Raw genomic sequence first — 230,686 nt, 5'->3', positions numbered from 1 at the left:
GGTGGGCAAATCCCCTTGCACCTCCTGAACCAAGAGCTAAGCCGATCTTTGGCTCGTTCACATGGGCTCCCCCTTTTTTCTTCGATTGTTTTCATCTTATGGTCTATTTTGAACGTCTATGAGTATATTTCATTAATATGAGGACAAGGTGTGATTGGCTAAACAAGAAAATATATTTACATTGTAACACTATTTACAATATCTACAAGACAAGGAAAATGAACTTTCCTTCAAGATAATGGGGGGAACAAATTGAATGCTTCCAAGTTCAAAACAATCACTTTAGCAGGCTCGGTTACCATTCTCGCCGCCTCTCTAATTGCATTTCCTCAAGAATCTTTTGAAGCTTCCATAAGAGGGCTCAATATGTGGTGGGAAATTGTGTTTCCGTCCTTGCTTCCATTTTTCATCATTTCCGAAATGCTGATTGGATTTGGTGTCGTTAAATTTATCGGTGTCATTTTAGAACCGCTTATGCGGCCTTTTTTCAGGGTGCCTGGTGTGGGTGGCTTTGTCTGGGCAATGGGGATGGCTTCAGGTTTCCCTGCGGGTGCCAAACTGACAGCACGGCTGCGTCAGGAGGAACAGCTCAGCCGGATTGAAGCAGAAAGGCTTGTTTCTTTTACCAACTCATCAAATCCGCTTTTCATCTTCGGAGCGGTTTCAGTCGGGTTTTTCTATAATCCGCAATTAGGTATCATTCTTGCATGTGCCCATTACTTTGGAAATATCTGTGTCGGATTCCTCATGAGTTTTTATGGACGAAAAGAGGAAAGTGAAAGTCATATCCAGTCCAATAAAGTCTTTTCCATAAAAGGGGCATTATCTGCTCTTCATAGGACCAGGGTTCAGGAAAAAAGGCCGATTGGTAAACAGCTCGGAGATGCGGTGAATTCTTCCATCCAAACCCTTCTCATGATCGGCGGATTCATCATTTTGTTTTCAGTCATTAACAAACTGCTCTTCCACCTTCATATCACTACTTTCGTCGCAGACGCACTCAATATATTTTTCAGTTTGTTAATGCTTCCTGACGAACTGACCCTTCCATTTATTTCTGGATTATTTGAGATTACACTTGGAAGCCAGATGACCAGCGGGGTCGGAGAAGCAACACTGCTGCAACAGGCCATAATAACAAGCTTTATTCTTGGTTTCAGCGGTTTCAGTGTACAGGCGCAGGCGGCCAGCATCCTCGCGCAAACTGATATTCGCTTCCGCCCCTTCTTTATGGCCAGGCTACTCCATGGATCAATCGCTGCTATCATCACCCTGTTTATCTGGAAGCCTGTCTATGTGAAGTTTTATCAGGATAAGCCTTCAAATGCCGTCCCGGTCTTCAACAATCTTGATTGGCATTTTTGGGAGAATACACTTCTTTGGATGAAGCAGTGGGGCCCGGTCATCACCCTATTTTCGTTGAGTATATATATCATTCTCTATATTGTAAGAATCAGGGAAGGATCAAAAGTATAAGTCATAAACAAAAATATATTAAAAAACTGCATCCAACGGGATGCAGTTTTTTAATTAAATATTATTTTTTGCCTGTAAAGCAATTTCCACCGGTTTCGGAACCAGTTCTGATATGTCTGCATTATACTTGGCAACTTCTTTCACAATAGAGGAGCTCAAGAAGGAGTATTGATTGTTAGTCATGATAAAGAACGTTTCAATATTTTCATCCAGTACCCTGTTCATCGATGTTATCTGCATTTCATATTCAAAGTCCGATACTGCACGCAATCCACGAAGTATAGCATTTGCGTTCACGCTTTTTGCATAATCCATTAAAAGTCCCTGGAAGGAATCGACTGCAACATTGGGGATATCCTGGGTGACTTCCCTGATTAACTGGATTCTTTCTTCCACTGAAAACATCGGTTGTTTTGATGAGTTGTTTAAAACAGTTATGTATATTTTATCGAAAACTTTCGCCCCGCGGGTTATGATATCCAAGTGCCCGTAAGTAATCGGATCAAAACTTCCCGGGCAGACAGCTATACTAGACATTCTTGCAGCCTCCGTTTCTTCCAGCAGTATTTCTATAGTCAAACAGTCATGGGTAAGAACCTTCTATTGGTTTTGATGTTTTTGATAAATGGTGATTCCTATTATTCCATACGACTCTTTCCTGATAATACTTAAAGTGCCGATATTTTCAGGAAGGTCAATATCAGAACCATGTTCACAAACCACGTAACCGCTTTCATTCAATAAATCGTGTTCTTCAATTTCTTCAAGCAGTTCCTGAAGCTTCTGCTTCTTGTAAGGAGGATCCAAAAAGATATATTGAAAGGACAATTCTCTTTTAATCACTGCTTTAAGGGCTCTTGCGGCATCATTTCTATACACTTCACTTTTGTCGTTGTATCCGCAGAGTTCAAGGTTGCTCTTTACAGTTTGGATCGCTTTGAAATCTTTATCTACAAAAATCACACTATCCAAACCTCTGCTCAACGCCTCTATTCCAAGGCCGCCGCTCCCTGCAAAGAGATCGAGCCCGGCACCCGAATCAAAATAAGGGCCGATAATATTAAAGATTGCTTCTTTCACTTTATCTGTTGTCGGACGGGTCCCGCTGCCCGGCACTGCCTTGAGCGGCCTTCCTTTGCATTCGCCAGATATTACTCTCATATTGAATTCACCACTGAATATGTATTGTATTTATTTCCTTTATATCCTACCATATATAAACATCTTTTGCTATGAATCGTCGAAAGGTGATGAAACTCGTTGAATTTTCGTTTGAATGTATAAAAGTCATCTCAGTGGTGATAATGCTATTAACAACATCTTTTCTGGTGTTGTTGCCAACCGCGGAGAAGACTTACGTTTCCCCATAAGTTCTTCCTCCGGTTTCTCCTCTCCCTTTGCCTTCTTTCCCTAGTGGAAATAGAAGGACCCTGCAGGAAGTCCTGCAGGGTTTTTTTGATTATAAAGCGGAAAGGCCCCGCTCAGCGGCGTACAGATTGGAGGGCTCTCGCATGAGATAAAGGAATCACGACGAGCTAGCGAGTCGATGATGACTTATCGCAAGGAGAGAGATCGAAATCTGCTAGCCGCTGGGGCCTTGGAGCTGGATTGATAAAGCGGAAGCGGCCGTTCAGCGGCGTACGGAAGGAAGATTTACTTTTCAATTATCACTGGAATCTTTACTTCACCTTTAATCCACGATGGATAATCCTGAAGTTCAAACGAAATCATCCCGCCAGGATTTTCAGACCGGTCATAAGGAAAGCCGAACCGGGGCACCATGTCAGAACCAGCTCCCTCATGATATTGAGAGTGCAGCTCCTTCTCCTCGCCATCAGCATTCTTATAACTATTAATTGGATTCATATGGTTGGCCTGCTCATAATCCTGATCCCATGAAAATAATAATGCTCCGCCATTATCAAAAGCTTCCTCATATTCCACCTTTGCCAGCCTTTCATCCGGTGCCTGCAGAATCTTTAAGTTATCTGTGTCTACCTGAACTTCTAATTTTCCTTTTTCGAGCGCGCGAATAGTATTAAATACAAGGTCAAGTTCTTTTGGTTCTTCAAAATAGTTGCTTTGGAGGTAATAGGTTTTCTCTTGGAAATCACCGCTCGCAACCAAACCATTGGATATCCTTGACCAGGTTTCCCCTTTCTCATCTACAAGCCTGAGATCCTCGATATCGAAAATACGCTTGGTATTTTCTTCTGGAAAATGAAATTCAACCCCTATTCTAGTCGGAGAAATCTCCATTTGTTTGACTACTATTTTTTGTCCCTCTATTAAATATTCTTTATTGATGTTTTTTACTTTTGTTTTGCCTACTTTCCTCTGATCAATTTCAAAAGGGATGTTCCATTCTTCAGCTAAAGCCCCTTCATCATCTCTCATTTCCATGACCACAGAATATTCCTCACCCATTAACGGTTTCCTTAGACCATAGTCTGACTGATACATATTGGGCTCTTCAGTATCCAGGCTGGCAAAGGACAAACTGGTATATGGAACCTCTTTTCCAGCTGCATTTTTCACCCTGATGCGCTCTATTTGAAGATTATCAAACTGTCTTTCTGTTTCCACTGAGTAAAATAGGACAAGCTGTTCTTCATCAGCAATCAAAGAATGAAGCGTGATTTTTATCCCTTGATGTGTAACTGAATTCTTCACTTCCTGAACATAGTCATTTTCTATAATTGACATCAGCCCTTTATCCTGCCTCACCATCTCTACAATTTTATCCATGCCGGGGAAAGTGCTGACATAGTCTGCAAATGCTTCGGAAACCCTGATGGAACTGATAAATACAGTTAATAAAATTACAGCTGCAGCAAGGATCCCTTTCCATAGATAGTCCGGCTTTTTTGAGCGATGCGCTTTGTGTATGCCTTCCCTTATTGCTTGATCAATTTTTCCGGCTGGGAATTCCGCTTCTTCCAATTTCTTATTAAGATTATGCAGCCTTTCTTCTTCACGATTATGCATGTGGATCACCTTCCTCATCATCAGTGAATTGTTTCCTTAAAGCCAAAAGCCCCTTATGAAGCCAAGTCTTAATCGTTCCCTGAGGATGTTTCAACGTTGCTGCAATTTCTTCTATTTTCATATCTTCCAAGTATTTAAGAATGATGACTCTCCGGTACTTTTCTTCAATCTGCAGGATGGCTTCTTCGATTTCCAGGCTGGATACCTCTTCCGGCCCTTCTGCCTCTTGAAGAAAAGAATCATCCAAAATCATGCGCTTATTCTTTTTGAGTTGATCACGACAATAATTCATTAGGATCCTGGTCAGCCAGGTTGAAAAGTATTGCGGTTCGCGCAGCCTTTTCAGCCCTTTATAGGCCCGGAAAGTCGTTTCCTGGATTGCTTCCAGGGCATCATGTTCGTTTCTTAAATATGACAATGCTATTCTATATAATTGCATTTTATGGACGGTGATCAGTTGGTAAAATGCTTCATCATCGCCTTTTTTGGCTTTTTTGACCAATAGTTCATTTTCCGATTTCACCCCGATTCCCCCTTTCCTAAACGTTAGACTTCAAGAATCCGAAAAAGTTTTACTTTTTTGGATATTTTTATTTTTTCTCTTTAACTGTCGGTTAATGAACATCCTTTACTTCTTAAAAGGTCTTTGGAATAATGATTAATTGGGAAGAAGAAATAGAAATGATGAGGATGAAAGGAAGTAGTAATAAATGATCCAGCGTTTTATTGAACTAGGTGAAGGGTATTCCGATTTATATGAACTTATCGAACTGGCACGTTACAATGAACCAAGAGTGCTCCATTTTATGGCTTTTCATACTGTGGTTAAAGAACGACCTGTCACTTCATTGGCAATTGTCCTCAAACCTGCCGAAGAAGGAAAGTTTCAACCGCTTTATATTTGCAGAGAAGGCATCCCTGACCCAAATCATCTGCCAAACAAACGTTTTCAGCTTTTTGAACAAGCTGCTGAAGCACAGGGACGTAAAGTCATACAAATGGATGTTAAGCCGTCCTCAGCCTTTGCTGAGAACCAATTGTATTACCAGCACCTTATTGCTATATTGAGATTGAACCATTATATCCCGCCCTTGCAATAACCGGGATACTGTTAAAATAAAAACAAAAGCAAACAGGCACATCATCTCCTGTTTGCTTCCATTTAGATCCCCATTTTATAATCATACTCTTTGGCTTTATCAGGTTTTGAGTTCTCAAACTGCGTCTTAATAAACGGCTTGTAGGAAGGCTCCACTTTTTTAACGTAAGAATAAGAGGATAGTTTTTCTACAATCGCTTCTGTTTCACTCTGATTACAATACAGCACAACATATTTCAGCTTTCTGGAAACATACTGTACATTTCCAAACCTTCTCATGGATTTGGCGTGTTTTAAACTATATAACCACACTGTAATACCTTGTCTTTCGGTAAACATCTTATTTTCCCCTTATTATTCACTCTATTTTTCATAAGTCTAGCATAAGAAATAACCATAAATCAACAAAAGAAGGGATGTAAAGTATGGACCTGGCCGTGATTTGGGATAAATTCGCAGAACATTTGCAATCATTCGAAGGCATTGAGGAATATCAAATGAAGAAGATTGCCGGGATTCCTTTCATCTACATTAAAGGTATCTTAACTAAAGAGGACATGGAAGAATTCATCAAGAGAGCTGCAGCAAAATCCATGCGCGGCAAACGCCTCCATTCCGAAACTGTGTATGTAAGACAAAACGACAGCCGCTATGTATACCGCCACCGCTTCTATGTTCCGCAGGAAAAGATGTTTTGCTGTGGAAACCTCTGTGTTGACTGCATTCGGCTGCGAGGTTAACCAGGCATATGGACGGGTTTGCCCTTATTCATTCCCCTCCTTTTTCAATCTTCATTCCAAATTTCTAAAGAAAAAAATGCGGAGGATATAATCCCCCGCATTTTATGAACAGCCGCAGCTTCCTCCACTTCCACATCCGCCTCCGCAGGCAGAGCCGGAATCAAAGAAAGGATTCCCTGTCGGCACTTTTACATTTTCAGACACTGACCTGCCGATTAAAACGCTGACCTGATCCAATAAATCCTGGAGGTCGTTTTCAGCACGGCGGAAGTTAGCAACATTTTCGTCCATGTCCATGTCACGTTTCAAATGGCGTACATCCATCATCACTCGTTTGTAATCAGGATGGTAACGGCCAAAACGCTGAACTTCTTCATAAAGTTCTTTCATTTTATTGAATTCACGGACTTTACGCTGGGTGTCTTCATCTGTCTTGAGCTTATATAAACAACGACGATACTCTTCTGCAACTTCTGATTGCAAAATTTGAGCAGCCAATTCTTCAGCGGATTCCTGTATTTCCAGTCTTTCTAATGTAGCAAGCAAAAACGCTCACCTCCATAACGATATTTTAACACGTTTAATGAAAGTAAGCGAATAGTTATTATTATGGAATTGTGATATAGAACTGCTTCTGTAACCCAAAAGGTGTATTGTCTTTTGCTACAATATCAACCTTTACATGATGAATCCCCTTTTTTAATCCTTTTATAACAAAGGCTGCTGTATGATATTCTTCAAACCTCTTGCCATCGACACTTACAACAATTTTACCTTTTTCACCGGATTTCCCCGAAGTAAAGGTGATTCCCGGAGCAATGCATTCAACATAAACATGACTTCCCTGGACAATGTGCCTGACCGTTACATCCTTCTTATCCTGTGCACTGATGGATGCTGCTTTTGCTTCAAGTTCCGTACCAAAAGATTCAGGTTCAGGCATATCTTCTTTGCAGCCAGTCAAACAAACTATCAACAGCAATAGTAAATACTTTTTCATCTCAACCACTCCTTGCCATTAGCGTTTGCAGACAAGGAAGTTTTTAACCAAAAAAATAAGCCGAATCCTTATGACTGAGTATGATAATCACTTTTGGGTCCAGGAATTTCATTGAGAATCATTCATGGCCTGGAACATCTGCATCATCATGGAAGCCATTTGCACGCCATTGGAAAATCGCTGCACCTGGTGATGTACCGTCTTTTCAAAATGATTGATGGATGCTGCTTCAAACTTATCAAGATGATGAGGATTTTTGCTCAGAATTCTGTACCAGGCCGGCTGGACTCTGATGAAATTTTTCAAATCCTGCTTTGAATGGATATAGTCGACCACTTCTTTTCTCATTCGTTACACTTCCCTTAATCTTTTCTGAATGAAAACGGATGCCTTGGCCGCTGCGGGGTTTCTGTTTGTTCCGGTGCTGAAGCAGTGTTGGTCGTTTGGAATTGGGACAGGACCCCTTGGACTGCACCGATTGCCTGGCTCAAGCTGTTAATATGCTGCTGCATTTGATCAGGATCCATATTCTTCAGCATTCCTCCAATTTGGTCCATAAAACCTTTAGATTCATTTTTTTCTTGTTTGGTTTTCTCTTTGCCTTCTCTATAAGGATCCCACCTGGAATCTTCCTCCCCCAATAAGTACCATTCCTCAAATAAATCCTGCCAAGTTGCCGTCCCTTTTCTGACTTCTGAGGATATTTTCGGATGCTTCTGTACGAATTCCTTAAATTCATTTACTTTAGGATGCAGCTTTTTGGCCATATCCTTTCACCTCCTCTAGTCGGGCATATACCTACTACAACTTATGATAGTTCATTAGAAATGTGAACATCAGCCGGAAAAGAACCAAGTTATTGAAAAAATTCCCCGGAAAATTATTTCATGATATGATTAATTAAACTGATAATGGCTATTTAGAAAAACAGATTGTTAGCTCTTTCAAAGAGTTGTGCAATATTTTGTATGGAACAGAAGGAAGAAGGAAAAACAATCTCCTATTTAAATATAATAAATGGCTGACCCAGAACAAAAACAGAGAAGGATGTATAAAGATGAAAGAAGAACTGACAGAATTGCTGAAGGAATGTATAGAAAATGGAAGTGAAGCCGACCTGAACGTCCTTAAACAAATGCTGGAGGGGGTCAGAAGAAAACAAAACAGCGAAAATGGCTCTTACATTGGGGCCGCCCTGGCTATGGAAAAAAAATCAGGGGACAATATATGTGAGGTGACCATTCCGATTACCCCCCTTACATATAACTCACTCGAAATTGTTCATGGGGGAATCACTGCCACACTTGTGGATACTGCAATGGGTACCTTGGCTAATCAACTGCTTCCAGAGGGCTTTGGTGCCGTAACAACTAACTTGAATGTTCATTATTTGGCTCCTGGAAGACAAGGGAATCTGACAGCAAGAGGAACACTTGTACACAAAGGCTCCAAGACACTTGTTATTGATGGAAAAGTGTTTTCTGATGATGGAAAAACAGTTGCTCATTCTACAGGATCTTTTTTCGTCGTAAAAAAGGGGCAGTAAACATTTCGATCCCCTATCCCATAATGAATAAAAAGTCGGCTGTAATAAGCCGACTTTTTATTGTTCGAATTGCTGAATGAAGTTTTGAGTATAGTACTTTCTAAAGACGCCTACTCCAAGATGCGTAAAATCAGGTTCTAATAAAGTTTTTCGGTGTCCCTCGGAATTCAGCCAGCCATGTACAGCGGCCGGGCCGTCAGCATATTGGGCGGCAATGTTCTCACCTGCCATGCCAAAAGCAACACCTGCACTCTCCAAACGGTCTGCCAGTGTACCAAAGGTTGGGGATTCATGAGAGAAATAGTCCTGTTCAAACATGTCTTTACTATGTTCCTCAGCTACAGAAGCAGTTTCCTCATCCCATTTTACCCGCCCTGCATCATAACTGGTACGAATGATATTCGTAATGTCAAAGATTTGCTGTTCACTGCCTTCAGAGATTTTATTCCATTCCTCCTGAGATATCTCGTTTTCTTCCATAAGCTCTCCTCTATACACCATTTCATAAGGCCGCTGCTCTATAAGCGTTTCTTTGTTGAATAATCGGATGCTTACGAGTTCACCAGTATACTTATCAAGATAAAGCTGAGCATAAACATCCCCTACCATCGTCAGCATCCTGGTATTCAAGTCTTCTTCGGAGAGCTCGAAACGATATGTCCCTCCATCAATGTTGACAACAATTTCGGATTCCACTGGTGAATTTTGATAAATTTCCTTGATTGTCTGACCTATTTTGAAAGGCTGGATGTCTGCTTCGCTGCCAGCAGCATAAATAGTAACCACCTTGCTCCTTTCAATGCCAACCTGTATATATTCCTGATCAGAGAAGTGATATATCCACCAATCATAACTATAAGCTGAAGGATCAATACGATCGGGTTCACCTATTTGGGCAACCAGTTCCTCAGCACTTTTATTAATAAATGAAGCTATCCCCTGTACCGGGGGGCCAACATTTGAATTTTCTTCTGTGCCGTTCAGCGACTCACCCTCATCCATCTGCGGATTATTTGTTTCCGGTCCCTTTAATATAGGTGTATCATCCTGGTTAGCATTTGAATAAATACCGACAAAAATTATAATTGCTAGAATCGTTAGAATTCGAAGTAATGTTTTCAGGAGTTATCCTCCTTTCTTTTAGTATGCTGATATAAAATATACTCATCTTTCCAGGAGGCAATAAAACCTGCTGACAACCTTTACAATACCAGGCCGCTTATATGTATTAACTATTTTTAGTATAGCATTACTTACAATTCCTTTTACAGTAAGAGCTTTTAGAAATTTTGTATAATTGCCGGGATATTACACTGTTTCATTCGTATACCGAAAACTATATAAAAAAACTGCCTGGGGGAGACGGCAGCTTCATAGCTTATTATCAGCACTTACATTTCCAGCAGCTTATTTGGAACCTCTTGAATAAGGGCAGACTCCATCCCGGCTGCTTTCAATTCAGATAGGTTTATTGGCTTTGATATCGGGTTCTGATATTTCTTCAATTGCCATGTTGGTTTGATGGTCGAGAGTATCTCTTACAGCCAGGTCTCCAAGAGAAACAATTCCAACAAGCTTTTGGCCGTCAACCACAGGAAGCCTCCTTATTTGATGTCGGCTCATCAATGACGCTGCCTCGTCAATTGTTGCCTCAACCCCCACTGTGATTAACTCATCGCTCATTACTTGTTCTACTTTGGATGACCCGGGATGTTTTTCAGCAACCCCTTTAACGACAATGTCCCGGTCAGTGATCATGCCTACCAGATGATCACCATCCACAATCGGAATGGCTCCAACGTCATTCTCCTTCATCTTGACAGCTACTTCAAATACATTATCAAGCAGTGTACATGTCTCCACATTACTGGTCATAATTTCTTTTACGATCACGGCTGGATCCTCCATTCGATTATTGTTTCCTTCTCCTATCTTTCTCCTTTAAAAAAGAAGTATTCGCCCGGACAAAAGGAATTTACTAAATTCGTCACAATGTATTCGTTGCAACTATGGAAGAATTACACTATTATAAAGGATGAGGATTTTTTTGCATTTTGTCTGGATAATAATGAAAAGATAAGAATGCGTTGATGATATAGGAGGGATTATTTATGCGATTTGAAGCTTCTGGCGTCGATAAAATGAAAGCGGATTTAAACAGGCTTGATGAAGTCATGAAATCACATGGTATGCTTAGAGAAGGCCAGTGGGATTATGAACGAGTTACTTATGACAAAAAATTTGAAATCAAAGAAGGTACATACTATCTGAGAATTCAAGGTCATTCAGTAAGTGGGGACATCGGAAGACACGATGCCGTAATACAGCTTATGACACCACTATTAGGAAAACACTATTACCCGCATGGTGTGGAATACGGCGAAGGTGAACACTTCCCTGCACACCTTGTAACTACTTGTGAAAAACTTTTGGCTGAAATCAAAGCTGAAGTTACGGGATTTGCTGAATAAAGAAACATGGCAGCTGGCAGTAAAGGACAATCCTTTCTGCCGGCTTTTTTAAATCATTCAACAAAGGCCATTCTAAATTACGAAAAAAAACGTTTAAGGCAAGCCTGCACTCTGTTCAGTAAAGGTCCTATTATAATATAATAGTTAATAGGTACATATGTAGAAAGGGGCCTCAAATTGACGAAGTTTCTCTCCAAAAAGATGTTAGTGATCACCATCGCTGTCATCATTACTATTTTATTGATTTATTATATCCTTCCGGTTTCAATCCCCCTAATAACCGCCATAGTGACAGCATTGCTGTTGGACCCGGCAGTAAAAATGCTTGAAAGAAGGTTCAAGATTAAAAGGAAACTTGCTGTCCTGATCGTCTTTATCATTTTTATTCTGTCCATCGGGGTTCTTTCATACTTTGTGATTACAAAGGTTGTGGGAGAAGGCGTAAAACTGGTGGAAGATATACCTGCATATATAAATCAGTTAAGCAATATCTGGCTTTCCTACGAAAAACAGCTGACGAATGCCGCTAAAGATCTGCCGATTGAAATTGTTACCGAAACAAGCAAAGAGGTACAAGACTTTTTGAACAGTTTCAAAAACAGCTTGAAAGAGTATTTGGATATTGAAAAAATAAGTGCATTTCTTGCTTATATCCCTAACTATCTGGTCAGTTTCCTTGTGTTTCTGATTGCCTTATTCATGTTCATGCTCGATCTGCCAAGGATCAAACAGGCCATATTCGGCCATTTGACGGAAAAGACTGCAGAAAAGGTCAACTTTATGACTTCAAGGCTCTCCTATGTCATATTCGGTTTCTTTAAAGCTCAGTTCCTGGTCAGCATTATCATTTTTGTAGTTTCTTTAATCGGCCTTCTCTTTATCGCGCCAGATGTCGCTGTCGTGATGTCCATTGTTATCTGGGTCATAGATTTCATTCCATTGATCGGTTCGATTGTTGTCCTGGGACCATGGGCCCTTTATCACCTGTTATCGGGCAACCTTACCTTGGGTACGGAATTGGCAATTTTAGCTGCTGTTCTTTTGATAATCCGACGGACTGTTGAACCGAAAGTAATGGGAAGCCATATCGGTCTTTCTCCGCTGGCTACACTTATTGCGATGTATTTAGGCCTTAAACTGCTTGGAGTCCTTGGGTTTATATTGGGACCTTTGATTTTGATAGTGTTCAATTCCGCTAAAGAAGCAGGTATCATCAAGATGAACTTTAAAATATAAATACATAAAGGCAGGTCCCGATGAGGGACCTGCCTTTATTGATTTTAAAAAAAGTCGATAAATAACCCAGGATTGGCTCGAATATTCTTCAAACCTGAAATGCTTTCCTGGCTGCCTTTAATCAAGCCCATCTCAAATAATTTTTCAGCAGAGTAATTGCCAAAAAATAGAGGAACCAGAGCATTCACTTCCATTTCCAACACATTAGGACTCTCATCCTGCTCAATGACTACCCCATCTGAAGTAATGGTAAATACCTTATTGTTCCAAGGGGCATATTGGTCTGAAATCTTTAGGGATACCTCTTCATTAAAGGAAGATAGGAATTGTTCCAGAAATGCTTTAACATCAACAATCCTTGCCATAAAGTAAGGGTGCAGCTCTGTTGCTGTCTTTGGATTGTCCAAGAGGAAGACAATCGGATCATCTGGGGACAGGACGAGTTCAACTTCTTTTAACATGGAGTCGTGCTGACAGATGAAGTTCCACATGCCGCTTCTGGCTTCCGAATTCAAAACAACCAGTTCCTCTACTTTCATTTTTTCCTCTTTGATAGAGTATAAGATATATCCTTTTCCTTCACCTTCACTGTCATAATAGACAGCCACATTCAAGTTTGTTATTGACCTTTCCTTCCACCATTGTTTCTCTCTCGACAACATACCGCTGTATTTCACTGCATAAGCTCTGTATATCTCTTCCAGTACAGGAGGATAGTTATTCTTATCAAACCTTCTTACATTACCAGGGACTTCGTCAAACATCTTGAGTTCTGACCGGCTTACTTTGACTTTCTTTAACGTAGTAAACAATTCCCATCCATACTTTCGGTAAAATGCTATGGAGAATGGATGAAGCATGGATATCGTCTGCCCTTTTTCCTTCATTCTTTTTAAAGTAAAGGTCAATAATTCTTTCACAAAACCTTTTCGCCTGTATTCCGGATATGTTGCTACTCCCGCAATTCCACCCATTTTAAATTCCCTTTCCCCCATATATACATCCAAAGAAAGCAAATGCAGTTTGGCGGCAAGTTCCTCTTTCACTTCTATTCCATAAAGTTCATGGTCATCCAATTGCCTGAACCTTTTTTCTTTCTCCTCCTCGGGCACATTGTATTGAAAAGCATACATAGAAAGATTTAAAGAATCTTCATACTGATTTTTGTCGAGTCTTTTGATTGCCATAATTATTCACCCCTTCATTTTTTATTCTACGGAGTCCCATGCTATTCCTTTATTCAGTTAACGATAAAAAAAGAGCAGGTGATATCACCAGCTCCATGAATAATCATTAAAAACCAAGAATGGCCTTTATGACAGATGTTGTTTCTCCGCCTTTATATAGAACGTACAGCAGGGCATAAACCGCCACACCTGTCGTTGCAGTGAAGAACCATATAACACTGGTAATAGGACCCAGTTTTCTATGGCGTTTATAATTCTCTTTATAGCCAGACCAAATGGTAACCAATCCAAAGACTGCACCTGTGGTAGCAAGGGTTATATGAAAAATCAAAAATAATGTGTAGTATATTTTGATATCATCAGGGCCGCCAAAGGAGGTATTCCCAACGAATATCGTACGGCTCATATAAATAATGAAGAAGATCAAAGCAAATACCGCTGCTGTGAACATCGTTTTCTTATGCGCTTCAATCTTTCGCTGTTTAATCTGCCACCATCCTATTGCAACCGTTATGGCGCTTAAAACGATGAAAGTTGTACTAATCGTCGGTAAAATTGGTAATGACATGGTTTCTTCCTCTCTTTTCTCTTTGGTAAAAGTCGTATGTTATTCTACTGGCTTAGGATCAGCTAAACCAGCTGACTCATAGTTTTGGAATGAATGGGCTGCTTCTGCTTGATCTTTTTTGTACCATTGGAAGAACAAACTTGCAAGTACAACACCAAAAACAATTTCCTGAATGATCTTCATAATGACTCCGCCAAGCTGCTGGTCATGCTCCAAAGACATAGAGGTGAACAGCTCGGGACCGCTTAAGCTCAAACCTGACAGGGTGTTCGTCGGGACACACAGCGCTAGGGCCTTCAACCACTCTTTCGGGTCATAATATGTTGCGTAAAGCGGATTTTCCGCAAAGATGATCAAACCGCATGCAGGGGTCAGCAGGACGGCGCTGCCCAATATATATCCAATTTTCTTAAGTCCATGCAAATCGTTTTTGCTGTTTGCTGGATTCAAAAGCGGCCACCACATGAAGACAGCCAAAATGAATAGAATAAACGTGAACAACCCATGCAGTGTCACATCTGTTCTGACATTATCAAAAACAGCCGGAATATGATACACAGAGAACACAATGTTAAAAGACACTAATGCAATAAGAGGTTTTGTAGCCACTCTGAATATCGACTTGATCACGGGCAGCTCAATTACACTCTTCCACACCCAACTTGGGATTCCCAGCAGCAACACTGGCGTAAACACCAAATAAAGTGTTGCCATTTGCGTCATATGAACAGAAAACAGCATGGTGCTCATCACTTCAACAGGAGAACCTTTGATGGCATACAGCAATATCATCGAAATCAGGAAGTATGATGCCTGTTTAATAGTAAGTGGTTCACTTTCTTTGAAACTGCTTCTCCATTTTACTGTAATTAAAAAGTAAACTGCTGTCATAAATAAAATAGTGATTATGAATAACGGACTCCATAATGCAAAAAATCCGAAAATACCTAAATGCATAATGATTACCTCATTTCTCTAGGAATGCTCAACCTTATTATACGTTGCAGGATTCGACAGTTCAACGTCAGCTGATGACAAGTTCATGACATTTAGCCATTCTTCCACAAGCTTTGAAAGACTTTAGATGGATTTTCACTTCAGGTTCATGACTTCGTAAAAGAACAAGATCCCGTTTTTGAATATTGGAGGTGGATCCAGGTGGCTGGGAATGGGGGTTTTAGAGTATCACTCCGCACTTTTTTTGAGGACGGTATAAATCCTATTTGGGGGCATCATTTTCTTCCCGCTCCTCTTTTGATGGACGTATGTAAACTCCTAAACAATAAAAAAACCCCTGAAACTGCTGTTAAACAGTTTCAAGGGTTTTTTCTTTTGTATTTAAATCCAGACGATTGTCATGAACGTCAAGACAGTGATGAAGGCAACCAATGCTCCTGAGTACAGGAATAATGCAGGTCCTTCATGACCTTTATGGCTCATATGCATGAAGTAATACAATTGGAATATCAACTGCACTACAGCCAGTAGAAGGATAAATGGTACTACGAACCATTTAGAGAAACCTCCTGCTACAGCAACGAAAGCCACTAACGTTAAGAAGATCATCAGTGCAAATGATACTACCTGCATCCTCATATCTTCTGCATTTTTCTTACGGCGATATTCGTAATCTACGCTTGGGTTACCTGAGTTTGATTGTACATTCGCCATCAGTTTATCCCACCATTCCCATTAGATATACTACCGTGAAGATGAATACCCACACGACATCGATAAAGTGCCAGTATAAACTAGCAACATAGAACTTTGGTGCATTGTAAAGGTTCAGTCCACGCTTGGCATTTCTAACCATCAATGAAATGATCCATAGAAGCCCGAAGGCAACGTGGGCACCGTGGAATCCAACCAATGCATAGAAGGCTGAACCAAATGCACTGCTGGTAAAGGTATGATGATATTCATGGACATAATGATTGAACTCATAAATTTCAAGTCCAAGGAATCCCAGTCCAAGTAATACCGTGATCAAGAGCCATGCCTGCATATTTTTAAAACTGTAGTTTTTCATATGATACATAGCATAAACACTTGTCAATGAACTTGTTAAAAGAAGCATAGTCGCCACGAATGCAAGCGGAAGATCAAAAAGATCTTTTGCCAGTGCATGGTCAGGGCTTGGTACACTATCTTTCAAAGCAAGATATGTCGCAAACAAAGAACCGAATAGTACCGTTTCTCCTCCAAGGAAAAACCAGAATCCAAGAAACTTATTTTTAGCTTCCAGCGTAGCCTTTTCAGGGGCTGCCGGCCATGTTTTTGGTGTGAATTTTTCTTCAGTATGCATTATGCCTTACCTCCTTTGTCGGAATCCTCAAGAAGGTCTTCTTTGTGGATATGATATCCATGATCATCAATAACAGAACGAAGGAACATTGATCCAAGCGTGATCAGCATTCCGATAATAAGAACCGGAATTGCCCATGCCTTATCATCCACATGATACATTGCACCAAAGGCAGCTACAAATAATCCAATGGACATAGTAAATGGAAGAATGGAATTGTTTGGCATGTGAATGTCACCGATTGGCTCAGCTGGAGTATATTCTTTCTTTCCTTCCATTTTCTCTAACCACCAAGCGTCTAATCCGCGAACAAGCGGCGTCTGCTTGAAGTTATAGAATGGAGGAGGAGAAGGAATAGCCCATTCCAAAGTACGGCCGTCACCCCAAGGGTCATTGCCGACTTTCACACCCTTAACTTGAGTCATGATGATATTGATTAACAAAATGATTGTAGCAATTCCCATAAGTCCTGCTCCAATCGAACTTACAAGGTTAGCTGTTTCAAATCCTTGACCAGGCAAGAACTTCCAGATACGACGAGGCATACCCATCAGTCCTAAGAAATGCTGGATAAAGAATGTTAAATGGAATCCGATAAAGAATAGCCAGAATGTAATCTTGCCAAGGAATTCATTCAACATTGTACCGAACATTTTCGGCCAGTAGAAATGCGTTCCGGCTAATAATGCCAGTACTACTCCACCTACTATAACGTAGTGGAAGTGGGCCACGACGAAATATGTGTCATGGAATTGATAGTCAGCCGCAGCTGACGCAAGCATAATCCCCGTCACCCCTCCAAGAGTAAACGTTGGGATAAATGAAACCGCGTATAGCATTGGAGTTGTGAAAGCAATGCTTCCGCCCCAAATTGTGAATAACCAGTTAAAGATTTTGATTCCCGTAGGAACGGCAATCGCCATTGTAGCAACTGCGAAGATTGCATTAGCGATAGGGCCAAGACCAACAGTGAACATATGGTGAGCCCATACCATGAATCCTAAGAAACCGATAAGAACTGTTGCGAATACCATTGAAGAATATCCGAACAAACGCTTTCTTGAGAACGTTGGAATAATTTCAGAAAAAAGACCGAATGCCGGAAGGATCAAGATATATACTTCAGGATGTCCAAAGATCCAGAAGAAATGCTCCCAGATAATTGTATTTCCTCCTGCTGCAACATCGAAGAAGTTCGAACCGAACATACGATCAAACATCATTAAGAATAATCCGACAGTCAAAGCCGGGAATGCGAACAAGATAAGAGCTGAAGTTACGAATGCTGTCCAAGTGAACAAAGGCATACGCATGTAAGTCATCCCTGGAGCGCGCATTGTTATGATGGTAACAAGGAAGTTGATACCACCAATAAGTGTTCCCGCACCGGATATCTGAAGACCCAATACATAGAAGTCAATCCCATGGCCTTCTGAGTGCAAGGATAAAGATGCATAGGAAGTCCATCCCGCATCAGGTGCTCCACCTAGGAACCAAGATAGGTTTAAGAATACTCCTCCAAAGAAGAACAACCAAAAACCAAGTGAATTCAAGAATGGAAATGCAACGTCACGTGCACCAATCTGCAATGGAACGACGGCATTCAAGAATGCGAAGATGAGCGGCATGGCTGCCAAGAAAATCATCGTCGTACCGTGCATTGTCAACACTTCATTGTATAAGCCTGCACTGATAAAATCACTGTTCGGAACGGCAAGCTGAATACGTATAATCAAGGCTTCAAGTCCGCCAAGCAAGAAGAAGAACCCACCTGACATCAGGTAGAGAATAGCAATCTTCTTGTGGTCTACTGTTGTTAAGTAGTCCCAAAGATTGGCGCCAAAGCCTTTCTTTTGTGCATAGCTACTCACGATTAAACCTCCCTTTTACTTTCCCCAAATTAATCTTGTACTTTTAAGCCCATCAGGTATTCTGCCAGGGCATCTAATTGCTGTTCATCCAATTTTCCATACGTACCTGTCATTTTGTTACCAGGTTTATATTGTTCCGGATCTACCAGCCAGTTTTTCAATTCTTCTTCATTATGTTCAAGAATACCAGCTACACGGGAACGCTCACCAAAGTTAGCAAGGTTAGGCGCAAGACGTGCCTGTTCTGGTCTTTGATCCTGACCGGAAACCGCGTGACAGCTCATACATTTTTGATTGAAGATTTCTTGTCCTTGTTGAGCCAATTCAGTTGTAGGAGCAGGCTCTTCTGTTTCTTGCATAGCTGTTACCCAGCTGTTGAAATCATCTTGAGAGATAGCTTTTACTTTGAAGTCCATTAAAGCATGGGATGGTCCGCAAAGTTCAGCACACTTTCCATAGAAGAGGTTGCCCACTTCATCGGCAGCTTCACTATCAAACTCAAGGAAGAACGTATTGACATTATCAACGTTCGTGTCCATTTTACCACCGACCGCAGGGATCCAGAAGGAGTGCTTAACATCAGAAGCAGTAACATTGAAATATACCTTTCTGTCAGTCGGCACAACAAGATCCTGGGAAGTGATGATGCCTTGGTCAGGATATTCAAACTCCCACCAATACAGGTTGGCACGGACATTCACCACAAGTGCTTCGCGGTTTCCTTCCGCATCTTTCTTTTCCATAGCATCCGTATCAGCCAATTTAAACGTAGCGGACACTGTCGGTACAGCCAGGATTAGAAGCAGGATAATCGGGACAGTTGTCCAGATAACCTCTAGTGTATGGCTTCCTTCGACTTGCTTAGGAATCTTATTCTCGTCGCCTTTTTTACGACGGAAACGTACAATAGCAACAAAATAAACAATTGCAACTACTATTATAACGAGAACCATGATAGTGGTAGCCAAGATCATAAGATCATATTGCATCTGTGCCACTTCACCGGCAGGCTGTAATGTAGAAACAAATGGTTCTCCACAGCCGGAAAGAACGAGCGCCATCAGTGTGAGAACCGACAACAGGCGCCATTTAGATAGCCTTGCTTTCATAGCTTAATCAAACCCCTCTTTCGTGTAATGTACTTTTGTAAAACAAGGACTGAAACTTATTTTATATGGATTTCCTATAGAAAGAATTCCCGAACTAATTAGATGACGGTTACAATGACCATCGCTACAAAAAGGATAGTCAAGTAGTTTAAGGAATAAACAAACATCAGCCTTGCCCATTTAAGGTCATCTTTCATTTTATAACCAGAAAGAGCTAAAGCCAACCATCCAATGTTAAATGCAGTTGCAAGCGTAAAAAATACAGGGCCGAGTTCCATCAGAAAGAATGGAATCGGAAACAGGGCAGCCACCCATAACACACTGTGATTCTTTGTAACTGCAAAACCTTTCACAACCGGAAGCATAGGAATATTTGCCGTTCTGTATTCCTCTACGCGTTTCATAGCCAAGGCATAAAAATGCGGCGGCTGCCAGATGAATACAATGGCAAACAGCATCCAGGCGATTATATCAAGATTGGCATCGACTGCAGCCCAGCCAATCAGCGGAGGTACAGCTCCGGAAATGCTTCCGACAACTGTATTGCTTACGTGCTGTCTTTTAGACCACATCGTATACAGAACCACATAGCTGAAAATTCCAATAATGCCTATAACCCCAGCTGTTACGGTTGTCATAAATAAAAGAACAGTTCCTATAGTAACCATCAGCAAACCAATCAGCAATGCCTTGCTGCCGGTAATTTTGCCCGTTACCGTAGGCCGTCCTTTGGTTCTCTCCATCAAATGGTCGATGTCCCGATCAATGTAGTTATTGATACTGCACGATCCGCCCATTACCAGCGCTGACCCTGCCAGAGTGAGGAACATCGTATCAAGTGAATTCAGGAAATGTGTATTAGTAAAATAAAAAGCCAGCCACATACCTGTAAAAGTTGTAATTAAATTGGAATTGACAATACCAATTTTAATAAGGGCCAAAAAGTCTTTCCATGCTGTAGTAACCGGAATATCTGCATCTTTCATATCTGCAATTACTCTGCTGTTAGACATCTTTCCCCCTCCTCTCTCTTAGTTAACAGAGGTTTTCCCCACCTCTATACTATAAAGGAATTCCATTTCCATTTCTATAACCATACAGGAATTTAATAGATTTCCTATAATTAACCCGAAAAATCACTGTGAAGCCTGTAAATAGTCTAAAATTTCAGCTGTCAATATTATATTAAACCACAGAATTTTTTCTTTTTGGGAAATAGAACGAAATGAAATATGGCGATATTGTGTCATCCAGCTTCCTTTCCTAATATATAGATTATTTCATAAAATCATCATATCATAATTTCAGTTGAAACGCTTACAAACATTCGTCATTTTTAGAACAAGTCATGAATTCCATCTTCCTGCAAATCTAGTACAGAGGAAAGTATCAACCTGTATTCTCGTTTTTCTGTAACATTTTATCTGTTGTTTTTTAAGGTTTTATTAGGTATCATTCTAAAGGCGTACATTTTTGCAGAATACTTTTTTCTATGCAATTATACCCATCGCAATTTTCTATCATTTAATGTGTCTAATATCAATTGAAAGTTTGAGAGTTTATTTTAAAGTAGGTGAATAGATTGCATAAAGGTTTGAAATGGTTAAGTGTCATTACCACCCTGGGAATGCTTTTCGTTCTGCTCGGCGGTGCTTTGGTTACCAAGACGGAATCAGGCATGGGCTGCGGGCGCTCCTGGCCGCTGTGCAACGGGGAATTCGTTCCAAGCCAGATAACATTCGAGCTTGTGATAGAGTTATCGCACAGGCTGGTTTCAGGCAGTGTGGGAATACTGGTTCTTATTCTTGCTGTCTGGTCCTGGAAAGCCATTGGATATAAAAGAGAAACAAAGCTTCTGGCTGTTCTATCATTTTTCTTCTTGCTGGCGCAAGCATTAATCGGTGCAGCTGCTGTTATATGGGCTCAATCCGATTTTGTCCTTGCTCTTCATTTTGGTATCTCGCTGATTTCTTTTGCTGCCGTTCTGCTCTTGACTCTGCTGATCTTTGAGGTAGATAAGAAATTCGATGCGGACAAGGTTGTCATCGATCGGAAAATGAGGTTCCATATCCTGGGCATCACCCTTTACAGCTATATTGTTGTCTATACAGGAGCGTTAGTAAGGCACACTAATTCCAGCTTAATCTGCCGGGATTGGCCCTTATGCCTGAATGATAGTCCGGCATGGCCTTCTAACATGTATGAATGGATACAAATGGGACACAGATTTGCCGCTGCTCTTATCTTCTTCTGGATAGCCTATGCAGCATACTTGGCAGTGAAAAATTATAAGGATCAGAGAGTCCTTTACTGGGGCTGGATCATTGCTCTTATCCTCGTTACATTACAGGCAACAACCGGTGCATTGACCGTTTTCACTAGGCTTAACCTTTTAGTCGCCCTTGCTCACGCTTTAATTATATCTTGTTTGTTCGGATTGCTTTGCTACTTCAACCTTATCGCATCGAGAAGCAAACTGCGCCGATAGATAAAGCAGGCAAGGCAGCTGCATTGTAAACTATTATTTTAAAAAGTACAAAAAAGGATGGGGAGGTCCCCATCCTTTTTTGTATTCTTATATACGATCTATTTCAATCAGAAGATCACCAGGTGCAAGGGCATCCCCGCTCTTTACATGTATTTCTTTAATGGTCCCGGTAAATGGTGCCTGTACAGTAGTTTCCATTTTCATTGCTTCATTGATCAGGAGGTGATCACCCTGACTCACTTTCTCCCCTTTTTCCACAATTACTTTAAGTACCGTTCCAGGCATTGTGGCGCCGATATGGCTTTCATTCTTTGGATTGGCTTTCGGTTTCAAAGCGACCGCTGCCTTGATACTTTCATCCTTAATGACCACTTCACGCGCCTGTCCATTTAGCTCGAAATATACAATCCTTGTACCATCAGCTTGCGGCTGTCCAATGGAAATCAGCTTTACGATCAATGTCTTCCCTTTTTCAATTTCCACTTCTACTTCTTCCCCAAGCCTCATTCCATATAGGAAGGTTGGTGTATCAAGCATTGAAATGTCGCCGAATGTATCCACCATCTGGTTGTATTCCATGAAAACTTTAGGATATAAGGCATAAGCTATGGCATCGAAGCTTGTTACCTGACGGTCAAGATCCTTGAATAATTTCTCTTTAAGCTTGTCAAAATCGACGTCATCAAGAAGTTCACCAGGTCTCACCGTAATTGGTTCTTTCCCTTTGAGAATCACTTTTTGAAGGTTTTCAGGGAATCCGCCATACGGCTGGCCCAAGTAACCCTCAAACAATTCAATTACAGAATCAGGGAAATCAATTTTTTCTCCACGCTCCAATACATCTTTCTCTGTTAAGTCGTTTTGAACCATGAATAACGCCATATCGCCAACAACTTTTGAAGAAGGGGTAACCTTGACGATATCACCGAACAAGTGATTGACCCTGGAATACATCTCCTTAACTTCATCCCAGCGGTCACCAAGACCGACTGCTTTTGCCTGCTGTTGAAGATTGCTGTACTGCCCTCCAGGCATTTCATGCTGATAAACCTCTGTATGAGAAGACATCATTCCACTTTCAAAGTCATGATAGTATTTTCTGACGTCCTCCCAGTAATGTGAAAGCTTTTCAAGTGAATCCATATCCACTTTCGGCTCTCTTTCTGTTCCTTTAACAGCATAATAAAGTGAGTTTGCACTTGGCTGTGATGTCAATCCTGACATCGACCCCAAAGCAGTATCGACAATATCCACTCCAGCTTCGATGGCTTTGGCATACATGAATATGCCATTGCCGCTTGTATCGTGGCTGTGTAGGTGGATAGGAAGATCCACAGTATCTTTCAGCTCAGAAATCAAGCGGTATGCAGCCTGTGGTTTCAACAGTCCTGCCATATCCTTGATAGCCAGGATATGAGCTCCCTGAGCTTCGAGTTCTTTAGCAAGATTCTTGTAGTACTGTACATTGTATTTCTGTCTGGCAGAATCCATGATATCGCCGGTATAGCAAATTGCAGCTTCGGCAATCTTTCCATTTTGCCTTACAGCGTCAATAGCCGTTTCCATTCCCTGCACCCAGTTGAGGCTGTCAAAAATACGGAATACATCAATTCCTGAGAATGATGATTTTTCAACAAACTCGCGAATAACATTGTCAGGATAATTCTTATATCCTACTGCATTGGAAGCCCTTAAGAGCATCTGGAACATTACATTCGGAATCTTCTCACGCAGTGTGATCAGCCTGTCCCAAGGATCTTCTTTCAGGAACCGATAGGCGACATCAAAGGTTGCCCCTCCCCACATCTCAAGGGAGAACAGATCTGGAAGCAAACGGGCTGTCGGGTCTGCTATTGCATTTAAATCATTTGTTCTGACTCTTGTTGCAAGCAGTGATTGATGGGCATCTCTGAAGGTGGTGTCGGTCAAAAGTACATTACTCTGATCTTTCACCCATTTGACCAACCCTTCAGGACCGTGTTCGTCGAGAACTTGCTTTGTCCCATTTTTCATTTCCGGCATCTCTGCTGGTTTAGGAATCCTCGGTTTATCAAACACAGGTTTCTTTTTCTTCTCGATTCCCGGGAAACCGTTGACAGTTACATTCCCGATATAAGATAACATTTTCGTCCCGCGGTCTTTCCTTTTAGGGAATATGAACAACTGCGGCGTTGTATCAATAAAGGATGTATCATACTGGCCGGTCAAGAATTGATCGTGCTTAATGACATTTTCCAGGAATGGAATGTTTGTCTTAATCCCTCTAATACGGAATTCCTGCAGGTTCCTTACCATTTTGGAAGCAGCCTGGTCAAAGGACAGTGCCCAAGTTGATACTTTTACCAGCAAAGAATCATAGAATGGAGTAATGACAGCCCCCTGATATCCGTTGCCGGCATCCAGTCTCACACCAAAACCGCCCCCGGAGCGATAGGCCATAATCTTCCCAGTATCAGGCATAAAGTTATTTAATGGATCTTCCGTTGTCACCCTAGACTGAATTGCGTACCCGTGAATTGAAATGTCTTCTTGGGCAGGGATTCCGACTTTTGCTCCATGCAGTTCATTTCCTTCCGCAATCATGATTTGCGACTGGACGATATCTATCCCTGTGATCATTTCGGTGATGGTATGTTCAACCTGCACCCTTGGATTCACTTCTATAAAGTAAAAGCGGTTATCTGCAACAAGGAATTCAACCGTTCCTGCATTTACATAGTTTACGTTTTTCATCAATTGTACTGCAGCATTGCATATTTCATCACGGAGCTGCTCATCAAGCGATACACACGGTGCAACTTCTACAACTTTCTGATGCCTGCGCTGGACGGAACAATCCCTTTCATAAAGATGAACGATATTTCCCTGCTCGTCCCCCAAGATCTGTACTTCAATATGCTTGGGATTCTCTACAAATTTCTCTACATATACTTCATCATTTCCAAATGCAGCTTTCGCTTCAGATTTAGCCCTTTCATAAGATTCCTTCACCTGATCAGGGCCTCGGACAATCCTCATCCCTCTTCCGCCGCCTCCAAGTGCAGCCTTAATGATGATGGGATAACCGTGGATCTTTCCAAATTGGACCACTTCATCCAAGCCTGATACCGGACCGTCGCTCCCCGGGATGACTGGAATGTCAGCCAGCTGCGCCTGATGTCGTGCTTTTACTTTATCTCCAAACATATCAAGGTGTTCTGAATGAGGACCAATGAAGGTTATACCTTCCTCTTCACATCTTTTGGCAAAATTAATATTTTCAGACAAGAATCCATACCCAGGGTGAATGGCATCCACCTCGGCTTTTTTGGCAATTTGAATGATACCTTCTATATCCAAATAGGCATCGATCGGCTTTTTGTCTTCTCCTACTAAATAGGCCTCGTCCGCTTTATATCGGTGATAGGAACCTGAATCCTCTTTTGAATAAACCGCAACTGTTCTCAAGTTTAATTCTGTACATGCACGAAATACACGAATTGCAATTTCTCCTCGGTTTGCCACTAATACTTTGTTGAATTTTTTCAAGTCTACTCTCTCCTTTAAGCAGTAATCATGTCAGTTATGTATATTGACAGCCGCAGATGCAGAAAAATTAAATAGAAATTTTTAATTTTTCAAACAAGTCTGCTTATATAGAAGGGCTGATTTCTAGAAAGTTTCTTGAATACCAGCCCATGTTCACTTTATTGATGGATATTGTATACGTTTTTAACTTCCCTGCTGGCGACAACAGGTTTTTCCTTTTTCAGCCTGTACTTTTCATCATATTTCACAAACATAGAGACATTGACGAGAACGCCCATTGACAGGGACAGGACAAGCAAGGATGACCCCCCGTAACTGACAAAAGGAAGCGGGACTCCGGTTATCGGAATCACACCCGAAACCCCTCCAAGATTAATGAATGCCTGGAGGCCGATCATACTTGATATACCTATGGCAAGCATGGTGCCAAACGGATCCCTGCTTTTTACACCTGTATAGATTCCTCTTAATACAATATAAGCGAGACCGAGAATGACGAACGCCACCCCAAGCAAACCAAGCTCTTCAACGATGATGGCCATGATAAAGTCTGTATGTGACTCCGGCAGATAACCAAGTTTCTGGATACCCTGCCCAAGGCCCAGTCCTTTAACACCTCCGGCTCCTATAGCCAGATAGGAATTGACAAGCTGATACCCTTCACCCTGTGCATATTGGAAGGGGTCAAGGTATGCATGGATCCTCCCCATTCTCTCTTCCGTGAAGATATAATTTCTTCCCAGATAAACAAATGGTGAAACGACAAGCATGAAAACAGCCCCAACAGCACCCAGCTTAAAAAACATTTTAAAACTTATCCCAGAGCAAAGAATAACAAAACAGCCGATCACGAAGATGATCCCCGCTGTTCCATAGTCGGGTTCGAGGAATACCAGGAAACAGATGAAGCCAAACAGCAGCAAAGGGGGCATAACGCCAACATTCAATTGATCTATGTAATCCTGCTTTTTGGCATAAACAGCCGATAAGTATATGATGACTGACAGCTTTGCAAACTCTGATGGCTGGATCTGCATGAATCCGATATTCAGCCAGCTCTGCGCCCCGTTCACTTCGACCCCAACGAAATGAACAGCCAGCAAGAGACCGATTGTACCCAGCATCAGCACCTTTAATGGAAGCTTAAACCGTGTAAATGCTTTATATGGGAAGACAGCAGCAAATAAAAAAGCCCCGAAACCGACTAAAATATTAAATAATTGTTTTTTATAGAAATGATCACTGCTAGTTTCATAGAATTCCACAGCCGTCACCATACTCGCGCTATATATCATAATCAAACCAAAAAAAACCAAGAATAAATAAACAGCTATTAGTGAGTAATCGTACGATTTTAATATTTTTTTTATGAGCATAATCTCTTCCTATCCCTTTTTTATAGATATTCTATTAAAAACTAAGAAATCCTTCTAAAGTCTTTAAATAGAAACGGCAGTTATGATGTCTAGTAAAAAAACCCAAACAAGCACTTTCTTTTTGTTTGAGTTTTCAAAGATATTTATTTTTTGGTCGAAGCCTCATGCAATGCTGAAAGCTCTCTCTCTAAAGAATCCATAAGGGTCTTACCATCTACTTCATCCACAAGTCCGAGACGGACAGCAAATTCTATCTCACGGGATAATCCGAACATTTGAGTATCCAACACTTCCTCATATAAAGGACATTGGGGCATCGTTAAATTATCCATCTGTACTTTAATAAGCTTTAATATTTTATCTGCGTCAGCCTTCAGCAGCTGATAGGCTTTTTCACGATGGTCGATTTTCATCTCAGACGCCATAATGATCCCCCCATTCCGTACAAATAGCGACTCTCTTATCTTAAAATTTTATCGCTAAACCGAAGAAAATGCAAGGGGAAAAGAAATGTGGAGATGCCCCGTTAATCGCCGTACGGACTGGAAGGCTTCCGCATGAGATAAAGGAATCACGAAGAGCGAAGCGATTCGATGATGACTTATCGCAAGGAGGAAGACTGAAGTACGCTAGGCGATGGGGCATCGGAACTAGACAAAACAAAAGCGGATGCGGCCGTTCAGCGCCGTACGGATTGGAGGGCTCTCGTATGAGATAAAGGAAACACGACGAACGCAGTCAAGCCGGCCCTAAAAAATACTCCATTTATATTCGGCTCCCATCAGCTCCAGGAGCCTTAAACCTGCAATGCTGTTTCCCGTATCATCTAATGAAGGACCAAATATGCCAATCCCGCACTTACGGGGTACCGAGCACATGATACCGCCCGACACACCACTTTTCGCCGGGATTCCGACTTTTATGGCAAACTCACCAGATGAGTTATACATGCCGCATGTTACCATGAACGTTTTACAAATACGGGCGACATCTCTTGTAATTAATTGCTTGCCTGTGACCGGGTCGACTCCATCATTTGCGAAAACTGCGCCGATTTTCGCCAGATCCTGACAGTTCATCTCTATTGCACACTGCTTCGTATAAACATAGATTAAGTGCTCAATATCGCCCTTAATGATACCGTGCTGCTTCATGAAATAACCAAGGGAACGATTCAGAAATGCGGTATTGAACTCAGATTCTGCAACTTCCGTATTATATGTTACATCTCTGTCACCGCTTAATAACCTTACAAATTCCAATAACCTTTCCCATTTTTCTTCATTTGTTGTTCCTTTTATCATGTCGGTGACCGCCAATGCACCCGCATTGATCATGGGATTCAATGGTTTTGATACTCTGCTCGTTTCCAGCTTGACGATCGAATTGAAAGGGTCGCCGGTAGGTTCCATCCCCACCTTTGAAAACACCTCTTCCTCTCCATTGTCCATCAATACCAGCGCTAAGGCTATGACCTTTGATATACTTTGCAATGTGAATTTTTCGAGATAGTCACCTGCATAAAAAAATTCTCCATTCAAAAAGCAAACGGATACCGCCAAGTCACCTTTATTCTCCTTCTTTAAAGCTGGTATATAATCCACAAGCCTCCCTGCGGAAGAGATGGGACGTGCTTCATTGACCATATTTGAAAGTATTTCATTATCTATATACATTCCTGTGCCTCCTTTCCCCTCAATAGTTCTTCCTATATCTTTTCCCAACATAACCAGCCGTTACTCATTGCAGAAAATCAGCAAAGATGTGAAAGCGGTGTATTATCTGATATACTGGAATTATTACATAGATGGAGGGAACTTAAGATGGATGCATCAATTGTACCTTTGACAGGAAAGGTTAAATACCAAATCACATTAGATCCGGGCGTCTGGATTTTTGATGACAGAAAAGTCGACTTAAATACATATTTTCAAAATGAAGAAAAAGCTGTTAATGAATTAGATGAATATACAAAAAATATGTCAAAAAACTGGACGAGAGAAATACAAGAGGGTGCAACCGCGCCTCCAACCCTGAAAACCGAGAAAAAATATCAGAAAGAAAAAGTGCTGAATGGCACTTTCGGTATACCGCTTGCTCCTTTCTTGAAGAATGCCGAGCCAGAGAGCAGTGCAGACACCCTTGTCATTCTCACCGAAGATCAAGATATCAGCCTCCCTTTATCAAAAGGCGATGAAATCCTGCTTGGGTTTTCGAAGGATGGTAAGCCATTGAAAGAAGATGGGCCAGTTCATGTATACTTCAAGGATGGTTCAAATGCAAACGAACCCATCAAAAATGTCAGGTCTATAACAATAAAATAAGCCATAAAAAAACGATTCAGGATGGAACAACTGAATCGTTTTTTTCATATTGTGTTAATGTGTTTTTTAATGGGGTTATAAAATATCGGCTGCCAGCTGGGCCAACCCCGATCTTTCCCCTTTCATGAGTTTGATGTGACCGGCGACCGGATGGTCCTTGAACTTCTCCACTACGTAAGTCAGCCCGTTATTATATTCATCAAGATAAGGGTGGTCGATTTGACCGGGGTCTCCCATGAGGACGATTTTACTCTTTTCCCCTACCCTTGTCAGGATTGTTTTCACTTCATGTTTGGTAAGATTTTGTGCTTCGTCAATAATGATGAACTGTTCAGGTATACTTCTCCCCCTGATATAGGTTAGTGCTTCCACTTCAATGGAACCCATACCGGCCAGTATATCATCCAATTCACCGGGTTTTTTTGTGTTAAACAAATATTCAAGATTATCGAAAATCGGCTGCATCCAAGGTCTCAGCTTCTCCTGCTTTTCACCTGGAAGAAACCCGATATCTTTTCCCACCGGTACAATCGGCCTTGCTACTAACAGCTTTTTATACGCCTGAAGATCTTCTGTCTGAAGCAGACCTGCCGCCAGCGCAAGCAGCGTCTTGCCTGTCCCTGCCTTTCCTATCATGGTGATCAGTGGGATATCCTCCCTAAGCAGCAATTCCATCGCCATAGTCTGCTGGACATTCCTTGGTTTGATTCCCCAGATATGATCCTGATCGTATATGAACTTCCTAACATATTTTCCTGTTATATCTACGATCCCCACTGCTGATGCTGAGCTTCCCATTGAATCTTTCATCAGCAGGAACTGATTTGAGTAGAATGGATGCTGAGTAATATCAGCTAACGGGATTTCGCCTTTTTCATAAAATTTATCAAGCAGCTCCTTAGGAATATACATTTCAATGAAGCCGCTATAGATGTCACTCACATCCACTACCCTGTCACTCAGAAAATCTTCTGCCTGCAGCCCCAGTGCATCAGCTTTTACACGGACCAGTGTATCCTTGCTTACCAATATAACCTGCCGGCCTTCTTCTTTTGTTTCCTCTTCCAGAGAAAGGTTTTTTGCGACCGCCAGTATCCGGTTATCGTTTGTCTTTTCCACAAAGATTTCCTGAAGCTGATGAAAAGACCTGTGATTCAATTCTATCCGCAATGACCCGCCGTTGTATAGCGGAATACTTTCATGGAGCTTTCCTTGCTGCCTTAAGCTATCAATTAGTTTCGATACATGCCTTGCATTGCGCCCAATTTCATCCATGTAGCGTTTTTTGCTGTCAACTTCTTCTAATACAACTGCGGGAATCACCACTTCATTATCTTGAAAGGAAAAAATTGCTTGCGGGTCTTGCAACAAGACATTGGTATCTAGTACGTAAATTTTTTTCAAATCGATGCCTCCTGCTCCTCTATTCTTATACTATTGTATGTAGACCCTCTTCATCCGGTTATTACTTAAGAGTCCACTTAAATAGGACGGCCCGTTGCTAAAATATATGAACCAAGGAATAAATATAGAAGAAGATTACACAATAAGAAATACAGATATAATAATTTCGGAGGTTGCATAATGAAAAAACTGCTTACTATGTTCTTATTGGGTGCCTTTTTAACCGGCTGTAATCAGCAATATAACCAAACAGCATATGATAATCGGCAATCTGGAGATAACCCCAGGCCCATTAACGTTGAAAACAGCAATATTCAACAGCAGCATAATGAGACAAGCCAGGAAGTGTCAAGAAACCTTGTCCGTATTGCCACAGCCGTCCCTGATGTCGAGGATGCCACTGCTGTCGTTTTAGGAAGATACGCATTTGTCGGCATAGATGTTGATTCAAATGTAGAAAGGTCCGAGGTGGGAACCATAAAATATTCTGTGGCAGAAGCTCTCAAAGACGATCCCAACGGGGCCAATGCAATGATTATTGCAGACCCGGACCTCTATGCACGCCTACAAGAAGTCGGCAAAGACATTGAAAACGGGAGACCGGTACAAGGAATTTTGAACGAACTGTCGGATATTGCTGGACGTCTCATGCCTGAACTGCCTAAGAATACACAGCAATTGAATCCTGATGAAGCCCCTGATGAATCCAGGAACAAGGCAGATCAACAGCAAGAAAAGCAATTGGAAAAAGAACAGGATGACCAGTCAAATAACTATAAAGACCGGAATACCAACAAAAATAATAATCAATAAAAACAGAAAAGAAGCCATGGATAAGCTTTTGAACTAAGCTTTCTTCATGGCTTCTATTACTTGCCGGTCCAGACGATCGGCAGCTTCTCTATCGTATGTCTTTTCGTATTGGGGTTCAACGGAGATCTTTGCACCATAAAACATGACGTCCCTGACTTCATTTATCGTTATTGAAACAAGGGACAGGTTAATAGGAACCTCATTCAACTTTTCAGACTTCAGCTCTGCCCTTCCACAAATCGAATAGGAGGATTCATTTGCAATAATGTTCAACACAACAAGTGGATTCGCAGCAATGTTCTTGATAATCCGGGAACGGCTGTCAACGGTAAAGAGAATGCTCTCTTCACTTTCAGCAAAGACCCAGGAAATGGCGCTGACGTTGGGGCCGCCCGTTTTGTAATCAACAGTAGACACTGTTATAAACCTTTCTTGCTGAAGTTCTTCAAATAAAACAGGAATCAATTTCGATTCAATTCGATTCTCCAATGAAATCCCTCCTTTTATTACTAATATTATACATCAGCAAAGAGTAGAATAGAAAAAAATTCATGATTGAACCACTCCATGATATACTAAATACAAAATACATACGCATCGAGACATGGAGGTGTCTAATATGAGGGTAAAATGCACTCTATGTGATGTGATTGAGTCAATTGATGATGAATCGTTAACAGCGAAACGCTTAAGAAACAGACCGATCCATACGTACATGTGTGAAAAATGCCAAGACAGAATTACCAGAAGAACAAAAGAACGCGCAGACACTGGAAATTTCCGTCTATATCGTTCAGCAAAATCTAAAAATGACTTCTGATACTTTAATTAAAGGAAGTCTTTTAGGTATCCTTTCCGGAATATTCATCGGAGCAATTTTAAAAATGGTCGAAAGTCTCACGAACCAAAAAGTGTATACACTTTTGCTTAATATTGACTTCGTTCCTCTGCTTGGTACCATCGAGTGGCCGGAAGCTATAGAGTTTTTCTTCCACTTGGTTGTTTCCTGGTTGTTGGGACTGACCTTTTATTACCTTTCCTGCAGGTGGGGAAGCGGGTTTAAACAGAGATGGTTTTTAGCGGCAAGCCTGACAATCCCCGCACTTTTTATGTATTTCCCCTTATCGGTTCTTGCTATCAAGGAGGTTCCGGAAGTAAATAACTGGGAAGCTTTTCTTTATTGGATCATAGCACACTTTCTTTTCATGCTGTCGATGGTCCTGCTGTATCCTTTCTTAAAAGGTGAGAAACTTAATTAATCCCAAATAAAAAAAGCAGAGGTAAAAAACCTCTGCTTTTTTTTATAAGCTTGCCTCTTCGTTTTTATGCCTGCGCAGCCTGACTTTATAGATAATTAATATCAACGCTGCGACAACGAGCCCTTCCGCTACTGGCAGGAAGATCCCTAAAAACGTCAACACTGTTGAACCAGCCGCAAGGAAAAAGTAAATGACGGCTGACTTCAATAGCGGCAATTTTTTTGCAAACCCCAATTTATACACCAAAACCGATAATGCGATGATGGTAATGTATAAAAGCCACATACCGAGTGTAGGATTTTGTTCCACTCCGTATAAGGATGCGAAAAAGGACAAACGTTCAGTTACCATTTTCTGATCACTCCCAATTTATTACTGGTTAGTTTCAGCTACTTTTTTCTTTTTGGTAACTCTTTCACGCTCATTTTTATCAAGAATCTTTTTACGAAGACGGATGGATTCAGGAGTTACTTCACAGTACTCATCATCATTCAGATATTCCAATGATTCTTCAAGAGTCATGATACGCGCTTTCTTAATCGTTACCGTCTGATCTTTATTGGCAGATCGTACGTTAGTCGCTTGCTTTGTTTTTGTAATATTCACCGTAATGTCATTCTCACGAGTATGTTCTCCTACGATCATACCTGCGTAAATTTCTGTTCCCGGCTCCACAAAAATTGTTCCGCGGTCTTCCACACCCATGATTCCATACTGAGAAGATTTACCTGTTTCCATGGAAACGATAACACCTTGTCTGCGGCCGCCGACTTGACCTTTTTGCATAGGCTGGTAGCTGTCGAACGTATGATTGATGATTCCATAACCGCGAGTCAAAGTCATGAACTCAGTTGAGTATCCGATCAATCCACGCGCAGGCACCATAAAGATCAACCTAACTTGACCGCTGCCATTGTTGATCATATCAAGCATTTCACCTTTACGTGTTCCCATTGATTCAATGATGCTTCCCGTATATTCTTCGGGCACATCGATTTGAACGCGTTCTACTGGTTCACACTTCACTCCATCAATTTCACGGACGATAACTTCCGGTTTTGAAACTTGAAGCTCAAATCCTTCACGGCGCATGTTTTCAATTAAAATAGAGAGGTGAAGCTCACCACGGCCTGAAACTGTCCAAGCATCGGGAGAATCAGTGTTTTCAACACGCAGACTCACATCTGTTTGCAGCTGTGCCAATAGTCTTTCTTCGATTTTTCTGGAAGTGACATACTTACCTTCACGCCCTGCAAAAGGACTGTTGTTTACAAGGAATGTCATTTGCAGTGTAGGCTCGTCGATTCGAAGCACAGGAAGTTGATCCTGGTGATCGATTGGGCATACTGTTTCACCGACATTGATATCTTCCATACCTGATACCGCGATTAAATCCCCTGCATGTGCTTCTTGGATTTCAACGCGCTTCAAGCCCATAAAGCCGAAAATTTTCGTTACACGGAAGTTCTTCACACTTCCATCTATTTTCATCAATGCTACTTGCTGTCCGACTTTCATCGTCCCTCTGAAGACGCGCCCAATACCGATACGGCCAACATAGTCATTATAATCCAGAAGCGCTACCTGGAATTGAAGCGGCTCTTCACGATTGTCGATTGGAGCAGGAATGTGCTCAATAATGGACTCATACAGGCATTGCATGTTTTCATCCTGGTTTGCCGGATCCGGGTCTGTGCTGGCAGTACCATTGATTGCCGAAGCATAAACAACCGGGAACTCCAACTGATCTTCATTCGCATCAAGTTCAATGAAAAGTTCAAGGACTTCATCAATTACTTCTTCCGGTCTAGCGGAATCTTTGTCAATTTTATTAACGACAACGATTGGTGTTAAGTTTTGCTCGAGTGCTTTCTTTAGCACGAATCGTGTCTGAGGCATACAGCCTTCATAGGCATCGACAACAAGCAATACACCGTCTACCATTTTCATGATACGCTCTACTTCACCGCCGAAGTCAGCATGGCCAGGTGTGTCGAGAATGTTAATTCGTGTATCTTTGTATTGGATCGCTGTATTTTTCGCCAGGATCGTGATTCCTCTTTCTCTTTCCAGATCATTGGAATCCATTGCACGTTCTTCAACATGCTCATTAGTACGGAAAATACCTGATTGCTTTAACAACTCGTCGACTAAAGTAGTTTTACCATGGTCAACGTGGGCGATAATCGCAATATTTCTTAAGTCATTTCTTTTATTCAATGTATTCACTCCTGATTGTGGTCTTCTTTATTTATGATAACAGACATTATGAACTGTCTTCATGTATTCCTTCAAATAATTCAGCCATAAGCGGCCTTTTTCTTGCAACTAAGACATTATATCACAGCAAACAAAAAAGCAGAAACTTATTCTTGTAAATATTATTACAGCAGGTATAATTCAATGGCAATTATCAGATAAAACATAGGCCATTACTGAATTTCGTATAAATTTCTTCAATAAATTACCACAAAGAAAGCATAGCTGCTAGTGCTTCCAGAGAATAATGCTTGTTATACCCTCTTTTCATTGATAAGATTTTAAATAAGGATCTCTGGGATTATCATTAAAGGAGTAATGACAAGTGAAAAACATAAAATGGATTTTTGTGATGTATGCCGTCCTGGCAGCTGTTTGTATAATGGGGATTGGAATTGCGATAAGTGAAAAAAGTATAATACTTGCTGTACTTGCCGTTGCCGCATGGGTATTGGTAATGGGGTATGGATTCAAAACCAAGAAAAAGTACCGTGAAGAAGGTAAATTGTAGAACGGATATCCAAAAGAGCTGACCAGACTTCTGGTCAGCTCTTCTGTTTCTATTTAAAAGATACATCTTTTAAATACGTCTTCGAAATATTTTCATGAAGTCCCGGCTTGCAGGAAAAGACCGAGCTCTTTTGCAGCATGTTCAACTCTTTGCCGTCAAGGCTGGTCACAACTCCGCCCACTTCTTCTATAAGGATTTTTCCTGCAGCAAAATCCCAAGGAGCAAGCCTCATGGTCATGTAACCATCAATCCTGCCAGAAGCAACGTATGCCATTTCCATTGCTGCAGAACCATAGGACCTTGTCCCTCTTACGTCCCTGACCAGGGGACCAAGGACTTCCCTGTCTATCCGGTTGTTATCGGTTACCCAAAGGGCGTTCACTCCTATGATGGAATCCCTAACATCCACTTCTTGAAGAGGCTGAAGTTTTAAATCATCCATATAAGCCCCATGACCTTTGTGCGCGTGATAAAGCTCGTCATGGACTACATCATATATGTATCCAAGCACACCTTCCCCATCATGGTAAATTCCGATTGAAATAGCAAAGTTCCTTTGCTGATGAACGAAATTCATGGTTCCATCAATCGGGTCGATAATCCAGATTGTTCCTTTCATATCCTTTAAGTCATCGCCAAATCCTTCTTCACCAAGTATATGATGATCCGGGTATGTATCTCTGATCCTTTCAATAAAGAACTGTTCTGTTTCCTGATCCACATTGGTTACAAGGTCATTACGATTCGACTTTGTCTGTATATTCAGCTGCGTTTTAAATGACTGCCTGATTCTTTCACCGGCTTCCTTAATCCAGTGCTTAACATATGTATCGACTTCCTGCCAGTTAGACATTAAAAGTCCCCCATTCTAAATTTGATGCAAGTATTATTTTCATAATTAAAGAAAATCAGCCGGGTTTCGCTGATCAGAAACAATAAGAAAGAGTGTCTTATGTATTATTTACAATTCACGCCTTTAGATGTACTGACTTTTATATAGCTTAAAATATATTTATGTACCCTTCAAGTTTTGTGCATTACGCCACAAAAATACGAACTCTTCAAAGTTTCTTATCAGAGTCCGTTTAAAGCATATTCACTTATTCCTGGTTTACAATGCTTTCAACTTAATTAGTTCTTCCCTGATTTTCATCAGCTTTTCTTTAGTCTTTACCTGGATTGCAGTGTTCTTGTCTTCCATTGCTTCAAACAATACGGCCAGCTCATAATCCATTTCCAGTTTCAGCACCGCCATTCGCTGCTGCTGGACGTTCTTCTTTCGTGTTGAGCTCATTACTTGTTTCATGGACAGTACACCCCTTCCGGATATTATTATTCTCAATTTTCTGAATTTATCTAGTACATTCTATGTGAAGTATAAGAAACAGGTAACTAAAATGTGCAAACACCTATTTCCGGTTCAACATTTTTTCTTCCTATAAAGCTATGTGGTAAAATAAGGCCACCAGCATAAGGAGGAGCAAAATGAATTTTAATGGTTTTACAGAAGATGACTTTAATGTTTTCAGCATCGACGGTCTTGAGGATCGTATGGAAGCTCTTATAGAAACTGTCAGGCCCAAGCTGGATGCACTAGGTACTCATTTCTCCCCAACTCTCAGCACAATGACCGGTGATGAAATGTTTCCCCATGTTGCAAAACATGCACGGCGTTCAGTCAATCCCCCGGATGACACTTGGGTCGCTTTTGCAAATAACAAACGAGGATATAAAAAGCACCCTCATTTTCAAATCGGCCTTTGGGAGACACACGTATTTGTATGGTTCGCCATGATTTATGAAGCTCCTGCCAAAGAGGAATACGGTAAAAAACTCGAACAGAATATTGATCGTATCACAGACATCATTCCAAGGAACTTCGTTTGGTCAGGCGATCATACTAAACCTGAAGTTCAGCCATTCTCAGAGATGGATAAGGAAGAATTAACTTCATTATTCAAAAGGCTGCAAACCGTCAAGAAAGCTGAAATACTATGTGGAATCCAGATTCCAAGAGAGAAGGCCGTCAAGCTTTCAGGGGATGAAACAATTGAAATAATCAGTGATGCGTTTGTAAAATTATTACCCCTTTACAATCTGCGGTAAACATAGGCTGTGTGCTCAAAAAAAAGAGGAGAGGCCATTTCTGTAATAGGCTTCTCCTCTTTCTTCATCTAGTTCATTTTAATGATTTCTCTGTCAGATTCCTTCAATTTCTTTACTGCCCTGTATGAAGAATATCCGCTTGATTCCTCAAATTCATTACAGATTCTTTTTTCATCCGCTTTACCAGGAACAATTTCCTTAAAACGCCTGTAGGCAGACATGAGTTTTTCCCGCTCAATTCCTTTTTCATAAGCCTTTTCTACACTTTGAAAAAACGCTACAACGTCTATTACTTCATCCGTTGACCAGTCCAAAGAAAAAGGGTATTGGTATTCCATTTGGTTCACCTTGCTTTCTGTTCCTTGTTTTCAAAGCTATTCTTTGTTTAAGACTTTAATATAATTTGTTGCTAATTGAATAAAGTTAGTTGATTTCCGCTCCAGGTGTGCGACTCCAATCAACCTTGTCGTAACAGATTCCAAAAAATACATTAGAAGCAACAACCTTTAACAATACAGCTATGTTTAATTACCGCAGACGAGGACGTGTAATTACCAGCTCAGTAGAGCTAATTTCTCCACTTCCCGCCTGCATCTTCAGCTTGCTTCACTATTCGATCAATCAATTCCTTTACGGAAGGGATATCATGGATCAATCCCATTACCTGGCCTGCCCAACCGAATCCTTCATCAGCTTTGCCTTCATAAACAAATTTCTTATTAGCTTCGCCGCTGATAAAGGTTTTTAATCCTTCATAGCCTGCATCTTGTTTTTCCAAATCAAGAATATGATCGGTCCACTTGTTTGAAATTGCGCGTGCCGGAGCTCCCAAAGATCTTTTGATGACCACTGTATCACTTTCTGTCCCGCTAATCAACGCCTGTTTATACTCTTCAGATGCATGGACACATTCCTCTGTTGCAATGAACCTGGTCCCCATCTCGATACCTTCTGCTCCCAGACATAATGCAGCTGCCAGACCTCTGCCATCTCCTATTCCTCCTGAAGCAATGACGGGTATGGAGACGGCGTCTGCAACCTGGGGAATCAGGACAAAGGTTCCTATATCCTCTTTCCCAAGGTGTCCTCCGCCTTCTGCCCCTACTACCATGACGGCATCCGCCCCAAGCTCTTCCGCTTTGACTGCCTGCCTCTTTGCAGCGACTAGTACGAGTTTCTTGATTGACGTCCCTTCCAGCATATCAAACATCGGGGCAGGATTTCCTCCAGTCATGGAGACAACCGGCACCTCTTCGTCAATAGCCGCCTGTAAAAACTCTTTAAAAGGGCGGCCATGCTGGCCGATAGCGAAGTTTACCCCAAATGGTTTATCCGTAAGTTGACGCACTCTATGTATTTCTTCTTTCAACTTTTCTGGAGACTCAAGGGACATTGCTGTTATCTGCCCGAGTCCGCCTGCATTGCTCACAGCTGCTGCAAGTTCTGCATACGCAAGATACGCAAGTCCTCCTTGAATAATAGGATATTGAATCCCAAGCAGCTTTGTAACTCTGGTATTCCAATTCATGATTCATCACCCTTTCAAACAACTTATTCGCTCCCCACTCCTTGAAATCCTGTCAATTTCGACAAAATGTAATAAGTGCGGGCGTATAACACTATGCAAAGAAAAACGTAAGTGCTATAATTCTTTATCGATAAGAATTAAGCACGTTTTTAACCGCATTCTTCTCAAAAAAACCTAATGACTAATTCCTTTGTTTTAAGGGAAAAGCTTAGATATAAAAGACTTTAAAGAGGTGTCGAATGAATTGTCACAATACAAAACTCCTTTATTCACCGGTTTAGTAGAACACAGTAAAAAAAATCCAGTGCAGTTCCACATCCCTGGGCATAAAAAAGGTACCGGCATGGACCCGGAATTCAGAAACTTTATCGGAGATAATGCTTTCTCAATTGATTTAATCAACATTGGGCCATTGGATGACCTTCATCAGCCCAAAGGGATGATTAAAGAAGCTCAGCAGCTTGCAGCAGAAGCCTTTGGTGCAGATTATACTTTCTTCTCTGTTCAGGGTACGAGCGGTGCCATTATGACGATGGTGATGTCTGTTTGCGGGCCCGGTGAAAAAATCATCGTTCCGCGAAACGTTCATAAATCTGTTATGAGTGCGATCGTTTTCTCAGGTGCCACTCCTATTTTCATACACCCTGAAGTTGATGAAGACTTGGGGATATCTCACGGCATTACGACTGATTCGGTGGCAAAGGCTCTTGAACAGCACCCTGATGCAAAAGGGGTACTGGTTATTAATCCAACCTATTTTGGGATTTCTGCTGATTTGAAAAAAATCGTGGAGATTGCCCATTCCTATGATGTGCCTGTACTGGTTGATGAAGCGCATGGAGTGCATATTCATTTCCATGAAGACCTCCCTATTTCTGCCATGCAGGCAGGAGCCGACATGGCTGCGACAAGTGTCCACAAACTGGGTGGGTCCATGACACAAAGCTCTGTATTGAACATCAAAACAGGCCTTGTTTCTCCTAAGCGTGTACAGACGATTATGAGTATGCTCACAACCACTTCCACATCCTATCTTCTACTTGCTTCATTGGATGCAGCAAGAAAGAGACTGGCAACAGAGGGCAGGGAGCTGATCGAAAAAACAATCAGGCTGTCCGAAACTATAAGAGAAAAAGTAAATGGTATTGAAAATCTTTATTGTGTTGGAAGAGAAATATTAGGTACTAAGGCAACATTCGATTTTGACCCAACAAAATTGATCATTTCCGTAAAAAAACTGGGCATCAGTGGTTTTGACGCAGAGAAATGGTTAAGGGAAGTTTATAACATCGAAGTAGAAATGTCTGACTTATATAACATCCTTTGTATCATTACACCAGGAGACACGATGGCTGAAGGAGAAAAATTGGTTGAGGCTCTAATAGAGCTCTCGAAACAATTTTCCAACAAAGAAGGTTTGGTTGAAACCGTTGAAGTACTTCTCCCTGATATTCCTGTCCTATCAATGACACCAAGAGATGCTTTCTATGCTGATACGGAAGTCATTCCTATAGACCAATCAGTAGGGCGGATCATAGCCGAGTTCATTATGGTTTATCCACCAGGTATCCCAATTTTCATCCCTGGTGAAATCATTACTGCGGAAAACATAACATATATCCAAAAGAATATGGAAGCTGGCTTGCCTGTTCAGGGGCCTGAAGACTTTGATCTCAGTCACCTTCGTGTCATCAAAGAACACAAAGCGATTAGATAAGAGGCCAGAAGTCAGGACTCTAAAAACAGTGCACGACTCTTAAAAGGAGTTGTGCCTGTTCTATTTTTGAAAAAGTAGAAAGGCATAACAAAAGCCCCGGCATGGCTGCCGGGGCTTTTGCTTCTATATCAACCTTTTAATCATCTAGTTCAGTATCTTTTTTACAATCACATTCGCTGGAGAATAAAACCGATACCTTTTCATCTTCAAAGTGATCAATAGTGTTTAAGCATGATTGACAAACAATTGTACCCATCTTAAAACTCCTTTCATTTTTCAAGTTTGATTTTGAAAGCGCTTTAACTTTCTTTAAATATATAATAATATAACACAATTAAAATATCAAGCATTAATTGTATGTCATATTTAATTTTAATTGTGATGTTATATTGACTATTGATTATATTATGTATCTAATTAATCTAAGCATATGAAGATTAATACCTTTTTATATCTTGTTCCTGATATAAAAAAACTGCCAACGGTATTCCGTATGGCAGTTTTCTTCATTATTCCGGCGTTTTAATCAAGTCAGGATCAAGAATTTCATATCCCTTTTCCCGCAGGCCTTTCACTATGTCTGCCAGGGCTTGATTTGTCCATTCCCGGTCGTGCATCAATAAGTTTGCTCCAGGTTTCAATAAAGAGTATGGTACATCAACCTCTGGACCTTCTCCTGTAATCATTGCGGTTTTCAGCTTCTCTGCGTCCATATATGGTTTGAAATAATCATAACCGTACGTCCAATTCATTAAGGTCATGCCTTCTTCTTTAACCAATCCCTTTACATAATCAGTATTTGCACCATGCGGCGCGCGGAAGAATTTAGGCTTTTCACCTGTTATCTCTTCAATTAAGTCGTTCAGTTTCAAAATTTCCTCTTTTTGCTTATCCTCGGAAACATCATCCAATTTTTGATGGTTAAAAGTATGATTACCAATAGGAAAACCCATGTCATGAATCTGTTTTAAGACCTCTTTTTCCTCATCAGTATTCAGGAAATGCCCATTCACAAAAAATATAGCGTGAGCATCAAGATCTTTTAACGTATTCGCCATTTCAAGAGCAAATTTATCAGGCGCATCATCAATTGTCAGAAGAACGACTTCTTCATTTGCATCTTCTATTGGCTGAACAGACCAATCTGCTTCATTGATCATATATTGAGGTCCCTGTGTTTCTTCTTCCTGAACGACTTCCTCGGCTTCGGTTCCAGAACTTTCAGATTCATTACCCTTTACATTCTCTGAACCTTGTTCGTTATCCTCTTTGTCTTCTGCTGCTTCATTTTGGTCTTCAGTTACAGAAGCTTCGTTGGCTGCATCTTCCTGACCTGCAGTATTTCCAGCTGTTTCTGCAGGTTGTTCATTTGAACAGCCTGCTATCAGCAAGAACAAGAAACTGCAGTAAATCAACTTTTTCATGTTTTTCCCCTTCCTCTAGCTGAATGTCTTTTCCAATTATACCATTATTCTTTCAATTATATGGATACAACGACCTGTTCAAAAAAAACTTTCAAAGTGTAATAAGTGCTGAGGCTTATAACAGTAACAATTAAAGTCACCTTGGACGAATGAAGAATTTTTTTTGCTGCGATGAATCCAAAATATATAAATATGATGAACATGATCCACTTATATTCTATATGATCTTTGCTGGATAACCACTGTGCAATCGAAAAGGCACTCCAAATAATGAGCTGCACTAAAAATGCAATGTAATTTTTCATCATCTCACCCGGTTAAAAGATTTATATCATTATATTCTCTCTGTCACCCTTTTTAAAACTCCATTCTGCCATCTCTTTTCATTTGTGTAACAATTTAATGAATTCGCACAATATCCTTTTTGCATATGTTAGAATAATTTCAATCGACTAATTAGTAATTATTTTACATTTTTTTGATAAATATGACTCAGGGATCAATAAAGCGGTTACTATCCAGATTACAATATTGAAAAGAGGCTATTAGATGAAGTATTCTTTTCTGATTATTCTTATGCTTGGGAACATCACCTTCCTTTCATCCTGCAGCTTGCAAAATGATCGGACTGCAGCCGGACTCAATATTGAAAAAGCGATCTTATTCTACTCAGATGAAAATAACATTCAGGAAGAGGATTCTTATTACGAGGCATTAATTGAATTAAAACGATTATACCCATCTCAATTCGAGAATTATAAAATCATTGCCAAGAAAGAGGAATTGGATTCCACTTTTATTTCTCTAAATGATACCTATCCCGCACTGCTGGTAATCGAAGATAACAAGATAGTCTGCAAGATAATTGGAAAAGCGGAAAAGGAAGATATCATGCAGCCAGTCAGCAATGCCATGGATCAATGGAACTGAACCCTCACTTGAAAGGGTTCAGTAAAGAAGTGTTACATAGAATAATCCCTAATAAAAAAACCTCTTGGGAGACCAAGAGGTTTTTTGTATTCATTATTTAATAATGTGAATCGGGCTGCCCATAGCAACTTCCGCAGCTTCCATGGAAATTTCTCCAAGTGTTGGATGCGCGTGAATTGTCATAGCAACATCTTCTGCAGTCATTCCAGACTCAATTGCCAAACCAAGTTCAGCAATCATGTCAGATGCTCCAGCACCAACGATTTGAGCACCGATGATTAAACCATCAGCTTTACGTGTGATAAGCTTCAGGAATCCATCAGTTGCATTCAAAGCAAGTGCACGGCCGTTAGCCGCAAACGGGAATTTAGCAGCAGTGATTTCAAGTCCTTCTTCTTTAGCCTGTGCTTCAGTGTAACCCACAGTAGCTAACTCAGGATCTGTGAAACATACAGCCGGAATACCCATATAATCGATTTCAGCCGGTTCGCCGGAGATTGCTTCTGCAGCAATTTTGCCTTCGTAAGAAGCTTTATGAGCAAGCGGCGGTCCATCAACGATATCACCGATGGCATAGATATTTGAGATGTTTGTACGGCACTGTTTGTCAATTTTGACAAGACCGCGGTCAGTCATTTCGATACCGGCTTCTTCAAGACCGATTTCATCAGTATTCGGACGGCGTCCAACAGTAACAAGAACATATTCAGCATCTACAGTTTTTTCTTCACCGTTTGCTTCATACTTAACTGTTACTCCGCTGTCAGTCTCATCCACACCTTTTGCCATTGCTTTCGTAACAATGTCTACGCCTTTGCTCTTAAGGCCTTTTTTAACAACCTGAGTCATTTGCTTTTCGAAACCGCTGAGGATATCGTCAGCACCCTCCAGGATTGTTACTTTGGTACCAAGATTTGCATAGGCTGTTCCAAGTTCTGTACCAATGTATCCTCCACCGATAACCACCATGCTCTCTGGAATATCAGAAAGGCTTAGTGCACCAGTTGAATCCAATACACGTTTTGAGAATTTGAAGCTAGGGATCTCAATTGGACGTGAACCTGTTGCAAGGATCAGGTTTTTGAATTTGTATGTTTGTGCTGAACTTTCATCCATTACACGTAAAGTATTTGCATCTACAAGGTAAGCTTCACCGCGGACGATTTCAGCTTTGTTTCCTTTAAGAAGCCCTTCAACACCGCCAGTAAGCTTCTTGACAACTCCGGCTTTCCACTCCTGGACTTTATCGAAGTTTACTTTAACGTTTTCTGCAACAATCCCCATATCATCGGAATGCTGAGCCTGATGAAAACGGTGGCCGGCAGTGATTAATGCTTTTGAAGGAATACATCCAACATTCAAACATACGCCGCCAAGATTTTCTTTTTCAATGATTGTTACTTTTTGACCCAGCTGTGCTGCACGGATTGCTGCAACGTATCCTCCTGGACCTGAACCGACTACTATAGTATCTGTTTCAATTGGGAAATCTCCTACTACCATCGCATTACGCCTCCATTAATAATAGTTCTGGATCGTTCAACAAACGCTTAATATGGTTAAGTGCATGTTGAGCAGTAGCTCCGTCGATCATACGGTGATCGAAGCTCAATGATAATGCTAACACAGGTGCGGCTACAATTTCACCATTTTTAACCACAGGTTTTTCTGCAATGCGTCCAACACCAAGGATTGCTACCTCAGGATGGTTGATTACAGGTGTGAACCATTGTCCGCCTGCAGAACCAATATTAGTGATTGTGCATGAAGCACCTTTCATTTCATCACCGGAAAGCTTGCCGTCACGAGCTTTCCCTGCAAGTTCATTGATCTCATTAGATATTGAGAACATAGATTTACGATCTGCATTTTTCACAACAGGAACAAGCAGGCCTTTATCTGTGTCAGCAGCAATACCGATATTGTAGTAATGCTTGTGGACAATCTCGCTGGTGCTGTCATCCAGAGAAGTGTTAAGTGCAGGGTATTCTCTTAGGGCACTTGTCAATGCTTTTACCACATAAGGAAGGAATGTAAGCTTGACTCCTTTTTCTGCTGCCACTTCTTTGAATTTCTTGCGGTGAGCCCAAAGCTTAGTAACATCCACTTCGTCCATCAGGGTAACGTGAGGTGCCGTATGCTTGGAGTTAACCATTGCTTTGGCAATCGCTTTACGGATTCCGCTCATTGGTTCACGAGTTTCAGGGTATTCACCTTCTGGAACCTTTTGTGCAGCTGCTGCTTTAGGTGCTGCTTCTTCTTTTGCGGCTGGAGCAGTATCTTGCTGCTCTGCAGGTGCAGTCTTAGCACCGCCCTCAAGGAACGATTGAATGTCTTCTTTCGTGATTCGTCCGTTTTTGCCGGAGCCGGAAACCTTGCGGATATCGACGCCTTTTTCCCTTGCAAATTTACGCACTGAAGGCATCGCAATAACACGGCGGTTAGGGTCGGCATCTTCAGCTTCCTGTTCGCCGGCGCTAGTTGTTTGGTTATCCGTATTTGCTTGAGAAGGATCTTTGTCAACTGCTTGGCCTTGTTCCGCCACTCCCTGAACTTGTCCTTCTGTCACTTCGTTCGCTTTAGGTTCTTCCTTCTTCTCATCACCGTGTTCGCCTTTGAATTGAAGGTCTTCATAACCAGGTGCATCAAATTTGATAAGCACATCACCTACAACTGCTACAGTACCTTCTTCGACAAGAAGTTCTTCTACTGTTCCGGCAACCGGGGAAGGGATTTCCACAACTGCTTTATCATTTTGCACTTCACACAATACATCGTCTTCTTCTACTTTATCTCCGGGTTTGATGAACCACTTTACAATTTCACCTTCATGAATACCTTCACCAATATCCGGTAACCTGAATTCGAATGACATAGGTTCTACCTCCTGTTATTGTTTTGCTTAATGTTTTTGACAGGATTGGAAAAGAGAAGGGGGATTTCCCCTTCTGCTTTAGACAGCCTGTTTTATCTTAGAAGTTAAGTACTTTCTTTGCTGTTTCAATAACATCTTTGAAGTTAGGAAGCCATACCGGCTCTGCTTGAGAGAATGGGTAAACAGTATCTGGCGCAGCTACACGCAGTACTGGTGCTTCCAGGCTAAGGATTGCACGGTCATTGATTTCAGCTACAACATTTGCAGCAATACCAGCTTGCTTTTGAGCTTCTTGAACAACAATTGCACGGTTAGTTTTTTCAACTGAAGCAATGATTGTTTCCACATCAAGAGGGCTGACTGTTCTAAGGTCAACAACCTCAACAGAATAACCTTCTTTTTCAAGTTCCTCAGCAGCTTTAAGTGATTCATGCACCATTGCACCGTAAGTGATGATGGATAAATCTGTTCCTTCACGTTTCACGTCCGCTTTACCGATTTCAATTGTATATTCCTCTTCAGGAACCTCTTCACGGAAAGAACGGTACAGTTTCATATGCTCAAGGAAAATGACAGGGTCATTATCTCTGATTGCAGAAATCAAAAGACCTTTAGCATCATATGGAGTCGAAGGAATCACGACTTTAAGACCAGGCTGCTGCGCGACAAGACCTTCGAGGCTGTCCGCGTGAAGCTCAGGTGTATGTACTCCCCCTCCAAATGGTGAACGGATTGTCACAGGTGCATTATAAGTACCGCCAGAACGGTAACGCATACGAGCCAGCTGACCGCTGACTGAATCCATTACTTCATATACGAAACCAAAGAATTGGATTTCAGGTACAGGTCGGAAACCTTCCAATGCAAGACCAACTGTCAATCCGCCGATCCCTGATTCCGCGAGCGGCGTGTCAAATACACGGTCCTCGCCGAATTCTTTTTGAAGACCTTCAGTTGCACGGAATACACCGCCGTTCAAACCTACGTCTTCACCGAAAACAAGCACATTTTCATCATTACGCAGTTCAGTGCGCATTGCATCAGTGATAGCTTGAATCATTGTCATTTGCGCCATGGCTTATTTCGACTCCTTCTCTTTGTAAATTTCTAATTGCTCTTCAAGATTTTGCGGAAGATTCTCATACATGATGTTGATGAAGTCCGTCACTTTCTGTTTAGGAGTTCCATCAGCTTTCTTGATTGCTTCTTTGATATCTTCCTTCGCTTGTTCAATCACTTCGTTCTCTTTATCTTCATTCCAAAGGCCTTTGCCTTCAAGGAATTTACGGAAGCGAACCAAAGGATCTTTTCTTTCCCACTCTGTATCCATTTCGGAAGAGCGGTAACGAGTAGGGTCATCCCCTGCCATTGTATGTGGACCGTAACGGTAGCAGTAAGTTTCAATCAATGTAGGTCCTTCACCGTTTACAGCGCGTTCACGTGCTTCACGTGTAACAGCATAAACAGCTAATGGATCCATACCATCTACAAGGACACCAGGAATACCTGCAGCAACTGCTTTTTGGGCAATCGTCTTACCTGCTGTCTGCTTGTCACGCGGTGTAGAAATTGCGAACTGGTTGTTTTGCACTACAAAAATGGCAGGTGCACTGAATGCTCCGGCAAAGTTGATTCCTTCATAGAAGTCACCTTGAGAAGATCCGCCATCACCTGTATAAGTGACTGCAACCGATTGTTTTCCGCGCTTCTTCAGACCAAGTGCAACACCTGCTGTCTGGATGTACTGGGCACCGATGATGATTTGAGGTGACAATACGTTAACTCCTTCAGGAGGCTGGTTTCCTTTGAAATGTCCGCGGGAGAATAGGAAAGCCTGGTACAACGGAAGACCATGCCATACGATCTGAGGTACATCACGGTAACCCGGAAGGATCCAGTCATCTTTCTCCAAAGCGTAATGTGAAGCAATTTGTGATGCTTCCTGTCCTGCTGTAGGAGCATAGAATCCCAGTCTGCCCTGACGGTTAAGTGAGATTGATCTTTGATCAAGAATACGAGTGTATACCATACGGCGCATAAGCTCTTGCAGCTGCTCGTCGTTTAGATCAGGCATTGCGTCCTGATTTACCACTTCGCCTTCTTCGTTTAAAATTTGAACCATTTCGAATTGCGCTTCAATATTTTCAAGCGCTTTTTTCGCATCGAATTGTGCCTTCTTAGATTTAGAAGCCATCGAAGTCACCTCTTCCTTTCTTTTTCCACTTATTTTAGAGTTTTTTTACATACAGTGATTAGGGTGTCCAGAATAGTCTCTGAAAACCGCAAATTTGGCAAATACACGTCATTAAACATATGTTTCCACAATTCACCTAAAAGAAAACTCTTTAAACAGTATTTTTAAAAATTAAACTGTACTAGTCAATTCCAACAAAAAACTAATACAATATGTAATCACGTTTTATAGTTTACACCACAGTTTTTACAGAAGTCAACGAGAAATACTTACAGATACAACGAATGAATTGGTTAGGAAAAATTCAATTTTAAGATGAAATCGAAATCTGTATTAATCAAATCATCTAAACTGTATTATAAAACAGAAAGTTATTTTTTGCGCTGTTATACATTAAAGTATTTTCAAAATCGGGACTGACCCTGGCTTTTCTCTACAAAAAATGCCCGGTTCAGCGGATATCCGCTGAACCGGGCATTAAGTATTAAGCTTCGGCATTTACATCAATTTCTGCTTTTTCATAAAAAGAAAGTTTAGAAGCATTTACTTCCTCGGTCAATTGATTGTATGTCTGGTTGAATTCCATAGTGGACTTATAGTTCTCATTGATCTTTTCAATTTGCGCCTGCAGTTCTTCCATCGTCAGGTCTTCCTTTTTTAAAATTTCATAAAGTTCCCTGTCGCTCGCAAGTGATTTCAAATAAGAGTCAGCCATAGATGAGTGGGCATCAAATCTATCATTCATTAGATTTGCCAGTTCCTCAGCCTCTTTTTTCAGGCTTTCGTCCTCAATTTCTTCAATAGAAGACTCTGCAGCCTGGAATGCTTCTTCAGCATCTTCCATCGCAGCAACTTCTTCCTTTATAAGATCTTCACGTTCACTTATATTATCAAGCGCCTGATCCGCTATTTTTCTGATTTCATCAATTTCTTTCATACTTAAGCCGATCGCCTGGTCGAACAGCTTCTGTTCCTCTTCTTCAAGCTTCGTTAAAGGTTCTTGTGTTTCTTTTAACTTTTCTTCTTTTTGGACTGTATCTTCCAAAGTGTTGTATACCATTTCTTGAGGTGTGCTTCCTCCCATACATCCAGTCAGCAGGACCATCACACCTGCAGCAGCTAATACTCCACGAAGTTTATACACTTTAAAATCCCCCTTATTATAATGACATTTACTACTATATCGGCACTTTCTTTTTTTGACAATGGAAATATTAATACGAATGATTGCTTGAATGAAATAAGGTTTTTCAATTAATGGATAAAGATACCTTTATATACGCCTGTCCTCATTTAATTACTATGATAAATGTGTAAAAGTATGTCAAGGAATATCCCTTTTAAAAACAGTTAACTTTTCAAAATGGCTCTGTTAGACTAAAATCATAAAAACAACGGAATAGTGGGAGGAAATTGTATGATCACAATGAACGATATTATACGTGAGGGCCACCCTGCCTTAAGGAAGGTCGCAGCAGAAGTTGCGATGCCGCCCTCTTCAGAAGACAAGGAAATCCTGAACAGCCTGATAGAATATGTAAAAAACAGCCAGGATTCCGAAACAGCCCAAAAATACGGTTTGCGATCCGGCATCGGTCTGGCAGCACCGCAAATCAATGTCCTCAAAAGAATGATCGCTGTCCATGTGACAGACAATAAAGGCCAGCTCCACAGCTATGCATTGTTCAACCCGAAAATTGTCAGTCATTCTGTAGAAAAGGCCTATCTGACCAGCGGGGAAGGCTGTTTATCTGTGGACCGCCAAGTCCCCGGGTTTGTTCCCCGGTATGCAAGGGTCACTATAAAAGCGATGGACATTGACGGCAATCCCGTCAAAGTGCGGTTAAAAGGGATGCCGGCAATCGTCTTCCAGCATGAAATCGACCACCTGAACGGTATTATGTTTTATGATCATATTGACCAGGGAAATCCTCTTCAGCCAATACCTGACGCTACTCCTGTTGATAGATAGGAACAAAAGCAGAAGCGCCTTGATCAGACCCGAGGGGCTAGGCGCTGGAGCTGGATGCAGAAATCAAACTCATAATTTCCTAACAAGCAAAAAAGGAAACTCAATTAAGAGTTTCCTTTTTTTTCTTGCCTTTAAACCTCAAATTAACGAAAGTTCTTTAAGGCCGTGATAAATCCCATCTTCGTCAACAGGCTTTGTGATAAGGTCGGCATGCTCTTTGACTTCCCGCACGGCGTTGCCCATTGCAACACCCGTACCAACCGCATCTATCATCTCTATGTCGTTTAAACCGTCCCCGAAGGCGTATACTTCACTGATATCAAATCCGAGTTTTTCAATCATCTTTTTAATTCCTTCTGCTTTGGAACCGCCGCTTGGAAGAATATCCATAGAATATTGATGCCATCTTATGAAGTTGAATTTCGAGAATTCATCCCTGTAGATTGCTTCATCAGAATCCCGGCAAAAAAGCAGGGATTGATAGATTTCCTTATCACTGTAGAAGTCCGGCTGGAAATCAGGATGAGGGAATTTCAAGCTCGCCATGCTTTCTTCAATAAAAGGATGATGATGGGTGTTCGCCTTCATGGTTTTTTCATTCAAATGGACGACAGGATGGCTGCGCTCACCCGCCATTTCCAAGAGCGCGGTAAGCTCTTCCCTGTTCAAGGGATTTTTGTATATTACTTCATTCTCAAAAACGACATACTGGCCATTAAAGGAAACGAAGGATTCTATTCCAAGTTCCTCCCTAAGACCTTCATACATAAACGGGGCGCGTCCCGTTGCGATTGCTACATATGTATCATTTTCCTGAAGCTGCCTTATGGCCTTTTTCGTTGCATCAGGCAGTTTCTTGTCATGGTCAAGCAATGTTCCATCTATATCAAAGAATACGATTTTTGACATTTTACTGACTCCCTTCAATTAATTGCTTATACATTGATGTGTAAATGTCATCAAGGTTTGATATATCACTATTTCCCCCATTAACTTACTCCTCTCTATTTTAAAAGTCAATGGATTCCCGATAGGTAAGTCCCCCCGAGGACTGCATCACGATTACCATCATATTAATCATTATTCCGCTTTTTCCAATCTTAACCACGTAAAAACTGTCAAATATTCCATATACTAAAATCGAAAAAAGAGGCAGGCGGATTTCGGGTAAACTTTACTTTAAGACCAATTCTAGGTAAACTACTAATAAGGAGTGATCCATATGTTTAAGAAGCTCAGAAAGAAGCTCTTGAAACAATGGAAAGATGTACTCAGAAAAAAAACAATCGCTTAAATGTGCCGGCCCTCACGTTTAGGAGGGCTGTTCTTTGTTTATTGTTAGTATTGAAACCGGTGACCGGAAATGCAGCCGGATTTTCTTGATGATACTAGTAAGCATTTATACATACAGGGCTCTTGTTATGTTGAATGCATGAAAACTTTTAAAACTTTTTATATAATAGAAAAAGTTACATTTTGAAAACGGATAAGGAGAGAGAAAAATGATTTACAAAGTCTACTACCAGGAAAGCAAGCAGGAAGTTCCTGTGCGTGAATGCACAATGACCCTGTACCTAGAAGCAGATTCAGAACGTGAAGTCCGCCTGAAATTGAAAGATAAACCGTACAATATTGAGTTCGTCCAACTACTTGATGAATCCCATCTTGAATATGAGAAACAATCCGAAAATTTTCAGGTGGAGAGCTGATTAGATTATGAAATTCGTTAAAAATGATCAGACAGCGGTTTTCGCACTTGGCGGTTTGGGCGAAATCGGTAAAAATACTTATGGTGTACAATTTCAGGACGAAATCATCTTAATCGATGCCGGGATTAAGTTTCCGGAAGACGAGTTATTGGGAATCGACTATGTTATCCCCGATTACACATACTTGGTGAAAAATGCCGATAAAATCAAAGGACTTTTCATCACTCACGGACACGAAGACCATATAGGAGGAATCCCTTATCTTTTGAGGGAAATCAACATTCCTATATACGGCGGTAAACTTGCTATCGGGCTCTTGAAAAACAAATTGGAAGAGCACGGTCTATTACGATCCGCAAAGCTCAATATCATTCAGGAAGATGATGTGGTCAAATTCAGAAAAACAGCGGTAAGCTTTTTCAGGACGACACACAGTATCCCTGATTCTTACGGAATTGTCGTCAAGACACCTCCAGGGAATGTAGTTCATACAGGTGACTTCAAGTTTGATTTCACCCCTGTCGGCGAACCGGCGAACTTAACGAAAATGGCCGAAATCGGCAAAGAAGGCGTACTCTGCCTCCTTTCTGACAGTACAAACAGTGAAGTCCCGAACTTTACAATGTCTGAACGGAAAGTTGGCGAAAGCATCAATGATATCTTCCGTAAAGTCGAAGGAAGAGTCATTTTCGCTACATTCGCCTCCAACATCTACCGTTTGCAGCAAGTGATTGAAGCATCTGTTATGCACGGACGTAAGGTTGCTGTATTTGGCCGCAGTATGGAAAACAACATTGCCATCGGTCAGGATCTTGGTTATATCCAGGCTCCAAAGGATACCTTTATCGAATCCAATCAGATCAACCGTCTTCCTGCCAATGAAGTGACCATTTTATGTACAGGAAGCCAAGGTGAAGCAATGGCTGCACTCTCAAGAATTGCAAACGGCACCCACAGGCAAATCCAGATTCATCCTGGGGATACCGTAATCTTCTCTTCTTCACCGATTCCTGGAAATACAATCAGTGTAAACCGTACGATCAACATGCTTTATCGTGCAGGTGCTGATGTCATTCACGGTTCACTTAATGACATCCATACTTCCGGTCACGGAAGCCAGGAAGAACAGAAGCTGATGCTCAGGCTCATTAAGCCAAAATACTTCATGCCTATTCATGGTGAATTCAGAATGCAGAAAATGCACACACAGCTTGCTGTAGATTGCGGAGTGGATCCTGAAAATTGCTTTGTCATGGACAATGGCGAAGTGCTTGCCCTAGGTAATGATACTGCCCAGGTTGCAGGCAAGATCCCATCCGGGTCTGTATATATCGATGGAAGCGGAATTGGAGATATCGGAAACATCGTTCTTCGCGATAGAAGAATTCTTTCTGAAGAAGGATTGGTAATAGTGGTGGTCAGCATCAATATGAGTGACTTCAAGATCGCTTCCGGTCCTGACATTATTTCCAGAGGCTTTGTATATATGAGAGAGTCAGGGGATTTGATCAACGAAGCCCAAAATATTATCAACAAACATATAAGCAAAGTTCTTGAGCGCCGGACAAGCCAATGGTCCGAGATCAAAAATGAGATCACAGATACATTAGCTCCGTTCCTTTATGAAAAGACCAAGCGCCGTCCTATGATCTTACCGATCATTATGGAAGTATAATATAAGGTATAAAAAAGCAGGCTGAATTGATTCAGCCTGCTTTTCTATGGCATTACTTTCTTCTCAAATCGGGTTATGTCTGAATCGGCCCCGATGACGATGAGGATATCCCCGGTCCTTATTTGTTCATCTGCCTGTGGTGAAACCAGGATATCTTTTCCGCGTTTGATGGCAACGATATTGATACCGTACTTTGCACGGATATCAAGATCGATTAATGAGTTGCCATTTAAGCTTTCATTGGCCGCAATCTCGACTATTGAATGCTCGTCTGACAACTCCAAGTAATCAAGGACGTTATTGGAAACGATATTATGCGCAATCCTCCTGCCCATATCCCTCTCCGGATGGACAACATGATTGGCTCCTATTTTCCTTAATACTTTCTCATGATAATCATTTTGCGCCTTTACCGTAATATTGCTTACACCAATTTCTTTCAGCATAAGGGTAGTAAGGATACTTGACTGTATATCATCCCCGATTGCCACAATCACATGGTCAAAATTGCGGATTCCCAGGCTCTTCAATACTGATTCATCCGTGGTATCCGCAACTACTGCATGCGATGCAATGGAGGCAAACTCATTCACCTTATCCTCTTCTTTATCAATAGCCATAACTTCTAAATCCTGATCTGCCAGGGAGCGGACAATGCTTCCCCCAAAACGCCCCAATCCTATAACGACAAACTCTTTTTTCACTCTAACTCCCCCAACGTAAGAGAATACTTATGAACTAATTTTAGCACAAATTTGAGAATATTAGATTATTTGTTTCCTTTTACATAATCCGCATCGAAAAGAAAAAGTCTCATAAGCAGGATTAAGGACGGGATCAGCAGAAGCAGACCAGCTATAAAGACCACTACCAGCGCAGTGCCCATAACCGGGCTGGTAACACTGCTCTCAATTGTGATGAAAGGTTTTAAGATATAGGGCAGATGTGAAGCTCCGTATCCAAAAAAGGCAAAGAAGAATTGAAGCATCACCATAATGAATGCTGTGCCAAATTTTTTCCTTGTATAAATAAGAGCTGTCGCTATAAGGAAAAACATGAGTGACAAACCAAACATCCACCAGATATCCAATGCGTTCTGAAAGTGCTCCAGGTTATGCCTCCGCAATCCAATGAAGACAAGGAGGCTTGCCAGAATCGTCGGAGGGCTCCAAAACAAGGCGAATTTCCGGACAATTTCCCTTGCTTCCGTATCATTTGCCCTATCAGCGTAATAGGTCAGGAATGATGCAGAAATGAAGAGCACTGAAACGATTGCCAGGACAACCACACTCCATGAATAAAGACTGGTAAACAGCTCTTCCGCTAAGAATACAACTTTATCCCCTGTTACTTCTAAAAAGCCTCCCTCGGAAATCGTTAAAGCCGTAGACAAAGAGGCCGGAATCAACAAACCCGTTGCACCGTAAAGAAATAAGAAAAAAACGTTATCTTTTGAACCATAGTTGCCAAAGGCATAAAAAGCCCCCCTGATGGCCAGGAGAATCAAGGCCACACTTCCGGGTATAAGCAAAGCTGTTCCATAATAATAGGCTGTATCAGGGAAAAAGCCTACAAGACCCACGAAGAAAAAAACGAAAAATACATTGGTTACCTCCCAAACAGGAGATAAATATCTGCTGATCAAATCATTGACTGTATGCTTCTTGTTTGTGATTTTGGCATAGAAAGCAAAGAATCCTGCGCCAAAATCTATAGATGCAACAATCAGGTATCCATAAAGAAATACCCAAAGTACGGTGATCCCTAGTACCTCTAAACTCACCTGTCTCCCTCCTATTCAAGCCAAAGTCCCCAATGAACCGGCTCCATTTAATCGAAAAAAATCATTGGAGTTTTCCGCTAGTGAACCTTTGTTCATACTCAATTTCAGGCGGCTTGTTTTTAAACATTTTTATCAGGACCAGCACACAGAATATCGCAAGAATTATATACAATATCACAAAGAGCAGGAATGTCAGCCCGACTCCGTCCGCTTTGGTGGCAGCTTCCGCAACCTTCATATATCCCCGCAGGATCCACGGCTGCCTGCCCACCTCCGCGTAAATCCAGCCAAATTCTATGGCAAGCATCGATAGCGGGCCGCTGGCCACAATCCCCCATAACATAGGCTTATTCCATTCGTTTTTCTTCTTCCACTTCCAGAAGAGAACAAACAGTGATGTGATAAACAATGTGAACATCCCGATTGAAACCATCGAGTCAAATAAATAATGCACAAATAACGGAGGCAGCTCATCTTCCGGGAACTCTTCAAGCCCTATAACTTCCTTATCGAAAGAATTTCCAGCAAGGAAGCTCAGGAATCCGGGGATTCTGATTTCATTATGAATCTCATTATTTTCATCGAGGGTTCCGAAGACTATTAAATCAGCGTTGCTTTCTGTTTCAAAGTGCCACTCTGCAGCTGCCAATTTTTCTGGTTGATATTCAGCAAGGAACTTTGCTGAAACGTCCCCTGCAACTGCTGTACCCACCGCGAAAATCAAACCGCACACCATTGTCAGGCGGAGAGCTTTTCTGTGATACACACCGCCTCTGTTCTTCAAGATAGCGAATGCAGTGATGGCTGCGAGAACCAGCGCAGATGTTAGATAAGCGGATGTCAAAACATGGAACACCTTGGCTGGTGTAGCAGGATTGAACATCGCGGCTATTGGGTCGATATTAACCGCTTTTCCTCCCTCCAGATCAAAGCCTTGAGGAGTATTCATAAATGCATTGACCATAGTAATGAATAAAGCAGACGCAGAAGACCCAATCATGATTGGGATTGTCAGTAACCAATGGACCATCCTGTTCTTAAACCGGTCCCAAGTGTATAGATATATCCCAAGAAAGATCGCTTCAAAAAAGAAGGCGAATGTTTCCATGAATAAAGGCAGTGCAATCACTTGTCCGGCCACCTGCATGAATGCCGGCCAGAGCAGTGATAATTGAAGGCCGATGGCTGTACCCGTGACAACACCCACCGCAACAGTAATGGTAAACCCCCTTGCCCATCTTCTGGCCAATAATATGTAGTGTCCGTCATTTCTCTTTATACCTATGAACTCGGCAATCGAAATCATGACAGGAATTCCAACCCCAATGGTTGCAAAGATTATATGAAATGCCAATGTCACGGATGTAAGCATCCTGCTCAGCATGACACTATCCAGCTCCATACTTATCCCCCCTATTAATCAACTATACTTATAAGTATCACTATTTCACCATTATAAAACCTGCGAATGAGTTTGTGAAGTATTGAGCATTTAAAACGGACAAGATTCAGTTTTTGATAATTAGGGGGATAAAATCAGGTGGATGGGAATTGGAGCTTTAGTGGGGGGACTGAAAGGGCTTTAAGTGGATGCTGGGAAGGAATCACTTAAAGGACATCTTTTTCACTTCTACGCCTTTTGATGCTAAAATAAATCCTCTTTAGGGACATTATTTTCGATGCGCTCTTCTTTTGATGACGGCATAGACCCTCTTTGAGGGCTTCATTTTTGAACCTCTCCTCTTTTGATGACAGCATAGACCCTCTTTGACGGCATCATTTTCCACTCACTCCTCTTTTGATGACTTCATAGGCCCTCTTTGGGAACATCATTTTCGACCATCTCTTCTTTTGATGACGGCATAGATCCTCTTTAGGGGCATCATTTTCCACTCACTCCTCTTTTGATGACTGCATAGGCCCTCTTTAGGGGCATCATTTTCCACTCACTCCTCTTTTGATGACTTCATAGAGCCTCTATGGGGACATCATTTTCGACCATCTCTTCTTTTGATGACGGCATAGACCCTCTTTGGAAACATCATTTTCGACCACCTCTTCTTTTGATGACGGCATAGACCCTCTTTGAGGGCTTCATTTTTGAACCTCTCCTCTTTTGATGACGGCATAGACCCTCTTTGACGGCATCATTTTCCACCCGCTCCTCTTTTGATGATGGCATAGACCCTCTTTGACGGCATCATTTTCCACTCACTCCTCTTTTGATGACTCCATAGACCCTCTTTGGAGACATCATTTTCGAACCGCTCCTCTGACGGATCGGCTTAGGACCCGAGGGGCCAGGCGCTGAAGCTGGATATAGATATCAATCTTTGTCATCCACATCCTCAAACCTTTATAATTTCCTAAACAACCAAAAAACCGCCCCACAAAAAGGGCGGCCTTCATCTTATATTACTTCAAGCATTTTAAATTGAGCTTTCACGAGGTGGTAATATTCTCCCTGCTGATCCATCAACTCATCATGGTTGCCTTGCTCGATGATATTTCCGTGATCCAGTACGAAGATGTTATCCGCTTCACGAATGGTAGAAAGCCTGTGGGCGATCATGATGGCGGTCCTGCCTTTCAGGAGTGTCCTCAAAGCTTCCTGGATCTTCACTTCTGTTTCGGTATCGATCGAAGCTGTCGCCTCATCGAGAATGATGATTCTTGGATCTGCCAGCAGAGCCCTTGTAAAGGAGATAAGCTGACGTTCTCCCACAGACAGGATATTCCCCCGTTCCTCAACTTCCGTATCGTAGCCTTTTGGAAGTCTTAGGATGAATTCATGAGCACCAACTGCCTTGGCTGCTTCCACAACATCCTCGTGGGATGCATCCGGACGTCCAAAAAGAATATTTTGCTTGATTGTTCCCGAGAAAATAAAAGTATCCTGAAGAACAATGCTGATCTGCTTTCTAAGACTTGATAAAGATACCTCTCTCAGGTCGTGGCCGTCAATCAGGACCTTACCGCCGGTGGGATCATAGAAACGGCTCACAAGGTTGGCTATGGTTGTTTTACCTGACCCTGTATGACCAACCAGCGCAGCAGTTTCTCCAGCCTTCATTTCAAGAGAAATATTATTCAAGGCTTTTCGTTTGCTGTCATATGCAAAGTCAACATTTTTGAATTCAATATGACCTTTGATTTCCTTAAGCTCTTTTGCATTTGATTTCTCATCAACATTCGGCTGTTCATCAAGGAATTCAAAAATTCTCTCAGATGAAGCCATTCCGACTAACAGCTGGTTATAGACCATTCCCAAGCGGGAGATCGGCTCCCAGAACATTCCTAGGTAAAGTGCGAATGATGTGAACTCACCCAGAGTCAATCCGTCCCCTTGGATCAGCGTTGCACCAAACCAGATCAGTACTGCTGTCCCGACAGCATTGGTCAATTCAACAAGCGGCCTGAACATCGCACTCTTTCTTGTTGCATTTCTCCAGCTGTCAAAGCTTTCCGTATTTATCCCATCAAAGAATGCCATGTTTTCTTTTTCCTGGGTATAAGATTGGGTTACCCTGATTCCCTGAATACTTTCATTTAGGTGGGAATTCAGCTTAGACTGTTTCAGCCGCACCATTTGCCATGACCTTCTTATTTTCTTTCGGAGACTCGTGGAAATAAAGAACATCAACGGCAGGATGACCAGTACCGCAAGAGTCAGTTCAGGGCTTAAAGTAAACAGGATTACAAGGATACCGACAAGAAGAAGCATATCCATCAGCAGGTTGATGACCCCGTTTGTAAAAAGCTCCTGTAAGGAATTAATATCATTCATGATCCTGACAAGAATCGAACCTGCAGAACGCTGATCAAAAAACCTGTGAGACAGCCATTGAACATGGGTGAATAAGTGCTTTCTCAAGTCATAGATGACTCCCTGTCCCAGCATGTTCATCCATCGGATCCTCAGTATATTGGCAATGTAGCTTAATATATACAATCCTGCAATGCTTCCTATCAGGATTGTCAGCATCCCCGTGTCCTTGTCGATAATCGCTCTATCAAGGGTATAGACCCCGATCAAGATTGGAATCACCATTCTGACACCTGTAGTAATAAGGACCATAATCACCGAAAGTGGAAGCAGATTTTTTGAATATGGCTTTAAATAGCCAAGCAGTCTCCACAGTTGTTCCCAGTTAAATGGTTTATCAATTACCTGGTCTGTTGAATAGTGAAACCGATTAAGTATTTTCTCATTGGTTTTTTCCTTGCTTTTCATTGTCTCACCTACCCTTGCTGTGATTGCAGTATTTTTTTCTGATCCTTATATTGGATGTCGTATATTCTCTGGTATAGTCCATTATTTTTCATCAGGAAGTCGTGGACACCCCGTTCAACGATCTTCCCGTTTTCAAGAACAAGGATTTCATCCGCGTGTTTCAATGCTGAGATACGATGGGCAATAATAAAGGTAGTGCGGTCTGCCATCACTTCCTTAAATGCTTTCTGTATCTTGAACTCTGTTTCCATATCAACAGCGCTGGTGGCATCATCGAGTATCAGGATGCTCGGATCAGTACAGATTGCCCTTGCAATCGCGATACGCTGCTTCTGTCCACCGGATAAACCCAGTCCTCTTTCACCAAGTCTTGTGTCATATCCATCTTCCAATTCCTCAATGAAATCATGAGCCTGTGCTCTTTTGGCAGCATCAATGATTTCATCCATAGTGGCATCAGGTCTTCCGTATGAAATATTGGTTTTGATGGTGGAGGAAAACAAGAATGATTCCTGAAGTACAAAACCGATATTCCTCCTTAAGGATTTCAATGAGTAGTCCTCTACCGGTTTGCCATCAATCAGCACTTCCCCGGAAGTCGGTTCGTAAAAGCGGGTAATCAGATTAGTGATACTTGTTTTACCTGAACCTGTTGCCCCTATGAGGCCTATGACTTTTCCTGGTTCAGCTTTAAAAGAAATGCCGTCCAAAGCTTCATCATCATCTTCAGTATACTTCAACTCGACATCTTTGAATTCGACTTCGCCTCTTAGTCTGTTAACTTCCAATGCACCTTCTTTATCGGATACATCTTCGTTAGCTTCGAGAATTTCCAATAAACGCTCACCTGATGCTTTTGATTGAGAAAACTGGTTAATGACAAATCCGAGGTTCATGATTGGCCAGATGATGTACCACAAGAGACTGTAGAAAGCTACAAGCTCACCAGGATTCAAGCTGCCATTTATAACAAGGTATCCACCATAGGAAAGCAGGAGCACCACGCTTACGTTACCGAGGAACTCCATAAGCGGGAAATATTTCGCCCACACATCAGAAGTCAGCAGGTACTTGTCTTTGTAATCACTGTTAGAATCATTGAACTTATTGATCTGGAAATCTTCTCTGGATAAGGACTTCACTGTGTTGATTCCACTGATATTTTCCTGGACATTCGTATTCAATTTCCCGAAGGACTTCCTTATTCCGCGGAATGCCGGATGTACAGCCTTGTCAAACTTATACACCGCAACTGCAAGGAACGGAAGTGTCGACAACGTAACAAACGTCAAAGATGGAGAATAATAGAACATGACTCCAAAGCTGATGGTAACCAGGAGTACAAACCTTATTAATTCGGATATCCCAAAAGATAGGAAAAAACGGAACGCTTCAACATCCGCTGTCAACCTCGACATAAGATCCCCGGTTTTTGCGTTGTCATAATAACGGAATGGAAGGTATTGCAGCTTTTCATACAGTTCATTTCTTAACCTGTAGACACTGGTGATACCAAACATATCTCCGTTATATTGGTGTATGAATGTAGCGACACCTTTTACAACCATAATTAAAATGAAGCCAATTGCCAGGTAAGGTACCCAGCTGAATTCTTTCTGCAAAATAACATTATCAATCGTCAGCTGCAAAATTATCGGATAAACCACAGTAATTCCTGTTACTACAATTAAAAACAGAATTGAAGTAAAGAAGAATTTTTTGTAAGGCCAATAAAATTGTTTTAATTTTTTAAATGTCTCCATTTTTCATCCCCCTCTCTTTGATGCAAAAAATTCACGTACTATTAAATATATCGGGTTTCGAAATATATTTCCACCTTTTTATTTGAATTTTTTACTTTTTTAAGAATCCTTCCGCAATTTCGATAACATGTTTTTAGTCTACTCCGAGACCATTTAAAAAGATCGGCCATTTGACCGATCTTCTCTCATCTATATGTCCCCCTCTCGTCAAAAATAATTGGGTTGGTATAAAACATTCAGTTCTTTGACAACACTAATGTAATTATGTTTATACTTATAAGGTCTTTTAGCTCTTGTACATATAATAAAGAATAGGAAGGATGACATAAGTGGATTTTATCTTAGGTTTCAATGGTGTTTCAGAAAGAATCTATGATTTCGACTGGACTGGCCTGCTGATAACGATCGGTATTTCGGCACTGCAGATTATCGCTATTTACATTGCATTTTTAATAGTAAAAGGATTCGGAAACAAAATCCTTGAACGTGCTTTCAGTAAATATAGTGAGAGGAACAACATTTCAACAGCAAGATCACAGACATTGGAGAGTCTCGCAAAAAACATTTTCTCCTACGTCCTGATTTTTATTTTCTTTGTCACCATCCTTCAGATTTTCGGGATTGAGGTTACAGCCATCCTTGCAGGAGCCGGGATTATCGGGCTTGCTGTAGGTTTTGGTGCACAAGGACTTGTAAGTGATGTTGTGACAGGTTTCTTCATATTATTGGAAAAACAAATTGATGTCGGTGATTATGTGACGACCGGCAGTTTCTCCGGGATTGTGGAGGCTGTGGGTTTAAGGACTACACAGATCCGCAGTTTTGATGGCACGCTGAACTTTGTACCCAACAGGGAAATCACAAGCTTGAGCAACCACTCCAGAGGCAACATGAGGGCACTTGTCGATATTGGAATCTCTTATGATGATGATATTGATAAAGCTATTATGGTTCTGCAGGAGGTTTGTGACAGAGTCGCTGCGGAAGACGAAAATATTGTCGATGGGCCAAATGTAATCGGTGTACAGGCACTTGGTGCTTCAGATGTTGTCATCCGTGTCATCGGAAAAACCAAGAATATGGAACAATGGGGAGTGGAGCGCAAACTGCGAAAAGCGCTTAAAGAAGCACTTGATCAGAACGGCATTGAAATTCCTTACCCTCATCAGGTTTATATCGAAAAGAAAGAACAATAGTAAAAAAAAGCAGTGCCCAGGAAAAATTCCGGGCGCTGCTTTTGATTTATAATGTTTCAATATACTCTGATACTGTAGAAATCGCAAACTCGATGGCATCCTCGTCAGGATTGAGTTCAGCGTGATGCAATCCCTGTTTTGAATCAACTCCGAGCCAGAACATGAATCCAGGAATTTCTTCCAGCATGTAACCGAAATCCTCTCCCGTCATCGCTTCATTGCAAATCACCAGGTTCACATCTTGTTTATTTTCAAGAAATTCAACGAAATTGTTTGTCGCTTTTTCATCGTTATAAACCTGACGGTACATGCTGCCATAATCAATAACAGCCTCACAGTCGAAGCCGATTTCAATTCCTTTGACAAGGGCTTCGATCCTGCGCTTGACACTTTCCATCGATTCTACTGATAATGTTCTGATTGTGCCTTCAAGCCTTGCCGTTTCAGAAATGATATTCTGGACTGTTCCGCCAGTAATTTTGCCGACAGTCACCACGGCGCTGTCCAGGGGATTAACATTCCTGGACACAACCGTTTGCAGTTGTGTCACAAGCATGGAGGCAGCTACGACCATATCCTTTGTGTTATGTGGGTAAGCTGCATGTCCACCCTTCCCTTTTAAATCTATGAATAATTCTGAAGTATTGGCAAACAGCAGCCCTTCCTTGATAGCGATTGTTCCTACTTGGTATTCGGGAGCAACATGCAGTCCGATGATCAAGTCAGGTTTCCACTTTTTCATAGTTTCACTTTCGAGCATCGGTTGAGCACCGCCGGGACCTTCTTCAGCAGGTTGAAAAATAAATAAAAGATTATCTTCTATTGGATTCTTGACGAAATGGGTTAGTATGCCTAATGCGATGCTCATATGAAAATCATGTCCGCAAGCATGCATCCTGCCCTCATGTTCCGAGCGGAACGGCAGTCCCGTATGTTCTTCGATTGGCAATCCATCTATATCTGTCCGGTAGCCAATCGTTCTTTTTGGCTGGGTGCCTTTTATCTTCACAAACAAACCTGTTCTCCATTTTTCTACTTCCACTCTTTCCTTTGGAAGAGAATTAATATATGTGAGAAGATAATCTTGAGTCTTATATTCCTGAAAGCCCAATTCAGGAATTTTATGCAAATCTCTTCTGATTTCTACAAATGGATTCATTACTGGCATGTTAAAACTCCTTTCTAACGTTAAGTAAGCAATATATAAAAGGACTGATGCCGAATCGGCCTTCAGTCCTTCTTAATTGAATCGGGGATTCTTACAGTTGTCGTAACTCCTGCTTGATTTCAGTTTTAGACTTTGTTTTTTCATCTATTTCTTTAATGACTTTCGCTGGGGTACCGGCAACAACTGTGTATGGAGGAACATCTTCAACTACGATTGCCCCTGCAGCAACAACAGCACCTTTTCCTACTGTCACCCCTTCAAGGATAACAGCATTGGCACCTACAACTACATCATCCTCAACCACTACAGGTTTTGCAGAAGGCGGTTCGATTACTCCCGCAAGGACTGCACCTGCACCAATATGGCAGTTCTTTCCGACAGTTGCCCTTCCTCCAAGTACAACATTCATATCGATCATAGTACCTTCGCCGATAACAGAACCAATATTGATTGAAGCCCCCATCATGATAACAGCATTATCGCCGATTTCAACCTGGTCACGGATGATTGCGCCTGGCTCAATACGGGCTTTGATGCCTTTCATGTCAAGCAACGGGATAGCGGAGTTACGGCGGTCATTTTCCACCACATAATCCTCAATATTGTCCTTATTGCTTTCAAGTGCTTGTGAGATTTCAGCCCACTCACCGAATACAACACCTGACCCGCCATTGATAAAGCTTTTCGCATTCTCGCCAAAATTGATATCTGAAAGGTTTCCTTTGACATAAACCTTTACCGGTGTAGATTTCGTACTATTTTGAATAAATGAGATAATCTCATTTGCATCCATCTGTTTCATTCGTAAAACCCCCCTAAAAAATATGTATATATTCAGAAATCTAGTTTAAACTTTAACAAATTAAAGGATAAAAGACAAGAATTCGCTATAAAATTGAGTTACTATTTTCTTCTAAAAATTCTTCCACAATCTCCACAAATGCTTTTACCTGTTTCAATTGAAAAGCGGAATCATACCCCAGCAGCCAAGTATCCCTGTGAATGGATCCTTTCTTTTCATCCATTAATGGAATCTTGTAGAGATTTTCCTCTGCTCCATTCAAGGTTATTGCAGGGAGTATTGCATAACCGATCCCATTAAAAGTCATCTGTTTGCATGTCTCAATCTGGTCCACGACTATGGTCCTTTTTGGTACAGACTGGAATTGCCGGTGCCACCAGTCCTGGATTTCCTGATAATAGTTGGAATCACTTTTAAATTGGATGAAAGGGCGGTCGGTTTCCAGTACTTCTTCGACTTTCTGAATTTCCCTGTCAACCAGATACAGTCTATCCGTAAAAAGATGGTACTTCGGCCCTTTCCAGTCAGCGGTCCCTCTGATGATCCCTATATGGACTTCATCTTCATAAAGGGCTTCCAGAATTTCGCTGCTCCATCCGGTGATCAATGAGATTTTCGCATGAGGATACGTATCCACAAACTTTTTTAACACTTGAGGAAGCCAATTTTGGCCGACAATGGATGCACAGGCGATTTTCAATGTCCCATGGACCTGGGATTGCAGGGCCTGGATTTCTTCCTTCACCTTCTCTTCTTTCTGAAGCATTTCCTGGGAAAGCTTCACAACAAGTTCGCCTGCCGGTGTAAGGGACAACCCTTTTTGGGAACGGATAAACAGCTTCGTTCCCCACTCCTTTTCGATGTTTTGCAGCCTTTGGGATAAGGCAGGCTGGGAAACGAATAGTCTTTCTGCCGCCTTCCTCATATTCATTTCTTGTGCAAGGACAGACATTAATTGATACTCCGAGAAAGCCATGGCAGCCATCACACCCTTTTTGATAAGTTTTTCTTATATTATATATTAAATTTTATGTAATTTCATTATGACCTTTAGAAGAATACACTAAATGTAAAGAGGTGGTAAATCTCACCTCCATTTTACAACGATATTCAGTGAGGTGATTTACATGTTTTTTATCCTTATGGTAACTGGTTTCTTTACTGCCTTAATAGGTACAATTGCCGGAAGTGGAGGATTGATTGGGATGCCGGTTATGCTGCTTTCGGGCCTGCCGGTTCATTCAGCCATCGCCACCAGTAAATTTTCCAATACACTCAGCTCTTTTTCCAGTTTTGCTTACTTGCTGAAGAAAAAAGAAATTAAGTGGAAAGAAGCCTTTTCCATCCTTCCCTTTGCCTTCGGGGGCGGAATGGCAGGCGGCCTGACAGCCGGCTTGCTTTCTCAGACAGTCATGGAGATCATTGCTGTCATATTATTGATTGCAGCTTTTTTCATTAGTTTCCTAAACAAACCTTCGGAATCCAACGGGAGTAACCCTGAGAACCTGAAAGGAACTGGCCCGTTTTTGGCAGCCATTGGTTTCTACGATGGCATGTTCGGACCGGGACAAGCGACAATGTTGATGCATACCTTCCTATATAAGGGGGTCTCTTATATTAGGTCGATTGCCTTTACCAGGTTTCAAACCTTTGTTTCTTGTTCAGCCGCTTTTATCGCTTATCTATTCAATGGGCATTTCATTTGGGAGGCAGGACTTGCATTTTGCCTGGGCAGCATCATCGGGGCGCAGACAGCTGTAAGGTTCGCAGACAAAGTTCCCTTGAAAACAGCCAAATTGATTTTAAACACTATGACACTTATCCTCATTATACAGATAATGCATTCATTGGTTTCCTAGAAGGAAAAAATCTCCCTTGTTTGAAGGGAGATTTTTAAGTTTTCCTAGGAAGGAACAGAATAAGGGCTAAACTCAACAGCGCGAAGAACATTACCCCTGCATAAACCCAATGAAGTGAAAAGGTAAGCCCTGATTGGAGCGTCTCTCTCAGCGGGGCACTGAGGGCTGTTCTTTTTTCTTCATCCAGCAGCATATTGACTACATCAATATCCGCCTTGGTATTGTCCTTATCCTCCAGGTATTGTTTGATTGAACTGTTAAGGATACCGCCGAGCAATGCGGCACCGAGAGTGCTTCCCAGATTTCTCATGAACATATTGGCGGCTGTGGCAATCCCCCTCTGCCTCCATTCAACAGTACTCTGAATCGACACGATAAATGAAGTTGAGGTCAATCCCATCCCAGCACCAACAAAAAAAGAACCTACAGCTGCCCAAACCGGACCCGAATCAGCTCCCATAGTGACAAAAAAGATGCTGCCAAGGATCAATGAGATCCCACCTAAAAGAGAGGTCTTGTAATAGCCTATCTTCAATAACAGCCTGCCGGCAATTGTGGCTGCTATCGGCCAGCCAATCGACATGGTTGTCAATGTAAAGCCTGCCACTGTAGGACTCCGCTCCATTACGCCTTGAACAAATGCCGGAAGAAAGCTTGAAATACCAATCAACATCACACCCGTGGTCAGCGAAACAATATTCGCGATGAAAATAGAGCGTTCCTTCCAGATTCCAAAAGGCATCATTGGTTCAGCTGCCCTTCTTTCCTGAAAAACAAATAATATAAAGAAAATGATGGCTGCCGCAAGCAATCCAAGGGCCAATGGAGAATTCCAAGGGATATGGACACCACCCTCAACTAAAATAAACATTAATGTTGAAATGGCGACTGTCAACAAAACCGCACCTGGATAATCAATCTTGTGCTTTTCTTTTTTGACATCTTCATGCAGGAACATCCAAAGTGCTGTAATGGACAATACTCCCAGAGGGACATTGATCCAAAAAACGTAATGCCAGCTGACATATTCAACAAGCAGCCCGCCGATTGCAGGTCCGCTTATCGCCGAGATTCCCCAGACTGAAGAAAGGTAACCTTGTATCTTTGCCCTTTCCTCCTTTGTGTAAATATCCCCGACTATTGTAGTGGCAATCGGCAGGACAGCTCCAGCACCAAACCCTTGGATAAGTCTGAAGATAATCAATTGTTCCATCGACTGTGAGAAGCCGCAGAGGATGGAACCTGCCATGAACAAGATAATCCCAAAAGTGATAATCGGTTTCCGGCCGAATAAATCGGAAAGTTTTCCATAAATTAAGACGGTAACTGCATTCATTAATAAATATGCAGAGAACACCCAGCTGTATAATGAAAATCCACCCAGATCCCCTACAATGGCGGGCATGGCTGTCGAAACAATTGTAGCTTCAATTGCCCCCATGAACATGGCCAGCATAACTGCAGCCAATACAAATGGTCTCTTAGTTCTTTTTGAAGCCTGTCCAGCAAGACTTCCCTCAACATCCGGCATTTTCAATCCCCTCTCCTGACTATTTTCTTAGGTTAAGTAATAAGAGCCCCCAAAAGGGAGCTCAGGATCATGCGTCTTTATGTAAGTTGCGGTTGAGCTGCTTAAGAATAACTCTTCTTGTCATAATTCCTTCAAAGAAGCCTTCACCATCCACTACACACAAAAAAGGACGATCAATCAATAGCTCCAATGCTTTCTTAAACTGTGTTTGAAGAGAAATGGTTGGAAATCCGACGTCCATGACTTCCTCTACCTTTTTCGTGTCCAATTTATCGAACTCAATATGCTCCAGACCCAGGATTGAATCAGTGATCATGCTTGAGCTGATTAATCCCTGCAGGCGAAATTGAGGGTCGAGCACGGGAATGGACGAATACCCGCTTTTTGTCAAAACAAGCAAAGCATGTTCCAGTGTATTTGTCTTTTGTACATGTGCTACCTTTTCTGACGGGATGATAAAGTCGGCAATATTCGCTTCTAAGAAATCCTTGCTGTATAAAGAAAACATAGTAAATCCCTCACTCTCGAAAATAAAAGCCGACTTTTATTGTACCATACTTTTGCTGTGATGGTGGGATTAAAGAAACCGCTTACCTTTTTTGTAGAGATGTTTTTTTGATTCCAGCTGCAATAACAAAAAGTTCAGCCGCCTTTTAATAAAAAAAAAGAAAGCAACTACATCCCTGTAATCACTTTCTCTTTTACATACTGCACTTGTCCATCCAGAGTTTCTACTGTGAATTTTCTTTTTCTTCTTGAAGCAGTTCAAAGATTTCAATAGCTGTAATATCGATATCATCGAACGGATATTTGTTGGCTTTCTTATCATCAGTGTAAACTTCTAATTCAAATGTATCTGTATTAGAAAAATACTTTACCTGACATAATTTTTTACCATTCACTTCAAAAAATCGTTGTTGAGTTTCACCTGTATCTGTACCATCCTGCAATGATTTCAAACGCTGAATGATTCCCAGAAGCTGAGACATTGACCGTCTCTCCTTTCATCACTTCATTCTTTCTTAGCTTTTGCATTATCACTTTTTCTATCCTTTCAGATGATGGAATAAAGCACCCATCAGGAAAGAATCTTAACTGAAAACACATACAACTCTATCACACCTTTAAACATAACACCACCACTTTCCCTTCTCAAGTAAAAAACAGAATTTTTTGATTTTTACTCCAAATTCATTATAATTGTATTGTTATTTCTTTTAACTTTATTAATTAGAATGGATTACATCAGTGCTTTTTTTCCTATCATGATGTTTATTTTTCTTAAAAAGGAGACAGTAAGGATGATTATTAATCGTGAAGCCAGGATTTCAGTTATCGATTTGTTCGATTTGAATGAACCCTTCAGGACAGGGTCTTTTATAATCAAAGAGGATGATGTAACAATTGTTGAAACGTCAGCGAGCCCTTCCATTCCCTACCTAATAGAAGGTCTTGAGGAAATGGATATTCCACTCGAACAGATCAAAAATATCATCGTTACCCACGTCCACCTTGACCATGCCGGAGGAGTCGGAGTATTTCTGGAGAAATGCCCGAATGCAAAGATTATTGTCCATGAAAAAGGTGCACGCCATCTCATCAATCCAGAGAGGCTTGAAGCTGGCGCAAGACAGGTATATGGCAGTGACTTTGACAGGTTATTTCATCCAATCCTGCCTGTTCCTGAGGATAGATTGATTGTTAAAAAACATGAAGAAACACTGCAAATCGGTCCAGACTCTAAATTGACCTTTTATGATACACCTGGACATTCGAGGCATCATTTCAGCATTTACGACGAGAAGTCCAAAGGGATATTTACAGGTGATACTGCCGGAATCAATTATGATTACATACTCAAAGGTGAATCTCTTTATTTACCGTCTACCTCCCCAAACCAATTCAATCCAGAAGAAATGCTGCAGTCACTGGACCTTTACAGCCAACTGGAACTGAAAAAAATATACTTTGGACATTTTGGTATTTCGGAAGAACCAGCAAAAGTTTTGACAGAGGTTCGGAAATGGATAAAAATATTTACTGAGACCGCTCTGGAAATAAGCAGAGAATTCACTCTCGAAAATCAACTCCCAGCCCTGACAGAAGCATTGATAAAAACTGTACTCGATTCGAATCAGCAGTTGGACCGAAATAACGATTTTCTCCGCTTGTTAGAATTGGATATGAAAGTTTCAGCAATGGGGCTTATCGATTACCTTGAAAAGAATAACTCAAAAAAGGATGTGTAATGTTGTGAAGGAAAATAACATCACTGTTTATACCCAGCCTGACTGCCCTCCATGTTCTTTCGTGAAAGAACTTTTGACACATCATGCTGTTACATTCACTGAGAAAGATATCAAAAAGGATCCCCAGGCTCGGAAAGAACTTATAGAGAAATATAAAGCTATGTCTACTCCTGTGGTACTCATTGACGGGCAAGTTTATTACAGCTCTGACTTGCAAAAGCTGCCGGAAATATTAGGCTTAAACAAAAAAAATTGACACCGGTTGTGTCAAAGTAAAATTTCTCATATTAAATGAACGGCATTCTCTTCCTCAAGGAAAAAACCTTGAAAGATGAGGTACTGTTTTTTTAGGTAAGATGAAAGGGGAGCGGCATTCCTCTCCCCTTTTGCTGTTTGCACATCCTGGACGTTTTCATCTCCTGGCTCTCCCTCAAGTTCTTTCGGAAGGCCGTAAAATATATCCTCTACTTTAAGTACTCCATTTATCTTTTTCAGCTTTACACCTTGATAACCATCTTCAAAGTAAACAGGTCCTTCTTCATAGGTGAAGTATTCATACAGGTATACTGTTTGACCTTTTTTAACAGCCCTGGTCTTATCACTATAAGTAAAGTGGGGGATATAGTAAGATGCGAAATCAGAACCAAAAGTCTGGAAGCCTTCTTCCGTTTCAATAACATTATCCAGCATGAATTTTTCCTTAAAGCCTTCGGTAAAATGGGTATCTAATATGGCATTAATCTCTTCAAGGTTCCTTGGCTTCTCACTAAGGGAAACCTGCTTTTCAAATGCTGTTTGAACTCTTTCGACGAGTGACTCCTTGTCCAAAGCCGTAGCCTGGCCAATGAAAGTCATAAAAAAAATGGCTGCGATCAATACTGCAGTTAGCTTTTTCATTTTTGTCATCTTCTCCCTCTTCTCCCCGTTGGATTTCTTTTCCATTGTAGCAATCCTTCCTTGTCGATAGTATGTAAATCGTTCGTATTTAATTAACAAAAGCAGACAGATTCATTGATTATTTTCATTTAATCTGTTCCCTTTTTAGGTTATTTGTAAAACAAAAAATAACCAAAAGAATAAATTACCAATTTTGAATGTCAAGTAATAAGAGGGGCAATAGATATTAATCTGAATACGGTCAACCTGAGAGGGAATTAAGGGGAATTATCAAATGTCATCCAAATATTTCCACTCCAGGTGCACGACTCCGCGGGGCGGGCGTTGAGCCTCCTCGGCTTCGCCTTGCGGGGTCTCACCTGTCCCGCTATTCCCGCAGGAGGTCGTACACCTTCCGCTCCAATCTACTAATTTTTACAGTTTGCTTAATAATATATTGGTTAGTTTCTTTTATGCATGACATAAAAACGAAGGTTATTGTGGTTTTCATTACTTATTAAGCGCTTTTGCTTTTTTATTTTATAACCAGATCATTAACATGTTGCAGATTCTAGAACCTTTTATCCCCCCCCTAAATGAAGAGGAGGAAATCATAAGCGATTTCGTCCTCAAATGGTCGTGCTATTTTCGATTTTCTCTCTCCGAAAACGATTCCGGAGTTAATTCTTTATGCGGCATATAAGTCAATCGCTTTATAAATGATGAACAATATTACGAGGACAGCAGCGATTAAGTATGTGAGGAATATTGGATTTCTTGTGTATGGGTGATCCTGGACCTTTTCGGGTAAGTCTGTGTCCAATTCATTCTTCAAGGCTTTTTGCTGCCTGGCTACCTTGAAGGTATATATTAACGAAATAGCAAGGATTCCCGCACTAATCAACATCAGGATCAAAACAAAGCTGCTCATTACACCACCCCTTAAAAGCTTTTAAGGTTAAGTTGCCCGGGTGCAGCTGTATCTATTCCGGCCTTAGTAAAGAATTCCGTCCTGCTCATACAGAAATTCGTAGGATAAATCCATAAATAAGTATTGGTCTTCTCCCAATGGATACGAGAAAGTCCTAATTGTTTCACCAGTTTCTATGTCACTATAAGAGTCAGATAAAAGACCGGAATTTTTGTTCTGCATTCTCATGATGTTCTCCAGGAAATATGGGCGCCAACTCCAGTTCTTCCCTTTAAACTGAGGATGAGTTTCCCATTTATTCATTTTCCTTACCAGGTTATCTGTCAACTGGAACCCATTTGCATCACATATATATAGACGGAAAAACTTATCTTCTACATTTTTAGCTAGACTGATGAGCAGGCTGTCTAAATTTCCAGCGTGCTTCCTTAACTCATTTACTTGTTCATTTATTTCCCGCTGAAGAAGCTGCGTGAGATTAAAAACCGCTTTTAAATGCCTCTTCTCATGTTCAATATAGTCCTGGCATTTGGTTTTTAATTTCTCTCGGAGAATATCTTCCTTCAAAAAATCTCCTGAGGGACGATGAAGGTAGAAGCCCTGATAATAACGGCCTCCATTTTTCCAGGCGAAGTGCAGCTGGTAATCCAATTCTATATTCTCAAAAAGAAGCGTTGAACCGATCTTTCGTGCCAGCATTGAAAGGCTGTACAGTATGTTATGAAAGGTGGTATTCCCTGCTTCTTTACGCAGATGTTGAAGGTCGACCTTTAAAATATCCGGACTGACTTTTGCAAGCCTTTCCCACTGATCACTGTCACCACCGATATTATCAATGGCAATTTTGATTCCGAAGGTTTTGTAGTAGTGAATAAGGTGGAACAATTGCTCAAAATCGCCCCTGAAATGTTTCTCGGATATTTCAAGCACAACCTGTTCCATTTTCACTCCTTTCGCACAAAAACTTAATAACAATTCCAGCAGCGTTTCTCCCTGATCAAGCATCAATAAATTTGCATCTCTGTTGATAAAAAACCAAGTATCAATATTTTCTTCAAGTGATTTTTTAAGAGCCTCTGACAATATGTAGTTGTCGACCTCAAGCCGATACTCATCAGGAATATCCTCATCAAGGAAAAAAGGGCCCAGACTGATAATTCCGTCTTCACTTTGATATCTTCCTAAGATTTCATACCCCATAATAGTATGTTCATCGGCACTGAACACGGGCTGAAAAAAAGGAAAAGTACGGTCTATATTCGCCATGATCTCCAACGGATCCATTATCAATCACTTCCCATACGATTAAAATATTATTGAGTATATCATATACGGAAGAATCTTTGACGTGAATCTTGTCACTTTTCCCCTGCAAATTAAAAAACAGCCTGTAAATCCAGGCTGTTTCAGTATCGTGATAATGCTTAGAACGGGAAACGGTTAAGCCACTGTCCTCCATCCATGGTGACGCATTCCCCATTAATATAAGAGGCGCTGTCGGATGCCAAAAAGTAAGCAAGTCCTGCAATCTCTTCTGGTGTGCCCAACCTCTTCAACGGCACACTCTCTATTGTTCTTTTCGCAGCTTCTTCCGACTCCCACAATTTTTCGGCTCCGCCTGTTCGTTCAATCGGCCCTGGAGCTATTGCGTTAGTTCTGATGCCATATTTATGCCCCCATTCAACCGCTAAAGTTCTTGTGAGTGATAGAACCCCCGCTTTCGCTGCAGCTGAATGGGCGACACCTGCCCCGGCATTCCAGGCATATGTAGCGACCATATTAATGATGCTCCCTTTTGTCCCGGTTTTTATCCAATGGTTTGCTGCAGCATTTGAACAAAAGAAGGTCCCGTTCAAAACGATATCAATTACAGATCTCCATCCATTGGGTGAAAGTTTTTCAGCGGGGACTATGAAATTCCCGGCAGCATTGTTAATCAGAGTGTCCACACTGCCGAATGTCTCGGAGGTGAATTCAATCATCTTAGCGGCATGTTCAGGTTCTCTTACATCCATTTGAAAGGTTTCCAGCTTGCCTGGCAAAGAAGAAAACTCTTCTTTAACGCCATGCAGGCGTTCCTCGTTCCTTCCTGTTATGACGACATTACACCCTTGTTCAAGAAAATGCTTAGCCATATACTTGCCCATTCCGTTTGATCCGCCTGTCACTATTACAGTTTGCATCCATTTCCCTCCATCTGAATGAATAATCACTCATTTTTACTTATGTCAGAATTATATAATAATTTACGGATTATGAAAACACTCTTTTTAACCTTGCAATTTAAATTGCAGACAAAAAACCGATGGGAGCACTCTCACCATCGGCTGTTTTGTCTATATAAACACTTACATAATTATATTATTCCTGATTATTGACGAGCATTTGATGCAGCTGGGTCAATGTCCGGATAATTGTCTTTTTGCGGTTGTATCCTTTTGAATTAACTGTTACATCATTTAATTGTACAATTACTTGTCCCCAGGATCCAAATGGCTTAAAACCGTAAACGAAAACCTTGACTTCCCCTTGCTCTGTCGGCAGAATGATCATTTCCATATGTTCTTGTTTCTTCATAAAACATACTCCTTTGCTGTTAAACTCTGGGCAAGCAATGCTATGTACCATTACAATAAAAGTAAGTTATCCTCTGGCGGTTTGTCAACTTATAGAATTCTATATTAACAGTATTAAAGAATATATGAAACAAAATCTTTCTTCATTCCTGCTCAGTAAGGTTGGTGTAAAACCTTCCCAAGCTCAAAGGTAAATCGCACTTAAAAATCAAAGACAGTCTGCAGTGGCAGAACTGTCTTTTTTTCAATTCTCGATGTAAAGGTGGTGATAAGCTTCTTGTTTTAATTCAAGCTGACTATTTATCGGAGGTTCACCCTCATTTCGCTGAACATAATGATAATTGCCCTCGGAATCCTGTATTCTCGCCTTCATGTTATCTCTTAATGTTAAATCAAGGATATCAAGAAGCCTCCTTTTTATGCTGCCTTTGTAAATTGGAAATAGAATTTCTACCCTTTTCACCATGTTTCTTGTCATCATATCAGCAGAGGATAAGTACATCTTGCCTTCCCCATTATGATGGAAATAATAGATGCGGCTGTGCTCGAGGAATCTACCGACAATACTAATGACCCGTATGTTTTCACTTACACCTTTGATTCCGGGACGCAGGCAGCAGATCCCCCTTATGATAAGGTCTATCTTTACACCTGCTGACGAAGCTTCATATAATTTTATTATCAACTCTTTATCCGTCAACGAATTCATCTTGGCAATAATCCGTCCGTTACCGTTAGCTTTATGCACTGCAATCTCCTGATCAATCAATTTTGCAAACTCATCCCTGATATCAAAAGGGGCAACAACCAAGTGATGGAATTCAGGCTTTTCTGTATATCCACTTAGATAATTAAAGAAATTGGTCGCATCGATTCCAAACTTCCTCTTTGATGTAATGATCCCCATATCTGTATACAGCTTGGCAGTCTGGTCATTATAGTTTCCAGTCCCTAAATGGACGAAACGATCAATCCTTCCATGCATCTTTCTGACGACAAGTGTAATTTTACTATGTGTTTTTAAGTTGTTCATTCCGTAAATAACGTGGCAGCCGGCCTTTTCCAGTTCTTTGGCCCACTGGACGTTGTTCTCTTCATCAAACCGGGCTTTCAACTCAACAAGAACCGTGACCTGCTTTCCATTTTCAGCCGCCCTTTTCAATGCATCAATAACCGGGGAATCCCCGCTTACTCTGTATAATGTCTGTTTTATGGCAAGGACATTTGGATCATCAGCAGCAACAGAAACAAAATCAACGATCGGCTCGAAAGATTCATATGGGTGGTGGAAGAATAAATCTTCATGAAACGCCTTTTCAAAAAGGTTTTCATGAGAGAGCAGATCACGGGGAGGTTGGGGAATGAAGACTTCAAATGATAGGTTTTCACGCTTCTTCTGTAATTGGCTGATAAATCCAAACAAAAAGGTAAGATCAAGCGGCCCCCTTATTTTATAAACATCCTCGTTGTGTATCTCCAGCTCTTTCAGAAGATAGTCGAGAACCTTTTCATTCATCCTGCCTTCCTGGACCTCAAGGCGGACAGCAGCTCCCCATTTCCTTTTTTTCAATTCCTTTTCTATTTCAAGCAGCAAATCCCTTGCGCCTTCTTCATGTATGGTCATATCGGCATTTCTTGTAATTCGAAAAGCACTTGCCGAATGTACCTGATATCCTTTAAATACTTTATCAATGAAATGAATAATAACATTCTCCAAAAGGATATACATCTCTTCCTCTTGACTGGAAGGCAGAGAGATTACTCTGTCCAAAACTGAGGGAACCTGCACAAGCGCTACTTTCTCTTTGTCTTCCTCTTCCTCCGCATCTGGATTGTCCAGGATGACCACCAGATTGAGACTTTTATTCAACAGCATGGGAAATGGCCGATAGGCATCCACAGCCATCGGGGTCAGTACTGGAAAAATCTGCTCTTCAAAAAAGATTTCCAGAAACGTGAGCTGTTCCTGATTTAAATCTTTAACCTCGAGTAAGTGTATCTTCTCTTCATTCAATTGGGGAATGATTAAGTTATTAAACGTTTCATCCTGAAGGTCGACAAGTTCATGATTTTTAGCTGAGATTTCTTCTAATTGCTGCTTTGGTGTCAAACCTGCTTTATTTTCAGGCTTATTGTATTTGGCCTTTACCTGATCCTTCAGACCGGCAACCCGGACCATAAAGAACTCATCCAGATTGGAACTGAAAATAGCCAGGAATTTCATCCTTTCAAGGAGAGGGTTTTGGTAATCCAGAGCTTCTTCCAAAACCCTTTCATTGAAAGCCAGCCAGCTTAGTTCTCTGTTATTATAATAATGAGGCGAGTCATACTGTTCAGCCTTCATCGCATCTGATCCCCCTCTCTAAAGATGTATACTCCTGCATCTCCATCCTATCAAAATCTTGATTCACCACTGTTAGGACAAGGTAAATGTTTTGTGAATTATTCAATGCTTCTGAAATTCAGTTCCAGTTCTGTTTTAAGTGCTTTTTCCAGATGGCGTTTTTGTTTTTCTGCCTGATATTGTTCTGCCAGGAAATCTCCCTTGCAATATATTGACATTTGCAGTGTGCCTTTATTCCTCTCAACCTCGACACCTTTTACGATGTTTCTTTTCGTGGCATTCAAACTATAGACAAGTTTCAGTAAAGCTCCCATTTCCTTTATTGTGTTTATTTCCTCTTTTGTAAACCATTCCGAAAATGGTTCAAGATACTGTTTAAGGGCTGACTTGTTTTTGAATGAAGAAATACTGGCGAGCTTTACCCTGTCTTGATGGAAGAACCCATTAATAGAACGGTTCGCCAATATATAGAAAGTGTGCTGGCTGCTTGATTCTGAGTCTATATATTCGCCAAGGTAGTAAAGTGCTGCACTATATTTAAGCATGTTCAAATCTTTTGTTGAAAGCTCCCAATATCCTAATTCAGCAAGCTTATCCCATAACTTTGATGCAATAAGGACCATCTGTTTTGAATGGCTTTCCTGTATATCGAATTCATGGCATAATTCTTTGATGCTCATTCGTATGACAGACCCCGTTTCCATTTCCACATTTGTGGCTCCTTTTGCCTCTTCAGTTATCAATCCCTCTCTGAGACCTTTACGGCTGATCATAAAGTATGGGGCTTCTGTATAATGTATTAACTGATGAAAGACCTCGACAGCCGGAAGAATGATATCCGCCCTGTCCTTTGACAAACCTTCCACTTTTTCTATTTCGTAATAACTGAGTGGAAAAAGCTGATCTCTAATAGAACCAACCGTATTACCCGAAAGCACATATTGATGGACTCCCGCAATTTGATAATTCCTCTGCTGCTGGTCTATCTGGGCGACATTTCTTGCACTTCCCCCTACACCTATGATGGGAACCCTTTTATTTCTCAACCAAGGAAGCTTTGAGAATTCTTTTAATAGGAAATCCACCAGACTGGCTCTTTCTTCCTCACTCATAGAGTCACCTTTAATGAATTGTTGTTTTAGTGAAACAACACCAAAAGGATAACTATGGGATTCAATCAGCTTTCTACTTTCAAAATAGGTTATTTCAGTACTTCCCCCGCCTATATCGATTGTCAAAGCAGTATCTGCAGGGGTAGTCGAAATGACCGCAAGGAAACCATAAAAGGCCTCTTGTTCTTCAGATAATATTTCGATAGTCATTCCGGTTTCCCTTTTAATCACTGAAAGGATTTCTTCTCTGTTTACCGCCTGCCTGATGGTTGCTGTTGCAACACACCTCGCTGAAGAAATGGTATGATACAGTAGTATTTCTTTGAAGCTTTTTAAAATATGGCAGAGCTTGTCAAGGCCCTTGTCTGCTAGTCTCATATCCTCTCCAAGGAATGTCCTCAACCTTGCAACAGCCTTTACATTTTCAATTTCTTTATATCTGCCATCATTAAAACGCTTGTAAATTACGAGCCTGATTGTATTGGAGCCTATATCTACAATTGCACTTTTGTTTGTCATGATTATCATCCTTTATAATGATTTCCGCCTTGAATGTATTATTTTGGGATAATTGTCTGTTCATAAAGACAGAAAGGATTTCTCCTTATTATTTACCTGCTTTCAGGATAAATTAACCTTAAAGATTTCCTTTTTATGATAAACTTATATACGTAATGAATGGAAAAAATGTTATATTCAATAAAATGTTTATCTTTTCGGAACTTTCCAACCATAGCAAAAAAAGGTATAATAGAATAAAATGAAATTTATTGAATAGGAAGGAGTCAATAATTTGAGAAATTCTCACGAATCATCCCCTCATACCGCTACAATTAAAAACCTCTCACAAGCTGTTTTCACGGTGAACCGCCACGCCAAAACTGCTATTAACCCAAAATATTTATATTCTTTGAAAAAACAGGCTCTCCAAAAAATGATCAAAGAAGGAAAAGCAACAAAAGTAGGCTTGCATTTCTCCAACAATCCGCGTTTCAGTCAGCAGCAGTCAGATGTTTTAGTTGATTGCGGGATGTATACATTTCATATCCCTCCCGCAAAATCAGATTTCGAAACCCTTCCCCATCTAGGCTCACTCGATAAATCGGTCAGGAATCCAAAATGCAGAATGAGCTTGAATGAGGCAAAGGTGATTTTGGAGAAATATACCGGAATGAAGGAGAAAAAGGAATCGTCCAACGGGACATATGGACGTAAATACCAAAAGCCTGTATTTAAAAAACTCGGCGACAGTTTTTAATCTCATAAAGAAGCAAAGCTGAGAAATATGAAATTTCTCAGCTTTGCTTCTTTTTATGTTCGGAAGGATTTTATGTTTATAATATATGTTTGTCTATTTTCAATACAAGTTCATTGATTTCCGGTTTACTTACCTGATCCTCGGCACCTACTCTTTCTCCTTTGTGCTTCAGGTCCTCGGTGATAAGAGAGGAGAATATTATGACCGGTATTGTACTCAGTCTTGAATCCTCTTTGATTTTTTTCGTTAAGTGGTGTCCATCCATCTGGGGCATTTCAATGTCTGTGATGATAAGGTTAACTTTTTCTTCAACTCTTTCCTCTGATGAAGCAAGGGAGGTGAGGTAATCCAATGCGTCTTTGCCGTTTTCAAAGAACTCTACATCGTCATATCCCGCTTCTGTTAATGTATCGCTGAGAAGCTTTCTGAGGAGAGGAGAATCTTCAGCGGCAACAATCTTTTTGGCCGATCGTATTCTCTTTCCTAATTTTTTCACTTCTTCAACCCTGATTCCTGAATCCGGATTGATTTCTGCCATAATACTCTCGAAATCAAGCAAGAGCAGCATCTCGTCCTCTTTTTTTATCACCCCGATTACCTTTGAGCTTGTTCCTTGATACATATTGGATGGTTTTTCAATCTGATTCCAGGAAATACGATGAATCTGAGTGACATTATCTACATGGAACACAACTCTCTGCTGATTAAATTCACTTACGATGTATTTGTCTTGGTTATGCTTCTCTCCGCCTTGTATCCCCAGAACCTTTCTCATATCGATGACCGGCAGGACCTCACCTCTTAATTGAATGATTCCTTCCATATAAGGATGTGAATGGGGGATGGGTGTTACAGACAAGGGTTGTATGATTTCTTTAACTTTAATCACATTTATTCCGTAATGATTGCTTCCTACTTCAAATTCAACAATTTCCAATTCATTGGTGCCTGATTCAAGCAAGATTCCTTTTTCCTGATTCAAGTTGCAGCTTCCTTCCTCTTTGCATAAGGTCTACTCTTTTCGTAAACGTTAATGCTTTTGATATAGGCTTAGTTGTTTTGCGCTCCTGGGCGGTCTATCACAGAGCCGGATTAATTTTAAACTCACTATCTATATCGGCATATCCTGATCATTATGAAGGCTTAACAACCATACAACAACACAAAAAGCCCCCTTATAAAGGGGACTATGCGGCAAAATTATCTTAATCTGATTTTTCGGCGCTTCTTCTTTCTCCTCATTCCGAAATGAAGCCAGCCGATTTTGACAAAGAATGCGAACATTCCCAAGGCAATGATTCCCATAATCCCGAGAACGATGAAGTATGCATTTCTTTCATCCAGTTCTGGCATATAGGCAAAATTCATTCCATATAAACCCGCGATGAATGTCAGAGGCATGAATATTGTTGTAATGACAGTCAAGGTCATCATGATATTATTCATCTTATCTGAATTGATCGACAGATAATTATCTCTGATATCTGAGGAAAATTCTCTATATGATTCGAGCATTTCAACCAACTTTAACAAATGATCGTACACATCATTATAGTAAAGGTGCTGCTCCTTAAGAAAATGCAGTCTCCCGGAATTCAATATCCTATACATCAAGTCTCTCATCGGAATAAGGGACCTGCGCAGCTTCGACATGTCGTGCCTGATATCAAACAGCTTTTCCATCATGTCAGATGTACTGGCATTTTCCACGTCATCTTCAACTTGATTCAGTCTGTCTTCAATTTTATAGACAAGCGGAAAGAAGTCATCAACGAGGCCATCAATGATCTCATGCATAATATTATATGTAGTGTACTTTCCGCTCTTGACCTCGGCAATTTTCCTCCAGATCTTTTCTACAACTTTTACAGGCTGTTTATGAAACGTCACGATAAATTGATCGCTTACGAACATATTGACCTCGTGAAAGTCGAATGTCTTAGCGTCAATTGTGTGAAGCAGAAGAAAAAAATAGTTATCATAGAAGTCAAGCTTTGGTCTTTCACTGAAATCCTCCAAACAATCTTCTATTGCCAACGGGTGAAACTGAAAAAAATCACGAAGCAGCTGGACTTCTTTGCCATCCGGTTGATTAAAGTCCACCCAATACCATTTAACATCTTCTTTATTTACCTCTTCGATGGGCACATTATTTATGACATCCCCGTTCATTTTAATTACTGTCGTATTTATCATAATAACTCCCTGGCTCTCTTATTAGATATACTATTTATCATTACCCTTTTAATGATTGAACTAATCTTTACTATCGTGTTAACGACCATAACATGGTAAAATATGAAGCAAGTTTGAAAGAGAAGGTGTAACTTATGGACCATTTAATTAATAAACAAGTTCAAGAAATTGAAATATCCGGTATCAGAAAGTTTTTCAATATGGTTGCCGATATAAAAGACATGGTATCCCTTACCCTTGGCCAGCCGGATTTCCCGACCCCGGAGCATATAAAAGAAGCAGCGAAATCCGCCATCGATGACGGATATACTAATTATACACACAATGCTGGTTTTCTCGAATTAAGGGAGGCGGCGGCAGAGTTCTACAAGAAAAAGTATAACGTTTCCTTTGATGCTTCTTCCGAAGTGATCATTACGAATGGTGCTTCACAGGGAATCGATTCGACTTTAAGGACAATCTTAAATTCCGGGGATGAGGTCATTTTACCTGGACCGGTTTATCCTGGTTATGAACCGATCATTAAATTATGTGGAGCTGCTCCGGTCTTTGCCAATACAGCAGAGAATGGTTTCAAACTGGATGCGGGCATTTTAGAAAATCACATAACCAGTAAGACAAAATGTATCATACTTCCGTATCCCTCAAATCCCACTGGTGTCAGCTTAACAGCCGGGGAGTTGAAAGAAATCGCTGATTTAATACGAGGGAAAGAGATTTTCATTCTGGCAGATGAAATATACAGTGAACTTACTTATGATCGAGAACACTCAACGATTGCTTCTTTTCTGAAGGAACAGACCATTGTCATTAACGGTTTATCCAAATCCCACTCCATGACAGGATGGAGAATCGGGATGGTGTTTGCACCTGAAAATATCGTCAAACATATATTGAAAGTTCATCAGTACAATGTTTCCTGTGCTTCATCCATTTCTCAGAAAGCTGCACTTGAAGCTTTGACTGAAGGGATTCATGATCCGGAAATAATGAAGGCAGAATACAAAGTTCGAAGAGATTTTGTATCGCAAAGGTTAACAGACATGGGTTTTGATGTGATCCTGCCTGATGGCGCCTTTTACTTTTTCGTCAAAATCCCGGATTACTTCCATACAGATTCCTTCACATTTGCCCTGACACTGGCCCAAACGTATAAGACAGGTGTTGTTCCGGGTAACAGTTTTTCATCAGCAGGTGAAGGGTTCTTCCGGCTTTCATACGCTTGTTCGATGAAAGAGCTGCAGAAAGGCATGGATAGGCTCCAGGCTTTCGTGAATGAAACTAAATCAAATGCCCGCTTATAAAAGCTCATCCTATATATTAAAAAAAGGACCAATGAGGTCCTTTTTTTAATTCCGGCCTGTTACTGCCCCTTATATTTCCCGTTATTTTTTGAAGCCTTTTCTTTTTTAGCTTTGTCCTTGTGTATTTTATTCGCTGCCGCACTTCCAAATTCATGGGCAAATTCCTGATTCAATACGGCTGAGTCGAAGCCTTTTTTATTTTTTTGATCAGCATCGTTCTTTTTTGTACGTTTTGCCAATTCCATCACCCTCCAAAATTCACATTAACGGCAGATGAGTGAGGCACCACCGTAATGCTTATTTTTTGAAGGTATGCCATGGTTTATTCTTTCCATAATTTAAACAAAGCCTGGGTTCCATCATTTTCAGCACCTTGTGATTGCAGTTCCTCATACAATTGTTTAGCCAATGATAATCCAGGCAGGGATAATTCCATTCTTTCTGCTTCTTCAAGTGCTATTCCCATATCTTTAATGAAGTGTTTAACGAAGAAGCCTGGTTCAAAGTTTCCTGCAATCATTCTGGGAGCAAGATTTGAAAGAGACCAGCTGCCAGCAGCCCCTCCTGATATCGTCTGCAGGACATCCTCCAAGTCCAACCCAGCTTTTCTGGCATAAACCAGTGCTTCACAAACACCTATCATATTAGTGGCAATTGCTATTTGATTGGCCATTTTTGTATGCTGGCCTGATCCAGCTTTCCCATGATAACGGATATTCCCTCCAAATGTTTCGAATAGAGGCTTCGCTCTCTCGAAGATGTCCTCATCTCCACCCACCATGATAGAAAGGGTTCCGTTCCTTGCACCCGTGTCCCCTCCAGAAACCGGTGCATCAAGTGTATGTATACCTTTAGCATCAGCTTCATTGTAAATCTTTCTGGCCAGGCTTGGTTTCGAAGTGGTCATATCAACGGCAATCAAACCTTTTTTCCCGTTCTCCAGAATACCATTTTGGCCGAAGTAAATTTCTTCTACGTCGTGCGGATACCCTACAATAGTAAACAATACATCAACATTAGAAGCCATTTCGGCCGGCGATGCGCTCCACTTAGCGCCGTTTTCAAGGATTGCCTTAGCTTTTTCTTTTGTCCGTGTATAGACATAAAGATTTTTATATTCTTTCATTAGATGAAGAGCCATACTTTTTCCCATGACTCCTGTTCCGATAAAGCCTGCTTTAACAGTTTCTGAATTCATTTCCTGCCTCCCGGGTTTTTATAGTTATTATAATAAACTTTTCTCATTTTTTACATTTTAATGTCCCACAAATACAACCACCCCCCTCTGTGCGAAAAGCAATCATCATTGAAAGCAAAAAAAAGGACCTGCTAATGCAGGCCCAAAGGAAAAGGGGGTTGTAAAAAGAGAATCTCCAACTTTATGCTTACTAATAGAATACCCCGTAAAAACATTGCTAAACATCTTTTTTAAAAAAGATTTTAAAGTTTTTCTCTTTAAAAAAGCGCTTACATGTTTTATAATGGTTAATGGCTGAAAAAAAGAAAACCAGGTGCGTCAACACCTGGAAAATAGGGGGAAATGAGAATGAAAAGGCTGAGTAAGTCTACCGCTGATGTAGTACTTGTTTACCCTCATTTCACCGTTTGAATCTTCTTTTTATTAATTAATCGCATTTTTGACAGCTTCAATTACACTGTCATTCGTATCAAGTTCTAAAACTTGTTTCGCAAGAGCTTCCATGTCGGATTTATTCAGGCTGCGGATCTGTGAGCGGGCCTTCAAAATAGAAGTAGCACTCATGGAGAACTCATCAAGTCCCAGTCCGAGCAAGATAGGGATGGCAATTTCATCTCCGGCCATTTCACCGCACATACCGGCCCATTTGCCTTCTTTATGAGCTGCGTCAATTACCATTTTAACCAAACGAAGAATCGCTGGGTTGTATGGCTGGTACAAATAAGATACTCGCTCATTCATACGGTCTGCAGCCATTGTGTATTGAATCAGGTCGTTTGTTCCGATTGAGAAGAAATCAACCTCTTTGGCGAACACATCGGCCATTACAGCTGTTGATGGAATTTCTACCATGATACCAAGTTCAATTGAATCAGCGACTTTTTCCCCTGTTTCAATAAGTTTAGATTTCTCTTCCTCCAAAATGGATTTAGCTTCTCTAAACTCATTCAGGTTGGAGATCATCGGGAACATGATTTTCAGGTTTCCATATCCGCTTGCACGCAATAATGCTCTTAACTGTGTACGGAAGATGCTCTGTTCATCGAGACACAGGCGGATCGCACGGTATCCCAAGAAAGGATTCATCTCTTTAGGCAGATCAAGGTATGGAAGTTCCTTGTCCCCTCCGATATCAAGAGTCCTTACAACTACAGGCTTATCTCCCATTCCTTCAAGAACAGCCTTATAAGCTTCGAATTGTTCTTCTTCACTAGGAAGGTCATTTCTTCCCATGTATAAGAATTCTGTACGGTACAGCCCAACACCCTCACCGCCATTGTTGATAACACCCTCTAAATCTTTTGGTGTTCCAATATTGGCAGCAAGTTCTACATGTGTGCCGTCAGCAGATACTGTCTCTTCGTTGACAAGTTTCGCCCACTCCGCTTTTTGTTTCTCATATTGTTCATGTTCCTTCTTATACTGCTCGACCACTTCCTGCGTTGGATTGATATGTACTTCACCATTCAACCCGTCTACAATAACAAGGTCACCGTTTTTAATTTCAGAAGTTACCTCTTTTGTACCTACAACAGCAGGAATCTCCATTGAACGAGCCATGATCGCTGAATGGGACGTTCTTCCGCCGATATCAGTAGTGAATCCTTTAACGAACTCCCTGTTAAGCTGGGCAGTATCTGAAGGAGTCAAATCCTCTGCAATGATGATGACTTCTTCTGAAATCATGCTTGGATTTGAAACCTGAACACCAAGCAAATGGGCAAGAACCCGTTTTGTTACGTCACGGATATCTGCGGCGCGCTCTCTCATATACTCGTTGTCCATGCTTTCAAACATGGAAACAAACATGTCTGCAGTTTCTTTTAAAGCAGTTTCTGCATTCACTTTTTCATTTTTAATATTATCTTCAATAGGTGCAATCAATTCGGGATCACTAAGAACAAGTAAGTGAGCATCAAAAATCGCCGCTTTATCAGCACCTAAATCTTCATTTGCTTTCTCTCTGATTGTTTCCAATTCAGATTTAGAAGTCGCAAGTGCTTCCCTAAAACGGTTTACTTCTGCCTCTGTGTCCCCTACTTCCTTTCTTTCAACAGAAAGATCGGGTTCTACAAGAAGATAGGCTTTTGCGATAGCAATGCCATTTGAAGCTGCTATTCCTTTAAGCATGCTTGACATTACTCTGCAAGTCCTTCTTTTTTCAATGTTTCTTCAAGGCTGTTCAATGCTTCTTCTTCGTCGCTGCCTTCAGTGATGATTGTGATTTCTGCACCCTTGCCTACACCTAGAGACATAACACCCATGATTGATTTAAGATTCACCTTTTTACCTTTGTATTCCAAATGAACGTCAGAATCGAATTTGCTTGCTGTTTGAACAAGAAGTGTAGCTGGACGAGCATGGATCCCTGTATCAGCAGTTACTGTGAATTGTTTTTGTGCCATAATTAATCTTCTCCTTAACTTTTGTTTATTTTTCAGCTTTTTAACCTGGTTGAAGATAAAACCTTTTCCAACACCTTAGTTAATACCGCTTGTGTACGGATTGATATAAGCCTTTTCAATTTAAAAGAATAGCATGCAAATCGAAGTTTAACAATTGTAAAGCATGATATTTTTATTATTTTCATAAATTAGACATCTTATGACCAAAATCAGGCATTTTCATTACCATAATTTTGTTCACTTTACACTGCGGCTTTCCATTAGATTTCCCTCGTCAATCTGAATTAAACGTACATATCTTAAGAACATAATAAAAGCTGCCCGAAAAACCAGGCAGCCGATTATACATACATATCTAACGGATATTATACACGCTGTTTATTAGTTACAATTGAATTATAGCTTATTTTGGCCTTGGCGATCGTCCCTTGTAAAGCAGTATCATGAACGTCGGAAATACCGGCGTAGATATTGACCAGATCACATATACACCTTGACAGAAGTTCAGCTGCATTTTTTAAATCTTTTTCCCTGTAATGAGCTTCATCCTTCAACAACTCTTCTATTATGTCCAATGCAATACTCTTCACCTTCAGCGCCTGTTCCACTTCTATGTTCATTTTCCTGCTCCTTTCTATTAATCTATTCTACTAAAATCTATGCGGTTCCTTAGAAGAATAGAACAAGGAAAGAGTCATTCCTTCAGCCTGCTGTCCTTTGTAAAAAAAGTTTTGTAACCAAGCAGGATAAAGAGGAGGACTGTAAGCGAAACACTTCCGAGAATGCCCAGGAGGATGGCAATTTGATATTCAATAGCAAGCAAAGGGCTGACTCCTGATAAAATTTGTCCTGTCATCATTCCTGGAAGGAAAACAATTCCCATCCCGAGCATGTTATTAATGGTTGGAAGAACAGCTGAATCGAATGCACTATCAACATAAGGCTTGGCAGCAATTTTAGGCTCTGCCCCCAACATGAGCGCTCCTTCAATTTTGGCTTTCTCTGCACCAAACCCTTGAAGAAGTGTACGTACTCCAAGAGTGATTCCTGTCATGGAGTTACCGATGATCATGCCGGCAATGGGAATGAAATATCTTGGATCGTACCATGGCGAGAAATGGATAACGACAAGATTGAAATAGAACAGGCTTGCGAGGCTTCCGCACAGCATAGAAAGGGTGATGATCTTCTTCATTTCTTTGGAGAGTGTTTCCTTTACCTGTTTAAACACATTCCGGATGGCAAATACCTCCATGATTAAGATGATTAACAGGGTCAGCAAGGGGTGGGGATTTTCAAATATATGGGTAAGTATGTAACCTGCAATAATTAATTGAATCGTCATTCTAAAAGCAGCTATAGTAATCTGCTTTTCCCTTGAAATCTTTCTAATTTTAACGATAAAGAGAAGAACAAGCACAAAAAGGTATGCTGCGATCAGCCTGGCCAGTTCAATATCAATAATTCCACCGTTCATCTTCTCACCTGCCTTTGCCCTTCTGCTCTATGTAAAAATTCTCTTCACCAAGTTTCTCTGAAATCGTTTTGGAATGGGTGACCATGATAACTGTACCATTTTGCTCCTTCACTGCTTTCAAGAACCTTTTCATTACTTGTATCTCAGTTTCCGGATCCAATGCGGAGGTAGGTTCATCAAGAAGATATACTTTGGGCTTCATAATAAATATTCTTGCTAAGGCAAGCCGCTGTTTTTCCCCGCCGGATAGTTTATCAGCCTCCTCATTCAACGACTTTTCCAACAGTACCAAATCCAGAGCATCTTTCAAAACGTTACGTTGAGCCGGCCCTTCACCAGCAAACTTAAGACCGATCTGCAAATTTTCTTCAATGCTTCCATCAAAAATGACTGGAGCCTGCTGCAGCATGACTGCCTGCCTTCTCAGCTCTATTGAATCTATGGACTGCAATGGCTGATCCTGGTAAAAAATTTCACCTTCAGTAGGAATAAGCATCTTGTTAAGGAATTTTAGGATTGTTGATTTCCCGGCACCGCTTGGACCGGTTATGCATGAAACCACATTCTTCTTCAGCTCCATGGTTACGGAATCGAGTATCTCATAGTAGGATATATTTTCTAATCTGAACATTGTATCACCTCTCAAAACCATTCAGTTGAAAATTTACCCAAAAAAAAGAGCACTTATGCTCTTTTCTCATCTTCTTCATATTCTTGATGAATTATTTTGGCTGTCACACGATATGCCACCTCTTCAAACCAGGCAGCTTTATCGGCATCAACCTCTTTATTTCCATATCTGACACTTTCATAGATGTGATAAAACTCCTGCTCTTCCAGAAAACCGAGTCTGGTGAACCATTCTTGAAGTGTTTCTCCGTTCAATCTGGACATCCCTTTTCCTTCTGCTTGTTTTTCTAAGGAAAGAATGGCTTTTCTTATTTCACTGTTTGCGCTGGAATAATTTATTTTAGCTTTTTGCTTCTCTGTGCTTGGCAAAACTGTTTCCTTATATGAGGAGTAGCCTGCATATCTCTTTGAATCCTCTTCCTCACTCCAACCTTTGTTTCTATACTTTTTCCACATATATAAGACAATGACAAGCAGCAGAATTCCGATCAATGCTTCATTCCACCAGGCAAATGAGAGCTCTCCCCCATTCTCCAGGTCTTCTTGAGTAACTTCGTAGGGCATATCGCCTTCAGGTCTTCTTAAAGATTCCAATCCCTCTGAAACACCTTTTGGCAAGAGCTCCAAAATCCAGTTGATCAAATTCCAAATAGGATCAATCAGGAAAGACAGGAGCCAAAACAGCCCTCCGAATACATTATTCAACAAGCTGCTGACCGTTTCATTAAATATAGCTGTTAAAGTTGACAGACTTGCTAATATCACCAGAAAAAGGAGTGGCAGTTTAGCTGACTTCACCCTGGTTGATTTCTTTGAATGCTCTGCACTTTCGGCATACCTGACAATATAAGTGCCTCCGGTAAAGAGAAGCATGCCGCTGATAAAAATAAATATTATGATCTCAGCTGGCTGCTTTTCATATATATTTTGGAAGGCATAAGAAACGAGTGATACAATCATGAGCGTGAGCATATACCCGCCGCTTATCTCAAAACGGGAGTCCCTTTCTTCTTCCAGATGGGCAGAAACCCTCCAATGAAGGAGAAAAAGAATCAAAACGGATAACCACCATGGAATCCTCAGGAAGAACTGTCCGGTCAGGAAAAGAGTTATGCCAATCCCGGCAAAAATCATATTAAATTTCGTGCTGGACTCCATCCCAGCAAACAATAATGGCAGAGTTATCAGTATGGATAACAGAACAAAAGGCAAACCTCCAGACATAAAGAAAGCTTCATTTGTAAAAAAGGTCAGAATGGCTAATAGAATCAGCGCATCTGCAATTAACTTAACTGATACTCTAAATAGGTAGGCATTCTTTCTTTTTATGCGAATTTCCTGCTTTGCTGATTCCATGCCTGCAAAACTCCTTGTTCGTTAAGATTTTCCAACTGGAAAACGGAAACATCCCTTTGACTTATCACAGATAAAAGTCTTTCACTTTCTTTATCCTGGTTTCCTATGGATATAAGTACAGGAGGGATTTGATGATGCATGATCAGGTATTGATACATCAGGCTGAATGGAAACGTTACGTCATCCCCTGAAATGACCGAAAGCATTTCAAGCGCTCTTTGCCGTTGTTTCTTTCCTTCTCCGATAGGCAGGTAATAAAACGGTGTCCTGTTCAAACTGCGGACATTGATGGCAAGGGAGTAGGGAATATCGTTCTTTGCAGCCGCCTCTATGATATAAGCTGTCCTTTCAATCAGATCCTCCAAGTCACTCGTAATAGAGTAATGTGCAGAAATGTTCAACGTAATCAGCCAGTTTCTGCTTGTTGCGGGTGAGTTGACTTTTGTCTGCAGCGACTGCATCCTGGCGGTTGCCTTCCAGTTAATGTTGGCAAAGCTGTCACCTGGTGCGTAATCTCTGGTACCCACAGGTTGGAAAGGGTCATTGAATAATGAGTTATGCACCGTAAAGGTACCTTGAGTTTTTGTATGGGCCGAGGTAAACCCCTCCACAGGCTTACTCTGAGGAAAAACAAGAATTTCCGTTTTTACCGGTTTCTCATATTCCATGTGTGTCCCGCCGCTTCCAAACAGATTCGGGATATCTACAGTGAGCTTCTCTATTCTGGCCAACCCTCTTCTTCGTGCTTCAACCGGGAATTTGACTTCAATCATTTCATTTTTACTAAGGGAGAAAGGAATCTTCAGTTCTATCAATCCACCCGGAAATTCATCAAAGTCTATTCCAACTGGGACAATCACGTCAGTGAAGCGGAGAATGAGGGATCCATTTAAAAACGGCATTCCGGTATTCTCAAATTTAAAGGCCCATTCACCCAGATCGCCTTTATTAAATTTCTCCCTGTTTCTTTCGTTTTTGAATATGAGCTTCCTTCCCGCATTACTAATATAAAATTGCGAACTGTAAAACAGAGCAAATGAAAGCAGGAAGGCAGACAACATCAGTACACTTTGAACCAGCAACCCCAAGAGAGACAAAAATAAACAAAGGAAGATGCACGCGGATATAAATTGCGAATCAGATGTTTCTCTCTTCCACTCCACAGTTAAACCCTCGATTCGACCGGCACTAAAACTTCTTCAATCAACTCTTCCATAACGCGTTCGTTTGTTTTGGTCAAAGAAGCCTCAGGGGTAAGTGAAATTCGATGGCTGAGTACGTACGCAGCTACTTTCTTTATATCCTCAGGGGTAACATAATCTCTCTCATTTATATAGGCCATTGCCTGTGAAGCACGCAATAAAGCCAGACTTGCACGCGGGCTCACTCCGAGCTCGATCAGCTCATGGTCCCTTGTATTTCTTGCTATCTGTAATATGTATGATTCTATATCTTCAGAGACATGAATTCCTTTTACCTCTTTGGTACACTCTCTCAGTTCCTCAGGAGAAATAACTGGTTCAATAACATCAAGGGGCTGCTTATCTTTGAACCGTCTCAGCATTTCTCTTTCGCTCTCAAACTCCGGATATGAGATGGGAACCTTCATCAGGAATCTGTCCAGCTGGGCTGCAGGCAGCGGGAAAGTACCTTGCTGGGATTCTACCGGATTCTGAGTTGCAAGCACAATGAAAGGCTCCTCAAGTTTCAGGGTCTTCCCTTCAATGGTTACCTGCTTCTCCTCCATGACTTCGAGAAGGCTCGATTGCGTCCTTGGTGTAGCCCGATTGATTTCATCGGCAAGAAGGACATTGGTTACTACGGGGCCGGGACGCAATTCAAATTCTTTATCCTTAGGGTTAAAGTACTGAATTCCGGTTACATCACTCGGAAGGACGTCCGGAGTGAACTGGATCCTGGAGAAACTGGATTGGATACAGCCGGCAAATGTTTTAGCAAGCATCGTTTTCCCTGTTCCGGGTACACTCTCGAATAATATATGTCCTCCCTGCAGCAAAGCGATTGTCAGCAATTCTATTTCTTTATCCATTCCAACCATAACTTTTCCAATTTCTTTTTTTAGTTTTTCAACAAGCATGTAATCTCCCCCATTCTTTCTATGTTTACATTATATCAGAAAAACATATCTGTTTTTAAAATTTTCCGAATTTTCCCTGCTGAATAATCCAAGCCACCGGAAAAGTCATAAAAAAAGAAGCAGGGAATTTGCCTGCTTCTTTTTACGGTGCTGAATTATTTACAAAATATTTAGATTACTACAGAACATATTACATATTGCTTCCCTATGATAGTCTTAAACACCACCGGAGGGATCGTTATGTTCTGGAGCATTTTCATCAGTATCATTTTTGTTTTGGTAGTGGGGATTTTCAATATCCTGCTGTTAAAAAAGGAGTGAAACCCCTAGTGTTCATAAATCATTTTTCTGGTCATTCCCCCATCAATGACCAGGTTTTCACCATTGATGAAATTGTTTTCTTCATGACATAGGAAGAGACATGCCCGGGCCACATCTTCAGGCTTGCCGACACGGTTGGATGGATGCTGCAAATGGTCCACATCCCTTAAATCATCATAATCACCTGTTTCAATCCATCCCGGGCTTATGCTGTTGACCCGGATATTATATTCACTGAGTGTGATGGCCATCGCATGTGTCAACGAAAAGATGCCCCCTTTGCTCGCTGAATAAGCCTCTGTATTCGCTTCTGACATAGATGCCCTTGTAGAAGCCATATTGATGATGCATCCACCTAAATCTTTCATGAGAGGTGCCGCTTCTTTGGAAAAGTAAAATACACTGCTTAAATTAGTTGATATGATTTCATTCCAGTCTCTTTCATCCATATCCCAGAAGTTCTTAAACTTTGATATGCCCGCATTATTAATCAAAACATCAACCCTGTTAAACATATCTTTAATGTCAGTGAATAGATTCTTCACTTCATCATAATTTCCCACATCACACTTTCTGAAGATAACCGAATTTCCGTCTTCCTTCAATTCCTGTGATAGCTGCTGCCCGTCTTCTTCCTTTTTATCTACAAGGATGACGGTAAAGTTTTGTTTACAGAACTGCTTGACAATGGCTTTTCCAATACCATTGGCACCGCCTGTCACAATCGCTACTTTATTGTTATCCATCTTATGTCCTCCTTTTTCTTACATTTTTCCATTAATTCTGTTCTGCAAACCTTAAATGGACATCCTGGAAAGCGCCGGACGTTTACCAGAATAGATCCTCTTTGGGTCATTATTTTCCTCCCCGCTCCTCTTTTGATGACGTCATAGAGCCTCTTTGAGGACATCATTTTTTCCCCCTCCTCTTTTGATGACGGCATAGACTCTCTTTGAGGACATCATTTTCCTCCGGCTCCTCTTTTGATGACGGCATAGACCCTCTTTGGGGACATCATTTTTCTCCCGCTCCTCTTTTGATGACGGCATAGACCCTCTTTGGGGACATCATTTTCCTCCCGCTCCTCTTTTGATGACGGCATAGACCCTCTTTGGGGACATCATTTTCCACCAGCTCTTCTTTTGATGACGTCATAGACCTTCTCTGGGGACATCATTCTCCACCCGCTCCTCTTTTGATGACGTCATAGAGCCTCTTTGAGGACATCATTTTTTCCCCCTCCTCTTTTGATGACGGCATAGACTCTCTTTGAGGACATCATTTTCCTCCCGCTCCTCTTTTGATGACGGCATAGACCCTCTTTGGGGACATCATTTTCCACCAGCTCTTCTTTTGATGACGTCATAGACCTTCTCTGGGGACATCATTCTCCACCGGCTCCTCTTTTGATGACGGCATAGACCCTCTTTGGGGACATCATTTTCCTCCCCCTTCTCTTTTGATGACGGCATAGACCCTCTTTGGGGACATCATTTTCCACCAGCTCTTCTTTTGATGACGTCATAGACCTTCTCTGGGGACATCATTCTCCACCCGCTCCTCTTTTGATGATGTCATAGACCCTCTTTGAGGACATCATTTTTTCCTCCTCCTCTTTTAACGACAGTATAGAATCAAACTTTCTTAATTCTTAAATAACTAAAAAGCCGCCTGGTTAGACGACTTTTATTGAATATAAATTATAAAAATAGAAAGCAGGCTTAGCAAAACCTTTTAACTCATAGTGTTCTTTATGTATCCTCCTGATAGTCCTCTCATCTTTAACCACGTTACACCATTCATACACTGAGCCGTGCACTTACTTGGTCCCCCCCGAAGGCCTAAAACGACGATCTGGATATTATTTTCTCACCAATAAAAAAGTCTGCTGTAAATCAGCAGACTTCAGCTTCTCGGCTCATCCATATAGGTATAAATGATATCTCCGCCCTGTTGGGCAATTCCGCGAAAGTGCTTAAAGTCCTCCTGAGCAATCAAATATTTCCTGAATTGCAGAAAATCCTCTTTTTGCACTCTGAATTCCTCAATTCCTTTATTTCTTAATTCATCAAGAATTGCTAAAACTTCTTGTTCATCCATTCTGTTTTCCCCCTTTCAACCTGCCATATCCATTTTACCATTTGTCTGCAATAGTTTTTTCACTCAAAACCATTTTAACACCGAAGAAGCATTGAATTGAAAACATCATTGCAAACCTTAGAGGAATAAGCAGAAATCAAAGAATTCCAACTTTTTATAATAATTATCAGATTCTTAGAATAATATTATTACAAAATTCTTTACCTTTTAGTTAATTTAAGGCAAACTGTAATTAATTGTTTCTGAAACTTTTGACAAAGGAGAGATTTTTGTGAAAAAAGCAGAAGTAGGTAATTTAATAGAATTCAAAGATGGCTTAAAAGGGATCGTTGAAAAAGTAAATGAGAATTCCGTTATTGTCGACCTGACTTTCATGGAAAATTATCGTGACCTTGAGCTTGAAGAAAAAACCGTAGTCAATCATAAAAATTATACGATCATTGAAGCATAACTAAAATAAGCCTGGTATATCCCCTTTGGATTACCAGGCTTTTTACGTCTATAGAAGAAATACTGAACTTCACCTAGATCTTATCACTGTTTGCCTTTGGAGATACTTTCCCCTTCCAGCTCTTTAAAAGATTCCACTTTACCATGAGGGTGCTGGTCCTGCTTTCTTACGTTCCATTGTCTTTCTTTTTCATGTTTTGATTTTGTCATTGTTTGCTTCCTCCTTTACAGTCTTTTTTATAATGGCTGTTTTCACAAATTTCATTCCTTCTCCGCTATCGTTTTGTATCCCAGGGTTTCATCCATAATAAAATGATGAACAACAAGCTTAAATAACCGAAAAGCGGATACAAATAGGAAAGCAGCTGACTATATTCAAAAAAGCTGAGGAGGTAAACAATAATAAAGATGCCGAGGGTGATGAATATTCTCTTTCCATTCCAATAATTAGCCATCTGCTTTTCGAGACCGAACACCCCTCCAATGATGGAAGTGAATATTTCACCGAAAATAATGAAAATATATATTCCATACAAGCTGCCGGCCATACTTTTCATTACAATAGCCATTGGGATTTCGTATATGGTCACATTAGGGATCATCACCAAGGTGAAGTGGCTTGAAATCAGAATGATCGTGAGCAGAACTCCACCAAGCATTCCTCCATACTTTACTGTTTTGATATCTTTGATTTCCGCCGCCACCGGCACCAGCACAGCTTGAGCCATTGCCAGATTAAAAGCAGCATACGAAAAAGGACTAACAACAGCTTTCCATCCGTCTTCTGCATGGGGAATCCTCATCACAGCTTCAAGGAAATCAGGTTCAAAGATATTTGCCAACATGATGGATATATTAAACACAATCATTGTTGGCACAACGAGTGTATTAACAGCAAACAACCCTTTCATCCCCACGATCATCACGATGAATCCCAGAAAGATGGATAGCAGGACACCTGTCTGCTTACTCATATTGAGCTGTTCTTCAAATACTGCTCCCGCCCCTGATAACATGACTGCCGTTACCCCGAGAAGCATCAGCATCATAAGGATGTTCATAAATTTCGAAAACCATTTTCCAAACAAATACTCATTGAATTCCTCATAGGATTTTGCCTGAATCTCATGTGCTTTTACCATAATTTTAGCACCAAGGTAAATAAACAAATATCCGCTGATGAGGATACCGATTAAACCGATAAATCCAAAACGGGTGAAGAATTCAACTATTTCTCTTCCAGTGGCAAAACCTGCTCCTATGATTGTTCCGACATATACTGCGGCTAACTGAAATACACCGCTCCACCTTCTCATCTATTCACCTCATTACATATGCTTGTTTAGTTGTTTCTTTTTTTCGATCATTTCATTTGAACGAGCCTGATTATCCTGATAAAATGTCCGCTATTAAACCTTATGTACAAGCATCACATTTAAGAATAAAAAAAGCCTGGGCTGTATTGGAGTGGATCGGGGATCTCAATAAATTCCTTTTTAAAAAGGAATTAATTCCCTGAAACAAAACACTTGATAGTCAAATTTAGTCAAAGTATAATTAACATAAGATCAGAAATGGTCAAACAAAAAACTGTACATTCTTTTTTTATATAGATATAGTCAAAGTTAATCAAAGTCAAATACTTATTATCATATAGGAGGAATAAAATATGCTCTGTCAAAAATGCCAGGAGAACTCAGCTAAAGTGAACTTGCACTTTAATGTTAACGGCCACAAGAAATCATTATTTCTCTGTCATGAATGCTATACAAATGAAAAGCAAATGATCAATTCTTCCAACCATGATCCATTCCAGAATCTGTTTGGTGGACATAGTTTTGGAGAAAACCAACCGGCCAGCCATAAAGCACAAGCTCAGGAAGGCACCAAAGAAAAGTCTTTCCTTGAGCAATATGGCAGGAACTTAACACACCTTGCCAAAGCTGAGGTTATTGACCCGGTCATTGGTCGTGATGATGAATTAAACAGAATGATAGAGGTTTTAAACCGAAGAAATAAAAACAATCCTGTATTGATTGGGGAACCCGGAGTCGGAAAAACAGCCATCGCAGAAGGGTTGGCCATCAAAATTGCAAACGGTGAGGTCCCATCAAAATTGCTTAATAAAGAGGTCTACCTTCTGGATGTAGCTTCATTAGTAGCAAACACAGGCATCCGCGGACAATTTGAAGAGAGAATCAAAGCTTTAATAGACGAACTTCAAAGCCGAAAAAATATCCTGTTGTTTATTGATGAAATACACTTGATTGTCGGTGCAGGCTCTGCAGAAGGCAGCATGGATGCAGGAAATATCCTTAAACCCGCATTGGCAAGAGGTGAACTGCAGCTAATTGGAGCGACGACATTGAAGGAATACAGACAAATTGAAAAGGACGCAGCCTTGGAAAGACGCTTTCAGCCTATTCAAGTCAAAGAACCTTCAGAGAAGGCAGCTATCGAAATCTTGAAAGGCCTTCAAAAGAAATATGAAGACTATCATGAAGTTAGATACAGTGATGAAGCTATTGAGAGCTGTGTCACCCTTTCAAAACGATATATCCAGGACCGTTTCCTGCCGGACAAGGCCATTGACCTTCTTGACGAAGCCGGCTCGCATGAAAATCTGAAAAACGGACATCAAGATAAGAATGGAGTCCGCAGCAGACTTTCTCAGATTGCCTCAGAAAAAGAAGCTGCGCTTTCTGAAGAAAACTACGAGCTTGCAGCCAAACTTAGAGATGAAGAGGTCAAGTTGGAACAAGCATTAGACAGCCCCAATGAGAAAGAACTTCCGGTTGTAAAGCCTGAACTTATCCAGGAATTGATTGAAAAGAAAACCGGAATTCCAGTTGGAAAGCTGCAAGAAGATGAACAGAAAAAAATGAAAGAACTTCAATCTAAATTGAACAATCAAGTTATTGGACAGGAGGACGCTGTTAAAACCGTTGCCAAAGCAATTAGACGAAGCAGAGCGGGACTCAAGAACAAAAACCGTCCGATTGGTTCGTTCCTGTTCATTGGTCCAACAGGAGTTGGGAAAACGGAGCTTACCAAAACACTGGCTCAGGAATTATTCGGTACATCTGACGCAATGGTCAGACTGGATATGAGTGAATATATGGAGAAACACAGCATCTCCAAACTGATTGGCTCACCTCCCGGCTATGTTGGACATGAAGAAGCCGGCCAGCTTTCAGAAAAGGTCCGCAGGAATCCATACAGCATCATCCTGCTGGATGAGATTGAAAAAGCACATCCGGATGTACAGCATATGTTCCTTCAAATCCTTGAAGACGGCCGTTTGACTGACAGCCAGGGCAGAACAGTAAGCTTTAAAGACTCTGTAATCATCATGACGAGCAATGCCGGGGTCGGTTTTAAAGAAAAACATGTCGGCTTTACAAGCCATACGATGAAAGAAACTTCCATATTGGATAATTTGAAAGACTATTTCAAACCAGAATTCTTAAATCGATTTGACAATATTGTGGAGTTCAATTCCTTGAACACTGATGATCTTAAGAAGATTATCGATATCCTGTTGAACGATTTATACAGCATGCTTGTGGAACAGGAAATCACCCTTACTGTAACTGAAGAAGTCAAAGACAAACTAGTGGCCGATGGATACCACCCTGACTTTGGTGCACGTCCATTGCGCCGGATCATTCAGGAAAAACTTGAAGACTCCATTGCCGACTTCATACTTGATCATCCTGAAAAGAAGGAAATGACCGCTGTTATTGAAGATGAGGAAATTGTGATTAAGTAATACGAAAAGCCTTACTCCCTTTGTTTGGGAGTAAGGCTTTTTAACTTGAACGGGCTTAAGAATCATCAATAAGACAAATCCTTAATAGATAAACCCACCCTTTTCAATAAATCGATAGCCGTTTCTTTTTCTTCACTGCTCAGAACAGACATCAGCTGATGAATTTGCTTTTCATGGCGAGGGAACAAATCTCCGATGAAATCCTTCCCCTCTTCCGTTATTTGTGCATATGTCACCCGGCGGTCATTCGGGCATGCCACCCGTCTGATCAAACCCTTCTTCTCCAGCTTGTCAACGACATAGGTTATACTGCCGCTTGCGAGAAGGATTTTTCCGCCTATTTGCTGAAGGGGCTGATCGCCTTTATGGTAAAGCAGTTCAAGGACAGCAAATTCTGTCATATTCAGTCCATTATTTTGAATAAAGACCTGTACATCTTCATTGATCGCCTTATATGCACGAGAAAGCACAATAAAAAGCTTCAAAGATTGTTCAATATCTTTTCTTTCTTCCATATCTATCATTTCCTTTTAGTATAATTGTCCCTATTTTACTACTTTCCAATTATGGTTTACAGTGGCTTTGACAGTTTTATGCTTTAAAAAATAATTGGCCAGCAATTCTGTCATGTCAATCTGACTGGATCGTGTAATCGGACGATTCTTGAACATTGGATACTCACCCCCGCCGCCCGCACGGTAGTTATTCAACACCACTTCATAGGTTTCATCCATATCGACCGGCATGCCTTCAAACATTAAATTCTCAATTCTGCTTCCGATATCATTGCTGATATTAATGCAGTATTCAATCCCTTCCCACATATCGTAATTGTAATGCTGAGGTTTGGGCTTTGAAAAAGCGGGATTGACCGCAATTTCTCCCTCATCATTTAACTGAAAATAGGAGGCAGAGCGCTCCAGGGCTTCCTTCATATCTTTTCCGCTGATTTCAATGACGTTCAACGTATTGGGATAAACATAATTTGAGACTATATCTCTCATCGTCACTATATGCGGAAGACCTTTGGCAGCATTATTGAATAGCGCTGTGCAGGATATCTTCACTCCAAGGGCATCCATTTGAACTTTGTTGATGAATTCCACCAATGGATGTTCTTCCATTCTTGCTTCCAATGGATCAGTGATTGTCATGTCACCCTCAATGAAACCTATTGGCTGATCAAGCCATTCCTGAGTTCTGGTTTCATACGTATTTGCCAGCTGCAGGACATGTTCATCCTCTTCCTCGGAACCTACAGGCAGTAATTCAGAATCCTTCCTAACAATCTCCCATTTACCATTGCTCTTTTCAAGTGTTATATCCGCTTTCCCTATAAATTGGCCATTAAATCCTGGCTGAAGGATCAGCACACCATTGAGTGTACCTGTGAGCTGGCGGTGCTGATGACCTGTCAGGAGCACATCGATCCCCTCAATCTCAGCACATATTCTATAACCTTGATTTTCCCCTGTGTGCGGTTCTGTCGATTCCCCTGTTTCAAGGTTACGCTCAAAACCTCCATGATAGGTGACAATTAGTATATCGGGTTTTTCATATTTCCTGATAGAGCTTACCCAATTTCTTGCCGCATCAAAAGCATCTTGGAATTCAAGGCCTTTAATATGCTCGGGATTTTCCCAATTTGGTATATAATGCGTTGTTACGCCAAGTATCGCAGCCTTTAGGCCATTGGGAAATTCTTTAATTAAGTATGGTTTTCCAAAATAAGGTCTGCCCGTCGACTTATCCAGAATATTTGCTGAAAGCCAGGGAAAGCCTGACTGATTGACAGCACCCTGGATCACCGGCAGTCCATAATTAAACTCATGGTTTCCAATAGTCGCCGCGTCATACTGAAGATAATTCATCACTTTAATCATAGGATTTGATTCTTCTGCCAAATATTTAACATAGTGATAGGTGAGTGGAGTGCCCTGGATGATATCACCATTATCCAGTGTAATGATATATTCATTCTCTTGTTGTATTTTTTTTATGATTGCTGCTGCCTTGGACAACCCCAGAGGCTGCAATTCGTTAGTACCGTAATTTATAGGAAAGATGCATCCATGGACATCACTAGTTTCCAATATGGTTAAAGTGATTTGCGACATTATTTACCTCCAGGCTTCTCATATAATTATATTGTATCAAATTTCCCTGAAGATCTCTCTTGGTTAAATCCCGATAAAAAAAGTCCCCCGTTTTTTCATAGCGGAGAACTTACTTTCTTAGTGCTGCTGCGCACTTTTTATATAATTTATTTCCTGATATTTGGCAATCAATTTATCCAGTTCCTGGCTGCTCTCGACAGTCCTGATGTCATTCAAACCATATTCTGCGCCAATCTCCAGCATTTCTTTTTGCTTCTTAGCAATTCTATAAAGGATGACTTTTTGATAGACTTTATCAAATGGGGACAACATTGAAACTCTCACCTTTCTGTCTGTTAATGGAAATTCAGTGTTTTTATTTTTTGCCCTGTTTTTGATTCGATTCTTTCCATCTCATGTCTTTTTCGACGAAACTATTAACAGGAAATTTAATTTTTAAATTCAGTCATAAAAAATAGTAGATACCTTAGAAGTATCGCAACATAAGGATTAAAAGTAAATAGAATCGCTAAAACAAGACAAAATATCCCAAAAAGTTCACCTGATATCTCCGGCGTTTGACGGAATACGACAAAATCCCCAGTCCATTTTTCACAGTCTGAGGATCTTTAAGGATTAATCAATCGATTGTTGCCCACATCTCTTTTGGATTCATTTCATAGATTCCATTTTCTCTGTACATATAATGGTTAATAATGAATTCCCTTCTTATAGTGGCATAATCGTCATGGAATTTTTTAATGTATTCATTTATTTCGCTCTCTGCGTATTTCACTCCGGGTTTTAACCCTTCTATTAAATGCTCGAATACGAACAACTTCTTTTTTCGTTGAGAAGGAATCTGAATCAACTTCCCATCGTTTGTGAAAAAGTTGTTCAAAACCTTTTGTTTTTCTTTCTGAGTCTTTTCCATCCCATCTCTGTCCCCCTTGCTTTCTTCTGCCATATTTAACAGCACATCCCCATGATGCTGTATGACTTTTTTATTTAGATGATAATACAAAGAATTCTTCTCCCTGCGTGAATACACCAGGTTGATATCCCTTAGTTTTGTCAAATGATGCGAGATAGTCGGTGCAGTAAGCCCTAATTTTCCGGCAATTGCAAGTCCATGGAGCGGCCCTTCCTTCAACAGCATGATAATTTTTAGTCGTGTTGGATCTCCTATCGTCTTGTAAAAAGACACCAGCTTATCCAGCTGCACAAAAATCACTTCTTTCTAATTAGATATTTATCTAATTTAATTATTATCTAATCAGTTATTTTTGTCAATTGATTTTAAAACTTAACCATTAGTGTTTTTAAACAAAAAAGCCTCAAGGACTCTTGAGACTTTACACTTTCAATCTATTTAAATCTACTTAATGGCCTTCTCAACCCTCAGAAGGATTTCTTTTTTATCTACCTGGCTGCCTGCATACCCTGTCAGGGAATTGTTTTTCCCTACCACCCTGTGGCAAGGTATGAGGATTGGAAGGGAATTGGCTTTGTTTGCTTGACCGATTGCTCTGACGGCTTTTGGCTTATCAATCTTTTCAGCAATATCCTTATAACTGCATGTGCTGCCATAAGGGATATCTTTCAGTGCATTCCACACCGATTCCTGAAAGTGGGTACCCTCCATTTTCAATGGCAGATCGAACACTTGTCTTTCACCCTTGAAGTATGCCTTCAACTGAGCTGCTGCCTCTCTCAGGAGGCCATTCTCACTATCTGCTTCCGCATCCGTTACGAATTCCAGCTTTGTAAGGCAGCCTTCTTCTGCGGTGATCTTTAAATTACCAATTGGACTGGAAATCACCATACTTTCCTTATTCAATGTTATCATCCTTTCACACTAGGTAGATCAATATGGAAGGTGGTCCCTTTCCCTAACTCACTCTCCACCTCTACAGTGCCTCCATGCTCTTCAACAATTTTAAATGTAACCATTAACCCAAGGCCAGTTCCTCTTTCTTTCGTGGTATAAAAGGGCTCCCCCAGTTTTTTTATTTTTTCTTTCGGTATGCCGATCCCCTCATCAGAAATAGAAATGCGAACTCTTTCTTCATTGCTTTTCGAGATACCAATGGTAAGCTTACCGCCCTTCGGCATTACTTCAATGGCATTCTTCACGATATTGATAAAGACCTGTTTCAACTGGTTAGGCTCAGCAAAAACTGCAGGTATGCCATTTTGATACCTCTCCTTAAATTGTACATTATGCATGACTGCTTGAGCATTCAGAAGTTCCAAGGTATCTTTCATAATCTTTACTAAGTTGGTTTCTTGATATTGTATAGCTTGAGGTTTGGCAAGGACCAAAAACTCTGTAATAATGGATTCGATCCTTTGAAGCTCTGACTTGATTACATGAAAATACATTTCATGGTCAGTGTCCATACTGCTTTCAAGAAGTTGAATGAATCCTTTCAATGCCGTCATAGGATTCCTGATTTCATGTGCTATTCCTGCCGCCAGTTCTCCAACAACCGATAATGTATCGGATTTCCTCAGTTGATCCTGCAACTCCACTTCTTCTGTTATATCCCTGATAACGGTTAAATTCAGGTTGGATAAGAGATTGTATTTTGAAGACATCTCCAGATGCTGATATCGATCATCTTCCAACTTTATCAACCTTAAAAAGCTTGCCTGCCCTTCTTCTTTCAACTTTAATTGATAGTCCAGGTATTCCTGATCTTCGTTCTCTTTGATCATAAAAACATCCTTGATATCACTGCCAATCAGCTTATCTTTATCTGTCGTCAGTATATTGAGTGCTACCGGGTTGGCATCGACCACTTGTCCAGAATGATTGGTAAGGATCATCCCATCCAAAGTACCTTCAAAAATCTTGCGAAACCTCTCTTCACTTTCCCTTAGGCTTTTCTCCATTTGATGCCGTTCACTGACATTCCGGAAGATGGTCATATTATAGCCGTCAACGGAATGCAGCTTGGAGGTAAACTCTAAATGCTTCAATTGATTATTGGGCATGAGGAACAGCACCTCATCCCTGACAGCGCCCTTGACTTTAAGTTCCTGGGTAATCGATTCAAACTTCGTCATTTCCAGCGGATAAACGAAGTCTTCAATCTTCTTCGTCAATATCTCGGAAAGTGAGCATTCAAAGATTTTTAAAGCAGACCGGTTGGCCCGGAGGACCCTTCCATCATGGTCCCATAAAACGATTGCATCGATTGCTTCTTCAAACAGGTCTTTAAATAATTCTTCACTTCGTTTTAATTGGATTTCCATCTGCCTCTTTTCGGTGATATCACGGAGGATTGTCATATGAAGCTCATGGTTTACATAAGGAGTTGTTGTAAACTCAACGACGGACACACCTTCAGAATGGGTGATCGGCATTTCTCCCCTGGCCTGCCTTCCTGAATCCAGAAGTTCTTTGACTTTCATAACCTTATAATGAAAATTTTCAGGGATGAAGGATATTACTTTCCGATTCAGGACCTCTCTCTTTTGGAGGTTCACCTGCTTGCAGAATGCCTGGTTCACCTCTTTGATATTCCCTTCCTTATCAAAAAGGAGGATTCCTTCAGCTGCCTGCTGAAAAATATTGTTCAGCATATGCAGATTCATATGATCGTTCCTTTGTTTCTCCCGTTCATTCGTAATGTCTCTTAGAAAAAAGAAGGCAAAATCACTCTCATTCAATCTTGTGATCTTCAAATCGATATGCTTAATAGCCCCGGCTGCTGTGGTCATCAGCGTTTCATCCTCTATTTCCCCGCCCTCTATCACTGCATTTTCATATTGAGAAAGAATAGGAGAAGGCACTGCCTGAAAAAAATTCATAAAAGGCTGATGCAGCAAAGATTTCTCTTCTATTTCAAGTAAATCCAGTGCAGATGAGTTGGCTTCAATAATGGACAGGTCTTTACCCACTATCAGGATAGGATTGGGAGAAGCCGCTAAAATCTCCCTGAAACCTATATTATCCAGTGAACTAAGTTCATCAGTCTTGTACGTTTGTTTATTGGTCATTACACTTTCCTCCTATTACCATGCATCATTAGCCTTTTACCCTATGTTATCTTTCTTCTGTTGCAGATCGTTTACAGGTTAATTTCGGATTATATCGTTTCCGTTATTAATAGTTTAAGAATCGATTGAATGGGTACTTTCAAGATATATTTTTGATACCTTATAGTTTGCGGACTCTTTAAAACAGCCGCTTTCAGTGTTTAAGGAAACAGCCTTCAAACAAAACAAAAAGTCTTTTGAAAAGACTAAAAAAATTCATTCAAAGTTGGTGAACATCATGAAACAAACAAGAAACTATTACTTTGATAATGCCAAGGTCATTTTAATCTTCCTTGTGGTATTTGGCCACTTCATCAGATCTTTCATTGAAAACGACCCTTATGTTTTGGCATTATATAAGACGCTGTACACTTTCCATATGCCTGCCTTCATCATTGTTTCAGGTTTCTTTGCCAAAGGATTTTATAAAAAAGGGTATATTCCCAAGTTATTTAAAAAATTGATATTGCCGTACCTCTTATTTCAAGTCATCTATTCTGTCTATTACTATTTTTTATATAACAAAAGCAGCTTGATGATTGATATCTACAATCCCCAGTGGTCTCTATGGTTTTTGTTGAGTTTATTCTGCTGGAATATACTGCTTTATTTATTTGTCCGCAAATGGAAGCTGCCCAGAAACAAAGCGCTGGCCATTGCTTTTGCAGTAGGAATTGCCATTGGGTTTATCGATAATATTTCTAATTACCTGAGCCTTTCAAGGACGTTTGTATTTTTCCCAATGTTCCTTCTTGGATTTTATATGAAAAAAGAACATTTTACCCAGCTCAGGACGAATAAAGCACGTATTGCAGCAACTGTCATTCCGGCAGCCGTATTTGCTTTCATGTTTTTTGTCCCGGAATTTTCTGATAAATGGCTGCTTCATTCAAAGTCATATGAACAACTTGGTGGAAAAGACTTCCTTAGCGCGTTTGAGAGAAGCGGTGTCTACCTGCTGAATATAGCCATGTCTTTCAGCTTTCTCTCTTTTGTTCCAAAGAGCAGGCACTTCTTCACTAAGTGGGGAGCCAGCACCCTTTATGTCTATCTGATACATGGGTTTTTCATAAAGTCTTTCCGGGAAAGTCCCTATCCGGACATCCTGCCTCCCGTCCAGTCGATCCTCTTGCTGATTGCCGCTTCATTTATCCTGACGGTATTACTGTCAAGCAGGGCATTCACCTCCTTGACTCAGCCGCTGATTGAGCTGAAAACAAGCAGGTTCACTAAGTTTTTAAAAGATGTAAAAAACTTCAGGAAGAACTACAGTGAAGATGTAAAATATTAAACTGATGCCAATGAACTATTCTTGAATGATTCTTCACATAAAAACCAGACCGGCAATTTTGCCGGTCTTTATTGTTTTTATACATATTCTCACCCCTTGCGCCAAATTCCTTCATATAATTTGGAAATAGTACAAAATACTGAATAACATTGAGTTTGAGGCCGTGCTTGGGTACAATGTTAAAGTACTATTGGTCTGACTTTGCCTGCGGACTCATTCAGGGTGGTTAGATACATAAAGGAGTTTTTATAATGAAGAAAGCCGTATTAAGCACGTTGAACGCGAAGTTTATACACACGAACTTAGCTATCAGGAACCTAAAAGCATTTTCAGAGCCGGATTACCTGGTAGAAATATCAGAATATACCATTAAAGATCCATTGATGAACATCGTTTCAGACCTCTATACGAGAAATGCCGATGTCATCGGTTTCAGTTGTTATATATGGAATATTGAAGAGACAATTGCTGTCGTCAAGATGCTGAAGAAGATATCTCCAGAAACTGTCATCATCTTCGGCGGCCCTGAAGTTTCGTATGATGTCCCTTATTGGATCGAACGCTTGCCCGAAGTCGATTTCTTTGTAATCGGTGAGGGGGAAGAAACATTCAAGAGCCTGCTGGGACAAATCTATGGTGACCAAAATTGGGATGAAGTCAACGGCATTGGGTATCTCAATGAAGGAAAAGTAAAAATCAACCCGCAGCGAAACAAGCTCGACTTAAGGGAACTGCCATCTCCATTCAGGTTTGAGGAGGACTTGAAGAACTTGTCCAAGCGTGTCACTTACATTGAAACCAGCCGCGGCTGTCCTTTCCGCTGTCAATTCTGCCTTTCTTCCATAGAAGTAGGCGTTCGCTATTTCGACAGGGAAAAAGTCAAAGAGGATATCCGTTTCCTCATGAAGCATGGTGCAAAGACTATTAAGTTCGTAGACAGGACCTTTAATATCAGCCGGAGCTATGCAATGGAAATGTTTCGCTTCCTGATTGACGAACACTTGCCTGGTACAGTCTTTCAATTCGAAATCACAGCTGACATCATGCGCCCGGAGGTCATTGAATTTTTGAATAAGGAAGCACCTGCCGGATTGTTCAGATTTGAAATCGGAGTACAATCAACTAACGACGAAACCAATGACCTGGTCATGAGGAAACAAAATTTCTCCAAATTGACACGGACGGTCACCATGGTAAAGGAAGGAAAGAAAATCGATCAGCATCTTGATTTGATTGCCGGCTTGCCTGAGGAAGATTACCAATCCTTCCGCAAAACATTCAACGATGTGTTTGCTTTAAGACCTGAGGAACTGCAGCTGGGTTTCCTTAAAATGCTGCGTGGTACAGGGCTAAGGATCAACGCAGCTAAGCATGATTACATTTACATGGACAATGCACCTTATGAAATTTTAGGGAATAACATCCTAAGCTTTGATGATATCGTTAGAATCAAACAGGTAGAAGATGTCTTGGAAAAGTACTGGAATGACCATCGCATGGATGAAACAATCGAATACCTTGTCTCCCATGTCTTTGACACACCATTTGATTTCTTCCAAAGATTCGGCTCCTATTGGGAAGAGCGAGGCTGGTCAAGAATCGGACATCAGCTTGAAGACTTATTCAAGAGACTGCATGATTTCCTTTCCGAGACGAGGCAGGATGTGTTACCGACAGCAGAGGCAATCATGAAGTATGACTATCTAAAGAATCAAAGGTATAAGCCTAGAAAAGCATGGTGGCAGTCAGCGCTTGAGAAGCGCGACCGTTCCGAAGTATATAAGATGATACTCCAAGACCCATCACAGCTTGGAGATGAATTCACCAAGCTTGGCTTGAACGAGAAAGAACTGCATAAACATACCCTTTTGGAAAAGCTCTCAGTGACTCCTTCTGATTCAGGCGCAGCAGGTGAACCTTGTTATCTTCTGGCCTATTATGAACCAGCCTCCGGGGCCGCCCAGCTATTTACTATGCCTGAATCAAAGCTTTTGCAAGAACAGAAATAAAAAGTTAAGCCCCCGCGGGCTTAACTTTTTTTATTAACATTCTTTTTTCTTGTCCTGCTTCTTATTGGCTTCTGGTATTTCAAAGTGCTTGGCAGCGTTAAAATCTCCAAACTCCATACCGAACTCTTCTTGAAAATCTTGTTTTTCCTTACTCTTTTTTTGATTTGGATTATCTTTCATCATTCATTCTGCCTTCCCTGCCATGTTTGGAATTTCTGTTTTTCCCTTTAGCAGGATTTTCATCTTGGGCAAATTCTGCACTGAAGTCCTTTTGTTCAGCTAGGTTCTTTCTTGGTGTTTGGTTATTTTTTTCAGCAGCATCAAATTCTGCTTTGCGCTTAGCCATGAAGAATCACTCCTTTTTGATTGTACTGGATTTAGTTTTTCCGGGTTGTTTTTTTTCATACCACCTCGCTATCTTTCACCCTTGATGGGCTGCATGCGAAAAATTACCACTTATTTTCTTTGAAATTGGAGAAAAGATAACAGTAGAAACAAAATATAAAAAAGAGGAGGGAACCAAAATGGCTAGAAGCTCAAACAAATTATTAGTTCCTGGAGTGGAACAATTTATGGATCAAGTAAAGTATGAAATTGCCCAGGAATTTGGAGTGACTCTAGGTTCTGATACGGTTTCCCGCGCCAACGGTTCAGTGGGCGGAGAAATCACTAAGCGTCTCGTAAAGCAAGCTCAGACTCAGCTTAAAGGAAAATAATACAGATAAAAAAACAAGGCCGCCTGCTGGCAGCCTTGTTTTTTAATTTTTATTTCCTTTTCCGTTGTTATGTTCGGATGAATGGTTTTGGCGATTTTCATTTTTATCGTTTTTATCACTGTCTGCTTTATTGCCGGTATTGTTCTTTGGCCGTTCATCCGATGTGGTTTTTCCATTCGGATTGCCCTTGCCCCTGTTTTTTTCATTTTCTTCTTGGTTGGAATGTTTTTGGCTGGCACCATTTGTTTTGCCATTTCCGTTCCCGTTATTTTCTTTTTCCAGTTTCTTATCTGAACCGTTCTTAGAGCTTTTAGAATCAGCCTTTTCATTCGGCTTTGTAAACTTATCAGCATGCTTTTCTTTCACATGTTCCGGCCTTTTATCTGCTGCAGCCGGCATGTCTTCAGGCTTTTCTTCAACATCTTCTTCTTTTGATACGTCAGGTGTAGCAGTTCCCTGTGCTGGAGATGCTTCCTTTGCTTTTTCTTTCTTCAGTAATAATTGACCCGCAGTCATTCCGGATGCCATCGCTTCTTCCCTTACTTCAGTGCTGGAGTCGATTACTGAAATAGAAGCTGTTCCTTCTTCACTCTTCTCTGCTGTAAGCTGTTGTATCTCATTTTCAAGAGAGTTTTTATCTTTTGTATCAGCTTCTTCAGTAAAGACTGTGGTCACGGTAACCTTCTTTTGTGCATTCATGTACCCATTCTCTGCACTTAAATCAATCATTTCGTCAGTAACATCCGTGATTGGTTCTCCTTCCCAATCATGCATTTGTTTCAGTATCTCTTCGGCTTCTTTATTGAAAGGCTTAATATTTATAACCTCTTGATCCTGATTGATACTCATCTCAAAGCTTGGATTGATATCAACTGAAACATACGCATAAACCTCGGGTTCATTAAATGAAGGAATAAGAATGAATAATAACATGAGTAGTGCTGCTGCCCCCGATAGAACAGGTTTAATATGTAATTGAGATTTTAGTCGATCAAGAATAGACCTTTTCCTTTCAACTTCATCCATTTGAGGAAAGAATGTGAGCTCCTCTCCAATGTTGTACTGTACTGATGGCTGCTTTCTCGTCTTTATAAACTCGCCCTCAGGAGTCATCATGATGATAGTATCCGGTTTAACCTCCATTATGATCCCTTTTTTCATCATTTCATCCGCCCTTTTAAGTAATCCTTTAGGTAATAAAAATCCCCCATAATAATGATAGATATGGCTATGATATATTTTCTGTTTCTTTCTATTGTTTTCCGGCTGAATCCCACTTGTTTTTCCAATTGTTTAATTGGAAGCCGTTTCTTCTCCTGCAAATATTCCAGCAGGGATGGTGTCGACACTACCAATTTTGCGATGGATATGGCATTGACTCTTGCATCTTCATGTTTTGGAGAGTTAGAAACAAGGTCATCAAAGCTGAGGGAATATTCCTTTAGCTTTTTAGTAAAAGCCATTATTTCTTCTCTTCTTTCATCTGCTACCCTGGTCCGATCATACTCTTCCATAGAAAGAGTATCTGTTATTTTGTTTTGTACTTCTCCTTCATCATTCTCAGTATTTGCTTCTACACTGATATTTTGATGCCTGCCATTCATTCTGATATAGTCAATGACTTTTCTTTTGATGATTACCTCTGCAAAGCTAATAAAGGATGCTCCCCGGTCACTGCTATATTTAAAAATGGCATCATGAAATGCTATAAGACCAATGCTGAATTCATCATCACTCTCATATATGTACCTTTTGCACACAGAAGAAACTGTTTTTTTTACGAATGGCTTATAATCCTCAAGCACCTGATTCAAGAGCTCCTCATTGCCTTCTTGAATTTCTTCAGCCATTGTTTCCAAGGTGTCTTTTTTATTTTTTTTTGCTGTAAAGATTAATAATACATTCAGCATTAGCCTCACCTCATTCCGACCCTTATTATATCATGTAAAAAGCAATTCTGAAGGCTTTTGAGTATGGAAAACGCTGCCTCTTTAGACCTGTTTTAAAATTAAATTCAGGTCGAAGAGGCAGCTTCCATAGACTAATGTCTGATGTGGAAAGTTTAAATCGTTATTGAGTGAAAATCCTTAGTTATTGCCTTTACCTTTGTCTTCGCCTTTGTTAGCATGCTTTTGACCTTGCTCTTGTTTCTTCTCAGCTTGTTTCTGTTTTCTTTCAGCTTTCTCATCTGCTTTTTCTTGTTTATGCTCAGTAATTTCTTGTTTTTTGGCTTCTTTTTGTGCAGCTTTTTCTTGTTTATGTGCTTCTTTTCTCTCTGCCTGTGCTTGTTTACGTTCTGCTTTCACTTGTGCTTTCTCAGCTTTTTTCACTGAAGGAGCTGCAGTTTCAGTTGTTTCTTCTGTTGTCTCTTCCTTTGTGGTTTCTTCCGCTTCTTCTTCTGAACCATCCGTCTCGTTATTTACTGGTTCTGTAACCACTTCTTGTTCTTCTTCAATTGCTATGTCTTCCTCTTGTGTTTCTTTTTCCGCTTCTTCTTCTAACTTGTCCATTTTTTCAGCAAGTTTCTCATAGCTTTTTTTGATGTTTTTGTAAAGGGCAGCTTTTGCTGTAGGATTTTTCACTTTTTCCATTGCAGCTTTAAGTGCAATAATGTTCTGCGCCATCAGTTCTTCTAATTCGTCCACAGACTCTTCTGATTCAACTTCCTCATCTTCCTGAACCGTTTCTTCGGAAGCGTCCTCTTCAGTTTGTCCGTCCTCTTCAGCAGCTTCGCCTGTTTCTTCTTCAGTATTTTCTTCATCTGAGTCTGCTTCTTCACCATCAGCAGGCTCTTCCTCTTTTCCTTCTTCAGCACCTGCTTCTCCCATTGTTTCAAGTGCTTTTTCAATGGTTTCAATTGCCTTGTCTTCTTCACCAGCTTCGAATAGAGCCTGTGCTTCTGCCAAACGCTCTGCAGCAAATTCAGCTAGAAGCTTTGCTTCCTTAGCATCATCCGCCGTAAAAGCAAGCTTCACTTTTTCTAAAGCAAGCTTAGCAAAATAAAAGAAGTCACCTGGTAGTAATGAAGGAGATTCCTGGACATCTTCCAAAGACTCCAATTCTTCTTCCACTGAATCCATTACCGCTTCATCATTTACGATTACATCAGATTGCTCATCTGTTCCCGTTTGGAATTCAACTGTTTCTAATGATTCTGTGTCATTTCCGTTTGCATACGCATATGTACCTGAAAGTGATAAAGTTCCTGCTGCGAGTATTGCTAATGATGTTCTTGTTAACTTAGACTGTTTTGACAAAATGTTCACCTCATAAATTTGTTTTCAAGCGATCGCCTCATTACAAACTTACGGGAAATTCACATAGCTTTTGGGGGTAATTCCAGGTTTTCTGCTTCAACAGGGTGCTTTTAGGCTGTTAGTTGGATAAAGGAGAAAAGTTAAAAATAGCAGTCAAAACCTTGTGGTTATGCGATTTACCCTGTTCCATCCCTTTCCATCACGGAGTAGAAATTTTTGTAATATTTTTTTACAAATGGCCTGAATGAACCAGATGCTCCTTCTAAGGTCGGTGTCTCATTTCTAAAAACCCCTTTATTTAAGCATTTTAATACAAATCCAATCACTAATATTACCGAATATTGGATTACCCCAAATCCACGGGTTAATTCTTCTGATATAACTTAGACCAGCTAGTAACACAAAAAGACCTTTGTCCTCTTCAGGAAAAGGTCTTGCACAGCCAATTGCTCTTAAGATCAAAACGGTTTGGATTCCTCCTGTACGAAAAGTAAAGGTCTTTACGTACGACAAATGAAAAACCTATTTCCTTCGCTGAAGGAAGTATTTCAAAAGCAGTCCCGCCCCAACCCCCGGCAAAACACATAGCATGGGAAAGAAAATCGGGCCGATAAAGATTTCTTTTATAAAAATTCTTGGGGATAACATCAAACCTGTTGTAACAGTATAAGCTGTACATACAAAAGGAAGAAATGAGTACTTATCCCTTTCTCCTTCAGCACTTTTAAAGGCATCCCACATTGCAAACATATATAAACATGGGTAAAACATCAGCCATTGGTAATTTATCACTTCCGCTGCCAGCCTGGTTTCACCTAGAAAGCTCAAACGAATGCCTTCATTGAAATTACTCTGGACGTTTATCAGGAACTCCAGGGCAACAAAAAAAATACCTTTGACAAGTGAATTTTTTAAAAGCTGTGGAAAACCTGGAAGAGCTATGCTCCACAAGATGGCTTCGAGCTTACTTATCGATTTATTATGCATCCACTCTCATTCCATCTCCTCCATTATTTCTGGCTAACCATAGTTTGCACAGAGATGGAACTCTTATTACTTTTATTTACATTTTCAAGCAATCACTTACGACTCAGCCGAATATAGTATGGAAGCCTTGCCCTAATCTACCCTTACATGAAAATGCGGCTTCTCACAATTAGCTTTATAGAACTCAACCATGCTGCCTACAGTTTCTAAAAAATCAGTACAGACTATATCCGTTGATTTCAAGTCTTCCAATGTAACCGTACAATCAAATAATCCATTCCATGCAAAGTAATCGAGCGCTTCTTTTTCCACGCGAAGATATTTGCGGACTGGTGTAAGCTTCAACGATGCGGATGCTAACTTCAACGGAATCCTTCCAACAGGACTCTTTCTGCTCATTTCCCAAAGGATAGATCGGTATACATCTTTCACTTTATGAGGATTAGGGTCGGTTAAATGATACGTTTTGCCAATACCCCCAGAAAGATGGCCCAGATAAACGGAAGCCCGTATGATATATTCAACCGGCACAATATTTACAACACTCTCCCCATCACCAATGGCAGGCATGAATGGCAAATATGAAAGCCTGTGAAACATGTTCATGATAAAATATGGTCCATCGAACTTGCTCGTTTCACCAGTATCGGACTTGCCTTTGACAATCCCAGGTCTGAAGATCGTCACAGGTAATTGTGATTTAAGCTCTTCTACCAGAACTTCTGCTGCAAATTTTGTTTCTTCATAATGATTATGGAAAGAATCAGGTTTCACCAATTCCGTTTCTAAAAGCTTCCCTTCCCTGGCACCTGCAATGAATGCTGTACTGAAGTATACATATCTCTTAAGATTCATTACCTCCAAACAGAATTCATTTATATTTTTCGTCCCTATCACATTTATTTTATAAGCGGTCTCATAGGCCACGGAAAGATCATATATGGCCGCCAGGTGCCAGATATAATCAATTTCCCTAATCAATTTTTCTTTGATCGCGTCATCCAGTCCCAGCCCTTCCTGGGTGATATCCCCTTCTACGAGGACAATCTTTTTGGACACCCCTGCTTCTTCTTCAATTTTCTTAGCTGCAAGCAAGGCATTTGCTTTCATCGAAGGCAGGTGAAGACAATAAATAATTGTATCGCTGTGTTCTTTTAAAAGCTTCTTGATCAATTCATTTGAAATAAACCCTGGAAACCCGGTTATGAAATAGTCAGCCATGTACCTATCCCCTTTTTTGAAAATTCAAATATTTACACATAAAAAAAACTCAAGATTGAACGGCAATAAAAGTTCAATCTTGAGGTGGTTGCAGAGCCATTTTCAGATTATTGTTTATTTTACTACTTTCCTTTAAAAACTACAATTTATTGATATGCTTTTCTTCTCCTTTTCATTCTTCTCGTCTTTTTATCAAAGAGACTGTAGATGACTGGAATAACATAGAGTGTCAGTAGGGTTGAACTCAAGAGTCCTCCAATAACTGTGATTCCCATTGGCTGGTTGATTTCTGTTCCCTGTCCGATTCCAAGCGCAAGGGGCACCAGGCCGAGGATCGTCGTTAACGCTGTCATCAAAATCGGACGAGCCCGGTCTTTAACCGATTCTACTATTGCTTCATAACTGTCCATTCCATTAGCTTTTCTCTGATTAATATAATCCACGATTACAATGGCATTATTGACAACAATGCCGGCAAGGACTATGACACCAATGACAGCTGAGATGCTGATGGGTGTCCTTGTCATAGTAAGCGCCAAGGCTACACCGATAATCATCAGCGGAACTGTGAACATAATGACAAACGGGTATTTAAAGGATTCAAATTGAGCAGCCATCACAATGTACACGAGGATGATAGCCAAGCCGATTGCAAGAACCATATCATCGATAGAGTCTTCCAGGAGTTCTCTGTCACCGGAGAATGTCACCTCTGTTTCATCCGACAGGTTAAGATCAGCAATTTCCTGATCCACGATTTTTGAGATGGACCCAAGGTTGGTTTCTGAAGAATACTTCAATGTAAACTGGACCGATCCCTGCTGGTCGATTCTTTGGATGCTGACAGGCCCCTCTTCAATACTGAAGTCGACTACCTGATCAAGTTGAATGAATTCTCCTTGTGCATTTTGGATCTCCAATTTCTTCAGGCTGTCCAGGTTCTCTGTAATATCCCTGTCATACCTTACGAAAATTGTGTAGATATCATCGTTTTCCGACACGATTTGAGCAGCAGGAACACCCCTTGTTATATCATTAACCGTCTGCGCTATACCTGCAGGAGCCAACCCTTCTTCGAGCGCAGCTTCACGGTCGACAGCCAGCTGTACCTCTTGAATCAGTTCATTCTGATCCGTTTTCACATCTGTCACATATTGGGCTGTTTGCAGGCTCTGCTCTATCTTCTCTACCGCTTCATTCAGCCTTCCGCTATCGGTGTCCCTTACATTAAAGGTAAGCGTTTGGGGGCTCTGGCCTGAAGTCGATTGCAAGTTAAACCCGACACTCGCTGATTCATTCTGCTCCAGAGCAGCCTTCTCTAACTTGGGCTTTAATTGATCAACAAGCTTAAACACTGAAACATCCCTCTCATCAAGAGGTTTCAGTTTAACGTATATTTCCGCAATATTCCTATTCGACTGGCCGCGGAACGACTGCTCCTGATTCGTTCCAGTCAATGAAACGTATACATCGATAGCATCCTCTTTTTCCAATTCGCCTTCAATGGCTTCGACCACACTATTGGTTTCTTCCAATGACGAACCATTCTCTAACTTAATATTCATATTAAAAAATCCTTCATCCGTCGGCGGCAGGAATTGCGTCCCTACCGTAGTCAACCCGAATGCCCCCGCAGCAAGGAAAACAGTTGTAATCAAAAGAACTGCCCATCTGTGCTTCATCGACCAATGAATACTCCTTTCAAAGGTATTCATTGATTTAGAACGCCTTCGGATGGCCTCATGGTTTCCTTTAGGCGTCTTCAGCATTCTGCTTGCAAGCATGGGTATCACAGTCAAAGCCACAACAAGCGAGGCAAACAAGCTGAATGAAATAGTCAAAGCAAATTCAGTAAACAACTGCCCGATCAGTCCTGAAATAAACACAACAGGCAAAAACACGGCTACGGTTGTCAGCGTTGAGGCAGTAATGGCAGTACCGACCTCCCGTGCACCGTCTCTTGCCGCTTGTTTCGGATCTTTCCCCATCGACAGGTGTCGGTAAATATTTTCAATTACCACAATCGCGTTGTCCACAAGCATACCAATCCCCAAAGCCAATGCACCAAGTGTCATGATGTTCAGGGCAAAATCCGCAAAAAACATCAAGACAAATGTAACGATGACAGAGTAAGGGATAGCCACGCCAATAATCAGCGGGCTTTTGATGTTTCTTAAAAAGAGGAACAAAACGAGCATCGCAAATGCTCCCCCTATAATAAGAGAGTTGGCTATATTCCCTATGGCATCTTTAATATAGTCTCCCTGGTCAAACAGTATGTCAGCCTCAATGTTGCCATATCGCTCCTGATCCATAAGCTGGTCGAGTTTATCCTCAAAAGCATCGGACACCTCTGCGGTATTCGCGTCTGACTCCTGTAGAACACTTAGCAGGACGGCATTCTTTCTGTCCGCCCTAGTAATTGTATTGCTTTCCTGTTTCCTTTTTTCGACTTCAGCCACATCATCCAGGACGATATTCTTGCCTGTCTGCGGATTTTTACCGATAACAAGCCCGGCAATTTCATCAGCATTGTCCAACTGGCTTACAACCCTGGTTGTCAGCGTCTTTTCACCGGTTGTGATGGTATCCCCCGGCATTGTCACGTTATTGGCCCTTATCGTGTTGACAATATCATTTTGAGTGACACGGTATTCCTTCAGCTTTTCCTGATCGAGTTCAATGGCAATCTCATCGGCATTCACACCCGAAACATTGACACTGGCTACACCTTCAGCCTTCGTTAATTCAAGCTTTAAATCATCGGCAAGATCCTGAATATTCTCCCCTTCCCCGGTTTCCTTCAATGAAACCTGGATAATCGGGAATTGAGCTGGATCAAATTTCAAAAAGCGGGGATCTTGCGCATCTTCCGGAAGCGGAACTCCATCCAGCCTTTGAAGGACCTCATCCTGTATTTCATCTATAGAAGTAGTCCAGGAGAATTCAAGCAGGATAAAATTAGACCCTTCACGTGAGGTAGATTGGATACTCTTGATCCCCGGCAGGGTGGCCAATGTATTTTCCAAAGGTTTTGTCACTTTTTCCACGACTTCAGCAGGGCTCGCCCCCTCATATGTAGTAACAACCACACCGACAGGAGGATTAATATCAGGTATCAGTTTAAGAGGAATCCTCAGCAGCGAGACTCCCCCCAGAATTAATATTAAAAACATCGTAACGATTGTAAAGACTGGTCTTCTGATAGAAAAATCGCTAATCTTCATCCAAAATCTCCTTCCCAGACAAAAAACGCATGCTACATATTTCCGGATGTACATTTACTATAATTCTTGTCCCATTGTCTATCAACATTTAAGCTTCTATTCAGCGTATTTAGTATAGGAATAATCATGGAAAAAGATGCAAGTGAGGGTATGGTGCATCCCTGAAGCCAATAAAAAAAGAAGAGGTAAAAGATTAACCCCCTTCCTTCTTGATGACCTTATATTAAAAGAGGGACTTTTGCCTCTCTAAGCGGCTTGCCGATGTAATACCCCTGGGCCAGATCCACCCCTAGAGCCTTACAGTAGTCCAGTTCTTCTTTTCTTTCAATTCCTTCTGCAAGTACACGTATTCCCAATTCCCTTGAGATATGGGTAACCTCCTTGAGGAAAATTTGGTTCTCTGAATTCGTATCACAGTGATCGATGTATGATCGGTCAATCTTTACATAGTCTGGTTTGAGCTGGCTCAGCATTTCCAAAGTGGCAAACCCTGTCCCTACATCATCCAGTGCGACTTTCATCCCTTCTCTTCTATAAACAGCAAATACACTCTTCAAGTGATCGACATCCACTATTTTTTCTGTTTCCACTACTTCAAAGACAAGGTCTGCAGGGTCCACATCATATTTCTCTACAAAACTGAAGGTATGCTGCAAGCAAAACTCTGGATTGTATATAGTCGAAGGCAGGAAGTTAATGAAGCTCTTAACCCCTCGCTGCAACTGGTCTTTTCTGCAGCGAATGGCGGTTTCACGGGCTCTCTGGTCCAATAGCGAATGCAGTCCCGTCTCATTGGCTGTTTGAAACAAAAGGCCCGGTGAAATTTCATTTTCATTGTCCCCGGACCTCAGTAATGACTCGTATCCATATAAATGATCCTTCTGTAAATCTAATATTGGCTGAAAATAACTTACAAGCGTCCCATTCTGAATAAATTCAACCGCTTCACGATTATCCATCCGTTTCTTGAAATCATGAAAAGGAACGATCCTCGGATTTTTAAGGGTGGAAGAAATACCAGCCCGCCAGTTCCCGGCTGCCAGGACTCCTTCCAGCTCCTGAAGCATTTTCAACAACTCACTGAAGGTCCCATACTTGAAATGATATGTGTTCTTAGTTTTACTTTCACCTGATAAGGAGAGATTGCCGATTTTCAGCTCTTCCTTACCCTTGAGCGTCAAAAACCCGCTTTCATAAAAAGGGATCGACACCCCGCAGTTGATACATGTGTTTTTCATCAGCACTCTTCTCCTATCGTCTTTTTATGTATGTATGGTAGTGATTCTTTTTTACTAGTTTAGTGTAACATTATTTTTAGGATAGACCTACTAGGGTTACTTTTATTTGAGATTTACAAAAGGGATTTTTCAAAACTCGCTCAAGACATTTTTCTCATTCGTTGCTGCTCTTCATGTCCTTGAGAAGCTCCCCCAAGACACTTTTCTCATTCATTCCTGCTCTTCATGCCCTTGAGAATCTCCCCCAAGACACTTTTCTCATTCATTCCTGCTCTTCATGCCTTTGAGAAGCTTCACCAAGACACTTTTCTCATTCGTTGCTGCTCTTCATGTCCTTGAGAAGCTTCCTCAAGACACTTTTCTCATCCATTCCTGCTCTTCATGCCCTTGGAGCTTCCCCAAGACACTTTTCTCATTCATTCCTGCTCTCCATGCCCTTGAGAAACTTCCCCAAGACACTTTTCTCATTCGTTGCTGCGCTTCATGCCCTTGAGAAGCTTCCTCAAGACCACTTTTCCGTTCTTCCCTACGTTTCATGCCCTTAAGGCGTCTCCCAAAACACTTTAACAAATTACCTGTTGTAGATTACTATGTAAGTTTTAAGTTTGTAATTTACTTACATAAAAAGCGTGATTTCTTGAACCTACCATTTTAAAGTGAGTTGAAAGAACCTTTCTAATCGTCCTTTTATCTTCAATTATTCCACACATAGCATAAATTTTGTTAGTAGTCACCTTCTCCCCGGGAAACAATTGCCTGAACTCTTCAATGGTCCGCAGTATGGCTGAAGCTGCTGCTTCCTTTCGGCTGCAATAACGGCAGACCATGGTTCTTCCTGAAATGGAACGGTAGAAACCATTGCAGTCAGGACAAATAATTCCTTTCTTGAGTTTTTCAAAACTATAGGCCGGCAGTCTTGAGTACGGGGACGTTTCTGAATGGAATGACAATAGTTTTTCAGCGAGTTTAATATCATCTCTCCCCACCTTTAGCGAGCGGTTCTGGATCTTATTCATAAACCTGCTTAATTGTGGAAAATAAACAATGGAAGGATCATCTGGGGGATTATATAGATAGAACTTGGGGTTTATAAATACGAGGAATGATTCAACCTTGGCATTATATCCGGACTTTTGTGCACGCTGCCTGATGAGTGACCCGGCTCTGTTCATTTGCAGTAAGGGGTCTTTGATTTCTATTCCAGCAGGATCGAACCAAATGTTATCCTTGACTCGGTAATCTCCTTCGAAATTTTTCACTTCAAAGTGGAAAATCGTGTTGGAAGCGAAGGCACAGGAATCAATTTGAAAAGGGGATCCTTGATGTTCCAACATTAAATCATTGAGGAACACCACCTTATTCTGAAGAGGGAGGGCCCATTCATCGAATCTCAACTCTCCTTGGTAACCTTTTTCAGATGAAGCCAACACTCTTTTGTTTTCCTTTGGCAAGACCATTCTTGCATCCAGCGACCTAAGAACCTTTAATTCTTTTGATTCACTTCTTCCTTTCATTATCATAAGCATCTCTCCTCCCTTATCCATTTTATACCAATTCAGCGCTTTGTTCCTAGTATAAGATATCGACCGAGCGCTCAGTCAAGCCAAACCCAGCCAAAATAAGTCAAAACAAGCCAAAACAAAAAAACAGAGAGAAAAAACTCTTCCCTCTGTTTGTAAACTCTATAACAAGCTATAAAGCTTGATGTCCGGATTTTTGTCTTGGAACCATCTCATGGCAAAGTCGTTTTCGAATAGAAAAACCAAGCGGTCATGCCTGTCTTTTACCAGGAGGCTGCGGGAGCTGGACATCGAATCCTTTACATCGGACTCATTTTCTATCCAGCGCGCAATTTTGCCGCCGATGTTTTCCATGATGACATCCACGTTATATTCATTTTTCATGCGGTGTTCGAACACTTCATATTGAAGCTGGCCGACTGCACCGATGATGATGTCCTCTGTTCGAAGGGTTTTGTATAATTGAATGGCCCCTTCCTGGACAAGTTGATGAATTCCTTTATGAAAATGCTTCTGCTTCATGACGTTTTTGGCTGTTACCCTCATGAACAACTCCGGGGTGAACTGAGGAAGCTTTTCATATTGGATCAGCTCTTTTCCTTCCACGATGGTGTCACCGATCTGGTAGGTGCCTGTGTCATAGAGGCCGATAATATCGCCGCTGACCGCTTCATTCACTGTACTGCGGTCGTCCGCAAGAAACTGTGTGGATTGTGATAGTTTGATCGATTTTCCAGTCCGTGAAAGAGTTACGTTCATCCCTCTTTCGAACTTCCCTGAACAGATCCGGACAAATGCAATCCGGTCACGGTGAGCAGGGTTCATATTTGCCTGGATTTTAAAAATGAATCCTGAAAATTCTTCCTTTACAGGATCGACAGGGCCCACGTCCGCTTTACGAGGCTGTGGAGATGGAGCAAACTGTAAATAGGTTTCCAGGAATGTCTGCACCCCAAAGTTTGTCAAGGCACTCCCAAAGAAAACAGGTGTCAGCGTTCCATTTGCTATTTTTTCTTTTGAAAAGTCATTCCCCGCTTCATTCAAAAGCTGGACGTCTTCCAGCGCCTGCTGGTACAATCCGGAAGATTTCATGTCTGGATCCCCGACAAGTTCACCGTTCTCGTCTAACGGCAGGAACCTGTCTTTGTCTTCTACCCTGAATTGCTCGATCCGGTTGTAATGCCTGTCATAAATCCCCAGGAACTCTTTGCCCATACCAATCGGCCAATTCATTGGGTATGAATCAATTTCCAGTACTTCTTCCAACTCTTCTAAAATTTCAAGGGGTTCCCTTCCCTGGCGGTCAAGCTTGTTTATGAAAGTGAAAATCGGGATGCCTCTCATCCGGCATACTTTGAAAAGCTTGATTGTCTGCGCTTCTATACCTTTGGCAGAATCAATGATCATGACGGCACTGTCCACTGCCATCAACGTACGGTAGGTATCTTCACTGAAATCCTGGTGACCAGGTGTATCAAGTATATTTACTCGGTATCCATCATAATCAAAAGCCATAACAGAAGAAGTTACGGAGATACCCCTTTGCTTTTCAATCTCCATCCAGTCAGAGGTCGCAAACTTCCCTGTTTTTTTTCCTTTTACGGTTCCGGCATCCCTTATAGCTCCGCCAAACAGCAACAGCTGTTCAGTCAATGTGGTTTTCCCGGCATCGGGATGCGATATTATGGCAAACGTTCTTCTGGAAAGAACTTCATCCTTTAATTTATTCATTAAAATATAACCCTCTCATCTTTAAAATCTCACTTTTTCATCATATTCTTTCCTATTCAGGTTTGCAATATAAAGCTGGAGATTAAGACTACATTTCCGTTGTCCAGTTATAAATCCGTGATGCCAATTCCGCAGCTTCCTCTGAAGCAACAGCTGAAACAAGTGATTTCTCAAGCTTTTCTTTTAAGTTTTCCGTTTCATATGTGAAATCCATGGACCAGTTGACATCCGGGACAGCCACCATAAAATACTCTTCTTTTTTGTTTTCATATACAAATACTCTATGTTCCTTGCCGCCTGCCAAACTTTTTCTTATTTTCATTTTGCATCGTTCCTTCCTGAAATTTCATAGCCAATTTACGCATTTTTAAAAATTATGGTTAAATAAAATATTTTTTTCAGGGAAAAGTCCTGGGGACACTTAGATGTGTTGTTACTTACTCTTGATATTATCACAATTTTTATCCCTGCCCTTTCAGGATAAAAAGCGGGAAATTCAACATAATAAGGGTGCAATGGGAAAACAAGAACGAATTAAAGGGTTTACACGAAGAAAATTTTAAAGTAATCTTACTAACCTAGCAAGAATATTACATACGAGGTGAGAGTTTTGCAGTATATTTGGGGTATTTTAGGAATTTTGACCGTGATGGCGATCGCTTTCATTTTTTCTACACATAAGCGTTCCATCAACTGGAGGACTGTCTTAGGAGGTTTAGCCATCCAGCTCTTCTTTGCATTCATTGTCTTGGAAACCAGTTGGGGGCAGGCAGTTTTACAGGAGTTCACAAAAGTTGTTAACAACATCATTAACTATTCAAATGAGGGGATCAACTTTCTCTTTGGCGGACTATTTACTGATGAATCGAATATCGCATTCGTATTTGCCTTTAACATCCTGCCAGTTGTTATCTTCTTTTCTTCTCTGATTTCTGTCTTGTACTATCTGAAAATCATGCAGGTATTCATTTATATTCTGGGCGGCGGCCTGTCTTGGCTGCTTGGCACACGAAAAGCGGAGTCCATGTCGGCGGCTGCCAATATTTTTGTCGGGCAGACAGAAGCTCCACTAGTAGTTCGTCCGTACCTTCCAAAAATGACGGAGTCTGAACTATTCGCTGTAATGACCGGCGGCCTAGCTTCCGTTGCCGGTTCAGTGTTGATTGGATACTCGCTGCTGGGTGTTCCTTTGGAATACTTGCTTGCGGCAAGCTTTATGGCAGCTCCTGCCGGATTGGTCATGGCTAAATTGTTTGTTCCAGAAACAGACGAGAAACCAGAACCAAAGGAATTTGAAATGGAAACTGATACAGAATCAACAAATGTTATCGATGCAGCAGCAAGAGGAGCTTCTGTCGGCCTTGAGCTCGCTTTGAATATCGGTGCAATGCTTTTGGCATTCATAGCAATTGTCGCCCTTATCAATGGAATACTTGGCCTGATAGGCGGATTGATAGGATTGGATAATCTGTCCCTCGAATTGATCTTGGGGTACATTTTCTCCCCTCTCGCATTTGCCATTGGGGTACCTTGGAGCGAGGCAATCACAGCCGGTAACTTCATTGGACAGAAAATTGTCATCAATGAATTTGTGGCGTACTCGAATTTTGCTCCTCAAATCGAGGAGTTATCACCAAAAACGGCGGCCATCATCAGCTTTGCCTTATGCGGATTTGCTAACCTTTCTTCCCTTGGCATCCTGCTCGGAGGACTTGGAAACCTGGCACCGAATAGACGCAAGGATATCGCGAGGCTGGGCTTAAAGGCTATTGCAGCAGGCGCACTCGCTTCGTTGTTGAGTGCTGCCATTGCAGGAATGTTTGTGTAAATCTCGAACCGCAGTTTAAACTGCGGTTCTTTTTTGGATTCCGAAACTGCATTCTATACGAAAACAGCCTTTTGCTTTCTATCCAATCTTTTTTTATACTGATAGAAGGAGAAAAGGGGAAATATTTATGTTAAAGATAAAAAAATTCAAACTGATCGGCGGCAGAGTAATCAAAACGGCAATTGCCGTTTTTTTGACGGCTTTGATCTGTTACTGGCTTAACCTGCCGGCAGCATTTGCCGTTATTACAGCCATTGTGACCGTTGAACCTACGGCAGCAGATTCTATAAGAAAAGGCCTTGTCCGCTTTCCGGCATCAGCTATTGGCGCCGCCCTGGCAATGCTTTTTACTTTCTTTTTTGGGGACAGCCCGCTGACCTACACACTTGCTACACTTTTGACAATTGTACTGTGTTTGAAGCTGCACCTTGAAGACGGGATGCTTGTAGCGACCTTGACAGCAGTAGCCATGATACCCACGACCAATGACCACTATCTTTTATCCTTCGTATCACGCTTAGGGTCAACGAGTATCGGCCTCATTATTTCAACACTTGTCAATATTTTTGTAATGCCGCCTAATTATTCGCCGCGGATAAGTACCATGACCCATAACCTTTTTGTGAAAACGGCCAACCTGCTGGAGACAAGGATCATTGAATTGGTCCTTGATAAAAAATCCGGTGCAAGAACCCGTTTTCTCTTTCAGGAAATAAATAAGTCAATGGGGACTATAGAAAAACTCTGCCTATATCAGCGCAAGGAATGGAAGTATCACCGCCACAGCCGGAAAGATATGAAAGTATTCCATTATGAAAATAAAAAAATGAGTATCCTGAGGCAGATTCACTATCATTTAGGCAACCTGATGCTCCTGCCTCAGCATGATATCAAATGGGAAGAAGAAAAACAGCAAAAGATCATTAATGCTGTGCAGTCCCTTGTAGAAATCATCCAGGATCCAAGGCACATCATTTCAGATGAACACTACAACAAATACAAAGAACTCCTTGAGGAATTTTGGCATATAAGGGATGAATTAAAAGAGGTAAAAGAAACAGATCACCACCATTTTTTCTCTACTGAAACCGTTCTGCTTTTCGAACTGCTTTCCATTCAGGATTTAACCGAGGAATTATCTCACATCTATGCCATGCAGCATCGAAATGATACATCTCTCATACAGACTCAAAATGAAGAAAGCCAGAGGATCTGAAATCCTCTGGCTTAATTTTTTTAGCTGCCGTATTTTTCTTTGCAGCGCTGAATGGCAATTTCCCTGTCACTATGCGGATATTTGGTATTCTCGATGATTTGGTAATCCTCGTGACCTTTACCTGCAAAAATAATGATATCCCCCGGTTCACTAACATCAATTGCATGCTTAACCGCTTCTTCACGGTCCCCAATCAATGCAAATTTCTCATGCCTCATCCCTTTTCCAAGGTCATTGACAATACTGTCATAGTCTTCATAACGCGGGTCATCCGTTGTCAAGACAACGTAATCAGCAATTGAAGCCTTTTCTGCCATAGCAGGACGTTTGGATTTATCTCTGTTACCTCCAGTACCAACTAGGAAGATAATTTTATTCTCCTTGAAAGGAAGAACGGATTGTATCGCATTTTCTATGGCATCAGGAGTATGAGCATAGTCGATATACATGGACAATGGTGCATCGGATTTCACTTTTTCCATGCGGCCGCTGACGGGCGGCAGTTCCCTTATGATTTCCACAAGCTTCTCTACTGACATCCCTTTTGCAAACAATGTCGCCATTGCAGCCAGAATATTGTAGACATTGAATTTACCTAACAGCTTGGATTCCACCTCGAAAGCACCTTCAGGAGAGCGCAGAGTAAATGTAGTCATATCATTATAGTAATGAATGTCCTCGGCTTTGAAATCCGCATAGGACTCAAGGCCGTAGCTGATGACCTCGTGCGCTGTCATTTTGGTATATCTTTCATACCATTCGTCATCACTGTTCAAAACGGCATATTTAGGTTTGGCTAAGTTCTGCCCCAGCTGGGAGAATAACAAGCCTTTTGCGTAACCGTAATGTTCCATCGTCTGATGATAGTCAAGATGGTCATGGCTGAGATTCGTGAACGTAACCACATCAAAGTCCACGCCCCATAATCTTCCAAGGGTCAGGCCATGAGAGGAGACCTCAAGGACCATATTGTCAATATCCCTGTCCAGGGCTTTTTGGATCATTTCCTGATTGGTCATGACATCACATGTCGTGTTTTCACTGGGAAAGATCTCTCCATCAAGATCGAAGCCGATTGTCCCTGAAAGGGCGGAACTCTGTCCATCCTTTCTAAGGATGGAATGGATTAAGTTTGTTACGGTTGTCTTGCCGTTAGTTCCCGTCACACCAATCACATTCAATTTTAAAGAAGGGTAATCATAATACTTATTGACTAGCAGAGCCATAGCTTTAAACGTATCCTTCACAACCACCAGAGCCGCTTTCTCTAAATCGATGTCAAGCTGTTTTTCAGCAATGACTAAACCGGCCCCGCTTTCCACGGCCTTGTTGGCAAAATCATGGCCATCCACTGTAAACCCTCTCGTACAGATGAAAACATCGCCTTCCTGTACTTTACGGGAGTCAACGTGCAGTTTAGAAATATTTGAAGGAAGTTCACCATAAATGGTCTTCACTTTTAAACTGGATAGTAATTCATATGTATTCATTTGCACTAACCTCACAATTTTTGAAATCAATTACCTTCTATTGTATATTACCACTCGGAGATTGAGAAGAAAAAGAGTAGTCTTTCCTAAAGGCAGCTTCAGCCATTCACCTCTTTTCCAAAAGAAGGTGCAGCCCTCCCTTTTCTTCCCGCTGTTTCTTCTGCATGATAAATGGATGATAGGATCGCCTCTTCCACTGCTTCAGCGACTCCTTGGAAGATCTTATTCATTACAGGATGGTCCTCCCTGATGATTCTGGTTGTTTCAAAAAGACCGCTGCATTGATGTCCCACTTGATTTTCAGTTGAAAAGGCAATGACGATATCTCCACTTCCATGATGAATATGGCTTCCTGCCCTTGAAAGCCCGACACTTGCGCGTTTGGCTAATCTTTTCAACTGTCTGTCTGACATAGGAATATCAACCGCAAGAATAATCATTATAGATCCGTCGGGAAGTTTCTCCCGAGTGGGTTCCAAGGATCTGTCAAGATATTTATTCTCTTCTCTTCTTCCGAAATTGGTCTGGACTAAACTGGCAACAGTGAAGGTTTCTCCCTCTGCTTCTATAAGCCTTGAAGCTGTTCCGATTCCACCTTTATACCCAAGACACAATGTCCCGGCACCTGCTCCCACAGCACCATTTTCACAAGGGCCGATGGCGGCTGCTCTTATTGCTTCCTCGGCATGAAAAGGCTGGACTGCCTGCAACCTGACTGAATTAAGGAAACTGTCATTGCACTCCCCCACAATGATGTTAACGGAACCAGTGCTCTCTCCGATCTCAGGAGTACTGTCGAGCATATATTTCAGTGTTCCCTGCCAGACATTTCCGACTGAAAAAGTATTGGTCAGCATAATGGGAGACTCTATTACCCCCAGTTCATCAATCTGTATCAGCCCGGTTGTCTTTCCAAATCCATTTATAACGTGGCTTGCCCCCCTGACTTTATGTTGGAATAAGTTGCGGCCATGGGGAAGTACAGCCGTAACACCCGTTTGGATCCGCTCCCCATCTGCCCTTTCTTCTGAAAGTGTCACATGGCCCGCCTTCACACCTTCAACATCCGTAATGCAGTTATTTACTCCCTTGGGTAATGTGCCTATTGAAAAAAGATTATTCATCCTTCCACCTCTTTATGCTTTTCCAGGTTCTTCGTCCTTCTTATTATTTTTCAACAAATACAAGCGTTTTCCTTCTAATTCGGTTATGTAAAAAAGGAGGTAAAGAAGATCTCTGCCTGAGCCGGCAGAGATCTCTTTACAATAAAATTATCCTGCTGTCCTTGTTACTGAATCAGGAATCATTATCTCCGTTGCGGTTTCCGCCTTTTCTTCCGATTTCCTGATAAAATTCCTTGTCATGGTTGCGGCTTGTTGTTTCGCCGCCCTTTTCGCCAATGTCCTGATAGAATTCCTTATCATGATTGCGGCTTGTTGCCTCGCCGCCTTTTTCTCCGATATCCTGATAGAATTCCTTATCGTGGTTGCGGCTTGTCGCTTTTCCGCCCATGCGTCCTGCTTCTTCAGGTGACATCTTACCATTGTTATTATTGTTGTTTCGGTTGTTTGCCATTCTAAACACTCTCCTTTTTAAAAGTTTAGTATTTAGCTTTAAGAAGCTTACATTAGTTCTTTATCCATAAAAGACATAAATAAACAATCATAGCCACAAATCAGCGAATTTCAACATATTACCATTATTCGCGACAGTCACGTCCCGGAATTTGTCGAACGATTTTTTCAAAAAGCGCATAAAAAAAGGCCAACCCATAAATGATTGACCTCTTCGCCCTCAGGATTTTACTCTGCCATTTGTGACTGAACATAATGATAAAGGAGTTTTTCTGTATTATATAGAGATGTTTCGTGCGTTCTTTCGTAAGCATGCGAAGCATCTATACCCGCTCCGACAAGTCCATGAACGATATCATGACCTGCGCGGATGGCTGCTGAAGCGTCAGAGCCATAGTAAGGATAGATATCTACCTTGTACTCGATCTCATTCTCTTTTGCCAGATTCACCAGGTGCTGTCTCAATCCCAAATGATATGGACCACTTGAATCCTTTGCACAGATTGAAACGGTATATTCATCAGAAGACTGTCCATCCCCAAGCGCCCCCATATCGACAGCAAGGTATTCCACCGTTTCAGGTGTAATATTGGAGTTTCCTCCGTATCCGATCTCCTCATTGTTGGAAATAAGGAAATGTGTAGTATACGGAAGAGTGGTGTTGTCTTCTTTAATCTTCTTAATCAACTGAAGCAGCATTCCCACACTTGCCTTGTCATCCAGATGTCTTGATTTAATATAGCCGCTGTCCGTTATTTCTGCACGGGGATCAAATGAGATAAAGTCACCTACTTCAATTCCCAATTCCCTTACCTCTGTAGGGTTTGAGACTTTCGCATCAATGCGGACTTCGATATTGACATCGTCACGCTTTGCTTCACCGGCATTTTTATATACATGGACAGAAGTCTGATGCATCAAAATTGTCCCTGTGTATGTTTTTCCAGCTGAAGTTTCAATTGTGCAATATTCTCCCTCTACTGCATTCCATCGGAAGCCTCCGATCATGGACAATTTCAGACGTCCGTCCGCTTTTATATCTTTGACCATTGCACCCAGCGTGTCCACATGGGCTGTCAGCATGCGGTGCCTGCTGTCATCTTTCCCTGGAATGGTAACGATCAAGCCGCCTTTCCTATTTCTATACATTTCGTATCCTGTTTCTTTTAGATAGTCCTCCACAAAAGAGATGATGGTATTCGTATTGCCGGATGGACTTGGTATTGAAACCAGCTGCCTGATAAGTTCCATTGTGTTCTTAGTATTTGGATATGTAGTCATTTCATTAGTCTCCTTTCCCCGTTTGTTTCATTATAGCTCAAAAGCCGTTACGTATAAATCACTACGTTTTCCCCCCCTGCATAAACACTTCCTAATAGGAGATTTTAAGGATATAAAATCAGTAAGCGGAGGTATGAATGTGGAATCTACCTATTTAGAGGAACTCCCTCAAGGAAAAAAACACCCAAAAGGATTGTATCTCCTGTTTTTCACAGAACTTTGGGAACGATACAGCTACTACGGAATGAGAGCACTTCTCGTCCTCTATCTGACTACACAATATGTCAGCGGCGGGCTGGGAGTAGATCCTGAAAGAGCCTTGCAGATATATGGGCTCTATACTGGTGCCGTCTATTTCTTCCCTGTGTTTGGCGGGTGGATGACCGACCGGTTTATCGGGTTGAGAAAAGCCATAACCATAGGCGGGATCACCATGGCATGCGGTGATTTCACCATTTTCCTTACCCATTCGGAAGCAGGCCTTTATATTGGACTATCCCTTCTTGTCCTGGGAAATGGGTTTTTCAAACCGAATATCTCCACACTTGTCGGTGAGCTTTACCCCCGTAACGATAAAAGGAAGGATGCTGCCTTTACTATCTTCTATATGGGAATTAACCTTGGGGCATTTTTCGCCCCGCTGGTTGCAGGGTTCCTGGCTGAAGATTTGTTCCTGACTACCCTCGATACAGGAACGATTCATTACGGATTTCAATGGGCATTCCTTGCTTCTTCCATCGGGATGATAGTGGGCCAGATTATTTTCTCAACATTGAGCAGCAGATATTTAGGCAGAGTTGGGTTGAAGCCTGCAAAAGCGGCAGCAAATGAAACCTATGGTGAAAACGTTCCTTTATCACCTAAAGAAAAACAGAGAACGACGGCCATCTTGATTCTCGCCTGCTTTGTCGTTTTTTTCTGGGCAGGCTTTGAACAAGCAGGGAGCTCGTTTACCCTGTACACGAAAAACTTCATCGACCGGGACGTTTTTGGATATACCATTCCCGTTGCCTGGTTTCAATCCGTCAATCCGCTGTTCATCATTATCTTGGCTCCCATCATCTCAGCACTTTGGCTTAAGCTTTCCAAAACCAAGCACGGTGACTTGAATATGACAACGAAAATGGGAATAGGCATGATTCTCCTCGGCCTGGGATTTATGGTATTGATTCCTGCAGTCATTCAAACAGGTTCAGACGAAAACAATATTGTCGTTAAAGCAAATCTTCTGTTCATCGTATTCACTTATCTGCTTCATACGTTAGGGGAATTATTCCTGTCCCCTGTCGGACTCTCGCTAGTCAGTAAAGTGGCTCCGATTAAAATCGCTTCTTTAATGATGGGAATCTGGATGGCAGCAATAGGGGTCGCCAGCCTGCTTGCCGGGCAGCTCGCTTCATTGACTGCTACTCTGGGTTACCTGGAGATTTTTGCAGTAATAGGCGGTGTAACAATCTTCCTCGGGATTGTTCTTTTACTGATTTCCCATAAGCTTATAAAAATGATGAAAGCTGAAAATGCTTGAATGGATGGGCAGCAGACCAAGTTTGGATCTGCTGCCTCTTTATTTCTCGAAAAATAAAGGAGATTGACTTTTTTAATCGAAGTTTGTATATTAACTGACTCTGTTACATTTCAGGAGGTAGAATAATGAGGGAAAATAAACAAAAGGATATTTTTGATAAGGATATACATACCGATTTTCTTGAAAAAATGACATATGGGGATTACTTGCAGCTCGGACCGCTTCTAACAAGTCAAAAGAGACTTTCCGGACATCATGACGAGATGTTATTCATCATCATTCACCAGGTAAGCGAATTGTGGATGAAGCTGATATTGCATGAGCTTGAAGCGAGTATCAACCTGATCAAGAACGGGGAGCTTTCACCTGCATTCAAAATGCTTGCAAGGGTTTCAAAAATACAATCTCAAATTATACAGGCATGGGATGTGCTCTCGACCCTTACTCCTTCTGAATACATGGAGTTCCGTGAAAAACTGGGACAGGCATCAGGATTTCAATCCTACCAATACCGCATGATTGAATTTATGCTTGGCTACAAAACAAAACATGTCCTGGAAATCTACAAAAAAGACAAACAGCTTCATGATGAGCTTATGGATGCCTTCAAGAAGCCGAGCATTTATGATGCTTCCATCTTTGCCCTATCCAAAGCAGGATTGGATATTCCTGATGACGTATTGAACAGGGACTTCACCGCCCCGTATGAATACCATCAATCTGTGGAAAATGCTTGGATCACAGTCTATAAAGACGTAGAGAAATATTGGGACCTTTACGAACTCGCAGAAAAGCTGATTGATATTGAAGACTGGCTGCAGCAATGGCGGTTCCGGCATATGAAAACAGTCGAGAGGATCATCGGCCATAAGAAAGGAACTGGAGGCTCATCAGGCGTCGGCTATCTTAAAAAAGTCCTTGATCACCGATTTTTCCCGGAACTTTGGGATGTACGCACAAAATTATAAAGAGTGTTCGTCCACAACAAATAACCCGCAGGTTCTCCGGGTTATTTTATAAAACAAAAAGAACGCTGACTTCAATGATGAAGTCAGCGTTCTTTTTCAGTATGATCTGAGAGGGATTCGAACCCCCGACCCCATCCCTGTCAAGGATGTATTCTCCCGCTGAACTATCAGATCACGATATCGAATGTTTATCAGTTACATACTCTATTATAAGAAATAATCGCCGCTTGTCAATACACTGATGCATGTTTTTATATAAAAACGCATAAAAGAACGAGTGTTCGTATAAGATGATACTACCGGCATCCTATAAAGGAGGACTTCAGATGGAGAAAACCTTGAGGAACGCTTTGAATAACAAAAGCCCTCTCCAGATCATCTATAAAACAGCCGAAGGAATATTCACCAAACGAACCATACTCATCACTAAAGTGGAAAAAGACCATATAAGAGCTTATTGCTATCTGCGGCGGCAGTTCAGGACATTCAGGACAGATCATATCCTGGCTGCTTTTCCGGAAAACACCTCTGATTTTACCTCCATGTTTTCATCAGGTCTGCACGTGTAAGAATTGAAATCCCCGCACTTAATATGCGGGGAACCTCTCAGCCTATGATCTCCTCTTCATCATGGGCCTGAATTTCTTCATCTGTTAATTGTTCTTCCTCATCACGGAGACGGTGTGCAATCCTTGAAGCTGCATTGGCCGCTATACTTGCCACCATGTCATCCAGGAATGTGTGGACACCTTTTCCATTTTTCGTATCCAGATCGCGGATGATTCCAATTTTGTTCTTATCGAGATGCCCGAACGTGGTCACCGCGATACTTCCGTAACCGAGGGAGGCACCAAGGGCAATCGTTTCATCAACCCCAAACAGGCCTTCATCAGTCTCCACTATGGATTGCAGCGGTTCTGATAGCTGCTTGTTCTCTGCAAGGATATCCAATTCAATCCCTACTAGGATCGCATGCTGTATCTCCCTTTTCAGCAGGACCTTCTCGACACTTTCGATACAATCGGCCATTTCAAGTTCCGGATGGTAAGGATATTGCATCTGATAGACGATATCGGCTATATCTTCCACCGAAACGCCCCTTTCCTCCAGCTTTTGTTTTGCCGCATATGTAACATCTTTTGAATGTATAATTTTAGACATTATTCTCCTCCTGAGTTTGTCATTCCTTTTTTTCACATTATACTGACAATTTATTGATATTGAAACTATTAATCTCTTTTTCTTTTCTCAAAGTAAAGCGTTTTAAAACCTCTGTATCAAAATTTCAATATGTGAGCGGTTGCAGGGATTTTGAAAAATAAGTATGGTACAATCTGTTGTGAAAGGCTTTTCCCGAAAGCCAAAATCGAAAAGAACAATTTCAATATTGGAGGTAAATTTAATGACAGCTTCTAGAGGAACAATCAACGAAATCAGCCTCTTCAGTAAAGCACTGAATGAAGAAATAAATATGCTTGTTTACTTACCCCCCTCCTATTCACCTTTATATAAGCATTCCTTATTGATTTGCCAGGATGGAAAAGATTATTTCCAACTCGGCAGGATTCCAAGGCTGGCTGATGAATTGATCGAGAATCAGGAAATCGAGAATATGATCATTTGTGGCATTCCATACAAGGATGTTCATGACCGCAGAAAGAAATATCATCCAGATGGAGAGCAAAATACGGCTTATATCAGATTTTTGGGGCATGAATTGGTGCCTTACCTGGATGAGCAATACCCTGTTTACCATATGGGAATGGGACGGGCGTTGATTGGAGACTCCCTTGGTGCATCTGTTTCTTTAATGGCAGCTTTAAAATATCCGAATACGTTTGGCAAGGTCATTCTTCAATCCCCGTTTGTAAATGATAAGGTACTCAAAGCGGTAGAACAGAACGGCCAGCCTCATCTCCTCGATATTTATCACATTATCGGCAAAGGGGAAACCGAAGTTAAGACGACAAATGGGGAAACTGCTGACTTCCTTACCCCGAATAGAGAGCTTCATGAATTGTTTGAAAAAGAGAAATTCTCAACCTTTTACGATGAGTTCGACGGGGACCATACGTGGAAGTATTGGCAGCCAGATTTAAGGCGCGCATTAAAGCATATGTTCTCATAGGACATAAAAAAATATGGCATAATAATGTAGAGGCTTTTTAACGGTATCTCTTTGATTTTTAGCTCATTCGAGAGAAACCTCGGTTTCTCTCGCTTTTCAGCGAAGCTGAAAAGTCCCTGGTTGAAAAACAACCCAGAAGCAAATGAATTTGCTTTCTGGGTTGTTTTCCAACCAGGAGAAACGAGCCAAAAATCACCTGGAAAGTATTTAAAACATAGAAATACTTTCATCTTGGGTTACGCTATAAGAAAACCACCTTTCGCTCTAGTTAAATTCTGCTTTTTTTGTGCTATAATAACTGATATATTAAATTATTTTGAATTTATTGAACTTCTCGAACCAAGGAGGTAACATTTATGAATTATGGTGTCGTTATTTTTCCATCTAAATCGCTTCAGGATAAGGCCAATGCTTACCGGAAGCGTTACGATCCGCATTATGCTTTAATTACTCCTCACTTGACACTGAAGAATGTGTTTTCTGCAGATGATAGTGAAATAAAAGATATTGCAGGCAAACTAAGAGAAATTGCCAAAAATTACGACCCTTTCAATATGAGGGTTTACAGGATCAGTTCATTTCAACCAGTAAACAATGTTATCTACTTTAAAGTGGAGCCAACACCTGAACTAGAGGGATTGCATAGTGACATGCACTCTCCCGAATTCAATGGACAGGAACCTGAATATGCATTTGTTCCGCACATCACGGTTGCTCAGAATCTGTCAGATGACGAACATTCAGATGTATTTGGTTCTCTCCGCATGTTAGGGGTAGACCACGAAGAAACAGTGGACCGTTTCCACCTGCTCTATCAGCTCGAGAATGGCTCTTGGACAGTTTACGAAACATTCCGCTTAGGAAAGGAATAGAATACTTTGAAGATGATTCTAGCCCAAACCGACAAAGAACTTCAGGATGCCCTGCATGTCAGAAAAGAAGTATTTGTGGGTGAACAAAACGTACCCATGGAAGAGGAAATAGATGAATTTGAAAATTCTTCCGATCATTTTGTCTTATATGACGGAGATGAACCGGTTGGTGCTGGACGATTCCGTGTAAAGGAAGGACAAGGAAAAGTAGAAAGAATTTGTGTCCTCTCTAAAGTCCGCGGAAAAGGTGCAGGTAAAATGATCATGAATTATATTGAAGAGCATGCCCGGAGCAAAGGTGTACCTGCTTTAATCCTGAATGCCCAGACCCATGCCATTCCGTTCTATGAGAATCTTGGCTACTCCATCACATCTGATGAGTTCCTTGATGCCGGCATCCCCCATAAATCCATGAAAAAAGAATTATAAAAAAAACGTCTTCCTGCCGGGAGACGTTTTTTTATTCAGTAGAACGCCAGAATTTGAATAAAAACCGTGGCTTTTGTTGAAAATGGATGAATGACTCATAAACAAAAATAGGAGACATGTTATGGATTTCTTGGAGATTGCTTCTGAACTTATTGTAGGCTTTGCTGCTTTGTTAATATTGACCAAAGTTTTGGGAAAAACGCAGATTTCTCAAATCACTCCCTTTGACTTCATTTCTGCTATCATTCTGGGGGAACTCGTTGGAAATTCCCTATACGATGAGAAGGGCGGCGTTGCCGAAATCCTTTTTGCGATATCTTTGTGGGGCGGGCTCATATTCATTACCGAGGTCATTACACAGCGTTCCCGAAAACTAAGGCATTTTCTTGAGAACACTCCCTCGATCATTATCCGAAAAGGCATCATTCAATTTGAAGCACTGAAGAAAAATCACTTGGATTTAAATCAGCTTCAGCAGCTGCTCCGGGCAAAAGACATTTTTTCGTTACGGGAATGTGAGTATGCAATCCTTGAAACAGATGGAAGTTTAAGTGTTATTAAAAAGTCGATGTACGCAGGGGTCCAAAAGCAGGATTTGAATATTGCCCCTACTTCCATCAACATACCTATTTCCGTCATATTGGATGGGGAAATTATTTATGATAATTTGAAGATGATATCTGTAGATGAGAAATGGCTTCTGAATGAGATACATAAAAAGGGATTCACATCCGCTAAAGATGTGCTCTTTGGAGAGTGGACGGAAGGAAATGATTTATTGCTCCAGGGGTATTAGATAAATAAAAAAAGCCGCAAGGGCTTTTTTTATTGGCTGATGAGTATCTGATTGTCTTCTATTACAGTCTTCACCAAACCATCACTTGTTAACTTTGTGATATAGGCTGTAAAAGTTGTCCTGTAGAGCAAATACTGGCCGATTGATCCGGACTGAATATGATTTTCATCCAGGAATTTCTTTAATAGATTATCGAAAGACAGCTTTCCTTCGTTCTGTTCCACTATTTCCAGCACTAAATCCATCAATTCTTTATGCACTGAAATATTTGCTTCCAGCGTACTCTTTACTTCTCTTTCAAACTCACCATGTCCTGGAATGGCTCCTTCGTAAGGCAGACTCTTTAGCCTCTCCAGGGTTTCGATCGTTTGCTGGGCATCAGCAATGAATGGAACGATATGTTTTTCAAGTGCTTCCCGCCCAAAATAAGCATCTGCAGCAAAAAGGATATCATTGAACAAAACTCCAGCCTGCCCAATGGAATGCCCAGGGAGATGAAGAATTTCCAAATGGAATGGGCCGATTTCCATATTTCCTGGAGAACAAAATTCATCAACTTCCACAGGTTTTCCTTCCAAGAACTTATTCCTTAGTTCCTTCAAGGGAAAAGCACCATTCCATAAATAAAGCGGTTCAAGTAAAGGATTTTCCATAATGGCCTTTTCGACTTTTGGGGCACACAGCCTTATGCCTTTCTTCTTTAAATAGGAGGCGCCCCCAAAATGGTCTGTATGAGCATGGGTAATAAAACAGTAGTTCAAAGGCAAGTTTTCCTCGCTCAGTAGTTTCACTGCTTTTTTAATGGATGAATCATCAATCCCCGTGTCGATCAGCATCCCGGTATTGTCTTTCACTATGTATCCAATATTGACAGCAGAAGACATATAATAACAGTTGTCATTGATTTTTTTGAGTTCCAAGGGAAATACATCCTTTCCGTTTTTTATACATATTCGTTAATGTACTTCCCTTTTCCTGTAATATCCGCTAAATATTCAGGTGACACAGTGTCTGTTTTTCTATACCTTCTTCTTTGGCCGGACTTCCCCTGTTGCCTTTCTGAATCAATCCCTTTATCCTGCTGATGATCCTTGTTCGAGATAGGCCGTATCCGGTTTACAGGCCTGAAAGTAAAAGGATCATATTCCTTGTCCGCCTCACGTTCTGCATACTGCATATATTGATAATGAGTCACCGGTGCAATATATCCCATACAATCCACCCCGTTTTCCATTTTTATTCCCTGTCTGAAAAAGCATAAACTCTCTTTCTTATTACTATTAAATTCGCTGTAAGTTATGAGTTTGAGTGGGTAAAATAATTATTTGCCTTTCTCTTGCTTTTCAAATCAATAAAAAACCACCAGGACTCTTTTCCTGATGGAGATACAGAACGGGTTCGGCACATTATTTGTTTCCGTTATTAATCATCTGTGAAATGGTTCCAAAGTCCAGCTGCTTTCCGTCATTCACGATGGAATTGACAATTTTATCTTCCATCTCTTTATTGACAGGTTTGTTGGCAATTTGGGAAACACGCTGAATGACACCCCGGACCGTTTTTTCATCCTTGAAGTTCGCATTTTGAAGTGAGCTTGCCAATTCAAATACATCATTCATATTGACACCGGTTTTCTTTTCAATATTCTTAAAGAAGTTATTATTATTCATTGGGTAAACGCCTCCTTTACAGCTAATATATTGTATGAGGCGTTCATTGAATGGTGCATGGCCCAGGTAAACTAAACCCTTCATATTAGTGATGAAATGGAATAAAGAAAGGCGGAGGCCATTGACCTGCGCCTTTCCCATTATAACGAACTGTGTTTACCAATGATTAATAATAGAAGCTTGCACCTACGATGATCAATAGAATGAACAGTACAACAATCAGGACGAATGTTGAACCGTAATTATATCCTGGAGAACCGCAGCCATAACCATATCCATACATAGTTATCACCTCTCTTTGTACTTGATTTTTATAGTATATGTAGGGACAAGTACCTATGTATGGGCTGTAAGTTCATTTGATGCTGGACCAGTCATATAAATCAATCGTTAATTTCCCAGCAGTATCTGCCTGAGCAAGAAAAACATTCTCCAGAGTGATCTTTCTCTGTCTCAACTGTTGAAATAGCCACTTTTCTGTGAAACCAGCCATTTCCAACCCTTGCCTATCTATTTTTCCATCATTGATTACCGGATGGATTGACATTGTTTTCCCCTGGGTTTGAAAAAAATCTTCATAAAGAAGCGGCTGCTTCTCCCTTTTTAACAGGACACTTAATTCGCCATTTGTATCAAGAGAGGCATATTCCACATCGGATACCCGGAAAATATTCTTTTTCCTCAATTGTTCAAGCAGTTCATCAATCGAAATCTTTTCCTTTTTGAGTGCTTTCTCTTTGATATTTCCATTCTCAATGAAAACAGTTGGTGACCCTTCCACAAAGCGCCTGAACCTAATACTTTTAAGAGAAATAATTGAAAAGATAAAGGGAACAGAGAACCAAAGCAGGATACTCATTAACCCTTCCATCAGCTTCAGGTCAAGGTCCATGGAAAGCGTTCCGGCAATGCTTCCCACGGTGATACCAGTAATGTATTCAAAGAAAGAAAGCTGGGAAAGCTGCTTCTTTCCAAGTAATTTGGTAATGAAAAATAAGGCGACAAGGATAAACAGGCTTCTAAGACCCACCTCTAAATATTCGGACATAAAACATCACCCTTTAGGTTTGAAAATCAATGCACCAAGAAAACCGAAGATGATTGCTGCTGAAATACCAGAGCTGGTCACTTCAAACATACCTGTCAATACCCCTACCAGGCCATGCTGCTCCGCTTCCTGCATTGCTCCCTGGACCAGTGCATTGCCAAACGAAGTGATTGGAATCGTCGCACCCGCACCGGCAAAATCAATCAGCGGTTCGTATAAACCGAATCCAGCAAGGATTGCCCCGATGACTACCAGCAAACTTAATGTGTGTGCTGGTGTCAATTTTGCTATATCAAATAGCAGCTGGCCTATAACACATATAATGCCCCCTATCAAAAATGCCCAAAAAAACATAGCCAACATCGGCTGCCCCTCCTTTCAGTCTCGTTTAAATATATTCAATTGAAACAGCATGGGCTATACATGGAATCGTCTCGCCCTGCTGAAAAGTAAGAGGAGACAACAGTGCACCTGTTGCTACCATCAATATTTTCTTATAAACACCTTTCTTCATCTGATTCAGCAGATGGCCATATAAGACCGTGGCCGAGCAGCCTGGCCCGCTTGCACCTGACTGAACCGGTTGATCTTGTCCATAAATCAGCAGTCCGCAATCCTGAAATTTACTTTCATCAAGGCTGATCCCATTTTGCTGGAGCAATTCCTGGGTCGTTTTGCGTCCGATCTTTGCCAGGTCTCCAGTAATGATTAAGTCATAATAGGAAGGATCCCTTCCCAAATCCTTAAGGTGAGCCGTGATTGTATCTGCTGCTGCAGGGGCCATCGCGCCACCCATGTTGAATGGATCCGCCAGCCCCATATCAATTACCTTGCCGATGGTTGCAGAAGTCACCTTAGGCATGGGGCCTGTTCCAGGAAGACTTTTCCCCACCACCGAGAACCCGGCTCCTGTAACCGTCCACTGCGCTGTCGGGGGCTTTTGGCCGCCATATTCCGTGGGGTAGCGGAATTGTTTTTCAACGGCAGAGTTATGGCTTGATGCACCGGTCACAATATATTCGGCTCCTCCTGAATCCACTATATAGGAAGCTAAAGCAAGTCCTTCCATGGAAGTTGAGCAGGCTCCGAATATGCCCAGATAAGGTATGGCGTTTGTACGTGCTGCAAAGGAAGAAGGCGTTATCTGGTTGATCAAATCCCCAGACAGGAAGAATTGTATCTGTTCTTCCTGCAGACCGCCTTTTTCAACGGCCAGCTTAACAGCATCTTCAATCATAAGCCGGTTTGCTTTTTCATAAGTATCCTCGCCCATCCATAGATCGTCATAAAAACGGTCGAAATCCTCTGCAAGCCTTCCTTTTTTCTCAAAAGGTCCTCCCACTACTCCTGTAGACAGGAGGGAGGGCTGATTCTGAAATTCCCATGTTTGAGTTCCCTTTAACATTAAATAACCCCCCATTTAATCAGAAGAGTCTTGATCAAAGCTATGACAAACGCAGAAAATACTCCAAAGACAATAACAGATCCCGCAAGTTTGAAGATATTTCCCCCCACTCCAAGAACAAGCCCCTCTGTTCTATGTTCTATAGCTGCGGATATAACAGCATTACCAAATCCGGTTACCGGTACAGCGCTTCCAGCACCAGCGAATTGTCCAATGTGATCATAGATGCCAAATCCGGTTAACAGCATTGAAAAGAATACCATTGTCGCCACTGTAGGGTTTCCCGCAGTCTGTTCTGTAAAATTAAAGAAATAAATATAAAAGTAAGTGACCGCCTGTCCGATCAGACAAATGAAACCGCCTACGAAGAAAGCTTTAATGCAGTTGATCAGAACCGGCCGCTTTGTTTCATGCTTTTGTTCAAGTTGTTCATACTGTTTCTGCTGCGGGGTTTTTTGTTTCTTTCCCATAACCTGCTCCTTTCTAGGTTAGCTCCTCTTTCAGCTTAATGATTTCTTGAAATCGTTTTTCGGCTTTTTTATTGGAGATGTGCTTTTTCTCTATCTGTTCCTTGAGTCTTACTGTTTCCAAAAAGATCTTATAATCACTGGAGACAATGAAGTTTTCATTCGGAAACTTTTTTTCAAGCTTCTTATTCATCTTTTTTTCAATATCCTTCATTTTAAAACGATGGGAATGCTTTACTTTGTAAGACACCAGTATTTCTTTTTTTCCTTCAATGACAGCAACGTCATAAAGTTCAGGAAGTTTAGCTATTTCCTTTTTGACAGCATGGCCGATACTGTCTGTCTCAGGGTTTTCCACCAATTCGACCGGCGGCGGGTCTGTAACTTTAATCAGCGCACTCCTGCTGTCACTCCCTTCTTCTTCATTGACAGCACAGCCAGGAAGGAAGAGCGTTATCATTAATAGACCGTGTAACCATTTTTTCATAATATCCCCTCTGTTTTTTAAATATGTCTGATCAGCAGCTTGCAGTTGATTTAATGAAGGTGCATCCTCAAAAAAAGAAAATCTGCTTTACAGAAACTTTTAATGTACTTCTATTTTCTACTGCAGTCCTGTATTTTATGAATAAAAAAAGGACTGCCCCTCAACCATAAATTCCGCGAGTTTACTGACGGCCAGTCCCTTTTTTATGATTTTACAAAAACTTACAGATTTATCGATCTTATTTTGACTTTCTTTTTTTACCGCAGCCACAGCCTTTTTTCTTTTTTGCAGATCCAGCAGGTTTTACTTTTGAAGCAGATTTCTTCATCATCATGTTCTACCTCCTTAATGATGATTATTCAGATGGCAGCGCTACCTTCTGCCTCTTATTGCAAGTCAAATAGACATACAATATATATATGCATTCCGGCTGACGCTTGTTCTCTTCATTTTATGAAATCCACTTTTGTATCACTGTCTCTATAACAGAAGCAACACCTGCAGCAGCCATTATTGTAATAAGAGGATTTGCAACTGACGGGAAGTAAATCAAAAGTCCATACAGACCTCCCGCAGTCCAAATTCCGGTACACCAGTGGCAGCTGAGCAGTTCACCGAACCACCCCCGGATCTTCCCTTCCTTTGGAACCAGGAATACTTCACTATTGCCAGCCTCATCAATTTCCTCTACTTCATCAAAAAAAGGAGCTCTTAGGAATTCGGTGATTTTGTCGTAGACAATCAAATGGGTAACTCTGAAAACTGCCAACCCCATAATTGCAAATTGAAATATAGTCAGTTCCACTTATGATGCTCCTTTTCATATAGATTATCATTGATCCGTCCAAATCGTCGTGGACAGCTGTCATATAGCCTATTTTGGCGAAAAAAGGGCTTTTATCCGTAACTTAAACTCCTTGGCTACAATATGTTATTAGTGTAGCGATAAACAATTAAAAGGAGGATTTTTCAATGGGTTGTGGAAAAAGAGATGATGTAGGTGGAGTTTCCACTGATAACTGTGTATGTGAAGTAGTTCGCGCCATTAAAGACATTCAAGATGCTGCAGTAAATGATGAGTGTTTAGATTGTACAACAAGCTGTTTCCTTGAGCCGCTTGGCGATCTGAATAGTCCTGCTATGAGACGCCGCGCTGATACTCGTGTATTCACGCTGACAAATAAAAATGGTGAATTGTTCAAAGCTCTTTTCAGACAACGTGACGGTGAATGCGATGCGAACTGTGTTTCCATTTACTTCCGTGTAGAAGAAATCTTTGATAACTGCTGTGCAACGCTTAGAGTACTAGATCCGAACCGCGATATCGTAAATGATTATGGCAAACTTGACTTCAAAAAAATCTGTCAAGTTGATGACTGGAGAAGAACAAATAACTGTATCACAGTAGACTTGAACTGCTTCTGCGCGATCCAGTGTATTGCTGACAGAGACCTTAACATCTGTGACTAATATTAATGAGCCTGCCGGAATTAATCCGGCCGGCTTTTTCTGTTTTATAACCCTATGATTTTTATGGCCCTTAAGGAGCTTCTGTTAATTTCCACTTCATCGCCCTGGAAAGACTTTATTACCAGGACTTCATCCCCGCCTTTAATCAGAATTCCCTTGTACCTGTCTTCTTCTGTCACAAATTCACAAGGAAAAGGAGCCTTGCCGTTAATATAACGGGAGAGATAGTTAATTTTTTCATCGAGTTCCATTTCCCTGAACGGCTTCAAGGGCTTGAATGAGAAAGATCTTTTTTTATTCTCTGGTTCTCTTTCTTCGAGTTCTTCAACATCTTCATTCTGTTGGTCTTCTTCTGTTTCCTGAGTGACGCTCTCTTTTACATTCTCTTCACCATATAATGATCCGAGCTCTTCTTCAAAGTAGGAGCGTTTTCTTCTTTTAGGCTTCTTTTCCGCCACAGATTCAGTGGATGGTTTTTCTACAGGTTTTGGTTTTGCATTTCTTGAAGAATAACTTTGCTGCATGTTGGCTTTTGTTTCTTTCAATGAAGGCTGCTGAATATATAATAATGGTGTTTTCCTACTGGATTTAGGGCTTTTACTCATTTATTGCACCTCCCGAGGTTCATTCCTTTTACAATGTATGCAATAAATGCCTATAGGTTTCTAAATTATTTCTCATAAATTTGGTGAGTTAAATGTGTAAATAAATAAAAAAAACGTCCAAAGGCTCTGCCTTTGAACGTCTTTAACGGTTAACCCATTATGTGATATCCAGAGTCAACGTGGATATTCTCTCCTGTGATTCCCCGGCTCATGTCGCTGAATAGGAATACAGCTGTATCTCCTACTTCTTCTTGAGTCGTATTCCTTCTTAGAGGTGCTCTTTCCTCGATTTCTTTTAGGATTGTATTGAAGTCGCCTACACCTTTTGCAGACAGGGTCCTGATTGGTCCGGCTGAGATGGAGTTGACGCGGATCCCTGATTTTCCTAGATCGCTTGCCAGATACTTAACGCTCGCTTCCAAAGAAGCTTTTGCAACACCCATGATATTGTAATTTTCAAGTACACGTTCTCCGCCAAGGTATGTCAGGGTCACAATACTGCCGCCTTCAACCATAAGGTCCTTGGCAGCTTTCGCAACGGCTGTCAGTGAATAAGAACTGATATTATGAGCCAGCAGGAAGCCGTCTCTTGTCGTGTTCATGTAGTCGCCTGCCAATTCCTCTTTTTTCGCAAAAGCGATACAGTGTGCAATACCATGAATGGTATCTGCTTCTTCTTTTATTGCATTGAAGCATTTTTCGATATCTTCATCGCTTGTTACATCACACTGATAGAAGAGATGATTATCGCTGCCTTCAAGTGTACCTGCCAGATCTTTGACGCTTTTTTCAAAGCGTTCTCCTGCATATGTAAAAATCAATCGTGCGCCCGCCTGATGAAGGCTTCTTGCAATACCCCAAGCTATGCTTCGTTTGTTTGCTACACCCATCACAACATATGTTTTTCCCTGTAATGAAAGAGTCATGTTAATCCTCCTAATAAGTTCGCTTAATTATTACATGTTATTAGTACCTGATACTAATTTTATCCCATTTACAGCAGGAAAGAAAGAGATAAGGGAAAAAAAGATATAAATCAAGCCTCCTATCCCAGTTATGTCCATTTCCGTTAACAGAAATTCTTTAAAAAGTGAGGCTTTGTTAAAGAGTGAAATTATTATGTACCTGAAGATGCGACCTGATTTCCGCTTCAGGCGTGCGACTCCAATCAATGTTTTTCAAGGCTCTTCTATTAAGATCTGTTGCTTCCCGTAAAAAATCAACCAAATTTATTGGCACTCCGGTAGACTTGGTCCTTTTCCTAAGAGATTCGACCATATTTTCTTTTATCCAAGAAAAAATTGGTCTCTTTCTTAATAGAATCAACCAGAATGTCTCAATCACTTCATGAATTTGGTCTATTCACAAGAGGATTTAACCATATTTTCATTCGTCCCTGAAAAATTTGGTCTCTTTCTGTAAAGAATCAACCAAACTTCCTTAATTACTTTAAGATTTTGGTCTATTTACCACAAGAATCAACCAAATTCTTATCCCAACTCCACGAATTTGGTCCATTGACAATATTCTCCGTAATTCTCAGCATGCCCCCACATAAAAAACCTCCTGCCCAAAGGACAGGAGGTTTTATCAGCAGTATTCACAGAATTCCAGTTCACGTTTCAGTTCGTCCACATATTCTTTTGATCCCGTAACGATCAGGCGGTCATTCATGTGAAGTTCCGTATCTCCATGAGGTACAATGGAATCTTTTCCTCTGAAGATCCGGACAAAGATCACATCGCCGGTGAAAGGAAATTCCCTTAGTGTCATGCCTTCAAATTGGATGTTCAGCATCTTGATTTCATACAGCGATGTTTCCTGGTTGGTAAAGATATTCATCACTGATGGAGATTCTATCAAGGCCTTCAGCAAGGCTTTTGTTGAAAGCATCACGGAGAATACTTCTACGTCTTGTTCCCTCAGCATCTCTTCAAGGTCAGGACTTTCGACGCGGACGATGACCCGCTCAACGCCGGCTTCTTTAGCCGCGATGGCCAGGGTGGCATTCTGTTCTTCATCCCCGGTGGAAATGACGATAATATCCGATTCAAATATATTCTTTTCCTCTATTGTCTTAAGATCAAAGCTGTCAATCTCATTTATCTCAAAGAGAGAATCAGATATATTGCGTGTCGATTTATCTTGTCTTGTATGATACAACACAGGAACATATAAAGCAGATTTCAGCTCCCTTGAAACCGGAAGGGTCATTTGGTTGGCCCCTAAGAATGCAACTTTGATTTGCTTTTCTTCCCCTGCTTCTTTTGGGAACATCTTTTTAAACACGATTGGTGTCACAAGACATGTAATGACGGCAACCAGGATTAAGGTTCCGCTCATCTGGGCTGTAATGATTTCCATGCGTTCGGCTATTTTGGCTGCCGCGATCACCAGTGAAAGCGTAGATGTCAGCAGGAATGCCGATGCGATGGTTGTCTTGTTATCGTACCATTTCCTGAGCAGGAAGACCGGCACCAGCTTCGATAACAGGAATGCAAGCATGAGGAGCGGAATCAAAATCAGCATCTTCGGATCGCTCAGAAGCGACCAGAGTTCTAGTTCTACCCCGACCATCACAAAGAAGATTGGAATCAGGAACCCATACCCAAAGGAATCCAGACGATGAACCATTTCCTGTGGAGGTGAAAGCAGAGAAACCAGAACACCTGCAAGGAATGCACCAAGGATATTTTCGGCTCCGACTGATTCGGAAACACCTACAAGCAAGATGATCAGAGTAAAGATTGCCCGTGTCCCGATTTGGACCGTTCCTGTTGAAAGTGTCTTCATTAGTGGATTGTTCTTGAATCTTCTCCCCAAGAAATACAGCAATACCCCTGCACCAAACAATAACAGCAGGAGCCACATGTTTCCATGGCCCTCTCCGTAGAGTGAAACGAATACGGCAAGCAGAATCATGGTTACCAGATCGGCAATCACCGCTACAAGCAATATAATCTGTCCGATGCCGCTTTTCATGATATGGGCTTCCTTTAACGTAGGAACCACGACTCCCAGAGATATAGTAGAGATGATAAGCGTCATTAAGAATGCATTATCAATCAACCCGGCCAGAACAAACATATAAGATAATGCCAGTGATACTACAAAGATACCCGCGAAGATAATCATGGATACTTTAAGCCTGTTCGGTTCCGGCTTTCCATTCGGGAGTATCTCTTTCTTTTTCCCTTTGCTTGAAAAGGCTGAAAAGTCAATTTCCAAACCGCTTAAAAACATTAGAAAAATAAAGCCAAGCGTTGATAATGTCTCCAGCCACACATCATACTGGACTAGATCAAAACCGCTGCGTCCAATAATCAAACCGACGATAATTTCGGCAATTACGACTGGAATAAAGTTAAGCCTCAGCCTGTGAAGCAATATGGGTGTGATAAATGCTGCAAGGATTACGATAACCAGTGATGCCACTGATGCACCATGTTCCATGGATCCTCCCCCTTTTTTCTATACTAAGTAATTCATGAATAGTGTTGCCATTCCAAAATATATCATGATACTAATGATGTCATTGATGGTTGTGATAAACGGTCCTGATGCTACCGCCGGGTCCACTTTGAGCTTGTGCATCAGAAGCGGAACGAGCGAGCCCGCCAAAGTAGCAACAATTAATGAAACCAGTATTGATACACCTACGAGAAAGCCTAAAAATAATTGTCCCTTCCATACGTATACAGTAATCATGACAACTATTCCACAGACAGTACCGGTGATCAACCCAGTTCCCGCTTCACGGACAACCAGCTTCCATTTGCTTTCTTCTTCAAGGTCGCCTGTAGCAATTCCCCGGACTGCGACTGCCAGGGCCTGCGTCCCGGTATTCCCCGCCATGCCGGCAATCAAAGGAATAAAGACAGCCAGGATGGCTACTTTATCTAGTGTTTCTTCAAACCTTCCAATCAAGCTTGCCGTGAACATGCCGAGGAAAAGCAGTGCTATCAGCCAGGGAAGCCTCTTTTTGGCGGCTGTGAATGGATTGCGGTCAACAGAATCCACATCAGAAATACCAGCAAGTTTGGAGTAGTCATCTGATGCTTCTTCGTCAATAACATCGATGATGTCATCGACAGTGATAATCCCTAAAAGATGATGTTGAAAATCAACAACCGGCAAAGCCAGGAAGTCATAATCCCTCATTTTCCTTGCGACCGCTTCTTGATCTTCCCCTACAGAAACAGATACGACACGTTCACTCATGATATCGGCAATCATTGTCTCATCATCACTGACAATCAGGTCACGCAGGGAAATGACACCTGCGAGCCGTTTTGCTTCGTCTACAACAAAGATATAGTAGATGGTTTCTGCATTAGGTGCTTCATTTTTCAATATGGTCATGGCGGAACGCACTGTCTGGTTTGCCGATATAGCAACAAACTCTGTCGTCATGATACTTCCGGCTGTATATTCTTCATAATGAAGAAGCTCTTTAATTTCCTGAGCTGACTCATCGTCCATGATCGTCAGGTAGCTTGCAACCTGATCTTTATCAAGCTCATTCAAAACATCGACAGCATCATCTGCATACATACTGGAAAGCATGTCCGCCGCATAGGACGGATTCATTTCAGCAAGAATGTCCTGGTACTCGGTTTCATCCTTATCAAGGCTTTCGAATAACTCTGCCATTTCTTCTGGAGATAGATATTGGTACATCTTTAATCGAAGAGCATCATCTATCTTCTCGAAATATTTTGCTCTGTCATATGAGTGAAGTGCAATGAACTCTTCACGGAACTTTTCCATTTCTTCATTTTGAAGGGCAGAGGTCAAGTAATCTTCATCCAATTGGATTTCTCGTTTTTCTTGATTTTCTGCAGACATTGGCTTACCCTCCTTGCTAATGTTTTAGATTTCTTATTAATGTCCTGCTGCTGCATATATCATGAATTTAACAGTATACTTTCTTCTTCAGAATAAAAAAAGCAAAGTGCTGTTTAAATTTTTTATATAAGAGAATTATTACTAACAGGAAAGTTGTTTTGTCCGCTTCCTGTATTATTTTATCAGGATAACGAAGCAGTCCTCATAATACTAGCAAATCTTTAAATAATTGTCGCCTTATAAATTTTTATAGACGGCGAATTTTTTTATAGGGTTTGATGCGTATAGAAGAAAGGAGACCATAATGAAGCTAGATATAATAGGAGATATTCATGGCTGTTTCAATGAATTTAAAGAGCTGACAATGAAACTTGGATACCAGTGGGATTCCGGCATGCCCGTTCATCCGAATGGGCGGCTTCTTGGATTTGTGGGGGATTTGACTGACCGTGGTCCCGATTCCCTGAAAGTGATTGAAACAGTCTGGAGACTTTTCAAGAAAAAATTGGGTTATTATGTGCCGGGCAATCATTGCAACAAGCTCTATCGTTACTTTCTGGGCAATAATGTAAAGATTCTTCACGGTTTGGAGACAACCGTCGAGGAATTGGGCAGCCTGCCAGAAGACAAAATAGAAAAATACAAGAAAATGTTCATTGAGTTATATGAAAACTCTCCGCTTTACCAGCAGCTTGATAACGGGAGGTTAATCATCGCCCATGCAGGAATCAAAGAGGAATTCATCGGTAAGCAAAACAAAAGAGTAAAAACTTTTGTGCTGTATGGGGACATCACCGGAGAGACCAATGAAGACGGGACACCCGTCAGAAGAGATTGGGCTTTTAATTATAAAGGAGAGCCTTACATCGTGTATGGCCATACCCCTTTCACAGAAGTCAGGAATATCAACCGGACCTATAACATTGATACAGGTGCAGTCTTTGGAGGGAAACTATCCTCTCTCTCATATCCTGAAATGACGGTAGAAAGCGTGAAATCCAGCATGCCTTACGTGGCTGAAAAATTCAGGGATGTCAATCCCGGAAGACAAGAGTAAATCTCCCTCCCAGGATGAAAGGAACTTTAAAATTACTTATAAAAAAATCAGCCGGTTTTATAACCGGCTGATTTTTTTATAACAATTCCTTCATGTCATCAGGCAGCGGAACATTAAATTGAAGATCTTCAGCCGTTAGGGGATGTGAAAATGTAAGAGAATGACAATGAAGCGCCTGCCTCATAATCTTCTCTCGTCTTCCTCCATATAAGCTGTCACCAAGCAGAGGATGTCCGGAATGGGACATATGCACCCGGATTTGATGCGTTCTGCCTGTTTCCAGGATAAGCCTGAGATGGGCAAATCCATCGAGTTGTTGGACCAACCGGAAATGTGTCACGGCGGGTTTCCCATCCTCTCTTACTTCCCGCTCAATGATGGAAGTTTCCTTCCTTCCGATTGGTTCATTTATCGTCCCTTCTTTTGAAGGAACAACCCCTTCTGCAAAAGCTTCATATGACCTTTTGATTTCCCTCTTTTTCTGCTGAAGGCTCATCAAGTGATGGATATGCCTGTGTTTTGCAATCAATACAAGGCCTGATGTATCCCTGTCCAGCCTTGTGACTATATGAATGGCCGAATCAATTTGATTTCTTTTATAATAGCCAAGGATTCCATTCGCAAGGCTCCCCTCAGGATGCTCCCGAGAAGGGATGGTACTCATATAGGGAGGTTTATTGACAACCAGTACATCTTTATCTTCATAAATGATGTCAAGCTCCACATCTTCCGGCTTTAACGATGGACTCTTAGGCTCCGGTGGAAAGATTACTGTTAAACAATCCCCTCTTTCCACCTTGTACCGCACTGTAACCTCTCTGTCATTTACAGATATCTTTCCTCCTGCAAATTTGATATCGGTCAACATCCGTTTAGAGATCTTTTGCAGATTCAGGAATGTTTTAATATCCATTCCTGAATCTTCCTCTGAGATGACCCATTCCATACGATATTTAATCATATTACCTGTTTCTCAGTCGTCTGCGATAAAGGAGTCCCTGACCCTTTTCCAGAATGGAAACGGCCTGAACCTCGCAAATCGGATTTTTTCGTCCGCCACCCGGTATTGGATTGACTTCACATCTTTGTGCAGCAGTGTAAGGTGATCGATTGTTATCATGAAGTCCGGTACATTCACGGGCTTCAGCATACAAGTATGGTGAGCGGGCAGAATCAGCGGCGAACCTATCGTCCTGAAAACACGATTATTGATAGATGCCATTTCTGCCAGCTGAATAGCTGGAATTGAAGGGTGCAGGATGGCGCCGTTCAAGGCTTTGTTATAGGCCGTACTGCCTGATGGGGTGGACAGGCATAATCCGTCGCCCCTGAACCGTTCAAAATGCTGCCCCCTGATTTCTACATCCATCACCAGAGTGCCTTCCACACTTTTGACAGTCGATTCATTCAACCCAAGGTACCTTGTTTCCTTTCCGCCATTTTGATAGCGGATGATCGTTTCAAGAAGAGGATATTCAATGATCTGATAAGGAGTCTTCGCGATGGCAATGACCAGTTTTTCAATTTCTTCAGGCACCCAGTCTGCGTAGAAACCTAGATGACCCGTATGTACACCGACAAAAGCCGTTTTATCCAACCTTGAACTATAGCGGTGAAAAGCATATAACAGCGTACCATCCCCGCCGACGGAAATAACAATATCCGGCTCTTCTTCATCATATATCAGTTCAAAGTCCTGCAGGTATGTCCGCATCTTGTGCATCAGTGTATTCGACTTTGAATCTCCTTTGGAAGTGATTGCAAATTTCATAACAGCTACACCCTTTTTTAGTTTCTATTTCCCTATCCTTCAGGGCCAAAACTCATTGTCCTTTAGACTCCCGCCTTTTCTCTTCCTGATCTTTCTTATTTGAAAAGAATCTCTGGGCTTCCTGGATCTCTTCCCTGATCAGGGACATTTCCTCATCCAGCCTGAATGCCGCTTCTGCTGCCCTCAAAAGCCTTCTCCTGATTTCTTCCGGGAATTGACCGCGGTATTTATAGTTAAGAGAATGCTCAATCGTCGCCCAAAAATTCATGGACAGCGTCCTGATCTGTATCTCGGCCAGAATGATTTTTTCTTCATGGACGGTCTGTACAGGATATTCGATGACTACATGATAGGAACGATACCCGCTCGGCTTCTTATGTGAAATATAGTCCCGCTCCTCAATAATCCGGAAGTCATTCCTTGCCCTTAACAAATTGACGACAGCATGAATATCCTCCACAAATTGGCACATCAACCGAACGCCTGCAATATCCTGCATTTCTGTACCTATTCTATCTAACGGGATTCCCTTTTGGTTCGCTTTATCTAAAATACTGGCAATAGGCTTGACCCTTCCTGTAACAAACTCAATGGGAGAATGCGTCCGCTCCAGTTCATAAAGTCCCCTCATCCCTTTGAGCTTGATTTTCAGCTCTTCTACTGCCTGTTTGTATGGTCCCAGAAACTGATCCCAATGATTCATACGTTCACCTCTTAATAAAACACTCTTCATTCAGCAGCCGGCGGTTTGCAGTCTATGCTTTTTCCAAAAAGACCGCTTCAACTTTTTTAACCATCTCATCGCCGTAGTTGCTGTTGCCCTCAATGTTTTCAATCAGGAAGTCCAGCTCCTGGTGAAGACCTTCGAGTTCAAATTCTGATTCTCCAAGATCCGCAACCACCGGCACCTTTTGTTCAAATGCTTCTTTCAAGGCAGTCCAGCACTCTTCTTGTATATGTATCAGTACATAGTCTTCTTGGGATTCTGCAAAATAAACAAATGAAAAATTATCGGAATCGACAAGCACCTGCCCTGCAGGTTTCAGATTGGGTTGATCCACATTTTCACTGCTATGTAAAACTAGTTTGTTCTCAAGGAGTTCAGCCTTTGTTAAGTGTATTTTTTTTCTCATAAGATGTTTGGTTCCCCTTTCAATGCTTTATGCCTACTATTTTAACACATGTAGCAGGCAATCTTCTAAAGATTGAAGTAAGTATTGCATAAAGAGAAAATGAAACTATTATGATAAACTTTTTAGTAACGGATTTTTTATATAGAAAGGACGAGCCTTATGCCTAAAGAAATTGAAATAGAATTTAAAAATATGCTGACACAAGAGGAATTCCAGCAAATCAAAAGCCATTTATCTTTAAAAGAGAATGACTTTGCACTTCAAAAAAATCACTATTTCGATACTCCCTATAATGAATTGCAAAAGCAGCAATGTGCTTTGAGAATCAGGGAAAAGAACGGGCACTTCGAACTGACATTGAAACAGCCTGCAGAGGAAGGATTACTTGAAACCAATCAGTCTGTTAATGAAGTGGAAACGTCAAAAATGATTGAACAGGGAATGATTCCATCAGGAGAAGTGGCAGAAGCACTTAAGTCACTGGAGATCCAGCCAGAGAAACTTGTTCATTTCGGAACTTTATCTACCAGCAGGGCAGAAACAGTGTTTAAGGATGGATTGATGGTACTGGATTACAGTTTCTATATAAACAATGAGGATTATGAGTTAGAATATGAAGTAAAAGATAGGGAGTCAGGAGAAAAAATCTTCTTCGATTTCCTCGCCTCTATGAACATTCCAATTCGCCCTGCCGATAATAAAATAAAGAGATTCTTAAAAGCTGCGAAATCAAACTGACAGTTTTTAAAAAGGAGATACACAAGAAATGAACGTGCAAGTGTTGAAAACGATGATTGAACTGCAAACGCTTCAAGGATTCAACTCAAATTCTGCCCAGCAAGGGTCAACCACCGGAAGCTCATCTGTGTTCCAGCAATTACTGAATGAAACTCTAGCCACTCAAATGAATGAGCAGAAATTCCAATCGAAACTAGGTTCCGTCAGCCAGATGATCCCTTTTTTAACTACAGGAAATTATTTGATGAGTAAAAGTGCAGCCTCTTACGCAGCGAATGCAACACCAGTACCAGCAGTTGAGGTTTCAGACAGCTCCATTGATCAAATCATCAGCCGGGCAGCCGAGAAATACAGCCTTCCAAAAAAGTTGATCTCTGCCGTCATCAGCCAGGAGTCAAGTTTCAACCCTAATGCAGTAAGCCATGCGGGTGCTTCCGGATTGATGCAGCTCATGCCTTCAACCGCGCGGAGCCTGGGCGTAACCGATGTGTTTAATCCTGAGCAAAATGTGTTTGCTGGCACCAAGTACCTTAAACAAATGATGGATAAGTATGAAGGCAACCTTGAATTGGCACTCGCTGCTTATAATGCAGGCCCCGGCAATGTAGATAAATTCAATGGGGTTCCTCCTTTTAAGGAGACCATGCAGTATGTACAAAAAGTTTCCAATAGATATTTTGCTTAACCATTCAGCTTCATACACCGGACCACCAGCCGCCCACAAGGAAGTGGGCGGTTTTTTTACTTTCTAAGATGTTGCTGGACTGGAATGTCATGCCGGAATTAGCAGATACTAATCCAAAGCAGTACAGATGAAGGCTATTTGTTTGAGATATTTTTCGGCGATTGCTAAAATAAAACAAACAATCAATGCAAAAAGGAGTCTACTTATGGAGAAACATAAGACGCCATATGAAACAATTGGCGAAGAAAAGCTCTCAATGCTTGTAGATGCTTTTTATGCAAGAGTGGGGAAACACCCTGATTTAATACCCATCTTTCCAAGTGATTTGTCTGAAACCGCAAGAAAGCAGAAACAGTTTCTCACACAATACTTAGGCGGGCCCCCTTTATATACAGAAGAACATGGCCATCCCATGATGAGAGCCAGACATTTAAATTTTGAAATCACACCAACCAGAGCAAAAGCTTGGCTGGCTTGTATGAGTGAAGCCATGGATGAGGTCGGTCTTGAAGGACATTTTCGCGAAGAATTTTTTGCCAGACTTGTACTGACAGCACGACATATGGTTAACTCACCCGACCCGGCATTTGGTGAAGAAAGTTGAGCAGCATGATTAACAACAAAAACCTTCAAAGATGCGGACCTGACAAAAAACCATTAGAAATATATATGTTTATCGATCCCTTGTGTCCAGAATGCTGGGCGCTTGAACCGATCCTCAAGAAGCTCCAGATTCAATATGGACAATATTTCAGAATTAAGAATGTCTTAAGCGGAAAATTGACCTCTTTGAATTTGACGAATAAAAAGAAACAAGAAAACATTGCCAGTCAGTGGGAAAAAACCGCAAGCCGGTCGGGCATGTCCTGTGATGGAAACCTTTGGTTTGAAAACCCAATTGATTCCCCTTACTTGGCTTCCATAGCCATCAAGGCAGCAGAATTACAAGGAAGGCATGCCGGCATACGCTTTTTCAGAAAACTGCAGGAAACTCTCTTCCTGGGAAAACAAAATGTCTCAAATCTCGAAGTGCTGACTGATATTGCTCATCACAGTAAGCTGGACATACAGGAGTTTAAAAACGATATCCATTCTGAATCTGCTTCCAAGGCGTTTCAATGTGACTTGAAAATTACTGCGGAAATGGATGTGGATGAAATTCCTACCCTTGTCTTCTTTAATGAAAATATCGAAGATGAAGGCATTAAAGTCACAGGAATGTATCCGTTTGAGGTATATGTGCAAATCTTGGAAGAAATGCTTTCAAACAGACCAGAACCCCAGCCTCTGCCGCCTCTGGAGAATTTTCTGGAGTATTATCAACTGGTAGCCACAAAGGAAATCTCTGTCGTATATGATATGAGCATGAATCAGGTGGAGAAGAACATGAAAAAGTGGATGCTTCAAAAGAAAGTCGAAAAGATCCCAGCCAAACACGGGACGTTTTGGAGATACTTATCTTCTTAAAAAATATATTAAAATAAGAATATAAAGAGAAAACCCGTTGTCCGAAGACAACGGGTTTTCTTATACAAACAAAGGGGATGGGAGAAATTTTTCACGGTCAAACAAAGGGGTATATGTTTGTTGTGATCAACTTCTTGTACATAATATAGCACGATGCGACTTGTATGTGCAAGTTGTTTGTTTATTATTTCACAATATTGTCATATTGTTTTTTGCTTTTTCAGTTGGAATAGCATGTATACCCAATGATCCTTCTCATATAATTTTAATGAAGCTTCTCTAGGAGGGTAATATCGAATGAAACCACAATTGAAGTTGACCCTGTTGATTCTTTTTATTGTATTGTCGTTTGTCATAAATATTTTTGGTCTCATGCATCTCTATCCGATTTATTTAACATCTCCGCTTTTGTTTCTGTCACTTCTATTGATGCTGCATAATCTAAACAACCGCAAGAGATTTAAAGGGTTTAGATAGTGCTTTAAGACATGTTTTCTTCCTTTTTGATGGCTGGATGTCCTTGAGACTCTCTCTCAAGGCACTTTTCCTTTCTCTTTGCTGACTGGATGTCCTTGAGACTCTCTCTCAAGGCACTTTTCCTTTCTCTTTGCTGACTGGATGCTCTTGAGACTCTCTTCCAAGACACTTTTCCTTCCTCTTTGATGGCTGGATGCTCTTGAGACTCTCTTTCAAGACACTTTTCCTTCCTCTTTTCTGACTGGATGCTCTTGAGACTCTCTTTCAAGACACTTTTCCTTCCTCTTTGATGGCTGGATGTCCTTGAGAAAAAAAGTAAAAAGAAGGGCCATGCTGAGCATGGCCCTCCTTTAATCAGATATTAAGAAAGCATTTTTTCCATCTCGTCCAGGCTTTCTTCAAATACCTTCATTGCTTCTTCAATCGGCTGGGAGACCGTCATGTCCACTCCAGCTTTCTTCAACACTTCAATAGGATAATCAGAGCTTCCTGATTTAAGGAACTCGATATACCTTTCGACTGCAGGCTGGCCTTCTTCAAGGATCTGCTTGCTTAAGGCTGTTGCTGCACTAAAGCCTGTTGCATATTGATAAACATAGTAATTGTAATAGAAATGAGGGATACGAGCCCATTCCAGTCCAATTTCCTCATCAATCGTGATGTCTTCTTCCCCAAAGTACTTCTTGTTCAGTTCATAGTACTCTTTAGTCAGCATTTCTGCCGTCAATGCTTCGCCTTCTTGTGCCTTTTTATGAATGATATGCTCAAACTCGGCAAACATCGTCTGACGGAACACCGTGCCCCTGAAACCTTCGAGATAATGATTCAACAGATAAAGACGTTTTTTCTCATCATCAATCGTGTTAAGCAGATAATTGTTTAACAATGCTTCATTACATGTGGAAGCTACCTCTGCCACGAAGATCGAATAATTTCCATAAGGATACGGCTGGAATTTTCTTGTGTAATAGCTGTGTACACTGTGGCCGAATTCATGAGCCAGTGTAAAAAGGTTGTTGACATTATCCTGCCAGTTCATCAGGATATATGGGTTTGTTCCATAGGTACCCGATGAATACGCTCCACTTCTTTTCCCTTTATTTTCAACCACGTCCACCCAGCGGTTTTCAAACCCTTCCTTCAGAAGATTGATGTACTCATCTCCAAGCGGCGTCAAGCCATCAAGAATCATTTTCTTCGCTTCATCGTAAGGGATCTCCATCTTCACTTCTTTTACAAGAGGAGTATAAAGATCATACATGTGAAGTTTATCCAGTCCCAGTACTTTCTTGCGGAGTTTGACATACCTGTGAAGAAGATGCAGATTATCATTTACCGTTTTTACCAAGTTCTCATATACTGTTTCTGGAATGTTGTTAGCAGAAAGAGCTGCATGGCGAGCGGAATCATAGTTTCTTACTTGAGCACTGAAGTTATCTTTTTTAACAGTGCCGCTCAGCGTACTTGAGAAAGTATTTTGAAACTTTCCGTAAGTTTTATAGACTGCCTTGAATGCTTCCTCCCGGACACGCTGGTCATCACTTTCGAGGAAACGGATATAACGGCCGTGGGTGATTTCTACCTCTTCCCCATTTTCATCTTTAATACTCGGAAATTCCATATCGGCATTATTCAGCATGCCAAATGTATTGGCAGATGCTCCAAGCACTTCAGACGCCTGGGCAAGAAGGGCTTCTTGTTCGGCTGTTAAAACGTGAGGGCGCTGTAAATTGATTTCCTCTAGAGCGTGCTTATACAGTTGAAGGTCCTTGTTTTCTTCAAGGAAGCTGTTTAACTTGTTCTCATCAATCGCCAGTAATTCAGGAACAAGATAAGCAAATGCACTGGACAATTGAGTGTAAAGGCTCTTTGCCCTGTCATCAAGCCCTTGGTAATAAGAATTGGTTGTATCCTGGTCATATCTCATATGGGAATAGGTGTAAAGCCTTCCCATTCTTTCAGAAACTTCATCTTGGAATTTCAAGGCCTTATAAAGGTGATCCGAACTCTCAGACAGCGTACCTTGATATTTACCCGCTTCTTTGATTAGTTCTTGTACCTCTTTATACTCCTTTTCCCATGAATCATCACTTGCAAAAATATCTTCAAGTCTCCAAGTCAATTCTTCCTTAATATCTTTACGATTCGGAAGACTCTTTACTGCTGTTTCATTTGCCATATGTATCCTCCATTCTTTCGCATATCGAAATTAAACCTTCCCTCTTACATTCTCTATCAAAAAAGAAAATCCTGCAAGAGATGGGGTATTTCGTAAAGTAATCCAGGTTCTTGCTGCAAACATCTCCCTCAAGGTTATTTAATATGAGCATGCAAAAGCAAATATTCATCACCTCTTACTTTTTTTATTATGTCTCTTTTTTCTAAAACCAATAAATATTCTTCAATTGCCTGCAGTCTCAGATCCTCTTTAATAAGAGGCATGTTTCGGTATCGGATAAATCCTTTTTCTACTCTCATATCCATGTTTTTTTTGATTTCCTCCAGAATTACAGTAGAACCCTCTTCCTTTTTTTTGAATACATCACCCCAAATGTAATACTGCCATTCAATTGGATGATTTTTAAAAAGCAGCATATGCTCTGTTGCCAATCCAATGAAATCAGGAAGCTTCTGTATATGGTCACGATTAAGATAAAGGGATGTTAAGAATGGATCGTTGACACCTCGGTTATATTTTTGTTTATTTATGATCCATGTCTTTTTCGACTCTAAGAAACGCTGGGCTTGATTGCTGTTGAACTCTTTTAAAGGAAGCAGAAAAGGGAACGGAATGGAAGCAAGCGGAAGGGATTGGATAGTTGAAGTAAATATTGTCGTTGATAACGGCGAAAGATTAAAGTATAAATTCATTTTTTGGCTGAGACCATCAAAAAAAGCAAACCAATAACCTGCATGAGGGCTGAACCTGATGAAATTTTGCTGAAAGTTTGATAAAACAATGGTTCCGGGACCTTTTGTCTTAACCTTCTCCCCTGATATCCATACAGGTTCGATTCCGGCATTTTGATAACCAGCGGTCCTTTCCGCAAAAGCAGTGCTGCTAATGGGTGAACATTGATACTCCAGAGCAAAATTCCTATTGTTTAATTGAATATAAATGTCTGGTCTTTGTTGTATTTCAGTGAGATAATGTTCTAAGGTAACCTGAGGGATAAAAGAAGAAAAGTGTTGGAAAAGATGCAATTTACCTTTCATATGTTGAAATGTTTCAGGTTCATGGCTGACATTGCACATAGTGCCTGATTTATGGGCAAAATGGGGCATTTTAATTTCTCCAGCTTTGATGATAAGTGGTCCACGGCATTCGGGGCAAAAGAAGTCTTGGCCTCTTAATGAAAGGATTTCATTTAAAGTCAGACGGGGAAGCAAGATCATTTCTCGATATTTATTGATTGCAGTCAGCATGTTTCACCTCCTGTTATTACTATTTCTCGGTAATTGGTAATAAATCCTTTTTTATGCAAAAAAACGCACCCTCAATTTGAGAATGCGGTGGTCTGCATATTGTTTAACTGAAATGTTTTGTTACGGTAGTGAATACATCCTCATCCATAATGGAAGTACCGTATTCACTCAAGCGATGTACGGTCAAGCTTGATTCATTAGCATACTCAAGCATGATACTCAATACATTGTCGATTTCTTCTTCTGTAAAGTATTCATCTGAGAATTCAATGTGAAGGTAATAAGTTCCTTCAAAGGAAAACAACTTTGTGGAAAGATGTTCGTATGCAGAAGCGGCCATCTGCTTGGATAATGAAATGACATCTTCAAAATCCTTGAACTTTATGGTGAATTCCAGTGACCCTTCAGTTTCTCCCTGCTCCTGTTTCATTTGGAAGTGTTGATCCAGAAAATCTTCAATCCGTTCATCAACAGGCAGGTCTTTGATTTTGTCCTCTGGAATCGGCAGTTCAAATTTCTGTCCGTCTTTTGTGACTTGTGCCCTTGTCACTAGGACCTCCAGACCTTTGTCGAGAGCTTGTACTTGGATCCATAACGGCCCCTCAATCGTAAAGTTCTCTTCCTGATGTACTTCATCCATCATTTCCCAAAAAAGTTCTTCGCTTCTTTCACGGTTATACCAGATTTCCTCCCGATCGAAGCCTCTTTCCTCTATATCGCCATATGAAATATAAAACTTTACAGTGTTATCATTTATACGTTCTATCTCCATCAAACACCTCTCCCTTCTGTTCAATGTTGGTGAAGGGACTGCACCCCTGAGCAAACAGCTCTGAATATGATGTAGACTGCTACCACTATTTCTTGATCGTTCTTTTGAGACACGGATTTTCTGAAAAGCTTGCCCCAAATAATCTCGATAGTTCTTAAGTCAGTTGAATTAGTTTATACCTTGTACTCCTATTTTATGATAAAACATAATGAAATGGAATTAAAAATATGCCTATTTTTCAAATGAAGAAGTATCAAATACATTCCAGTGTTTTGGTTATTTTAGCTTAAATTCACTGAGAATTCAAGTTTTTAGTTTTATCCTTATTATATAGATAACCTGAGAGAAGAGCTTTAAAACCTCAAACTCTCCAGAGCAAAAAAAGACCTTCATACTTAAGCATGAAGGAAAGGATATGATATATTAGTTGACCATGCGTTGTGCTTCAAGCAATTGGAATGTACGCACTTTACGAGGTAGGAAACGACGGATTTCATCTTCGTTATATCCTACTTGAAGTCTCTTTTCATCCATAATAATAGGTCTGCGAAGCAAACCAGGATTTTGTTGAATCAGTTCAAACAGATTCTGTAATGGCAGAGCATCAAGTTCAACATTAAGTTTCTGGAATGTCTTGGAACGGGTAGAGATGATTTCATCTGTCCCATCTTCCGTCATTCTCAAGATTTCTTTAATCTCATCGATACTTAACGGCTCAGAGAATACATTTCTCTCTTTATATGGAATTTCATGATCTTCTAACCAAGCTTTCGCCTTGCGGCAGGATGTACAACTAGGTGAAGTGAACAAAGTTACCATGAACCATTCACACTCCCTTATATTATTAAGACTTAATTTCACAAGTAGAGTTTTCTTTAAATAAAACTTTCTTATTTAATAATTAGTTTAAAGAAGAAATCTCTATTATGTATTATACATGAAAAATGTTCACTTGAATATAGTTTTAAATAAATTGTCACCTTTATATACAGAGGTTAAACAATTTTAACGCGTTGGTTAACATTTACCCGCTATCAAAACTTATAAACCCCAAAATTATAATTTTTTTTACTTTATTTATAAATTTATAGTTTAAGCCAAGCAATCAAACATACAGGGTATATTTATCTAGAGTTGACTGATCTTTTCCTATATTGGAATTGCAGCATTTATTAGGGATATCTGCAAAAAACCTTATTGAATAATTCAATAAGGTTTCTCAACAAATCAGATATCTTTGAGAATATCTGTGCTTCTGTCATCTTCAATATTTAAGACCTCATCAGCCGGCTGATAGGATGCACCATAAAATTTTGTATCTTTGTATGTGTGAACAAGTTCGTAGGTTTTTACCATCGACTCATAAACCATCTCTTCGGTTTCATTATTAGGGGCCCAATATAGGATTTCCATCTCGTTTATTTCGTTTGTCGCTAAAGATCTGCGGCGATATCCGATACTGGAAGCATGTTCAAAGCCTTCCCGTTTATAAAATCTTAAACGCTTTTCTGTATCCGTATCTTCATAATCGACAGGCTCCACTTCAAGGATGATTGATTTACCTCTCTTTTTCAGCTTCTCAATCAACTTATGTCCAAGCCCTTGTCCTCTAGCCTTTGAAGAAACAAAGAGATAATCGATAAAGATAAAGTCTTGCAGTTCTGCGTACATCAATACATGATATTCATCCTCATCCTTATGATAAATATCACTGCGTTCTCTCAGCAGAGTTTCCATGTGCTCTTTAGATTTCATTTCTTCCACAGGAAAATATTGATTTAACTTCTCATACCAATGCATAGATCTACTCCTTCGTTTTCAATTAAGATAAATCGTTAAGCTAATACATAATTTTATTATTACCATACCCTTGAAGATAATAAACAACAGCAGCAAAGTCTTAATCTTAATTGTTATTTTAGGGATCTTTGGTTGCTTTCAAGAAGATGCGAAAGCAGCAAGTGGGATTAAAAAAGTGGATGTAAGCGGTTTTTATTACCAATATTATTGTACCTTACTGAGAATAAAAGTCAAATAAGAAGCGGCTGCTGATGCTTCATACCCTTCCCAAAAGAAGTTCTAAGACATTATAAAGATAAGCAAAACCGGCAGGAGAATTCCTGCCGGTTTATAGGATCAAGGAGTGAAGTCAACAGTTTCCGTATAGCTATTGCCTGCATTCCATAGAAGATATTCATTTATCCCCTGCTCTTGAAGAGCTTTAATCTGTGCTTCCACTTCAGCTTTTCCATATTGTTTGTAATTACCCGAACCGAGCCAGGATGCAGTGAAATCCTGCAGCCATGGTCGTGACGTTGGAGGATTCTCCAGTTCAGCAAGCTTTTTATTTTCCAGCTTTGCATACTCAGTGATCAGTTTATATGGTTCCAAGTCCGGTTTGGCGATGCCAAAATAGGACGTCCAATGACTTGGGTAAATCATGGATGAAATAACATCAACATGCTCAGAAATTTTAGAGAAATTCTGGCCTATACCAGGCGCCTCTGGCAGCGTGGCTGTGTAGCCAAAAATATCGACGGAAACATCGACACCATAAGGTTCAAGTTTCTCTTTTGCATATGCAACAAAATCTGTAACGGCATGCACTCTTTTTTGCACATTATCTTCATCCATATCCGCATAATCACCCATATTGTATTTCAATTCATTGTCTCTTTTTTCAAAACCTTCAGGGAATCGGACATAATCAAACTGTATTTCCTGGAAACCCATTTTGGCAGCTTCGATGGCAATCCCTACATTATAATCCCATACTTCCTTTAGGAATGGGTTAACGAATGATTCACCTCTGCCATTCTTCCAAACCTCATTTCCCTCCATGTAGGATAATTCGGGCTTCGCTTGGGATAGGACAGAATCTTTAAATACCACAATTCGGGCAATAGGATAAATCTGTTTTTCTTCTAATTTTTCCAGAACTGCTCGCGGGTCTTTGATATATGACTTTCCTATTTCTTTGTATTCAGACTGCTCTGTTTCGTACGTGATGTTGCCCCAGTCGTCTTTAATATCAATGACCATTGAGTTTAAGTCAGTTTTATCAATCAAGTCAATCAGTTTTTCAAATCGGCTGCCTCCAGCAGAATGTCCCGTTACATAAACGCCTCTGACCGCCTCTGGATATGTAAACTCTAGGCCTGAATCATAGAAAAAACGAGAAAGCTGCTGAGGAAGTGTCTTTTCTTGTAAATTCACTTCAAGAGCCGCATGCTTTTGTACCGATTTTCCTTCTGTCTGTTCTGCACTTGCAGTGTGAAACGGCAAGAGACATAGTGCGGAAATGCCTATTGCTGTCATTGCAGTTCTGAATTTCAAGGTTAACCTCTCCCCTTATCAAATTTAATAATAGTAATATGCTATTTTCATAACTTTTATATTATATACCCTATTGTATCAATGGATGTGCCTGATTTGAAATATTTTTAAAGAGTTATGTCGAAATTTCCAGGGAAATCAATAATATGAGTTTAGCAGGATATTGTATGGGTAAGCACATAAAAAAAGACCTCAGAATCAAATCTGAGGTCTTCTGAATATCTTAGTGCTTATATTGAGCTTTATATTGGGCGAATTCTTTTTCAGAACAGTATACGAAGTGTCCTGGAGCAACTTCACGAAGTTCCAGCTGGTCGTCTTCTGTGTAGTTATGCACAGCAGGGTCATAAGTTTTACGCTTACGGGAACGCTCATAGTCCGGATCCGGAAGCGGAATGGCAGACAGAAGTGATTGAGTATAAGGATGAAGCGGGTTCTTATACAACGCATCACTTGGTGCAAGTTCTACCAGCTTACCAAAATACATAACTCCGATTCTGTCACTGATATATTTAACCATTGAAAGGTCATGGGCAATGAACAGGTACGTTAAGCCTTTTTCACGCTGCAGATCTTTCATTAAGTTAACTACCTGAGCCTGAATCGAAACGTCCAGGGCAGAGATAGGCTCATCGGCAATGATGAAGTCAGGATCAACAGCTAGGGCACGGGCAATACCGATACGCTGGCGCTGTCCGCCTGAGAATTCGTGAGGATAACGGTTGGCGTGCTCTTTATTCAAGCCAACAGTCTCAAGAAGTTCATGAACTTTTTTAATTCGTGCGTCTGCAGAAGTCGCTAGACCATGAATATCAATACCTTCGGCAATTAAATCCGCTACTTTCATACGCGGGTTCAATGAAGCATAAGGGTCTTGGAAGATCATCTGCATTTTGCGGTTGAACTTCTTCAGTTCTTTACGGGATTTCTTTCCGTGAACATCTTCCCCTTCAAATAAAACCTGGCCGTCTGTAGCATCGTATAAGCGGATGATGGTACGGCCTGTTGTAGACTTACCACAACCAGACTCACCAACAAGACCCAATGTTTCACCTTTATAGATATCAAAAGTGATATCATCTACAGCTTTAACCATATTTGGTTTCCCAGGGTTAAAATATTGTTTTAAATTTTTGATTTCAAGTAATTTCTCAGCCATTATGAACGAACCTCCTCAAATAATACCGGCTCATCATAGTTGGAAGGCATTTTGCGCTGTCGTACTTTAACAGCTTCCGGCGGCTCTACTTTAGGAGCGCTAGGATGCAGCAACCAAGATTTGACGAAGTGTGTATCAGACACTTTATAAGTTGGTGGTTCTTGTTCGAAATCAATCTTCATTGCGTACTCACTTCTTATGGCGAAGGCATCCCCTTTCGGAGGATTCATCAAGTCAGGAGGAGTACCAGGTATCGCTTGAAGCTGCTGGCCTGTTTCTGTATCAAGGGTCGGCATTGATGCCACAAGTCCCCAAGTGTATGGGTGCCTTGGATCATAGAAGATTTCATCGACTGTGCCTGATTCTACGATCTGACCACCGTACATAACAGCTACCCTGTCAGCCACGTTAGCTACAACCCCAAGGTCATGCGTAATGAAGATGATTGATGTTTCAATTTTATTCTGCAAGTCCTTCATTAATTCAAGGATCTGCGCCTGGATTGTAACATCCAGTGCAGTTGTCGGCTCATCCGCAATAAGAATTTTCGGATTACAAGCAAGAGCAATCGCAATTACGACACGCTGTCTTTGTCCACCTGAAAATTGGTGAGGATATTGCTTGAAGCGGCCCTCTGGATTTGGCAGACCAACAAGTTTCAATAGTTCAATTGTACGCTTTTTAGCTTCCGATTTACTCATGTTCTGGTGCTTTAAAAGCGGCTCCATGATTTGCTTGCCGACAGTCATTGTCGGATTAAGAGAAGTCATTGGATCCTGGAAGATCATCGAGATGTCTTTCCCACGGATTTTCTGCATTTCTCTTTCTGATGTTTTTGCTAAATCTTTGCCTTCAAATGTAATTTCGCCATTTTTGATAAATCCTGCAGGTTGAGGCAAAAGTCTCATAATTGCTTTTGTAGTTACAGATTTACCTGATCCTGATTCACCAACGATAGCTAGTGTTTCACCTTTATCAAGGTGAAAATCAACACCACGTACAGCTTTAACTTCTCCCCCATAGGTTGTGAAGGAGACATGTAAATCTTTTACATCTAATAATCTGCTCATTTTTTCTACTCCTTCCACTATTTACGCATCTTAGGATCAAGTGCATCGCGCAATCCGTCAGCAAGCAAGTTAAAGCTCAAAATGATAAGAGAGATAACCACTGATGGAATCAACATCATATGAGGGTATGTCTGGATGGACTTATAACCATCATTAACCAAAGAACCTAACGATGCCTGCGGTGCTGCGATACCCAACCCGATAAAGCTCAGGAATGCTTCTGTAAAGATTGCGGTAGGAACTGTAAACATTGTTGTAATAATAACAGGTCCCATAACGTTTGGAAGCAAGTGTTTCCAAATCAACCTGTTGCTTGTTGCACCCAATGTACGGGATGCAAGAACGAATTCCTGATTTTTCAATTGGAGAATCTGTCCACGGACTATCCGGGCCATACCGGTCCATCCAGTAATAACCATCGCCATCGTAATGGTGAATAATCCAGGTTCAAACACAAGTATGAACAAGATTACGACAATCAAGTTCGGAATACCTACTAAAATTTCAATGATACGCTGCATAAAGTCATCGATTCTTCCACCGTAGTATCCTGAGATACCACCATAGGCAATACCAATGATTAAATCAATCAAGGCTGCAAGAACACCGATATACAAGGAAATGCGTGTTCCCTGCCAGGTTCTCGTCCAAAGATCACGTCCTAAGTCATCTGTACCGAACCAGTAGGTTTTATCAACTTGACGAGTTTCATATACATCCATGCCATTGTGGTCTATTCCATCAAACCAAGAAAGCCCTGAAAGCGCTTCGATTTTTGGAGGCAACTTAGCATGTCGGATATTTTGATCTTTGTAAGACATCTCAGTCATTCCTGGTCCAATAATCGCCATGATAATAATTACCACCATGATAGCTAAACCGACAATTGCACCCTTGTTTTTGAAAAGGCGAATCCAAGCATCGTGCCAAAAGCTAAGACTCGGTCTGCCTATAACTTCTGATTCCGACTCACTTGCACGTCTAGGTTGGAAGAGGTCAGGATTCAAGTTTTCAAGATCTTTTCTTTTGTTTACTTCCATTATTTCTTCCCTCCAGCCAAACGAATACGAGGGTCAATTATTCCATAAAGGATGTCCACAAGGAAAATAACTCCGATGAACAAGATACTGTAGAATAATGTTACACCCATGATTACGGTATAGTCATTCGTGTTGATTGAGCTGACGAACTGGAAACCAAGACCAGGCACGGCGAAAATCTGCTCGATTACGAGTGTCCCTGTCATGATACCAACAGTCATCGGCCCCAAAATAGTGATGATAGGAATCATCGCGTTCCTGACACCATGTTTTAATACTGTCGCTGTTTTAGTAATCCCTTTTGCTTTAGCCAAAAGGATATAATCTGAACCTAACACCTCTAGCATCTCTGTTCTCATGAAACGGGCAATTGTAGCGACAACCCCTACTGTTAATGCTAAAGTAGGCAGGATAGTGTGCTTGAATTCACCCCATAACGCAACCGGAAGCCATTGTAGTTTAACACCTACATAGTACTGCATCAATCCGGCAAAAACGAACGCTGGTATCGAAATACCTAAAACTGCTAAGGTTGTTGCACCGTAGTCAAGCCAGGAATTGTGTCGCAACGCTGCAATAATCCCTAAACCTAAACCAATAATTGTTCCTAGTACGATTGCTTGGAAACCAAGTTGTGCGGAAGGACCAATACGGTCACCGATAATTTGTGTAACCGGGCGGTTGTCGTATTGGAATGACAAACCTAAATCACCTTGCGCTAAGTTTGTCATGTAGTTTACGTATTGTACTGGGAGAGGATCATTCAAACCATACTTATCTAGGATGATTTGCTGCTGCTCTGGTGAAAGCTTTTCTTGGTTTGTTAGTGGCGACCCAGGAAGGAGCTTCATCAGAAAGAATGTGGCTGTTGCAATAATCAGTATCGTAATAAACATATAAGCTAGTCTTCTTAAAGTGTACTTGATCACTCTTTAGCCCCCCTTTTTTCTTTTTTTTTTTTTGGCTACCTTACATATTATATCTTATTTCGACAAATTTTCAATCTATTTCTTAAATTACAATTTTTTTCGACAATCAGGAGAAAAGGAGAGCATATGCCAATGCATACGCTCTCCTTTTGAAAGTTTGTTTCATTGAGCGATTATTTGTTACTCAATGTAAGCCCATTTGTAAGATGCGTCAGCACCGAAAGCGTGACGAAGGATTCCGTGTACGTAAGGACGCTCTAGGTAAGCAGAACCTCTTTGGTACATTGGAGAAATCGCAGCATCTTCAAATAGAATCTTTTCAGCTTCTAGCATTGCGTTCCAACGAGCTTCTGGATCGTCTAGCAATGTAGTTTTAGCATCTTCGATCAACTGGTCATACTTTTCGTTAGAGTAGCCCATTTGGTTATGTGCGCCATCAGTAACGAACATGTCAACGAATGTCATCGGATCTGGATAGTCTGGACCCCAACCAGCGAATGAGAAGTCATATTCGCCTTTAGTTTCAAGGTCAAGTTTTTGCTTGAACGGCTGTTGAGAAATTGTAACAGTAAGACCATCAAGATTAGATTCTAACTGTTCTTTCAGGTATTCACCGATTTTCTTAGAGCTTTCAGAGTCGTAGTTCAACAACTCAAGAGAAGCTTCTTCAAATCCAACTTCTTCTTTTGCTTTAGCCCAGAATTCTTTAGCAGCTTCAACATCAGTTTCATTGAAGTTACCGTTAGTCTCACGGAAGTCAGTTCCGTCAGGACCATATACGAAATCTTGTGGTACTAGGAAGTAAGCAGGGATAGATCCGTTGTTAAGAAGTACATCAACAAGACCTTGCTTATCCCAAGCCATATCGAATGCTTTACGAGCGTTTACGTTAGCCAATACTTCGTTTTCCTGGTTCAAGCGAAGGAAGTATACAGAAGTATCCGCACGTGTTTTGAAGTTGTCATCACCTTTGTACTGATCAACGAATTCTGCAGAAAGACCTACAAGATCCGCTTTGTTTGTTTCATAAAGGTTTACGCCAGTAGCTGTGTCTTTTACGATGTTGAAGTTGATTTCTTCAAGTTTAACAACATCAGACTCCCAATAGTCAGCGTTTTTAGTCAACTGGAAGCTTTGCTCATGTTTCCACTCGTTAAGAACGAAAGGACCATTGTAAAGAGTAGTGTTAGCTTCAAGACCATATTGGTCGCCTTGCTCAGTTACGAATGCTTCGTTTTGCGGGTAGAAAGTTGCGAAAGAAAGCAATGCTTTGAAGTAAGGAACTTGAGTTTCCAATTTAACTTCAAGAGTTTTTTCGTCTACAGCTTTAACACCTAGTTCGTCAACTGGAAGTTCACCAGAGTTAACTTTTTCAGCGTTCAGGATATCATACATGATGTATGCATACTCAGCAGCTGTATCAGGGTTCAAAGTCTTTTTCCAAGAATATTCGAAGTCGTTAGCTGTTACAGGTTCACCGTTAGACCAAACAGCATCTTCACGAATTTTGAAAGTGTAAGTCTTACCATCTTCAGAGATAGTAGGTTCTTCAGCAGCCATACCTAGAACAGCTTCATCGTTCTCACCTAAACGATAAAGACCTTCGTATACGTTGTTCATTACTAGGAATGATACTGAGTCAGTTGCTAGAGAATTATCCATAGAAGGGATCTCTGAAGTTTCCAGCAAGTTAAGCACCTGTGGTTTTGCTTCAGCTGTCTCTTCTTCTCCTCCGCCATTATTTCCGGAGTTGCCAGAGTTGCCGTTGTTTCCACTGTTAGCAGCGTTGTTGTTTCCGCCACATGCAGCAAGGAATGTAGTTAGTGCTAGTAGAAGCACTAGAAGAAATGAAAACTTTTTCTTCATCTTGAAATTGACCTCCTCGTGTCTCATATTTATTTATCTTCCGATTTGTCAGAAGATTCGTTTTCTATTATACAACATACAGAAATTATTGCAATATTAATTTAACAGTTTTTTTGCAAAATTATCACATCCGTTTATAAACCCTTATATACCAACGTTTCAAAGGCCTTTTTAACTATCAATATCATATTACAATCTTTACAAATCCACCTTTTTAAGTATAAATTACCAAATAATTCATATTTACTATTCACTCGTTTTGAAAGTATTAATTCATTTTTATACACCTCTATGTATGGTTATTTTTCATCAATGAAAACAGTCTCTTTTTTTCCTCTGTCCCCTTCTCCCTTCCTATTAGGGAGTTGTCAGAATTCAAAGAAAATATTTCTGGTTATAAGCTATTGTGCTTTTGCAGCCTTGGTGTATATATATTTAAAATCTCTTGATAACAGATGCATATATTCGATATACTTATAAAAAAATGTGATGTGGTGAAAATTTTTGAAAAAGGTTGTTTTGGCAGTATTTACTATATATATAATTTCAGCCGTCTTATCGTTTTTTTATGATTATGGGTTTTGGCTAGGTATCATTAATATCTCCTTTCTGATCGGGATGGGGTTATTGACGGCCGGCGGACTTATGAAGGTAGTGGAATCGGGTTTCTTCAATGGAATCCAGTATGCTTTCAAGCGTTTCCGCAAAAGTACCAAAGAAGGAAGCTATATATCTAAATTCGATGATATGGATGAAACAAAAGAAGCACATGAAGAGTATAATAGGAAAAACAACTTTGCTTTGACCATTCCATTTCTCCTAAGTGGAAGCATCGCTGTCATAGCGGATTTAATTGTCTCTTACCTTTTCTATACTTGATTTCAGCTTCTATATTCTTTTATAATCATTTCGAATACTGATCATGCGATGAGAAAGAGTAGTATATTCAATTCGGTTTTACAGAGAGTTTGTGGCAGGTGCGAACAAGCATCCGAATGAATGGAATGGACTTTCGAGCTCCACTAGTGAACCATAGTAGCCAGTGGCGGCAGCCCGCCGATATCCGGGCACCATGTTTTCATGGACCAAGCGGCCTTTCGGGGCAACTTAGGGTGGCACCGCGGAATAATTCCATTCGTCCCTATAACTTTTATAGGGACGGGTGGATTTTTTTATGTAAATAGTCAAATAATGATAATCAATTGGAGGAAAAGTAATGCAAACTATATTTAGCGGAATTCAGCCAAGCGGAACAATCACATTAGGGAACTATATTGGAGCACTCAAACAATTTGCTGAACTGCAGGAAGACTATAATTGCTATTTCTGTGTTGTCGATCAGCATGCCATCACGGTACCGCAAGACAAAGCTGAATTGAGAAAAAACATTAAAAGTCTTGCAGCTCTTTACATTGCAAGTGGGATCGACCCTGATAAATCCACTCTTTTCATTCAATCAGAAGTACCTGCACATGCACAGGCTGGATGGATGCTTCAGTGTGTAGCCTATATCGGGGAACTGGAAAGGATGACTCAATTTAAAGACAAGTCGCACGGCAAGGAGGCTGTATCAGCAGGACTGCTGACATATCCCCCTTTAATGGCTGCAGATATCCTGCTTTATAAAACAAACCTGGTACCAGTTGGCGAAGATCAGAAACAACATCTGGAATTGACAAGGGATTTAGCTGAAAGGTTCAACAAGAAATATAATGACATCTTCACCATTCCTGAAGTCAGGATTCCAAAAGTGGGGGCAAGGGTCATGTCCCTTCAGGATCCCTTAAAGAAAATGAGCAAATCCGATCCTAATCAAAAGGCATTTATAACACTGTTAGATACACCCAAGCAAATCGAGAAGAAGATCAAGAGTGCTGTAACTGATTCTGATGGTATTGTTAAATTCGATAAAGAAAATAAACCCGGGGTTTCAAACCTGCTGTCCATTTATTCCATTCTGACTGGAAAAAGCATTGAAGATCTCGAGACGCAATATGAAGGCAAGGGCTATGGAGATTTCAAAGGAGATCTCGCTCAAGTCGTAATAGATGCTTTGGCGCCTATCCAGCAGCGCTACAATGAACTCATCGACTCAGAAGAGCTTGATGAAATACTTGATAAGGGTGCTGAAAAGGCTAACTTTACAGCGAACAAAATGCTTATGAAAATGGAAAAAGCCATGGGTCTTGGACGAAAAAGAAAATAATATAAAAAGGCAGCCTTTGCGGCTGCCTTTTAGTTTACCTTAGGACGATTTTCCAATTCCCACAGTTTCTCAAAGAATGGTTGACCTTTTATCAAGTTTTCACAAAAGAGCAAGTGCTTGTCCGACCAGCCTTCCTTTGTTTCTTCGAAAAGGCTCTGCCAAGCTTCTTCAAAGTTCATTGATTGTATTCTTTCATAATTCTGGGGAGTCCATTCCGTGCACCAATATCGTATTTCTGCCGTATTCTTAGAGGAGTGCAATTGATCCAATGCCATAAACATTAACTGTTTCAACTGTCTTTCCCTTCTCGTCAAACCGCTCATGATTGTTGGTTTTGGAGAAAGGATATGATAGTCTTTTGCTTTCTTTTCCATTTGGAAATTGTAAGTGTAGGGTTCCTGATCTTCTGTCATCTCATATACCAGCTGCTCCTGACGCGGTATGATCCTGCTCTTGCGGATAGGGATGGAATATCCAATTGTGTCAACCGCAAGTATGCCTGTCCCATCGGTGACGATGAAGCAATATTCCAGCTGGATACGCTCATGGTTTTTTCTCAAGTACGCCTTTTGGTAGATATCATTAAGCAATGACTGAGGAAGTTCCGACAAATCATTTTCAATATAATGGAAGAAGTCGGGTGTTACTTTAATTAACGGAACCTGATCCAGGAGCTCGATGACATCCTCTTTTCTCCATTCATGAAAATGACAAACATTATAACCGTTTTCTTCACCTTCAAACCAATTTACCCATACATCATGAAGATATAGCATGATTGACCCCTCGCTTCAACCTATTTGTCAATCAGTATAGGCAAATTCCAGCCAGTTTATTCCTGTATGTCTCTTTTCCTGAAGTTTATTCAGTGACTGCAATTTTGGTTGTTTATCAGAGGCCGCCAGTCACGGTGAATGTTCCATAAGCTGACCTGGAGGGGAGGAAGCAGATAGGATTGATTATTTCTTTTTTGGAGGTGAATAGATAGAGAGGGTAATGAGGAAAATGCCTGCCAATAGGAGGTAGCACTCCACTCTTCCCGAAATGAATAGAAAATAATCCTGAAATGTTGATCCTGTCGCCAGCAGGTTAAGGTACATAATCAACGTTACTCCACCGGATACAGATAGACCGAACCCTATCAATAATATAAATACTCTAAACATCATTCCTTCCGCCTTTACCGTCCATATTTTCAAAATGTTCATATTCTCACCTTTTCTGCTTGTCCAGTTACTAGGAATATATGAAGCGGCAAAGAAATATATGATTGTCCAGCCATTTCATAAAAAAAAGAGAGAGGCAGTCCCCCTCTCTTCATTTCCCCATGATTTGGTCACTTTCTATAAATTTCTTTGAGTCAAGCCCCATCATTTCCTGAACAGTCATTCCATGGTTTTCCCTGAATTTCCTTACAATATAATATCCTATCGCATAGCCGATCAGGCTTGGATAGCTGCCTCTTCCAAGAAGAAGCTGATCATGCTTTGTATCTTTCCTCCTCAGATGCAATTCATTTTTGATATGCTGATTCCAGAGCTTTCGGAGCAGAAATTCGCTGTATTTCGCAGCCCAGCTGCTGACATACTCTTCTCCGCAGTATTCTTTTACAGCATCTTCTGCCAATCCTTCAAAAATGATGGAGTCAAGCAGATTGTATTGATCGGGATTTTTTTCTAAAAGGTTCATTCTTGTACAATGATGATATTCATGGACAAACACAGCTTCCCATTCTCTTGGATCTTCTTCATCAGATAAGAACAGGTATATTTCATCTTTGAAGGAGACCCCCGATTTTTTGAATCCACTGGAAAAAATGCCTCTCGCTGATTGGACAGGGAATATATAGACAGGAACAGAAGGCCCCTTCCATAGTGAACGATACTTATTATAGTAGACATTCATCTTTCGCCATGCATCACGTTTCTTTAAAGCATTGATTTCGTATTCTGTGTTTGCAGCAGGCGAATACATTCCAAATGACTTTAAGTATCCGTATAACTCTGCCGCTTCCCTCTTTTTCATCCCTTTCTTCATCAGCATTTTTTCTGGATCGCGAGCATAGTCGTCCAGCCACTTGCTTGTTTCAATTATTCCCATAGGCTGCCCTCCCTCAGAGCACGGTGTTAAAACAAAAAGACTGTTTCATATGGATTTTTCTATATCCATATGAAACAGTCTTTGTTTTTATTTATATTTTTTAAAAACGATTGTTGCGTTATGGCCGCCAAAACCGAGTGAGTTGCTCATAGCCACATTCACTTCTGCTTTTCGCGCACCTTCCGTTACATAGTCCAGGTCACAATCAGGATCTGGAGTTTCAAGGTTGATGGTAGGAGGAAGAACATTATCTTGTAGGGCAAGTACAGAAAAGATTGCTTCAACCCCGCCTGCTGCTCCAAGCAAATGGCCTGTCATTGATTTGGTTGAGCTGACCGCCAATTTATAGGCATGGTCATGGAAAACCTCTTTAATGGCCATAGTCTCATATTTATCATTATATGGAGTACTTGTTCCATGGGCATTGATATAATCCACGTCCTCAGCAGAAAGACCGCCATCTTCAAGGGCTATCTTCATCGCTCTTGCACCGCCTTCTCCTCCTGGTGCCGGCGCTGTGATATGATGGGCATCCCCTGTTGAACCATATCCTACGATTTCAGCATAAATTTTTGCTCCTCGTGCAAGTGCATGTTCTAAATCCTCCAGAATGACAATTCCTGCACCTTCACCCATTACAAATCCATCACGCTCCGCATCGAAAGGACGGGAAGCTTTATCAGGATCCGTATTTGTAGATAGAGCTGTGTTGGCACAGAAACCAGCCATGGACATTTTTGTAATCGGCGCTTCCGTTCCACCGGTTACCATTACATCGGCATCTCCACGTTGAATGACTTTGAATGCATCCCCGATGGAATTCGTACCTGTCGCACATGCCGTTACCGTACAAGAATTGATTCCTTTAGCTCCAAGGAGGATTGAAACCTGCCCGGCTGCCATATCCGGAATGATCATTGGAACGAAGAATGGGCTTACACGTCGGTAGCCGCGCTTCTGGAATGTTTCAAATTGATTTTCAAAGGTTTCCATTCCTCCAATTCCTGACCCGATCCATACGCCGACACGATTTGCGATTTGATCTGTGATCTCAAGGTTGGCATCTTTCACAGCCATCATCGAAGCAGCAACTGCATATTGAGTGAAACGGTCCATCTTTCTCGCTTCTTTTCGCTCTACATACTGCTCCGGATCAAAGTCCTTTAGTTCCGCTGCCACTTTAGCTGGATACTCATCGGCGTTCAGCCTTGTCAATGGGCCAATTCCGCTCTTACCTTCCAGGACATTAGACCATGTTGTTTTCACATCATTACCGAGCGGCGTCACTGCGCCTAATCCTGTTACGACTACTCTGCGTTTATTCATTTAGTTCCATCTCCTTTTTATGGTCTTAGAAGACATTTCTTATAAAATATTTACAATCAGCGTCCCCATTTAAGGGCAATGGCACCCCATGTCAATCCGCCGCCGAATCCTACCATTACAAGGACGTCATCGTCTTTGATCTTTCCAGCCTCTAATTCTTCGACAAGTGAAATCGGAATAGATGCGGCTGATGTATTGCCATATTTATTGACTGTTTTGGACATTTTCTCTTCAGGAAGATCCAGCCGCTGTCTTGAAGCCTCCATGATCCGGATGTTTGCCTGATGAGGGATGAGGAAGTCTACGTCCTCTTTTTTCAATCCAGCTTTTTCAATAACATTTACACTGGATTCTCCCATTTGCCTTACAGCAAATTTAAATACTTCCCTGCCATTCATGTAGATATAAGCATCATCCTGGAAAAGGTGTTTTCCTCCGGATCCATCTGACCCCAGTTCAAATGAGAGGATCCCTCTTCCCTCAGAAACAGGCCCCATGACAACAGCACCGGCTCCGTCTCCAAATAGGACAGCCGTATTTCTATCATTCCAGTCAGTGATTTTTGAAAGCTTCTCCACACCAATGACCAGGATATGTTTATAAGCATTATTGTCAATAAATTGTTTAGCCGTGATCATTCCATACATGAATCCAGCACATGCCGCACTTAAATCCATCGCAGCTGCCCGCTTTGCTCCAAGTCTTTCTTGAAGCATGGTGGCTACTGACGGAAATGGACGGTCAGGAGTAACTGTTGCGACCATGATCATATCAAGTTCTTCCGGTGAAATGCCCGCATTTTTGATTGCAGCCTTTGCTGCCTCATATGCCATATCAGATGTATTGATATCGTCACCGGCAATCCTTCTCTCTTCAATACCGGTTCTCGTACGGATCCATTCATCTGACGTATCAACCATCTTTTCTAGATCAGCATTCGTTAAAACCTTCTCAGGTACATATCTTCCGATCCCGATAACCCCAGCATTCATTTATAGTCCCTTCTTTCTGGTTTTATTGGCGCAGCACAGTTTGACTAATAGAAAAAATCCTTGTGAAATGCTGCGTATGTATACTGTCAATTCACCTTATAGTTAATCTTTATATCAATTATTAGTACTTGGTACTAATTTTAACGAACTTTACTTTCCCTTGCAACATTTTTTGATATCGAGTTATTTTTTCTCAATTACACGTTTGTCTATACGCCGGCCGAAAATATACATATTTTAATAAAAATGGAAGTTTAAATTGAAAGGATGGTGGCTTTATGGAACGCAAACTCAGGCAGCATCCCTTTGATATTATGGTTATGGGGAGAAAAGAAAGTATCCAGGAAGATGAACCTCGCAAAGGAGCAGAGAAGGAATACAGTGAGGAAACAGAAAATAACGGAGATTTGATGTCAAACATCGAGGCGTTAATGGGAGCAGTTTCAGAGCTGAAGCCTCTCATGAATAAAATCATGCCCTTGATTACTAAGTGGACAAAGTCTTAAAACTAAAAAAGATTGATCTCCTGGAGATCAATCTTTTTAATTTCATTTATTTTCTTCAAGTGCATCTTTCCGGCCCAGTTCATAGGCTTCATTCATAACCTGTGTAAAAAGATTCATAAAGGGCTGAATCATCTCCATGGATAATTCAACTCCCGATTGCTCCAATTGTTGTTTGGCTTCCGGAAGATATTTCATAGCAATTTGCATGAACTCCATATTTTTATCCTGCATAGTTGTCATTCCTTCCTTTCATTCGGTAATTCACCTGTCTTGATATAATGCTGAATATCACTTTCGATGATTTTCTTGAACTCTTCATCCACTACGGGGCTGAATTTCCCCATGGATATTACTTTATCTTGAAAATCAAATGGGATGTTCCCGGATTTCAATTCATCATTAGAGAACCTTGCTGCAACCACTTCATACAGTTTGTCCACGTGCTGTACAGTACTGGTCAAAACTGTCGATTCCCCCATATCCGACTGCTCCGATACATATCCTATCGCGTACAACCCTTTTTCCTTCATCTTTTCAATCATAGGAACATTATATCCGTCGCCGGCAGGGTATACAACATCCACTCCTGATTTCAACTGCATATGTAACAGAACCATTGCCTTCTCTCTATTATCCCAGTCATCAGTGTAGTCGACATGAACCTTGACGCCGCTGTCCTGATGGTTGGCGCCATCAATGAACCCCTTAACTTCTGGCTGCCAGGCATGGGAAGCGACAATCCCTATATGCTGCGTTTTCGTTTGATGGGCAGCAGTCATCCCGCCAAAGAACCCCATGGCATATCCCTCAAAATTCAAACTGGTGGTATTCGACTGGCTCGCATTCCCATTAAATGATACAAAATGGATATCCGGATAATCTTCAGCTATTTCATTAAAGATAGGTGCGTATTGCTGGCCATGTCCAAATATCAAATTTACACCTTGTGCTTTATACTCCGTCACAGCCTTTTCAACCGCCTGCTTGGTTGTTACGCCTTCTTTATAAAAAACGTCCACTCCAAACCTGGATTGGATCTTCAATAAACCCTTGTACCCCTTCGTTCCCCATACTTGGTCACTTATTGTTTCAGGAACGAGCAAACCTACATTATCGAGGTTTCCCTTTTCCCCCTGTGTGGAACATCCCGTCAGCAGGAACAACAGAACCAGGACAAGATAACCTATTTTTTTCATTATAGCAACTCCTTAAGGATGTCATCCACAAGCCCGTATCCATATATAATACAGAACTCTGCCCATTATATGGGCACCTTTAATCCCGGGATGACCTGTGAATCCCCTGCAGGAAAACATTCTGATTTAACAGGGGGTTGACTCCTCTATTTTACCGTGGTTTAGAGGGGAAGAAAAGAAAAACTTCACAAGCACTGCTTCTCAGCAGTTCCTTTGGAGTCCCAGCACTTCCTTTAAAGAGGAGGAAGGCTTCACTGCAATTTTCTTGGCGCCGGATGGAACCATTTCCCTGACCGGCCGATCATCAGGTATATCCGCATCAGTACGGCCAAGTATTTTGAGACTTTTAATCCAGCTGTCCGGGGTATCGGATACGAGTTGAATATTTTCAGCACTATTTTCTTCTATATTTATAATAGAATTTGCCGCATCCTTCACAAAAATGGCGGAACGAGTATCATCAACAAATCCTGTACCGCTTGCTGCCCCTGTAATTACTTGCTGAAATAAAAAAGAATCCGGCTGGCGGGGCCCAAAAAGGGTAGGAATATAAACAGAATAGTATCTGCTAAACTGTTCTTCCAAAAATTCGATAAAACCAGTTAATTCGTCGTCCTCTATCCGATTGGAGAGAACGGATGGCATTAAGACAACGGCACTCTCCAAATAACTTTTATTGTTTTCAACAAAGTCCCTGATGTCTTCCAGTTGTTGTTTGCCTTTACTCCTTGAAAAGCAATCATATAAATTTATATAAATCCGGGCACCTGAAAATTCCGTTGGTAAGGCCTGATGAAGGGGCTGGTAAGTTATATTCGCATTTCTCCCCACCTCCAGCCACCTTTCACCAGCTTTTTGATCTATATCTGCCGCCACCACTTCTAAGCCTTCTTCCAGAATAGCCAGGCACAGTTCAAATCCCAGAAACCCCAATCCTCCTGTTACAACCGCTCTGCTCATTTCTTCAGTCTCCCCCCACTTCCTTTTTTACAACTGTTCATTCAATGAAAAATAAGATACGATTTTTAAGGAAGCCTTGTATCTCTTCTCAGGAAGAATAATATAAATTTCCCCTGGAAGATTGTTTTCATTTCGGTCTTTATATATATCTTTTATGAGAGAAAATTGGTTTTTATAACGAGAGGAATTGATTGATTGAATTGTATACAGGGGTGTCTCCGTTTTCTTAAGGTTTTCTCCGGTATGAGTTCCGTCCTTCACCATGTCCTCGCAATTTTCATCTTCAATACTATAAGCAGATGAAATTTCTTTCTTGAGCTTTTTATAAAAAAACTTTTGATCCTTTTCTTGTGAAAAATGTTCATAAAGAGAGATGCAGGGTGAAAGGAAAACGACTGAGCGGATTCTGCTTCCAAATGAAGGAAGCAGTTTTTCGATGAATAAACCGCCCATTCCCTCTGCGAGTATATGAACCTTTTCATTTATGATTTCCCTACGTTTTATATAATGATAAAGGCGGTAAATCAAGCTGACCGCTTTATCACTTGCCCAGTTTGCTCCGTACAAATTGGAATAATAAACAATATAGCCTTTATCCGTCAGTTCTGTGATGATCGACCTCCTTGCCTCCTGCTGAAGCCAGAAGCTGCTCTTCTCATCGACATAATGATTAACATCTCCCAGAATAAGAACGGCAAAACCGTTGGGACGGAAAGGATAATGGACTATGCAGGGTTCATTGTCGATTTTAAATATTCGATGGTTCATCTGTAATTTCTCCTTTTAAAAAGCTGTCGTTCCAATCAATAATGAAATTCCTTATATTAGCGGGCAGCTAAACATATTTCGTCATGATAGTCTATGAAAAATATTGTTATATGTATGGGAGACAGCCTATAATTCAATAAATTTTTAAAGGCTTTCTTAGAATAAAAGTTATTATTTGAATGAGTTTGTTGATTTCCGCTCCAGGTGTGCGACTCCGCGGGGCGGGCGGTGAGCCTCCTCGGCTTCGCCTGGGGGTCTCACCTGTCCCGCTAGTCCCGAAGGAGGTCGCACACCTTACTCTCCAATCAACCTTAAGAACAACAGCCAAATAACTTTTGATAAAAGTAACAATATTTTAAGATACAATCATTATTGAACTCATTTAATTACAGAACTGCATATTCGCCTACATAAAGAGCCTCGCCCCTGGAGAGATGATGGAAAAATCTTTAAAGAAAAGGTTTACATTACTGTTTTAAAATGATTTATTATTTCTCATTATTATGGTACTATAAAACAGAAAATGATTTGTTGAGGGAATGTTCTCTCTTCTTAAACTCTATAACAACTTGTTATACATAGATGCAAGGAATTGAGGTGAATGTTTTGCAATATTTTTGGACTTTCTTTTGGACTTTCCTGTTGGTAGAAATGCTTACTTATGTAGTATCTTCAATGACTGGCGCTCATTTTGATTTCATGACAGGCTTTATCCTGGCTATTGGTGCCACAATCCTGATCTTTATCGTTTCCATGGTCATCCCGAATGATCCTGTGGAAAAACATTAATAAAAAAGGAGAATCCTTCACCACGGATTCTCCTTTTTTGTTGTTGTTGGAATTTTTATTCTGCTAATCACTATCGCAGCAGACAGGATCTTTACCTTCTAAATACAATGTGATCATTGTCGATTTCTATCAGCACCTGGTCATCAGGCTTGAAGCTGCCAGCGATGATTTCTCTCGCCAGCTTGGTTTCAATATTCTTTTGAATATACCGCTTCAATGGTCTCGCACCGTACACAGGATCATAAGCACCTTTAGCAATGAACTCTTTTGCAGCATCACTGATGTCCATCGTGATATTTTGTTCCTGAAGTCGCTTTTGAAGTTCTCTGACTGATTTTTCAACAATTCCTTTGATATTATCGATACTCAATGGCTTGAAAAGAACGATATCATCCACACGATTGAGGAATTCAGGCCTGAAGGATGATCTTAATTGCCCGAGAACCAGTTCCTTTGTCTTTTCATCAATATCTTCTGAATCATCTTGTCTATCCAGTAAAAATTGTGAACCGATATTCGAAGTCATAATAATGACCGTGTTCTTGAAGTCCACCGTCCTGCCTTGTGAGTCGGTGATTCTGCCATCATCCAGCACTTGAAGCAAAATGTTAAACACTTCAGAATGGGCCTTTTCAATTTCATCCAGCAAAATGACTGAATACGGTTTTCTCCTTACTGCTTCAGTCAATTGTCCTCCTTCTTCATAGCCGACATACCCCGGAGGTGCGCCGATAAGCCTTGAAACCGCATGTTTTTCCATATACTCGGACATATCGATCCTGATCATTTGCTCTTCACTGTCAAACAGTGTATGCGCCAAGGTTTTTGCCAATTCGGTCTTTCCGACACCAGTTGGACCGAGGAAAATAAAGGAGCCGATCGGTCTTCCCGGGTCCTTGATTCCAGCTCTGGCCCGGAGGATGGCATCACTGACCAGCTGAACTGCATCATCCTGGCCGATGACCCGCTGATGAAGTATCTTTTCAAGCTTAAGAAGTTTTTCACGTTCCCCTTCTACCAGCTTACTTACCGGAATCCCGGTCCATCTGGCCACAATTCCTGCAATTTCTTCTTCTGTCACCTCTTCGCGAAGCAGGCGGTTTTCCTGTTCATTCATCATTTCTATTTCAAGCTGCTGCAATTCCCGCTCTGCTGCAGGTATTTTGCCATGTCGCAGCTCAGCAGCCTTATTTAAATCGTAATTCCCCTCGGCTTCTTCAAGTTGTCTTCGAAGTTGATCAAGTTCTTCCCTCTTCTCCTGCAGGGAATTGATTTTTTCCTTTTCCTTCTGCCACTTGGCTTTCATCGCATTTCCTTCTTCTTTCAGGTTGGCAAGCTCTTCTTGCAGCAGCAGCAAACGATTCTTGCTGGCATCATCTTTTTCTTTCAGCAAGGCCGCTTCTTCTATTTCCAGCTGCATGATTTTTCGTGTCACTTCATCCAGCTCCGAAGGCATTGAATCAATTTCAGTCCTGATCAACGCGCATGCTTCATCAACCAGGTCAATCGCTTTATCAGGCAGGAACCTGTCGGTGATATAGCGGTCAGACAAGGACGCTGCCGCAACTATCGCTTTATCATGTATATTGACCCCATGATGGATCTCGAAGCGCTCCTTCAATCCTCTTAGGATGGAGACTGTATCTTCCACATCAGGCTCTTTTACCATGACCTGTTGAAATCTTCGCTCCAGGGCAGGGTCTTTCTCAATGTATTTTCGGTATTCATTAAGTGTCGTCGCCCCGATACAGTGGAGTTCTCCCCTTGCAAGCATCGGTTTCAACAGGTTACCGGCATCCATTGCCCCCTCTGTTTTTCCCGCTCCTACGATGGTGTGCAATTCATCAATGAACAGCAGTATGTTCCCATTGCTTCGTTTCACCTCATTTAAAACTGCTTTTAACCGTTCCTCGAACTCACCTCGGAATTTCGCCCCAGCCACAAGCGCCCCCATATCAAGCTCAAAAATTTGTTTATCCTTCAGCCCTTCGGGTACGTCCTTTCGTACAATACGCTGTGCGAGTCCTTCAATGATGGCAGTTTTTCCAACCCCCGGTTCTCCAATCAACACGGGATTGTTTTTTGTTTTCCTGGATAGAATCCTGATGACATGCCGGATTTCACCGTCACGCCCAATGACTGGATCCATCTTGCCGGTTTTCACTTCTTCAATTAGATCTCGTCCATACTTTTTCAGCGCTTCATATTTTGCCTCAGGATTTTGAGTATTCACTTTTTCTCCTCCTCTAATGTCATCGATTATTAAAGAAAGCTTTTCTTTAGTTATTTGGTGTTTTTGCAGATAGACAGTAATCGGATGATTCTTCTGATTGTAAATTGCCACAGCCAGATGTTCGACCGACAGATATTCATCTTTCATGCTGGATTTTATCTTGTCGGCATCCTGAAACAGCTTATTGAAGTCATGGGAGGTATATTGCCCATAACTAATTCCCTCCCCCGTTACAGAGGGTTTCTCATTAAGGAGGTTATTTATATATAGAATAAGTCCATTAGCATCCAGGTTCAGCCTTATATAAAGGGAACGTAACAATCCATCCTCCTGTAAAAGGAGCGCATTCCAAAGATGAAGGAGCGTAATCTCTGTATGCTTATGCTCTACTGCTTGCTGACCTGCTGACGCAATCGCTTCCTGTACTTTATAAGTAAAGCCATCAATGTTCATAGCCTGCCTCCGTAATCTTTTTGACCTTTATTGACCTTTAATTCCATTATAATTATATCCGAAAAAAAGTAAAGCCATCCGGGTTAAGGATGGCTTCCATTATTAGAACTTTGGCATGTATGTCCAGTAACGCTTATCATTGGAGTTTTCCGGAAAACGGTCTCCCGCTTTCAGTTTGACTTTTTTCGGGTTCATGACCCCGCTGCCGGTTTCACCGATTTCAATATATATTCCGTTATTCGGTGCTTTTTGTCCTGAGCGAAATTGTCTTGACTGGCCCATGTCAGCCCCTCCCTCTGTGTCAAATTGCCTTTAAATTGAAAACTTTCGGCGATTTGGTTAATCGCTCACTTTTACTATGACTTTTATAGCCGGATTTGATTCGCGGCTTTTATTGCCATCGCTGTGGACCGGTGAAGCAGAGGGTAAAACAATTTTTTCCTGTACGGTAACTCAGTTTTGTCTTGCAGGTCTTCCTTCTTTGATGTTAAATAGATAAATGTGAAGAAATTATTCTTTGGAGGAAATTAAATGACTGAAACTACATACGAGCTGTTGAAGTATCTATTTCTTGGATTATTTCAGGGCTTCACAGAACCGATTCCCATCTCGTCAAGCGGTCACTTGCAGCTGGCCCAGCATTACCTTGGCATAGACCTTCCGGGATTGACATTTGAACTGCTGGTCAACACAGCTTCTTTGTTTGCTGTCTTGATTATTTATCGTGAAGATATCATGCGTCTTGTAATGAACGGACTTGGCTATTTTAAAGAAAAGAGTCCAGAAAATAAACGTGACTTTCATTTTATTATTTACTTGATCATCGGCACCATTCCTGCAGGTGTCATCGGAGTATTGTTTGGTGATTTCATATCTGACAACCTTTCTTCCATCAAGACGGTTGCCATTACACTTATCATTACCGGAATTGCCCTTTGGCTCATCCGTAATCTCCGCGGCCGGAAAAACGATGGCGACCTGACGATGAAAGATGCTATCATCGTGGGTCTTGCCCAAGCTGTTGCATTGATTCCCGGTATCAGCCGCTCTGGTGCAACAATTGTTGCTGCCATGGCAAGGGGAATGAACCAGGAAACGGCCTTGCGTTATTCTTTCCTGCTTTATATCCCTGTCAGTCTTGGTGGAATGGTACTCGGTTTTTCAGACTTGCTTGATGACCCTAACCTGGATACAATGATGCTGCCTTACGCTGTTGCCTTCCTGGGATCATTGGTGGCTTCATACTTCTCACTGAAGTGGTTCATGAATGTTATGGCCAAAGGAAACTTGAAAATCTTTGCGATCTATTGTGTGATCGTTGGTATAGCAGTGTTGATTTTTTAGGTAGGACGGATTTATTCCGTTCTTTTTTTGTTGGTATTATATTTGCGCAACTGTTTTAGAGACACTTGGAACCGAAAAAAAAACGAAAGCGCCCAGAATATCTGGGCGCTTTTCACAGTATAGCTTATCTGATTCCCAATGCAATCTTAGCATAGCGGGACATTTTGTCTTTGCTCCATGGCGGATTCCACACAATATCGACCTCTGTATCTTTCACTTCAGGCAGATCGGAAAGTGCTGCTTTGACCTGATCCACAATCGTTCCAGCCAATGGGCATCCCATTGATGTCAGTGTCATTGTTACAGTCGCTTTGCCTTCTTCATCCAAGTCCACATCATATACTAAGCCAAGGTTAACGATATCTATTCCTAATTCAGGGTCAACAACTTGTTCAAGCGCGCCCATCATGCTGTCTTTCATATCTTGATCCATCTCTTCGTTTCACTCCTTATCTACACCTTTTTATATTTTTATCTTAACAAAGAATGTTATGTATAGAAAGTGATACGGTTCTTCAGAATGGGCCTATAAGTTTTCAGAAATCCATTGGACACTTTTCAGCACACCATCACGGGAGACTTTATGCCCTCCCAGATCGTCTGACATGAACTGCAAATCCCTAAGCTTTGGCTGTCCCTCTTCTAATAAGGTTTCATAAAAATCATATGCCGGCTGATAAGGAACGACTGTATCCTGCTTCCCGTGCCAAAAGAACAGAGCCTTGCCTTCCAAAACTTCAGGATGCTTACTTAGATCATACTTCTCAAGCATATCCATCAGTGAATTCAATTCCTCATTAGAATAAGGCAGTGTATACCCTTTCTTTTTCAATCCATTAATCTGGGCGTTGGCAAGGGCTGTATAAGATGGACATCCCATAAGGCTGACCGCTGTCTTAATCCAAGGAAAATTCGTCAGTGCTCCTAAAGTAACAATTCCACCCATGGAAGTGCCAGCTAAACCAAGGCGTTCTTCATCAATGAGGCCACTCTGTGTATAATGGATTTTTAACATGCCCAATTCTTCAATGGTCGTCATGACGATCTCCCAGAACTTTACACTGAGCCGGGTTTCGTCCAGCCCTTCTTCTCTTTCTCCATGAAGCAACGTATCAGGCATTAACACCCTGTAACCTTTCTCCGCTAAATAATACGCATAATGAAGGTTATGTTCTTTAGCACTTGTAAAGCCGTGTATAAAGAAAACTGCCGGCAATTTTTCATTAGCTGCTTCTTCTAAGCTGAGATTCAATACCGGAATGCTTCCGACTTGATCTTTTTTTATCGTAATCATCTCTATACTCCTTTATATAAAAATCTCGATTGTTTAATTAAATGTAAAAGTTTACATAAATTAGTTTACCACGGTGGACTTTGGTTTTACGAAACATATACACTATACTTGTACTCAAAAAGGGAATCAGCTTACTTATTAATGATTGGAGATTGATTTTATGAGCATGGATAAGCATTTAATCGTTCTGGATTTAGATGGTACATTACTGACTGATGAAAAGAAAATTTCCGAAAAAACAAGGCAGACCTTACATAAAGCAAGAGAACATGGCCATGAAATTATGATAGCAACAGGCAGGCCCTACAGAGCCAGCGAGATGTATTATAAAGAATTGGTTCTGAACACGCCGATTGTCAATTTTAATGGAGCTTTTGTCCATCACCCACTGGATAAGAATTGGGGAATCTTCCACGAGCCTATGGAGGTTGAAGTGGCCAAGGATATTGTCCAGGCATGTCACGATTTTGATTTCAACTTCAGGAATATCATTGCAGAAGTCATGGACGATGTATATTTTCATTATCATGATGAACGCTTGATTGATGTTTTCAATTTTGGTGAGCCGAATGTGACCACCGGTGATCTACGCAGCTATCTGAGAGACTCGCCTACCAGCATGCTGATCCATGCTGATGAAGAGCATGTGTCAGATATCAGGGACCATTTAAGCAGTGTTCACGCTGAAGTCATTGACCACCGCCGCTGGGCAGCACCTTGGCATGTCATTGAGATTGTCAAGAGCGGCCTGAACAAGGCTGTCGGTATCGAAAAGGCAGCCCGCCACCTTCAAATTCCCCAAGAGAGGATCATTGCATTCGGGGATGAAGACAATGACCTGGAAATGCTTAAATATGCAGGAGTGGGTGTGGCAATGGGCAATGCTATTGAACCATTGAAAATCATTGCAGATGATATCACATTAAGCAATGAAGAAGATGGTATTGCAGCATTCTTAAGCGGCCACCTCCGTTTAAGCTGATTCACAACAGACATTAACAATGTTGGCAAAAATTCTTTACTCTAATCAGCCTCTGTTCCGTTCATACTAATAGGGAGCACAAGAGGGTTTGGTGCTTAATTTCACAAAGGGGTGTTGAAGATGGGCAGAAGTAATAAATCGAAAAGATTTGTTCAACAGGGAAAAGATGCGGTTTCCAAACATGATGACCGTATACCTTACCACTCCACACTGGCTGAGGCTGAAGCCAAAAAATTAGAAAACGTTGAAAACTCTTCACTTGGAGGCATATAAGTATGGGTAACCAATTATTCCAGGAAGCCCGCCAGTATGTCCAATTAGCGAAAGAGGCTTCATCAGCAGGCAGTCAAGACACCCAGCAAACCATTCAACGTGCCAAAAATGCTCTTTCATCTGCGTATGCCAATACGACAAGAGCAGAACAAGAGCAGCTCCGTGAATTACAAGATGAACTAAATCAGCTGCAATAGTGCAAGAAGCATTTGGCTCAGCGCCAAATGCTTCTTTAATTCAATCTTATTGTATAGATGTGATAAATAGTCCCATCCTTAAGATCACGTTCATATAAATTCAACATTACAGGCCGGTCCTTGGGAAGCTGTCCTTGAGCCAGATTAAAGGTAAAATTGAAAGAAGTCCAGTTCGGATATTCCTTGTTTACTTTTATCAGCGTCTCTTCCCTTAGAATATCGTGCCCGTCTTCCACTGTATAGTAGAAACAGCCCGCAGATACTTTTGCTTCTCCCTTAATCTTATAAGTCCCTTCAGCAGTTTGAAATTCTACATTTCTAAACGAGGGATTTTCAGTCTCTGCAGTTATCTTCACCTTCTGGACGAGATCTCCTTCAACGGGTTTTCCATTAATATTTTTCACCATAAGAGCTGCCTTGATAGTATAGATTCCAGCTGGAATCCTTTTTCCTTCTGAAGAGGTGTAATTCCATTTATCCTGCCAGATTTTTGTTTCTCCGCTGTTAATTGTTATTCGCTGAATCGCCTGCAGAAAGGCTTTATCATCACTATATTTGTATACTTTTTCCCCGGCTTTGTTCAGCACTTCATAATCAAAGAATTTGCTTGACGGGAATTCCAACATCATTTTTCCAGAAGTATCATTATATACTTTGAATTGGATCTCAGCGAACTCCGACCCTTGTTTGACTTCAACACTCCATACAGGCTTCTGGGCCAAAATCTTGCTGGGAATCATCTGGATCACCAAAATGAATGAGAACATGAGCACGATGGCTTTTTTCAAAAGGCTTACCCCTTTCTCTTAAGAATGCACCTTTATTATTCTCATTTTCCCACGGATTAGTCCCTCCGGAAGAAACCAAAGATCCCGGCTGTTTCTACAATATTGGTAAAGGCGCTTGGATCGACTTCTTTAATGATCATTTCCAAGTCATATAACTCATAGCGAGTTATTACAATGATAAGCATTTCTTTATCCTCATTTGTGAAGCCGCCTTTTGCCGGAAGTGTTGTAATGCCCCTTACAAGTTTGGAGTGAATCGCTTCTTTTACCTCTTTTGAATTCTTGGTGATGATCATTGCTGTAAGTTTTTCATGTCTTGTATGGATGGCATCAATCACCCGCGTGGAAACATATAGCGTCACCAGTGTATATAATGCTTTCTCCCACCCATAAAGCTGGCCGGCAGTAATGATGATGATTGAATTCATCAGGAAAAAATATGTACCGACCGGCTTGTCTTTCAGACGGGAAAGAATCATGGCGATTATATCCATTCCTCCTGTAGAAGCACCCCACTTCAATGTTATCCCCACCCCGACAGCTGCAATGACGCCACCAAAAACAGCATTGAGCAATATGTCGGGAGAAAGATGTGTCACCGGGATGAACCCCAGGAAGACCGTAGTTGCAAATACCGAAATGAAACTGTAGAAAGTAAAAGATTTGCCAACCTTTAACCAGCCGAGGATGGTTACCGGAATATTAAGCAGAAGCAGCAGGATCCCGGTAGATACGTTAATGGGTGTGTAATCCGACAGGACGCTCGATAGCAGCTGCGCAATACCGGTGAATCCGCTGGCATAAACATTCGCAGGAATCAGAAATAAATTAAGGGCAATCGCATTCAGGAGGGCTCCGAACAGCACGACCACCATCTTTTTTGTTTCCACTACTACAAAGTCACGAGACATTGCATTACCTCCTTTTAAAAAATAGCTCTATTTCTTTATTTATCCCAAAAATGAAAAAAACAACAAATGATTGTCATTTTTTCTATAAATGGCTAGACTTAGAATATATCATTCGTTTCTTTTCTGTTAAACACTTTCGAAATGGAGTTTACTTCAAAACTGCTTTGAACCAATGAATCAAAAATTTTACATTACTGCCATTTAATAATAGACAAAGGGTGATTGGTAAAAATGAGTATTCGTTTATTTGCTGATAGTGCATCAGATCTGCCAGAGATCTTTTATGAAGAATATGATGTAGAACTTATTCCTTTACGTGTCCTCATAGATGATAAAGAATTTGAGGATATGGTTACTATCCAGCCAAAGGAAGTCTTCCAGAAGATCCGGGAGGGTAAAATGCCGAAAACTTCCCAGGCATCCCCCGTTTTTTTTCAGAAGGTATTTACGGACCTTGCCAAAAGCGGAAATCAAGGGATTTATGTAACCTTTTCTTCTGAATTATCCGGAACCTACCAAACAGCTGTTATGATAAGGGATCAAGTCAAGGAGGAATATCCTGAATTGGATTTGACAATCATCGACAGCAAAGGGGCTTCACTTGGTTACGGCCTGGTTATAAAAGAAGCTGCTTCTCTTTTAAAGCAAGGGGCTTCAGCTGAAAGTATCATTTCCTTTGCTAAAAGCAGATGCCAGCATATGGAACACCTCTTTACAGTAGAGGATCTGGATTACTTAGCCAAAGGCGGCAGAGTTTCAAAGGCTTCAGCATTCCTTGGGGGACTGCTTAATGTTAAGCCCCTTCTCCATGTTGAAGACGGTAAGCTTGTGCCGATTGAAAAAATCAGGGGCCGCAAAAAACTCATTAAGCGAATTCTTGACGTCATGGAAGACCGGGGCCAGAACCTCGGACAGCAAGTTATAGCCATCAGCCATGGAGATGACGAAGAGATGGCCCTGGAAATGAAACATCTGATACAAGAACGGTTCCAGCCAAAAGAAGTATACATTAATATTATCGGAGCTGCGGTTGGTTCGCATGCAGGCCCGGGAACATTAGCCATTTTCTTTTCCAATCAATACCCTGTTGAACAGTAATAACGCCTCCCTTTTCAGGAAAAGCTAAATCTGAATAAGATTTAGAAGGGAGAATCCAAATATGCCGCATACTTCGGATAATGATAAGAAAGCAAAAGATAATAATGCCCTGCTGCACGAGAAAAATATGATGAAAGAGAAAAACCGTAAAAGGGGAAAAAATCAGTACTCCAAAAAGACGGACCATCTCTGAGATTAAAAGGACCAGCCGCTTAAGCAGCTGGCCCTTTTCTTTTACAGTACAGCATTGTGCTAAAAGTTGTATGGCGCTATTTCCTTGTCTATAATGTTAATAAAAGGTCCATCCTATTTTAGCGATGCATATACATAAGGAGGCAAACTCATGGCAAAAGAAAATTCATTCGATATCGTTTCACAAGTTGATTTTCCAGAGGTTACAAATGCGATCAACGCTGCATTAAAGGAAATCAAGACCCGATATGACTTCAAAGGAAGCAAAAGCGACCTCTCCCTTGATAAGGAAGAGATCGTCTTAGTGTCTGATGATGAATATAAAATGAATCAGTTGAAAGATGTACTGCTCAGCAAACTCATCAAAAGAGGAGTCCCTGTTAAAAATCTGGACTATGGAAAACTTGAAGGCGCTTCTGGAGGTACCGTCCGTCAGCGTGCTAAATTAATGCAAGGCATCGGCAAGGAAGATGCTAAAAAAATCAACACACTTGTCAAGAATTCAGGATTAAAAGTAAAAAGTCAAATTCAAGATGACCAAATACGCGTCACAGGAAAAAGCAGGGACGATCTTCAGCAGATCATGGCTGCAGTAAGAGAAGCTGATTTGTCAGTGGATGTTCAATTTGTGAACTTCCGCTGATTGCACATCGTTTCTAATCAAGCCGGTTGGGTAAAATAAATCCATCCGGCTTTTTTTATACACTATTTTGACATACCAATGGTTAGGAGGACTGAAAATGGACAAACGAGTACTCATTGTCGGCGGTGTTGCCGGCGGTGCCACAACTGCTGCACAACTCAGGAGAATGGATGAAGAATGTGAAATCATTGTATTTGAAAAAGATAAATATATTTCTTTCGGCAACTGCGGAATGCCTTATTACCTGGGCGAAGTCATAAAAGAAAGGGATCATCTATTTGCAGCAACCCCCGAGTCAATGAAGGAGAAACTCAACATAGATGTACGTATTTACAATGAAGTCTTATCCATCAACCGGGAAAATAAAAGGATTGATATTAAAGATGTTAAGTCAGATAAAGTATATCAGGAAAATTATGATCTGCTAGTGCTTGCTCCTGGTGCATTCCCTTTCATTCCTCCAATAAAAGGATTGGAGAACAGCCGTTATTTTTCATTGCGGAATATAGAAGATATGGATGAAATCAAAGCCTTCATGGAGGAAAATAAACCTGCCTCCTGTTCAATTATAGGCGGCGGTTTCATAGGTGTGGAAATGGCGGAAAACCTTGCGGGTCTCGGCTTGGATATCAATCTTGTAGAAGCCTCCCCTCACCTCATGGGTATCCTGGATGAAGATATGAGCGAAATGATTGAAGAAGAACTGAAACAAAATGGTATCAATGTCATTCTAAATGATGGAGTACAGGAAATAAAAGAGAATGGATTTCTGCTGACCCAAAGGGGAACTGAACTGAAATCGGACTTCATCATTTTAGCAACAGGTGTGAGGCCGCAGACCCAACTTGCCGAAAAGGCCGGCCTGTATATAGGGGAAACTCGTGGAATTCAAACAAATGAATTTATGCAGACCAGTGATGAATCTATTTATGCAGTCGGTGATGCTGTGGAAACCAAGAGTGCCATTACTGGTAGTCCAGTGAGAATTCCCCTTGCCTGGCCCGCACACAGACAATCTTATATTGCTGCCAAACACATCTCCGGTGACCCTGTGCGGTTCAAAGGTCTCCTCGGAACGTCGGTTGTCAAGGTTTTCAGCCTGACTGCTGCATCCACAGGATTAAATGAGAAACAACTTTTAGCCGAGAATCTGCCCTTTAAGACAGTGACGCATAGTGGTAAATCACATGCAGGATATTATCCGGGAGCAGAGAGGGTTAAAGTCAAGGTGCACTTCCATGAGGATACCGGCAAAATATTAGGAGCACAAATTATCGGAGGAGAAGGCGTTGATAAAAGAATAGATGTGATTGCAGCATCTATAAACGGAAATATCACAGTCGACCGGCTGCAGGAAATCGAAACAGCTTACTCCCCTCCTTACTCATCACCTAAAGACTTGTTGAACATCATCGGGTATAAAGCAGAGAACATGTTAAAAGATAAACCTGTTGATTAAAATAGAATTCTTGAGGGTAAAGATACTCTGAAAATGACAGATCTTATTTTATCAAAGGAGTGAAGTCTTGTATGTCTCAAAATAATAACAACTTCCCGCCGCAGCACCAGGATCACCAGCCTGGAACTGAAAAGGAAATGCACCCGCAGCCAAAATACATGGATGATAACTACAAAGGAAGCGGAAAACTGGATGGAAAGGTCGCTCTCATTACCGGAGGTGACAGCGGAATTGGAAAAGCTGTCGCGCTTTACTTTGCAAAAGAAGGTGCTGACATTGCGATCGCTTACCTGGAAGAAGATCAGGACGCCCAGGAAACGAAGGACCTCATTGAGAAGGAAGGTAGAAACTGCTTATTATTCGCAGGAGACCTTGGAAGCTCTTCCTACAGTGCTGAAGTCGTTCAAAAAACAGTTGACCATTTCGGAAAACTGGATATTCTGGTCAACAATGCAGCGGAACAGCATCCGCAAAAAAGCCTGTTGGACATCACCGACGAACAACTGGAAAAAACATTCCGTACCAATGTTTTCTCTTTCTTCTATCTGACAAAAGCAGCTCTTCCCCATCTGAAGAGCGGAAGCTCCATCATCAATACCACTTCCGTCACTGCTTATGCGGGAAATGAACAGCTGCTTGATTATTCTTCAACAAAAGGAGCCATCGTGGCATTCATTAGATCTCTTTCCCAGTCGCTGGCATCCCAGAACATCAGGGTCAATGGCGTTGCTCCAGGACCTATCTGGACACCACTAATTCCTTCAACTTTCCCTGAAGATAAAGTAGCCAAATTCGGAGCCGATACACCTCTTGGAAGAGCCGGCCAGCCATTCGAACTCGCACCTGCTTATGTTTATTTAGCAAGTGATGACTCCCAATATACAACCGGCCAGGTCATTCATGTCAATGGCGGGAAAATAGTTAACGGATAAGATTTGATCTCCGGAAAAACAGCCCTTTGTGCGGGGCTGTTTTTTTGATGGAGGTTTGGAATTATATGGTATCACAGAGAAAAGGAGTGATGTCTATTGAAGTTAAAAGAAAGAGTGGAATCGGATGAATTAATGATTTACCGTTCATTGAATTCCCGCAAAGATTTAAATGCTAAAGAGAAACAATACTATGCAGGGCTGGAGAAAGGTTTTGCCGGGGAGAAACTTTTTGATGAATGGTTGAAACCGGTTTTAGAGAATCGGATTTTGCTGCCGGATATGCAGTTTATGCCAAATAATACATTTGTTCAAATTGATACCATTTTGTTAACTTCTAAAGTCATCTATTTATTTGAAGTCAAAAACTATGAAGGGGATCATATCCTGAAAGGCGATAATCTCCAAAGGATTGACGGCACAAATACCAAGAATCCTATTCTTCAACTAAAACGGAATGAACCTGTCTTACGCGGAATCATGGAAAACCTTGGTTACACCATCCCCATTCAATCCATTGCCATCTTTGTTAATCCACGCTTCCATCTTTACAACGCCCCTATTGATCTGCCAATCATTTATCCCAATCAACTAGAACGATTCATAGCAAAAATAAGAAAGTCTTCTTCTTTCTTAAAAAGGAATCATACAGAAATTGCATCCAATTTGATTTCTAAGACTACTGCCACTAACCCGTATACCCAGCTTCCTGATTATCGTTATGACGAATTGAAAAAGGGAATCCTTTGTCCTGGCTGCAGAAAGTTTTATACTTACTATTCCAAGAACTTAAATTGCCACTATTGTAATCACCAGGAGGATTCTTATTCAGCCGTATTTAGAACCCTGGAGGAATTTATGAGGTTGTTTCCTGAGAGAAATTTAACCGTTTCCCTAGCTTTGGAATGGTGCGGAATAATAAAAGATAAGAAAACAATCAAGCATTTCCTTTCCAAGAACTTTAAACTAGTCAATTTAGGCAGGGCCTCCTATTACGAATAAGCTCGTGTTTTAGTTTACCCTCTGCATTTAGCTTCTTTACGGGCCAACACCCCTTCCGTTTTTCTTTCTGATTGGCCCGGTAACTCAGTTTACGGACCAACACCCCCTCCGCTTTCCTTTCTCATTGGCCCGGTAATCTACTTTACGGGCCAACACCCCTCTAATTTCTCTTCCCCATTGGCCCGGTAATCTACTTTACGAGCCAACACCTCCTCCGTTTTCCTTTCTCATTGGCCCGGTAATCTACTTTACGGGCCAACAGCCCCTCCGCTTTCCTTTCTCATTGGCCCGGTAACTCAGTTTACGGGCCAACACCCCCTCCGCTTTCCTTTCTCATTGGCCCGGTAACTCAGTTTACGGGCCAACACCTCCTCCGTTTTCCTTTCTCATTGGCCCTGTAATCTTCTAAACGGGCCAACACCCCTCTAATTTCTCTTCCCCATTGGCCCAGTAATCTATAAATCACAAACTACCAAACACAAAAAAAGCCAGCCCTAAAGGCCAGCTCAATCTATAGAAGCTTACTCCGTATCCCCGTTCACATTCGTGCATGAAAACCGCTCTACTATTTTATGGGGAATCGTAATCCGTTTGACCGGTTCTCTCGGATCCTCGACCTTCTGAATCAAGTTCCTTGCTGCCTGATACCCCAAATCAAAAATGTTAATATCGACAGAGGTCAGTGGCGGGCGGGACATTTCAGCCAGCATCACATTGTTGAAACTGATGATGGAGATGTCTTCCGGGACCCTGATTCCCATTTCATTCAGTGTATTCAACACACCAAGGGACATTAAATCATCGGCAACCACTAATGCTGTTGGAGGGTTTTCAAGATTCATTAACTCCTTAACCGCTTCCTGACCGCCTTCTCTTAGAAATTCTTCATGGACGATGTATTCATCTCTTAGAGGGATCTCTGCGTTCCTCAGTGATTTCTCGTAACCGAGCAGGCGCTCGACAGTCACGACAAGATTTAAATCTCCGCCTACAAACGCGATCCGGTCATGACCGGCATCCAGCAGGTAGTCTGTCACTTCTTTTGTTGCCCTGAAATTATCATTATCGACATGAGTGATTTCATCAGCATCCTTGAATGGCTTCCCAATCACCACAAAAGGGAAATCTCTTTCTTTCAAATACATCATGACTTTGTCTTCGACTTTGGAATAGAGAAGGACAATCCCGTCCACTCTGCCTCCTTGCACCATCTGGACAATCCCATCGTATATTTCCTGTTCGCTCTGGCCAGTTGTCATTTGCAAAGCGTACTGTTTTTCATGAGCCCCTTCACTTAAGCCGCGAAGGACTGTTGGAAAGAACGGATTCTGAAAAAATGTATCAGCCGAACCTGGTAATACGAGACCAAGGACCTGAGTGGATTGGTTTGCCAGACTCCGGGCAATGAAGTTGGGATGGTACCCCAACTGCTTCATTGCATCTCTTACTTTTTGTTTCGTACTCTCGCTTATACGGGAATTGTTGGCTATCACTCTGGATACAGTCGATGGAGCAACATTAGCCAGCTTTGCCACATCTTTTATTGTTACAGCCATATCTTTCTCTCCCTCCCCTGAAACCGCTCTCATAAAACTTCCTTCTTTTTTTAAAAACGGGTTGATTCCGGCTGCCGCAGCAGGAGGAATCAACCGCGCTGAGAACTTATATTATTTTATTCGGCCTTCCGCTTATCACGGCCTTTTTTCCATACGTAGTAAAGGAAAATCATGAAGATGATATATACTGCCGTCAGCGCTCCAATAAATCCGTAATTCAATCCGCTTCTTGGAGAAAGCACATAAATTTCAGCCTTTTCCCTGTCAAGAATGATATCGTAAGTATCTCCGTCAGCACGGACCAGGTCATCTTCGACAAGACCCCTAAGCTCCATTCCTTCAGGCAGCTGAGGTGAAGTGAGTTTCACACTTTGAGACTTACTGGTATTATTGACTGCTACGATAATCGTCTCGTTTTCATCTTCTCGTTTGTAGACCGCCATTCCATCCTCTTCGTAAAGGAGCTCCATGCTTCCTCTCGTCAGGGCTGTATGGCTGTTCCTTATCTCACCGAGCTTTGTGATATATTCTATCAATACTTCATCTGCCTTGAAACCCATCAATTTGCGGTTATCAGGATCCTCTCCCCCGCTTAAGGCAATTTCTGACCCATAATAAACAATCGGCAGTCCAGGAACTGTATACATATATGCGAATGCCAGCTTCCAGCGGGTAGCCGGATTTTGGTTATTCTGTGTGATTAAATTCGTGAATCTGACCATATCATGGTTATCAATGAACGTTCCCATCAAGTAAGGATTTTCAAAATAGGTTTGATTATATTGCCAGAAGTTAAATAATCTATCCATATCCACATCCGGCTTCTGGAAAACATCGCGCATTTCCCTTGCCTGCGGGAAATCTGCAAAACCATCGATGCCGACTCCCTCATATTTGGCTATGTTGCGAGGGTCGTAATCAAACACTTCACCTAATAAATAGAAATCTTCTTTTTCAGCTTTTACCGCATCTGAAAATTCTTCCCAGAAATCCTGCGGGACATGTCTAACGGTATCCAGGCGGTACCCGTCAATATCAGTTTCCGTAATCCACCAGCGGGCAGCATCAAGAAGGTATTCTCTCACTTCAGGATTTTCCGTATTCAAGTCAGGCAAATCATACAGCCAGGCATTTTGCAGGCTTTCATCATCATTCATATCCATTGGCTGCTTTTCATGGAACCAATCTTCTTTTTCAGGATCATTAAGCCATTCATGGTTCGGACCCACATGATTGACAATAAAGTCCAAAACGATTTTCATATCGCGTTTATGAGCCTCATCGACAAGTTCCTTGAATTTTTCGATAGACCCAAAGTGTTCATCGGTATTATAGAAATCCTTAATCCAATACCCGTGATAACCCTTTTCCTGGTTATCAAAGACGGGAGTAAGCCAGATGGTAGTGAAGCCCATGTCCTTTATATAATCAAGCTTATCAATGACACCTTGAAAATCACCGCCTTGATAGGCTTTCGGGTCATCCCTGTCTACATCGAAGTCATTGGACAGATCTCCATTATTAAATCTGTCTATCATCAAAAAATAAATAGTTTCGTCTTGCCAAGTACGTTCTTCTTTTTCAGCAGCTCCTGCAGGGAGGGCGTAAAAAAGAAGAAACGGGATTAGAATAAGAGATAAGACTCTTTTTTTCATCTCCGCTCCTCCTTAAATTTTATAAGTTTACGCCTTTAAGATTATCCTTTTGTCCCCCCGGCCGTCAATCCGGAAACGAAGTATTTTTGGAAATACAGGAACAGTAATGCGATCGGGATTGCAATTAATACAGAGCCTGCAGCGAAAGTAGTGAATTCCGCCCCGAATTGTTTTGCCACCATATCGTAAAGGGCTACCGGCAGTGTATACTTATCTTCCGTTCTCAACAGGATGCTGGCAATGATGAAATCAGCAAATGGTGCAATGAAAGAAAATAGAGCTACAACGGCTATAATCGGCTTAGCCAAAGGCATGACAATTTGGAAGAAGATCCTGAAATGCCCCGCTCCATCCATTTTTGCCGATTCATCAAGTTCCTTAGGAATTGTATCAAGATACCCTTTCATCAACCAGGTATTCATCGGAATCTGGCCGCCGACATAAACAAGAATCAAACCAAGGTGGGTATCAAGCAAATCTGTAACAAGTGCCAGTACGAAAATCGCAATCAAGGCAGCAAAGTTAGGAATCATTTGCAGGATCAGGAATGTCATCAATCCATTTTTTCTACCGACGAAACGGTAACGTGAGAATGCGTAAGCTGTCAGGCTGACCATCAATACAGTCAAAGCCATTGTCGATAAACTTACTTTCAACGAGTTCCAATACCAAATCAGGTAATTGCTATTTTCCAGGTCGAATAGTTCTTTATAATGTGCCAGTGTCGCATTTTTTGGAATGATGCTTGAACCGGATAAACTTTGTCCAGGGTTAAATGAAGACCCGACAATCCAGGCTACCGGATACAAGATGACCGCGAACATAATGGCAATGGCTATATACGATAGAGTTAATCTGATGATTTTCTGTTTTTTTAAATTCATATTACATCATATCCTCTTCTTGGAATGATTTTGTTCTTCTGAACTGCCATACCGCTACTGTAATAACAATAATAGATAGCAATAGTGTAATGGCAGCTGCTTTAGAATACTGAGCAGATGTCATGGTCAAGCTGTATATCCAGGAAATCAGGATATCCGTTCCACCAGCATTCTGGCCTGTTAATGCAGGACCTCCGCCATTAAATAGGTAGATAACATTAAAGTTATTAAAGTTAAAGGTGTATTGTGTAATCAAGATCGGCGCAGTCGCAAACAATACCAGCGGAAGCGTGATGTTCTTGAATTTTTGAACGCTTGACGCCCCGTCTACTGTAGCGGCTTCATAAAGCTCATTGGGAATCGATTGAAGGACACCCGTTGTCATTGCAAAAATAAACGGGAAACCGAGCCATGTCTGGATGAAAATCAATGCAATTCTTGTATACAGCGCTTCCGTCATCCAAGGGAGGTCGCCGATTCCAAAGAACGAGAGGATGTCCCTGTTTATGGTACCGAACGATTCGTTGAACATTCCCGCAAAGATCAAGATGGAAACGAATGCTGGAATCGCCCATGGTAAAATGAATACCGTACGGATGATTGCTTTTCCTTTCAGGTCCTTCTGGTTGACCAGGATCGCCAGGAAAATCCCCAGTGCCACCTGTGTAGTAGTTGCACCGAAAGTCCAAACAAGTGTCCAAGCTAATACAGAAAAGAATGTGCTTCTCCAAATATCGATTTGGAAAATATCAATGAAATTTTGAATACCTACCCAATCCACGAGCTTTGCTGGCGGTGAATGGTATAGATCATAGTTCGTGAATGCCAGCAGCACAACGAAGATAATCGGGAATATAACAACAAACACTAACAATAGAAATCCAGGTGACATAATTAAGTAAGGAAAACCGTTATCTATAAGATTACGGTACTGCTCCCTTATAGTGCTTAGTTTTTCACCACGGTCTCTCTTTTCGCCGTTTTTAAAGGCATCGTAGAGATTAAAAGCATAGAAGCCTAAACCGAATAAGATAATGATAATTGCCAGGATACCATATACCATCAGGAAGACGGAATGGTCATAATACGGTGCGCCTGTATCTTCACCCAGCGTGAAGATTCCCCATAGACCGTAATCAATTAAATCACGGAATACAAAGATAAAAGCCGCAGCCATTATAAGAAAGAATCCGCCCTTAAGTTTTTGATTGTTGTAGAACTGCCCCAAACCGGGTATCAATGAAAGGGCAAGAGCTGTTTTACGATGTTTAGTTTGATAGGAATTTTCAGCCATCCTAAATTCCCCCTTCTTCTCTTTATATTTTTTTATAAGCTTCAGAAGCTTCATCAAGAAAGAAATCTCCTTCTTCATGAAGTTCCTGAATATCATTTGCAATTCAGCACTTATCCTATACAGGAATATAGAAGACTGACCCGGCAAGGAGTCAGTCCCCTCTATTATTTTTTAGTTTGAATGGTTCGCTTGAATGTTCTGCTCGATCTGATCAACTGCTGAATCCAAAGCAGCTTTTGGTTCCTGCTTGCCAGTTACCACTGTTTGAAGAGCATTTGCCATAGGTTCCCAAACTGTTCCCATTTCAGGGATGTTCGGCATAGGTACAGCATTTTGAGACTGTTCAGCTACAGCTTTGGCACCTTCATTTTCTGCAATTGCAGGGTCATCGACTAGAGCGACGTTTGTTGGCACCTCTTGTGTTTGTTCGAAGCGAAGCTTAGCATACTCATCTTGAGTGATGAATTCGATGAACTTTTGTGCCCATTCCTTGTTTTTGGAATAGCCGGATACATGCCATCCTTTAACACCCATGAAAGTTTTCATCGGCTCGCCGTTTGGAAGCTTAGGCATAGCAGAAACTCCGATATCGATTCCTGCATCTTTATAACCTTGGAAAGCCCACGGTCCGTTCATGACAGAAGCAACTTTTCCTTCATTGAACAATCCGTCTAAAGCAGCTCCGCCGTTTTCGCCTACGATCCCTTTAGGGAATAAGCCTTCTTCATACCATTTTTGGATATATTCTGCACCTTGTACAGCACCTTCGTTATTCAAACCAAGGTCTGCAGGATTTAATGCGCCATCATTTTCAGCGAATACATATCCGCCGTATCCTCCGATTGGAGCGTGTGCAAAGTAATAGTTATCCCACAAAGCAAGGAATCCAAAGTTTCCGTCTTTTGTAAAATCTTTCGCAAAATCGTACACTTCATCCATTGTTTCCGGTGCTTCTTCCATTAGTGCTTTGTTGTAGATGAAAACCGGTGTTTCTGAAGATTTCGGAAGACCATATAGTGTTCCTTCATAAGTTTGCGCTAAGATAGAAGACTCTGAATAACGGTCGATTACATCTTGTTCCACATTCAGCTCAGCAATATGACCTGCAAGAGCCATTTCTCCGATTTGGTCATGCGGCAAAGTCAATACGTCTGGGCCTGTCCCAGCCGGACCATCCAGACGAAGCTGTTCTTTCGCTTTAGTAGCCATTTCTACTTCTTTCACTTCAAGCTCGATGCCGTATTCTTCAGTAAAAGCGGCACCTACTTCGTCAAGCCATCCTGATTTGTCTTTATCTTCCCAAATGACTAGTTTTTCTGGTTTATTCGCATCATCTGTTGTATTTTCTTTGTCGCCTTCGCTATTGTTTCCTGCCCCTTCTTCACGATTAGGTCCGCAGGCAGCCAATGCGCCTAAAACCAGCATGATGATCATCAATAATGATAGTGCTTTCTTCATTCTGACCCCTCCTGAGTACAAAAAAATTATATTGAACAACCGTTTGCACAAACTAGCAAAAAATAAAGGGTTTAAGATACCGCTTTCAATTTGTGAAACCGATTGCACAACCTACCCCTATTATAATGCTAATATTTTTTTTGACAATACTTTTTTTGATTTTTTTTGAAAACGTTTTATCATTTGCCGCTTAAACTCTGAATTGACTTTGAGATTGATATGGAATAACCTTTAAATGAAATTGAAATAGGAGGATGGACAATGCAATTAGAAGCTATCTACCATAGACCAAAAGATAATTATGCATACGCTTGCACTGATAAAGAGTTACATATCCGAATCCGTACCAAGAAAAAAGACGTTAAGACCGTTACATTGCTTCACGGAGATCCCTATGAGTGGAAAGAGGGAAAATGGATCTATTCTTCCCTTCGAATGATCCACACAGGAGCAGATCAGCTCTATGATTACTGGTTCGCTTCAATAGAACCGCCTTTCCGAAGACTCCGCTATGGTTTCCTTTTGGAAGATGAGCAAGAATCGCACTTTTTTGGTGATCGCGGCTTCCTCCCAGAACCGACGAATGATGTAGGAGATTATTTCTGCTTTCCTTTCCTTAACCCGATTGATGTTTTCACCGCCCCTTCATGGGTCAAGGATACAGTCTGGTATCAAATCTTTCCTGAGAGATTTGCCAATGGAAATACAGATTGGGATCCTGAGGGCACTCTGCCCTGGGGGAGCACCGATCCGAAACCGGATAATTTCTTCGGCGGAGACCTGGAAGGCGTCCTAGAAGGAATCCCCTACTTAAAAGAACTTGGAATTACCGGTATTTATTTTACACCGATTTTCAAAGCTTATTCGAACCATAAATACGACACTATCGATTACTTTGAACTTGATCCGCAGTTCGGCAGTAAAGAAACGCTGAAAGAATTGGTGAAGGTGTGCCATGATAACGGAATCAAAGTCATGCTGGATGCTGTATTCAACCACAGCGGATTCTATTTCCCGCAATTTCAGGATGTTTTGGAAAACGGTGAACAATCAGCTTACAAGGATTGGTTCCACATAAGGGAGTTCCCTTTAAAGAGAGAACCTCTTCCCAATTACGATACGTTTGCTTTTGAACCATCCATGCCAAAGCTGAATACTGAAAATCCTGAAGTCAGAGACTACCTTCTTGAAGTCGGGCGTTATTGGATAAAAGAGTTTGATATCGACGGCTGGAGACTTGACGTGGCAAATGAAGTGGACCATTCTTTCTGGAGGGAATTCAGGAAAGAAACGAAAGCAATAAAACCGGACTTATATATCCTCGGTGAAATCTGGCATGACTCAATGCCTTGGCTCAGGGGAGATCAATTCGATGCTGTCATGAATTATCCCTTTACGACCAACATCCTCAATCTATTTGCCAAGGAAACAATAAATTCCCGGCAATTCGTGGAGAGCATGACTCAGGTTGTTCATATGTACCCTAAAAATGTAATGGAGGCGGCATTCAATCTCGTCGGAAGCCATGACACCCCCCGTATCCTTACCGAGTGCAAGGATAACAAGGAAAAAGTCAAACAGATTTTTACCTTGATGCTTACTTTTATAGGGTCGCCATGTATATATTATGGAGATGAAATCGGTCTGACAGGCGGAGCTGACCCCGGATGCCGGAAGTGTATGGAATGGGAAAGCGGAAAGCAGGACAGCGAACTGTTCGCCCATATCCATAAGCTGATCTCTTTAAGAAAAAAACACAGGCTTCTTGCAAATGAGGGTACATTCACCTTCCTGCCAGTGGATATTAATGAAGATTGCATCGCCTATACAAAATCTGATGGGACCAAAACGGTTGTTGTCATAGTGAATTCAACGGACAAGAAAACTGTATACCCGCTCCCATTCAACTTGAAAGGCAGAAAAATCACCGACCTCTGGCAGGATGACGAGTTTGCTGCCGACTCGGATGATATCGCGGTTGAACTGGAACCTTTGGGCTTTAGTATCCTGCAATTTTAATCACTCCCTCCCGGTCATATGTTGGGCTTCCGGGGGGATTTTTCTTTTAAGACAAAGTTATGCATCCATTCTGCAGAATAAGTTTTAAAATTTATTTCAATTTCCGAACTTTCTTTGGGATTATCAGTTATAATTAAGAAACCATAACTTTGTTTACCTATTAAACTATCATTAAGAAAGAGTTGAATGGCATCATGAGTTTAGATAAGAAAAAGCTTAGTCTATATGCATTGACCTGGCCCATTTTCATAGAGATTTTTTTACATATGCTGATGGGAAATGCCGACACCTTGATGCTGAGTCAATATTCGGATGATTCCGTTGCGGCTGTTGGTGTATCGAATCAGGTATTATCCCTGATCATTGTCATGTTTGGGTTTGTAGCTACCGGGACTTCCATACTCGTTTCACAGAATCTGGGAGCCGGCAAAACACATACTGCCCGGGAAGTTGCTGTTGTTTCATTGGGTGCCAACCTCCTTTTTGGATTCGTATTAAGCGTCCTTATCTTTGTCTTCAACGACCAAATCCTAAACCTGATGGATATCCCTCAAGAACTGCACGGTGAAGCTTCCTCTTATTTAACCATTGTTGGTGGTTTCTCATTTATCCAGGCACTGATCATGACAGCCGGCGCAACACTAAGAAGCTATGAGTTTACTAAAGATGCTATGTATATAACGATAGGCATGAACATCTTGAACATCATCGGTAACTACCTGTTCATTTTCGGTCCTTTCGGAATTCCAGTTTTAGGAGTAGAAGGGGTTTCAATCTCGACGGTAATCAGCCGGACAATCGGACTTGCGGCAATAACATTTGTTCTTGTAAAGCGGATTCCTGGGATCTTCTCCATCAAGCAGTTATTCCCGGTCCAGCACATTAAAGATCTATTAAGAATCGGAATCCCTTCAGCAGGAGAGCACCTCTCCTACAACGGTTCACAGATGGCCATCACCTACTTCATCGCTATCATGGGTACCGAAGCTCTAACAACGAAAGTTTATGCACAGAACCTGATGATGTTCATATTCCTGTTCGCTCTCGCCATCAGCCAGGGAACCCAGATCATGATCGGCCATATGGTCGGGGGCAGGGACTTCAAAGGTGCCTACGAAAGATGTATTAAGAGCCTTAAAATCTCAATCATCATTTCTTTATGCATGGCCGTCATATTTGCTCTTTTCTCCGGACAGCTCTTAAGGATTTTCACCAGCAATCAGGAGATCATCTACCTAGGAAGCATACTCATTTGGATGACCATCATACTTGAACCGGGCAGAAGCTTTAACTTGGTCGTCATCAGCTCACTGCGGGCAGCTGGTGACGTAAAGTTCCCCGTTTATATCGGAATTCTTTCTATGTGGGGAGTAAGCGTCCTTCTGTCCTATTTATTGGGAATTGTTTTTGGTCTCGGGTTAATCGGTATTTGGATTTCCTTCATTGCTGATGAATGGCTCCGTGGACTGATTATGCTCAGGAGATGGCGGTCAAAAGTTTGGATGAAGAAAAATTTTATCGACAAAGCAGAATCAATGTAATTTTAAAAGAGTGGAGACTAGTCTCCACTCTTTTTGTTATCTTTTTTAACATTAAATCGCTTTCATTAAAATTTATTGGTTGATTTTTTAAACAATTCAGAATATGATATAAACCATAACTAAAACATGTTAGGTTTTCTCACATGTAAATAAGGAGATGAAAAGAATGAAGAAAATTGAGGCCATTATCCGGCCGGAGGTATTCCAAGCACTTAGAGAAGGGCTGGCCGCCAGTGGATTTAACGGTTTAACAGTTTCTGAAGCTGCAGGCTGCGGAAAACAAAAGGGAAAACAAGGCCTTTTCCGCGGAAACACATTTGAAATTGCTCTTTCTCCTCGTGTAAGGGTTGAAATGATTGTAGAAGATGGCGAGACAGAGGAAATTGTTGATTTGATCTGCCAGTACTGTTCAACCGGAAATGTAGGTGACGGCAAAATTTTCATATCGGACATTCAGGAAGTTGTCCGGATCCGTTCCAAAGAACGAGGAAAGCAAGCCTTTATTTAGAACGATTGCCCGCTAATACACTTCTATATTCGTCTAACAGAAACATCCACCCGCCCTTTTGCCTTGTATCAATCACAAATTCAGGAGGAACAAAATAATGCTGAAAAAAGTGTCGTGCTTATCTGCTTTTCTTTTGTTAACCGCCACCCCCGCCTTCGCTGCCCCTACCGCCCAAAGTGTCCAGACATCCGTTGATGGCATGTGGGTAATGGTCGCCGCTCTATTGGTTTTCTTCATGCATGCAGGTTTTGCAATGGTTGAATCAGGTTTTACCCGTTCTAAGAATACCCTTAATATCCTGATGAAGAACTTTTTGACAATTTCAATAGCCTCCATCCTTTATTTTCTGGTCGGTTTTGGATTAATGTTTGGAAGCTCAGCTAACGGGCTCACAGGAACGGATGGATTCTTGTTGGCAGGACGCGATGATATCGGATTTTTCGTCTTTCAGGCCGTATTTGCAGCAACTTGTGCAACGATCATATCGGGAGCTGTAGCTGAACGGATGAAACTGAGAAGCTATATGCTGATCACCGTTGTCATCACTGGTGTTATCTATCCTGTTGTGGGCCATTGGGTCTGGGGCGGCGGTTGGCTGTCAGAACTTGGCTTTGTTGACTTTGCAGGTTCCACGGTTGTTCACCTGAGCGGTGCTGTAGCCGCCTTCGTTGCCGTCCTTTTCCTTGGACCGCGTATCGGGAAATATACAAACTCAAAAGTAAATGTCATCCCTGGCCATAATATCCCTATTGGAGCACTCGGCGTCTTCATCCTATGGTTCGGCTGGTTCGGATTTAACGGGGGCAGCACCCTCGCAGCGGATCCGGAACTTGTCCCGCGTGTCATTACCGCCACATTGCTGTCTGCTTCAGCGGCAGTTCTATCATCAGCGTTCTACACAGTCTTCCGCTATAATCGTATCGACCCTTCCTTGACGTTGAACGGTGCCTTAGGGGGATTAGTCGGAATTACCGCGGGCTGTGCCAATGTTTCAATCGGCGGATCCATTTTCATCGGATTAGTTGCCGGAGTCCTGCTCGTGGAAGGTGTCAGGTTCATTGAAGTGAAATTAAAGGTGGATGATCCGGTGGGAGCGATCGCTGTACATGGGCTTTGCGGTATCTGGGGAACACTGGCGATCGGGTTTTTCGATGTCAGCAACGGATTATTCTATGGAGGAGATGCTTCCCTTTTAGGAACTCAGGCTCTTGGGGCAGCAGCAGTGATTCTCTGGGTCGCTGTTTCTACTGGTGCCGTGATATTCCTTGTGAACAAAGCTGACAGCATCCGTGTATCCAGCGAGGATGAATTGGCCGGCCTCGATTTTTCCGAGCATGGAGCTACGGCTTATGAACTAAGCGAAACCGTCCTGACTTCCCATTCTAATCAGCCAAATACCGCTTTTGGAAAAGAGCTGGTCCGTAAACTCGATGGTTTGAGCGGTACATCTACAAAGAAACAGTATCATTAATATAAGTTTAAAGTTTCCCCTTCAGCAAGCTGAAGGGGCTTTTTTATTTAAGAAAGCCCATACCCTTCAAAAGGGTATGGGCTCTGTATTATGATCAATCTACAATATTAATATTATAATCTTTGAACCACACATGTATCTGCGCCAGATGAGCGAGGAGCTGAGGTCCCGTCATCAGTTGGCCGAACCATGGTGTTTTAAATGCTTCTCCGTTTGTTTCAACTAAGGATTTCAGCTGTCGATGGTCAAAAAGTTCATACAACGCGCTTGATTTATCCTGCAGTATTTCATCAAGCCATGTTTTTACCAGCGAGGTATAGACTGGATGATGCGTTTTTGGATATGGACTTTTTTTGCGGTACAGGACATCATTTGGGAGCGTTCCTTCAAGTGCTTTTCTAAGGATCCCCTTTTCCCGGTTCTCATGCATTTTCATTTTCCAAGGAATATTCCATACATATTCAACCAGGCGGTGGTCGGCAAACGGCACCCTTACTTCCAGACTTGCCCCCATGCTCATTCTGTCTTTTCGATCCAGAAGGGTGGTCATGAACCAGATGATATTGAGATAGAACAATTCTCTTCTCTTGGCTTCAATGGCAGTTTCCCCTTCCAGTACAGGTGTTTCGGATACCGTTTCAGTATATTTAGCAAGAACATATTCTTCAAGATTCAATTTCTTGCGCAAGTCGGCTTTTAATAAGGATTGTCTTTCCTCTACTGATCTCATCCACGGAAAGCCTTTGCGCTTAAAATCTTCTTCATTATGGAACCATGGGTAACCGCCGAATATCTCGTCTGCACATTCCCCTGATAATCCAACAGTAAATTCATTTTTGATTTCCCTGCAGAACCATAGCAGGGATGAATCAACGTCCGCCATACCGGGCAGGTCTCTCACATGTACAGCCTCTGTCAAATGGTTCTTTAATTCTTCTTGTGTAATGATACAGTTATGATGTATGGTATGAAACTTCTCTGACATTATATTAATCCATTTACTATCAGAGTCAGGCTGGAATTTATTCGACTTGAAGTATTCATCGTTGCCTTCATAATCTATAGAATACGTATGCAGATTTCCTTTCCCTTCCCGCTGATACGATTCTGCTGCAATCGCTGTGATGGCGCTTGAATCGAGTCCACCCGACAAAAATGTGCAAAGCGGGACATCTGATACCAATTGTCTCGTTATACTGTCCTTTACCAAAAAGCCGACTTGTTCCACGGTTTCATCGAAACTGTCGGTGTGTTCCTCACTTTTCACATTCCAATATCTCCAGATCTTCAGACCATTTTTGGAGAAGGTCATCGCATGCCCGGGCCTCAATTCTTTCACACCTTTAAAAACTCCCGATCCTGGTGAACGTGACGGCCCCAAACCAAGAACTTCCGCCAATCCCTCTCTATCCACTTCTGCAGCTACTGATGGATGCGCCAGTAAAGCCTTCAATTCAGACCCGAACAAGAGTCCATTGTCTTTTTCTGAATAGAATAAGGGTTTGACCCCAAGCCGGTCCCTTCCGATAAATACCTGCTGTTTCTGACTGTCCCATACAGCAAATGCAAAGATCCCGTTTAAATGATCTACACATTCTTCCCTCCATTCGATATAGGAAGTCAAAAGCACCTCTGTATCAGAATGCCCTTTAAATGTATAACCTTTCGAAAGCAGCACTCTTCTTATATCTTCTGTGTTGTACAACTCTCCGTTATAACAAATGACAAACCTTTGCCCCGCCTTTTCTTTTGCCATTGGCTGCTTTCCGCCTTCCGGGTCCACAACCGTCAACCTCTTATGGCCGAATGCCGCATGGGTGTCCAGCCATACATTCGAATCATCTGGTCCCCTTTTGGACAGCGTTTCAGTCATGGACTCCAAAACTTTTCCCGCACTTCGCAAATCTCTCTTATAGTTGATCCATCCTGTTATTCCGCACATGCTTTTCATCCTTTCTATTCCAGGCAAAATTGGGCTAGATGCAATATGGATTATCATATGCAATCTTCAGAAAATGGTTAATTGTCTTATTTCATATTTACTTTAAATGAATATGCTAAATTAGACCCAAAATGTAGATAATGTTGATATAACATCTTCAATAAGGGGGGAAATGGGTGAATAACCTGTATAGAAAAAAGCTCCTTCAGCGGCAAAATCGCTCCTACACACTAGGAACTGTAGAATACATTCATAATCAATGGGTATTTTTTGATGATGAGTTGGATGAAGCAACGGACCTGGAATTTTATACACAGCAGGAGGTCGAAATTTACCGGGAACAAGGTTGGGAAAGAGGTATATTAGAGCCTGATGGCATTGTTAAAACTGCCTATGACAAAATGAATCTCAAAGATACTGAGACCATCCGTATCAAAAAATCATTGATTTTTTCATTGGAAATGCTGATTGAGGAATTGAATGATGATTCTTTTTTTCAGTTCCTGACGAGCCTGAATTCTCTTGATTTCTCATTATATGACTGTATATTCTGTCATAATCACCTCTCTTTCCTTGAGAACAGGAAAATAAGAGAAGGGGTGAACTTTTTGACGTTTGATAACGGAGAAAATGTTTGTTCAGTCCAACACCACTTTACTTACTATAAGAAGCAGCGTGACCGATTTGAATTCACCTTAAGTACAGGAAAGAGGATTGTTATCGAAAAGTTTGAATAAGGAAGCTGACTGGAAAAGAAGAAATTGGGATCCCCCAGTTTCTTTTTTTGTTTTTACTATTCCTTGAATCTACAAACAAAAAGCTGCTGCCCTGAGGCAAACAGCTTTTTGGTTCAGTCAAAGGACTTTCTTTCCTCTTCCTTTTGACGTTTAATCGCTTCCTTCAATTCTTTTTGAGTTAACAAAGGTGTGTGCCGGTGGCTGAAAGCAGCTTTTACATATAAAACAAATATGGAGATTACCGCTATTACAACACAAAGTATCCATACGCCCAAAATGTTTTCACACCCCGTATCCTATTAACCATTGCTCATTAAAAATGCTTGGGAATTCTTCATCCACTTTTCCATATCCTGCGCTGAAACCGGGCGGGATATGAAGTACCCCTGCCCAAGATCACAATTCAAGTTGTCGACCAGGATAAGTTGTTCGCTGGTTTCAATGCCTTCTACGACCACTTGCATCCCCAATCCCTTGCCCATCATTGAAACCGCTTGGACAATGGCATAGTCGGGACTGCTTTCTTCAATATTTTGCACGAATGACTTGTCTATTTTCAACACATGAAGCGGCAGATGTTTCAAGTAGCCCAGGGAAGAATAGCCTGTCCCGAAATCGTCAATGGCAATTTTCACTCCTAAAGCTGACAGCTCTTCCATCCTGTCGATTGTATGACCCGAATGCTGAATCATCACACTTTCTGTCAATTCAAGGCATAAACTCTCAGGGGACAATCCCGATATCTGCAAAGCATGATTGATTTCATTTGTAAATGAAGGTTGTTGAAACTGGTTGGCTGATACATTTACCGAGATATAAAAATCCGGAAACCCTTCTTCCTGCCATTTCTTCGCTTGCTTACAGGCCTCCCTGAGCACCCAGCTGCCGATTGGCCCTATCAGTCCGGTTTCTTCTGCTAAAGGAATGAAGTCCATTGGAGAAACGACACCTAAATAAGGGTGGTTCCATCTGAGCAATGCCTCAGCCCCAATGACTCTTCTTCCACTCAGCTCAACGATTGGCTGATACACGATGCATAGTTCTTCTCTTTCCAAAGCTTTGCGGAGATAACTTTCCATCTTAACCTTTTCCATGGCTTTTACATTCATTTCATTAGTATAGAATACGATTTGGTTTCCGCCATTCGATTTCGCCCAATTGAGTGCAGTATCAGCATTTCTCAGTAAATCCGATAGATCCGTTCCATGGTCAGGATACAATCCAACCCCAATGCTTGCTTTAATATAAAATTCCTGATTACCATGTATGATCGGCATCTGCAGGTGTTCAGCAATGGATTCGGCTACTTGCTTGACCCTCTCATCACTGACATTCTTACTGATCAGGATAGTAAATTTATCGCTGCCGAATCTCCCGAGATAGGCACCCTTAGGCAGCACATTCTTAATCCTTTCCGCCAATTCGATAAGGATTCGGTCACCGGCAGAATGCCCTAGTGTATCGTTGACCAATTTAAAACGATCGATATCCAGAAAAAGAATACCCAGCCTTCTTTTTTTCTTTTTAGCCCTTTCAATGAATTCTTCCGTCAACTCCCTGAATTTAACCCGGTTGGGAAGTCCGGTTTCAGCATCAAAATATGCTAATTGAGTAATTTTTTCTTCTGTCTTTTTTTGCTCAGTAATATTCCTACCAATCCCAAATAATCCTACACACTCTCCATCAACGGTAATCGGGATATTCTTAATATGAAATAACTGAACTTCTCCTGATTTGGATGGAATCCAGACATCATAAAACTGCTCTTTTCCGGACAGCGTCCTGTAAAAATGCCTTTTGATACGCGGGACATCTTCTTCAAAAATAAATGATATTGATAATTTACCGATCAATTCATCCTCCGTATAACCAAACGTTTTAAGGAATGTAGGGTTGACAGAGTTGAATCTTCCTTTCAAATCCGTTGAATAGACAAAATCCGTATTGTTTTCAAACAAGGAACGATAGTATTCCTCAGAGATTTGGATGTTTTCGTTCAGTTTCTGAATATCATATGAGGAGGCATTGATCAGCTGGGTTAAGGATACCCTTGTATTCCCCTCTGGTGTTAGGGTGTACTGGAACCTTTCCAAATCCAGAGACTGCAAATTGTCCTTTTCAGAAATGGCTAAATAAGTCAGGGAATGAGAATACAAATCAGGGACTGATTCTTCATGCATCAGGATTTCTCCGTGTGAGAAGAAACCGGATATAGTCGAGATATCCCCCATCATCTCCATTTCAGACTCAGCGAAATCTTTAATGAATTGCTTACGGGCCACACAATTAAAAACAAACATAGCTTCAACCGGTTTTTTCCTTAAGCGGTTAAATTCTTTTAGTGAACAGTCCACAATAGATTCAAGATCGGCAATCGCGAAAGTAAGACTCTCCCCTTGGTTTACCTTTTTACTCATCTCCATGGAGCCATTATCGTTGATTCTTAATGGAAACAACGTTGAACTAGTCCCCTTTCGATTGACAAGGAAAGGAAATTCCACCCCTGATTCCGGAAGACGGGAAACAAAACTTTCCCCCAGATAATGCTTTAATACCTTCAAAGGCTTTTGATGATCAATCTTTTCTATGACTGCACCTTTTGCTTTCGTAACAGTCAGCGGCCTTCCTACTTCTTTCCATTGCTCATTGATGAACGTTTGAACGTGCAGATTCGAATTATTCAAAGCTGCGGCAACCACCCCGTTCTTTGATTCCCCGTTTTCGGTCATCACAATGGATTGCTTTTTGCCCGCAATGTCGATTGACACTCCTCCCCCTACGGGAATTTGAGGCGTCACAGAGTGAAACCCTTCAAGAATACCGTGCAGGTTCAAGTTTAAATGACTTGCAAATATGATGACGGCCTTCGTTTCCATATCAACAAGTTCTTCAGCAAGCCGCTTGCCTGTATTAAATCCATCACTGGCGCCATTCACTTCTATAAGTTTAGAAACCACTTCCGTTTCCTCCAGCACAGTAAAGGACAAAACAGGAACATCATTTATAATTTCACCATCCATGATCTGTCCTTCGGTACTGCACCCAATAAGGGCAGCTCGCGGCAATACGGAAAGGACTTCCGCTCTCAGGCTCTTTGCCTCATCCATGGAAGCTTGTCCCAGGAACATTTGCACCAGAACAGTCGGGTACATATCTATGTCATTGCAGCTGATGTACCGCACCAGTTCCTCTTGTGAAGAATATCTATGATTGAATGATTTAGCCATTGACACACCACCACTCTTGTACCGATCTATGTTATTCAGATTCTTTAAATATGTATAAGCAGATTAATAGTTCATTTCTTATATCAAAAATACCATAATTTTCAGGTTTAATGTATAGAATTTTCGATATTTTTGGTGAATGATGAAGAAATTTGCGATTCTGTTCGATTTCCTAAAAAAAAGACTGCCCTTTTTTGAGGACAACCTTTAACACTTGTTATGCCAGGGACCATAATCCCAATGGAAGCCAAACTCCCAGATAGATGGTCACGATGAGGGCTATAATCAATTGAGCCCAAAAAATACCTGTACTCTTGCCTTTGTTCATTCGGACTAAGATCATTTCGAACATTGTAATCACCCATAATCCACCAAGCAATTTTAAACCGTATTGCATCGGGAAGACTCCCTGGTGCTTCCAGAATAAAAGAGCTCCGGTCAGGATAATCAACAGGTAAAACAGTCTCAATGTCATATGAACAATTTTCATAGCCTTCTTCTTGCCGCTCTTATGTAAATACACTGCTGCAAAGAACAAAATAATGCCGATCACCCAAGTGGTAATATGGGCATGGGTATTATCAAACATGTTCAAATCCTCCTTGATCATTTCTTAACATCCTCATTATCTTACCATACTCGCCTTCACCAGCACGAATTATAGCCGGTTCCGACATAATATTGTAACTTCTACTTGATGGTATTGGTCAGAGTGCCGATTTTATCTATGGTAATTTCTATTCTATCTCCGGATTTCAAAAATCTAGGAGGCTTGAAACCTTTTCCGACCCCTGAAGGAGTCCCTGTTGCAATGATGTCCCCAGGTTCAAGCGTCATCCCTGCTGACAGCTCTGCTATAATTGTTTCTATTGGAAAAATCATGTCGCTCACACTAGCCTGCTGACGGACCTCACCATTCACAAGGGTCCTGATGGATAGCGATTCCGGCTCCTGAATTTCATCTACTGTAACGATATAAGGTCCCATTGGACAAGTAGTATTAAGACTTTTTCCGAGAAAAAACTGCTTATGCTTCTTTTGAAGATCCCTTGCCGTAATGTCATTCAGGATTGTGTAGCCAAAAATATAGCTGCGGGCATCTTCCTCAGAGATATTGATTCCTTTTTTACCTATGATGACGGCCAGCTCGCCTTCGTAATCCAGCTGAGATGTTAAGGAAGCGTGGGATTGGACCATCGCCGATGGACCTGTTACTGAAGTGGTGGCCTTTGTGAAGATCATGATATGTTCTGGAATATCTGCCTCACTGCCCATTTCAATTGCATGCTCACGATAATTCTTGCCGACACACATGATATTCTTTACAGGTTTGGTGATCGGAGACAGAAGAATGACGTCCTCCCAATCGTATAAAAATCGGGACGGGTCCTTGAGCTCACTGCCGAAGTTAATCAATTCCGTGACCCGTTTCAAGAAATCCTCTCCACCTTGGATGACATGGAGCAATGCAGGCGGCAGCTCGTGTTTACCATCATATTCTTTTTCAAGCTCTTTCAAATTCCAGATGGTCTTTCCTGTTTCTCTTACCGCACCAAATTGTTCCTCTCCATTCACTTCAAACGATAAAAGTTTCATGACTCACCCTGCCTTTATAAGTAATTATTAAAATCATTCTCCAAAAGACTTGCTCTGCACCTTTTTATAGGTTAGGATTCTCCATAATTTCTCCATCGGCCCTTGACCGAACTTTGAAAGCCATAATTCAGAAATGATCACTTGTATGAAGAATATTCCTGCTGCAAGCCATGTTCCAGTCGCCAAAGTCACTTCTCCATATAAACCCAATCCGTAATTATAGAATATCAGGGTTCCAATGATCGATTGAGCCAGATAGTTGGTCAGCGACATTCTTCCTGCAGCAGCCAAAGGCTTAAGGACTACTGAAATTTTTCGATTAATCAATAATAATGCCAATAGAATCGCATATGATACTGATAAGAATGGAGCTCCAAACATATCCTGAATATAGGAGTAGGCGACATTTGCTTCTACTGTAAACGGAAGTGATTTCAGCAGAAGTCCCACACTCGAGAATATCACCAATAATGTTATCCATAATTTTTTGTTTTCTGTTATCCGTTCAAGGATATGTAATTTACCTGCACCCGCACCAATCATCAACATCGGTAATATCGAAAGTAACAAAAATATGATATTTCCAGGTCCATTTACATTATACCAATCTTCAAATCTCTGAAGGAAGATCTCTTTAAATCCTCCATTCCCATACGCTTCTATGGAATTTGTAATGTTCGTCAGGTCTGAATAAAAAGCCACACCTGTCTGGTCTGTCAAACTCACTAGAAGCATTAAAATACTGAAGAACATCTGGGGCAGCAAAAATAACAATGAACCTGTCCAGATGAGTGCTTTGCCGGACATTTTCATGAATAAAAGTAAGAGCAATCCGAATAAAGCATAATTGAACAGGATGTCCCCGGACCAAATCAAAAATGCATGTACACACCCAATGAGTAAAAGAACAAGAAGGCGCCTGACAGCAAGCGGATAAAAATTAGTCCCTCTTTCCAGTGACCTTTCTTGTTGAATGGCCAGCCCGTATCCAAAAAGCATGGCGAACAGCGGATAGAAACTGGATTGAACAAGGATATCTATCCAGGGAAAGACCAGTTGATCTTCCGGCGCTTTCCACCAGGAATACTGGTCAATATACAAAAATGGTGAATGAAAAGAAATCATATTAATAATGAATATTCCCAATAACGAAAAGCCCCTTATCACATCCAATGAAAGTATTCTTTCTTTTTTAGCAACCGGTTGAAGTACCTGCATGATTCTGTCTCCTTCTTAAACTTTTCTATTCCCTATTGTAACCTGTTTTGGATAATTAGGCGATTATCACATCCACCGCTTTTTCTCATAAGATACAGTATCTAATACAGTAGAAAAGGTGTGAACAGTATGCCGGCTTTTGTAGGAGCTGTTCAAGTTGTCAGTGTAGGTTCAAGCGGTGTCTTCCATATTGGGGACGTATTCCAGATAAGACCTGTATCGAGTGCCAAAACCTTTGCAGGAGCAGGCTCATTCATCACCGGAGAAGGAATTTCCGTCTACAATGAAAGTTCTGTTACCTACACAATCGATGATGATACTCTTGATCAAGGAAACTACTTAAATTTGTGAGTGTGATGATGATGAAACTTTATGTTCAACAGTCCATTCATATACAGATGATCAAAATCGGCGGAATGTCCAATTCTTCCGTTTTTCAAATCGGTACCTCAGGCCAGATCCTGCCCAATTCATATTTATATAACACAGGGGGATTCCTTGAACCTGCACCACAGCCTGTAAAAAACGGGAAACCGCCAACATTGAGTGCAGGCGCAGAAGATATAGTCGTGCCACTGGCCTCCCCTTCACCAAGTTAACTTTAGAGAAAGAGGTGACAATATGCAGCAGTATTATACATTTCAACAGATATATCAATATATCGCTGATTTAAACAAAAGAATACAGAACCTTGAGGCAATCATCGATGAGCTGCAGAAAGAAGTCTCTTCTCTTAAAGATAAACCTTCCATCAATGTGGAACGGATTGAATATAAGTTTGACCAATTAAAGGTTGAGACCCTTGAGGGAACCCTTAATATCGGATTGAATCCCAGTGATATGGAAAAAATCGAGGACCTTGCTGTGGAAACAAATCCTAATCCGGCTGTCCCCGTTCCCCCAGTTAAGCAGGTTGATTCGGAAGACATCCAAAGTTCATTGATGCCCAGAGTGATTGACTATATCGATAAAGAAGTTCCGGGAATCATCAGTGATACCGAACTCCAACTAGGCACCTCATTGGATGATTCATATCACTCGTTAATAAAAGAGGACATCAAAAAACAGATTGCCCAAAGGATTCAATTTTATATCCAAACGATGCCACGGCAGCAAGAGATACAGAATGGAGACACCTCCTCCTTTGAGGACAAGATTCTGGCTAAGGTCAAAACGGATATTAATAATGCAATTTATTCCTTCATGGCAAACCTTCCGGATAACTTGAAAGGAGCTGCAAACAATGAACCTCCAAGTAATCAATCGTGAGTTATGTGTGAATTCTGTAAAGATTGAAGCAGTAGCCAGTTCTTCTCTGTTTCTTGTCGGTGATGCGAATACCATCCAGCTTGCCTCTACGTTCGATACACCGGCAGAGTCACTGCTCATTGGTCCGTTTGTACCGCTCACTCCAAAAGGATGATGATTGATGAGTTATCGATACTCCATAGTGAATGATATCAAACTGAGGACAATTTCCTTCAGTGCTGTACTTGAAATCGGGGATTCTACAGAGATCACTTCGTACCAAAGAGCATTTGCTGTGCAGCGAGAGAGGGAGATTTTCTTTTCTAGTGAAGGAGATTTCAGTCAGTATCCCATCTATAGTGAACCGATTCCCCTTCCGCAGCCCACTGTCCCAGTAAATTTAATAAAATTAGATGAGAGGCCGATTGTGGTCAACACAATTGATATCATCGGTACCTCTTTTTCATCAGTTATCCATATTGGCCAAACCTGCAATGTATTCATGGAATCAAGAGTGAAGAATGTAAGGCAGCTCAGGCCCCGTGAAGAAGAAGTAGTAGAAGAATTAACAATTTCCCAGAGTTCTTCATAACTTAGGAATATAACTCAATATGAAAATAAAGGATGTTTTTATATGCCGGCTATAATAGGCCCTGTCCAGATTCTGAGTGTAGGCGGAGGGAATGTCCAGTTCGGGGATGCCGGAATAATTTCTCCTAAATCCAGCCAAAAGACTACTGCAGGTTCCGGCGGTTTCAATACAGGTCCATTCCAGCTTACGTATAATGTATTCAGTGCAAACACAACCTTCGATTGCAATGTCATTGACCAGCCGATTGCAGGCAATAATTAAGGGAAGGCAGATGAATTCATTTCATCGCTTTCCCTTTTGTTTTCTTTCATTTGATTTTTTGGATTTGACCAGTTTGGTGGCAGGCTGTTTCCGTATCCATTTAATGAATTTCGCTATTTTTTCATCATTCCCGAGGCTCTCTATTGTCGATAATCTTGCTGCAAGCTCTTCATTCGTATAAAGTGAGTGGATTTGTTTATGGCACGCTCTGCATAGCTGGGCTGTCGGAAGGAACGTTCCGCCTTCTTCCTTGGGTGTAAGATGATGCCTGGTTGTCTCGACTTCTTCCCTAAGACAGAGCTCACACGTTCCCACAGTATTTTTCCCCATCCTAATCACCCCCTGCTTAGTCTTCAAGTTGGGTTAAGTTTATTCTCAGTTTTCTCCTGTGTTTTCCCTTGTTTGACCATAGTATAACCAAAATAACAGAGTGCCCGGGAGTAAACTCCCGGGCACTCTGTTTATCTACTCTTTTTCCACTTTCAATTCACGGGCAACATCAAAAAAGTAAAGGTATCGTTCATTCACAGTTTCCTTCCATATCCTTTCAATGGCTTTCGTGTACAAACCCACCTGGACACGGTACCGATCAAGGAGGATCGGTCTGGCTTCTTCATACCCGCCTTTGTACCGTTCATCTATACTATCTGTTTTATAATCCAGCAGGACAAGACCTTTCTCATCCCTGAAGATGAGGTCGATGATCCCTTGGACAAGGACAGTTTCTGAATCCTCTGCAGATGCAGAGGCATCAATTTCATGAACAGGCACAGCCATACTGAATGGAACCTCACGGTGAACTTCTCCTGCGCTTAGGACCCTCTGTCCCATTTCACTCTCAAAGAACGCCAGGATTTTATCTTGGTCAATCGCTTCTGCCTGCTCTTCTGTCAGCAACTCTCTGTGCCTCAGGTCGTCCAAGACTATTTGGAGCGAGGCTTGATCAGGCATTTCGGCAAACGATATATGCTGCATGACCATGTGCATGGCTGTTCCGATTTCAGCTGGTGTCAGTTGTTGGGACTGAAGGAATTTCGGTCGTCTGAAAACAGGTTTTTGAATTTTCCTAACCATCCTGTCACTGCTCGCCTCATCTGAAATTTCAAACATTCTTTTGATTTCTGAAACCGATTGTTTAGAAGGAAGCACTGCTGCTTCCGGATAGGGATATCTCCATGAAAGCCTTTCAACAACTTCTTCTTTATCGGAGGATTCCTTATCAACCTGAAGTCCCGCCTTTACGTTCTCCTGCCAATCAGTACCCTCATCATCCCCCTCTTCCTCCAGGATCATGAACTGAGATTTAGGGATGATATCCAATTTCCAGCATGAAGGGTGTTCATGGATTTCAGACGGAAGTGACGATATGGCCGGCCGGCCTTCATTCAGACCATTGCAGTCACGGTGCCTTATCAGGGAAGGACCGATCCAGTCCATAAAGCTTAACGCCTTGGCCCTTTCAAAGTCCGGAAGAAGCCATTCTTTATGGCTCGCGGCAGAACTCCATTGCTTCAACGATTTCTCAGCATCTTTCACTGTTCCGAGTAAATACAGTTTTTCTTTCGCTCTTGTAAGGGCAACATACAGCACCCTCATCTCTTCCGCAATCGTTTCGAGGCGCTTTTTCCTCTTAAAAGCAAGCTGCGGCAAAGAAGGATAACTGATTCTCTTTTCGGGATCAAGATATTTTGAGGCAAATCCGAACTCCTTATCCAATAAGTAGGATTGATTCAAGTCCATAAGATTGAATTGCCTCGATAAACCGGCGACAAATACAACAGGGAACTCCAAACCTTTACTGGAGTGGATGGTCATCATCCTCACCACATCCTCCTGCTCACTAAGTGCTCTGGCTGCCCCTAAGTCGTCACCGCGTTCCCGCATCCGGTCAATAAACCGGAGAAAGCGGAATAGTCCCCGGAAGGATGTCTCTTCATATTGGCGTGCCCGGTCATACAAAGCCCTGAGGTTTGCCTGTCTTTGTTTGCCGCCGGGCATACCGCCGGCGAAGTCATAAAAACGGGTATCACGGTACAGCTGCCAAACCAAGTCAGCAAGTGCCCCTTGGCGTGCTTTTGTCCTCCATACCGTCAAATTGGATAAAAACTCGCTTAATTTATCATGAACTTCTTCATTACTGACTTCATTCGATTTTTTACTGATATATTTCCGGACCGCTTCATAGTAGGTTCCGGACTTTGAATGAATCCGGACTTCCGCAAGCCCCTCTTCATCAATGCCAACGATCGGCGACCTTAAAACCGATACAAGCGGTATGTCCTGATAGGGGTTGTCGATCACTTTCAATAACGAAAGCATAATGGCAACCTCTGTCGCCTCAAAGTATCCAGATGATAGATTGGCATAGATCGGTATGCCGTGTTTCTTGAACTCCTCCATGATCTCCGGAGCCCAGGGCATTGACCGGAGAAGGATGACGATATCCCTGTATTGAAGCTTCCTATGGCGGCCTGCCTTCGCATCATAAACCTGCTTGCCCTCACTGATGAGTTCTTTGATCTTCCTGGCCATATACCGAGCTTCAACCACTGATTTTTCCAAATCGGCTTCATCATATACGAGGCCTTCCAGCTCGGAACTCCCTTCAGCTTGCGGCACTTCATCATCCGATTGATCAATGACAGCAACTTCAATCGGGTACTCCTCATCTTCAGGATAAGCTGCCCCCTTGATCAGCAGGGCCTCTTGATCGTACTCGATATCCCCCACATTGACTCCCATGATCTGTTTGAATAGAAAATTAGTTCCTTCAAGTACTTCCATTCTGCTTCGGAAATTCCTCGATAAATCAATTTTCATTCCCGTTTCCTCACCAGCCGGGGTGAAGCGGTTATACTTACCGAGGAAAAGGTTTGGTTCTGCCAGCCGGAATCGGTAGATTGACTGTTTTACATCCCCTACCATGAAGAGGTTCCCTCTTGACTCCTCATCCGCAGTGACGAGTCCCAGGATTGATTCCTGTACCAGGTTGGTATCCTGATACTCATCGACCAGCACCTCTTTAAACTGCTTTCTGTATTCCATTGCTGCAAATGAAGGTTTTATCCCTCCATCCCCTTCTGAGTCTGTCAGGATTTCCAGACAGTAATGTTCCAGATCAGCAAAATCAACTACACCTTTTTCATTTTTTAATGCATTGAATTTCCTGCTGAATCCTTTTACTGCTTCAACAAGCGAGGAAACTACCCCTCTCATTTTCTTCATATCTCTTAAGTAGGTCTCGGGCTTTCGGGAGAAGAAATCTTCCGCGATTTTCTCTACCATCTTCTTCCCTTTGTCCCTGAGTGCCTTTGCTTCCTCTACAAGCTCAGGAATATATTCATCGCCTTTACAAGGTTTCAGCCTGGAGAACTTAATGCTTTGAAATAACGCTTGCCCTTCGCTCCATGAATTTTGGAAAGAAGCACTCAGCTGCTTGGTCAATGCCAGGTCATCCAGAAAGTTTTCCGCCCTGGGTGCCGGGCCCCCCGGCTCCTTCGCAAGGTCATATGCCTGTTGAAACAGAGCCTCGGCCCCCTTAAGGCTTAGTAAAATATCAAATTTCAGCGCTTCAATGAAAGGCAGGGACTCAAGGTCCCCTTCTTCCTCTACATCATACATATCCACGAGATTACCCAGCCAGGCATCCGGGTCCGGATGCGACCTCGAGAAGTCGTACAGCCTGCGGATCATATCTTGCAGCGCTGCATCACTGCGGTCATTTGTGAACGTATCCACGAGCTTGTAAAAAGGTTCATTATTCTCTTTTCCATATTCCTCTTCGAATAGCTCATCCAGGACTTCATCTCTTAAAAGTTCCCCTTCGGTATCATCAAGAATCCTGAAACCCGGATCAATATCTATCATGTAATAATACTTGCGGATGACCTCAAGGCAAAAGGAATGGAGGGTGGAAATGGATGCCCTGTTCAGCAGGCTTAGCTGTTTCCTGAGATGGTACGACCCCGGATCGGCAGTAATCGCTCTCTCCAGTGCTTCTCCGATTCGATGCCTCATTTCAGCTGCAGAAGCATTGGTGAATGTCACGACAAGAAGCTCATCCACATTGATACCGTCTTCTTTGTCGAGGATCTTCTGGATGATTCTCTCAACCAGGACAGCCGTCTTTCCGGACCCGGCTGCAGCCGCAACAAGGATATCTCTGCCCTTTGCCCAGATGGCTTTCCATTGGTCATCTGTCCAAGTGGCACCCTCTGGCTTTACAGGAAGGTTATTATTCATGGGCATCTTCTTCTCCTTTCATCTTTTGCAGTAAATCTGCCGGTTTTCCCTCGGTGAAAATACGATATTCGTTTTCTTCCATAGAGGAATCAAATTGGCAAACCGGTTTGAAGGCACAAAACTGACAAGGTGTTCTGTCTTTTAATTTATATGGAGCGATATCTGTTTTTCCGGACATGATATCATCGCCTGATTTCTTGTACAAGTTCCTCACATGGGAACGCATAACGTCAAATTGATCTCTGTCAGCAGCTTTCGTTCTGGAAGATAAGGTACCATCCTTTTTCAAACCAGCTGAAATGATATTTGAACTGCCGGATTCTAGTGATTGGTCCATCAACCGGACAACATCTGTTTCTCCCAGTACCAAGCCTTTCATCTTAAAACTCTTGAAGATTTCCTCTTCAATCTCTTCAAGTGTAAGGATTTTTTTACTGTTTACCATCGGGTTATGAACATGAAAATAAAATACTCCCGCAGGGTGGGCGTCTGCCCCAATCAATTTTTGTGAGTGGGTAAGGACAATGTCCAGATAAGTCAGCATCTGAAGTGATAATCCGTAATATACTTCCGTTAAATCGAGGTCTCTCGCACTTGATTTATAATCAATGATCCGCAAATAGACCCCTTCATCACTTTCCGCTTTATCGACTCTGTCAATCCTGCCCTGTAAAGCCATCTTCGTTCCGTTTTTCAGGGTGAACGCAAACGGTGGCAGTTCCGCTTGCGGACCGAATCCAAGTTCAAGCCCGACTGGAGCAAACCCGCTCGCTTTGGCGTGCTCACTCAAAATGAGTGACGCTCTCCCTATGACATCCTGCAGCTTCTTCTTGATATAGTGATGACGGTTGGAACTTAACAGAATCTGATGCTGAAGCTTCGGTGCAAGTGACTTCACCGCTTCCCTGGCCAGCTCCAGGCACTGGGTTTTCGTCAACTGTTTCCATGAGAATCCGTTTCTATCAATCTCTTCTGATATCCACTTCAATGCGGCATGGAACATATCCCCGATATCAGGGGCTTCCAGTCGGTAGATATCCCTTTCGCGAAGTTTTAGTCCGTGATTCGCAAAGTGAGAGAAAGGGCAGCCATGGAAGAGCTCCATTCTTGAGACACTTGCCAATATTTCATCACCATACAATGCCTGGCTCGTTTCCTCGGAAAGCTTCTTCCCTTTATTTTGATAAAACAGGCTGGACAAAATATGTTTCGCACTGCCTTTCCATGCAGGGTCAGAGATGTAGTAATTATAGGTGTCCCACCAGAAGTCTTCTATATGATAGCCTCTCTTTTTCGCCTGAAGACCTGATGTCAGATAGGAAATCGTTACATTTGGATGGCACACATATGAAAGCTGTTCATTCCTTGGCAGCTCGGATGGATCGTTGACCAGCAGACTGATTTCTGCCTCAGGGCAAAGTTCTGACAATCTTTTAATATATGGGGACGGCAAAAGTGCTTTTCCTTCTTCATTCGCAATCGGATAGGATACATAGAGTCTTTCGGATGGAGTTGTGAATGCCTTATAGGCAATGAACTCTTCATCAAGCAGTCGGGTTTTGCTTCCCGGCGCTATCGTTAACCCGGCCGCGTTCAGTTTATCCCGGTCTTCATCTGAAAAAATCCCGTCCTCTGTAATTTTAGCGGGAAGGACCCCATCGTTCACTCCTATAACAAAGGCCGCCCGGAGATCTGCCAGCCTTGACTGCTCAAGATTGGCGATCATAACCTGGTCCACAGCAGGAGGCACCAGGGAGAACCTCATCGATTCAATCCCGGCATCAATGATCGATGCAAACTTCTTAACTGTGACTTCCTCATCCCCCAAGATTTCTACAAATTGATCCAGTAGATCCATCACGGCGTTCCAGGCCTGGTCATGTTCCCTTGCCGAAATGATATCACCTCGGCTCTCCGCTTCAAGGCGAAGCCGTTCCAGCTTGGCGGGAATATCAAGTTCCTCTAGATAAAGATAAAGAATTTCACACAGGTCCTGTCCTGTCCGGCCTTTTTTCAGTCTTCGTCCGAAACGCAGGATCGGCGCAGAGATAAATAATCTTAGTTCATTGATTTCATGCTCCATTTCTCTTTCTCTATCTGTCTGCGGCATATCCGCTTGCTCCAGACCGCGGAACCTCCGATAGATCCAGCGATCCTTCCTCGTCCATTTATCCCCCTGGATTCCGTATGCCAGGACATAGTTTTCCAGCTTGTCCATCTTCTCCCGCAGCTGCTGGGGGTTGCGGTCATACGGAAACAGCAAATCGGTTTTGACTGCACGGAATACCGGTTCGTACCGCCAGTTGCTGTTCATGATTTCCAATGTTGAACGAATCAGCTCAATCAGCGGATGATTCAGCATTTTCCGCTTTTGATCGATAAAGTATGGGATTTCATAATCGTAAAAGACCGTTTCGATAATATCTTGATACTCCTGTCCATTCCGGACAAGCACGGCCATATCCTTATAACGGTAACTTTCCGTACGGGCAAGGCGCCTGATCTCCCTTGCCACCCCTTCAATCTCCGCCCTTCGGTTGGATGCTTCAAGGATGGTCATTCCGGTTTCTTCCTCTAACGGCATGACCGGTCTCTTTTCAAAGTTTGCTTCTATATGTTGGAGTCCATTATTTTGAAAGCGGCTCGTTTGTCCAAGCACAACCTTGTCTTCAATTCCTCCCCTGGAGGCCTGCGCCAGCTGTGACAGCGCCTCATAAGTTTCCGAGGTCATCCTGAACAAGTCTGTTTGTCCGCTATGAATCGAATTTGGTTCAGCCGTTAAAGAAACGGTAACCCGTGGACAGTAATCCATAAGCTTGCCAATCACTGCATATTCCTGTGGTGTAAAGCTATGGAAGCCATCAATAAAAATATCGGCATTCTGTAGAAATTCCGACTTCCCGATTGATTCTTCCAACAAAGTAAAATAATCTTCGGAATCGATATATTTTCCCGACAGGTTTTCTTCAAAGCTGTCATAGATCAGCTGCAAATCATGAAGTTTATCCGCCAACGCCTTGGATTCTTGTCCGCTTTCATTCCAGCTTTCCCTTTTGCCGGAGAGTTCTTCCGGTGAAATACAATATCTTTTGAACTCGGTCAGCATCACTTCTACATGCTCAATGAAACCTGCCTTGTCCGATGCACGAGAAAATAATTTCAGCTGGTCCTTTTTGTCATCGATGATTTTTCGGATCAGCATATTAAGACCAATATTGGACAGATGATATCTGTTAAGTCCCCCTGTATCCTGCAGGATTCTCCAGGCAAGGCGGGTAAAGCTGTACACCTGTGCACGGATCATCCCATTGATTCCTTCTTCATTCACCAAATTATATTCAGAAAGGAATGTCATCTGATCTGGAACAAGATAAATGACAGGACTCCCATTTGGTTCCTGTCTCAGTTTTTCTTTGATTTCATTCAAAATCATATTGGTTTTGCCTGTTCCGGCACGCCCCAAAATAAATCTGACCGACATATTCCCACTCCCTGTTTTTTTATCTATTTATAAAGGATTTTTTCCCAATCTCGAATCTTTCTACAATATTAGCTGTTTAAATTCAATTATATCCATGAGGTATGCCAAAAAAATGTCTAGGTCCATTATAATACACTGCTTTCATTCTGTCGGGAACCACAGTCCCATTATCACTGGAAATTTCTTGGTCTTTGAAGATAACGTAAACGCGGGCAGGGTGGCCTGACATATTTTACAGGAATAGAGGATTCAGTTCTGAAATGTCAAATATAGTTAGTGCCGGAGTTCGGTAATCTCGTAAAAGGATGAATGCCATGAGAGCAGTAATTGTAACAGAATTCGGAGGCACTGAGTTTATTCAAATGGCCTCTGCAGATGTTCCATCGATAAAAGATCATGAAGTTTTAATCAGAGTCGTGAAAACGAGTGTGAATTTCGCAGACATCAAATCAAGATACGGCAAAAAAGGGGGCAAACTTCCTTTTATTCCAGGCCTTGATGCAGCTGGGTATATTGAAAAGACAGGTTCAGGGGTTTCCGGCTTGCACGAAGGTCAAAGAGTCATCGCTTTTCCTAAGAATGGTTCTTATGCAGAATTTGCAGTAGCTTCTCAAGAATTAGTCTTCCCTATCTCCGATGAACTTGATTTTACCACCGCCGCTTCGTGTCCAGTTGTTTCTTTTCTATCTCATCGGCTGCTGTTTAATGTCGCCCGTATTCAAAAAGGGGAAACAGTGCTGGTTCATGCAGCCGCCGGTGGAGTCGGTACAACAGCGATACAACTGGCCAAACTTCTGGGAGCTGGAACGGTCATCGGCACAGTAGGAAATACTGCAAAAAGAAAAATAGCGGAAGAGAGCGGAGCTGACTTTGTGATCTGTTATGAAGAGGAAGACTTTTCTCAAGCTGTCAATTCGATAACTGATGGCAAAGGGGCAGATATCATATTGGATTCAGTTGCCGGAGGTGTTACTGAAAAGAGTTTGAACTGCCTGGCTCCCTATGGCAGATTGATTCATTTCGGCAATTCAGGTGGAAAAGCAGGAAAAATCCTCACTTCAGATCTTCATTCAAGCTGCCGTTCAGTTCTGGGATTCAGTTTGGGAACGACTAGAAAAGAAAGGCCCCAACTCCTGCACGAGACGGCAAAAGAAGTATTTCCTTACTTAGTCAAAAAACAGCTCAAGATCAAAGTAGGACACGAATTTCCCTTGGAGGATGCCGCAAGGGCACATGAATTGATGGAAAACCGGTTAAATCAAGGGAAAATCATATTGAATGTGGAGTAAATGGTGAAAGCCCGGCAAATCCGGGCTTTCTTTCCTTATAATGCTTCGATAAAGACTGTGGCTCCCATGCCTCCGCCTACACATAAGGATGCAATCCCTTTGTGCAGTTCACGCCTTTTCAATTCATGAACCAGCGAAACCACAATCCTTGCACCTGTACAACCTACAGGATGACCTATACTTATCCCGCTGCCATTCACATTGGTTTTGTTACGGTCCAGGCCGAGTTCTTTCTCCACCGCGATATACTGTGCAGCAAAAGCTTCATTCACTTCTATGAGATCAGCTTCTTCGAGGGTCCATCCTGTTTTAGACAAACCTTTTTCCACCGCTGGAACCGGGCCTCTTCCCATGACTTTCGGATCAACACCGGCAACTGAACAGCCTGCAATTCTGGCAAGAGGTTTGATTCCCCGCTTTGCCGCCTCTTCCTCAGACATCATGATCAGTACGGCTCCTCCATCATTAAGGCTTGAGGAATTCCCTGCTGTAACTGTACCTCCTTTTCGGAATGCAGGCTTCAAACCAGACAGTTTTTCCGTAGTTAATCCTGCACGCGGCCCTTCATCTTTGGTGATGGTTTTCGTTTCTCTTCTAGACTTAACCTCAATCGGCACAATCTGGCTGTCGAAATAACCTTCTTCCGCAGCTTTTGCAGCCCTCTCATGGCTCAGCTTTGCCAATTCATCCTGTTCCTCTCTCGTTATGTTATGGATCTCAGCAAGATTCTCCGCAGTTTCGCCCATCATGATCCCATGGATCGGATCTTCAAGAACTTCCCATACCGAATCCCGGATTTCACCATGCTGAAGGCGCTGCCCCCAGCGATGTCCCTTCATGACATACGGACTTGAACTCATAGCCTCTACACCGCCGGCAAGAACAATGTCCGACATGCCTGTTTGAATCTGCATATAGGCAGAAATGACTGCCTGCATTCCGCTTGCACACTGTCTTTGAATTGTATAGCCCGTAGTCGAATCCGAAAAACCTGCCAAGAGAGCCGCTGTCCTGGCTGTATTTGGTTGGTCGGTCCTTTGGATACAGTGTCCAAGAATAACCTCATCGATGTCTCCCGGCCCCAATTTGCTGTCTTCTGCAGCTGCCTTCATGACAGGTACAATCAAATCTGTCGGCAGCAGATCCTTGAATGCTCCGCCAAAAGCTCCTACAGGAGTCCTGAACGCAGAAGTTATCACTACATTTTTCATTTTCTCCACCCCCTTCATTTACATCATTATTCCGCCGTCGACTTGCAGAACAATTCCATTTACATAATCAGACTCATTCGAAGCCAAGAATAAATAGGCATTTGCAGCATCTTCCGGTTTCCCGAATTTCCCCAGCGGGATTAACGAATTCATCTGAGCTTTTACCTTATCCGGAATTTTGGCTGTCATCTCTGTTTCAATCACTCCCGGAGCAACCGCATTAACATTGATTCCTTTTGGCCCAAACTCCTTCGCCCAGGTTTTGGTCATTCCAATAACTGCCGCTTTCGATGCGGCGTAATTGGTTTGCCCCCCATTCCCGAAAAGTCCGCTGGCAGAGGCTGTATTGATGATTTTCCCCTTGCCGCTGCTTAATAGTGCCGGCAGAAAAGCCTGGGTACAATGGAAGACTCCAGTCAGATTAACATCCAGGACTCTTTGGAAATCTTCCTCACTCAGTTTTGCCATCATGCCATCTCGTGTAATTCCGGCATTATTGACCAAGATATCGATCCCACCGAACTCCTGAGCAACCCTTTCCGCCAAACTGTTAACGCTTTCACGATCAGCGATATCGACCTGGTAAAAGACCGCATCACCACCCTCTTCCACTAACTTCTTTGCTTCAGCGGCTCCTTTGCCCTCATCGTAATCTGCCATGACCACCTTGCAGCCTTCCTGGACAAACTTCCTGGCTGCAGCCAGACCGATCCCATTGGCACTTCCGGTTATGACAGCTGTTTTATCCTTTAATCTCATTATGTATCCTCCCAACATGTAAACATCTTGCTGGTAGAATATTTCGACAATACCCCGCAAAATTCCTCTTTTTGACGGGCCAAACCCTGATTATGCCAAAGCCCAAATCGGATATTCTTCATGTTTTAGTGCATTCTATGATTAGAATTCAAAAATAGATCTTAAGGATGGGGGGGATAACCATGAAGAAAAAGCTGCTTTATATGCTTCTTGCCGCTATGCTGGCAACAACGATGACAGCATGTGATGATGAGCCGGGCGAAGACGAAATCGGCGATGGCGAGATCAATGATGAGGAATAAACAAAAATGGAAGCGGCCGTTCCTATTATTGTGAGCAAAAAAACGCCATATGTCCTGACCAGGATTCAATGGCGTTTTTTTTGCTATTCTTCTTATAGACCTATTTACGGATGATGCCATTTAAAATTAAATTCCCATCTATAATGGGACGTTTCTTCTTTAATCGTGCCATTATAAACTCTCTCTCCTTCTATAATGGTACGTTTCTTCTCTAATCGTACCATTATAATCTTTCTCTCCTTTTATAACGGGACGTTTCTTCTCTAATCGTACCATTATAAACTGACTCTCCTTCTATAACGGGACGTTTCTTCTCTAATCGTACCATTATAAACTCTCTCTCCTTCTATAATGGGACGTTTCTTCTCTAATCGTACCATTATAATCTTTCTCTCCTTCTATAATGGGATGTTTCTTCTCTAATCAACCTATTATACTTCCCAGCTCCGTCTATTTTCCGGTGTTTCCCCTCTAATCACCCTGCTATACTTCCACAATCCTTCTAAGATGGCGCATTTGCCGCATAACCACACGGCAGCTCACACAAAAAAACGCCTGATTCCTATACTGGAATCAAGCGCTCCTTAATCAATCGCCAAACTGGACATCGAATTCATTCAGAGGCCAGTAACGCAGGTTTACTTTTCCGACAATCTGTTCCTGGTCGACAAACCCGAAGTAACGGCTGTCCATACTGCTGCGTCTGTTATCCCCAAGAACAAATACCATCCCCTCAGGAACGGTTTGTTTGCCGGTGATCTCTTCCAACGTGAAATCTCCTGTCAGTTTGGTGCCAACCATTTCCTCTTTGAATTTATCCAGATATGGCTCTTCCTGAAATTCGCCATTCACATATAACTTATCGTCTTTATACTCCACGGTATCACCAGGAAGGCCAATAATCCGTTTCACATAATCCTCTTCCTCATTGGCATGAAACACAACAACGTCAAAGCGGTGAAGTTCACCAACCTGATATCCTATCTTATTGACAACAAGCTTATTGCCGTCTTCGAGCGTAGGCATCATGGACTCGCCTTCAACAACGTAGTTTGAAAACAGGAAGGTCCTGATCACAACAAAGATAACCAAACCGATTCCTAAAGCCTTGATCCATTCTACACTCTCTTTTTTTATGCTGTCTCTCAATCTAATTCCTCCTACCCTGGTTAACCGCGGGAGTGATCTTTATCTACTTTTTTATTAATGCGGGCTTCCACCCGTTTACCGGCAAGCCAAAGAATGAAAATTCCAGCCAGGACCAGTGCTGTACGCAATGGCTGTTGGAATAATGATACAATATCATGTCCGATAAAGCTAATGGTAAAAATCATGACAATTTTCCCGGTAACGACTGCGAGCATATACTGAAATATATTGATTCCGGACAACCCTGCTACAATATTGACCAGCGCTGACGGCGTAAAAGGAAAGCATAACAGCAGAAACAAGGGGCCGAATCCATGACGGTCCACCCAGTTCGTCAAACGGTGAACCTGCTTGTTGTTTTTCAGAAAACGGAAGAAACGGGCCTGGCCATATTTTCTGACAAGCAGAAACACGATTAGTGCTCCAAGGGACGCCCCCATCCAGGAAAATAAAAAGCCGAACCACAGACCGAATGCATTCACATTTGCCAGAACAAAAGCAAACAGCGGAAGAAACGGCAGGAAGGCTTCCAGCATTGGAAGCAGAATTCCCGGCAATGGACCGAGAGAACGGTATTCCCTTATTAAATCCATTATATTTTCAAGTGTAAACCATGCTTTTATCATCTCAATATCCATACTATATCTTTCCCCTAAATAACTGCAGAACAAAACCCATTTTTAAATTTTTCTCCGTCCTGACTATCTTATGGGCATTGTCCCATAAAGAAGAATGAGAACAAATTAAATCCCTCATCCATAATTACCTGAATAATGTAAATTCAAGGGCTTATAAGAAGTATATCATAAGGGTTTTCCATCTAATAGACTGTCATGAAAATGAAATATCATTTACACTTTCAGACTGCTTTTTTCTAAAAAACACCCGGTAAAAGCATTATCACGGTTACCGGGTGTTTTGACAATGTATCAAATATATTTCTTAAACCAATCCTTAATATAATTCAATCTGGCTACTCTTAAATTAGGTTTTCCGTTCCTTGAGAGATTATGGTTTGCTTCAGGGAATCGAACCATTTCCGTATCCTTCCCCTGCCTTTTCACAGCAATGTACAACTGTTCCGCCTGTTCAATAGGACAGCGGTAATCTTTTTCACTGTGAAGGATCAAAAGAGGTGTATGGATGTTCTTCGCATAGGCAAGCGGCGAATGTTTCCATAGTTTTTCGACGTCACCCAGGTCAGCATCGATCTGCCACTCGGAAAAATAATAACCGATATCACTGACCCCGTAAAAGCTTACCCAGTTGGAAATCGACCTTTGAGTAACGGCCGCTTTGAACATATCTGTATGGCCGACAATCCAGTTTGTCATGAAGCCTCCATAGCTTCCTCC

Annotated in this window: 235 protein-coding genes, 1 tRNA gene, 1 pseudogene and 1 other annotated feature (2 of these 238 cut by a window edge); of the genes and pseudogenes, 71 read left to right on the top strand and 166 right to left on the bottom strand. The window is 41.4% G+C overall.

The features are described 5' to 3' along the window. On the bottom strand, positions 1 to 61 hold the start of the coding sequence (locus tag ACOJQI_RS07235; protein WP_421384434.1) for a patatin-like phospholipase family protein. It extends 722 nt beyond the left edge of the window; only the first 61 of its 783 coding nucleotides appear in the window; it begins with the start codon at positions 59 to 61; the stop codon falls past the left edge of the window. Positions 62 to 252: 191 nt separating this feature from the next. Here ACOJQI_RS07235 and ylbJ point away from each other — a divergent pair, with 191 nt between their 5' ends. Further along, positions 253 to 1,476, top strand: a complete 1,224-nt coding sequence (gene ylbJ / locus ACOJQI_RS07230) for a sporulation integral membrane protein YlbJ (RefSeq protein ID WP_421384432.1) — start codon at positions 253 to 255, stop codon at positions 1,474 to 1,476. Positions 1,477 to 1,530: 54 nt separating this feature from the next. On the opposite strand, the gene coaD is transcribed toward ylbJ, so the two are convergent. The 4 genes from coaD to ACOJQI_RS07210 all read right to left on the bottom strand — a co-directional run bounded on the left by coaD (position 1,531) and on the right by ACOJQI_RS07210 (position 4,987). Continuing rightward, positions 1,531 to 2,013, bottom strand: a complete 483-nt coding sequence (gene coaD, locus ACOJQI_RS07225) for a pantetheine-phosphate adenylyltransferase (protein WP_421384430.1) — start codon at positions 2,011 to 2,013, stop codon at positions 1,531 to 1,533. A 63-nt stretch (positions 2,014 to 2,076) separates the two neighbouring features. Continuing rightward, positions 2,077 to 2,658 carry a 16S rRNA (guanine(966)-N(2))-methyltransferase RsmD gene (gene rsmD, locus ACOJQI_RS07220; RefSeq protein WP_421385415.1) on the bottom strand — a complete coding sequence of 194 codons (582 nt, stop codon included), beginning with the start codon at positions 2,656 to 2,658 and terminating at the stop codon, positions 2,077 to 2,079. A gap of 471 nt (positions 2,659 to 3,129) precedes the next feature. Next, positions 3,130 to 4,464, bottom strand: coding sequence for a DUF4179 domain-containing protein (locus ACOJQI_RS07215; protein ID WP_421384429.1), 1,335 nt, complete (start codon positions 4,462 to 4,464; stop codon positions 3,130 to 3,132). Beyond that, positions 4,457 to 4,987 (bottom strand): sigma-70 family RNA polymerase sigma factor, encoded by a 531-nt coding sequence (locus tag ACOJQI_RS07210; protein ID WP_421384428.1) that lies wholly within the window; start codon positions 4,985 to 4,987, stop codon positions 4,457 to 4,459. Before ACOJQI_RS07210 ends, ACOJQI_RS07215 begins: the two co-directional genes overlap by 8 nt. A 187-nt stretch (positions 4,988 to 5,174) precedes the next feature. On the opposite strand from ACOJQI_RS07210, the gene ACOJQI_RS07205 reads away from it, so the two are divergent. Beyond that, entirely contained in the window at positions 5,175 to 5,564 is a 390-nt protein-coding gene (locus ACOJQI_RS07205) for a DUF7147 family protein (protein ID WP_421384427.1), read from the top strand. 62 nt (positions 5,565 to 5,626) lie between these two features. On the opposite strand, the gene ACOJQI_RS07200 is transcribed toward ACOJQI_RS07205, so the two are convergent. After that, positions 5,627 to 5,902, bottom strand: coding sequence for a YlbG family protein (locus ACOJQI_RS07200; RefSeq protein WP_421384426.1), 276 nt, complete (start codon positions 5,900 to 5,902; stop codon positions 5,627 to 5,629). Between the two features lie 86 nt (positions 5,903 to 5,988). Here ACOJQI_RS07200 and ACOJQI_RS07195 point away from each other — a divergent pair, with 86 nt between their 5' ends. Next, positions 5,989 to 6,303, top strand: a complete 315-nt coding sequence (locus ACOJQI_RS07195) for a hypothetical protein (protein ID WP_421384425.1) — start codon at positions 5,989 to 5,991, stop codon at positions 6,301 to 6,303. A gap of 102 nt (positions 6,304 to 6,405) precedes the next feature. Here the strand turns inward: ACOJQI_RS07195 and ACOJQI_RS07190 are convergent, their stop codons facing one another. The 4 genes from ACOJQI_RS07190 to ACOJQI_RS07175 all read right to left on the bottom strand — a co-directional run bounded on the left by ACOJQI_RS07190 (position 6,406) and on the right by ACOJQI_RS07175 (position 8,070). Continuing rightward, a complete protein-coding gene (locus ACOJQI_RS07190; protein WP_421384423.1) occupies positions 6,406 to 6,849 on the bottom strand; it encodes a YlbF family regulator in 444 nt (147 codons plus the stop codon). Between the two features lie 61 nt (positions 6,850 to 6,910). Continuing rightward, positions 6,911 to 7,303, bottom strand: coding sequence for a hypothetical protein (locus ACOJQI_RS07185; RefSeq protein WP_421384421.1), 393 nt, complete (start codon positions 7,301 to 7,303; stop codon positions 6,911 to 6,913). Positions 7,304 to 7,411: 108 nt separating this feature from the next. After that, on the bottom strand, positions 7,412 to 7,651 hold the full coding sequence (locus ACOJQI_RS07180; RefSeq protein ID WP_421384420.1) for a YlbE-like family protein: 240 nt from the start codon (positions 7,649 to 7,651) through the stop codon (positions 7,412 to 7,414). Positions 7,652 to 7,665: 14 nt separating this feature from the next. Beyond that, the gene (locus ACOJQI_RS07175) at positions 7,666 to 8,070 is read right to left on the bottom strand and encodes a YlbD family protein (RefSeq protein ID WP_421384419.1); all 405 of its coding nucleotides are present in this window, start codon (positions 8,068 to 8,070) and stop codon (positions 7,666 to 7,668) included. A 290-nt stretch (positions 8,071 to 8,360) separates the two neighbouring features. Between ACOJQI_RS07175 and ACOJQI_RS07170 the strand changes: the two genes are divergently transcribed. Then, positions 8,361 to 8,849, top strand: a complete 489-nt coding sequence (locus tag ACOJQI_RS07170) for a PaaI family thioesterase (protein ID WP_421384417.1) — start codon at positions 8,361 to 8,363, stop codon at positions 8,847 to 8,849. A gap of 57 nt (positions 8,850 to 8,906) precedes the next feature. Here the strand turns inward: ACOJQI_RS07170 and ACOJQI_RS07165 are convergent, their stop codons facing one another. Together ACOJQI_RS07165 and ACOJQI_RS07160 are read right to left on the bottom strand one after the other, a co-directional pair. Then, a complete protein-coding gene (locus ACOJQI_RS07165; RefSeq protein WP_421385414.1) occupies positions 8,907 to 9,971 on the bottom strand; it encodes a CAP domain-containing protein in 1,065 nt (354 codons plus the stop codon). A gap of 336 nt (positions 9,972 to 10,307) precedes the next feature. After that, a complete protein-coding gene (locus tag ACOJQI_RS07160) occupies positions 10,308 to 10,757 on the bottom strand; it encodes a CBS domain-containing protein (RefSeq protein ID WP_421384416.1) in 450 nt (149 codons plus the stop codon). A 203-nt stretch (positions 10,758 to 10,960) separates the two neighbouring features. Here ACOJQI_RS07160 and ACOJQI_RS07155 point away from each other — a divergent pair, with 203 nt between their 5' ends. After that, positions 10,961 to 11,320 (top strand): YugN family protein, encoded by a 360-nt coding sequence (locus ACOJQI_RS07155; RefSeq protein ID WP_421384414.1) that lies wholly within the window; start codon positions 10,961 to 10,963, stop codon positions 11,318 to 11,320. 177 nt (positions 11,321 to 11,497) lie between these two features. Beyond that, the gene (gene ytvI, locus ACOJQI_RS07150; RefSeq protein ID WP_421384412.1) at positions 11,498 to 12,556 is read left to right on the top strand and encodes a sporulation integral membrane protein YtvI; all 1,059 of its coding nucleotides are present in this window, start codon (positions 11,498 to 11,500) and stop codon (positions 12,554 to 12,556) included. A gap of 44 nt (positions 12,557 to 12,600) precedes the next feature. On the opposite strand, the gene ACOJQI_RS07145 is transcribed toward ytvI, so the two are convergent. The 8 genes from ACOJQI_RS07145 to cyoE form a co-directional block, all read right to left on the bottom strand. Next, on the bottom strand, positions 12,601 to 13,743 hold the full coding sequence (locus tag ACOJQI_RS07145) for a GNAT family N-acetyltransferase (RefSeq protein ID WP_421384410.1): 1,143 nt from the start codon (positions 13,741 to 13,743) through the stop codon (positions 12,601 to 12,603). Positions 13,744 to 13,849: 106 nt separating this feature from the next. After that, entirely contained in the window at positions 13,850 to 14,311 is a 462-nt protein-coding gene (locus ACOJQI_RS07140; protein ID WP_421384409.1) for a DUF420 domain-containing protein, read from the bottom strand. A gap of 39 nt (positions 14,312 to 14,350) precedes the next feature. After that, complete coding sequence (gene ctaG, locus ACOJQI_RS07135) at positions 14,351 to 15,268, bottom strand: cytochrome c oxidase assembly factor CtaG (RefSeq protein ID WP_421384407.1); 918 nt, start codon at positions 15,266 to 15,268, stop codon at positions 14,351 to 14,353. A gap of 381 nt (positions 15,269 to 15,649) precedes the next feature. Then, positions 15,650 to 15,982, bottom strand: a complete 333-nt coding sequence (gene ctaF, locus ACOJQI_RS07130) for a cytochrome c oxidase subunit IVB (protein ID WP_421384405.1) — start codon at positions 15,980 to 15,982, stop codon at positions 15,650 to 15,652. A 4-nt stretch (positions 15,983 to 15,986) separates the two neighbouring features. After that, positions 15,987 to 16,616, bottom strand: coding sequence for a cytochrome c oxidase subunit 3 (locus tag ACOJQI_RS07125; RefSeq protein WP_421384404.1), 630 nt, complete (start codon positions 16,614 to 16,616; stop codon positions 15,987 to 15,989). Further along, complete coding sequence (gene ctaD / locus ACOJQI_RS07120; protein WP_421384402.1) at positions 16,616 to 18,487, bottom strand: cytochrome c oxidase subunit I; 1,872 nt, start codon at positions 18,485 to 18,487, stop codon at positions 16,616 to 16,618. The genes ACOJQI_RS07125 and ctaD overlap by 1 nt, the downstream gene beginning before the upstream one ends. A 29-nt stretch (positions 18,488 to 18,516) precedes the next feature. Beyond that, the gene (coxB, locus tag ACOJQI_RS07115; protein ID WP_421384401.1) at positions 18,517 to 19,596 is read right to left on the bottom strand and encodes a cytochrome c oxidase subunit II; all 1,080 of its coding nucleotides are present in this window, start codon (positions 19,594 to 19,596) and stop codon (positions 18,517 to 18,519) included. A 98-nt stretch (positions 19,597 to 19,694) separates the two neighbouring features. Beyond that, positions 19,695 to 20,609, bottom strand: coding sequence for a heme o synthase (gene cyoE, locus ACOJQI_RS07110; protein WP_421384399.1), 915 nt, complete (start codon positions 20,607 to 20,609; stop codon positions 19,695 to 19,697). A 569-nt stretch (positions 20,610 to 21,178) separates the two neighbouring features. Between cyoE and ACOJQI_RS07105 the strand changes: the two genes are divergently transcribed. Continuing rightward, entirely contained in the window at positions 21,179 to 22,084 is a 906-nt protein-coding gene (locus ACOJQI_RS07105; protein ID WP_421384398.1) for a COX15/CtaA family protein, read from the top strand. A gap of 87 nt (positions 22,085 to 22,171) precedes the next feature. Here ACOJQI_RS07105 and pyc read toward each other — a convergent pair whose 3' ends face one another. The 4 genes from pyc to glsA form a co-directional block, all read right to left on the bottom strand. Further along, entirely contained in the window at positions 22,172 to 25,612 is a 3,441-nt protein-coding gene (gene pyc, locus ACOJQI_RS07100; RefSeq protein WP_421384396.1) for a pyruvate carboxylase, read from the bottom strand. 158 nt (positions 25,613 to 25,770) lie between these two features. Then, entirely contained in the window at positions 25,771 to 26,988 is a 1,218-nt protein-coding gene (locus tag ACOJQI_RS07095; RefSeq protein ID WP_421384395.1) for an FtsW/RodA/SpoVE family cell cycle protein, read from the bottom strand. Positions 26,989 to 27,131: 143 nt separating this feature from the next. Beyond that, the gene (locus ACOJQI_RS07090) at positions 27,132 to 27,413 is read right to left on the bottom strand and encodes a YlaN family protein (RefSeq protein ID WP_421384393.1); all 282 of its coding nucleotides are present in this window, start codon (positions 27,411 to 27,413) and stop codon (positions 27,132 to 27,134) included. Positions 27,414 to 27,737: 324 nt separating this feature from the next. Further along, the gene (glsA, locus tag ACOJQI_RS07085) at positions 27,738 to 28,664 is read right to left on the bottom strand and encodes a glutaminase A (protein ID WP_421384391.1); all 927 of its coding nucleotides are present in this window, start codon (positions 28,662 to 28,664) and stop codon (positions 27,738 to 27,740) included. 147 nt (positions 28,665 to 28,811) lie between these two features. Between glsA and ACOJQI_RS07080 the strand changes: the two genes are divergently transcribed. Further along, entirely contained in the window at positions 28,812 to 29,312 is a 501-nt protein-coding gene (locus tag ACOJQI_RS07080; protein ID WP_421384390.1) for a peptidyl-prolyl cis-trans isomerase, read from the top strand. Between the two features lie 75 nt (positions 29,313 to 29,387). Here the strand turns inward: ACOJQI_RS07080 and ACOJQI_RS07075 are convergent, their stop codons facing one another. Then, positions 29,388 to 30,716: a PhoH family protein gene (locus ACOJQI_RS07075; RefSeq protein WP_421384388.1), complete on the bottom strand. Its 1,329-nt coding sequence runs from the start codon at positions 30,714 to 30,716 to the stop codon at positions 29,388 to 29,390. Positions 30,717 to 30,896: 180 nt separating this feature from the next. Between ACOJQI_RS07075 and ACOJQI_RS07070 the strand changes: the two genes are divergently transcribed. Then, positions 30,897 to 31,529: a YhcN/YlaJ family sporulation lipoprotein gene (locus ACOJQI_RS07070; protein WP_421384387.1), complete on the top strand. Its 633-nt coding sequence runs from the start codon at positions 30,897 to 30,899 to the stop codon at positions 31,527 to 31,529. Between the two features lie 33 nt (positions 31,530 to 31,562). On the opposite strand, the gene ACOJQI_RS07065 is transcribed toward ACOJQI_RS07070, so the two are convergent. Continuing rightward, positions 31,563 to 32,018: a pyridoxamine 5'-phosphate oxidase family protein gene (locus ACOJQI_RS07065; RefSeq protein ID WP_421384385.1), complete on the bottom strand. Its 456-nt coding sequence runs from the start codon at positions 32,016 to 32,018 to the stop codon at positions 31,563 to 31,565. 130 nt (positions 32,019 to 32,148) lie between these two features. Between ACOJQI_RS07065 and ACOJQI_RS07060 the strand changes: the two genes are divergently transcribed. Together ACOJQI_RS07060 and ACOJQI_RS07055 are read left to right on the top strand one after the other, a co-directional pair. Then, entirely contained in the window at positions 32,149 to 32,349 is a 201-nt protein-coding gene (locus ACOJQI_RS07060; RefSeq protein WP_421384383.1) for a YlaI family protein, read from the top strand. A 64-nt stretch (positions 32,350 to 32,413) separates the two neighbouring features. Next, on the top strand, positions 32,414 to 32,788 hold the full coding sequence (locus tag ACOJQI_RS07055; protein ID WP_421384382.1) for a hypothetical protein: 375 nt from the start codon (positions 32,414 to 32,416) through the stop codon (positions 32,786 to 32,788). Positions 32,789 to 32,830: 42 nt separating this feature from the next. Here ACOJQI_RS07055 and ACOJQI_RS07050 read toward each other — a convergent pair whose 3' ends face one another. Together ACOJQI_RS07050 and typA are read right to left on the bottom strand one after the other, a co-directional pair. Then, the gene (locus tag ACOJQI_RS07050; protein WP_421384380.1) at positions 32,831 to 33,139 is read right to left on the bottom strand and encodes a YlaH-like family protein; all 309 of its coding nucleotides are present in this window, start codon (positions 33,137 to 33,139) and stop codon (positions 32,831 to 32,833) included. A gap of 21 nt (positions 33,140 to 33,160) precedes the next feature. Further along, complete coding sequence (typA, locus tag ACOJQI_RS07045; protein ID WP_421384378.1) at positions 33,161 to 35,008, bottom strand: translational GTPase TypA; 1,848 nt, start codon at positions 35,006 to 35,008, stop codon at positions 33,161 to 33,163. Positions 35,009 to 35,372: 364 nt separating this feature from the next. Between typA and ACOJQI_RS07040 the strand changes: the two genes are divergently transcribed. Next, positions 35,373 to 35,558: a YlaF family protein gene (locus tag ACOJQI_RS07040; RefSeq protein WP_421384377.1), complete on the top strand. Its 186-nt coding sequence runs from the start codon at positions 35,373 to 35,375 to the stop codon at positions 35,556 to 35,558. A 49-nt stretch (positions 35,559 to 35,607) separates the two neighbouring features. On the opposite strand, the gene ACOJQI_RS07035 is transcribed toward ACOJQI_RS07040, so the two are convergent. Both ACOJQI_RS07035 and ACOJQI_RS07030 read right to left on the bottom strand, forming a co-directional pair. After that, a complete protein-coding gene (locus ACOJQI_RS07035; protein WP_421384376.1) occupies positions 35,608 to 36,411 on the bottom strand; it encodes an inositol monophosphatase family protein in 804 nt (267 codons plus the stop codon). A 258-nt stretch (positions 36,412 to 36,669) separates the two neighbouring features. Further along, positions 36,670 to 36,864, bottom strand: a complete 195-nt coding sequence (locus tag ACOJQI_RS07030) for a hypothetical protein (RefSeq protein WP_421384374.1) — start codon at positions 36,862 to 36,864, stop codon at positions 36,670 to 36,672. Positions 36,865 to 37,043: 179 nt separating this feature from the next. On the opposite strand from ACOJQI_RS07030, the gene ACOJQI_RS07025 reads away from it, so the two are divergent. Further along, a complete protein-coding gene (locus ACOJQI_RS07025) occupies positions 37,044 to 37,664 on the top strand; it encodes a YktB family protein (protein WP_421384373.1) in 621 nt (206 codons plus the stop codon). A 68-nt stretch (positions 37,665 to 37,732) separates the two neighbouring features. On the opposite strand, the gene ACOJQI_RS07020 is transcribed toward ACOJQI_RS07025, so the two are convergent. Both ACOJQI_RS07020 and ACOJQI_RS07015 read right to left on the bottom strand, forming a co-directional pair. Then, positions 37,733 to 38,002 (bottom strand): UPF0223 family protein, encoded by a 270-nt coding sequence (locus ACOJQI_RS07020; protein ID WP_421384372.1) that lies wholly within the window; start codon positions 38,000 to 38,002, stop codon positions 37,733 to 37,735. Between the two features lie 230 nt (positions 38,003 to 38,232). Beyond that, the gene (locus ACOJQI_RS07015; RefSeq protein ID WP_421384370.1) at positions 38,233 to 39,192 is read right to left on the bottom strand and encodes an NAD(P)H-dependent flavin oxidoreductase; all 960 of its coding nucleotides are present in this window, start codon (positions 39,190 to 39,192) and stop codon (positions 38,233 to 38,235) included. Between the two features lie 244 nt (positions 39,193 to 39,436). Here ACOJQI_RS07015 and ACOJQI_RS07010 point away from each other — a divergent pair, with 244 nt between their 5' ends. Beyond that, positions 39,437 to 40,909, top strand: coding sequence for an aminotransferase class I/II-fold pyridoxal phosphate-dependent enzyme (locus ACOJQI_RS07010; protein WP_421384368.1), 1,473 nt, complete (start codon positions 39,437 to 39,439; stop codon positions 40,907 to 40,909). 136 nt (positions 40,910 to 41,045) lie between these two features. Here ACOJQI_RS07010 and ACOJQI_RS07005 read toward each other — a convergent pair whose 3' ends face one another. Continuing rightward, a complete protein-coding gene (locus tag ACOJQI_RS07005) occupies positions 41,046 to 41,165 on the bottom strand; it encodes a GapA-binding peptide SR1P (protein WP_421384366.1) in 120 nt (39 codons plus the stop codon). 253 nt (positions 41,166 to 41,418) lie between these two features. Further along, the gene (locus tag ACOJQI_RS07000; RefSeq protein WP_421384365.1) at positions 41,419 to 42,333 is read right to left on the bottom strand and encodes a polysaccharide deacetylase family protein; all 915 of its coding nucleotides are present in this window, start codon (positions 42,331 to 42,333) and stop codon (positions 41,419 to 41,421) included. Between the two features lie 549 nt (positions 42,334 to 42,882). Here ACOJQI_RS07000 and ACOJQI_RS06995 point away from each other — a divergent pair. After that, the gene (locus tag ACOJQI_RS06995; protein ID WP_421384363.1) at positions 42,883 to 43,263 is read left to right on the top strand and encodes a hypothetical protein; all 381 of its coding nucleotides are present in this window, start codon (positions 42,883 to 42,885) and stop codon (positions 43,261 to 43,263) included. 93 nt (positions 43,264 to 43,356) lie between these two features. Here the strand turns inward: ACOJQI_RS06995 and lpdA are convergent, their stop codons facing one another. From lpdA to ACOJQI_RS06970, 5 genes are all read right to left on the bottom strand, one after another. Beyond that, entirely contained in the window at positions 43,357 to 44,766 is a 1,410-nt protein-coding gene (lpdA, locus tag ACOJQI_RS06990) for a dihydrolipoyl dehydrogenase (protein ID WP_421384362.1), read from the bottom strand. Between the two features lie 4 nt (positions 44,767 to 44,770). Further along, positions 44,771 to 46,138 (bottom strand): dihydrolipoamide acetyltransferase family protein, encoded by a 1,368-nt coding sequence (locus ACOJQI_RS06985; protein ID WP_421384361.1) that lies wholly within the window; start codon positions 46,136 to 46,138, stop codon positions 44,771 to 44,773. 97 nt (positions 46,139 to 46,235) lie between these two features. Next, on the bottom strand, positions 46,236 to 47,213 hold the full coding sequence (locus tag ACOJQI_RS06980) for an alpha-ketoacid dehydrogenase subunit beta (RefSeq protein WP_421384359.1): 978 nt from the start codon (positions 47,211 to 47,213) through the stop codon (positions 46,236 to 46,238). Between the two features lie 3 nt (positions 47,214 to 47,216). Continuing rightward, positions 47,217 to 48,332, bottom strand: coding sequence for a pyruvate dehydrogenase (acetyl-transferring) E1 component subunit alpha (gene pdhA / locus ACOJQI_RS06975; protein ID WP_421384358.1), 1,116 nt, complete (start codon positions 48,330 to 48,332; stop codon positions 47,217 to 47,219). 484 nt (positions 48,333 to 48,816) lie between these two features. Next, positions 48,817 to 49,476, bottom strand: coding sequence for a YkyA family protein (locus tag ACOJQI_RS06970; RefSeq protein ID WP_421384356.1), 660 nt, complete (start codon positions 49,474 to 49,476; stop codon positions 48,817 to 48,819). A gap of 273 nt (positions 49,477 to 49,749) precedes the next feature. On the opposite strand from ACOJQI_RS06970, the gene def reads away from it, so the two are divergent. Then, positions 49,750 to 50,304, top strand: coding sequence for a peptide deformylase (gene def, locus ACOJQI_RS06965; RefSeq protein ID WP_421384355.1), 555 nt, complete (start codon positions 49,750 to 49,752; stop codon positions 50,302 to 50,304). Between the two features lie 138 nt (positions 50,305 to 50,442). Here the strand turns inward: def and ACOJQI_RS06960 are convergent, their stop codons facing one another. Continuing rightward, on the bottom strand, positions 50,443 to 51,213 hold the full coding sequence (locus ACOJQI_RS06960; RefSeq protein WP_421384353.1) for a Cof-type HAD-IIB family hydrolase: 771 nt from the start codon (positions 51,211 to 51,213) through the stop codon (positions 50,443 to 50,445). A 593-nt stretch (positions 51,214 to 51,806) separates the two neighbouring features. On the opposite strand from ACOJQI_RS06960, the gene ACOJQI_RS06955 reads away from it, so the two are divergent. Together ACOJQI_RS06955 and rnjA are read left to right on the top strand one after the other, a co-directional pair. Further along, positions 51,807 to 52,013 (top strand): DNA-dependent RNA polymerase subunit epsilon, encoded by a 207-nt coding sequence (locus ACOJQI_RS06955; protein WP_421384352.1) that lies wholly within the window; start codon positions 51,807 to 51,809, stop codon positions 52,011 to 52,013. Positions 52,014 to 52,020: 7 nt separating this feature from the next. Further along, positions 52,021 to 53,688, top strand: a complete 1,668-nt coding sequence (rnjA, locus tag ACOJQI_RS06950) for a ribonuclease J1 (protein ID WP_421384350.1) — start codon at positions 52,021 to 52,023, stop codon at positions 53,686 to 53,688. 44 nt (positions 53,689 to 53,732) lie between these two features. Here the strand turns inward: rnjA and ACOJQI_RS06945 are convergent, their stop codons facing one another. From ACOJQI_RS06945 to ACOJQI_RS06925, 5 genes are all read right to left on the bottom strand, one after another. Next, entirely contained in the window at positions 53,733 to 54,392 is a 660-nt protein-coding gene (locus ACOJQI_RS06945; RefSeq protein WP_421384349.1) for a potassium channel family protein, read from the bottom strand. Positions 54,393 to 54,457: 65 nt separating this feature from the next. Further along, positions 54,458 to 55,471 (bottom strand): cytochrome d ubiquinol oxidase subunit II, encoded by a 1,014-nt coding sequence (locus tag ACOJQI_RS06940; protein ID WP_421384347.1) that lies wholly within the window; start codon positions 55,469 to 55,471, stop codon positions 54,458 to 54,460. Between the two features lie 61 nt (positions 55,472 to 55,532). Continuing rightward, entirely contained in the window at positions 55,533 to 56,873 is a 1,341-nt protein-coding gene (locus ACOJQI_RS06935; RefSeq protein ID WP_421384346.1) for a cytochrome ubiquinol oxidase subunit I, read from the bottom strand. Between the two features lie 1,008 nt (positions 56,874 to 57,881). Then, positions 57,882 to 59,705 carry an ABC transporter ATP-binding protein gene (locus tag ACOJQI_RS06930; RefSeq protein WP_421384344.1) on the bottom strand — a complete coding sequence of 608 codons (1,824 nt, stop codon included), beginning with the start codon at positions 59,703 to 59,705 and terminating at the stop codon, positions 57,882 to 57,884. A gap of 8 nt (positions 59,706 to 59,713) precedes the next feature. Beyond that, positions 59,714 to 61,468 (bottom strand): ABC transporter ATP-binding protein, encoded by a 1,755-nt coding sequence (locus ACOJQI_RS06925; RefSeq protein ID WP_421384343.1) that lies wholly within the window; start codon positions 61,466 to 61,468, stop codon positions 59,714 to 59,716. A 368-nt stretch (positions 61,469 to 61,836) separates the two neighbouring features. Here ACOJQI_RS06925 and ACOJQI_RS06920 point away from each other — a divergent pair, with 368 nt between their 5' ends. Continuing rightward, positions 61,837 to 62,664 (top strand): mechanosensitive ion channel family protein, encoded by an 828-nt coding sequence (locus tag ACOJQI_RS06920; protein WP_421385413.1) that lies wholly within the window; start codon positions 61,837 to 61,839, stop codon positions 62,662 to 62,664. A 46-nt stretch (positions 62,665 to 62,710) separates the two neighbouring features. On the opposite strand, the gene ACOJQI_RS06915 is transcribed toward ACOJQI_RS06920, so the two are convergent. The 3 genes from ACOJQI_RS06915 to ACOJQI_RS06905 form a co-directional block, all read right to left on the bottom strand. Beyond that, positions 62,711 to 63,832: an N-acetyldiaminopimelate deacetylase gene (locus ACOJQI_RS06915; protein WP_421384341.1), complete on the bottom strand. Its 1,122-nt coding sequence runs from the start codon at positions 63,830 to 63,832 to the stop codon at positions 62,711 to 62,713. Between the two features lie 91 nt (positions 63,833 to 63,923). Beyond that, entirely contained in the window at positions 63,924 to 64,634 is a 711-nt protein-coding gene (gene dapD / locus ACOJQI_RS06910) for a 2,3,4,5-tetrahydropyridine-2,6-dicarboxylate N-acetyltransferase (protein WP_421384340.1), read from the bottom strand. A gap of 85 nt (positions 64,635 to 64,719) precedes the next feature. Continuing rightward, a complete protein-coding gene (locus tag ACOJQI_RS06905; RefSeq protein WP_421385412.1) occupies positions 64,720 to 65,610 on the bottom strand; it encodes a LysR family transcriptional regulator in 891 nt (296 codons plus the stop codon). Between the two features lie 151 nt (positions 65,611 to 65,761). Here ACOJQI_RS06905 and ACOJQI_RS06900 point away from each other — a divergent pair, with 151 nt between their 5' ends. Beyond that, entirely contained in the window at positions 65,762 to 66,493 is a 732-nt protein-coding gene (locus tag ACOJQI_RS06900; protein ID WP_421384338.1) for a sulfite exporter TauE/SafE family protein, read from the top strand. Positions 66,494 to 66,527: 34 nt separating this feature from the next. Here ACOJQI_RS06900 and ACOJQI_RS06895 read toward each other — a convergent pair whose 3' ends face one another. From ACOJQI_RS06895 to ACOJQI_RS06885, 3 genes are all read right to left on the bottom strand, one after another. Next, complete coding sequence (locus ACOJQI_RS06895) at positions 66,528 to 68,024, bottom strand: MDR family MFS transporter (RefSeq protein ID WP_421384337.1); 1,497 nt, start codon at positions 68,022 to 68,024, stop codon at positions 66,528 to 66,530. A 67-nt stretch (positions 68,025 to 68,091) separates the two neighbouring features. Further along, positions 68,092 to 68,532, bottom strand: a complete 441-nt coding sequence (cbpB, locus tag ACOJQI_RS06890) for a cyclic-di-AMP-binding protein CbpB (RefSeq protein ID WP_421384335.1) — start codon at positions 68,530 to 68,532, stop codon at positions 68,092 to 68,094. A gap of 223 nt (positions 68,533 to 68,755) precedes the next feature. Continuing rightward, positions 68,756 to 69,013, bottom strand: a complete 258-nt coding sequence (locus tag ACOJQI_RS06885; protein ID WP_006836370.1) for a YkuJ family protein — start codon at positions 69,011 to 69,013, stop codon at positions 68,756 to 68,758. A gap of 312 nt (positions 69,014 to 69,325) precedes the next feature. On the opposite strand from ACOJQI_RS06885, the gene ACOJQI_RS06880 reads away from it, so the two are divergent. Further along, complete coding sequence (locus ACOJQI_RS06880) at positions 69,326 to 70,273, top strand: MBL fold metallo-hydrolase (protein WP_421384334.1); 948 nt, start codon at positions 69,326 to 69,328, stop codon at positions 70,271 to 70,273. Between the two features lie 4 nt (positions 70,274 to 70,277). Beyond that, positions 70,278 to 70,529, top strand: a complete 252-nt coding sequence (locus ACOJQI_RS06875) for a glutaredoxin family protein (protein WP_421384333.1) — start codon at positions 70,278 to 70,280, stop codon at positions 70,527 to 70,529. 26 nt (positions 70,530 to 70,555) lie between these two features. On the opposite strand, the gene ACOJQI_RS06870 is transcribed toward ACOJQI_RS06875, so the two are convergent. The 7 genes from ACOJQI_RS06870 to ACOJQI_RS06840 all read right to left on the bottom strand — a co-directional run bounded on the left by ACOJQI_RS06870 (position 70,556) and on the right by ACOJQI_RS06840 (position 78,631). Next, positions 70,556 to 71,215 (bottom strand): DUF3993 domain-containing protein, encoded by a 660-nt coding sequence (locus ACOJQI_RS06870; RefSeq protein ID WP_421384332.1) that lies wholly within the window; start codon positions 71,213 to 71,215, stop codon positions 70,556 to 70,558. 622 nt (positions 71,216 to 71,837) lie between these two features. Then, positions 71,838 to 72,080, bottom strand: a complete 243-nt coding sequence (locus ACOJQI_RS06865) for a hypothetical protein (RefSeq protein WP_421384330.1) — start codon at positions 72,078 to 72,080, stop codon at positions 71,838 to 71,840. A 63-nt stretch (positions 72,081 to 72,143) separates the two neighbouring features. After that, the gene (locus tag ACOJQI_RS06860) at positions 72,144 to 73,364 is read right to left on the bottom strand and encodes an EAL-associated domain-containing protein (protein WP_421384329.1); all 1,221 of its coding nucleotides are present in this window, start codon (positions 73,362 to 73,364) and stop codon (positions 72,144 to 72,146) included. Between the two features lie 140 nt (positions 73,365 to 73,504). Continuing rightward, positions 73,505 to 74,263, bottom strand: a complete 759-nt coding sequence (fadH, locus tag ACOJQI_RS06855) for a 2,4-dienoyl-CoA reductase (RefSeq protein ID WP_421384328.1) — start codon at positions 74,261 to 74,263, stop codon at positions 73,505 to 73,507. Between the two features lie 178 nt (positions 74,264 to 74,441). Next, positions 74,442 to 74,657 (bottom strand): hypothetical protein, encoded by a 216-nt coding sequence (locus ACOJQI_RS06850; protein ID WP_421384326.1) that lies wholly within the window; start codon positions 74,655 to 74,657, stop codon positions 74,442 to 74,444. Between the two features lie 243 nt (positions 74,658 to 74,900). Then, positions 74,901 to 77,000, bottom strand: coding sequence for an RNA degradosome polyphosphate kinase (locus tag ACOJQI_RS06845; protein ID WP_421384325.1), 2,100 nt, complete (start codon positions 76,998 to 77,000; stop codon positions 74,901 to 74,903). 98 nt (positions 77,001 to 77,098) lie between these two features. Beyond that, complete coding sequence (locus ACOJQI_RS06840; RefSeq protein ID WP_421384324.1) at positions 77,099 to 78,631, bottom strand: exopolyphosphatase; 1,533 nt, start codon at positions 78,629 to 78,631, stop codon at positions 77,099 to 77,101. Positions 78,632 to 78,905: 274 nt separating this feature from the next. Here ACOJQI_RS06840 and ACOJQI_RS06835 point away from each other — a divergent pair, with 274 nt between their 5' ends. Beyond that, a complete protein-coding gene (locus ACOJQI_RS06835) occupies positions 78,906 to 79,370 on the top strand; it encodes a YkyB family protein (protein WP_421384322.1) in 465 nt (154 codons plus the stop codon). Positions 79,371 to 79,446: 76 nt separating this feature from the next. On the opposite strand, the gene ACOJQI_RS06830 is transcribed toward ACOJQI_RS06835, so the two are convergent. Both ACOJQI_RS06830 and corA read right to left on the bottom strand, forming a co-directional pair. Beyond that, entirely contained in the window at positions 79,447 to 80,352 is a 906-nt protein-coding gene (locus ACOJQI_RS06830; RefSeq protein WP_421384320.1) for a chemotaxis protein, read from the bottom strand. Positions 80,353 to 80,570: 218 nt separating this feature from the next. Beyond that, positions 80,571 to 81,566, bottom strand: coding sequence for a magnesium/cobalt transporter CorA (gene corA, locus ACOJQI_RS06825; protein ID WP_421384318.1), 996 nt, complete (start codon positions 81,564 to 81,566; stop codon positions 80,571 to 80,573). Positions 81,567 to 81,700: 134 nt separating this feature from the next. Here corA and ACOJQI_RS06820 point away from each other — a divergent pair, with 134 nt between their 5' ends. After that, positions 81,701 to 82,870, top strand: a complete 1,170-nt coding sequence (locus ACOJQI_RS06820; RefSeq protein WP_421384316.1) for an aminotransferase A — start codon at positions 81,701 to 81,703, stop codon at positions 82,868 to 82,870. Between the two features lie 59 nt (positions 82,871 to 82,929). Here the strand turns inward: ACOJQI_RS06820 and ACOJQI_RS06815 are convergent, their stop codons facing one another. The 16 genes from ACOJQI_RS06815 to ACOJQI_RS06740 form a co-directional block, all read right to left on the bottom strand. Then, the gene (locus ACOJQI_RS06815) at positions 82,930 to 83,109 is read right to left on the bottom strand and encodes a hypothetical protein (protein ID WP_421385411.1); all 180 of its coding nucleotides are present in this window, start codon (positions 83,107 to 83,109) and stop codon (positions 82,930 to 82,932) included. Between the two features lie 83 nt (positions 83,110 to 83,192). Beyond that, a complete protein-coding gene (locus ACOJQI_RS06810; RefSeq protein WP_421384315.1) occupies positions 83,193 to 84,068 on the bottom strand; it encodes an NAD(P)-dependent oxidoreductase in 876 nt (291 codons plus the stop codon). A 423-nt stretch (positions 84,069 to 84,491) separates the two neighbouring features. Next, on the bottom strand, positions 84,492 to 86,207 hold the full coding sequence (ptsP, locus tag ACOJQI_RS06805) for a phosphoenolpyruvate--protein phosphotransferase (RefSeq protein ID WP_421384314.1): 1,716 nt from the start codon (positions 86,205 to 86,207) through the stop codon (positions 84,492 to 84,494). Next, on the bottom strand, positions 86,207 to 86,473 hold the full coding sequence (locus ACOJQI_RS06800) for a phosphocarrier protein HPr (protein ID WP_421384313.1): 267 nt from the start codon (positions 86,471 to 86,473) through the stop codon (positions 86,207 to 86,209). The genes ptsP and ACOJQI_RS06800 overlap by 1 nt, the downstream gene beginning before the upstream one ends. 365 nt (positions 86,474 to 86,838) lie before the next feature. Beyond that, positions 86,839 to 87,093 (bottom strand): hypothetical protein, encoded by a 255-nt coding sequence (locus tag ACOJQI_RS06795; RefSeq protein WP_421384311.1) that lies wholly within the window; start codon positions 87,091 to 87,093, stop codon positions 86,839 to 86,841. A gap of 74 nt (positions 87,094 to 87,167) precedes the next feature. Further along, entirely contained in the window at positions 87,168 to 87,950 is a 783-nt protein-coding gene (locus ACOJQI_RS06790; protein WP_421384310.1) for an ABC transporter permease, read from the bottom strand. Positions 87,951 to 87,954: 4 nt separating this feature from the next. Beyond that, positions 87,955 to 88,581: an ABC transporter ATP-binding protein gene (locus tag ACOJQI_RS06785; protein WP_421384308.1), complete on the bottom strand. Its 627-nt coding sequence runs from the start codon at positions 88,579 to 88,581 to the stop codon at positions 87,955 to 87,957. Between the two features lie 53 nt (positions 88,582 to 88,634). After that, positions 88,635 to 89,936 (bottom strand): hypothetical protein, encoded by a 1,302-nt coding sequence (locus ACOJQI_RS06780; protein WP_421384307.1) that lies wholly within the window; start codon positions 89,934 to 89,936, stop codon positions 88,635 to 88,637. Continuing rightward, positions 89,906 to 91,099 carry a DUF58 domain-containing protein gene (locus ACOJQI_RS06775; RefSeq protein WP_421384305.1) on the bottom strand — a complete coding sequence of 398 codons (1,194 nt, stop codon included), beginning with the start codon at positions 91,097 to 91,099 and terminating at the stop codon, positions 89,906 to 89,908. Before ACOJQI_RS06775 ends, ACOJQI_RS06780 begins: the two co-directional genes overlap by 31 nt. 2 nt (positions 91,100 to 91,101) lie before the next feature. Next, on the bottom strand, positions 91,102 to 92,034 hold the full coding sequence (locus tag ACOJQI_RS06770; RefSeq protein ID WP_421384304.1) for an AAA family ATPase: 933 nt from the start codon (positions 92,032 to 92,034) through the stop codon (positions 91,102 to 91,104). Positions 92,035 to 92,360: 326 nt separating this feature from the next. Then, positions 92,361 to 93,101, bottom strand: coding sequence for an SDR family NAD(P)-dependent oxidoreductase (locus tag ACOJQI_RS06765; RefSeq protein ID WP_421384302.1), 741 nt, complete (start codon positions 93,099 to 93,101; stop codon positions 92,361 to 92,363). Beyond that, the gene (locus ACOJQI_RS06760; protein WP_421384301.1) at positions 93,083 to 93,298 is read right to left on the bottom strand and encodes a hypothetical protein; all 216 of its coding nucleotides are present in this window, start codon (positions 93,296 to 93,298) and stop codon (positions 93,083 to 93,085) included. Before ACOJQI_RS06760 ends, ACOJQI_RS06765 begins: the two co-directional genes overlap by 19 nt. 71 nt (positions 93,299 to 93,369) lie before the next feature. Continuing rightward, entirely contained in the window at positions 93,370 to 93,510 is a 141-nt protein-coding gene (locus ACOJQI_RS06755) for a hypothetical protein (RefSeq protein ID WP_421384300.1), read from the bottom strand. A 49-nt stretch (positions 93,511 to 93,559) separates the two neighbouring features. Further along, a complete protein-coding gene (locus tag ACOJQI_RS06750; RefSeq protein WP_421384298.1) occupies positions 93,560 to 93,721 on the bottom strand; it encodes a hypothetical protein in 162 nt (53 codons plus the stop codon). Between the two features lie 18 nt (positions 93,722 to 93,739). Next, positions 93,740 to 93,880 (bottom strand): hypothetical protein, encoded by a 141-nt coding sequence (locus ACOJQI_RS06745; protein ID WP_421384297.1) that lies wholly within the window; start codon positions 93,878 to 93,880, stop codon positions 93,740 to 93,742. A 380-nt stretch (positions 93,881 to 94,260) separates the two neighbouring features. Then, the gene (locus tag ACOJQI_RS06740; protein ID WP_421384296.1) at positions 94,261 to 94,455 is read right to left on the bottom strand and encodes a hypothetical protein; all 195 of its coding nucleotides are present in this window, start codon (positions 94,453 to 94,455) and stop codon (positions 94,261 to 94,263) included. 271 nt (positions 94,456 to 94,726) lie between these two features. Here ACOJQI_RS06740 and ACOJQI_RS06735 point away from each other — a divergent pair, with 271 nt between their 5' ends. Then, positions 94,727 to 94,906: a YkvS family protein gene (locus tag ACOJQI_RS06735; protein ID WP_421384294.1), complete on the top strand. Its 180-nt coding sequence runs from the start codon at positions 94,727 to 94,729 to the stop codon at positions 94,904 to 94,906. Between the two features lie 83 nt (positions 94,907 to 94,989). Here the strand turns inward: ACOJQI_RS06735 and ACOJQI_RS06730 are convergent, their stop codons facing one another. Both ACOJQI_RS06730 and ACOJQI_RS06725 read right to left on the bottom strand, forming a co-directional pair. Further along, entirely contained in the window at positions 94,990 to 95,115 is a 126-nt protein-coding gene (locus ACOJQI_RS06730) for a DUF6254 family protein (RefSeq protein WP_421384293.1), read from the bottom strand. Between the two features lie 65 nt (positions 95,116 to 95,180). After that, complete coding sequence (locus ACOJQI_RS06725) at positions 95,181 to 96,221, bottom strand: hypothetical protein (RefSeq protein ID WP_421384292.1); 1,041 nt, start codon at positions 96,219 to 96,221, stop codon at positions 95,181 to 95,183. A gap of 353 nt (positions 96,222 to 96,574) precedes the next feature. Here ACOJQI_RS06725 and ACOJQI_RS06720 point away from each other — a divergent pair, with 353 nt between their 5' ends. Beyond that, entirely contained in the window at positions 96,575 to 98,677 is a 2,103-nt protein-coding gene (locus ACOJQI_RS06720) for an ATP-dependent Clp protease ATP-binding subunit (RefSeq protein WP_421384291.1), read from the top strand. Positions 98,678 to 98,742: 65 nt separating this feature from the next. Here ACOJQI_RS06720 and ACOJQI_RS06715 read toward each other — a convergent pair whose 3' ends face one another. From ACOJQI_RS06715 to ACOJQI_RS06690, 6 genes are all read right to left on the bottom strand, one after another. Further along, positions 98,743 to 99,201 (bottom strand): MarR family winged helix-turn-helix transcriptional regulator, encoded by a 459-nt coding sequence (locus tag ACOJQI_RS06715; RefSeq protein WP_421384290.1) that lies wholly within the window; start codon positions 99,199 to 99,201, stop codon positions 98,743 to 98,745. A 21-nt stretch (positions 99,202 to 99,222) separates the two neighbouring features. After that, positions 99,223 to 100,794 (bottom strand): bifunctional metallophosphatase/5'-nucleotidase, encoded by a 1,572-nt coding sequence (locus ACOJQI_RS06710; protein WP_421384289.1) that lies wholly within the window; start codon positions 100,792 to 100,794, stop codon positions 99,223 to 99,225. A gap of 117 nt (positions 100,795 to 100,911) precedes the next feature. Continuing rightward, positions 100,912 to 101,106 carry a Spo0E family sporulation regulatory protein-aspartic acid phosphatase gene (locus ACOJQI_RS06705; protein ID WP_421384287.1) on the bottom strand — a complete coding sequence of 65 codons (195 nt, stop codon included), beginning with the start codon at positions 101,104 to 101,106 and terminating at the stop codon, positions 100,912 to 100,914. Positions 101,107 to 101,413: 307 nt separating this feature from the next. Continuing rightward, positions 101,414 to 101,998, bottom strand: a complete 585-nt coding sequence (locus ACOJQI_RS06700) for a metalloregulator ArsR/SmtB family transcription factor (RefSeq protein ID WP_421384286.1) — start codon at positions 101,996 to 101,998, stop codon at positions 101,414 to 101,416. 153 nt (positions 101,999 to 102,151) lie between these two features. Beyond that, positions 102,152 to 102,598: a methylated-DNA--[protein]-cysteine S-methyltransferase gene (locus ACOJQI_RS06695; RefSeq protein ID WP_421385410.1), complete on the bottom strand. Its 447-nt coding sequence runs from the start codon at positions 102,596 to 102,598 to the stop codon at positions 102,152 to 102,154. 20 nt (positions 102,599 to 102,618) lie between these two features. Beyond that, positions 102,619 to 104,781 (bottom strand): PAS domain S-box protein, encoded by a 2,163-nt coding sequence (locus ACOJQI_RS06690; RefSeq protein ID WP_421384284.1) that lies wholly within the window; start codon positions 104,779 to 104,781, stop codon positions 102,619 to 102,621. Between the two features lie 277 nt (positions 104,782 to 105,058). Between ACOJQI_RS06690 and ACOJQI_RS06685 the strand changes: the two genes are divergently transcribed. Continuing rightward, positions 105,059 to 106,111: an acyltransferase family protein gene (locus tag ACOJQI_RS06685; protein ID WP_421384282.1), complete on the top strand. Its 1,053-nt coding sequence runs from the start codon at positions 105,059 to 105,061 to the stop codon at positions 106,109 to 106,111. A 251-nt stretch (positions 106,112 to 106,362) separates the two neighbouring features. Then, the gene (locus tag ACOJQI_RS06680) at positions 106,363 to 108,120 is read left to right on the top strand and encodes a B12-binding domain-containing radical SAM protein (RefSeq protein ID WP_421384280.1); all 1,758 of its coding nucleotides are present in this window, start codon (positions 106,363 to 106,365) and stop codon (positions 108,118 to 108,120) included. Between the two features lie 33 nt (positions 108,121 to 108,153). On the opposite strand, the gene ACOJQI_RS06675 is transcribed toward ACOJQI_RS06680, so the two are convergent. Continuing rightward, the gene (locus ACOJQI_RS06675; protein WP_421384278.1) at positions 108,154 to 108,303 is read right to left on the bottom strand and encodes a hypothetical protein; all 150 of its coding nucleotides are present in this window, start codon (positions 108,301 to 108,303) and stop codon (positions 108,154 to 108,156) included. After that, positions 108,290 to 108,466, bottom strand: a complete 177-nt coding sequence (locus ACOJQI_RS06670; protein WP_421384277.1) for a hypothetical protein — start codon at positions 108,464 to 108,466, stop codon at positions 108,290 to 108,292. The genes ACOJQI_RS06675 and ACOJQI_RS06670 overlap by 14 nt, the downstream gene beginning before the upstream one ends. A 178-nt stretch (positions 108,467 to 108,644) precedes the next feature. Here ACOJQI_RS06670 and ACOJQI_RS06665 point away from each other — a divergent pair, with 178 nt between their 5' ends. After that, positions 108,645 to 108,836 carry a small, acid-soluble spore protein, alpha/beta type gene (locus ACOJQI_RS06665; protein WP_421384275.1) on the top strand — a complete coding sequence of 64 codons (192 nt, stop codon included), beginning with the start codon at positions 108,645 to 108,647 and terminating at the stop codon, positions 108,834 to 108,836. Between the two features lie 42 nt (positions 108,837 to 108,878). On the opposite strand, the gene ACOJQI_RS06660 is transcribed toward ACOJQI_RS06665, so the two are convergent. From ACOJQI_RS06660 to ACOJQI_RS06610, 11 genes are all read right to left on the bottom strand, one after another. Next, entirely contained in the window at positions 108,879 to 110,000 is a 1,122-nt protein-coding gene (locus ACOJQI_RS06660; RefSeq protein ID WP_421384274.1) for an anti-sigma factor domain-containing protein, read from the bottom strand. After that, a complete protein-coding gene (gene sigI / locus ACOJQI_RS06655) occupies positions 109,997 to 110,746 on the bottom strand; it encodes an RNA polymerase sigma factor SigI (RefSeq protein WP_421384272.1) in 750 nt (249 codons plus the stop codon). The genes ACOJQI_RS06660 and sigI overlap by 4 nt, the downstream gene beginning before the upstream one ends. A gap of 177 nt (positions 110,747 to 110,923) precedes the next feature. After that, on the bottom strand, positions 110,924 to 112,093 hold the full coding sequence (locus ACOJQI_RS06650) for a hypothetical protein (RefSeq protein WP_421384270.1): 1,170 nt from the start codon (positions 112,091 to 112,093) through the stop codon (positions 110,924 to 110,926). Between the two features lie 522 nt (positions 112,094 to 112,615). Then, a complete protein-coding gene (locus ACOJQI_RS06645; protein WP_421384268.1) occupies positions 112,616 to 113,080 on the bottom strand; it encodes a hypothetical protein in 465 nt (154 codons plus the stop codon). Positions 113,081 to 113,212: 132 nt separating this feature from the next. Next, complete coding sequence (locus ACOJQI_RS06640) at positions 113,213 to 114,301, bottom strand: SDR family oxidoreductase (RefSeq protein ID WP_421384267.1); 1,089 nt, start codon at positions 114,299 to 114,301, stop codon at positions 113,213 to 113,215. A gap of 146 nt (positions 114,302 to 114,447) precedes the next feature. Next, complete coding sequence (locus ACOJQI_RS06635) at positions 114,448 to 117,528, bottom strand: efflux RND transporter permease subunit (RefSeq protein WP_421384266.1); 3,081 nt, start codon at positions 117,526 to 117,528, stop codon at positions 114,448 to 114,450. Between the two features lie 218 nt (positions 117,529 to 117,746). Beyond that, positions 117,747 to 118,766 (bottom strand): EAL domain-containing protein, encoded by a 1,020-nt coding sequence (locus tag ACOJQI_RS06630; protein WP_421384265.1) that lies wholly within the window; start codon positions 118,764 to 118,766, stop codon positions 117,747 to 117,749. A 348-nt stretch (positions 118,767 to 119,114) separates the two neighbouring features. Next, positions 119,115 to 119,303: a hypothetical protein gene (locus ACOJQI_RS06625; protein ID WP_421384264.1), complete on the bottom strand. Its 189-nt coding sequence runs from the start codon at positions 119,301 to 119,303 to the stop codon at positions 119,115 to 119,117. 62 nt (positions 119,304 to 119,365) lie between these two features. Further along, the gene (locus ACOJQI_RS06620; protein ID WP_421384262.1) at positions 119,366 to 120,286 is read right to left on the bottom strand and encodes a nuclease-related domain-containing protein; all 921 of its coding nucleotides are present in this window, start codon (positions 120,284 to 120,286) and stop codon (positions 119,366 to 119,368) included. Positions 120,287 to 120,448: 162 nt separating this feature from the next. Then, positions 120,449 to 122,017 carry a peptide chain release factor 3 gene (locus ACOJQI_RS06615; RefSeq protein ID WP_421384260.1) on the bottom strand — a complete coding sequence of 523 codons (1,569 nt, stop codon included), beginning with the start codon at positions 122,015 to 122,017 and terminating at the stop codon, positions 120,449 to 120,451. Between the two features lie 88 nt (positions 122,018 to 122,105). Continuing rightward, positions 122,106 to 122,339 carry a YueH family protein gene (locus ACOJQI_RS06610; RefSeq protein ID WP_421384258.1) on the bottom strand — a complete coding sequence of 78 codons (234 nt, stop codon included), beginning with the start codon at positions 122,337 to 122,339 and terminating at the stop codon, positions 122,106 to 122,108. Between the two features lie 288 nt (positions 122,340 to 122,627). On the opposite strand from ACOJQI_RS06610, the gene ACOJQI_RS06605 reads away from it, so the two are divergent. Together ACOJQI_RS06605 and ACOJQI_RS06600 are read left to right on the top strand one after the other, a co-directional pair. Then, positions 122,628 to 123,845 (top strand): NupC/NupG family nucleoside CNT transporter, encoded by a 1,218-nt coding sequence (locus ACOJQI_RS06605; RefSeq protein ID WP_421384257.1) that lies wholly within the window; start codon positions 122,628 to 122,630, stop codon positions 123,843 to 123,845. Between the two features lie 127 nt (positions 123,846 to 123,972). Next, complete coding sequence (locus ACOJQI_RS06600) at positions 123,973 to 125,061, top strand: aromatic acid exporter family protein (RefSeq protein ID WP_421384255.1); 1,089 nt, start codon at positions 123,973 to 123,975, stop codon at positions 125,059 to 125,061. A 20-nt stretch (positions 125,062 to 125,081) separates the two neighbouring features. On the opposite strand, the gene ACOJQI_RS06595 is transcribed toward ACOJQI_RS06600, so the two are convergent. The 4 genes and pseudogenes from ACOJQI_RS06595 to ACOJQI_RS06580 form a co-directional block, all read right to left on the bottom strand. Continuing rightward, positions 125,082 to 126,551: a UDP-N-acetylmuramoyl-L-alanyl-D-glutamate--2,6-diaminopimelate ligase gene (locus tag ACOJQI_RS06595; RefSeq protein ID WP_421384253.1), complete on the bottom strand. Its 1,470-nt coding sequence runs from the start codon at positions 126,549 to 126,551 to the stop codon at positions 125,082 to 125,084. Positions 126,552 to 126,649: 98 nt separating this feature from the next. Beyond that, the gene (locus ACOJQI_RS06590) at positions 126,650 to 127,675 is read right to left on the bottom strand and encodes a P1 family peptidase (RefSeq protein WP_421384251.1); all 1,026 of its coding nucleotides are present in this window, start codon (positions 127,673 to 127,675) and stop codon (positions 126,650 to 126,652) included. A gap of 181 nt (positions 127,676 to 127,856) precedes the next feature. After that, positions 127,857 to 128,126 (bottom strand): annotated as a pseudogene (locus ACOJQI_RS06585) (KGG domain-containing protein); the annotation flags it as partial. Between the two features lie 227 nt (positions 128,127 to 128,353). Further along, positions 128,354 to 129,406: a M42 family metallopeptidase gene (locus tag ACOJQI_RS06580; RefSeq protein WP_421384250.1), complete on the bottom strand. Its 1,053-nt coding sequence runs from the start codon at positions 129,404 to 129,406 to the stop codon at positions 128,354 to 128,356. Positions 129,407 to 129,545: 139 nt separating this feature from the next. On the opposite strand from ACOJQI_RS06580, the gene ACOJQI_RS06575 reads away from it, so the two are divergent. Then, positions 129,546 to 130,931, top strand: a complete 1,386-nt coding sequence (locus ACOJQI_RS06575) for a peptide MFS transporter (protein ID WP_421384249.1) — start codon at positions 129,546 to 129,548, stop codon at positions 130,929 to 130,931. Positions 130,932 to 131,056: 125 nt separating this feature from the next. Next, positions 131,057 to 131,899: a tryptophan 2,3-dioxygenase gene (gene kynA, locus ACOJQI_RS06570; protein ID WP_421384247.1), complete on the top strand. Its 843-nt coding sequence runs from the start codon at positions 131,057 to 131,059 to the stop codon at positions 131,897 to 131,899. Between the two features lie 102 nt (positions 131,900 to 132,001). Here kynA and ACOJQI_RS06565 read toward each other — a convergent pair. After that, positions 132,002 to 132,073: transfer RNA gene (locus tag ACOJQI_RS06565), tRNA-Val, on the bottom strand. Positions 132,074 to 132,225: 152 nt separating this feature from the next. Between ACOJQI_RS06565 and ACOJQI_RS06560 the strand changes: the two genes are divergently transcribed. Then, positions 132,226 to 132,468, top strand: coding sequence for a hypothetical protein (locus tag ACOJQI_RS06560; protein ID WP_421384245.1), 243 nt, complete (start codon positions 132,226 to 132,228; stop codon positions 132,466 to 132,468). Positions 132,469 to 132,505: 37 nt separating this feature from the next. On the opposite strand, the gene ACOJQI_RS06555 is transcribed toward ACOJQI_RS06560, so the two are convergent. Beyond that, positions 132,506 to 133,060 (bottom strand): phosphatidylglycerophosphatase A, encoded by a 555-nt coding sequence (locus tag ACOJQI_RS06555; protein WP_421384244.1) that lies wholly within the window; start codon positions 133,058 to 133,060, stop codon positions 132,506 to 132,508. A 241-nt stretch (positions 133,061 to 133,301) separates the two neighbouring features. Between ACOJQI_RS06555 and ACOJQI_RS06550 the strand changes: the two genes are divergently transcribed. From ACOJQI_RS06550 to ACOJQI_RS06535, 4 genes are all read left to right on the top strand, one after another. Further along, positions 133,302 to 134,027 carry an alpha/beta hydrolase gene (locus ACOJQI_RS06550; protein WP_421384242.1) on the top strand — a complete coding sequence of 242 codons (726 nt, stop codon included), beginning with the start codon at positions 133,302 to 133,304 and terminating at the stop codon, positions 134,025 to 134,027. Positions 134,028 to 134,383: 356 nt separating this feature from the next. Then, the gene (locus ACOJQI_RS06545; protein WP_421384240.1) at positions 134,384 to 134,899 is read left to right on the top strand and encodes a YjcG family protein; all 516 of its coding nucleotides are present in this window, start codon (positions 134,384 to 134,386) and stop codon (positions 134,897 to 134,899) included. Positions 134,900 to 134,911: 12 nt separating this feature from the next. After that, the gene (locus ACOJQI_RS06540; protein WP_421385409.1) at positions 134,912 to 135,328 is read left to right on the top strand and encodes a GNAT family N-acetyltransferase; all 417 of its coding nucleotides are present in this window, start codon (positions 134,912 to 134,914) and stop codon (positions 135,326 to 135,328) included. Between the two features lie 121 nt (positions 135,329 to 135,449). Then, a complete protein-coding gene (locus ACOJQI_RS06535) occupies positions 135,450 to 136,124 on the top strand; it encodes a DUF421 domain-containing protein (protein ID WP_421384239.1) in 675 nt (224 codons plus the stop codon). Positions 136,125 to 136,153: 29 nt separating this feature from the next. Here the strand turns inward: ACOJQI_RS06535 and ACOJQI_RS06530 are convergent, their stop codons facing one another. The 10 genes from ACOJQI_RS06530 to ACOJQI_RS06485 all read right to left on the bottom strand — a co-directional run bounded on the left by ACOJQI_RS06530 (position 136,154) and on the right by ACOJQI_RS06485 (position 142,006). Then, positions 136,154 to 137,044, bottom strand: coding sequence for an MBL fold metallo-hydrolase (locus tag ACOJQI_RS06530; protein ID WP_421384238.1), 891 nt, complete (start codon positions 137,042 to 137,044; stop codon positions 136,154 to 136,156). 23 nt (positions 137,045 to 137,067) lie between these two features. Further along, entirely contained in the window at positions 137,068 to 137,337 is a 270-nt protein-coding gene (locus ACOJQI_RS06525) for a hypothetical protein (RefSeq protein ID WP_421384236.1), read from the bottom strand. Positions 137,338 to 137,530: 193 nt separating this feature from the next. Then, on the bottom strand, positions 137,531 to 137,794 hold the full coding sequence (locus ACOJQI_RS06520) for a stage VI sporulation protein F (protein WP_421384235.1): 264 nt from the start codon (positions 137,792 to 137,794) through the stop codon (positions 137,531 to 137,533). 166 nt (positions 137,795 to 137,960) lie between these two features. Next, positions 137,961 to 138,077, bottom strand: a complete 117-nt coding sequence (locus ACOJQI_RS06515; RefSeq protein ID WP_421384233.1) for a YjcZ family sporulation protein — start codon at positions 138,075 to 138,077, stop codon at positions 137,961 to 137,963. A 72-nt stretch (positions 138,078 to 138,149) separates the two neighbouring features. Beyond that, a complete protein-coding gene (locus tag ACOJQI_RS06510) occupies positions 138,150 to 138,842 on the bottom strand; it encodes a DUF421 domain-containing protein (protein ID WP_421384232.1) in 693 nt (230 codons plus the stop codon). 6 nt (positions 138,843 to 138,848) lie between these two features. Then, the gene (gene spoVAE, locus ACOJQI_RS06505; RefSeq protein ID WP_421384230.1) at positions 138,849 to 139,205 is read right to left on the bottom strand and encodes a stage V sporulation protein AE; all 357 of its coding nucleotides are present in this window, start codon (positions 139,203 to 139,205) and stop codon (positions 138,849 to 138,851) included. 25 nt (positions 139,206 to 139,230) lie between these two features. Continuing rightward, positions 139,231 to 140,247, bottom strand: a complete 1,017-nt coding sequence (gene spoVAD / locus ACOJQI_RS06500) for a stage V sporulation protein AD (protein WP_421384229.1) — start codon at positions 140,245 to 140,247, stop codon at positions 139,231 to 139,233. Continuing rightward, entirely contained in the window at positions 140,247 to 140,717 is a 471-nt protein-coding gene (gene spoVAC, locus ACOJQI_RS06495) for a stage V sporulation protein AC (protein WP_421384227.1), read from the bottom strand. The genes spoVAD and spoVAC overlap by 1 nt, the downstream gene beginning before the upstream one ends. Before the next feature lie 13 nt (positions 140,718 to 140,730). Next, positions 140,731 to 141,201: a sporulation protein gene (locus ACOJQI_RS06490; RefSeq protein WP_421384225.1), complete on the bottom strand. Its 471-nt coding sequence runs from the start codon at positions 141,199 to 141,201 to the stop codon at positions 140,731 to 140,733. A gap of 451 nt (positions 141,202 to 141,652) precedes the next feature. Continuing rightward, positions 141,653 to 142,006 carry a DUF1360 domain-containing protein gene (locus ACOJQI_RS06485; protein ID WP_421384224.1) on the bottom strand — a complete coding sequence of 118 codons (354 nt, stop codon included), beginning with the start codon at positions 142,004 to 142,006 and terminating at the stop codon, positions 141,653 to 141,655. 167 nt (positions 142,007 to 142,173) lie between these two features. Between ACOJQI_RS06485 and ACOJQI_RS06480 the strand changes: the two genes are divergently transcribed. Continuing rightward, positions 142,174 to 142,671 carry a CotY/CotZ family spore coat protein gene (locus ACOJQI_RS06480; RefSeq protein WP_421384223.1) on the top strand — a complete coding sequence of 166 codons (498 nt, stop codon included), beginning with the start codon at positions 142,174 to 142,176 and terminating at the stop codon, positions 142,669 to 142,671. A 44-nt stretch (positions 142,672 to 142,715) separates the two neighbouring features. Here the strand turns inward: ACOJQI_RS06480 and ACOJQI_RS06475 are convergent, their stop codons facing one another. From ACOJQI_RS06475 to mgtE, 4 genes are all read right to left on the bottom strand, one after another. Further along, positions 142,716 to 143,276: a CotO family spore coat protein gene (locus tag ACOJQI_RS06475; protein ID WP_421384222.1), complete on the bottom strand. Its 561-nt coding sequence runs from the start codon at positions 143,274 to 143,276 to the stop codon at positions 142,716 to 142,718. A 149-nt stretch (positions 143,277 to 143,425) separates the two neighbouring features. Continuing rightward, on the bottom strand, positions 143,426 to 144,202 hold the full coding sequence (gene fabI / locus ACOJQI_RS06470; RefSeq protein WP_421384221.1) for an enoyl-ACP reductase FabI: 777 nt from the start codon (positions 144,200 to 144,202) through the stop codon (positions 143,426 to 143,428). Between the two features lie 664 nt (positions 144,203 to 144,866). After that, positions 144,867 to 146,729 carry a monovalent cation:proton antiporter family protein gene (locus ACOJQI_RS06465; protein WP_421384219.1) on the bottom strand — a complete coding sequence of 621 codons (1,863 nt, stop codon included), beginning with the start codon at positions 146,727 to 146,729 and terminating at the stop codon, positions 144,867 to 144,869. 18 nt (positions 146,730 to 146,747) lie between these two features. Further along, a complete protein-coding gene (gene mgtE, locus ACOJQI_RS06460) occupies positions 146,748 to 148,124 on the bottom strand; it encodes a magnesium transporter (RefSeq protein WP_421384218.1) in 1,377 nt (458 codons plus the stop codon). Between the two features lie 304 nt (positions 148,125 to 148,428). Between mgtE and prpE the strand changes: the two genes are divergently transcribed. Further along, a complete protein-coding gene (gene prpE / locus ACOJQI_RS06455) occupies positions 148,429 to 149,181 on the top strand; it encodes a bis(5'-nucleosyl)-tetraphosphatase PrpE (RefSeq protein WP_421384217.1) in 753 nt (250 codons plus the stop codon). A 76-nt stretch (positions 149,182 to 149,257) separates the two neighbouring features. On the opposite strand, the gene ACOJQI_RS06450 is transcribed toward prpE, so the two are convergent. Genes ACOJQI_RS06450 through ACOJQI_RS06435 form a run of 4 tightly spaced genes read right to left on the bottom strand, consistent with a single transcriptional unit; the run spans position 149,258 to position 152,085 of the window. Beyond that, entirely contained in the window at positions 149,258 to 150,142 is an 885-nt protein-coding gene (locus ACOJQI_RS06450; protein WP_421384215.1) for an RluA family pseudouridine synthase, read from the bottom strand. Between the two features lie 12 nt (positions 150,143 to 150,154). After that, complete coding sequence (locus ACOJQI_RS06445) at positions 150,155 to 150,952, bottom strand: NAD kinase (RefSeq protein ID WP_421384213.1); 798 nt, start codon at positions 150,950 to 150,952, stop codon at positions 150,155 to 150,157. 52 nt (positions 150,953 to 151,004) lie between these two features. Continuing rightward, positions 151,005 to 151,655 carry a GTP pyrophosphokinase gene (locus tag ACOJQI_RS06440; RefSeq protein ID WP_421384212.1) on the bottom strand — a complete coding sequence of 217 codons (651 nt, stop codon included), beginning with the start codon at positions 151,653 to 151,655 and terminating at the stop codon, positions 151,005 to 151,007. Between the two features lie 52 nt (positions 151,656 to 151,707). Beyond that, complete coding sequence (locus ACOJQI_RS06435; protein ID WP_421384210.1) at positions 151,708 to 152,085, bottom strand: hypothetical protein; 378 nt, start codon at positions 152,083 to 152,085, stop codon at positions 151,708 to 151,710. 159 nt (positions 152,086 to 152,244) lie between these two features. Here ACOJQI_RS06435 and ACOJQI_RS06430 point away from each other — a divergent pair, with 159 nt between their 5' ends. From ACOJQI_RS06430 to ACOJQI_RS06410, 5 genes are all read left to right on the top strand, one after another. Then, positions 152,245 to 152,823 (top strand): CYTH domain-containing protein, encoded by a 579-nt coding sequence (locus tag ACOJQI_RS06430; protein ID WP_421384209.1) that lies wholly within the window; start codon positions 152,245 to 152,247, stop codon positions 152,821 to 152,823. Between the two features lie 28 nt (positions 152,824 to 152,851). Next, a complete protein-coding gene (locus tag ACOJQI_RS06425) occupies positions 152,852 to 153,508 on the top strand; it encodes a lytic transglycosylase domain-containing protein (protein ID WP_421384208.1) in 657 nt (218 codons plus the stop codon). A 205-nt stretch (positions 153,509 to 153,713) separates the two neighbouring features. Beyond that, positions 153,714 to 154,112, top strand: coding sequence for a globin (locus ACOJQI_RS06420; protein ID WP_421384206.1), 399 nt, complete (start codon positions 153,714 to 153,716; stop codon positions 154,110 to 154,112). 5 nt (positions 154,113 to 154,117) lie between these two features. Beyond that, positions 154,118 to 154,975 carry a ClpXP adapter SpxH family protein gene (locus tag ACOJQI_RS06415; RefSeq protein WP_421385408.1) on the top strand — a complete coding sequence of 286 codons (858 nt, stop codon included), beginning with the start codon at positions 154,118 to 154,120 and terminating at the stop codon, positions 154,973 to 154,975. Positions 154,976 to 155,272: 297 nt separating this feature from the next. Beyond that, on the top strand, positions 155,273 to 155,452 hold the full coding sequence (locus ACOJQI_RS06410; protein ID WP_421384204.1) for a hypothetical protein: 180 nt from the start codon (positions 155,273 to 155,275) through the stop codon (positions 155,450 to 155,452). A 4-nt stretch (positions 155,453 to 155,456) separates the two neighbouring features. Here the strand turns inward: ACOJQI_RS06410 and ACOJQI_RS06405 are convergent, their stop codons facing one another. From ACOJQI_RS06405 to ACOJQI_RS06350, 12 genes are all read right to left on the bottom strand, one after another. Further along, on the bottom strand, positions 155,457 to 155,720 hold the full coding sequence (locus ACOJQI_RS06405; protein ID WP_421384203.1) for a hypothetical protein: 264 nt from the start codon (positions 155,718 to 155,720) through the stop codon (positions 155,457 to 155,459). A 93-nt stretch (positions 155,721 to 155,813) separates the two neighbouring features. Further along, positions 155,814 to 157,631: an oligoendopeptidase F gene (pepF, locus tag ACOJQI_RS06400; protein WP_421384202.1), complete on the bottom strand. Its 1,818-nt coding sequence runs from the start codon at positions 157,629 to 157,631 to the stop codon at positions 155,814 to 155,816. 134 nt (positions 157,632 to 157,765) lie between these two features. Beyond that, the gene (locus tag ACOJQI_RS06395) at positions 157,766 to 158,878 is read right to left on the bottom strand and encodes a competence protein CoiA (protein ID WP_421384201.1); all 1,113 of its coding nucleotides are present in this window, start codon (positions 158,876 to 158,878) and stop codon (positions 157,766 to 157,768) included. A gap of 103 nt (positions 158,879 to 158,981) precedes the next feature. Continuing rightward, entirely contained in the window at positions 158,982 to 159,650 is a 669-nt protein-coding gene (gene mecA, locus ACOJQI_RS06390) for an adaptor protein MecA (RefSeq protein WP_421384200.1), read from the bottom strand. 423 nt (positions 159,651 to 160,073) lie between these two features. Continuing rightward, positions 160,074 to 160,469, bottom strand: a complete 396-nt coding sequence (gene spxA / locus ACOJQI_RS06385; RefSeq protein ID WP_113930503.1) for a transcriptional regulator SpxA — start codon at positions 160,467 to 160,469, stop codon at positions 160,074 to 160,076. Positions 160,470 to 160,877: 408 nt separating this feature from the next. Then, positions 160,878 to 161,450 (bottom strand): GNAT family N-acetyltransferase, encoded by a 573-nt coding sequence (locus tag ACOJQI_RS06380; RefSeq protein ID WP_421384198.1) that lies wholly within the window; start codon positions 161,448 to 161,450, stop codon positions 160,878 to 160,880. A gap of 336 nt (positions 161,451 to 161,786) precedes the next feature. Next, the gene (locus ACOJQI_RS06375) at positions 161,787 to 162,968 is read right to left on the bottom strand and encodes a putative glycoside hydrolase (protein WP_421385407.1); all 1,182 of its coding nucleotides are present in this window, start codon (positions 162,966 to 162,968) and stop codon (positions 161,787 to 161,789) included. A gap of 241 nt (positions 162,969 to 163,209) precedes the next feature. Then, positions 163,210 to 164,145 (bottom strand): ABC transporter ATP-binding protein, encoded by a 936-nt coding sequence (locus tag ACOJQI_RS06370; protein ID WP_421384196.1) that lies wholly within the window; start codon positions 164,143 to 164,145, stop codon positions 163,210 to 163,212. Then, positions 164,145 to 165,215 (bottom strand): ABC transporter ATP-binding protein, encoded by a 1,071-nt coding sequence (locus tag ACOJQI_RS06365; protein ID WP_421384195.1) that lies wholly within the window; start codon positions 165,213 to 165,215, stop codon positions 164,145 to 164,147. The genes ACOJQI_RS06370 and ACOJQI_RS06365 overlap by 1 nt, the downstream gene beginning before the upstream one ends. Before the next feature lie 17 nt (positions 165,216 to 165,232). Beyond that, on the bottom strand, positions 165,233 to 166,255 hold the full coding sequence (gene opp3C, locus ACOJQI_RS06360) for an oligopeptide ABC transporter permease (RefSeq protein WP_421384194.1): 1,023 nt from the start codon (positions 166,253 to 166,255) through the stop codon (positions 165,233 to 165,235). Next, complete coding sequence (opp3b, locus tag ACOJQI_RS06355) at positions 166,255 to 167,184, bottom strand: oligopeptide ABC transporter permease (RefSeq protein WP_421384193.1); 930 nt, start codon at positions 167,182 to 167,184, stop codon at positions 166,255 to 166,257. Before opp3b ends, opp3C begins: the two co-directional genes overlap by 1 nt. A 180-nt stretch (positions 167,185 to 167,364) precedes the next feature. Further along, positions 167,365 to 169,050: a peptide ABC transporter substrate-binding protein gene (locus tag ACOJQI_RS06350; protein ID WP_421384191.1), complete on the bottom strand. Its 1,686-nt coding sequence runs from the start codon at positions 169,048 to 169,050 to the stop codon at positions 167,365 to 167,367. Between the two features lie 504 nt (positions 169,051 to 169,554). On the opposite strand from ACOJQI_RS06350, the gene ACOJQI_RS06345 reads away from it, so the two are divergent. Both ACOJQI_RS06345 and trpS read left to right on the top strand, forming a co-directional pair. Continuing rightward, positions 169,555 to 169,929, top strand: coding sequence for a DUF3899 domain-containing protein (locus tag ACOJQI_RS06345; protein ID WP_421384190.1), 375 nt, complete (start codon positions 169,555 to 169,557; stop codon positions 169,927 to 169,929). Between the two features lie 39 nt (positions 169,930 to 169,968). Continuing rightward, positions 169,969 to 170,196: a binding site (T-box leader), on the top strand. A 70-nt stretch (positions 170,197 to 170,266) separates the two neighbouring features. Then, a complete protein-coding gene (trpS, locus tag ACOJQI_RS06340; protein ID WP_421384188.1) occupies positions 170,267 to 171,256 on the top strand; it encodes a tryptophan--tRNA ligase in 990 nt (329 codons plus the stop codon). Between the two features lie 29 nt (positions 171,257 to 171,285). Here the strand turns inward: trpS and ACOJQI_RS06335 are convergent, their stop codons facing one another. From ACOJQI_RS06335 to ACOJQI_RS06315, 5 genes are all read right to left on the bottom strand, one after another. Next, on the bottom strand, positions 171,286 to 172,032 hold the full coding sequence (locus tag ACOJQI_RS06335; protein ID WP_421384186.1) for a YjbA family protein: 747 nt from the start codon (positions 172,030 to 172,032) through the stop codon (positions 171,286 to 171,288). Positions 172,033 to 172,215: 183 nt separating this feature from the next. Next, positions 172,216 to 172,464, bottom strand: coding sequence for a hypothetical protein (locus tag ACOJQI_RS06330; protein ID WP_421384185.1), 249 nt, complete (start codon positions 172,462 to 172,464; stop codon positions 172,216 to 172,218). Between the two features lie 109 nt (positions 172,465 to 172,573). Then, complete coding sequence (locus tag ACOJQI_RS06325) at positions 172,574 to 173,356, bottom strand: DUF2268 domain-containing protein (protein WP_421384183.1); 783 nt, start codon at positions 173,354 to 173,356, stop codon at positions 172,574 to 172,576. An 87-nt stretch (positions 173,357 to 173,443) separates the two neighbouring features. After that, a complete protein-coding gene (fabF, locus tag ACOJQI_RS06320; protein ID WP_421384181.1) occupies positions 173,444 to 174,682 on the bottom strand; it encodes a beta-ketoacyl-ACP synthase II in 1,239 nt (412 codons plus the stop codon). A gap of 56 nt (positions 174,683 to 174,738) precedes the next feature. Beyond that, positions 174,739 to 175,674, bottom strand: coding sequence for a beta-ketoacyl-ACP synthase III (locus ACOJQI_RS06315; RefSeq protein WP_421384180.1), 936 nt, complete (start codon positions 175,672 to 175,674; stop codon positions 174,739 to 174,741). Between the two features lie 278 nt (positions 175,675 to 175,952). Between ACOJQI_RS06315 and ACOJQI_RS06310 the strand changes: the two genes are divergently transcribed. After that, positions 175,953 to 176,180 (top strand): hypothetical protein, encoded by a 228-nt coding sequence (locus ACOJQI_RS06310; protein ID WP_421384178.1) that lies wholly within the window; start codon positions 175,953 to 175,955, stop codon positions 176,178 to 176,180. A gap of 42 nt (positions 176,181 to 176,222) precedes the next feature. Here the strand turns inward: ACOJQI_RS06310 and ACOJQI_RS06305 are convergent, their stop codons facing one another. The 4 genes from ACOJQI_RS06305 to ACOJQI_RS06290 all read right to left on the bottom strand — a co-directional run bounded on the left by ACOJQI_RS06305 (position 176,223) and on the right by ACOJQI_RS06290 (position 179,104). Continuing rightward, entirely contained in the window at positions 176,223 to 176,411 is a 189-nt protein-coding gene (locus ACOJQI_RS06305) for a ComZ family protein (RefSeq protein ID WP_421384177.1), read from the bottom strand. Positions 176,412 to 176,416: 5 nt separating this feature from the next. Beyond that, complete coding sequence (locus tag ACOJQI_RS06300; protein WP_421384175.1) at positions 176,417 to 177,376, bottom strand: BMP family ABC transporter substrate-binding protein; 960 nt, start codon at positions 177,374 to 177,376, stop codon at positions 176,417 to 176,419. 201 nt (positions 177,377 to 177,577) lie between these two features. After that, on the bottom strand, positions 177,578 to 178,336 hold the full coding sequence (locus tag ACOJQI_RS06295) for a hypothetical protein (RefSeq protein ID WP_421384174.1): 759 nt from the start codon (positions 178,334 to 178,336) through the stop codon (positions 177,578 to 177,580). Between the two features lie 27 nt (positions 178,337 to 178,363). After that, the gene (locus ACOJQI_RS06290) at positions 178,364 to 179,104 is read right to left on the bottom strand and encodes a hydrolase (RefSeq protein WP_421384172.1); all 741 of its coding nucleotides are present in this window, start codon (positions 179,102 to 179,104) and stop codon (positions 178,364 to 178,366) included. A 606-nt stretch (positions 179,105 to 179,710) separates the two neighbouring features. Here ACOJQI_RS06290 and ACOJQI_RS06285 point away from each other — a divergent pair. Beyond that, complete coding sequence (locus ACOJQI_RS06285) at positions 179,711 to 179,893, top strand: YjzD family protein (RefSeq protein ID WP_421384170.1); 183 nt, start codon at positions 179,711 to 179,713, stop codon at positions 179,891 to 179,893. A gap of 91 nt (positions 179,894 to 179,984) precedes the next feature. Here the strand turns inward: ACOJQI_RS06285 and clpB are convergent, their stop codons facing one another. Together clpB and ACOJQI_RS06275 are read right to left on the bottom strand one after the other, a co-directional pair. Then, positions 179,985 to 182,579, bottom strand: coding sequence for an ATP-dependent chaperone ClpB (gene clpB, locus ACOJQI_RS06280; RefSeq protein ID WP_421384168.1), 2,595 nt, complete (start codon positions 182,577 to 182,579; stop codon positions 179,985 to 179,987). 102 nt (positions 182,580 to 182,681) lie between these two features. Beyond that, positions 182,682 to 182,861, bottom strand: coding sequence for a YjzC family protein (locus ACOJQI_RS06275; protein ID WP_421384167.1), 180 nt, complete (start codon positions 182,859 to 182,861; stop codon positions 182,682 to 182,684). A gap of 249 nt (positions 182,862 to 183,110) precedes the next feature. Between ACOJQI_RS06275 and ACOJQI_RS06270 the strand changes: the two genes are divergently transcribed. Continuing rightward, entirely contained in the window at positions 183,111 to 183,923 is an 813-nt protein-coding gene (locus ACOJQI_RS06270; RefSeq protein ID WP_421384166.1) for an undecaprenyl-diphosphate phosphatase, read from the top strand. Positions 183,924 to 184,047: 124 nt separating this feature from the next. Here the strand turns inward: ACOJQI_RS06270 and ACOJQI_RS06265 are convergent, their stop codons facing one another. Beyond that, positions 184,048 to 184,356 carry a metal-sulfur cluster assembly factor gene (locus ACOJQI_RS06265; protein WP_421384164.1) on the bottom strand — a complete coding sequence of 103 codons (309 nt, stop codon included), beginning with the start codon at positions 184,354 to 184,356 and terminating at the stop codon, positions 184,048 to 184,050. Between the two features lie 93 nt (positions 184,357 to 184,449). Then, positions 184,450 to 185,217: a prolyl oligopeptidase family serine peptidase gene (locus ACOJQI_RS06260; RefSeq protein ID WP_421384162.1), complete on the bottom strand. Its 768-nt coding sequence runs from the start codon at positions 185,215 to 185,217 to the stop codon at positions 184,450 to 184,452. Positions 185,218 to 185,383: 166 nt separating this feature from the next. Between ACOJQI_RS06260 and ACOJQI_RS06255 the strand changes: the two genes are divergently transcribed. From ACOJQI_RS06255 to ACOJQI_RS06245, 3 genes are all read left to right on the top strand, one after another. Further along, positions 185,384 to 186,199 (top strand): Cof-type HAD-IIB family hydrolase, encoded by an 816-nt coding sequence (locus tag ACOJQI_RS06255; RefSeq protein WP_421385406.1) that lies wholly within the window; start codon positions 185,384 to 185,386, stop codon positions 186,197 to 186,199. A gap of 120 nt (positions 186,200 to 186,319) precedes the next feature. Continuing rightward, positions 186,320 to 186,472 (top strand): hypothetical protein, encoded by a 153-nt coding sequence (locus tag ACOJQI_RS06250; protein WP_168412990.1) that lies wholly within the window; start codon positions 186,320 to 186,322, stop codon positions 186,470 to 186,472. Positions 186,473 to 186,474: 2 nt separating this feature from the next. Further along, positions 186,475 to 186,669 carry a DUF3813 domain-containing protein gene (locus tag ACOJQI_RS06245; RefSeq protein ID WP_421384160.1) on the top strand — a complete coding sequence of 65 codons (195 nt, stop codon included), beginning with the start codon at positions 186,475 to 186,477 and terminating at the stop codon, positions 186,667 to 186,669. 35 nt (positions 186,670 to 186,704) lie between these two features. Here ACOJQI_RS06245 and ACOJQI_RS06240 read toward each other — a convergent pair whose 3' ends face one another. Both ACOJQI_RS06240 and ACOJQI_RS06235 read right to left on the bottom strand, forming a co-directional pair. Beyond that, positions 186,705 to 187,457 (bottom strand): BsuPI-related putative proteinase inhibitor, encoded by a 753-nt coding sequence (locus tag ACOJQI_RS06240; protein WP_421384158.1) that lies wholly within the window; start codon positions 187,455 to 187,457, stop codon positions 186,705 to 186,707. Positions 187,458 to 187,513: 56 nt separating this feature from the next. Then, positions 187,514 to 188,368: a YitT family protein gene (locus tag ACOJQI_RS06235; RefSeq protein WP_421384156.1), complete on the bottom strand. Its 855-nt coding sequence runs from the start codon at positions 188,366 to 188,368 to the stop codon at positions 187,514 to 187,516. Positions 188,369 to 188,599: 231 nt separating this feature from the next. Here ACOJQI_RS06235 and ACOJQI_RS06230 point away from each other — a divergent pair, with 231 nt between their 5' ends. From ACOJQI_RS06230 to ACOJQI_RS06205, 6 genes are all read left to right on the top strand, one after another. Further along, positions 188,600 to 189,466, top strand: a complete 867-nt coding sequence (locus ACOJQI_RS06230; RefSeq protein ID WP_421384154.1) for a DegV family protein — start codon at positions 188,600 to 188,602, stop codon at positions 189,464 to 189,466. 61 nt (positions 189,467 to 189,527) lie between these two features. Beyond that, positions 189,528 to 189,659, top strand: a complete 132-nt coding sequence (locus ACOJQI_RS06225) for a DUF3941 domain-containing protein (protein ID WP_421384153.1) — start codon at positions 189,528 to 189,530, stop codon at positions 189,657 to 189,659. Between the two features lie 150 nt (positions 189,660 to 189,809). Next, positions 189,810 to 190,301: a YajQ family cyclic di-GMP-binding protein gene (locus ACOJQI_RS06220; RefSeq protein WP_421384151.1), complete on the top strand. Its 492-nt coding sequence runs from the start codon at positions 189,810 to 189,812 to the stop codon at positions 190,299 to 190,301. Positions 190,302 to 190,398: 97 nt separating this feature from the next. Then, a complete protein-coding gene (locus tag ACOJQI_RS06215; RefSeq protein WP_421384149.1) occupies positions 190,399 to 191,760 on the top strand; it encodes a CoA-disulfide reductase in 1,362 nt (453 codons plus the stop codon). A gap of 71 nt (positions 191,761 to 191,831) precedes the next feature. Then, complete coding sequence (locus tag ACOJQI_RS06210; protein ID WP_421384147.1) at positions 191,832 to 192,692, top strand: SDR family oxidoreductase; 861 nt, start codon at positions 191,832 to 191,834, stop codon at positions 192,690 to 192,692. Between the two features lie 96 nt (positions 192,693 to 192,788). After that, a complete protein-coding gene (locus ACOJQI_RS06205; protein ID WP_421384145.1) occupies positions 192,789 to 193,691 on the top strand; it encodes an NERD domain-containing protein in 903 nt (300 codons plus the stop codon). 521 nt (positions 193,692 to 194,212) lie between these two features. On the opposite strand, the gene ACOJQI_RS06200 is transcribed toward ACOJQI_RS06205, so the two are convergent. The 5 genes from ACOJQI_RS06200 to ACOJQI_RS06180 form a co-directional block, all read right to left on the bottom strand. Beyond that, the gene (locus ACOJQI_RS06200) at positions 194,213 to 195,247 is read right to left on the bottom strand and encodes a LacI family DNA-binding transcriptional regulator (protein WP_421385405.1); all 1,035 of its coding nucleotides are present in this window, start codon (positions 195,245 to 195,247) and stop codon (positions 194,213 to 194,215) included. A 116-nt stretch (positions 195,248 to 195,363) separates the two neighbouring features. Beyond that, positions 195,364 to 196,902 carry an alpha-amylase family glycosyl hydrolase gene (locus tag ACOJQI_RS06195; RefSeq protein ID WP_421384143.1) on the bottom strand — a complete coding sequence of 513 codons (1,539 nt, stop codon included), beginning with the start codon at positions 196,900 to 196,902 and terminating at the stop codon, positions 195,364 to 195,366. Between the two features lie 41 nt (positions 196,903 to 196,943). Next, entirely contained in the window at positions 196,944 to 197,786 is an 843-nt protein-coding gene (locus ACOJQI_RS06190) for a sugar ABC transporter permease (protein WP_421384142.1), read from the bottom strand. A gap of 1 nt (position 197,787) precedes the next feature. After that, a complete protein-coding gene (locus ACOJQI_RS06185; RefSeq protein WP_421384140.1) occupies positions 197,788 to 199,080 on the bottom strand; it encodes a carbohydrate ABC transporter permease in 1,293 nt (430 codons plus the stop codon). A 171-nt stretch (positions 199,081 to 199,251) separates the two neighbouring features. Further along, on the bottom strand, positions 199,252 to 200,538 hold the full coding sequence (locus tag ACOJQI_RS06180; RefSeq protein WP_421384139.1) for an extracellular solute-binding protein: 1,287 nt from the start codon (positions 200,536 to 200,538) through the stop codon (positions 199,252 to 199,254). A gap of 261 nt (positions 200,539 to 200,799) precedes the next feature. Here ACOJQI_RS06180 and ACOJQI_RS06175 point away from each other — a divergent pair, with 261 nt between their 5' ends. The 4 genes from ACOJQI_RS06175 to ACOJQI_RS06160 all read left to right on the top strand — a co-directional run bounded on the left by ACOJQI_RS06175 (position 200,800) and on the right by ACOJQI_RS06160 (position 206,077). Beyond that, positions 200,800 to 202,557, top strand: coding sequence for an alpha-glycosidase (locus tag ACOJQI_RS06175; RefSeq protein WP_421384137.1), 1,758 nt, complete (start codon positions 200,800 to 200,802; stop codon positions 202,555 to 202,557). Positions 202,558 to 202,751: 194 nt separating this feature from the next. Continuing rightward, the gene (locus tag ACOJQI_RS06170; protein ID WP_421384136.1) at positions 202,752 to 204,098 is read left to right on the top strand and encodes an MATE family efflux transporter; all 1,347 of its coding nucleotides are present in this window, start codon (positions 202,752 to 202,754) and stop codon (positions 204,096 to 204,098) included. A gap of 166 nt (positions 204,099 to 204,264) precedes the next feature. After that, positions 204,265 to 204,606, top strand: coding sequence for a P-II family nitrogen regulator (locus tag ACOJQI_RS06165; RefSeq protein WP_421384134.1), 342 nt, complete (start codon positions 204,265 to 204,267; stop codon positions 204,604 to 204,606). 97 nt (positions 204,607 to 204,703) lie between these two features. Further along, positions 204,704 to 206,077, top strand: a complete 1,374-nt coding sequence (locus ACOJQI_RS06160; RefSeq protein ID WP_421384132.1) for an ammonium transporter — start codon at positions 204,704 to 204,706, stop codon at positions 206,075 to 206,077. 94 nt (positions 206,078 to 206,171) lie between these two features. Here ACOJQI_RS06160 and asnB read toward each other — a convergent pair whose 3' ends face one another. Beyond that, positions 206,172 to 208,019 (bottom strand): asparagine synthase (glutamine-hydrolyzing), encoded by a 1,848-nt coding sequence (asnB, locus tag ACOJQI_RS06155; RefSeq protein WP_421385404.1) that lies wholly within the window; start codon positions 208,017 to 208,019, stop codon positions 206,172 to 206,174. A 176-nt stretch (positions 208,020 to 208,195) separates the two neighbouring features. Here asnB and ACOJQI_RS06150 point away from each other — a divergent pair, with 176 nt between their 5' ends. Then, positions 208,196 to 208,756 (top strand): DUF2777 family protein, encoded by a 561-nt coding sequence (locus ACOJQI_RS06150; protein ID WP_421384131.1) that lies wholly within the window; start codon positions 208,196 to 208,198, stop codon positions 208,754 to 208,756. Between the two features lie 299 nt (positions 208,757 to 209,055). Here the strand turns inward: ACOJQI_RS06150 and ACOJQI_RS06145 are convergent, their stop codons facing one another. From ACOJQI_RS06145 to ACOJQI_RS06130, 4 genes are all read right to left on the bottom strand, one after another. Then, positions 209,056 to 211,983, bottom strand: a complete 2,928-nt coding sequence (locus ACOJQI_RS06145; RefSeq protein ID WP_421384130.1) for an EAL domain-containing protein — start codon at positions 211,981 to 211,983, stop codon at positions 209,056 to 209,058. Between the two features lie 217 nt (positions 211,984 to 212,200). After that, a complete protein-coding gene (locus ACOJQI_RS06140) occupies positions 212,201 to 212,572 on the bottom strand; it encodes a YisL family protein (RefSeq protein ID WP_421384129.1) in 372 nt (123 codons plus the stop codon). 101 nt (positions 212,573 to 212,673) lie between these two features. Then, on the bottom strand, positions 212,674 to 213,579 hold the full coding sequence (locus ACOJQI_RS06135; protein WP_421384128.1) for a fumarylacetoacetate hydrolase family protein: 906 nt from the start codon (positions 213,577 to 213,579) through the stop codon (positions 212,674 to 212,676). A 33-nt stretch (positions 213,580 to 213,612) separates the two neighbouring features. Next, a complete protein-coding gene (locus ACOJQI_RS06130) occupies positions 213,613 to 214,797 on the bottom strand; it encodes a DUF418 domain-containing protein (RefSeq protein ID WP_421384127.1) in 1,185 nt (394 codons plus the stop codon). Between the two features lie 129 nt (positions 214,798 to 214,926). On the opposite strand from ACOJQI_RS06130, the gene ACOJQI_RS06125 reads away from it, so the two are divergent. Genes ACOJQI_RS06125 through ACOJQI_RS06100 form a run of 6 tightly spaced genes read left to right on the top strand, consistent with a single transcriptional unit; the run spans position 214,927 to position 216,898 of the window. Continuing rightward, on the top strand, positions 214,927 to 215,148 hold the full coding sequence (locus tag ACOJQI_RS06125; protein WP_421384126.1) for a spore germination protein: 222 nt from the start codon (positions 214,927 to 214,929) through the stop codon (positions 215,146 to 215,148). A gap of 11 nt (positions 215,149 to 215,159) precedes the next feature. Beyond that, positions 215,160 to 215,396: a spore germination protein GerPB gene (locus ACOJQI_RS06120; RefSeq protein WP_421385403.1), complete on the top strand. Its 237-nt coding sequence runs from the start codon at positions 215,160 to 215,162 to the stop codon at positions 215,394 to 215,396. Between the two features lie 22 nt (positions 215,397 to 215,418). After that, positions 215,419 to 216,066 carry a spore germination protein GerPC gene (gerPC, locus tag ACOJQI_RS06115; protein ID WP_421384125.1) on the top strand — a complete coding sequence of 216 codons (648 nt, stop codon included), beginning with the start codon at positions 215,419 to 215,421 and terminating at the stop codon, positions 216,064 to 216,066. Beyond that, positions 216,041 to 216,220 (top strand): spore gernimation protein GerPD, encoded by a 180-nt coding sequence (locus ACOJQI_RS06110; protein ID WP_421384124.1) that lies wholly within the window; start codon positions 216,041 to 216,043, stop codon positions 216,218 to 216,220. The genes gerPC and ACOJQI_RS06110 overlap by 26 nt, the downstream gene beginning before the upstream one ends. A 6-nt stretch (positions 216,221 to 216,226) precedes the next feature. After that, entirely contained in the window at positions 216,227 to 216,637 is a 411-nt protein-coding gene (locus ACOJQI_RS06105; protein ID WP_421384123.1) for a spore germination protein GerPE, read from the top strand. A gap of 42 nt (positions 216,638 to 216,679) precedes the next feature. Continuing rightward, on the top strand, positions 216,680 to 216,898 hold the full coding sequence (locus ACOJQI_RS06100; protein WP_006837409.1) for a spore germination protein: 219 nt from the start codon (positions 216,680 to 216,682) through the stop codon (positions 216,896 to 216,898). A 21-nt stretch (positions 216,899 to 216,919) separates the two neighbouring features. Here ACOJQI_RS06100 and ACOJQI_RS06095 read toward each other — a convergent pair whose 3' ends face one another. From ACOJQI_RS06095 to addB, 3 genes are all read right to left on the bottom strand, one after another. Next, entirely contained in the window at positions 216,920 to 217,228 is a 309-nt protein-coding gene (locus tag ACOJQI_RS06095) for an HNH endonuclease (RefSeq protein WP_421384122.1), read from the bottom strand. A gap of 135 nt (positions 217,229 to 217,363) precedes the next feature. Next, entirely contained in the window at positions 217,364 to 221,140 is a 3,777-nt protein-coding gene (addA, locus tag ACOJQI_RS06090) for a helicase-exonuclease AddAB subunit AddA (protein ID WP_421385402.1), read from the bottom strand. Next, the gene (gene addB / locus ACOJQI_RS06085) at positions 221,133 to 224,621 is read right to left on the bottom strand and encodes a helicase-exonuclease AddAB subunit AddB (protein WP_421384121.1); all 3,489 of its coding nucleotides are present in this window, start codon (positions 224,619 to 224,621) and stop codon (positions 221,133 to 221,135) included. Before addB ends, addA begins: the two co-directional genes overlap by 8 nt. A gap of 314 nt (positions 224,622 to 224,935) precedes the next feature. On the opposite strand from addB, the gene ACOJQI_RS06080 reads away from it, so the two are divergent. Next, positions 224,936 to 225,910 carry a quinone oxidoreductase family protein gene (locus tag ACOJQI_RS06080; RefSeq protein WP_421384120.1) on the top strand — a complete coding sequence of 325 codons (975 nt, stop codon included), beginning with the start codon at positions 224,936 to 224,938 and terminating at the stop codon, positions 225,908 to 225,910. A gap of 35 nt (positions 225,911 to 225,945) precedes the next feature. Here ACOJQI_RS06080 and ACOJQI_RS06075 read toward each other — a convergent pair whose 3' ends face one another. The 5 genes from ACOJQI_RS06075 to ACOJQI_RS06055 all read right to left on the bottom strand — a co-directional run. Then, positions 225,946 to 227,121, bottom strand: coding sequence for a thiolase family protein (locus ACOJQI_RS06075; RefSeq protein WP_421384119.1), 1,176 nt, complete (start codon positions 227,119 to 227,121; stop codon positions 225,946 to 225,948). An 18-nt stretch (positions 227,122 to 227,139) separates the two neighbouring features. Next, positions 227,140 to 227,880 carry a 3-oxoacyl-ACP reductase FabG gene (fabG, locus tag ACOJQI_RS06070; RefSeq protein ID WP_421384118.1) on the bottom strand — a complete coding sequence of 247 codons (741 nt, stop codon included), beginning with the start codon at positions 227,878 to 227,880 and terminating at the stop codon, positions 227,140 to 227,142. An 890-nt stretch (positions 227,881 to 228,770) separates the two neighbouring features. Next, on the bottom strand, positions 228,771 to 229,331 hold the full coding sequence (gene lepB, locus ACOJQI_RS06065) for a signal peptidase I (RefSeq protein WP_421384117.1): 561 nt from the start codon (positions 229,329 to 229,331) through the stop codon (positions 228,771 to 228,773). A 20-nt stretch (positions 229,332 to 229,351) separates the two neighbouring features. Continuing rightward, positions 229,352 to 229,969, bottom strand: a complete 618-nt coding sequence (locus tag ACOJQI_RS06060; RefSeq protein ID WP_421384116.1) for a TVP38/TMEM64 family protein — start codon at positions 229,967 to 229,969, stop codon at positions 229,352 to 229,354. A 291-nt stretch (positions 229,970 to 230,260) separates the two neighbouring features. Further along, on the bottom strand, positions 230,261 to 230,686 hold the end of the coding sequence (locus ACOJQI_RS06055; protein ID WP_421384115.1) for a S9 family peptidase. Its footprint extends 1,545 nt past the window's final position; 426 of the gene's 1,971 nt are visible here — the last part of the coding sequence; its start codon lies beyond the right edge, outside the window; the stop codon is at positions 230,261 to 230,263.

This window comes from Bacillus salacetis (assembly GCF_049177075.1).
Taxonomy (GTDB): domain Bacteria; phylum Bacillota; class Bacilli; order Bacillales; family Bacillaceae_B; genus Rossellomorea; species Rossellomorea salacetis_A.
This window is presented reverse-complemented; position numbering and strand designations above follow the sequence as displayed.

Coding starts and splice junctions, on each gene's coding strand:
- coaD (WP_421384430.1), bottom strand. CDS start 2,013: ATGTCTAGTATAGCTGTCTGCCCGGGAAGTTTTGATCCGATTACTTAC.
- ACOJQI_RS07215 (WP_421384429.1), bottom strand. CDS start 4,464: ATGCATAATCGTGAAGAAGAAAGGCTGCATAATCTTAATAAGAAATTG.
- ACOJQI_RS07205 (WP_421384427.1), top strand. CDS start 5,175: ATGATCCAGCGTTTTATTGAACTAGGTGAAGGGTATTCCGATTTATAT.
- ACOJQI_RS07200 (WP_421384426.1), bottom strand. CDS start 5,902: ATGTTTACCGAAAGACAAGGTATTACAGTGTGGTTATATAGTTTAAAA.
- ACOJQI_RS07195 (WP_421384425.1), top strand. CDS start 5,989: ATGGACCTGGCCGTGATTTGGGATAAATTCGCAGAACATTTGCAATCA.
- ACOJQI_RS07185 (WP_421384421.1), bottom strand. CDS start 7,303: ATGAAAAAGTATTTACTATTGCTGTTGATAGTTTGTTTGACTGGCTGC.
- ACOJQI_RS07180 (WP_421384420.1), bottom strand. CDS start 7,651: ATGAGAAAAGAAGTGGTCGACTATATCCATTCAAAGCAGGATTTGAAA.
- ACOJQI_RS07175 (WP_421384419.1), bottom strand. CDS start 8,070: ATGGCCAAAAAGCTGCATCCTAAAGTAAATGAATTTAAGGAATTCGTA.
- ACOJQI_RS07170 (WP_421384417.1), top strand. CDS start 8,361: ATGAAAGAAGAACTGACAGAATTGCTGAAGGAATGTATAGAAAATGGA.
- ACOJQI_RS07160 (WP_421384416.1), bottom strand. CDS start 10,757: ATGGAGGATCCAGCCGTGATCGTAAAAGAAATTATGACCAGTAATGTG.
- ACOJQI_RS07155 (WP_421384414.1), top strand. CDS start 10,961: ATGCGATTTGAAGCTTCTGGCGTCGATAAAATGAAAGCGGATTTAAAC.
- ACOJQI_RS07145 (WP_421384410.1), bottom strand. CDS start 13,743: ATGGCAATCAAAAGACTCGACAAAAATCAGTATGAAGATTCTTTAAAT.
- ACOJQI_RS07140 (WP_421384409.1), bottom strand. CDS start 14,311: ATGTCATTACCAATTTTACCGACGATTAGTACAACTTTCATCGTTTTA.
- ctaG (WP_421384407.1), bottom strand. CDS start 15,268: ATGCATTTAGGTATTTTCGGATTTTTTGCATTATGGAGTCCGTTATTC.
- ctaF (WP_421384405.1), bottom strand. CDS start 15,982: ATGGCGAATGTACAATCAAACTCAGGTAACCCAAGCGTAGATTACGAA.
- ACOJQI_RS07125 (WP_421384404.1), bottom strand. CDS start 16,616: ATGCATACTGAAGAAAAATTCACACCAAAAACATGGCCGGCAGCCCCT.
- coxB (WP_421384401.1), bottom strand. CDS start 19,596: ATGAAAGCAAGGCTATCTAAATGGCGCCTGTTGTCGGTTCTCACACTG.
- cyoE (WP_421384399.1), bottom strand. CDS start 20,609: ATGTCTAACAGCAGAGTAATTGCAGATATGAAAGATGCAGATATTCCG.
- ACOJQI_RS07095 (WP_421384395.1), bottom strand. CDS start 26,988: ATGCTCATAAAAAAAATATTAAAATCGTACGATTACTCACTAATAGCT.
- ACOJQI_RS07090 (WP_421384393.1), bottom strand. CDS start 27,413: ATGGCGTCTGAGATGAAAATCGACCATCGTGAAAAAGCCTATCAGCTG.
- glsA (WP_421384391.1), bottom strand. CDS start 28,664: ATGTATATAGATAATGAAATACTTTCAAATATGGTCAATGAAGCACGT.
- ACOJQI_RS07080 (WP_421384390.1), top strand. CDS start 28,812: ATGGATGCATCAATTGTACCTTTGACAGGAAAGGTTAAATACCAAATC.
- ACOJQI_RS07070 (WP_421384387.1), top strand. CDS start 30,897: ATGAAAAAACTGCTTACTATGTTCTTATTGGGTGCCTTTTTAACCGGC.
- ACOJQI_RS07060 (WP_421384383.1), top strand. CDS start 32,149: ATGAGGGTAAAATGCACTCTATGTGATGTGATTGAGTCAATTGATGAT.
- ACOJQI_RS07055 (WP_421384382.1), top strand. CDS start 32,414: ATGGTCGAAAGTCTCACGAACCAAAAAGTGTATACACTTTTGCTTAAT.
- ACOJQI_RS07050 (WP_421384380.1), bottom strand. CDS start 33,139: ATGGTAACTGAACGTTTGTCCTTTTTCGCATCCTTATACGGAGTGGAA.
- ACOJQI_RS07035 (WP_421384376.1), bottom strand. CDS start 36,411: ATGTCTAACTGGCAGGAAGTCGATACATATGTTAAGCACTGGATTAAG.
- ACOJQI_RS07030 (WP_421384374.1), bottom strand. CDS start 36,864: ATGAAACAAGTAATGAGCTCAACACGAAAGAAGAACGTCCAGCAGCAG.
- ACOJQI_RS07025 (WP_421384373.1), top strand. CDS start 37,044: ATGAATTTTAATGGTTTTACAGAAGATGACTTTAATGTTTTCAGCATC.
- ACOJQI_RS07020 (WP_421384372.1), bottom strand. CDS start 38,002: ATGGAATACCAATACCCTTTTTCTTTGGACTGGTCAACGGATGAAGTA.
- ACOJQI_RS07015 (WP_421384370.1), bottom strand. CDS start 39,192: ATGAATTGGAATACCAGAGTTACAAAGCTGCTTGGGATTCAATATCCT.
- ACOJQI_RS07005 (WP_421384366.1), bottom strand. CDS start 41,165: ATGGGTACAATTGTTTGTCAATCATGCTTAAACACTATTGATCACTTT.
- ACOJQI_RS07000 (WP_421384365.1), bottom strand. CDS start 42,333: ATGAAAAAGTTGATTTACTGCAGTTTCTTGTTCTTGCTGATAGCAGGC.
- ACOJQI_RS06995 (WP_421384363.1), top strand. CDS start 42,883: ATGAAGTATTCTTTTCTGATTATTCTTATGCTTGGGAACATCACCTTC.
- lpdA (WP_421384362.1), bottom strand. CDS start 44,766: ATGGTAGTAGGAGATTTCCCAATTGAAACAGATACTATAGTAGTCGGT.
- ACOJQI_RS06985 (WP_421384361.1), bottom strand. CDS start 46,138: ATGTCATTCGAATTCAGGTTACCGGATATTGGTGAAGGTATTCATGAA.
- ACOJQI_RS06980 (WP_421384359.1), bottom strand. CDS start 47,213: ATGGCGCAAATGACAATGATTCAAGCTATCACTGATGCAATGCGCACT.
- pdhA (WP_421384358.1), bottom strand. CDS start 48,332: ATGGCTTCTAAATCTAAGAAGGCACAATTCGATGCGAAAAAAGCGCTT.
- def (WP_421384355.1), top strand. CDS start 49,750: ATGATCACAATGAACGATATTATACGTGAGGGCCACCCTGCCTTAAGG.
- ACOJQI_RS06960 (WP_421384353.1), bottom strand. CDS start 51,213: ATGTCAAAAATCGTATTCTTTGATATAGATGGAACATTGCTTGACCAT.
- ACOJQI_RS06955 (WP_421384352.1), top strand. CDS start 51,807: ATGATTTACAAAGTCTACTACCAGGAAAGCAAGCAGGAAGTTCCTGTG.
- rnjA (WP_421384350.1), top strand. CDS start 52,021: ATGAAATTCGTTAAAAATGATCAGACAGCGGTTTTCGCACTTGGCGGT.
- ACOJQI_RS06935 (WP_421384346.1), bottom strand. CDS start 56,873: ATGGAGCTGGATAGTGTCATGCTGAGCAGGATGCTTACATCCGTGACA.
- ACOJQI_RS06930 (WP_421384344.1), bottom strand. CDS start 59,705: ATGAAAAGCAAGGAAAAAACCAATGAGAAAATACTTAATCGGTTTCAC.
- ACOJQI_RS06925 (WP_421384343.1), bottom strand. CDS start 61,468: ATGGAGACATTTAAAAAATTAAAACAATTTTATTGGCCTTACAAAAAA.
- ACOJQI_RS06915 (WP_421384341.1), bottom strand. CDS start 63,832: ATGCCAGTAATGAATCCATTTGTAGAAATCAGAAGAGATTTGCATAAA.
- dapD (WP_421384340.1), bottom strand. CDS start 64,634: ATGAAACAGATGGATGCAAATGAGATTATCTCATTTATTCAAAATAGT.
- ACOJQI_RS06905 (WP_421385412.1), bottom strand. CDS start 65,610: ATGGCTTTCTCGGAGTATCAATTAATGTCTGTCCTTGCACAAGAAATG.
- ACOJQI_RS06900 (WP_421384338.1), top strand. CDS start 65,762: ATGTTTTTTATCCTTATGGTAACTGGTTTCTTTACTGCCTTAATAGGT.
- ACOJQI_RS06895 (WP_421384337.1), bottom strand. CDS start 68,024: ATGCCGGATGTTGAGGGAAGTCTTGCTGGACAGGCTTCAAAAAGAACT.
- cbpB (WP_421384335.1), bottom strand. CDS start 68,532: ATGTTTTCTTTATACAGCAAGGATTTCTTAGAAGCGAATATTGCCGAC.
- ACOJQI_RS06885 (WP_006836370.1), bottom strand. CDS start 69,013: ATGTCTCAGCTTCTGGGAATCATTCAGCGTTTGAAATCATTGCAGGAT.
- ACOJQI_RS06880 (WP_421384334.1), top strand. CDS start 69,326: ATGATTATTAATCGTGAAGCCAGGATTTCAGTTATCGATTTGTTCGAT.
- ACOJQI_RS06870 (WP_421384332.1), bottom strand. CDS start 71,215: ATGGAAAAGAAATCCAACGGGGAGAAGAGGGAGAAGATGACAAAAATG.
- ACOJQI_RS06865 (WP_421384330.1), bottom strand. CDS start 72,080: ATGAGCAGCTTTGTTTTGATCCTGATGTTGATTAGTGCGGGAATCCTT.
- ACOJQI_RS06860 (WP_421384329.1), bottom strand. CDS start 73,364: ATGGATCCGTTGGAGATCATGGCGAATATAGACCGTACTTTTCCTTTT.
- fadH (WP_421384328.1), bottom strand. CDS start 74,263: ATGCAAACTGTAATAGTGACAGGCGGATCAAACGGAATGGGCAAGTAT.
- ACOJQI_RS06850 (WP_421384326.1), bottom strand. CDS start 74,657: ATGAAGAAACAAGAACATATGGAAATGATCATTCTGCCGACAGAGCAA.
- ACOJQI_RS06845 (WP_421384325.1), bottom strand. CDS start 77,000: ATGAAGGCTGAACAGTATGACTCGCCTCATTATTATAATAACAGAGAA.
- ACOJQI_RS06840 (WP_421384324.1), bottom strand. CDS start 78,631: ATGACAAACAAAAGTGCAATTGTAGATATAGGCTCCAATACAATCAGG.
- corA (WP_421384318.1), bottom strand. CDS start 81,566: ATGATAAATACGACAGTAATTAAAATGAACGGGGATGTCATAAATAAT.
- ACOJQI_RS06820 (WP_421384316.1), top strand. CDS start 81,701: ATGGACCATTTAATTAATAAACAAGTTCAAGAAATTGAAATATCCGGT.
- ACOJQI_RS06810 (WP_421384315.1), bottom strand. CDS start 84,068: ATGAATTCAGAAACTGTTAAAGCAGGCTTTATCGGAACAGGAGTCATG.
- ptsP (WP_421384314.1), bottom strand. CDS start 86,207: ATGTCAAGCATGCTTAAAGGAATAGCAGCTTCAAATGGCATTGCTATC.
- ACOJQI_RS06800 (WP_421384313.1), bottom strand. CDS start 86,473: ATGGCACAAAAACAATTCACAGTAACTGCTGATACAGGGATCCATGCT.
- ACOJQI_RS06795 (WP_421384311.1), bottom strand. CDS start 87,093: ATGAACATAGAAGTGGAACAGGCGCTGAAGGTGAAGAGTATTGCATTG.
- ACOJQI_RS06790 (WP_421384310.1), bottom strand. CDS start 87,950: ATGAACGGTGGAATTATTGATATTGAACTGGCCAGGCTGATCGCAGCA.
- ACOJQI_RS06785 (WP_421384308.1), bottom strand. CDS start 88,581: ATGTTCAGATTAGAAAATATATCCTACTATGAGATACTCGATTCCGTA.
- ACOJQI_RS06780 (WP_421384307.1), bottom strand. CDS start 89,936: ATGGAATCAGCAAAGCAGGAAATTCGCATAAAAAGAAAGAATGCCTAC.
- ACOJQI_RS06770 (WP_421384304.1), bottom strand. CDS start 92,034: ATGCTTGTTGAAAAACTAAAAAAAGAAATTGGAAAAGTTATGGTTGGA.
- ACOJQI_RS06765 (WP_421384302.1), bottom strand. CDS start 93,101: ATGGATAACAATAAAGTAGCGATTGTGACAGGCGGTGCCAATGGTATT.
- ACOJQI_RS06760 (WP_421384301.1), bottom strand. CDS start 93,298: ATGCCGTCATCAAAAGAGGAGGGGGAAAAAATGATGTCCTCAAAGAGG.
- ACOJQI_RS06755 (WP_421384300.1), bottom strand. CDS start 93,510: ATGACGTCATCAAAAGAAGAGCTGGTGGAAAATGATGTCCCCAAAGAG.
- ACOJQI_RS06750 (WP_421384298.1), bottom strand. CDS start 93,721: ATGACGTCATCAAAAGAAGAGCTGGTGGAAAATGATGTCCCCAAAGAG.
- ACOJQI_RS06745 (WP_421384297.1), bottom strand. CDS start 93,880: ATGACGTCATCAAAAGAAGAGCTGGTGGAAAATGATGTCCCCAAAGAG.
- ACOJQI_RS06740 (WP_421384296.1), bottom strand. CDS start 94,455: ATGGATGAACAAGAAGTTTTAGCAATTCTTGATGAATTAAGAAATAAA.
- ACOJQI_RS06730 (WP_421384293.1), bottom strand. CDS start 95,115: ATGACAAAATCAAAACATGAAAAAGAAAGACAATGGAACGTAAGAAAG.
- ACOJQI_RS06725 (WP_421384292.1), bottom strand. CDS start 96,221: ATGAGAAGGTGGAGCGGTGTATTTCAGTTAGCCGCAGTATATGTCGGA.
- ACOJQI_RS06720 (WP_421384291.1), top strand. CDS start 96,575: ATGCTCTGTCAAAAATGCCAGGAGAACTCAGCTAAAGTGAACTTGCAC.
- ACOJQI_RS06715 (WP_421384290.1), bottom strand. CDS start 99,201: ATGATAGATATGGAAGAAAGAAAAGATATTGAACAATCTTTGAAGCTT.
- ACOJQI_RS06710 (WP_421384289.1), bottom strand. CDS start 100,794: ATGTCGCAAATCACTTTAACCATATTGGAAACTAGTGATGTCCATGGA.
- ACOJQI_RS06705 (WP_421384287.1), bottom strand. CDS start 101,106: ATGTTGTCCCCATTTGATAAAGTCTATCAAAAAGTCATCCTTTATAGA.
- ACOJQI_RS06695 (WP_421385410.1), bottom strand. CDS start 102,598: ATGGTGATTTCCAGTCCAATTGGTAATTTAAAGATCACCGCAGAAGAA.
- ACOJQI_RS06690 (WP_421384284.1), bottom strand. CDS start 104,781: ATGACCAATAAACAAACGTACAAGACTGATGAACTTAGTTCACTGGAT.
- ACOJQI_RS06685 (WP_421384282.1), top strand. CDS start 105,059: ATGAAACAAACAAGAAACTATTACTTTGATAATGCCAAGGTCATTTTA.
- ACOJQI_RS06680 (WP_421384280.1), top strand. CDS start 106,363: ATGAAGAAAGCCGTATTAAGCACGTTGAACGCGAAGTTTATACACACG.
- ACOJQI_RS06675 (WP_421384278.1), bottom strand. CDS start 108,303: ATGATGAAAGATAATCCAAATCAAAAAAAGAGTAAGGAAAAACAAGAT.
- ACOJQI_RS06670 (WP_421384277.1), bottom strand. CDS start 108,466: ATGGCTAAGCGCAAAGCAGAATTTGATGCTGCTGAAAAAAATAACCAA.
- ACOJQI_RS06665 (WP_421384275.1), top strand. CDS start 108,645: ATGGCTAGAAGCTCAAACAAATTATTAGTTCCTGGAGTGGAACAATTT.
- ACOJQI_RS06660 (WP_421384274.1), bottom strand. CDS start 110,000: ATGATGAAAAAAGGGATCATAATGGAGGTTAAACCGGATACTATCATC.
- sigI (WP_421384272.1), bottom strand. CDS start 110,746: ATGCTGAATGTATTATTAATCTTTACAGCAAAAAAAAATAAAAAAGAC.
- ACOJQI_RS06645 (WP_421384268.1), bottom strand. CDS start 113,080: ATGCATAATAAATCGATAAGTAAGCTCGAAGCCATCTTGTGGAGCATA.
- ACOJQI_RS06640 (WP_421384267.1), bottom strand. CDS start 114,301: ATGGCTGACTATTTCATAACCGGGTTTCCAGGGTTTATTTCAAATGAA.
- ACOJQI_RS06635 (WP_421384266.1), bottom strand. CDS start 117,528: ATGAAGATTAGCGATTTTTCTATCAGAAGACCAGTCTTTACAATCGTT.
- ACOJQI_RS06630 (WP_421384265.1), bottom strand. CDS start 118,766: ATGAAAAACACATGTATCAACTGCGGGGTGTCGATCCCTTTTTATGAA.
- ACOJQI_RS06625 (WP_421384264.1), bottom strand. CDS start 119,303: ATGAAACGTAGGGAAGAACGGAAAAGTGGTCTTGAGGAAGCTTCTCAA.
- ACOJQI_RS06620 (WP_421384262.1), bottom strand. CDS start 120,286: ATGATAATGAAAGGAAGAAGTGAATCAAAAGAATTAAAGGTTCTTAGG.
- ACOJQI_RS06615 (WP_421384260.1), bottom strand. CDS start 122,017: ATGAATAAATTAAAGGATGAAGTTCTTTCCAGAAGAACGTTTGCCATA.
- ACOJQI_RS06610 (WP_421384258.1), bottom strand. CDS start 122,339: ATGAAAATAAGAAAAAGTTTGGCAGGCGGCAAGGAACATAGAGTATTT.
- ACOJQI_RS06600 (WP_421384255.1), top strand. CDS start 123,973: ATGTTAAAGATAAAAAAATTCAAACTGATCGGCGGCAGAGTAATCAAA.
- ACOJQI_RS06595 (WP_421384253.1), bottom strand. CDS start 126,551: ATGAATACATATGAATTACTATCCAGTTTAAAAGTGAAGACCATTTAT.
- ACOJQI_RS06590 (WP_421384251.1), bottom strand. CDS start 127,675: ATGAATAATCTTTTTTCAATAGGCACATTACCCAAGGGAGTAAATAAC.
- ACOJQI_RS06580 (WP_421384250.1), bottom strand. CDS start 129,406: ATGACTACATATCCAAATACTAAGAACACAATGGAACTTATCAGGCAG.
- kynA (WP_421384247.1), top strand. CDS start 131,057: ATGAGGGAAAATAAACAAAAGGATATTTTTGATAAGGATATACATACC.
- ACOJQI_RS06560 (WP_421384245.1), top strand. CDS start 132,226: ATGGAGAAAACCTTGAGGAACGCTTTGAATAACAAAAGCCCTCTCCAG.
- ACOJQI_RS06555 (WP_421384244.1), bottom strand. CDS start 133,060: ATGTCTAAAATTATACATTCAAAAGATGTTACATATGCGGCAAAACAA.
- ACOJQI_RS06550 (WP_421384242.1), top strand. CDS start 133,302: ATGACAGCTTCTAGAGGAACAATCAACGAAATCAGCCTCTTCAGTAAA.
- ACOJQI_RS06545 (WP_421384240.1), top strand. CDS start 134,384: ATGAATTATGGTGTCGTTATTTTTCCATCTAAATCGCTTCAGGATAAG.
- ACOJQI_RS06540 (WP_421385409.1), top strand. CDS start 134,912: ATGATTCTAGCCCAAACCGACAAAGAACTTCAGGATGCCCTGCATGTC.
- ACOJQI_RS06535 (WP_421384239.1), top strand. CDS start 135,450: ATGGATTTCTTGGAGATTGCTTCTGAACTTATTGTAGGCTTTGCTGCT.
- ACOJQI_RS06525 (WP_421384236.1), bottom strand. CDS start 137,337: ATGGGATATATTGCACCGGTGACTCATTATCAATATATGCAGTATGCA.
- ACOJQI_RS06520 (WP_421384235.1), bottom strand. CDS start 137,794: ATGAATAATAATAACTTCTTTAAGAATATTGAAAAGAAAACCGGTGTC.
- ACOJQI_RS06515 (WP_421384233.1), bottom strand. CDS start 138,077: ATGTATGGATATGGTTATGGCTGCGGTTCTCCAGGATATAATTACGGT.
- ACOJQI_RS06510 (WP_421384232.1), bottom strand. CDS start 138,842: ATGTCCGAATATTTAGAGGTGGGTCTTAGAAGCCTGTTTATCCTTGTC.
- spoVAE (WP_421384230.1), bottom strand. CDS start 139,205: ATGTTGGCTATGTTTTTTTGGGCATTTTTGATAGGGGGCATTATATGT.
- spoVAD (WP_421384229.1), bottom strand. CDS start 140,247: ATGTTAAAGGGAACTCAAACATGGGAATTTCAGAATCAGCCCTCCCTC.
- spoVAC (WP_421384227.1), bottom strand. CDS start 140,717: ATGGGAAAGAAACAAAAAACCCCGCAGCAGAAACAGTATGAACAACTT.
- ACOJQI_RS06490 (WP_421384225.1), bottom strand. CDS start 141,201: ATGAAAAAATGGTTACACGGTCTATTAATGATAACGCTCTTCCTTCCT.
- ACOJQI_RS06480 (WP_421384223.1), top strand. CDS start 142,174: ATGGGTTGTGGAAAAAGAGATGATGTAGGTGGAGTTTCCACTGATAAC.
- ACOJQI_RS06475 (WP_421384222.1), bottom strand. CDS start 143,276: ATGAGTAAAAGCCCTAAATCCAGTAGGAAAACACCATTATTATATATT.
- fabI (WP_421384221.1), bottom strand. CDS start 144,202: ATGACTCTTTCATTACAGGGAAAAACATATGTTGTGATGGGTGTAGCA.
- ACOJQI_RS06465 (WP_421384219.1), bottom strand. CDS start 146,729: ATGGAACATGGTGCATCAGTGGCATCACTGGTTATCGTAATCCTTGCA.
- mgtE (WP_421384218.1), bottom strand. CDS start 148,124: ATGTCTGCAGAAAATCAAGAAAAACGAGAAATCCAATTGGATGAAGAT.
- prpE (WP_421384217.1), top strand. CDS start 148,429: ATGAAGCTAGATATAATAGGAGATATTCATGGCTGTTTCAATGAATTT.
- ACOJQI_RS06450 (WP_421384215.1), bottom strand. CDS start 150,142: ATGATTAAATATCGTATGGAATGGGTCATCTCAGAGGAAGATTCAGGA.
- ACOJQI_RS06445 (WP_421384213.1), bottom strand. CDS start 150,952: ATGAAATTTGCAATCACTTCCAAAGGAGATTCAAAGTCGAATACACTG.
- ACOJQI_RS06440 (WP_421384212.1), bottom strand. CDS start 151,655: ATGAATCATTGGGATCAGTTTCTGGGACCATACAAACAGGCAGTAGAA.
- ACOJQI_RS06435 (WP_421384210.1), bottom strand. CDS start 152,085: ATGAGAAAAAAAATACACTTAACAAAGGCTGAACTCCTTGAGAACAAA.
- ACOJQI_RS06430 (WP_421384209.1), top strand. CDS start 152,245: ATGCCTAAAGAAATTGAAATAGAATTTAAAAATATGCTGACACAAGAG.
- ACOJQI_RS06425 (WP_421384208.1), top strand. CDS start 152,852: ATGAACGTGCAAGTGTTGAAAACGATGATTGAACTGCAAACGCTTCAA.
- ACOJQI_RS06420 (WP_421384206.1), top strand. CDS start 153,714: ATGGAGAAACATAAGACGCCATATGAAACAATTGGCGAAGAAAAGCTC.
- ACOJQI_RS06415 (WP_421385408.1), top strand. CDS start 154,118: ATGATTAACAACAAAAACCTTCAAAGATGCGGACCTGACAAAAAACCA.
- ACOJQI_RS06410 (WP_421384204.1), top strand. CDS start 155,273: ATGAAACCACAATTGAAGTTGACCCTGTTGATTCTTTTTATTGTATTG.
- pepF (WP_421384202.1), bottom strand. CDS start 157,631: ATGGCAAATGAAACAGCAGTAAAGAGTCTTCCGAATCGTAAAGATATT.
- ACOJQI_RS06395 (WP_421384201.1), bottom strand. CDS start 158,878: ATGCTGACTGCAATCAATAAATATCGAGAAATGATCTTGCTTCCCCGT.
- mecA (WP_421384200.1), bottom strand. CDS start 159,650: ATGGAGATAGAACGTATAAATGATAACACTGTAAAGTTTTATATTTCA.
- spxA (WP_113930503.1), bottom strand. CDS start 160,469: ATGGTAACTTTGTTCACTTCACCTAGTTGTACATCCTGCCGCAAGGCG.
- ACOJQI_RS06380 (WP_421384198.1), bottom strand. CDS start 161,450: ATGCATTGGTATGAGAAGTTAAATCAATATTTTCCTGTGGAAGAAATG.
- ACOJQI_RS06375 (WP_421385407.1), bottom strand. CDS start 162,968: ATGACAGCAATAGGCATTTCCGCACTATGTCTCTTGCCGTTTCACACT.
- ACOJQI_RS06370 (WP_421384196.1), bottom strand. CDS start 164,145: ATGGCTGAGAAATTACTTGAAATCAAAAATTTAAAACAATATTTTAAC.
- ACOJQI_RS06365 (WP_421384195.1), bottom strand. CDS start 165,215: ATGAGCAGATTATTAGATGTAAAAGATTTACATGTCTCCTTCACAACC.
- opp3C (WP_421384194.1), bottom strand. CDS start 166,255: ATGGAAGTAAACAAAAGAAAAGATCTTGAAAACTTGAATCCTGACCTC.
- ACOJQI_RS06350 (WP_421384191.1), bottom strand. CDS start 169,050: ATGAAGAAAAAGTTTTCATTTCTTCTAGTGCTTCTACTAGCACTAACT.
- trpS (WP_421384188.1), top strand. CDS start 170,267: ATGCAAACTATATTTAGCGGAATTCAGCCAAGCGGAACAATCACATTA.
- ACOJQI_RS06335 (WP_421384186.1), bottom strand. CDS start 172,032: ATGCTATATCTTCATGATGTATGGGTAAATTGGTTTGAAGGTGAAGAA.
- ACOJQI_RS06330 (WP_421384185.1), bottom strand. CDS start 172,464: ATGAACATTTTGAAAATATGGACGGTAAAGGCGGAAGGAATGATGTTT.
- ACOJQI_RS06325 (WP_421384183.1), bottom strand. CDS start 173,356: ATGGGAATAATTGAAACAAGCAAGTGGCTGGACGACTATGCTCGCGAT.
- fabF (WP_421384181.1), bottom strand. CDS start 174,682: ATGAATAAACGCAGAGTAGTCGTAACAGGATTAGGCGCAGTGACGCCG.
- ACOJQI_RS06315 (WP_421384180.1), bottom strand. CDS start 175,674: ATGAATGCTGGGGTTATCGGGATCGGAAGATATGTACCTGAGAAGGTT.
- ACOJQI_RS06310 (WP_421384178.1), top strand. CDS start 175,953: ATGGAACGCAAACTCAGGCAGCATCCCTTTGATATTATGGTTATGGGG.
- ACOJQI_RS06305 (WP_421384177.1), bottom strand. CDS start 176,411: ATGCAGGATAAAAATATGGAGTTCATGCAAATTGCTATGAAATATCTT.
- ACOJQI_RS06300 (WP_421384175.1), bottom strand. CDS start 177,376: ATGAAAAAAATAGGTTATCTTGTCCTGGTTCTGTTGTTCCTGCTGACG.
- ACOJQI_RS06295 (WP_421384174.1), bottom strand. CDS start 178,336: ATGAGCAGAGCGGTTGTAACAGGAGGATTGGGGTTTCTGGGATTTGAA.
- ACOJQI_RS06290 (WP_421384172.1), bottom strand. CDS start 179,104: ATGAACCATCGAATATTTAAAATCGACAATGAACCCTGCATAGTCCAT.
- clpB (WP_421384168.1), bottom strand. CDS start 182,579: ATGAACATTGATGGCTTTACTTATAAAGTACAGGAAGCGATTGCGTCA.
- ACOJQI_RS06275 (WP_421384167.1), bottom strand. CDS start 182,861: ATGGGCCAGTCAAGACAATTTCGCTCAGGACAAAAAGCACCGAATAAC.
- ACOJQI_RS06270 (WP_421384166.1), top strand. CDS start 183,111: ATGACTGAAACTACATACGAGCTGTTGAAGTATCTATTTCTTGGATTA.
- ACOJQI_RS06265 (WP_421384164.1), bottom strand. CDS start 184,356: ATGGATCAAGATATGAAAGACAGCATGATGGGCGCGCTTGAACAAGTT.
- ACOJQI_RS06260 (WP_421384162.1), bottom strand. CDS start 185,217: ATGATTACGATAAAAAAAGATCAAGTCGGAAGCATTCCGGTATTGAAT.
- ACOJQI_RS06255 (WP_421385406.1), top strand. CDS start 185,384: ATGGATAAGCATTTAATCGTTCTGGATTTAGATGGTACATTACTGACT.
- ACOJQI_RS06250 (WP_168412990.1), top strand. CDS start 186,320: ATGGGCAGAAGTAATAAATCGAAAAGATTTGTTCAACAGGGAAAAGAT.
- ACOJQI_RS06245 (WP_421384160.1), top strand. CDS start 186,475: ATGGGTAACCAATTATTCCAGGAAGCCCGCCAGTATGTCCAATTAGCG.
- ACOJQI_RS06235 (WP_421384156.1), bottom strand. CDS start 188,368: ATGTCTCGTGACTTTGTAGTAGTGGAAACAAAAAAGATGGTGGTCGTG.
- ACOJQI_RS06230 (WP_421384154.1), top strand. CDS start 188,600: ATGAGTATTCGTTTATTTGCTGATAGTGCATCAGATCTGCCAGAGATC.
- ACOJQI_RS06225 (WP_421384153.1), top strand. CDS start 189,528: ATGCCGCATACTTCGGATAATGATAAGAAAGCAAAAGATAATAATGCC.
- ACOJQI_RS06220 (WP_421384151.1), top strand. CDS start 189,810: ATGGCAAAAGAAAATTCATTCGATATCGTTTCACAAGTTGATTTTCCA.
- ACOJQI_RS06215 (WP_421384149.1), top strand. CDS start 190,399: ATGGACAAACGAGTACTCATTGTCGGCGGTGTTGCCGGCGGTGCCACA.
- ACOJQI_RS06210 (WP_421384147.1), top strand. CDS start 191,832: ATGTCTCAAAATAATAACAACTTCCCGCCGCAGCACCAGGATCACCAG.
- ACOJQI_RS06200 (WP_421385405.1), bottom strand. CDS start 195,247: ATGGCTGTAACAATAAAAGATGTGGCAAAGCTGGCTAATGTTGCTCCA.
- ACOJQI_RS06195 (WP_421384143.1), bottom strand. CDS start 196,902: ATGAAAAAAAGAGTCTTATCTCTTATTCTAATCCCGTTTCTTCTTTTT.
- ACOJQI_RS06190 (WP_421384142.1), bottom strand. CDS start 197,786: ATGAATTTAAAAAAACAGAAAATCATCAGATTAACTCTATCGTATATA.
- ACOJQI_RS06185 (WP_421384140.1), bottom strand. CDS start 199,080: ATGGCTGAAAATTCCTATCAAACTAAACATCGTAAAACAGCTCTTGCC.
- ACOJQI_RS06180 (WP_421384139.1), bottom strand. CDS start 200,538: ATGAAGAAAGCACTATCATTATTGATGATCATCATGCTGGTTTTAGGC.
- ACOJQI_RS06175 (WP_421384137.1), top strand. CDS start 200,800: ATGCAATTAGAAGCTATCTACCATAGACCAAAAGATAATTATGCATAC.
- ACOJQI_RS06170 (WP_421384136.1), top strand. CDS start 202,752: ATGAGTTTAGATAAGAAAAAGCTTAGTCTATATGCATTGACCTGGCCC.
- ACOJQI_RS06165 (WP_421384134.1), top strand. CDS start 204,265: ATGAAGAAAATTGAGGCCATTATCCGGCCGGAGGTATTCCAAGCACTT.
- ACOJQI_RS06160 (WP_421384132.1), top strand. CDS start 204,704: ATGCTGAAAAAAGTGTCGTGCTTATCTGCTTTTCTTTTGTTAACCGCC.
- asnB (WP_421385404.1), bottom strand. CDS start 208,019: ATGTGCGGAATAACAGGATGGATCAACTATAAGAGAGATTTGCGAAGT.
- ACOJQI_RS06145 (WP_421384130.1), bottom strand. CDS start 211,983: ATGGCTAAATCATTCAATCATAGATATTCTTCACAAGAGGAACTGGTG.
- ACOJQI_RS06140 (WP_421384129.1), bottom strand. CDS start 212,572: ATGTTTGATAATACCCATGCCCATATTACCACTTGGGTGATCGGCATT.
- ACOJQI_RS06135 (WP_421384128.1), bottom strand. CDS start 213,579: ATGAAACTTTTATCGTTTGAAGTGAATGGAGAGGAACAATTTGGTGCG.
- ACOJQI_RS06130 (WP_421384127.1), bottom strand. CDS start 214,797: ATGCAGGTACTTCAACCGGTTGCTAAAAAAGAAAGAATACTTTCATTG.
- ACOJQI_RS06125 (WP_421384126.1), top strand. CDS start 214,927: ATGCCGGCTTTTGTAGGAGCTGTTCAAGTTGTCAGTGTAGGTTCAAGC.
- ACOJQI_RS06120 (WP_421385403.1), top strand. CDS start 215,160: ATGAAACTTTATGTTCAACAGTCCATTCATATACAGATGATCAAAATC.
- gerPC (WP_421384125.1), top strand. CDS start 215,419: ATGCAGCAGTATTATACATTTCAACAGATATATCAATATATCGCTGAT.
- ACOJQI_RS06110 (WP_421384124.1), top strand. CDS start 216,041: ATGAACCTCCAAGTAATCAATCGTGAGTTATGTGTGAATTCTGTAAAG.
- ACOJQI_RS06105 (WP_421384123.1), top strand. CDS start 216,227: ATGAGTTATCGATACTCCATAGTGAATGATATCAAACTGAGGACAATT.
- ACOJQI_RS06100 (WP_006837409.1), top strand. CDS start 216,680: ATGCCGGCTATAATAGGCCCTGTCCAGATTCTGAGTGTAGGCGGAGGG.
- ACOJQI_RS06095 (WP_421384122.1), bottom strand. CDS start 217,228: ATGGGGAAAAATACTGTGGGAACGTGTGAGCTCTGTCTTAGGGAAGAA.
- addA (WP_421385402.1), bottom strand. CDS start 221,140: ATGAATAATAACCTTCCTGTAAAGCCAGAGGGTGCCACTTGGACAGAT.
- addB (WP_421384121.1), bottom strand. CDS start 224,621: ATGTCGGTCAGATTTATTTTGGGGCGTGCCGGAACAGGCAAAACCAAT.
- ACOJQI_RS06080 (WP_421384120.1), top strand. CDS start 224,936: ATGAGAGCAGTAATTGTAACAGAATTCGGAGGCACTGAGTTTATTCAA.
- ACOJQI_RS06075 (WP_421384119.1), bottom strand. CDS start 227,121: ATGAAAAATGTAGTGATAACTTCTGCGTTCAGGACTCCTGTAGGAGCT.
- fabG (WP_421384118.1), bottom strand. CDS start 227,880: ATGAGATTAAAGGATAAAACAGCTGTCATAACCGGAAGTGCCAATGGG.
- ACOJQI_RS06060 (WP_421384116.1), bottom strand. CDS start 229,969: ATGGATATTGAGATGATAAAAGCATGGTTTACACTTGAAAATATAATG.